Raw genomic sequence first — 230686 nt, 5'->3', positions numbered from 1 at the left:
TACAATTGTTCCATTTAACTTAATCAATCCTGTGGTGTAGAGATTAACATAATGGAATTGATTTTCAGCAACCGAACCAAGCGCTTCTAGTTTTTTCTGATTGTCGCTTCCTTGTTGCCGTGTATCAGTGTACAAACCAATCACGGGAATGTTTTTTGCGTAAGCCACACCAATTTCTGAAGCTACGCCCGGATCAATCACCAAACCATCCAATAAAGCAATCATCAGCTGGCTTTCCAAAACTTTCTCAGTATCCGCTAAAGCAATCATTTGGCTATTAGCGTAAGCTGTTTTATCATTAATGTCCCCGTTCTCCTGTGGTAAATAAACAGAGATTTCTTTAGACAAGTTTCTGATTTTTTCGACGATTGATGCATTATAAAGTAAATCACTTTTCGCAAACATTGGTGCTGCAAAATAAATATTCATTGTCTAACCCCTTTTTCTTTTCCCTTAATTTTTGTTCATTTTATCATCTGTCTTTTCTATTTAAAAGTAGTCACTAAAATATGCTTCCGTATCTGGAATGATTCTTTCCAAACTATTGAGTGTTTCTTTATCTGTTTCAATCCGCTCGATTCGATATAAATAGGAGTTTCGGCGATAATTCATCATAAGACAAGTAAACGTTTGGATATCAAGCTTAACAGGTGCACCAAGAGGTTCGTTTGAAATATGGACCTGATCGTTTTCATCCCACAGAAGACTAAATACTCCGTTATTCCATTCAGCAATTGGGTCTTCAATAATAAAATGGAACGGTTTTGCGGTACTTGCAAAAGGAAAGATAGCTAAAAATTCTTTGACATCAACGACTCTTGCCATAAAGTACGGCTCGATTGCCTCTTTAATTTGGCTATCCTCTAATAGAAACGCAAGAGGTTCGTTTTTATAAATGTCACCTTTGACCCAATAAATCATGGAAAAATGCGCACCAATAAAGTTCCATAAACCATTTCTAGCCTCTTGATTAATGTAAAACATTTCTTTAATGTGAAAGACCTCTTCTGCAACCCAATAAAAGAGTACACCAAGTGGCTCCTGATTGGCTCCATAATAAACAGCTGCTGTTCGTTCCTCTTCGTTTTCAAAGCGCCAATATTCTTCCCAATTAAACTCGCTTCGAATTAAAGATCCGTGATTTTGACGGGCAAACTGATCATAAACACGCATCACATCTGGATGTGTCACCGCCAATCGTTCGATCATCCCAGTTACGGGGACTTGTTTGGGCAGCTGGGTGTCTCTAATCTTAAATGTCAGCTTATCCGACATAATCTCCCAGCCTTTACGACGATAATATGGGATATTATACGGATATAAGTAAGAAATCCACTGCTGGTCCTTACGCATATCTTTAAGCGCTAAAGCAATCAAATCCTTCATCAAGCCGTGATTTGCATACTCGGGATAGGTGCCCACCCCTGTTACGCCCCCCATTTTGTAAAGAGACCCATGAATATTAACTTCACATGGATAAATCGCAATTTGTGAAATGAGTTTATTTTCATGAAACCAGCCAAAAACTTTGGATAATTCTAAGATGGGTTGTTTTGATTTGATAAATTCCCGTTTATTTTCAAAACCGCTTTCTTCTATATCTGATTGGGTTACTTGAAATACATAGGATAAAAGTTCGTTAAACTGTCTAACGTGCTCCTCGCCTACCTGTTTTAATTCAAGACTCTCTCGAAAATCTTTTTGGTCCATTCTTTCATCTCCAGTTTCCTTAATATCTATAGTATAACAAATCGATGAAAAAAGAGGGAATTTTTAGTGTTTTGAAAAATACTTTAATTATCATGATTTCGTTGGTATAATGGTAAGTGCTGATTAAAAGAAATGAGGAATTAATCCATGAATATAAACGACATGAAAAAACGACAGGAAAAGATTAGAAACTTTTCTATTATTGCCCATATTGACCATGGGAAATCAACGTTAGCTGACCGAATTCTTGAAAAAACAGATACGGTCACTACTCGTGAGATGCAAGAACAGCTTTTGGATTCGATGGACCTTGAGCGTGAGCGTGGCATCACGATAAAATTAAATGCAGTTGAGCTGACTTACGATGCTAAGGATGGCGAGACTTATATTTTCCATTTAATTGATACGCCAGGGCACGTCGATTTTACCTACGAAGTGTCTCGAAGCTTAGCAGCCTGTGAAGGGGCAGTTTTAGTGGTCGATGCAGCGCAAGGAATTGAAGCCCAGACACTAGCCAATGTTTATTTAGCATTGGATAATGATTTAGAAATTTTACCAGTCATTAACAAAATTGATTTACCAGCGGCAGATCCTGAACGCGTGCGTCAAGAGATTGAAGACGTGATTGGTATTGATGCAAGCGAAGCAGTTCTTGCGAGTGCCAAAGCTGGTATCGGGATTGAAGAAATTTTGGAACAGGTTGTCGAATACGTCCCTGCGCCTTCCGGAGATGTCGAAGCGCCTCTTAAGGCCTTAATTTTTGACTCAATTTACGATAGCTATCGTGGCGTAATTTTGAATGTCCGTATTATGGATGGTGTTGTCAAACCAGGCGATAAGATTCAGATGATGAGTAACGGAAAAACGTTTGATGTAACAGAGGTTGGCGTCTTCTCTCCTAAAACAATCTCTAGAGATTTCTTGATGGTTGGTGATGTCGGCTATATCACAGCAAGTATCAAGACAGTGCAAGATACGCGTGTTGGGGATACGGTAACTTTAGCTGATAATCCAGCAGAAGAAGCTTTGGATGGGTATCGAAAAATGAATCCAATGGTTTATTGCGGACTGTACCCTATTGATACATCTCGTTATAATGATTTACGCGAATCGTTAGAAAAACTTCAATTAAATGATGCAGCCTTACAGTTTGAACCAGAAACCTCTCAAGCATTAGGGTTTGGGTTCCGTTGTGGCTTCCTTGGTTTACTTCATATGGATGTTATTCAAGAACGTTTGGAACGGGAATTTAATTTGGAATTGATTACAACCGCTCCATCGGTAATTTACCATGTTGAAAAAACAGATGGCTCAGTTGTAGTGGTTGATAATCCAGCAGAATTTCCTGATCCAGTAAGTATTCAAAAAATTGAAGAACCGTATGTAAAAGCTCAAATTATGGTGCCAAATGATTATGTAGGTGCAGTGATGGAACTGTCTCAACGTAAACGCGGCGACTTTGTAACGATGGATTATCTAGATGACTATCGTGTAAATGTCGTGTACGAAATTCCTTTATCAGAAATTGTCTTTGACTTCTTTGATAAACTAAAATCGAGTACAAAAGGTTATGCCTCTCTTGACTATGAATTGGTCGGCTATCGCGAAAGTCGTCTAGTGAAGATGGATATCCTCTTGAATGCTGAAAAAGTAGATGCGTTAAGTTTTATTGTTCACAGAAACTTTGCTTATGAACGTGGAAAAGCAATCGTTGAGAAACTGAAAAAACTGATTCCTCGTCAACAATTTGAGGTCCCTATACAAGCCGCAATTGGTCAAAAAATTGTTGCTCGTTCAGACATCAAAGCCCTTCGTAAAAATGTCCTAGCTAAATGTTATGGTGGTGACGTCTCTCGTAAACGTAAATTGTTAGAGAAACAAAAAGAAGGAAAAAAACGAATGAAACAAATCGGCTCAGTCGAAGTCCCTCAAGAAGCCTTCATGGCAGTTCTGAAAATGGATGAAGACGAACCCAAGAAGTAAGCTGTTTTTATGAAAATATTTTTGTGAAACAAAGCGTTTTGCAGTATTTGCCACTATTACTTGTTTGTGATTTGATAGTGGCTATTTTTTTGGTCATTTTCCAATAATTTTTTATACATAAGCAATTTAGTTACAAATATAATATTCATAAATGCTCCCACTTTACAAAACAAACAGACGTTCTTACCATATCTTTGAGGTGAGAATAATGATTACTATAGATGGAATACTAATAGACTTTGCATTCAACCACGAATAAGCCAGCTGATAGTGATCTAAAAGCTGGCTATTTAGATGTGTGCGACGATTTATTGGATTTAGAAGCTCGTACGATTAGACCAATCCGCTTACGAAATCAGATTATCAAGATTAAGTAAGTCTCCGTTACCATCATGTCCCCAATGATATGGTGGTATTTTTTATGTACTTCCCTTCATCCGAGAGGCTTTTTATATTGTCGGTATATCAAAATTAATACATTTGTTAGGACAGTGTAGAAAATCCATACCCACGGGATAAACATCAAAGGTATTATTATAGCCATTCCGTATGCAAAACCATATTCAGAAACAGGCATAGGGGAATTATCCTGTTGGATGACCCATATAGTAAACCCTAAAAACCATAAAAGATAAAACGACAAACAGCTTAAAAAAGAAGAAAGATTGAATCTGAAAAAAAATTTAATTTTAGTTTTTTTAGAAATGATTTTATAAATTGGATATTGAAATATCAAAGAAATGAAGCCAACCCAAAAATGGGGCATAGTTAATATGTTGAGAATATTACGCAAAACTGTTCCTCCTTGTATCCTGTATGTCCTCTGTTAACAGTTTGCCTTTTTTTCGAAAAAATGTAAATACATTATTGTAATTGAATCAATTTCATAATTATAAGGACTTGCTACCAAAGGGATTCAAAGGTATAAAAAAGGAACCACCCATGTGTTACAATTAGTTAGTCTGTTAAGGACACGTAATCACAAGGAGGGATTCCCTATGACCATTATACAACAACCTACACTGTTTGAGCTAGACATTTTGGCATCACTTGATGTAAAAGAGAGACACGCGGAGATTTTCTCCCCAATTGATTTTTTGAAACTAACCTCCCTTTTTAAGAAAGATACTGCTGTTGGTACACCAATTACTGTTAATTATGCAAGTACCATTCGCGCTGTTCTTACGCGTTTTTTAGAAAAGATACCAACAATGAATGCACTGATCCAACGTCTTAAAGAAGATGCTGCTTTTAAACTGAGTCTCGGCTTTTTATACGCTGAAGAAGTTCCTTCTAAATCGACATTTTCTCGCGTACTCACTGTACTTTCAGAAAATATCACACTACTAGAAGGTCTAAATCAAGAACTTCTTCAAATGATTAACCAAGAAGTTCTAAGTTGGGCAATATTTAATTTTATCTAGCTATCAATTTAGAGATATGATAAAATCATATCTGTTATATTAACTGATTTTTTAGGAGGAAAAAATGAAAAAAATAGTATTCGTTTTAACGATAATCGGTTTATCTTTATCCCTTACAGCTTGTGGGGCAAGTGGAGATAAAGAAGCTCAATCGACAGAATCTAGCTTAGCTGAAGTTAATGAAAAGATGAAAAAGGGGTTAGATGAGCAAGGTGTAGAAATTAAATATACAGATTCGACTGGTTATGTGATTATGACTAGAGAAAAAAGTATTGATTACGATTACTTTGAAATGTTATTTGATTTGAAAAATAACGAGATGACTCTTGAGTTGAAAGGAAATATTGATGGCAAGATGAAGCCACCATTATATTATAAGGTAAGTAAGGGAAGATTAGTGGAAGACAACGATTCTAATACTGATATTAGAAAGCTTGCCGAGGTTCTTGAAAGCTTGGACTACTCAGATAAAGAAATGTTAGAGTTTGCTCAATGGTATCAAAGTAATAATAAATAGTAGTCGATGAGTAACATAAAAAATTCTATATACTATGTACTTCCGCTCAATTAAGAGCGGTTTTTAATTCTTACCTACAGTCACTATTCGCTAACATTGAAAATATCAGCAACCAAGTTTTCAATGTATCATTCTAAATTTGTTTAGCCCCATTTTAACAAATAGCTTATGTTCCGATCTAATCAATGTTAATTCATCTCCCACTAGATTATCTAAGCTATGGTAATTACTAGAATTATAGATTAAACAAATCAAACTCAGATTGAATAATCTCCCTTCCTTTTGTGCCTATTAATCAAAAGGAAGTTTTTTACGTTATGTTCTGAATTGTAAATACTATAGATGGGTATCAGATGAAAGATTTCTAAAATTAGTATTTAATATAAGCAGAGAGCTCTTCTAGGGATAAAAGTCAACCGCCCTTTTATTGAGAATTTTTTATTAGTCGATATAAACTAAAATATTTGACTGATACGTATTAAATGCGCATAGTTAGAAAGGAGAGCAAATGAAGACTAGATTGCTCTTGAAGCAGCTTAAACAAAATGTTTTTGGTATGTGAGACACGAAAGTAACCATGATATTTATACTAATGGTAAAAATATCGAAAAAAATTGTTCGACACCGTTAGACAAATGAAAGGTTAGTGCAGACCCCTATATGAAAGTACAAACTTAAGTAGGCCCTTTTTATGTGTGAATAGTCTATTTGATTAAGTAGAAAAAGGAAAGTAGGTTATAAAAAATAAATTTATATCCCCGTCATATTGAGCTATCCCCCCTATCTATACTTAAATATTTTAAATGAGCAGAGCAATCTTGTAGGCTAAACTTTTCTGCGACTCTTACAGAAGCTTTAAAAGATAAATTGGGTGTATAAAAAATGAGACTCGGCATTTTATGCTGGGCCTCATTTATCTTCAAATATTAACCTGTATTTATCTGTTTTAACAAGACAGAAGCAATTTTCTAACCTATTCTACACTTGAACATCTTTAATGGATGACTTAATTGGCGTAATTTCGATATCAATAATCGATTTTTTATGGATATTATGGTATTTTCCGAAATCATCCATCACACGATAAAAATCCCCTTTTTCTTGAAGAACCTCTAGATATAATTCAAAGGGATTATCTTTTTTTTCTGTAGTATACGTCACTTGTATTTCTTTGCCATTTGATAATGAGAAAACGATAATATAGCTGGCTTTTTTCATGGGAATCCATCTCCTTTTAGTTTATATTATACAATAACTCTGCAGAAAAATACGAATGGGTTGAAATTCTTTTTTAGCGAATGCTTGCTAGTAAACATTCTTTGTAATCCAAATATACTTTTTAGTAACATAGATTGGAGTGAATGAACGCATGGACTGGACAGAAAATCGTATTTTATCAGCGAAAAATGGCACGAATCCGATGATTATTAAAGAACTAAAAGACTAGTTTTTTAGCATTTGGCAATGTTCAATTTTTACCTGGATATTGCGTACTATTACCCAAGCGGGAAATTTTTTCTTTGAATGACCTTCCTCTAGAAGAGCGCAGTCAGTTTTTGTTAGAAATGCGCTCGGTTGGTGACGCATTGCTTGAGGTTTGTCACCCACTACGAATTAATTATGATAGCTTGGGTAACACGGATGCGTACTTACATGCATATATTTTTCCGCGTTATTTATGGGAAACAGAGTATTGTCTGAAAATGCCTGTCTGGCTCTATAATAAAACAAATTGATCTCCCCTAAATGGCCTATTCTGTTGAAAAGCATGATGAGATTCATGCTTTACTTACTCATTTTTTTGACTCATTCTGAACCGATGATTAGTTAAGCAGTTTGTCTGATTACTCATCTTAATTTTTTTCATAGAACATTTTGTGTTTTTCTCAGACTTCCTGTTATACTAGGAAAAGCACGAATAATTTTAGAGGTGATATCAATGCTTACAAAAACACCATTAACAAATAAAGTGACTTGGATAAATATTCATACTGAAGATAAATCTGAATTAAAAAGAGTCTATCAAAGTTATGAAATTGATGAGGAAATCGTGGACTACTCGTTAGATGAAAACGAGCGTGCCCATTTAGATTATGATCAACGGACAAATACTTTTGTCTTAATCTTTAACGTGACCAATCCTCTCAAAAATGATAACCATTATGAAACGATTCCGATGACTTTTATTATAAAGGATAACACACTTTTGACAGTGACAAATGAGCTCAATTATTACGTTTTGGATATTATGATGAAACAAGTGGCAGCAGAAAAAGTAGAGAGTATTTTTCAGTTTCTATTTGCCAGTTTGTTTATGATTATTGATTCGTTCTTTCCATATGTTGAGGAAATGGATAGAGAACGTAAACTAATTAATAATAAGTTAAAACAAAAAACGACCAAACAAAACTTGCTTGTATTATCAGATTTAGAGACTGGGATTATTTATTTTGTTTCTGCTTCCAAACAAAATGTCGTTCTTCTTGAACAGGTCAAAGCACATCAGATTTTCCGTTTACTGACAGAAAGTGAAAAGGAACGCCTAGATGATGTGCTAATTGAAGCGAGACAGCTGGTTGAAATGACTCAGTTATCTTCACAAATTTTGCAACAGCTGTCAGGCACTTATAATAATGTCTTAAACAACAATTTGAACGATACGATGAAAATTTTAACGGTCTTGTCTATTTTACTAACTGTGCCAACGATTATCACTGGCTTTTTTGGGATGAATATGCCTCTCCCATTAGAACACAATATCTTTGGATGGATGATAACCATTGGAATCAGCGTTGTCTTGTGGTTAGCCCTTTCATTTATCCTCAATCGACTGATGAAATAGAGTTGTCCGAATAATAACAAAGGTTGCGAGCCATATCATGAGAATGGTACAGTCTCGCAGCCTTGTTACTTAAATAGAGTAATAATGGTATTGCCATTTAAGTTTTTTTCATGCTCCAGTTTGGCGGCTACAACTAACTCTGGATTTGTAAGTAAATCATAAGCTGTTGTCGCAATAATTTTACCTGCAGCAAGCAAACCTTTATGTGCTACTTGGCTTTTTCTTCCTTAAGAATTTCTTGAGTATTTAGTATAAGCGATTCAAAAATATATACATTATTTTATTTCGACAGAAAATTTTATGAAAAAGAATAGGTAGTAGTCAACAGAGCTGACTGTACCTATTCTCTCTAAATGACTAAACTAGCGTACTTATCGTATCTATTTTAGTCTTCTTCGATTGCTTCATTTTGAAAGACTAATGTATTATCCAAAATGCTGACAAGTACTTTTGTTTTTGGCATAATTCTACCAGAAACAATCTCTTTAGCTAACGGTGTCTCGACTTCTTTTGTGATAAATCGTTTCAGTGGTCGTGCACCATAAGCTGGTTCATAAGCATTTTCAGCAATCCATGTTTTTGCATCGTCACTAATTTCTAGTTGGATTTCTTGGTGCTCCAAACGTTTGGCTAATTGTTGAATCATCTTCTCAACGATGCCTTTCACATTTTCTAGACTCAATGGCGTAAATAGAATCGTATCATCAATTCGGTTTAAGAATTCAGGTTTAAAGCTACCTCTTAGCATCGTTCGAACACCTTCTTCAACCGCCTCTGGTATGGTTCCATCAAGTGTTACACCGTCTAACAATAACTGAGAACCAATGTTGCTGGTCATAATCATCACGGTGTTTTTGAAGTCAACCACACGTCCTTTTGAATCCGTCAAACGCCCATCATCTAAGACTTGTAAAAGAATATTAAAGACATCAGGATGAGCTTTTTCGATTTCATCTAACAAAACAATCGTATAGGGATTACGGCGCACAGCCTCTGTTAGTTGACCGCCCTCTTCGTACCCCACATATCCTGGAGGGGCACCGACCAAGCGAGAAACAGAATGTTTTTCCATATACTCACTCATATCAATTCGCACCATGTGATCTTCAGAGTCAAATAGATTTTCAGCCAAGGCTTTGGCTAATTCTGTCTTCCCAACACCTGTAGGACCCAAGAATAAGAAGGAACCTAATGGACGGTTTGGATCTTGTAAGCCAGCACGTGAACGAATCACAGCATCACTAACCGCATCAACCGCTTCGTCTTGACCAATAACCCGTTTATGAAGCGTTTCGTTTAACTTCATTAGTTTTTCGCGTTCCCCTTCAACCAGTTTCGTTACTGGAATACCAGTCAAACGGCCAACCACTACAGCAATTTCGTTTTCAGTTACAGACTCTTGAACCATCCGGATGTTCTCTTTTTCATTCTTTTCTTCAAGTGCTTTTAATTCTTTCTCCAATTCAGGAATCGTGCCATGACGTAAAACGGCTGCTCGTTCCAAATTGTAGTTATTTTCAGCATCTTCAAGCTCGTGTTTGGCCTTATCTATCTCAGCTCGTTTATTTGAAACGGCATTAACTTCCTCTTTTTCCGTCTCCCATTGCATTTTCATGGCATTGGTTTCTTCACGAAGCTCAGCTAATTCTTCTTGTAAGGCAAGCAGACGTTTTTTACTTGCATCATCGGATTCTTTTTTTAAGGCAGCTTCTTCGATTTCTAATTGCATTAAGCGGCGCGTGACTTGGTCTAGCTCAGTCGGCATCGAATTCATCTCCACGCGAATGGTAGCACTGGCTTCATCCACTAAATCGATGGCTTTATCTGGCAAGAAACGATCAGTAATATAACGATCAGATAGAGTCGCTGCCGCAACTAAAGCATTGTCATGAATATTAACACTGTGGTGGATTTCAAAGCGTTCCTTTAGTCCACGCAAAATACTGATGGTATCCTCTACGGTTGGTTCTTGAACAAGCACTTTTTGGAAACGCCGTTCAAGCGCTTTGTCTTTTTCCATATATTGTCGGTATTCATCCAATGTTGTTGCCCCAATCAAATGAAGCTCACCTCTTGCTAACATTGGCTTCAATAGATTTCCAGCATCCATACTGCCTTCTGTCTTTCCTGCACCAACAATATTATGAATTTCATCAATGAACAAAAGAATTCGGCCATCGCTTTTTTTCACTTCTTTTAGAACTGCTTTTAAGCGTTCTTCAAATTCCCCACGAAACTTAGCGCCAGCAATTAACGCGCCCATATCTAGAGAGAAAATCGTTTTATCTTTCAGATTTTCTGGCACATCTTTTCGAACTATTCGTTGAGCCAATCCCTCTATGATAGCCGTTTTCCCAACACCAGGTTCCCCGATTAAGACCGGATTATTTTTGGTTTTTCTTGACAAAATCCGAATCACATCACGTATTTCTTCATCACGACCGATGATAGGGTCTTGTTTTCCACTTTTTACTTGTTGAACTAAGTCAACGCCATATTTTTCTAAAGCCTTATATTGCTCTTCTTGGTTTTGAGAAGTCACACGGTCTCCCCCTCTCATCTCTTCAATATTTTTACGTAGTTCTTTTTCAGTTAAGCCCTTTGCAACTAGATAGTTAGTTAAACGATAATTTTTTAGCTTCATGATTGCTAAAATAACAATCTCAGTTGATAAAAATTCATCGCCAAAGCTCTCGCGAAGTTTATCTGCTTCATTTAATAAATGAAATAGATTTTGACTCATGCTTTGACCGTATTGAACATTACCACCTGAAACAGTCGGGTACTCGTCCAAAGCTAAGTCAATCTCACGTTCAAATGCTTCAACATCGAGTCCAGCATCTGTATAAAAGTTACGACCAAAATGGTTTGGTTGTAAGAAAATTTTCCAAAGGTGTACAATATCAATCTCTTGATGTTTTCTCGTGATTGCAACGTTTTGTGCTTCTGCAATCGCTTCTTGCAAGGTTGTGGTCATTTTTTCAATATTCATAAATGGTTTCCTCCACTCTATAATCAATTTCGCCTTACAAAATCTAGTATACTCCTATGGTCAATAATGGTCAAAAGATATCATTCCTTTTTAACCTTTTATTAAGAACTTTTTTTTGTTCGTTTATTCGTAATATAAAAGACCTCTGATTCGTTGTTTGAGTAAGCTTTCTAGTTTACTTTTAAGAAAAGTCAGACAATTCATTTCTTTTCTTTTACAAATGATGATACACTAATCAGTAATAAATAGAAGGTTTTTTTGTGGGTCACATTAGTTATAGATGGGAGTAAAACAGATGAAAACAAAGGCAATTGCATTTAAAAAAGGGTTCGCATTAATCGAAGGAAATCAGTTTGAAGAAGTTGAATGGACCTTGGATTCTCTCAAGCCCTTTGACCTATTAGTTGAAGTTCAAGCTATCTCGGTGAACCCCGTGGATACGAAATTACGTCAAATATGGGCCTCTGATCAATGGAAGGTGTTAGGCTTTGATGCAGTTGGGAAAATAACGGAGACTGGTACACAGGTAACTGATTTTTCGGTTGGGGATTTTGTAATGTATAGTGGAACCAATAAACGAGCGGGCAGTTATGCAGAACATCAAGTAGTGGATGCTCGCCTAGTAGCTCGGCTTCCAAAAAATCTATCTATTGAAAAAGCGGCCGCAATGCCGTTGACAGGTTTGACTGCTTTTGAGGTTTTGTTTGAAAAAATGAACCTATTGGCAAAAAAATCGGGCAATTTGGATGAAACCATTCTTATCGTCAATGGTGCTGGGGGTGTTGGGTCAGTAGCAATTCAGTTAGCCAAATGGGCCGGCCTGAATGTCTTGGCGACAGCTTCAAGAAGGGAAACAACGGAGTGGATTAAACAGATGGGCGCAGATATCGCACTCAACCATCGCGAAGATTTAGTAAAACAGATGCAAAAACTTAATTTAACAGAGGTTAGAAGAATTCTCCTTCTCCATTCAACTGATGCCTATTATGAATCAATGGCACACTTTTTGGCGCCCTTTGGCCATTTAGCCTCGATTGTTGAAGCGAAAGAACCAGTCAATTTATCTATCTTAAAAAACAAATCAGCCAGCTTTGATTGGGAGTACATGTTTGCCAAAACAGATTATGGGTACAATATTGAGTCTCAAGGGGAAATCCTACAAAAGATTGCTCAATTACTAGAAGACGGGACAATTGTTTCTACACACACAGAGACCCTCCAAGAACTGTCTCCTGAAACTATCTTTGAAGCCCATCGCAGACTAGAAACCAATCGAACAATTGGTAAGCTAGTGATTAAGGTTAAATAAAGCAGACAGGCATTCCTATCTGTTTTAACCGAGAAGTGTTTAACTCCGAGAACCGGGTAGGTACTGTGCAACATCAACTCATGCTTCGTTGTGTTTTACAGCACCGAGTAGGTACTGTGCAACATCAACTCATACTTCGTTGTGTTTTACAGCACCGAGTAGGTACTGTGCAACATCAACTCATGCTTCGTTGTGTTTTACAGCACCGAGTAGGTACTGTGCAACATCAACTCATACTTCGTTGTGTTTTACAGCACCGAGTAGGTACTGTGCAACATCAACTCATACTTCGTTGTGTTTTACAGCAATAAGAACCTTCAACTCTAGCATGAGACATGCTAGAGTTGAAGGTTCGAAAAATAAGCTGAAATTGCTGTGAAACACTATTTACAAAGTAAATAGATGTAGAACAGTACCTACCTGGTCACAAAAATTTGAAGAGCACCACGTAGGAATCAATCAACATCGAAAGAAAGTCTTTCGTGTTTCTTGTCATTTCCGTGAATTCCTTCTTATTTCTCGGAGTTAAACACTTCTATCCCAACCTCACGCTCAGCTTTTAGAAAGATACGTAAAAGCTTATGAATTGAAAGAAGGTTAAGAGATTCAGTCGAAATCTTTTCACAAAAAAAGACACATTCCTAATGACTTGCTGTAATTAGCTCAGAATAGATTAGATGTAAATTCTAATCTATTCTGATTTTACGGCTCATTATAGGATGTGTCTTTACTTAATTCAATTCGATTATTTTTAAGACAATGACTATTTACTCATTACTCATTGCCTTTCGTTCTTTTTTTACTTCTTGAATCTCCTCTTGAATTTTCTTCCTCTTTTCAACAAGAACATAGACAAAACCGAACAAAAACGGCAAAACAAACGTTCCAAAACGATATAATAATACGGAAGAAATGGCATCTACAGTGCCTACGATTGGTCGAAGCAACAGTAAATAAACAAATTCAAACGAACCAATGCCTCCGGGTGTTGGAACTACTCCGGAAAGAATTACGGCAAAGCTAGTAAATGAAAAGGCCTGTAAAAAGTCCAAGTCAGAATGTTTACCCATCAAGACAAAATAAGGAATGATATACCATAAAGCGAGCTTAAGTAGATTCCAAGTGTAAATTCGCCAGACAGCAGTTCGATCCTGCATAATTGTATTGACGGTATCTCTAAGAGAGTAAATTTGAAGATTACAGGTATCAACCCAGCCTCTAATCTTTGGACTTTTGAATAAACGATTGGCTACAATAATTAAAAATACCTGTAAATTTACGCTACTAGATAATGCCAAAAGTGCAATAATCAAAACAATCGTCAAAATCATTCCTGCCAAGATAAATGGAATCATCTTAGGCGAGTTGGAATAAAAGAGTGAAAATTGGATAATCAAACTAACCACGGCATAGGTGATAACGGCAAATTTATACATTACCATATGTAGAGTAGTCACGCCCACTCCTTGTGAAGGCTTCAGTCCTTTTTTGCGATAAAAGTATACTTCTGAAACCAACGTCCCTGTTCCAAATGTGATGATTCGATAAAAGGCAACATAACAAGACGTCCAAAAACCATCTTGTCTCGAAAAACTAGGTTCAAAATGTTTTGAGATTTCTTTAATGGCCTGCCCTTCAGTAAGCAAAGAGATCGTGCCAATAATTAGGACACCAGCTAACACCATAAAACTCGTTGAACGTAACTCAGCAAATATATCCGCTAGTGAGTTCTGAACAAGGTAAAGAATAATCCCAACCATTCCAGCCAAAATAGCTATATTTACTAGCACTTTGAGTTTACTATTTTTTTTCATAAAGATTCCTCAATTCAATAATGATTAATGGAAAAAGTAAAGCAAGACACCATCTGTTACAATACCTAATAAAAAGCAAATCAAAAATTTCCGTTTGCGTGTCTTATGGTGAAACGCCTTTTGTGCAAGTAAGCCACCTAAGCCGCCACCGATTAACCCGACAAAAAGAAGATTACTTTCTGGGACACGCCATTGTTTCTTTTTGGCCTTCCGTTTGTCATAACCCATCAGACAAAACAAATAAAGATTGACAATAAAAAGATAGAACCACAACGGGTTACTACTCAGCTCTTGTAATAAACGATTCATACTTTCCCTCCAAGTCATACGTTATTAGCGTACCTCATTACGACCTTAGTTGCAAAGGGAAATCACTGGAATGTCAAAAAAGAGTAAAATTTCCAAAAAAATCTTACTCTTCTTAGACTATTTTAATTTTTGACATAAACAAATGAAATCAGAAGAACTAATTTATTTAGCATTATTCTCCGCAATTTTTACAATCACGTCTGTCGCTTTTTCCATCGCTTGTAGTGAAACAAACTCAAAGCGTCCGTGCATATTTTCGCCACCAGCAAAAATATTTGGTGTTGGAATACCCATATAAGAAATCTTAGAGCCATCTGTTCCGCCGCGAACGGGTTCGATGATTGGCTTAATATCTAGTTCAATCATTGCTTGCTTAGCCAACTCAACAATACTCATATCTTTTTCGATGATTTCTTTCATATTATAGTATTGATCAAACATATGCACTTGTACACGTTCTTGGTCAAATTGCGCGTTAATTTTTTCTTGGACATCTAAAATCATTTGTTTTCGTTCTTCAAATTTTTCACGTGAATGGTCACGAATGATATAACTCATCTTTGCCTCTTCCGGATTGCCTGTTAGAGCCATCAAATGGAAGAATCCTTCGTAACCTGATGTTTTTTCTGGCACTTCATTTTGAGGTAAAGAATTTTGAAAATCAATCGCTAGTTGTAAGGCATTAATCATGGTATCTTTTGCTGTTCCAGGGTGAACATTTTTTCCTTGAATCGTGATATCTGCTTGAGCGGCACTAAAGGTTTCATATTGAAGCTCCCCTACCGGACCACCATCCATGGTATAAGCGAAATCAACCGCAAATTCATTTACGTCAAATTTATCTGCACCTACACCAATTTCCTCATCAGGACCAAAAGCAACTTTGATTGTGCCGTGTTTGATTTCAGGATGGGCAAGTAAAATTTCCATTGCCGTCATGATTTCAGCAATTCCCGATTTATCATCAGAGCCTAACAATGTTGACCCATCAGTAGTAATCAATGTTTGGCCTGTATAATTTTTTAGATTTGGAAAGTCTTTTGTATTTAAAGTGAACTTGCCTTCTTTATCTAACTGGATAGTTGATTGGCCATCATAGTTTTCAATAATTTGAGGGTTCACATTGACTGCATTAAAGTCAGCTGTGTCCATGTGAGCGATAAAACCAATAGAACGGACTTGTTTTTCTGTATTGCTTGGCAGTGTTGCCATCACAAATCCATTTGCTTCATTATAAGAAACATCTGTTAGACCTAAGTCTTCAAGCTCTTTTTTTAAGACCTGAGCAAAGGCTGTTTGGGTCGGTGTTGAAGGAGTGGTGTTACTTGCAGCATTTGAGCGTGTTTCTGTTTTTACATAACGTAAAAATCTTGGTAATAAGTTTTCATACATAGTCAATTCTCTCCTTTATTTGAATGAAAATGGATTCGTAGAGGTTTCTGAAATGATAAAATCTACGGGCCAATTTTTTTCTAGTTTCCATTGATTGAATTTTTCAACCATTTTTTCTTTACACAAACTTTCGATATAGTGACCTGGATCAATAGCGATTAAGCCTGCTGTCTGCATATCGTGCGCAGTATGATAATAGATGTCTCCTGTTATATAGACATCCGCCTGATGCTTCAACGCATCAACATAAAACTTCTCGCCACTCCCGCCACAGATAGCGACACGTTTGACTGACATAGATTGCGTATCTACTATTTGGTTAGGTATGACGACCCGTAATCCTTCCAAATCAAAAGTTTTTTTGATTTTATCAAGGAAGGCTTCTAAAGAAAGAGCTTCTTTTAAGTTACCAACACGCCCAATTCCGTAAGATGTTGGTGTATTGTCCAATGAAATTAAATCATAGGTGGGTTCTTCATACGGATGTGCCGCAAACATCGCTTGAAGGAGAGTCTCTTTTAGAGGTTCAGGAAAAATCACTTCTATTTTAGCTTCTTGTACTTGTTCGGCCTGGTTGATTTGACCAATTGTTGGTTTTGCATCATCAACTGGAGTAAAACGCCCCGTACCAATCGAAGAAAAACTTGTTTCTCGATAATTCCCCTGTTCTCCCGCTCCTGCGTTTGCTAGGGCTTCTCTCATTTGTTTTGCAGATTCTACAGGAACGTAAACCGCTAACTTTTTGAAAGGAATTTCATGCGTTTTAGTCAAATAACTGTCAGAGACAACCTCTAGCGCTTCACAAAACCAGTCATTTAAACCATCTTCAATGATATCCATATTGGTATGAGCCGCATAAACAGCAATATTATGAGCTAATAAATCAGCATACATCTTTTGCTGAGGGGTATCTGTGGTCAATCGAGAAACTGGGCGGAAAATTGGTGGATGTTTGGCAATCAATAAGTCGATTTTTTTTTCAATTGCTTCTGCCACAACCTCCGGACGAACATCCAAAGTCATCATTACACGTTTGATTGGTTTGTTAAGGGTCCCAATATGTAAGCCGACTGGATCGCCTTCTTCTGCTAACCACTGAGGGCAGTAGGCTTCGAATTGTTGAATAAATTCTGTTCCCATGAGTTTGGTCATGCCAACATCTCCTCTATTAATTTTCTTTCTGTTTCTAGTTGCTCAATCTTTCCACTAGGAACCGTTTCTGCTAATGAAAGCTGCTGCAAGACATGGTTTCGTTGGTTTAACTCTCGTTGCCATTTTTTCTTAAATGTCGGATTCTTTTCTTTGGACAAAAAAGGGCCGAACATGAGCTGTTCGTTCGTGTAAGTCATTGTGTTTGGCGATTTTTCAGCAACAATAATTTCGTAAATTTTTTGATTTTCTTCGAGAATACGTTCTGCAATAATTTCATAGGATTCTGCCATCAACCAAGATCTAAGTGTTTTTTCACCGACATTTGGTTGTAAAATTAGGCGTTCTTTTCCTGAAAGTTTGTTCTTTGATTGCCCTTGAGCTAAAATATCACGTATTAGCGTGCCCCCCATTCCTGCAATAGTGATAGCTGTGATGTCGTCATCTTGCTCAATTGCATCAAGGCCACTTGCTAAACGAACTGTAATATTTTGGCTGAGATTATTTTTTTTAACTTGTTTAACAGCCGAAGTAAAGGGGCCAATGACTACCTCACCGGCGATTGAAAAGTCGATTTTTTTTGCTAAAACTAAGGCAACTGGCAAATAAGCGTGGTCTGAGCCAATGTCAGCTAGACGAGCGCCGTTCGGGACAAACTCCCCAACTGTAGCCAATCGTTTTGATAATTCTTGTTGATTCATAGCGCCACTCCTTCGCCTATTATTATATCATTCTTACTACAAAATAAAAGTTCTGCCACTTCAATGTATGTGTCAAGTATTTTGCGGTAACCATTATTTTAGAGTGATAGGTACGGCTCTATTTATATTATTTCACTTTCCTACCGCGCTTCGCTTGGTTGAATTGTGTCAAGTAAATCATTTTTGCTAAAAATAATTTACTTGACACAATTGCCATTTGGTAGGGCATTATGAATTTTTTTAACTACATAATCCGCGAATCAGTTTTCCCATGCCCGTTGATGTTTTTTCTTTTCCTGTTACATGTCCGTATTGAATGCCTACATGCTCTTCAAAACGATTCCAACGCTTACTAGTCGTATTTCTTAATGCTTGTTGGCAGCGTTTCTTCAACGCGTCTTCCGGTTCTGCTGGTGCATAATCTGTCATCAAGCATTGTTCAATTTCTTTGTTTTTTATACTTGATATCACTCGCACCATGGCTTCAGCTCCACTCTTTGTCCAATAGCGTCCTTGTCGTTTCATTCGATAGCTGTACACTCTATGATTGCTTTCACAGGTGCCTATGCATTTTTGAATCCCAGCTAAATTTCGTTGTTCAAAAGGTTGTAGCCACTTCCAGTTTCTAGTTAAGTAGTTTTCTAATAGACGCAGAGATTCTCGGTTTTTTTCTGTGTCTTGCTCGTCCACTAACAGGCTCGCCGCCGTATCTAACGCTACAACGACCTTGTCCCAACTATAAGCTTGCCAAATAGCCTCCATTAGATACGGCTGTAAATCTTTGAAGTTAGAGAGTCTTTCTTTAATTTTTCGATTAACATGGTACGCGTCTAAAAAGAATTCATGCCGTCTACAATTTCCCGCTAGCTCTTCAAATACATTTTTTTCAAAGCCTGAACCACCATCACTATTACTGATGACAATGGTTTTTTCAAGGCGATACGTGTTTGCTAGGTACTCTTGTGTTTCTTTTAGTGCTTGCTTACGGCTAAGGCTTACAAACTCATGATAATTTTTCAACTGTCTTCGATTTTTCCCGACTGGTCTTGAACCTTCACATACTTGAAATCGATAAATTTCTAATTGGTTTTTTTTCTGACCTTTAATTTGAATACCGTCTCCTTCAATGTAAATCGCTGAAGGTCTTCTCTTTTTATCTTTTCTTTCATCATAGCGTTCTTCCGCCGTTTGTTGGCTTTTAATTTCTTCACCCACCTGTAAGACCAACCGGTTTATTTTTCGATGACTCATGGTGAAGGAAGTCAAGAGTTCTATGGCTTTCTCACTATTCCGATACGTCATTTTGCTGGCAAGCTCCGCAACATTTCGTTTGAGTAAATGACTGTACCTATCATGGCTTTTCAATCCTAAAAAGACATCTAACGCATAAACTGAAGACTCGCCTTCCTTGATGTATCGCCTTCTACGGAATTGAATTTCGCCGAATACTGTCAATAATTTCCGATCGTTCTTTTTTTCTATTTGATACCCTTGTTTTTTGTATTCTCCAATTAAATCATCATCTATTTGTTCAAAGGCCATTGTGATGATTTCTCGGATCAAATTGGCAAGATAAATGACTAATGCTTTTTCTTTTGCAATAAAATGCGATTCACTCTTTAAAATTTCTGCAATTTCGTTTACAATAGTTTCCATGAAGACCATCCTCTTATTGTTATTGGCCGCTAAACCTAACAATTAGAATAATGGTCTTCTTTCTTTTTTTCAAATCTTACCGCAATATATTTTACACTTAGCACTTCAATTGAGGATAGAATCGAAACGGCAAAACGAAAAAAGTGAATAAAAATCAGAAATTACTTTCTAATGTTTATTCACTTTGTTTTTCTTCAAAGGTTGGAACAAACCTTCCTCTATCCCCAGCGTTTGTTCGGATACTCAGAATATAAAAGATACCTAGCTGAGTTATCCTTCACTCTCAAAATACTCGTTAGTTTGAAGTGACAGTCTCAATCGAATTACCAGGGATTTGTGGTGGTAACGACATTGTCATGATGGGTGTTTTATTCAGAACAAAAGTGACTTCTGTTCCTTTTTTTAAGGAAGCCAAAGAGGTCTTTTCACCTAACTGATCCGTTGCCACATTTAAAATGACCCCACCATTTGAGAAAGAGCCAATGATGTTTTCGGGATCGACCTTTGCCGTCACCTCATTTAGAATAAGGCGAAGTTGGTTCTTGTCTTTTTCATTTTCTTTTGCGTCTTCACTTAAGGTAGCCGTGAATTCTGAACGAGTTTGACTTTTATCTTCTGTCGAGCTCATTTCTTTTTCACTACTTTCTTTCGTTGAGCTACTGATTGACTGACTAGTCTCGGTACTTGCTTGAGGCTTTTTTGTTTCGTTTGAACAACCGACCAATACTAGGCCTAAACTAATAGTTAGCAGTGCACATAAACTACTTTTTTTCATTAAGACTCACCTTTCATTCTTAAACAAGTGCGATTGATTTATCCGTTTCGACGATTTTTCCCTGACATCCAAACCTCTTTTGTTAAATAACGAATTCGTTCCATAATCCGCTTGGCTTTTAACGGTTCTTCGTCTCCGCGTTGCGTGACTGACAAATGGTCCTCTAGCTCTTCCATTGAAAAATTAGAAGAAAAGAAGGTTGGCAGCTGTTCTTGCATTCGATATTGTAAAATGACTCCAAAGACCTCATCTCGAATCCAACTACTCATTGCATCAGCACCAATATCATCAATCATTAAGACTTGCGATTTTTTCACTGCATCTAACTTTTCTGCTACTTGATCTTTTCCAATCGCTTGTTTCATCTCCACGGCAAATGTCGGAAAATGCACTAAAGTCGTACTAAACCCTTTAATAGCTAATTCTCCAGCGATGGCACCCAGCAGATAAGTTTTGCCAATACCGAAGCTTCCAACAAGATAGAGTCCTTTATGAAAGGCTTTCTTGTCAGCAGAATAACCTTCGACAAAATCTAGGGCCGCTGAAAGAGCTTCTCCTCGCCCACTGGTATTATCAAATGTATTAAATGAAGCATTTCGGATATCTTTTGGCATATCCATCGCATGAATTCGACTCTTAATTTCTTCTTGGCGACGTCTAGCAATTAAGGCTTCTGTGGGAACATAGGTGACGTCTACATAATGGAAATTCAGCATCAATTGTGGCTCGTAGCCTGGAGCAATCATGGTTGGATCATTTAGTTTATATTTTCTTTTTTCTTGGACAAATTCATAGAGTTTGGCATAGCTTTTTTCAATATCTTCTTCTGTCAGCTTATCTTTGTGCTCAGTTAAAAAGCTTTGAACATCTTCATCTGCTAAAACCTTATCCATCATTTTGGCGAACCGATCTTGATAATTACGTTGTTTGACTATTTTTGAAAGCTCTTTTCCTACGTCTTCCATCAGTCCTCACCTTCCTTCTTTGCGAGATAGTTTTGAAGTTTGCGGTTTATCTCAGCTTGTTTTTCTGGATCCGTTGCAGCTTCCACTTGAGGTTTATTCAACCACTCAGGTAGTTTTTCACGTCGAACGCGTTTTTGAGACGTGCGTCTAGGTGTTGTTTCACTTTTTTTCTTCGCGTCTTCTTTCAGCGTTTTTACGTGACGAATCGCGGCTTCTGATGATTGAATTTTGAGTTGGGACCAGTCATTAGCAATTCGACTGACAAAATTGCGTGTTAAACTAGAATCATTTTTTACGACTAAGACATAATTAATCAAAATATTAATGACACTGTTTTTTAAAGGAGACTCATTAATCAGTTCGCGAATCAGCCACGTTTCATCCTTTGAAACATAACCATTTTTCTGTGTTTTAATTGCCTCCAAATAAATCATTGGCGGAATCGATTCACTCTCTTGAACTAATTGCAATTCTTTTTCACTAAATCCTTCTTGACGTAAGGTATTCCATCGACGGGTCTGCGCATCGGAATCACCAGTTTCTGCCTTTTCGGGTGCTTGCTTTTGACTATTTGGTAGGTTCGCCACCGTTAACAAACGTTGTAACTCTTTTTGATTAAATGCGCCAGAAAGCATATCAAATGAAGGCAAACTCATCTCCACCAATTCTAACTCATCCACGCCATACATGGCATGGTAGACGGTGAAAAGCTCTTTCGTTGATTTGTCCAAAGTCAGTTTACGCCCTAACTTTCTAATCAAAAGCTCTTCAACAAAAGACCAGTTCAGTTGTTCCACTTCATTCGCCAAAGTTTTTTTTGCCTCAGTCGACTGAAACCTTTGAGCGACCTTTTCTAACTCTAAACTTTTCTCAAGCAATTCTTGATTTTGCCAGCCATACACGTCCAAAAACTTTTTAGTAATTGATTGGTACTCACGTAAGTCGACATCAAGCGGTTTTGGTTCAAATCGTTTGACAAGTGTTTGAAATTTCTTTTCTCCAACTGTATTCAACAGGTGAAAAGAAAGAACGGTATCTTTGAAAAACTCCACAGGCTCCATGGGTGTAAGTAGTTTGTAGAGAAAGGTTGTCCCAAGCTCAGGATCTTCTTTTTTATAGGTTTCTAGCAGTCCAATTCCCTCAAGCTTGATTCGAGCTTCGAAAAATTGGGGAATCCCTGCATTAATCATCGTTAATAGTTCCGCATGAAGAGCTTCTTGACTATGGCCTGTAGCTGTCTCAATTTCACTAACCATGGTTAGATATAAAGTCAGTGCTTGAGCACCCATGATAGGCTGATACAGGTAAAGCAATGCTTCATCAGCAAGATTGGTGTTGGGTAAGGACTTGTATAGTTGAAAAATATTTTTAGGTTGGATTTCTTTCCAGGCACTATCCAAGAAAAGGCCTCCTTTTGACTACTCTTTATTTTTATTATCTGCCTTCGCTTTTTCTACGATATCTTGAAGTTCTTTCAAGAAGACAGACATATCTTTGAATTGTCGATACACACTAGCAAAACGAATGTAGGCAATCTCATCTAGATCAACCAGCTCTTCCATAACATACTCGCCAATTAGATTGGTTGAGACTTCATTTTCCCCCAAATTTTGCACACGGTTTTCGACATGATCGACAATTGCTTCCATCTGCTTAATGGCAATTGGCCGCTTTTCAGCTGAGCGGACCAAACCACGCAAAATTTTCTCGCGATTAAATTCTTCACGGTCGCCATTCTTTTTAATAACTAGTAAAGGAGCAGCCTCAATTCGTTCAAAAGTGGTAAAACGAAAACCACAGTTCTCACATTCTCGACGACGACGGATTGCTCGTCCATCATCTGTTTGTCGACTATCTACTACTCGAGAGTTATTATTCTGACATCTTGTACAGCGCATAACCTTCACCTCAAATTCATTATTAGTAAACTTATTCAATGTATGATACCTATCTAGCTTCTATCATACGCTTAATACTCGAATAACGTGTTTTTTTAGACACGAATAGTTGTTGTTGTATTCGTCAAATTTTTTCTATCGGTGACACGTGTATATTATAACATGAAATCCTGTTCTGTCGTAAAAAACTACGTAAAAAAGCGCCTGTAAGGACAATTCTTATTCAGTTTTTAGACATTTTATTCATTTATATACAACTGATTGCCAATTAGCTCATAAATGAGTAAGGAACCATTAAGTATTCGTTGAAAAACACCTTTACAAAGGAAATCAACTTCTTCCTTCTTAGTAAAGGTGTTAATGGTTATGCTATCTAAACTTTTCTTCGATTCCTGTATAGTGTTTCATTCGAATCTCTTCTCTTTGTTGTTTTGAGGAAATATGTGGGGTATCATCAACGGGTTCAAACGGTTCGTTTTTTTGAGGTTGCTTGATTTGTTCTTTAGTAAAGTCTTGCTTTTTTGCAGCAAACTCATCATAGCTATCCTCTAGCTCTCTCAAACGGTCTTTTTTCTTTTGAATTTGAATGGCGGCTTTTTCTATTTGCTCTTTTCCGTCTTCTTCTAACTGTTTGTCATTAAGTAAGTTGCCAATTTTTCCCTTTACAGAACCAATGACTTTCTCCGACTGATCTTTCATTGTGCTCATAAGAACTTCCTCCCTTACTTATTTTTAGAATAACAAAATAACAAGAGAAATAAAAATAATATGCAGCAAAAATTTATGGAAAGATTCTTGTTTCTGTCGTTGAATCTCTATATTAAGCATGGTACTCTAGACTAAGAGATTACTGAAGGAGTATTTACCCATGACACAACAATATCGTTCGCGAAAAGAGATATATCGGAAGAAACCGAAAAAGAAAAATTGGCTGTTTTTTTTACCAATTATTGTTCTTTTTATTGTCGGATCTGGTTACGTGATTAATAGTTTATTGAGCGACTTAAATCCTGAACACAAAGATGCGTATGCACATACACCACTCAAACTTTCTTCAGAAAGAAAGCAAGCTAAACGCTCTTTACTGAAAGAATTAGCTGATAAACAATGGCAAGAAAGTAAAAACTATTCAACAGATGAACAGACCTTTTTTGTTGATAATTTGAAACATGAGGATTCTTTAGGCTTACTATTTAGCCATTTCCCAAAAGATAATGCACCAGATATCGTTACCGGAAAACAAGTTTCTGAAAATTATTCCAAATCATTAACGCGTGTTTATTATAATTTTTCTAGCTACATTTGGAATGAAAAGAAAAAATCTTATGATCAAACCGAATCAAATTCTGGAGAAGCAAGCTTTATACGCTCGGATACAAAAAAGATGCCAACAACGACAGATTTTTTCCCAAGCAATGAAGAGTTAATGCGTTGCCACTTTCTGATTCAGCAAGAAATTTTAAATAGGAGTAAAGACGGGAATACCATTATTGATGAGGTCTTAAATTTGGCTCCTTTCAAAACCGGTGATTTGGTTGTTAATAAAGTCAATGATGTTGGAATTGAAGTGACGTTATCCCAACCAATTGGTGATGTTTCTATGGTGATGCTTCCTTGGGCTGAGTTTTCCCACTACCTGAATTCAAGCTTTGTTTCAAAACAATACTTTCCTGAGCATAAAAATAAACAAGTTGCTCTCACCTTTGATGACGGCCCACGCCCTGAGACGACTGAAAAGTTACTCAAAATTTTGAAAGAAGAAGATGTTCCTGCAACCTTCTTTGTTTTAGGAAGCCAAGCAGAAGCTTATCCCAATGTGTTGAAAGAAATTATTGAGGATGGGCATACTATCGGAAATCATTCCTATGACCATAAAAATCTTACACAATTAACACCGGACGCTATCAAAACGCAAATGCATAGTACAGATAAAACTGTTTATAAGGCAACAGGCCTTCTTCCCAAATATATTCGTCCGCCTTATGGTGCAATGAAGGAATCCATCGCTAAAACGTTAGATCAACCATTGATTCACTGGAATGTAGATACGGAAGATTGGAAAAAAGGCAGTTCTGAAAAGATCGTCAAAACAGTTAATGATCAACTAGAGGATGGTTCTGTTATCTTATTACATGATATTCATGAGAACAGTGTTGATGCAGTCCGACCAATTATTCAATCGTTAAAAAAACAAGGTTACGAATTTACAACTGTGGACACTATTTTTAAGGGACCAAAAAGTCATACGCAATACTTTGGCGGTTCCAGAGAAATTAATGAATTTTAAAAATAGAAACATTTATAGATAATCCAGAGAGTTGATTACAAACGTCAATTTACAAGCAATCAACTTCAACCATATGAGCGTTGAGTCAACAATGTTTCACTCAGATAAATAACAAGGAACGGCTTCTTTATTCGATGTTTATTCATGTAATAGGAGCGTGGGGCAAAATTTCGTCCCACGCTCCTATTTATGGTAAATTCTTAATTGATAAAACCAGAAGTAATGATTGTTCCCACACCGCTATAAGTTTTTTTATATTGGGTAGGTGTTAAATGAACGACTTCTTTAAATTTTTTGCTAAAGTAGTTTGGTTCATTAAAACCAACTCGATGAGCTATTTCATTAACAGTTAAATCGCTTGTCGATAATTCTTTTTTAGCAACCTCTATCCGATAAATCAGCAAATAGAGAGAAAATGTCATTCCCAAAGTATCTTTTACCAATCTACTGGTATAGTCTCTACTTAGATGTAAATAGTCAGAAAGTGTTACTAAGGAAATATCTTCAGCGTATTGATCATGAATATACCGCAAAATTCGGTTTTTCAGATGGAATGAACGAGAGGTATTATGATTATTCCTCACATTTAGCAAAGATATCTGATTAATTGATTGAATCGCACGATCTAATGCATAAATAAAATCAGTTCCAATTGGAGTCAACAAATAGTCAACAATTCCATATCGTAATGCTTTTTGAGCAATTTTAAACTCACCACGTGAAGAAAAAAGAATTGATTTGGTATTTGGATTACTGACAACCAACCGTTTGTGAAGGTCGAAACAGTCAATGCCAATCTCAGTATTAATAATAGCAATCTCAATTTTATGTTTTTTTATTATATTATCCAGTTGTTTATATGTTTGAATTGCTGGAAATAAAATAACATTAGCGAAATAAGCTTCTACATACTGCTCTATCGGTTTAATAGATTGACTATCATGGTCAATGAGTAATACATTGCACATGTTCTTCCTCCTAATTTTTAAGACTACTATAAATAATAAATGTTATTAAAATTCGATAACCATTCGACCATTAATTTTTCCACTGACCATCTCATCAAAGATATCATTGATGTCTTCAATTTGACGCATTTCGACTTTTGGCGTAACTTTTCCTTCTGCCGCAAATTGAAAAGCTTCCGCTAAGTCCGTTCTAGTACCTACTAATGAACCGATGACTTTGATTCCGTCAAGAACTAATCTTGGAATATTAAGATCCATACTTTCAGAAGGTAAGCCAACTGCAACCACAGTTCCTCCCGCTCTAACTACATCAACTGCCGAATTAAACGCATTTTTAGAAACAGCAGTCACTACAGCTGCATGTGCGCCACCAGTAGCTTCTTGTATCTTCTCTACAACATCTTCTTCCACTGGATTAAATACCAAGTCAGCCCCACTACTTTTAGCAAACTCTAATTGGCTATTATTGACATCAATCCCAATTACTTTAGCGTTAAAAACATTTTTTGCATATTGTAGAGCTAAGTTTCCTAATCCACCTAGTCCAAAAATAACAATCCACTGACCAGGTTTTATATCTGATACCTTTACAGCTTTATAAGTAGTAACGCCAGCGCAAGTAATACTACTAGCTTTCGCAGAAGAAAGCTTTTCTGGAACCTTCACTGCATAGTCAGCAGTAACGATACACTCTTCAGCCATACCGCCATCTACTGAAAAGCCCGCGTTTTTTACAGTGCGACATAAACTTTCTTGTCCGTTAATACAATATTCGCAGCTGCCACAGCTTTCAAACATCCATGCAACACTAGCACGATCGCCGATTGCAAGTGAGGTGACATCTTCACCTATAGCAATAACCTTTCCTACTCCTTCGTGCCCTAAGACTCTGCCAGTCACGTCACCAAAGTCGCCATTTTTTACATGCAAGTCTGTATGACAAACACCACAACAATCCATTTTTAATAATGCTTCATTGGGTTTTAAGCTTCTTAAACTTTTTTCTACAATCTCTACAGTTTTATTATTTGAAACTACTGCTGCTTTCATAATCTATCTCTCCTAATTATAAGTCTAAGGTAAGAATTCAACTGTGCACAATCCGGCAAGTATTGAAATTTTTCTCCCTTTAGGTGAGATATTATCATAGAATAGTAAGGAAAAAGGATATTATTTTGTCAAATGTCTATACTATTTTGACTTGTTCGTGAAAAACTGAATAAAGTAGTTTCATTAACGTAATTTCCAGAATCAATTGAGTTCTATAATCCTTGTTATAATCAAGAATTTGATTGAATCGCTAAAGTTTAAATCTTGAATTTTTTTCACTAGAGGCTAAAAGAAAACAATTCTTAATTAGAGTATCTAACAAAAACGTTTATTTTTTTTATATGCTTTAAGCCATTCTAAAATTTGCTGTTCCGTTTCCTCAAAAGTACCCTGATTGTCAAAAATAATATCTGCTCGTTGCTTTTTCTCCTCTATACTCATTTGACTTTTGATGCGTTTATTTGCTTCATACTCAGTTAGATGATCACGCTTCATCAAGCGTATTAATTGCAGTGACTCGGGAATGTAAACGACAGCAACCTGAGTCATATAGACATCATAATAACCTTCGTATAATAAGGGAATATCAACAATGACTAAGGAGGAAAGTCTTTTTTTTGCTTCAATTTGAGCAAGAATTTCTGTTCGGATAAAGGGGTTCAATAGCCGATTTAGAGTTTGTCGTTTCTCGTCTGACTGAAAAACGAGTGCACCTAATTTTTTACGATCTAGCTGTCCCTCAGATGTCAAAATATCTTCTCCAAATTCAATAACAATCGCGGCTAAGCCTGGTGTATTTGGCTCTACAACTAAACGAGCAACTTTATCTGCATCAACAATTGGATAACCTAATTTTTCAAAAATAGCAACCACACTACTCTTGCCTGTCGCGATTCCCCCAGTAATACCTAAGATAAAACTCATCGTACGTTCCTCGCTCTCAACTTCTGACAGTTCGGACAAAAATGGGTGCCTCTTTGCGCGACTTTTGTTTTCACAATGGCTGTCCCACATCTTGAACAGGGCACCCCTGTTTGCCCATAGGCTTCTAGAGCAACTTGAAATTTACCCGCTTCGCCCAAAGCATTTAGATAACTGCGAATCGTGGTGCCTCCAGCTTCTACTGCTTTTTTTAGAACGTCAATAATCGCTAATCGCAAAGTCGCGACTTCTTTTTTAGTTAATGTATCTGCAGGCTGTTCCGGATGAATCTTCGCTTGCCACAACGCCTCATCCACGTAAATATTTCCCAGTCCAGTCACCAATTTTTGGTCCAATAACAGGGGCTTAATCGCTTTATGTGATTTTTTTAGGCCTTTTTCAAATTCAGCTAGCAGAAATACTTCAGGAAGCGGTTCTGGCCCAAGCGTCACCAATGATTTGTAACTTCCACTGGTTCCTTTAGGGATAAGCGCCATCCGCCCAAACTTTCTGACGTCATTGTAGTGTAGTTCGCTACCATCTGTAAAATGAAAAATGACATGGGTATGCTTATTTTCCTGCGCATCTTCAGCATAAAATTCGTACTTGCCTTCCATCCGTAAATGAGAGACTAGCTCCCAGTGCGTTAGCTGAATCAGCAAGTATTTTCCACGACGATGGACCGCTTCGATTGTCTCTCCAGTCAATTCAGTTGCAAATAAATCAGCTTCAGGCTGTTCAATAATTCGTGGCCATCGTACAGTAACCTGTTCAATGGTTTTACCGACAACAAGTCGTTCCAAACCTTTTCGGACAGTTTCTACTTCTGGTAATTCTGGCATACTTTCCCACCTCACAAGGATAATGTTTAGTTATTTAATATGTTATTGTATAAAACGAGGATGAGCATGGGACATAACTTAAAAAGTTATGCCCATGCTCCTATTTCCCGAATAAACGGTGGGCACAGAAGCAACTCCATCTTCACGTTGTTCCGCTCTCAACAACTTCTATGCATGAGACATGCTAGATTTGAAGGTTCGGAAATAAGCTGAAATTCACAAAAATTTGAAGAGCACCACGTAGGAATCAATCAACATCGAAAGAAAGTCTTTCGTGTTTCTTGTCATTTTCGTGGATTCCCTCTTATTTCTCGGAGTTAAACACTTCTGTTCCAACCTCAAGACTCTAGTTCTCGTTTGCGCACATTTTTGAATGAACAATCCCAGAACGCTCGATTTAAATTTCAAGAAAACGACAACAACTTATTTTGCTTCATACCAAGTTTTACCCCAGCTACTATCGGTTACTAGCGGCACATGTAAGGCTACCGCATTTTCCATAACTTCCTTGACTAACTTATCCAGAGTTTCTAATTCCTGTTCAGGAACCTCAAAGACTAACTCATCATGAACTTGTAAAAGCATAGTTGCTTCTAATTTTTCTTCTTTTAAACGTTTGGCTAAATCAATCATCGCAATCTTTAAAATATCCGCTGCACTTCCTTGAATCGGCGTATTAATCGCCGTCCGCTCAGCAAATGAACGAATATTAAAGTTACGAGAATGAATATCTGGTAAATATCTCCGACGATTATACAGCGTCTCAACATAGCCTTTTTCTTTAGCATCAATCACGATATCTTCCATATATTTTTTAACCCCAGGATACTTTTCAAAATACGTGTCAATATATTGTTGGGCTTCTTTTCGAGTAATCCCTAGATTTTGAGAAAGTCCATAGTCAGAAATCCCATAAACAATCCCGAAATTCACCGCTTTTGCTTGTCTACGCATGTTTGGTGTCACATCTTCTGCTTTTTCTATGCCAAAAACACGCATCGCAGTGCTTGAATGAATATCTTGGCCTTCAATAAAGGCTTCTTTTAAATGTTCGTCGTCTGAAATATGTGCTAACACACGTAACTCAATCTGTGAGTAATCAGAGGAATACATCACCCAGTTGGTTTCTCTAGGCACAAATGCTTGGCGAATTTTTCGGCCTTCTTCTAAACGGATCGGAATATTTTGTAAATTCGGATCTACTGAGCTTAAGCGACCTGTTTGTGTTAACGTTTGAACATAACGCGTGTGTACCTTATTATCTGATTGAATGACTTTTAGCAAACCTTCCACATAGGTCGATTGGATTTTCGAAATTTGGCGATAGACCAAAATATCATCAACAATCGGGGCTTGTTCTCGCAATTGTTCCAGCACATCGACTGCCGTTGAGTAACCTGTTTTGGTCTTTTTAATCACTGGAAGCCCCATCTTTTCAAACAAAATGACGCCTAATTGTTTCGGTGAATTTAGATTAAATTCTTCGCCAGCTTCTTCGTAAATTTTTGTTTCGATTTCCTTAAGCTTCGTTGCAAATTCGCCTTTCATCGTGTGTAAACGAGACGCGTCTACTGTGATTCCCGTAATTTCCATATCTGCTAAGATCATCGATAATGGCAATTCCATTTTATAAAATAGGTCCGCCTGATTTTTTTCTTCTAAGTCTTTATTCAGTTTTTCTGATAAGACTTCAATTGCGCTAACCTTTCGAGCTAAATGAGCAAAAAATTCTTCTTCATCTTCTGGGAGTCCGCGTTTGGCTCCTTTGCCATAGACCGCTTCGTCTGAACGAATCTCGGTGTAGCCATAGTGTTGAGCGACCCCTTCAATATCATTGTTATTGTCATTGGTGTCTAATAAGTAAGCTGCTAAAAGCACGTCAAAATCAAGCCCTTGTGTGCGTGTGATATAACGGTTTAACGCAACAAATGTTCGTTTGGCATCATAGACTTTTTTTAACATAGTCGCATCTTCCAACCATGCTTTAAAATGAGGATTCTCAAAAATCGCCAAATCATTAGTGACATAAGCTTTTTTCTTAGTTCCCCAGGCAACACCGACGATATCTTCTTGATGGTAGTTGTCACCAAGCATTTCTACATACAAGGACATATCCGTTGTAAACATCTCTGCGGTATATTCATTAACGACGTCAAAATTGATTTCTTGCATTTCAACGGCTTCTTCTTGAACATTCAATTTGGCTAAAAACTGTTTGAAGTCCATTTCTTTGTAGAACGGCACAAGCTTGTCCAAATCTTTTCCTTCGTATTTTAGTGAGTCGATTGAAAGTTCGATTGGTGCTTGTGTATTAATCGTTGCAAGTTGTTTTGATAAAAAGGCTTGCTCCTTATCGTTAATCAAATTTTCTTTCATCTTACTAGCTTTTAGTTGATCAATATTTTCATAAACCCCTTCGACAGAACCGTATTCCTTTAACAGTTTAATCGCAGTTTTTTCACCAATCTTTGTCACACCAGGAATATTATCCGAAGTATCGCCAGCCAAGCCTTTCATATCGATAATCTGTTTTGGTTCAAGTCCATCGTATTTTTCGGCTACATAACTAGGTGTATAGGTTTCTAAATCACTAACCCCTTTAACGGTGATATCGACTTTTACAGAATCTGTCGTTAACTGTGTTAAATCTCGGTCTCCAGATAAAACGACCACATCGAATTCATCTTTTGGCGCAAGGACAGATAAAGTTCCAATAATATCATCTGCTTCGTAATTATCTAACTCATAGTATTTTACCCCTAAACCTGTTAATAACTCACGAATGTAAGGCATTTGTTCTTTAAATTCGCCAGGAGTCTTTGAGCGACCAGCTTTATATTCGGAATAGATTTCTGTTCTAAAGGTTGTCTTGCCTGCATCAAAAGCAACTAACACATGAGTCGGCTGTTCTTTCTCCATTACATTTTCAAACATATTATTAAATGCGTAAATCGCATTCGTATGCAATCCGTTCTTATTTTTGAAACGCTCCAATGAATTGTGGAGGGCAAAAAAAGCACGGAAAGCCACGCTATTTCCATCAACCAATAATAATTTATTTTTTGTCATAGTTACGACTCCTCGTTTCCTTACTCAATTAAGTACTTATCTATTTTAACAAATATTACCAGTGATTGCGAAAAGAAAAACTGAATCTAGCTTTTCTTAGAATAGAAAAGAGCATGGGACATAACTTTTTGAGTTATGGTCCCACGCTCACTGATGCATAGTCATTGATTCAATTACTTGTTCGCAATATAGCTTTCCAAATCCATCATCGCTTTCTTCACAATATCTGCTGTAATCGTTTCTTTCATAAAGTGAATCGTTTCATCTTCTCTTACGGCGCGAGTAGCAACTTTATCATAATCAGCCTCACTTAGCTGTATATTCATCTCTTGTAAGCAAGTTGGTAAACCCAGTTCATGATAAAATGGCAGAAGAAAGTCAATTTCTTCAAACTTTTGTTCAATAACTAGTTGAACAAATACACCATAAGCGACTTTATTTCCGTGTAGATGCGAATGGCTTTCAGGCAACAACGTCAAAGCATCGTGAATGGAGTGTGCCCCAGCTGTTCTGCCATAGTCATCACCAAACCCACCGACCATGCCGCCCACTAGAATATTAGTTTCGATGACGTTTAAAAAGGCTTGATTTATTTTCTTATCATCCATTGCTTTCAGTGCCTTACTGCTGTCAGTTAAAAGAACATCACGACATTTTTTTGCAGCGAATTCGGCGACTTGAATTTCGATTGGTTGGACCGTTATTTGAGAAATCATGGCATCGGCTTCGTACCACTTTGCTAAGGTGTCTCCGATTCCAGCAATCATCAGATCCTTAGGTGAGTGCAAAAGAACTTCGGGTTCAATCAAAACTAAGGCATTACTGACAGGAAAGACATCGTAGCTTGCCATCGAGCCATCTTCATGATACATCACACTGAGAGGAGTGTAGGCGGCACAAGTTGCCGCTAAAGTTGGCAAAATTAATACAGGGATCCCGGTAACATAGGCAGCCGCCTTTCCTAAGTCAGCTACCTTGCCTCCACCTACTGCAACAATTGCTTCTAAGCCCTCTTTGTGAATCATTTGTGCTAATTCTTGTTTTTTTTCGTTCGTACATTTGCCACCATAATAGACAAAGTGTGTCCTTGTATTTGGTAATTCTGGAAAGTAAGATTTAGCCGCTTCCCAAGAATTTTTGCCATGGAGAACCATGACTTTTTTCAAGTTTCTTCTACTTAAATGCTTTTCCAATTCTTGCCAAGCCTGTTCCTTACATTCATACTCTTGTGGTGCTCCTCTAACGATTAGTGATTGTCCCATTTTTTCTCGCTCCCTTGAGTCAATTCTGTTGGATAAAAATTTTTCAGATTTGTTTGTGAAAAGCTCTTTTCCTTCTACTTAATCTATGATATGATAACTCACATCTAAAAACAATAAATTTTTATACATTTATTCATAGTTTTAGAATATTTATTAGAAAAATAACCAAAAGGAGAGTTATTAAATGAAGAAACCCATCAAGATTTTTGCTCTAATTTTCTCATTATTCATTACATTATCCACCCTACTTCCTACTGTATCTGCGTATGCAGAAGAAAAAGATCCGATTTATGAGGAGGTCCTCAAACGTGGTGAACTGATTGTCGGACTTTCTGCCGATTATGCACCTTATGAGTTTCATGCAGATGTTGATGGAAAAGATACCGTTGTCGGATTCGATGTCTCCATCGCTCAAAAAATCGCTGATGACCTTGGCGTGAAATTAAAAATTGAAGAATTAGGCTTTGATGCTTTATTGGGTGCATTAAAAACTGGGAAAATCGATTTGATTATTTCTGGTATGGCACCCACACCCGAACGTTTACAAGAAGTGAATTTCTCAGACTCATACTTAGTCGTTCAACAACGCGTAATTGTTCGTAAAGAAGATAAAGATAAATTTAAGTCAGTCAATGATTTTGAGGGTGTAAAAGTTGCCGTTCAAAAACAAACGACACAAGAAGTGTTAGCTAACACTGAGTTAGTTGGATCTGTTCCAACGTCTCTTCAAAAAATTCCTGATGTCATCATGAACTTAACGAATAAAAAAGTCGATGCAGCGATTCTTGAAGGTCCGGTTGCCGATGCCTACATTGAAAGAGACAAAAGCTTAGTCTTTGCAGATGTTTCATTTGAAAATGGTGCCAAAGAAACAGCGGTTGCTATTTCAAAAGATGCACCAGTGTTAACAGAAAAAGTTAATGCTTCAATTAAAACAGTCAACGATAATAACTTGTTAGAAGGTTATCAAAAAGAAGCAGCTAAGCTGATGTTTACAGAAGATCAAGGTTTCTTACAAAAGTATGGCAAATTTTATGTTAGTGGTGCGGGTTACACCGTCTTCTTAGCTTTCATTGGTGTGTTGTTTGGTGCTATTCTTGGTGGCGTTCTGGCTCTAATGAAGCTAGCAAAATCAAAAATTCTTCGTGCGCTAGCTGTCATATATATTGAATATGTCCGAGGAACACCGCTCTTAGTTCAAATATTCATCGTTTACTTTGGAACCCCTATTTTATTCCAAGGAATTTCCGTTTTTACAGAATCGATTGGTATAGGCTCAATTGCCTTTGATCTATCCAAAGTAGCAGCTGGTTGTATTGCGTTAGCCTTAAACAGCGGCGCCTATGTTGCAGAAATTATCCGTGCAGGAATCAACGCTGTAAATAAAGGACAATTAGAAGCCGCTCGTTCATTAGGGATGAGTCAAGGACAATCGATGCGTTTTATTATTTTACCGCAAGCGATTAAAAATATCTTACCAGCCCTAGGAAACGAATTTGTGACGGTTATCAAAGAATCATCTGTTGTTTCAGTTATCGGCGTTTCAGAATTAATTTTCCAAGCAGGTAATATTCAAGGTGCCAGCTTTAAACCGTTCTTACCGTACTTAGTCGTATCGTTAATCTATTTTGTGTTGACCTTTACGATTTCACGTCTATTAGGTGCTGCTGAAAGGAGAATGAGTACTAGTGATTAATATTAAAAATTTGCATAAAACATTTGGAAAAAATGAAGTTTTAAAAGGAATCGATTTAGAAATAAAATCAGGCGAAGTGGTCGTTATCATCGGCCCTTCTGGTAGTGGGAAAAGTACCTTTTTACGCTGCTTAAACCTATTAGAACAACCAACAGATGGTGTGATTGAATTTGAAGGACAAAATATTGTGGCCAAGGGAAATGATATTGACAAACTTCGTCAAAAAATGGGCATGGTTTTCCAAAACTTTAACCTTTTCCCTCACAAATCCGTTTTACAAAATTTAACAATCAGCCCGATTAAAGTGAAAAAAGAAAGTCCTGAACAGGCAACAGAAAAAGCACTCGCTCTACTTGATCAGGTTGGCTTAAGAGATAAAGCGGATAGCTATCCTGCCAAACTATCGGGTGGCCAACAACAACGGGTGGCGATTGCTCGAGCTTTAGCGATGAATCCAGATGTTATGTTATTCGATGAACCCACCTCGGCGCTCGATCCTGAGATGGTTGGCGAAGTTCTTGCTGTTATGCAATCTCTTGCGGAAAATGGGATGACGATGGTCGTTGTTACGCATGAGATGGGCTTTGCGCGTGAAGTTGCTGACCGTGTCATTTTTATGGATGCAGGAATTATTCAAGAAGAAGGAACGCCTGAAGAGATTTTTGGTAATCCAACCAATCCACGGACTCAGGATTTCTTAAGAAAGGTTTTATAGGAGGTTATGATGAATAAATTTTCAATTGCCAAACGACACCAACAACCAGCTGAAAATCTTCTGATGGAGATTGCGACAAAAGCAAAAGCCCTACCCGATTTGTTAGATTTATCGATTGGGGACCCCGATTTAATTACTGATGAAACAATCATCAATCAAGCGTTTGAAGATGCCAAAAACGGCTTCACTCATTATACAGCGTCTGATGGAAGTCAGACATTTATACAAACAGTCGTTGATTTTTATCAAAAGAAATATAACTTATCCTTTAAGCCAAATCAAGTCCGAGCAACAGTCGGCGCGTTACACGGAATGTATCTTGCCTTACAAGTCCTTTTAGATCCAGGTGATGAAGTGATTATTCATGAACCCTACTTCTCTCCTTACAAAGATCAAGTTCTTTTTGCAGGTGGGACCCCTGTCTTCATTCCAACGTATGAAGAAGATGACTTCCAAATTAATTTGGATGTGCTGAAAGCCGCAATTACAGATAAAACAAAGGCGATTATCATCAACTCGCCCAATAATCCAACTGGGGCGGTCTTTTCTGCTGAAACCTTCAAAGCGATTGCTGAGTTAGCGATTGAAAACAATTTTTATATTTTATCAGATGAAGTCTATGAAGCCTTTAGTTTTTATGAAGATTTTGTTCCCATGGCAACCTTTGCACCTGAAAATACCATTACCTTCAGTAGCTTTTCTAAAGCCTTCGCGATGACTGGTTGGCGAATTGGCTACATGATTGCGCCTGACTATATTAATGATATCGCTAAGCTGATTAATGAAAGTTTAACCTACTCTGCCCCAACGATTTCGCAACAAGCAGGCATTTATGGCCTGACTCATTACGACACGCTTGTTCCACCTGTTGTCGCGGTCTTTAAAGAACGTCTTGAGTATGTAGGTAAACGAGTGGAAGCCATTGACTTTCTTTCATTACACCCAATCAAAGGAAGCATGTACGCGTTTATTAATATTGAAAAAACGAATCTTGATTCAGTCAGCTTCGTTGAAAAAGTTCTGGAAGAAACGAATGTCTTGATGATTCCAGGCAAAGCGTTTGGTGAAACGACAGGAGATAACTATATCCGTCTTGCTGCCACACAAAATATTGACGTGTTAAAAGAAGCCTTTGACCGAATAGAAAAATTACAATTTTGATAGAGAAGCTCATCTATCCCAAATGATAGGATAGATAGGCTTCTTCTTATGGAAATTTAAATATCGCTTGTTATATGACGAAGTCAAGAGATTCAAATTGATTGAATATGGAGGATTACGTGTGAAAAAAATTATTCTATTCTGTCTGTTTTTTCTGTCCCTAAGCGGCTGCGCAACCACGAAAAATGAGGCAACAAAAGACACAACTACTTCATTTTCTATGTTAGCTGAGAACAATCATGAGGTAGAAATTAGCCTATTAGAAAAAAATTCCAAGGAACGCCTAGCTGAGTTCAGAAATACTAGTGAGCAATCTTTTTTTATCGATTTAAATGAGATTCGTGAAGAAATTCTGACAGAGGATGGCTGGAAGGATTCGTTTGAACTTTCCCAAGAAGTAAAAAGTAAAGCAGCTCTTTTTATGCGATTTGATATTCCTGCTCAGGCCGTTGTCTCTCTTCCTATTGTACTAGAAAACCTGAGAACAGCCTCTACCTACCGACTAACTTATAAGCTGTATTTTAGCGATGAGAGCCTTTCTGAACAGACACCAGAACAATCTGATACCTACATAGAAAAAAGTCTAACATTTAAAACTAAATAATCTAGGAGTGGCTGTTCATGCCTCCTTTGTAAGTGAATAGAAAAAAGCTATGGTTATGACTGCTTAGACGAGCAATCCAAAACCATAGCTTTTAAAAATTTACGATTTAGTCACGACCAAAAATTCTTAAAAATGCTAAGAACAAGTTAATGAAATCAAGATATAGCTGCAAAGCCATGAAGACAGCTACCCCATTATTTGCTTGACCATTTGTTTGGTTATAAATAGTTCTGATATTTTGATTATCATAAGCTGTAATCCCGGCAAAAATAATTACCATAAGAATAGAGATAAAATAATCAACTGGTTGGCTGTGTAACATCAATGAATTTAATAGAATCGCCAAAATAATCCCGATTAAAGCACTATAACCGGCTCTACCGATGCCACTTAAATCCTTCTTTGTAAACATTCCCACGGCTGACATACCTAAAAACATTCCTGCAGAAGTAATAAAGGCTGCTGTGATTTTACCTGGAGTATACATTTCTAAAGTGACAGCCAATGTTAACCCATTAATAACTGAGTAGGCAATGAAGCCACCAATTGCTAGGCTTGGATTTTTTTGCGCCTTCATTCCCAAAACGAAAACTAAGGCAATTTCAACAATCCAAAGACCCATAAAACCTAATGGAAAGCCATTAATAAAGCCAGCTACCTGTGGCCTAAAGACGGTCAATGAAAGATAAGAAATAAGCGCGCTAATTCCAACCCCCATTGCTAAAAATGCATATATTTTTGAATAAAATTTATTCAATCCTTGGACTTGTACTGATTGATTATTCATGTGAATCCTCCTTTGTTTCTGCCAGCTCAGCTTCAACCATACTTGGTGGCTGAACCATAACGACTGCATCTAAAACGCGATGATTCTCGGTATTCTCTGCCTCGACAGACAGAGTCACAACATCTTTCATCTTATCCACTTTGATGACTTCAAATTGGAAAGTTAGTGTCTCATAGTGATAAATTGGTTCAATAAAATTCACTGAAAAATTAACCACATGTGAGCCAGGTCCTGGCAGATGTTTTGAAATCGCACTTGTGATAATTCCCATAAGCATCACAGACGGTACGATAGGCTGTTCATACTCTGTTTCTCTTGCATAATCATGTTGAATGTATAAGGGATTCGCATCGTTTGTTAATCCTAAATACAGCAACAGCTGATGATCTTCAATTGATTCGGTTAAGGATAACGAATCGCCTTCCTCTATCTCATCAATTGATTTGCCAACTTTTCTCGGCTTACCTATGTTCAAATTAGAACCCTCCATTTTTTATACCTTTACAAAGACAATTGTACCAAAAACCGCTAAAAAGGCAAGTTTGGAAACTGAATAAGTCGAAAACACCCATCAAATAGTTCGTTTTGTCTTACTCAAATCGTAAAAATTTGAGTGTCATAGAAAAAGAAGGTTGGGACAGAAGTGTTTAACTCCGAGAATCGGGTAGGTACTGTGCAACATCAACTCATACTTCGGTGTGTTTTACAGCACCGATTAGGTACTGTGCAACATCAACTCATGCTTCGTTGTGTTTTACAGCAATAAGAACCTTCAACTCTAGCATGTCTCATGCGTAGAAGTTGTTGAGAGCGGAACAACGTCCTTCAATTCTTAAGGTGTTTCACCTTTAGAGATTGATGAGATCGGAGTCTTTTTGCGCAGTGCAGACCTTCAACTCTAGCATGTCTCATGCATAGAAGTTGTTGAGAGCGGAACAACGTCCTTCAATTCTTAAGGTGTTCCACCTTTAGAGATTGATGAGATCGGAGTCTTTTTGCGCAGTGCAGACCTTCAACTCTAGCATGTCTCATGCATAGAAGTTGTTGAGAGCGGAACAACGTGCAGATGGAGTTGCTTCTGTACCCACCATTTATTCGGATAAAAAGAGGTTGGGACATAGCTTGTAGAGTTATGGTGTGCTCCCCGTCAAGTGGACAGTGAAAAATAATAAAATTTTTATCAATTGTCTGTCATTTTTTTGGCAGACTTTTTTGATTTCTATTTCTAAGACTAGTCGCGCTACCGGTTAACTTGCCTGTCCGTCTCACAAGTGAAACGAAGCCCATTTCGCTTATGAGACGACCAGGATGATTAAGCCACCTCCAGATAGTGTTGATGATAAGCCATTGGTGTCATAACAGATAATTTACGCTGTAATCTTCTGTTGTTGTAGTAATCTATATAATCAGAAATCATAGATACTAGGCTTTCACGGTTGGTGAACTTCCGCCCGTAATACGTTTCTCGTTTCATCATGCCCCAGAATCCTTCCATTGGTCCATTATCAATACAATGGGCTACCCGAGACATACTCTGTTTCATTTCCGCATTTTTTAATCGATTACAGAACTGTCTGCTTGTATATTGAAATCCTCGATCACTATGCATCAAGGGGTGTACATTTGACTCTAGCTTAACTGCCTGATCAAATGTGTTTATAACCAATGGATTATCGTTTCGGTCACTAATCACGAAGGAGACGATGCGGCGATCATACAAATCAAGAATAGCGCTAAGATAGACTTTTTGTATGTCCATACCAACGTAATACTTAAATTCAGAAACATCAGTCAACCATTTTTCATTTGGCCTGTCCGAATGAAAGTTACGATTCAAATAGTTTTTTGCCATATGGTAAGGATGTTTACTTCTTCGAGTTATACTATTTGCCTAATGTTTGATAGTCGATTGAATGCCTAACGTTCGACAGAGGCGTAAGAAACGTTTGTCATTAAATTTGTGATGGTACAGTGTATTCACTTCATCGGCAATTCTGCGATAGCCCATATCTGGATGCTTGTCATATGTTTTCCTTATTTCTTGCGTGAGCTCGGTGTTTAGAAATTCCCCTGGACTGATTGGATGCTTCAGCCACTCATAATAAGAAGAACGAGAAACATGCAAGAAATGACACATTGGCTGAATTGGATAATGTTTCTCTTCGTGTAAGCTTTTGATAGCTTCATACTCAAATAAGTGTCGGGTAAAGCTTATTCCCACTTCCTTTCTAACTCCCTTACTTTTTTTAACAAGTCATTTTCCATTTGAAGTTGTCGGTTTTTACTTTCTGATTGTGCGAGACGGTTTCGTAATTCTTCTTCCGGTGTTCGACTAGGTTGTGTGCCAATCCGGCGACCTCTGCGATCTTCTAATCCAGCAGCACCTTTCTCCTCATATCTTTTGACCCAATTTCTCACTTGTTGATAAGAAACTTGGTATTTCAAAGCCATTGCACCATAATTTTTGTTTTGTGTTAGACAGTCTAAGACGATGGTTAAACGTTCTTCTGTCGAGGTTTCTCTTGCTTTTCTCATGTAACTTCCACCACTTTCTGATTTGAAGGTTCCATGAGTATTATACACCTTTACCCATTTTTTTAGTTGGCTACTACTTCTAAGTTTGTATGTTTTGGCTAATTCCTCGTAACTTCCTTTTCCATTGAGATAATCTATGGTGGCGGATAATTTTAACTCTACTGAATAGTGCCTATTCTTGGGCGCAGTCAATAGGGCTGTTACTCCATCATTTTCATAAAGTCTCAACCATCTGACAATGGTTGGCAAAGAAACATTTCCTTCTCTCGCTGCCTCTGAAAGACTTAGTTCATTGTTTAGACAGCTTTCTACTAGTTTCACACGCTCTTCTACTTTTAGCTTCATCACTCTTTTAGTCATAATAAATGCCCCCATACTGGACTTGTTATGTTTCAGTGTCCTGTATAGGGGTAGCATATCATTATATCCCAGCCTCTTTATTTATTCTAGATTTTTAGCCAAAACTCTTATAGAACGTTTCTTGTTGTATTACTCAATAATTTTTCATACGCCTGTTCAAACTTTTGAACATCGCCAGCACCCATAAAAATCATTACAGCATTTTCATAGTTTAGTAGCGGAGAAACGTTATCTTCTTTGATGACCTGGCCACCCTTTTGGATTTTTTCGCCAAGGTCTTCAATTTTGACATCCCCTTTTACTTCACGAGCTGATCCAAAAATATCACATAAATAGACATGGTCTGCCAAATCTAATGCTTCAGCAAATTCATCCATCAACGCAATGGTCCGTGTAAAGGTATGCGGTTGGAAAACAGCAATTATTTTTTTGTCAGGATATTTTTGACGTGCGCCATCGATTGTTGCTTTGATTTCTGCTGGATGATGTGCATAGTCATCAACCACAGTCATATCTGCAACTTTTTTCTCTGTAAAGCGGCGTTTCACACCAGAGAAGCTCAACATTTCTTTGGCAACTTCAGCCATATCTAGTTTTTCAAAATAAGCGACCGCAATTACACCTAACGCGTTCATAATATTATGCTGACCATAAGCTGGCAACACAAAATGACCGACAAAGTCTTCTTTATGGTAGACATCGAATGCTGAACCAGTTGTTGTTCTTTCGATGTTTCGTGCTTGAATATCATCATTTTCATTGACGCCGTAATAGTAAATTGGCACATCTGCCTCTAATTTACGAAGGTAAGGATCATCGCCAAATGCAAAAATACCTTTTTTGACTTGAGCTGCCATCGTTTGGAATGCTGAAAAGACATCATCAATACTTTCGTAATAATCAGGATGGTCAAAGTCAATGTTTGTCATAATCGCATAGTCTGGTGAATAAGCTAAGAAATGACGACGATATTCACATGCTTCAAATGAGAAAAACTCAGCATTGGGGTCACCGTGACCTGTGCCATCACCAATTAGATAGCTAGTTGGTCTTATACCACTCAACACGTGAGATAAAAGTCCGGTTGTACTCGTTTTCCCATGAGAGCCAGTCACCGCTATACTGGTATATGATTGAATGAACTGCCCAATAAAATCGTGATAACGAATCACATCAAGACCCATTTCTTTCGCACGAATTAATTCTTCGTGTGTGTCAGGAAAGGCATTACCGGCAATCACAACCATGCCTTCTTTAATATTATCTGCATCGAAAGGCAGAATCGTAATCTGCGCTTTTTCTAAATCTCTTTGTGTGAAAAAGTATTCGGTCACGTCAGATCCTTGAACCTGATACCCTTTTTCGAATAATACAAGTGCAAGTGAGCTCATACCAGAACCCTTAATACCTACAAAATGATACAACTTGTCTTGATTTTTCATTAGAAATCCTCTTCTCTTATTATATAAAACGTCTGTTTTTTGAATTTTAGTTGTTATTACATGCTCACCATTATCATATAAAATGAAAAAAATTTCAATCATAAATCATCGACTTCTTATTTTAATTTTTAAGATTCTCTAAAATTAAACAGGAAACAAGCTGTTTTAGCGTATGTAAATAACACTATTTTTTTCTAAAGAAGACGTCTGGATTTTCATTATTGATCAAATCTTTAAAAATAGATTGGACCGCTTTGGGCATTCTAATGTCGTTCATAAAATTTTTACCTTTTGACCCATAACCTTCCGTTGTATCTTGCATTCTAGAAAGTTCACCTAAAACAAGTGCTTTGAAATAGTGCACTGACCAGCTGTGTCTTAACTCCTTTTGTTCAAAGAGAAGTGGGGAAACCTGGGTAACGATCGGTACAAGAGGGACATAATTTTCAAACTCAGTGGCTGTTTCTTGCCACTCCTTCTCGAAGGTTGCACGAGTTCGGCGTTGGAGAATGGGATCATTCATAAGAAAAACGCGTGTTGGCTGAGTTTCTTGAAGCATCTGAAAAGTGAAACGTGCATTCTCTCCACAATTTGTCGAGGTCGTTTCAAGAAGTAACTGTGCATCACTAATCGCAAAATTATCTTGTAAGTAAACAGCATTCATCTCAGCTTCACTCAGTCTTTTAGAAAACTGATAGCCTAGGTGGCGATAGTTATTACGCAGTTTTTCAGTTGCGTGTCCGACTCCACCAGATAAAAGAATCGTTTGAACTTTCCCTAAGGTGAGTAGTCGACCAGCTTCTTGCGTCAAATAAGGTAGACAATTGCCAGCTAAAATCAGGATTTCAGCTTCAGATGAAGGTTCTTGTTTTTCAGCTAAGTATCGTAACAGATAGTTCCACTTCTCTTTTTCATTCATAGGAAATCCCTCCTTTAAACGGCTCTATAATATTTGGTGTTGTTACTCAAAAAATGAGTAGGAACTCCAAATTTTTTTATAACAAAAAGCATTTGGTTCCTCTATAATTAAGTCGCCTAAACAAAATATAGAAGGAGAAACCAAATGCCTATAACTAAGATTAACAGAAAAAAACAGGAAAAGACAAGTGAATTGATAAAAAAATTATTAAATATAAAAGATCCAAACCTTTACTTTGTAGAGGACCCCTTATCTAAAGAAACGATCTCCGGCAAGCTATCCAACGTCTTTACCGGTGTACTTACTTATACACCTTCTTGTTGCCCTGCTTGCGGCTCTGTCAATGAAGGACACTGTATTATTCGTCATGCGTATTATGAGAGTCTTATTCAGCTCATTCCGTATCAAGAGGTTCCTACCTACTTACGGTTATTTAAGCAGCGCTTCCGTTGTAAACAATGTACCGCCACTTTTTCTGCCCAGACGACCTATGTTCAGGAAAATTGTTACATTTCGAACCCATTGAAATTCGCTATTGCCATTGATTTGAAGCGGAAAATTTCAATGAAAGATATTGGCGAACGCTATTTTGTCTCTTTTAAAACGGTTGAACGAGTTCTAGACTCTTTTCATAGAGAACCCCGTTTTAACCCTCATTACTTGCCAGCTCATTTATTGATTGACGAGTTTAAAGGAACGAAAGATTGTGAAGGAGCCATGTGTTTTATTGTCAGTGACGCAGATACAGGACAAATTTTTGACATTTTAAGCGACCGAAGAAACTTCAAGCTACGTGCGTATTTTCAGCGTTTTACGCTAAAGGCACGAAAGAAAGTCACCCATATTGTCATGGACATGAATGCTTCTTATAGTAGCTTTGTAAAAGATGTATTTCCTTACGCCAAAATTTCGATTGATCGATTTCATGTGATTCAACAACTGAGTAGAGCTTTTAATAAACAACGAATTCAAACAATGAATCAACTAAAAAAAAGTGATGCCCTTGCCCAAAAGGACTATCGCAAGTTAAAAAAATATTGGCGGACTCTTTTAAAGAAACATAAAAATATCAACTACAGTGCGCTCAAGCAGTTTCCCCTCTTTCAAAAGAGATATGTAACAGAATCAGAGGTTTTGGACCATCTCCTAACCGTGGATTCTGACCTCAGAGAAAGCTATGAAATTTATCAAGAACTCTTAGAAACCTTTGAAACTAAGGATTATGAGGGCTTCTTTACTTGTATCGACCAACTTCCTGCGCAATTGAATAAAGGATTCAAGAAAGCCATTCTCTACCTGCGAAAGCATCGAAAAGCCATTTGTAATGCCTTGATGTACAGCTATTCTAACGGGAAACTAGAAGGAAAAAACAACCTAATCAAAGTAATCAAACGTATTGCCTTTGGATTCCGAACATTTCGCCATCTACGCCTGCGGATTCTAGTCCAACAAGGTCTCTGTGAACTCATTTAAAAAACAAAAAGAGAACACCAAAAGTGTTCTCAATTCTGTGACTTATTTTTAAAACAACACCATTTGACAAAGTGCCCTTTAAACTCAAAAGGAAACATCCTCAAATGACAGAATGCTTCCTATTATATATGACGATTCTTTCGGTCTTTATAAAAACTTTTTCAATCAACCACTTTTTGAAGGGCTAAGGACTGTTCGGCAATCCATTTCAGCTTCCCTCGACATCTACCACAACCAAACTTACGTGTATTGATTTTTTTACGACGTTTAATCTGTGTTCCGCAACTTTGGCATTCATAGACTTGATAAAGAACATCCGTTAAAGGTGGCGCATATCGTGAACTGCCAGTGTCTTTTAAAAGTTTTTTGAAATCAGGGTCTTTATGCTGATAGCCTCTGCCTTCCAAATGTAAATGATAGTGGCATAGTTCATGTTTGATGACCGCGATTAGTTCCTTTTTCCCATACAACTCTAGCACACGTGGATTAAAATCAAGCGAGTGATCGTGCAGATGATAACGTCCACCCGTTGTTTTTAGTCTTCGGTTAAAGGTCGCAATGTGTCGAAAAGGTTTCTTAAAATAGGTACGCGAAACCTCTTCAACTAACTGTTGTAATTCCTGTTGGGTCATTGCTCTTTATAAGGAGACAACATGGTCAAACTAATTCGACCTTTGTTACTGTCCACCTGCTCAACCCAAACCGTTACAACATCGCCAACTGCTACGACGTCTGTCGGATGCTTAACATACTTAGCGCTAAGTTTGGAAATATGGACTAAACCATCTTGTTTGACTCCTATATCAACAAAGGCGCCAAAATCAATGACGTTTCTGACCGTCCCTTCTAATTCCATACCAGGTTTCAAATCCTCCATTGAAAGAACATCTTTTCTTAATAGTGGTGCGGCCATTTCATCACGCATATCTCGTCCAGGCTGAACTAAACCTGAGATAATATCCGTTAATGTTTCTTTTCCAACCGCCAATTGTTCTGCAATTTTTGAAGTGTTTAGTTTCAGTAAGCTTTCTTTTGCTTCATCCGTGCCCAACTCTTTTTCTTTTAAATTGGCTAGAGTCAAAATTTCTTTAGCAATTGCATAACTTTCTGGATGAATTCCTGTGTTATCCAAAATATTTTTGCCATCTGGAATTCGTAAGAAACCAATCGCTTGTTCGTAAGCTTTTGGTCCTAAGCGAGGGACTTTCTTTAATTGATTTCGAGCGGTAAAGGCGCCGTTTTCTTCTCGATACGTCACAATATTTTGGGCAGTAGTCTTGTTTAATCCTGAAACATGTTGCAACAATTGTGGGCTAGCTGTATTGGCATTTACACCAACTTGGTTAACCGCTGTTTCAACCACAAAGTCTAATTGTTCAGCTAAACGTTTTTGAGAAACGTCATGTTGATATTGACCAACACCGACTGCTTTTGGATCAATTTTTACAAGCTCGGCTAATGGATCTTGTAGACGACGTGCGATACTTACCGCACTTCTTTCTTCTACTTGAAGATGTGGAAATTCGGTTCGAGCAATGTCACTAGCAGAATAAACAGATGCCCCTGCTTCGTTAACAATGACATAAAAGGCTTCTTGGGTGACTTGTTTTAATTGTTCTGCCACAAATAATTCTGACTCTCGGCTAGCTGTTCCGTTACCAATTGCGACCATTTCGACTTTATAGGTTTCGATTAGTCTACGAAATGCAGGTGCAGCCGCAGCTCGTTTTTCACCTGAAGCTGGTTTGTGCGGATAAATTACTTCAATCGCTAAAACTTTTCCAGTTTCATCGACGATAGCTAGTTTACAGCCTGTACGATAAGCTGGGTCAAATCCTAACACCACTTTGCCTTTTAAAGGGGATTGTAGTAATAGATTTCGTAAGTTTTCACCAAATATAGCAATCGCTTGTTCATCGGCTTTCTCTGTTAATTCATTACGAAGCTCTCGCTCGATTGCAGGGCCAATAAATCGTTTATAACTATCCTGATAGGCTTCACGAATAAAAGGAGTAGCATTTGATGTCGCATCTTTGACCAATTGCCTATCTAGATAAGTCAAAACCTTGTCTTCTTCAATAGAAAGGGAGACTTTTAAGATGTCTTCTTTTTCCCCTCTATTTGTTGCCAGGATTCGGTGGGAAACCATTTTGTGGATAGGCTCGGAAAACTCGTAATACATCTCATAAACGGATTTTTCATCTTTTTCTTTATCTTTGACTGTACTAGTGTAAAGCCCTTTGTTATAAGTTAAAGAACGAATCCAAGCTCTAAATTTCGCTTCATCGCTAACTTGTTCCGCTATAATTTCATGCGCCCCTTGAAGGACTTCTTCAGCAGAATTGACTTCTTTTTCTTCATTAACATAGTTTTGTGCTTGGGCATAGACATCTGCATCTTTAGGGAAAGTAAGTAACCACAAAGCAAATGGTTCTAAACCATTCTCTTTGGCAATGGTTGCTTTTGTTCGACGCTTTTGTTTGTAAGGTCGGTACAAATCCTCCACTTGTTGCATTTTGGTTGATTTAGTGATAGCTGCAGACAATTCATCTGTCAATTTTCCTTGTTCATCAATCAAACGAAGGACTTCTTCTTTTCGTTTTTCTAAATTTTCTAAATAAGCATACCGCTCTTCAATTTGTCGAATTTGGACTTCATCTAAGCTATCCGTCATTTCTTTACGGTAGCGTGCGATAAAAGGAACCGTGTTTCCTTCACTTAATAACGTTAAAACGGTGGTTAGTTGTTTTGGACGAAATTCAGAAAGCTCATTTTGAACAAGCTTAATAATTTCTTGATTTAAATTTTCTGCCATAATTTTCCCTCACTTTACAATACATACTTGCTTATTTTACCACAAATTTTTTTGCCATGCAGATGAAAAAGTAAGCCTTCGCTAAGGCCTGTAGCGCACACGAAGACTTACTTCTTAGAGTCGGCTTTCCAATGGCCCCTTTTTTATCATGAAGGATTTAATTATACGTCGGTTGCCAAGGTCCCTTCCTATTTTGATATTCAATATCCTGAACGATTCCTTGTTCGTCAAAAATGACTCCGTGAACAGAACCTCCAAAAACAGCGCCCCCATCAATTCCTATTTTATGATCAGATACCCACAAATCGGTTGTCTGCATATCGCCATGGAGCATTGGGGTGATTGTATGACCAAAAACGATGGTCTTTCCAGTATTATTTTTCCCTTTATGAAAGGGCTCACGAATCCATAAAAAATCATGCGGGCTCGTGTTGTGCCAATCTTTTTTCGACAAATCCACGCCAGCGTGAACAAAGAGGTAGTTTTTCCATTCAAAATATAACGGTCGCTCGACAAGAAAGTCAATCAGCTCACGATACCGACTGCGAATCATCATTGAAATCTCTGTTGGGGAATATTCTTCTGTCGCCCCTTGGTGCAAAAAACTATCAATCGTTTCTTTACCACCATTTCGAAAATAAGCAGTTGCCCAATCCTCTGGAGAAACCAAAAACTCAAGGAAATATTCCTCATGATTGCCTCTTAAATAAATCGCGCCATACTCTTTGGCCAGCTGCATGCCCATTAACATGGCATCTTTGGAACGAACGCCACGGTCATTTAAATCCCCAATTAACACAAGCTGATGAAGTTCGGGATCAAAATAGTCAATCAGATGTTTAAACAAGTCATATTCACCGTGAATATCACTAATGGTATAGACATAAGGTTTCATAAAACTTCCCCTCCTACCTCTTCACTATACGTCAACTGTTTTAAAGAAATCAAGAAAAAACATCAGATAAAGGAACGACTGCAAAGGACAAAAAAAGCTGAACCTAAGTTGGCCCAGCCTTGTTATACGGCTCTCTATTTCATAGTTACTGTATCTTTTAAAGCTTTTAGACGGCTCCGTTTTTCTTCTTCAGAAATTCCGTGAGCTTGTGTATAACGATTATGCGGATGCGCACTACATTCGTAAGAACAACCACCTAAATGTTTGGCTTCATTTTCTTCAGAACATAGAATTTGGCGATTACATTCTGGATTCGAACAATTCACGTAGCGTTCGCATGGTGTTTGATCAAACCAATCACGACCGATGATTTGTTTATCTACGGAATTAATTTCTACGCTGATTCGTTCATCAAAAACATACATTTTTCCATCCCAAAGCTCACCTTGTGTGGCGGGGTCTTTTCCGTAAGCTGTAATTCCACCATGAAGTTGGGCAACATCCTTAAAGCCTTCTCGAACAAGCCAACCAGAGAATTTTTCACAACGAATGCCTCCTGTACAGTAAGTAACTACTCGTTTATCCATAAACTGTTCTTTGTTGTCACGAATCCACTGAGGTAATTCTCGGAAGCTACGAATATCCGGACGCACCGCTCCTCTGAAATGTCCTAAATCATATTCATAATCATTTCTAGCATCGATGACAACTGTATCCTCATCAAGAATCGCTTCTTTAAATGCTTCTGGCTCCAAGTATTGGCCCGTCAATTCATGAGGATCGATATCATCTTCCAATTTTAAAGAAACAAGCTCAGGTCGTGGTCGAACAAACATTTTCTTAAACGCATGACCGTGGCTTTGATCCATTTTAAAGTAGGTATCAGAAAATCGGGGATCATTGTGCATCATTTCCATATATTTTTCTGTATGTTCAATCGTACCAGATAAGGTGCCGTTAATCCCTTCGTTTGCCACAAGAATACGACCTTTCAAATCCAAGCTTTTACAAAACGCCAAGTGTTCTTTTGCAAAGGCTTCTGGGTCCTCAATTGTCGTATAATTATAGTAAAGTAGTACTCGATAATCCATAAATTTTCTCTCCTTTAATCAATATCTCCTTAATTATAGGAAAGTCCTTTTGAGAAAACCATGTATTAGCTTGTGTATTCCAGTACAAAAAACTTCTTAATCGCTAGTTTCGGTGGACTAATCCTTCAGAGCAAACCTGTTTTGAACCAGCAAACAAATAAAACCCACTGTTACCAAAATAAAGAACAGACGTTTTTCATTTGTAGAAAAACATCTGTTCATTCCATTATTTGTGAAGAGCTACATTTGTTTGATTATTTTCCTGAAACGGCAAAATAGTTCCCATCGTTATCAGAGAAGTTAAAGACCATTTCCTCACCAAGCTTGACTAAGTCACCCATTACGACTCCTTGTTCTTGCAGTCGTTTATACAAAGCGACGATATCGTCACTAGCAAACATGATAGATGGTGAATTCAAAGCCACCTCAGGAGAATGCGTTTCGATAAACTTTCTATCATATAGAACAAACCGACTCTCAGCCGATTCCGACAAGCCAATCTCAACAATTAAGGTGCCTTCCATTTCTTGTCTTTCAAACTCATAAAAGCCTAAAGATTTCCAAAATTCAGCCGAGCCTTCTACATCATCGACATAAAGCATAATTTTTATTTGATTTGTAAACATACCTTCACTCCTAATTAAAAAGTTAAACAATGATTCCATTCGTTCATTGCTCAGTGTACCAAAAGATGACTAGCATAGCTAGCTTCATGCAAAAGAAAACAGGATAAAAGGGAAGAGGCAAAATATGCCATTTTGCTTTATCGCACCACACATACCATCATATCAATAAGGTTATGCATAACCGACACTGGCAGCTAGGACCTACTAAAGGGAATGAAATGTTCTATTTCATAACTATCGGTCTACGCTTACCATCTCACTAGATGGTCCTACAAAAGTGGGACTGGCAACTAAAAGGTCTTGTACAAGTAGAACTGGCAGCTAAGGCTAAGGTAAGGAGGCAAAATGTGCCATTTTGCTTTATCGCCTCACGCCTACCATCCTGTCAATAAGGTTATGCATAACCGACATTGGCAGCTAGGACCTACTAAAGGGAATGAAATGTTCCATTTCATAACTATCGGTCTACGCCTACCATTCTTGCTAGTGCTGAGGTACGGTAGTGAAATGAAACATTTCACTCTTATCGCACTGCGCTTACCATCCCACTAGATATTCCTACAAAAGTGGGACTGGCAACTAAAAGGTCTTGTACAAGTAGAACTGACAGAACAAAGCCAAGGTTGGTTAGACCTTGACTTTATTCGAGAGTTGTATTATTTTTTTGTTTCTTATTTTATTTATTTTTTATGCTTGAACGTCAATGAGTTTACTTCTGTCATTGAGTGTTTCTCGATCGAGTTCTTTGATGTGACTACTTGTAACGACACCGGCTAACATGCTGTCACTAACATTGACAGCAGTTCTTGCCATATCAATAAGTGGTTCAACAGAGATGACTAAACCGACAATCGCTACTGGTAAATTCATCGAGCCTAGAACGATAAGTGAAGCAAATGTTGCCCCACCACCGACACCTGCAACACCGAATGAGCTGATGGTAACGACTGCGACCAACATTAAAATAAATTCTAAACTAAAGACGTTAATGCCGACTGTTGGTGCGACAATAGTGGCTAGCATCGCAGGATAAACACCCGCACAACCGTTTTGCCCAATGGATAAGCCAAAGCTTCCAGCAAAGTTTGCTGTCGCTTCATCTACTCCTAAAGCTTTTGTTTGTGTTTCAATATTTAAAGGTAATGCCCCAGCACTTGAACGTGAAGTGAAAGCAAAACTCAAAACGGGGAAAGCTTTTTTGAAATACGTGATGGGACTGACTCTGACCGATAATAAAACAAGTGAATGAACGATTAAGACAAGAATTAATGCCGTATATGAAGCAAGCACGAATTTTCCAAGGTTTACAATCGCTGCAAAATCACTTGTAGCCATAACATTGGTCATTAAGGCTAAGACCCCGTAAGGCGTTAAACGCAAGACAAGCGTTACGATTCTCATGGTTAATTTGTATAAACTATCAATCAGATTAGCGAAAAATTCCGCTTCTTTTGGTGCTTTTCGTTTAATGCCAAGATAAGCGACACCAACGAAAGCCGCGAATATCACGACACCAATCGTACTGGTTGCTCGCGTACCGGCAAAATCAGCAAATACATTTTTGGGAATAAATGACAGAATTTGTTGCGGAATTGATAAGTTTTCGACCGTTTCTTGTCGTGTAGCTAATTCAGCAATTCGAGCCGTTTCAGCTGTTCCCTCAGTAAACGTTGCTCCCTGCAAACCGAACAATAAGGTCGTTCCAATACCGATTAAAGCAGCGACAGCAGTTGTTCCGAGTAACGTTGCCAAAACAGATGCGCTAATCTTTCCTAATTTTTCTGAAACCTTCATTTTTGTAAAAGCTCCGACGATTGAAACAAAAACCAAGGGCATAATCAGCATTTGTAAGAAAGCAACATACCCATTCCCAACAATACCAATCCATTCCATTGCTTGGACCGTAGCCGTACTTTTTGTTCCTAAAATTAGTTGGATTAACAATCCAAAAATAATACCTACGCCTAATGCAGAGAAAACTCGTGTTGAGAATTTTGCATGACGTTTTTGTAACTGATAGAAGCCGTAAATGAATACTGCAAAAATCAGAACCACTAAAACAGTGATGAGTGTTGTCATTTCATTTCCTCCTTTAAAATTTTTATGAATGACAAGTCCATCATAGGAAGTAAAGGTTCCTCAGTGACTATTCTTCAACAGTACACTTAAAAAATTCCGTACATTCGAATTCTTTATGATAGTACTAGTTTACTTTAAATAAGTAAATTTAGGGAATATTTTGCTTCTTTTTCTCATATAGATGTTCGCTCTGTGATAGTTTAAAGCTATCACAAATTCAAGGGTAAAGAAAAGCTTAGCGCATCGATCAGTGATGATCCATACGCTAAGCTAGTTAATTTCAGCATATCATGTAGGGAAATGCTCTCTAATTAAGAGACCTACTCTGGTTTTTGTTGTGATTGAAAGTTTAATTCAACACCAGGCTGATCCAAAGCAATCTCAGTGATTTCATAAGTCATACGCTTAACGATGTCAAACAAAGGAGCCACCAATTCATCTGCTTCTTCTTGTGTTAAATCTTCTTGATTATCAATCTTTTGGTTAATAAAATGATTCACTTGACTAACTGCACCTGTAAGAATAAACTCCTCAAATACAATTTTAAATTCTAATCTGACTCCAATGATGCTGTTTTCTTTTGGATAATCAGAATCGCTTGATGTTAAAGGGGCAAAACCAACCTTTAATTCTGTCTCAACTTCCACTTCAGGATTTCGTTTATCAAAGTGAAACGCTTCAACGATTTCTTTGTGTCTTTTTAATTCCACAAAAATCACACTCCTTCTTGAGAATTATAGCATATTTTTTAAAATAACAAGTGGTTTTATCCGAATTTTCTTTTGTAAAATAAGATTACGTAAAAAAACTAGATGGAGCGTCCACCTAGCTTCGTTGTTCCAGCAGGATTTATTTGTCCATTTGCGACAATCCTAAAATATCTTTCAAATTATGAACCACATAAGTCGCTTCAATTGCACCTAAAAAGTGGTCAATATCAAATAAACAGGTCGCTATTTTGGCATTTATTCCCGCATCAATATCTAATTTTCGGTCACCAACCATAATCGTTTCTTCCCGTGATAACCCATATTTTTCTATCAGAAAGTTTAAAGAAGTCGGATCAGGTTTTCGTGGAAAATCCATATCTAGGCCGATTACTTCTTCAACCAACGTATCCAGTCCATCTTGTTTTAATAAGTCCCAAGTCGATGCCGTTCCTCGATGCGTTAAAATATAATTTTGTCCGCCATTTTTGACAATTCTTTCCAAGACTTCTTTTGTTTCCACAAAAGGCGGAGATACGCGTTGGTCCGCTGCTTCATACTCATGAAACTTCGGCGAAAATTGTTCGTCAGTCAACGAATATCTCTCCCGCAGTTCTTTCGTTGAGCGTTGTTTCATTACTTTATAAATCATTTCCTTATCAGCTGTAAACCCGTAATCTGACAAGGTTCGTTCCACTGCATCCACCATTACTGGATAAGTATCATACAATGTTCCGTCAAAATCCCAAATAAATGCCTTTAACACAAAATTCCCCCTAATTTTTGAACGAGTGGATAGGTGCAGGTATCCGCCCTCCACGTAAAATGAACGCTTCTGATCCATAGTCATTCACTTTCATAACCGGTGCACGACCAAGAAGCCCTCCAAATTCTACCATATCTCCTACATTTGTGTCTTTAGCGGGAATAATTCTTACGGCCGTCGTTTTATGATTAATCACACCAATTGCTGCTTCATCTGCAATCATCGCTGCAATCGTTTCAGCTGGTGTCTCTCCAGGAATCGCGATCATATCTAAACCAACGGAACAAATCGCAGTCATCGCTTCAAGTTTTTCCAAATTTAAAGCGCCATTATTCACGGCCTCAATCATTCCCGCATCTTCAGAAACTGGGATAAACGCACCTGACAATCCACCGACGTGATTACAAGCCATGACACCGCCTTTTTTGACCGCATCATTTAAAAGAGCCAAAGCAGCCGTTGTGCCATGAGTTCCGACTGACTCAAGCCCCATTTCTTCCAATATGTATGCGACACTATCACCAACAGCTGGCGTTGGCGCTAAGGATAAATCAACTATTCCAAACGCAACACCCAATCGCTCAGAGGCAATTCGCCCAACCATTTGGCCCATCCGAGTAATTTTGAATGCCGTTTGTTTCACCACTTCAGCAACCACGTCAAACGGTTCTCCTTTGACTTTTTCTAACGCGCGTTTGACTACACCAGGACCACTGACTCCCACGTTAATCACGCAATCCGCTTCTCCAACACCATGAAAGGCCCCAGCCATAAAAGGATTATCTTCCACTGCATTCGCAAATACGACTAGTTTTGCGCAGCCCATATCCGATTGTTCGGCCGTTTCTTTGATGATACGACCCATATGTCCAACTGCATCCATATTAATTCCTGAACGAGTGGAACCAATGTTCACAGAAGAACACACAAAATTTGTTTCTGCTAACGCACGTGGAATCGAATCAATCAAAATTTCATCACCCTGCTGATAGCCTTTTTCGACAAGTGCACTAAACCCACCAATAAAGTTCACGCCCACCGCTTTAGCCGCTTTATCCAAAGTTTTCGCATACATCACATAGTCCGTTTCCTCACTCGCTGCTGCAATCAATGCAATAGGAGTCACAGAAATTCGTTTATTGATAATAGGAATCCCATATTCTGCCTCAATTTGTTCACCAACAGAGACTAAATTTTTTGCTAAACGAGTAATTTTATCATAAATTTTTTGACACGCCTTCTGACTATCGCTATCAATACAATCTAAAAGAGAAATACCCATTGTAATTGTACGAATGTCCAAATGTTCTTCTTCAATCATTCGGATCGTTTCTAAAATTTGATTCGTTTCCATTAAGCCTGCCCCTTTCTATAATTTATGCATGGTATTAAAAATTTCTTCGTTTTGAATTTGAATCGTTACACCTAGTGATTCACCCAAGCTATTCAGACGCTCACGAATTTTTTCAAATGAAAGAGTCGTCTTTTCCAAAGAAAGCACCATCATCATTGTAAAATAATCCTCCATAATCGTTTGTGAAACATCTAAAATATTGAGCTGTAAACTAGCTAATTCTTGACTTACGCCAGCGACAATCCCAATTTTGTCTTTTCCCACTACAGTTAAAATAGCACGCATTTCTTTTCCTCCTCTAATCTTTTTCTAATTATAACATAAAAAAAGTTCACTCTCCTAAGAAAAGTGAACATAATGATTGATTCATTTTTTATTGTTCGTGTTATAGAACATCCCTTCTGCTTTGGTCACTTAGATTGCTCTTGAAATGAGGTTAGTTTTCCTCTCTCTCACAAAGTCCAATCATCACTTACCTGAACTAAACCTTTTTCTCAAAGCTTTGGTGACACTTGGAACAAGTCACTCGAATTAGGCCTTTCCCTTTAGGTGCACGAAGCTTTTGTTGACAATTAGGGCAGCTGAAAATCGTATAGGTCCGTTTATCAGAGACCGTCTGCTTTTGTTTGGAAAAGAAGCCTTTGATTTTCGCTACTTTTCGAAGATAGGCTTGATTTTCATTACTTCTAGGATAGATTTTTTTAGAGAAAAATCGGCCATATACTAGAACGAGCATGATGATTGAAAGAATTCTTCCCAGTTGAAATGGAAGCCACGGATTTAGAAGCAATCCAAGTAAAGTAATAACAAGTAAAGTTTTGTTTAAGGAATCGAATTGTCCATAGCGACCACGCATGAATTTTTGATAAGAGGTGGTCCATTTTATTAGTCGTTGAAGCCATATTGTTTTCATACTCTCACAATCCTTTATCTCTATACATTTTTTACAGTTTAACAAGAATTTATGAATCTTTTGTGAGCTTTTGAAGGAAATCTATATTACTCTTACAATCGATCATTTTTACAACTCGTTGATTTTCCTTCACTTGAACTTCATAGGTGTTCGCTAGCGGAATAATAACTTTCGTTGACCGTACATCCTGTAAACTCGCAAAATTTTTCAAAAGCGCAAGAAACTGACCATTGTTTAGATTGGTTTCACTAACCTTAGACAAAATAGTCAAATAATGTGGCAGTTTAAATATATTCTGCTTTTTCCCTATCGTCTTAACGATTGATTTTAAAAGCGCTCGTTGCTGCTGGAAGACAGAAAAATTTCCTTCCTCATCAATTTGATACGACAGTCTCTGTTTTAATTCACTGACTGGTAACACGGTTCCCTCAAATTGAAGCCCTTCAGGCATAATTTTTTCAACCGCATAAAGTAAGTCGTCCAGTTTGATTCGTACATAACCGTCCAAATGCCAACTAAATTTCTGTTCGAACAGCTGTCGTATCCCTATAAGTCCCTCTTTTTCGTAGATTGCTCCTAACGTTTCATCAGCTAGTGAGAATTCTGGTGAAAATTGAACCAATGTTTTGGTTTGATCAAGTTTACTATATAAAAAGCTACTACGTGCAAGTTTTTCTTCTTCAATGATAATTAGAATTTCCATACCACTTAACTCCCTTCTTCCTATAATAAAAATAACACATTCAAAAAGAGAATGTGCCATTTTTATCTTAATTTAGGAAACTTTCACTACGAATGCTTCATAAGGCTCTAATTGGCAATTTTCTAGCGTTATTCGTGGTGAGAGTTGAACAAGAAGTCATCTAAAATGACACGATGGGGTCTAAAGACCTATTATCTCTCAGAAATATCATTCCATGTGCCAAGTCTCTCCTTTGTAACTTCTCGTCTAGATAAATTTTTTTCAGACGTTTCGATAAATTGAAAAAATAATCAATTCCTGTTAATAACGAAGCTTGAATAATTGATGATAGATATATAATAGTAAATTTTTATCTGCAAAGCTAGTTCTACATTTTAGGAATAATATGTACTTTGAAAGCCCTTCAAGTAGTCAAAAGGTGTTAGTTCTATAGAAAGAACTCGCGAAAATAAAAAAGCGGACACCTAGTGATTTTGTACCTCACCTGATGTCCACCATCTTTTCTTCTAGTCTAAAGGAATTAAATAAACTTTTGAATAAGGTGTACCTGAGAAAATATTTGAAATGATGTTTCCACGCCCAACTTGATGCCATGTTTTGTTTTCTGAAGGTGTATTTCCCCAGAAGAAAGCAATATGACAATCAGGATTCGGCTTTCTGAAGTCTGCCTCAAAGTAAATGATGTCGCCTTTTTTTGCTTTTCCACTCTTCAAAAGATCACTAACAGAGTTGAACGAATAATGCATCGTATTTTTAGTGAGAGCATCTCGCCAGTTATATGCATTGGCTATTCCACCATAAGCATTAGCCACATTCGTGATACTCTTCATATTTGCCCCACTTTTCTTCACAACATAAGCAACAAATCCTGTACAGTTCATACCCACGCCATATTTATTTGGTGCACCTCTTGGAACCATAAAACGTTCCGCATTAGAATAGCCGCTTGCGCCTAACCCTTTATAAGGTGTTCCTAAATAAAACCGGTCATTTTGATGTTGACTTAGTTCATTGACTATCTTCGCTCGGGAGGTTCCCATGTAAGAAGCCGCCGTTTTTTTGTCACGAACAGCTGCTTTATTTAGATAACCTGCCCAGCGACCACTTTGATCATATAATGAATAGTAAGTATAGCCATCATAATGCGCGTAGTATCCCTTAACTTGATAATTTTTATTTAGTAGGGCTTTAGACATGCCCTTTTTCGAGCTGTAAAAACTGTTCCAAACAACATGATTTGGATTTGTTACAGTGACATATTTTGATGTTGGGATTAATGCTCCAGCCTGACCATTGCCTTTTTTTACGGCAACACTATTTAGATAGCCGTACCATTTACCTTTTTTATCAAATAGAGAATAGTATTTTATGCCATCGTAATGCGTGTAGTACCCTTTTGCTAGATAAGTCTTATTTTGTAAAGCACTAGATTTGCCTTTTTTTGTCCCATAAAGTTGGCTCCAAACGACGTGACTCCCATTGGTTACCGTGACGTATTCATTGGTTTTAATTAACGCGCCATAAGCACCCGTTCCTTTTGTGACCGCTACACTATTCAGGTAACCATACCATTTGCCCTTTTTATCAAATAGAGAATAATATTTGATACCATCATAATGCGTGTAATAGCCTTTTGCCAAATATGTTTTATTGAGTAATGCCTTGGAATTGCCTTTTTTCGATCCATAAAGTTGATTCCAAACGACATGACTCCCATTGGTTACCGTGACATATTCATTGGTTTTAATCAACGCGCCATAAGCACCCGTTCCTTTTGTGACCGCCACACTATTTAAGTAACCATACCAGTTCCCCTTTTTATCATATAAAGAGTAATATTTGATACCATCAAAATGCGTATAGAACTCTTTGGCTAGGTAGGTTTTATTCAATAACGAACTAGACCGTCCTTTTCTGGCATCATAAAGCAAACTAGACCAAACAACATGACTTCCATTTGTCACAGTCACATATTCATTCGTTTTGATAGGTGCTCCGTAAATCCCTTTACCTTCTGTAACTGCTACAGTGTTCAGATACCCGTACCAGTTCCCTTTTTTATCGTATAAGGAATAATATTTATATCCATCAAAATGTGTATAAGACTCTTTTGCTAAATAAGTTTTATTTAATAACGAACTAGACTGCCCTTTTCTTGCATCATAGAGCAAGCTCGACCAAACGACATGGCTTCCGTTCGTCACAGTCACATATTTTTCTTCTTTAACCGGAGCACCACCCAAGTTTTTACCTAAAGTTACGTGGCTTTCTTCGATATACCCAATAAAAATATCTTTATTATTGTAAAGAGCAAAATATTTTTTGCCATTTTTATGCACAAAATATTCTTTTACATGAAATGTTTTTTGAAAGTATTGTTCTTTCTTTTCAACAGGCGTCCAACCGAAATCTTTCCACAGTTCAAAGTTTTTCTCAGTAACCGTGACATAACTATCGGCTTTAATCGGTGTTCCTTCATCGCCCAACTGTGCAGAGTTTTTCTCAATACCCTCTGTTGTTTCATGTGTTTTTTGCAGATCATTGTTAGTGGTTGCCCCAGGTTGGGTACTACTTTCTGTTGTTTCGGTAGATGATTCAACTGTTGTCTCTTCAGTTGGTACTTCGGTTTCAGTTGTTGCCTCCGTTGGTAAATCAGTCGTTTCTTGTGATTCTACTGATTCTGCTGGCTCTTGATTCGCTTCTTGGTCAGCAATAGATGACTCATCTTCTAGATTTTGTGTCAAATTAGCTGATTCATATGTATGCGTTGATTGCTCGATAGCTTGCGTAACAATTGGCGAGAACGAGCTAGATAATAAAGCTAAGACAAGGCCAATTTTTGTAAACTTTTTCATTTAAACCCTCCTATATTAGAATAAATACCCTAGCGTTTATAATTATAACAGTTATTTAATTTTTTGACTATTTGAAACGCACGTTTTTTTATAAAATTAATGCGAAATAATGAAAAGAACAGATACTTTGAAGACTCCTCGCTACCTCGCATAAGTATAGTTTCTCTCTTATTCAAGAACGGATAGATCCTTGGGTTCCAAGTAATCTAATCGCAAAAAAAAGGCCTAGAAAATTCATTAAAATAACAAATTCCCTAAACCTTCTCTCAATGATTCATAGTGTCAGTCTTTGTTCAAATTTTGTCCCTGTGGCTTCAACAAACAAGGTACACTCATCAATTGTTTGATAGATTAACTGTTCATCTAATTCGACTAACTCGGAGGCGGTTAGTTTAATTGTAAAGGATTGACTTTCGTTTGGTTCGAGGTAGATTTTTTTGAACCCTCTCAGTTCCTTTACTCGAGTAACGACCCGCTTTTGGTGACTTTTCAGGTAAACTTGGATGACTTCAGCACCTGGATAATCTCCAGTGTTTTTTAATATACCTGAAATAAGTACCTGTTTGTTTCCACTAGTTGTCGTTTGTACCTCTTCAACAGTTATAGCTAGATTAGTTACTTCAAACGTGCTATAAGACAATCCATAACCAAATGGAAACTGTGGACTCCCTGAACAGTCGACATAATCTTTTTTAAAGGCGACTTCGCGGTAATTATAATAAGCAGGCAACTGTCCATTATCTTTAGGAATAGACATAGCTAGTTTACCTGAAGGAGATTCATCAAAAAGAATCGAAGCCACAGCTTGTCCTCCATGTTCTCCGGGATAGCCGACAACCAATAAGCTATCAAAATAGGGTTCAATATCGGTCAAAATATGCGGACGTCCTTGAATCAATAACCCGACCATGGGTTTGCCTAATTTACTTAATTTTTTGACTAGCTTTACCTGAGCTTCTGGGATTCGTAAATCTGCGACGTCAATATTCTCGCCACTAGTCATCTCAGTAGAGCCAGAAATTGCAGCACCATTTGAATCAAAAGCCGTTGTAAAATCACGAGCGCTTGAGCCACCCAAAACAACGATAATTTTGTCTGCTTTTTTTCCTACAGAGATTGCAGCTTCAATTCCACCTTCTATTGCAGTAGCGATTTCTGATCCTTTTTCATAACCAACTGTGATTTCTAAAGCTTGGCATTTTTCTTGAATTCCTTTTAGAATAGTGAAACAATCCTCTTCATTTTTAAACGGAGTATAATCGCCTAATTGGTTATAAAGCTGATTGGCATTGGGACCGATAACAGCCAGTTTGGTTAGAGATTCTTTGTCTAAAGGTAATTGTTTGTTCTCATTTTTTAGTAAAACGATGGCTTCCTTTGCTAAAGCTACTGAGGCTTGCTTTTTTTCAGATGCAGAAAAATCGGTGACAGCCGGTGTGGCATTTTCAAATAAGCCCATTTTATTCTTTAAGCTAAGAATTCTCAAAACGGCTTGATCAAGAACCGATTCAGCGAGGCGGCCGCTTGTTACTGCTTCCTCTAAATAAGGGTAAACTTCATCCCAAAGACTTAAGTCGACGCCACTCGTAATCCCCCAAATGGCCGCTTCTACTGGGTCTTCAGAGACTTCAACTAAACGATCTAAGGCACAGCCGTCTGCCATTACCGCACCAGTAAACCCAAGTTCTTCTCTTAAAAGGTCAGTTAATAAGTACTTATTCCCGTGACAAAGAAGGCCATCAATATCATTATAGGCGGCCATGGTCATCTGTGCGCCATGTTTTATGCCGGTAATCATAGGTGGCAAGTGAATTTCGCGGAACTCTCGTTGACCAATTGCTACAGGCCCCGAATTATGCCCGCCCATCCCAGAACCCTGAGCTGCGAAATGTTTCAATACAGCTAATACATGATTTTTATCAATTTGTTTATCTGTGGTATTTTGTAAACCGTGTAAAGCCGCTGCTGTATATTGACTAGTGAGAAATGGATCTTCACTAAAACACTCCTCTGTTCGTCCCCAGCGTGGATCTCTTGAAACATCTAACGAAGAGATTAAACCAAGGTGGGCACCTTTTGCTCTAATTTCTCGAGCGACGATTTCTTGTACACGTTGATAAAGTGTTGGATTCCAACTCATGCCAACTGAATAATTGGCAGGCGTGGTTAAAGAATCCAAGGCTTGATGCCCATGTGGACATTCTTCTGAAAGAAAAGTGGGAATCTTTAGGCGTGTATTCTCATTCAGATAAGCTTGAACAAGACGGCTGACCTCTATTGCTTCTTTAACAGATAATCCTGTTTGCCTATTTTTACCTGACCAAGGATCTGAACGAAAGATGCCGTAGATACAGCCAATCGATCCCCATCGGCTGACCTCTTGTTTAAACTTTTCAGTTAAGTGAATTTTCCCCTCTTTTTTTTCGTAGACTTCCCAACCATAAAGTCGCTGATTTAGTTGCCCAACCTTTTCTTTGAGTGTCATTTGCTGAAGCAATTGTTCGACATTCATATTTCTACTCACTCCTCGTTATATAAAAAATTTTATTGTCTGAATCTCATAGGGCTGAAAATGAACAGATACTTGGCCGTCATGAATGGACAGCTCCTGTAGTTCGTTTTCTAATAGATCACAAAGAACAACGCGTTGAATCTTTTGGTTTAGTGATAGGGTCGCAACTGTATCATTGTTATGAAATTCATACATTCGAATAATGATTTCTTGTCCTTTTTCAGAACGTTTCATAGTATCGAGTAGAATATTTTTCTCATCGTAGGTACACCAGGTTTCACTTAATTCGGCTTCTTTAGATGCTGCGATATGATGGACAATGGTTGGCGTATTTAAATCCAAAGCTTCTTCGACTGTCTGCGCTTCTTTCCAACTACCTGAATGTGGTAAAATCGAATAAGTGAATTGGTGTAAACCTTGATCTGCTTCAGGATTTGGATCCGTTGCTGATTTAATCAACGTAATACCAATTTGTTTATAACCAACATTAAAGCCGTACTTACTATCGCTCATGACACTAACGCCGTAATTTCCTTCCGATAAATCGACCCATCTCTGTCCGCAAACCTCAAATCTAGCTTGATCCCACGAAGTATTTGTATGAATCGGACGTTCAACATTTCCAAACTGAATATCAAATGTTGCTTTTAACGTATTGACGTTGATTGGAAACTGGGCTTTCAATAGAACATGTTGCTGATGCCAATCGACAGTGGTTTCAAAATCGATGCGGGGATTATTTTTATAAAAATGAATCCGTTGTTCAATCAGTGAGGCTTCAAATTTACGCGTGACTTTAATCGTTTCACGAATAGCGCCTGTCTCAACCAGTTCAATTGTGTCAACTGAATCAACTGGCCAACTCTTCTCTTGGTAATAGATATCGATATCCCATGCATCAAAATTCAGTGGCAAATCTTCATAAGCCATTAATCGATTCAAAACTTCACCTAGTGGAACGATTTCTCTTTGACTTTTTTTATCTAATAAAGAAACAATTTCAAATGACTCATTAAATCTCAATTGATAAAAGTTTGTTTCAAAATACTTATCTTTTGGATACTCGAGCAGCTCTTGCATAGGCTCTTGTTTATTCTTCTCGTCTATCTGTTGTACCTTAGTGACAAGTTGTGCGCTCATCGCAGGAACTTCTGGAAGATAAATGAGTGTCTCGCCTGTTGAAGTTGTCTGTTGACAGACAGCTTGCCCATTGATAGTCAGTTGTTCATTGGAAGCCAATGGGATTTTTACTAAGAGATTGCGCGTTTTTCCTAATGGATTGTAAACCATCCAAGTATTTGTTTCAGCTTCTTCATTACATAACAACTCTTGAATCAGTTCTTCGGCTAATTCGCGCGTCTGACGATACTCCAAATCTGTTTGATCATAGACTTCTTTGATGGAGCTACCGGGCAGTGTATCATGAAACTGATTTAATAGTGTTTTTTTCCACATCACATCTAACTGCTCTTTTGGATAATCAGCCAATCCATATTGTGTGTACAACTTTTCGACAGATTGAAGAAGTGTCTCAACCTCACGATTATTTTTTTTGTTTTTGGCAATCGACGTATAGGTTCCTCGATGATACTCAAAATAGAGTTCGCCTCGCCAACGCGGTACCTGTTCTGTTTCCAATCTTTTTTCCAGACGATTAAAATAATCTTTTGGAAAACCGGGCTGAACTTTAGGAATTCCTGGTAGTCCATTTTTGAGACGTGTTGCGACTTCTAACATCTCTCTTGTCGGTCCGCCTCCACCATCGCCATATCCGTAAGCTACCAGGACTTCATTATTAATTTTTTTCTGTTGATAACGCGTCCAGCTGCCTTTGACAGAGTATGGATCTAACAAACCATTGTAGGTTGTATAGTAAGGCGTTGGACTGTAGCCTTCGCTGACTGTTGTAATAAAATGTGTAAGCACCTCGCTACCATCAATCCCTTGCCAATAAAACGTATCAAAGGGAATTTGATTGAACTGATTCCATGAAAGTTTTGTCGTCATAAAATACGGCGTGTTTGTTTTTTTTAAGATTTGTGGCAATGCTCCTGAATAACCAAACACATCAGGTAACCATAAAACTTGGCTTTCTCGACCAAATTCTTCTTGGATAAACTGTTTTCCATGGACAATTTGTCGGACTAAAGACTCGCCTGATGTTAGGTTACAGTCAGCCTCTACCCACATCGCGCCTTCTGGTTCCCAACGCTTCTCGTCAATTTTTTTCTTTATCTCCTCGTACAAGGTTGGATATTGTTCTTTAATAAATTGATACATTTGTGGCTGACTTTGAATAAACGTATAATCAGGATATTCTTCCATCAGCTTTAGGACCGTTGAAAAGCTACGCTGTCCTTTTTCGATTGCTTGTTGAACCGTCCATAACCAAGCAATATCAATATGCGTATGACCTACTGCTAAAACGGTTGCGATACTTTGAAAATCTTCTCTTTCATACAACTGCTCTTTCAGATAGTTACTTGCTTTTGAGATTCCTTCATAATAATCTTCAGAATACGGGGTTCGAAAATCAAGGAACTGCGCTGCTTGATGCAAAGCGGCTTCATAGATTAACTCATTCGCCGTTTCCCCTATGATTGAGCGCCAACTTTCCAACGCAACAAAAAAGTCGTAATAACAGTTCCGCGTGGGGCGATCAATTTTTTGAAGTTGGATGAACAAAGGGAACTGTTTTTCTTCTCGTCCACTAAAAACCTCTAAACGAAAGGCAAGCTTCTTTTTTTCGATGAGCATTTTTGGTAAAATCGCCTCTCTATGATTCACGTCAAGGGCTTGGATCAACTCATCATCAAGAAACAAAGTCAACTGTGGATTTGTGGCATTATCCCATTCAGTTTCAGAGGAATAGATTCCCAAACTAAGCTCCGATTGTTGCCAGTCATCTGGAATCACTAATTCTCCAATGATCGTATAATAACCATTCTTTTCACCAAAATATTGGCCGGACTGATACTCAATCAGCTGATCCCCACTTTTTAATGTTAAGTTCATCAAGGGGATTTTTTCTATAATCTCTCGCTGTTTCAACTCTTGATTCATTCGTTGAATTCGTTCTCTTTCTAACATTCGTATCCCTCGTTTATCCATAATTTTTCTGCATAGGCTTCTAATGGTGCAAGTAGTTTTTCCATTACTTGATTTTGACTTAAAGCTTCCGGTCGATCTGCCCAAACAGCAAACGAACTACCGACAACCTTAGCAAGCTCTTCCTCTGTAACCCACTGATTTTGGGCAAACAAAGTAGGCTGCCACTCTTTGTTAATTTTTTCAGCAGTTGGGTAGATATAACCCGCTGCTTCTCCAAGGACAAAATAGAAATAGTTATCATTAAAGTTTAAGACTTCGTACCCTTCTTTAATATACTCAGACACACTCGCCATGTTTTGATTCCAGCGAGTCCAAAAAGTAATCTGAACCTCTTTTGAAAGGGGAACGATTGATGATTGATTTTTCCGTAAAAACCCATCACTCCATACACGTGGACTAAAACCTGCCGTGGCCGTTTTTTTAATCAGCTGATTTGTATACTCGATATATAATTCAATTCCAGTTGCCTTTTCGCCATATTTTTTCTTAGCTGCCGTCTGCAATGATGGGTATTCATGAAATGAATCAAAATCAATGAATTCATCTGCACCAATATGGAAATAACGACTTTCTTTGAATAAATCAAAGTATTCATACAGTAGTCGATCAATCGCCGAAATTGCTTTAGGATTTGTGATATCTAATGCACGATGATCCAAATATTCATTCGGTTCACCGACTCTATTTAGACGCCATTGCGGGTATTTACTCAAAAAATTCTTTAAATGTCCGGGCGTATCCAATTCTGGAATAATTTGGATGTAGTGTTTGTTAGCATGGAAGATAATTTCTCGGATTTCCTGTTTCGTTAAATAGTGTTCTGAGACAATTTCAGGATAACTTTCTGATTCAATACGAAACCCTTCGTTGTCAGAAAAGTGCAGTTGGAGTGTATTTAGTTTTAACCGACTCATCTGTTCAATTAAAGAAAACAGCCATTCTTTTGTATAAAACTTTCGCCCCATATCAAGCATTAGTGCGCGTTCTTTCATTTGAGGTGTATACGTAACCTTCTCTTCTTTTCGCTCACCTTTCTTTTGGGCTTCTAGAAACCCATAGAATAACCCATTCATTGATGATGAGCGAATCTCAATCTCTGGTTTGTTCCAAGAAATAGTAAAACTTTCTGAGGAATTTCCCGACCTTTTCACACGGATAAACTTGATAGGCCGACTCACATGCGTTGCTTCAAACCAACTTGATATCGTTGCTGTTTCTTGTGTTTGTTCAGCTGAACACCAGGTCTCAAAACTGAAACTATTCTTGGTGTGCTTTTCTGAATGACTCATTCGTTGATTCCTCTCATTTCTCTTGATTATTTTTGGTTCCTTTTAATGCAAACGCCAAGAGCATTTTTTTCATCGCCAACCTTTACGAGATATAGATGTGGTTTTTGCGCGTTTAGTTTCTCACCAGTTGATAATAACGATACGCATTCAACTGTCTTTTCATCAATACCTAAGTCAGATAAATCAAGAGTAGCGACTTCTACATCGTCTTCAAGCAGATAATAAGCATAGATATTTTGATCTTTTTGAGTAAGCCGCCATTCTTGGTTTTGTGTAGTCCTCACAGCTCTTGTCCCATAAATTCCTTGACCGTACGTATCTAACCATTGTCCTAAGCCGGATAATAGTTCTTCCGCTTCTTTGGGCAAGGTTCCATCTGGTTTGGGACCCACGCCCAAAATCAAGTTGCCTCCTTTTGTGACTACGTTAATAAGTAAATGAATAATTTCTTTTAATGACTTGTAGTGATCATTTGGCACATAGCCCCAGTTATTCGCTAAAGGAATGTTACTTTCCCAGACTTTTTTTGGAGGAATGTCTGGAACTGCTCGTTCAGGTGTCACATAATTTTCATACGCTCCACCAATCGTTCGATCGACCATAATCAAATTATTTTGGAGAAGGCGTAATTTTTTTGACAACTCAGCCATTTGTAAGTCCTCGCCAGTTTCAGGTCCTACCCAACCAGCATCTAACCATAAAATATCAACCGCACCATAATTCGTCATGATTTCAGCCAATTGACCGTGAACAAACTCGACAAAACGTTGCCACATCGCTGGATCTTCTTCTACCGAATAACTCGCATACCGACCGATTGGTGATTGATTTGGTACCCAATAATAAGGGGAATGCCAATCTGCTTTAGAGTAATAGGCCCCCACCGTCATCCCTTCATTTCTAAACGCATCAAAGGCTTCCTTTAAAACATCGCTTTTTTTATTGGTATGAAAAGGAAACTGTTCAGAAGTGATTTTATAGTCAGATAACTTCGTGTCGTACATCGTAAATCCATCATGGTGTTTTGTTGTAAATAACATATATTTGAATCCGGCTGCTCGACATTTTTTCGCCCAATCCTCTGGGTCAAATTTAACTGGATTAAATGATTCACTCAGCTTCCAGTAATCTCTTCTTAGGGTATCCAAATCCTCTCGCCAAGGATCTTTTCGCGCCCACTCATCTTCTTTTGATAGCTGCCATGACTCAACGATTCCAGCTTGGGCATAGAGCCCCCAGTGAAAAATCACTCCTAGTTTCATATCTTGAAACGCTTCTAATTTTTCTAATAACCCTTCAGTCATCCCGAGGGTTGGATCATCATCGACTTGTTTTATTTCTTCAATATCTCCACGAAGTGTCATCAGTTTTTCTCCTTATCATAAAGAAAAAGTGAAAAATCTGAGCTGCATGATTACTCAGCGTTATTCCAGATTTTTCACTTTTCAACTCAAATTATTTTATTTTTTCCATTCGTCGTATTGCGTTTGCATTTCTTTAATGACATCCTGTAGACCAGCTGCTTCCATCTTCGTTTTCATCTTTTCAAGATTTTCTTCTGGATCAACTGAGCCTGTGTTAATTAAGTTTTTGAACTCTTCTTGCACATTATTTAAAGCGGCGATTTGTGTTGATACGCTAGTTGTATCAAAGTTAAATCCTAGTGCAGGAGAAGGAATGGCATTCGCATTGTATTCTTTTAAAACAGCCCATTCATCTGTTTGAGCGCCTTCTGCATGGTAAAGGTTAAAGTAACTTCCGAACATATAGTAAGGCGTTGTATAATTACTATGAGCATCTAACCATTTAATGGTATCGTCCCCTGTTTTTTCGTAATGTGTTCCTTCAATTCCATAGGCTAATAAATTCATTAAAACAGGATCAGTATTGACCGCTTCTAACAGTTTCATGGCTTCTTTTGGATGCTCTGAGTTTGCCCCGATAACAGTTCCAGCGCCAACAGCTGAAGCATTCGTAACAATCGAATCTGTCATTTGGGTAACCACAACATCTTTTTTCACTTGGTCTTTAACGGTTGCCGTATCCAATGGTCCCATCACTGTAGAAGTAACAAACCAATCTTTTCCGACAATATCTGTTTGTTTCGCTAACGCAGCATTTTCATTAATATAGCCAGCTTTCATGAATTCTCTGACTTTTTTCACGCGTTGTACATAAGGTTTTTCAAAGTAAACATCAGTAATTTTATCTTTGTCGCCTTCCAAATTAATTCCGACAGACGTATTCAATTCATCAAATTCATAAGGGTTTTTGTAACCTTCTGACATATACCATGGGAAAATACCTTCTCCTTCTTTGATTTTTTTCAACCATGGTTCTAAGTCGTCATACGTTTTGATGTCTTCATAAGGGACTTTATATTTGTCTACAAGTTCTTTATTAAAAACAAAGAATTCAGTGGCCGCAATTTCTTTTTGAGTAGGAACCACATAGACTTTCCCGTCAATTTCAGCACCTTGCCAGAATTTTTCATCAAGCGAGCTTTTTAGATTTTTGTTTTCGCCGTTTAGATAGTCAGTAATATTTAAGAATCCGCCTTTTCTAGCATTAGTTAAATAGTTGAAACCACCTAACCATGAAGCCGTAAACGCCAAGTCAAATGATTCTCCTGCGTTCACTAACGCACTCATTTTTTGATCGTATTCGCCCCAGTCAATTTGATTTAATGTCACAGTTAAGCCGTATTTATCTTTTGTATAGTCATTTACGGCATCGTTTACTTTATCAATATCCTTTTGTGGAATCCCAGTAATATACCAGCTTAGATTGACTGTATCAGAATCTTTTGCTTCCTCTTTTTTGCCACCACAAGCAGAAACAAATACCGCCGTTAAAGCTAAAAGTGCCATCCCTAAAACCTTTTTTCGTTTAAACATAAAATAAAGCCTCCTATATTTTTAATTAGATGAACCTGTCATCTATTTTACCCTAACTCACTCTTTTACAGCACCAATCGTTAAACCACCAATAAAGTACTTTTGGAAAAATGGATAGGCAATCAAGATTGGCGCAGTAGATAAAACCACAACCGCCATTTTAATCGTCTCTGTAGGTAATGAATTGTTAGCGGTGATTCCCATTTTCCCAGCATTATTGGCAATAAACTCAATATTTGTTTCCATTTTCATTAAAAGATACTGTAAAGGAACAATCTTGTTACTATCGATATACAATAGAGCGCTAAACCAATCATTCCAATACCCCAAAGTTAAAAATAACGCGATAGTTGCTAATCCTGGTAATGATAACGGCAGGATAATCTTAAAGTAGATGGTCCATTCGCTTGCTCCATCCATATAAGCTGATTCAATCAAGGCTTCGGGAACAGACATCTGATAAAAGGTTCGCAAAATCATAATTGAAAAGGTACTCATACACAATGGTAAAATTAACGACCATACAGAATTTCTTAAGCCTAAAATGTTGACGATAACAATATAATTTCCGATAATACCGCCACTAAATAACATAGGGATAATTGAATACTTGGATAAGAAACCACGATAAGCATATTTTTTTCTGGATAAGGTATAGGCAAAGGTTGACATCAAAAACACGCCGATAATTGTCCCCATCACTGTGATAAATACAGTTGTTCCAAATGATCTAAATACCGCACCATCTTCAAAAATCATTTGATAGGCATCCAAACTCCATTTTTTTGGAATAAATTGATACCCGAATTTTTGAATAGATTCCGAATCAGTAAATGAAATAATAATCACTAATATAAATGGAATCACGCTTAACAATGTAATTATTCCGAGAAAAGCCGTTATAAGTAGATTAGATTTTCGACTGACTCGACCAAATCGGTTTAATGATTCGCCCAATGTGGTTTGTTTTTTTTCTTCCAAAATAGCTCACCTCCTAATTAAAATAAACTTTGTCCTTTATCAATTTTTTTAACAATTCCGTTAGTGATAAGGACTAGAATAAATCCAACCACCGATTGTAGCAGACCTCCTGCAGCTGATAAACCGATATCCCCCATTGTTGCAAGTCCTCGGTAAATGTACGTATCAACCGTTTGTGTGACAGAGATTAAGGCACCTGAATCTTTTGGTACTTGATAAAACAGTCCAAAGTCTGATCTAAAAATCCCACCAACTGCTAAAATAAGTAAAATAACAATTACTGGTCTTAGCATGGGCAGTGTAATATGACGTATCTGTTGCCATTTAGAAGCCCCGTCCAACATAGCCGCTTCATAATAAGATTTGTCAAACCCACAGATGGCTGCGAGATAGATAATCATGTTGTAGCCCATTGTTTTCCAGATAGAAACCAGAGTTAAAATGAAGGGCCAGTATTTCGGTTCCATATAAAACTGAATTGGTTTAAGCCCAATTGTTTTTAAGAGGCTGTTGACATACCCGCCAGTCGGATCTAAAAAAGCGAATACTATATAGCTAACGACCACCATTGATAAAAAGTAAGGAATAAAAAGAACACTTTGATAAAGCTTTGATAATTGCTTGCTGAATATCTCGTTTAGCATCAGTGCCATAGCCAATGGAATGATAATCCCCATCAGAATGAAAATGACATTGTAGCCCACGGTGTTTCGAATGATTAAGGATGCATCCCCACTTTTAAATAAAAAGTTGAAATTATCTAATCCAACCCACTCACTTTTCATAAAACTTTCAAAAAAATTCCCGTGTAAGCGGAATCGTTTGAATGCAACAAAAATTGCAAACATTGGTAAATAAGAAAAGATGGCAAACCAGATAATTCCTGGAGCTGATAGAATGAAAAGTTCCTTGTTTTTAAGGAATCGATGCCATTTCTTTTTTATTTTCCCCTCATGCTTGTTCTTATTTTTCACAGAACTTATTTCCATTTGCGTCTACCTCCTTGTCTTCATGGTTTAAGCATACAGAATAGAAAACGCTTCCTCAATTGGTAAAATTTCACATTTATTGTATGAATTATAGTTCCCTTATTTGATTCATTTGAAGACGTAGACAATTAAATAGAAGTCCTTTATATTGTAAGTAAGCGCTATCTTATTGTAGGAAGGAAGTTCTATCAAATGAAAAAAGTTTTCCCTAATGATCTTCAATCAATCACTCAATTGATTGTTCGATTGCTTCTTTTGAACGTTCTATTTATTCTTATGTCCTCCCCCTTATTCTATCTACTGTTGACAATCGGTATAAAACAAATAAATCATTATCCATTCTTATTCTTCTTGGCAAGTTTATTTCTTTTGCCAAGTGCAATTGCTCTATTTAGATGCACGTTTTCTGTAATTGATACACCAGATGAAGCCGTTTATCGCCTTTTTTTCCGCTCTTATAAACAAGCTTTCTCAAAGGAAATGATTCCTTTGTTGTTCATTCATCTTTTTTTGTTTTTGATTAGCTTCGATTCAATCATTTATTCTTTTTTTCCTAGTCTCAGTCTTTTATCCCCAATCTATTTTATTCTGAGATTCTTTTGTCTAAGTATTTACCCAGTCTATTGTTTGGAGATTGCCTTATTCAGCAACCCTGTTCGTGTACATTTTAAAAATGGGTTAATTTTATTTTTTTCTCAGCCTCTTTTGATTCTTTTGACAATTGGTTATGGGTTGTTTACCTTACTGATTATAAGTGAGCTACCGGTCGCCCTCCTCTTGTTTGTTTTTAGCTTATTCTGTTATTTATATATAAGTTTTAATTATGGTGCATTAACTGATAGAATAGCTAAGAGTAGATTACAGCAAGGGAATGAAAAAAATGACCTTTCAACAAACGTTTGAAAAATTAAATATTTTTAAAATAAATGCTTTTCGTAGGATTTTTCAGCAATATCTCTTTATTATAATCGGTGTCATTGTTATTCTATTTTTTGTATTTCATTCGTATGTGTTAAACATCAAACAAGAAAAAACGAATGTCTTAAACAATAATTATGTGACCCTTAAAACAGAAATTATTAAAGAACAGAATATTGTAGATACCCTAACGAATGAGCTTTTTATCCAACAACCTGATTTGGAAGACTTAAATAATTTTTTGAAATTAACGTATGCGGATTATTTTGAATATAAAACTGAGCGTTATATGAATAGTGAATCATCTAATTATTATGGAACATTGACTTTTATTAAGAAGGTCTTCTACTCTTATCCCAATTTTTCTGAAATCGTTTTCTATGATAAAGACGAGCAGATGCTGACTGTCTTTTCTAATAAGGGGGCAGATTTTCTTCGACGAATTAAGATAGACTTACCTGATGAAGCCTTAACTACTAAGGAAATTACTTCAATCGCTTTAAACAAAAAAGCGCCACCTGGTCTCTTATCCTTTCATAAAACACTGAATAATCCATCGACTTTGGACAATGTGGCAGAAATCTATTACATCTTTAACAACCAAACCATTTATAATCAGCTGACAACAAACGTTCAAGATTCAGCTGGAGATCTTTTTTTATTAGAAAATAACCAATCGATTTATAGTAGTTTTTCAGGGACAGAAAATAACGGGAGAAAGTTGAAAGACTTTCAAGAAGAAAAATTCTCATCAAACTACCAAATTGTAGCAAAAATAAACGCTAATAAAGTTTGGGGTGCTATTTTTCACCTATATTTTTATTTTATTCTTATCGCTCTTGTAATTATTGTTATTTCATTTCCTGTGATTGTGCGTCATTTGCGTAATTTGGAAGGGAAAATCGTTTTAATTTCGCAAAAAATGACTGCGATTCAACAAGGTGACTTTACTCAATCTAACGAAACTCACGAAAACAATCGTACGGATGAATTTGGGCTCATCCAAAATGGTTTGGATGAGATGGCCAATCAGCTACGTCAATACATAGATAATGTGTATGTCAGTGAAATTAAGCAGAAAAACTATCAAATGAAAACATTACGCTCACAAATCAACCCTCATTTCCTCTACAACACACTAGAGTCAATTCGAATGAAGGCCGTCATAAATAAAGATGATTCGGTGGCAGAAATGCTTTATAATACCTCGCGTCTTTATAAAAATATGATTAAGGGAAAAGAATTAATTCCACTAAGTGAGGAATTAAGCTTCTGTGATTCTTACTTACGTTTATTCGAATTACGTTATGAGGATAATTTGTTCTATGATATTTCAATTGAAGATAGTTTGGAGACAGCCTTAATTGAAAAGCTATCTATTCAGCCACTAATCGAAAACTATGTGATCCATGGTATTGATATTGACTCAGATAGTAACTTCATAGAAATTACTTGTGAACAAAAGGATGAGGATATTATGATTTCGATTAAAGATAACGGCAAAGGAATCCCTGTTGAGAAGTTATCCTTAATCCAAGAACAACTAAAAAATAATGATATTGAGTCAAGTGATTCAATGGGGCTTTTAAATGTAAATTATCGTATTAAGGAATTATTTGGTGAATCATACGGTGTTCAAATTGCTACGAATGACTGGGGCGGCGTGAGCGTCTTTCTAATGATTCCAAAAAATAAAGGGGGAATAGAATCGTGAATATTTTACTTGTTGATGACGAAAAGTTGATTCTCAAAGGACTAAAACAAATCCTCCTGGACGAGATTAAGGAGATACATTCTATTACTACGGCTACATCAGCCAAAGAAGCAACGCAGCTATTTTATGAGCTGCGTCCTTCAATAATCCTATCTGATATACGGATGCCTGAGATGAGTGGATTAGAACTGATTAGTCAGTTGAAAAAGACCGATATTCCATTTAAATCAATTATTATTAGTAGTTATGATGACTTTGAATACGCCAAAGAAGGAATCTTACTGGGCATTGAAAATTATTTAATTAAGCCGATTAATCGAGCCGAACTAGTAGCGACTGTTTCTTCAACCATTACCAAGATTGAAAATGAACGAAAGAAAAAGCAGCTTTGGACAGAAAATGAGCGAGAAATATTTAAAGATAATTTTTTAAGAAGGATTTTATTACAAAAACTGTCCCCTACTGATTACCAAAACTGGGAGGAACTACTTACCCCCTACAAATCTTGGGGGAAAATTGCGATGGCCTACATCATGTTCAGCGAGCTAGCAACCATTGTGAATAAAAATGATCTCGTGCGTTTATTGAAACAGACTTTTCCAGCCATTGAATTAGTCAAATTAACAGCTGATGAAGTGGTGCTTATCTATAATCCGGAAACTATTTCTGATACACAGATAAAAGAGAGCGTCCAATCGTCTCAAAACTATTCCGAGGTCTTTTTAACGTTTGGCAATTCTGTCAATGAGATTGAAGAAATTCATCTCTCCTTTCAACAAGCAAAAAAATTACAGTCCTATAGTCTAGTTTTTGGTTTCGGCAAATGCATTACCGAACAGGATGTGAGCAAAGACTACCGTTTTACCGAACAACTTGTCACCCAAGAGGAGTTAAAACAATTAATTTTAGAGGGCAACCAAGAAACGATTTATGATAAATTTCAGCTGCTAAAAACAGATATTTTGAATGCCCATCTGGATCCCTTAGCTATCCAAAACGTAACAATCGGGATAGGAATCATGCTTTATCGAATTTCTGCAGATTTTGGCCTTGCTGAAGCCGATGAAATTAGTACCCTTCGTTATCTAGTTGAACGGATTACGCAGCAGAAAACAATCAATCGAATTGTTGACTTTCTCTATGATTTTATCCAGCTTACGATAGAAAAAATGAAAAACAATGAACAAACCTATTCACCGGTTATTCAGCAAATTCTTAAGATTGTGAATGAAGATTTGCGCACCCATCATTCATTAAAAATTTTAGCAGATAAGTTTAATATGAACTCCGCTTATCTAGGCCAGCTCTTCCAAAAAGAAATTGGGATGGGCTTTAATCAATATTGTCATCACCAGCGAATGAAACAAGCAAATGAGTTAATTATCAACTCAACAAGTAAAATTAGTGATATTGCCAAATCATTTGGTTATGATGATGTCAGCTACTTCTACCGACTCTATAAAAAAGATTATGGTATAACACCCAACAAAATTCGTTCCAACAAATTTGCCTACAAAAGCTGAGTTTTATTATTTAGAATGACAAATAGAGCCTATACTAACCATTTTCTGGCGTACAGGCTCTACTATTTGGTGCTATAACATTTAGGCTGACTTAGATTATTTATTAAAAATCTTAGGGCCTTTTCTCATGTTTCTGCGGTCATTTTTGGGTGTTTCCATTTGTTTTACTCGACCGCCCCCTTGTTTCTTTTTGATAATCTCTAACATTTTTTCTTTTGAATTCATTTTTTCTCCTTTACTAATAACGCAACAGCCTCTGTATGATAACTTTGTGGGAACAAATCAACTGGCTGAATTTTTTCTGTTTTGTAGCCTAACTCTTTGAATAGTTTTAAATCACGCGCTAGTGTTGCTGGGTTACAAGAAATGTAGACCACTTTATTCGGTTTCATTTCAGCAGTTGATTGAATGAAGCTTTCTGCCAAACCTTTACGCGGTGGATCAACAATAACAACTGTTGGATTAATTTCACGTTCTTGCCATTTTTTCATGACAACTTCGGCTTTACCTACTTGATAATGCGCATTGTCTACGTGGTTTTTCTCCGCATTAATTTGAGCATCCAAAATCGCTTCTGGTGTGATTTCAACACCGTAAACGTCTTTTACTTTGTCCGCTAATGAAATCCCAATTGTTCCGATTCCTGAATAGGCATCAATCACAACATCCGATTTAGTTAACTCAGCAAAATCAATCGCTGTTTGGTAGAGAACTTCTGCTTGAATTGTATTTACTTGGTAGAACGATTGAGGGGAAATTCTAAATGTATTCCCTAAAAGCTGATCTAGCATATGATCTTTCCCAAATAAGACACGATTCTCTTTACCTAAAATAACATTAGTTTTATCTTCGTTAATATTTTGAATAACAGAGACAACTTCTGGAATTTCTTTATTGATTGTTTCTGCAATTACATCGCTTTTAAAGAATTTTTCTTTACGCGTCACTAAGATAACCATCATTTCATGCGTATAATGACCACGGCGTACGATAATATGACGAAGCATCCCTTTATGTTTTTCTTCATCATAAGCACGAACGTCAAACCGTTGTAAGATATTTCGAATTGTAACGATTGCTTGATCAATCTCAGGGTCTTGAATGTAAAAGTCTTCAATTGGAATCATTTGATGACTGTTTTTACGATAAAAACCAGTGACTAACTCCCCGTCAACACGTCTTACAGGAATTTGAGCTTTGTTTCTATAACCAACAGGATTTTCCATTCCCAAGGTTTCATAAACAGGAACATCAGGCATTTTAGCTATTTTTTTCATGACATTTTTGACTTGGTCTTGTTTAAACTCTAACTGTTTTGTATAGCTTAAATGGCTAAGTGGCGCAATTCCTGTGCGTAATAAATCCACATCTTTTAGTGGTTGTCTATCAGGACTTTCGGTTAACCAATTCTCAACCTTGGCAAATCCAAATTTATTGCCGACCTTGATGACTAAAACTTCGACCTCTTCACCAGGTAAACTATTCTCGATAAACAAGGGATAACCGTCTACTTTGGCCACACCCATACCTTCATGCGTTAAGTCGACAATCGAAACCGTTAGGCGTTGATTTTTTTGTACTGGATATTCTTTCATTTTCTGTTGGACTCCTCTTTGAGCAAATTTGCTCTCATTATTCTAATGAATGTTTTCATAAAATGCAAGGTAAACTCGTAAAAAAAGAAAATCTGAACGGAGAACTTAGGGACATCTACACGTGTTTTCCTAATTCTACGTTCAGATTTTCTTCTATTTTTTGGTGTTGGCAACTTTACCCACGTTTTCCATCACCATTTATATCTTGATCGGTCAATTTTTCGACTTCTTTAACAAATTCTTTTCCAGCATTCTCAATTTCAACTTCTTCGGCAGTTTCACCAGTGATTGCCTCATCAGGAATTTGATCTGTATTGGCCAAAAATTCAATATGTTGGTGCAAATTTTCGAAAGTCATCGGCGCATCGCCACCATACTCTCCATCAAGATTAATCATCATGCGCTTTTCACTATCTGATGTTTCGGCATATAGTTTACTTGTTTTTGTATAAATCAAACGAGGATCATCAATATGCTTTCCACCATTTAACATGAGGGCTGCAATGTGTAAAATCTCAAATAAGTTGGCTGTTTTTACAATAATTAACGAAAATTTTCCATCATCAAGCTTTGCATCCGGAACGATTCGTTCAAACCCACCAACAGAATTAGTTAAGCCAAGGAAAAACATCGAGGCATTCCCATTATATTCACCTTCATCGTATTTCAAGTGCATTTTAATAGGCTTCACTCGAGGCAACATCTCAGCACCCTTCGCTATATAAGCAAGATAACCAAAAATACTTTTTAATTCGGAAGGAACTTCATAGGTTAACTCAGTCAAATAACCACCAGCTGCAATATTGATAAAATAATTTTTATTTGTTTTCCCAATATCCATTTTGACAGTTTGATCTTTTTTGATTATCTCTGCGGCTGCTTTAATATCATCTCTAGGGATTTTTAGCGCCCTAGCGTAGTCATTTGTAGTTCCAGCAGGGATAATCGCCATCTTAGGTCTCTTTTCTAACGGAGCCAGCCCATTAACCACTTCGTTAATGGTGCCATCTCCGCCTGCTGCGACGACTAAATCAAATCCTAGTTCACCGACCCGTCTCGCTTCATCTCTTGCTGAATTCGGCGCAGGCGTAGTCGCGTACGTGCTTGCTTCATACCCTGCTTCTTCCACCACCATAAGGATGTCCGCTAAACTTTTTTTCACTAATTCTTTTCCTGATGTAGGATTATATATGACGCGTGCTTTTTTCATGTTTTGACCTCTTAACGTTTTGCCAATTCTTCTTGCAATAGTTTGTTTACAACGCCAGGATTTGCTTGCCCTTTCGTTGCTTTCATCAATTGACCGACTAAGAATCCAACTGCGCGGTCTTTCCCATTTTTGAAATCGTCAACAGACTGTTGATTATTGTCTAATACTTCATTAATAATCGGTAACAATTGCGCTGGATCAGATAATTGAACCAATCCTTTTTCTTGGACAACTGTTTTGGCATCGCCACCGTTAATAATTAGCTCACGGAAGACCTTCTTAGCAATTTTAGAACTAATTGTTCCATCTGCAATCAAATTAATCATACCCGCTAAGTTGTTTGGTGTTAGTTTCGTTTCGCCTAATTCAAGTTTTTCACTGTTTAAGTAAGCAGAAACTTCCCCCATTAACCAGTTAGAAACTTGTTTTGGCTCTGCGTTGTTTTCAACGGCTTCTTCAAAGAAATCTGACATTTCTTTTGTTAAGGTAAGAACCATTGCGTCATATTCAGGTAAGTCTAATTCTTTAACATAACGAGCGCGACGTGAGTTTGGCATCTCTGGTAGTGTTTCGCGAACTTTTTCAATCCACTCATCATCAATGACAAAACGAGGAATATCTGGTTCTGGGAAATAACGATAATCACTCGAACCTTCTTTTACACGCATCAAGACTGTTTTATTTGTTGTTTCATCAAAACGAAGGGTCTCTTGTTGAATTTCACCACCAGAAAGGAGCACTTTTGCTTGGCGTTTTTCTTCATAAGCCAACCCTTTTTTCACGAAGGTCATTGAATTCAAGTTTTTCAATTCTGCTTTTGTCCCAAATTCTTCTTGCCCATAAGGACGTAAAGAAATGTTGGCATCACATCTCATAGAACCTTCTTCCATCTTGACATCACTGACTTCTGTAAATTGAATAATTGAACGTAAAGCTTCTAGGTAAGCATAAGCTTCTTCTGGAGAACGCATGTCCGCTTCAGAAACAATCTCGATTAACGGTGTTCCTTGACGGTTTAAATCAACATAAGAAAAACCGCCAATACCGTGCATGTTTTTTCCAGCATCTTCTTCTAAATGGACACGTTCAATACGAATTTTTTTCTTTTTACCTTCTACTTCAATTTCAATCCAACCATCATGACCAATCGGTTGATCAAATTGTGAAATTTGATAAGCTTTGGGATTATCTGGATAAAAGTAGTTTTTACGGTCAAAGTGCGTATCTTTAGAAATCTCACAGTTTAGAGCAAGAGCGGCTTTCATCCCAAATTCTAAAGCCGTTTTATTCATTACAGGTAAAACGCCTGGGTAACCCCAGTCGATAATATTCGTATTACTATTTGGTTCTGCCCCAAAGTGAGCAGGCGCTGGAGAAAAGATTTTAGAGTTGGTTTTTAATTCCACATGGACCTCAAGTCCGATTACTGTTTCAAAGTTCATTAGGCTTGTCCTCCTAAAATCACTGGTTTTTTCTTATGGAAATCCGTTGCTTGTTCAAAGGCATAAGCTGCTTTGTACATTGTTGCTTCATCAAAGTGATTACCGATTAATTGAAGACCAACTGGTAAGCCCTCTGAGAATCCACCAGGAATTGACATACCAGGAAGTCCCGCAAGATTTACTGGAATCGTTAAAATATCACTCTTATACATCGTAATTGGATCATTAATGTTTTCACCAATTCCAAATGCAACAGTTGGTGATGAAGGACCAATGATTAAGTCGTATTGGTTAAAGACTTTATCAAAATCTTGTTTGATTAGTGTTCTCACTTGACCAGCTTTCTTGAAGTAAGCATCATAGTAACCCGAACTCAGTGAGAAAGTTCCAAGCATGATTCGACGCTTAACCTCTGTCCCAAATCCTTCAGATCTTGATTGTACATAAATTTCATCTAAGTTTTTTGCATGTTCCGAACGGTACCCATAACGAATACCATCAAAACGTTGTAAGTTCGAGCTTGCTTCTGATGAGGCAATAATATAGTAGACTGCTACTCCATATTTTGAATGTGGTAAGCTGACTTCTTCAACAGTTGCACCTAAAGCACGGAATGTTTCTGCTGCTTTTAGAATCGCTTCTTGAACGCCAGGAGCAATACCTTCCCCTAGATATTCTTTTGGTAAAGCAATCTTCATGCCTTTGATATCACCAGTTAGACCTTCAGCAAAATTGGGCACAGAAACGCCTGCTGAGGTACCATCTTTTTCATCGTAACCACTAATTGCAGTCAATGCTAAAGCATTATCTTTAACTGTTCTTGTCATTGGCCCAATTTGGTCTAATGAGGAAGCAAAGGCAATCAGCCCAAAACGTGAAACGCGGCCGTAAGTTGGTTTCATCCCAACAATTCCGTTAAAAGCGGCTGGCTGACGAATACTTCCGCCAGTATCGCTACCTAAAGAAACTGGCACTTGACCCGCTGCTACAGCTGCTGCAGAACCACCTGATGAGCCACCAGGAACTTTTGTGTGGTCCCAAGCATTTTTAGTTTTTTTGAAGGCTGAATTTTCGGTACTTCCACCCATCGCAAACTCATCCATATTTAATTTGCCGACAGGAATTAAGTCAGATTGATAGACTTTATCCATCACTGTCGCATCATAGATTGGGTCAAAGTTATATAACATTTTTGAAGCTGCGGTTGTCCGCAAGTCTTTCGTTACAATGTTATCTTTAATCCCGATTGGAATTCCTGCTAACACATTGCCTTCAGTAATTCCTTTTTCATCGATTGCTTTGGCTAACTCGATAGATTTTTCTTCGTTCAGTTGTAGAAATGCATCAACTTTAGGTTCAGTTTCTTTAATTCGATCAAACGTTGCCTGCGTTAAATCTTGTGAAGTAATCTCTTTTGAGACCAACAAGTCATGTAATTCAACTAATGATTTGTCATACAATTTTTCCATTATGCGCCTGCCTCTCCTTCATCAATAATTGCCGGCACTTTGATAAAGCCGTCTTCTGTTTCTGGAACATTTCTCATTAACTCATCACGATTCCAGCCTGGTTGTACGCGGTCTTGGCGCATAACATTAATTGTTTCAATTACATTGGAAGTGAAATGGACACCTTCCGTATCAACTTCTTCCAATAATTCAACCATATCAATGATTTTTCCTAATTGATATGTGAAACTTTCAAGCTCTTCTTGACCGAATTCTAGCTTCGAAAGTTTAGCAACGTGTTTGATTTCTTCTTCACTAATTGCCATCTATACCCCTTCTTTCTTCTCACTTTATATACACTATCTATTTATTTTACCATAAATTTAATTGAGTTTTAAAATACTTTCATGAAACTTCTCATAAATATACAGAATTCTTTTTATTTATTGAGACATTTAGTAGGAAAAATGTGATTGACGCTATTCTTTGCGGCTATCTTCAAGTGCTTGAGCCATTTGTTCTTCATTCCACACTGTAATGCCCAATGATTGGGCTTTTGTTAACTTGCTTCCAGCCTCTTCACCAGCAACTACGATGTCGGTCTTTTTCGAGACACTACCGGTTACTTTTCCGCCTAAAGACTCGATTGTTTCTTTTGCTTCTTCCCGATTGAACTGGGTCAACTTTCCAGTCAAGACAATCGTTTTATCTTTAAACGGCGAATCGATTTCTGCAATATCCGCTGCACGAACCCCTTTATAGGTCAAATTCACACCGGCAGAACGCAATTCAGACATCAACTGATGAACTTCTTCGTTTTCAAAATAGGTCACAACACTATTGGCAATAATGTCTCCCAGTGTATCCAGTGAAACGATAGATTCAAAGTCAGCTTGGCTTATTTGAGTCAAATCACCAAAATGTTCAGCCAAAATTTTGGCCGCCTTGGCTCCAACATGACGAATTCCTAAGCCGAAAATTAAACGTTCAACAGAGTTTTCTTTACTCGCTGCAATCGCCGATAAGATGTTTGCGGCAGATTTTTCTTTAATCTTATCTAGCGTCAAGAGCTGTTCTTCTGTCAGTTTGTACAAATCGGCTACATCGCCCACTAGATGATTATCATACATTTGTGCTAAGACACGAGGACCTAAGCCATCAATATTCATCGCATTTCTAGAAACAAAATGATTGAGACCTTCTTTGATCTGTGCAGGACATTTTGGATTAATACAGCGAAGAGCAACCTCTTCATCCAAATGAACCAACTCACTCTGACAGATTGGACAATGGGTAGGCATTTCATATGCAATACTGTCTTTTGGTCGTTTGTCTGTAATGACTTGGGCGACCTCAGGAATAATATCTCCAGCTTTATAAATAGTCACCGTATCCTTCAGTCGAATGTCTTTCATTCGAATATAATCAGCATTGTGGAGACTCGCGCGACTGACGGTTGTGCCTGCCACGCGTACAGGTGTCATGACGGCAGTCGGTGTGATAACGCCCGTCCGTCCGATCGTCCATTCAATATCTTCAACAACTGTCTGTGCTTCTTCTGGTGGAAACTTATACGCCGCCGCCCAACGAGGAGCTTTGACTGTAAAGCCTAATGAATCTTGTATAGCAAAGTCATTCACTTTAATCACAATTCCATCAATCTCATAAGGAAGAGCTGCTCGTTTTTCATGGAACTCTTCGATAAATGACCAGACCTCATCAATCGTTTGACAAAGTCGTTTTTCTGGATTCGTTCGAAAGCCAATCTCAGAGAGTTCATTAAGCGCTGCGAATTGAGTTTTTGAAGTCATTGGTCCAAAGTCAGCTACTGTATATAAAAAAGTATCCAACTTTCTTTTGGCCGTTACTTTTGTATCGAGTTGTCGCAGGCTTCCTGCAGCGGCGTTTCTTGGATTGGCAAAAACGTCTTGTCCAGCTTCTTCTCGTTCTTGATTTAATGAAACGAACGAAGCTTTTGGCATATAACATTCACCACGCACTTCAACAGAAATGTCTTCATTTAAACGAAGAGGAATTGAGTTGACTGTTTTCAGATTTTCAGTGATATTTTCACCAACACTACCGTCTCCACGAGTCGCCCCACGAACAAACAACCCATTCTCGTAACGTAATGAAATAGACAAGCCGTCAATCTTCAGCTCACAACAATAACTGACTGGTTGCCCTGCTGCTTTTTGGATGCGTTGATCAAACTGCATCAATTCCTCTTTACTAAAAACATCATTCAAGCTATATAGAGGGATGTCGTGGACTGCCTTTTCAAAGCCTTCAATGACTTTCCCACCTACACGTTGCGTCGGCGAATCTGCAGTAACTAACTCAGGGTGCTGTTCTTCGATTTGAACAAGCTCCGTATAAAGCTTATCGTATATATAATCCTCCACAGAAGGTTGGTCTTTGACATAATATTCAAAAGCATAACGATTTAATGTTTTCCGCAGCTCACTTGCTCGCATCGTTGCTTCTTGTGTCAACTTGTGATTCATGTGTACCCTCCTACTTATTCTTATATTTTTTCAATCGGGGCAAAAGCGGCCAATAACCGTTTGACTCCCTGTTCAGGAAACGCAATATCAAGCTCCATGTCTTTGGCTGAACCACCCACACGAACGACGGTTCCAACACCCCATTTTTTATGTTTAACTTTGTCGCCAGCACGCCAGCCACCTTCTTCGCCACCTGTTGAAACTTTGCTCGAAACAGATTTCGTAGCCGGTTGCGTATAAGCCGGCTTCAAGACTTTCGGTGTAAAGGTTTGTGTGGGTCTCGTTCTAGCAGGTGCCATTCCAGCAGAATTTAATAACTCATCTTCAATCTCTTCAACAAAGCGTGAAGGTCGGTTGTACTGCGTGCGTCCATAGAGTGTCCGCGAAAAGGCATTAGATAGATAAAGAATCTGTTCTGCCCGAGTAATCCCAACATAAGCTAAACGACGTTCTTCTTCCAATTCACTTTCTTCCATCAATGCTCTAGACAGTGGGAAAACTCCTTCTTCTAGGCCGATTAAAAAGACAACAGGAAACTCTAAGCCTTTTGCAGCATGTAAGGTCATCAAAGTGACTTGAGAGGCATTTTCTTCTAGGTTATCGATATCTGAGACTAGCGCTAAATCATTTAAGAAAACCGTTAATTTCTCTTCTGGTGCGTCAGCTTCATCTTCTGATTGTTTTTCGTAACGTTTATCAAACTCTTGGGTCACAGTCAGAAATTCTTCCAAGTTTTCTATACGTGCTTGAGATTCTAATGTGTTTTGAATTCTCAAATCTTCTTCATAACCACTCTTGTCAATCAACTCTTTTGTCAACTCAGTAATGGTAAGATAAGGCACCATCTGACTAAGCTGATCAATCATCACACCAAAGTTGCCGATTTCTTTTCCAGCTTTGCCAGAGATATTCGCCAATTCGATGTTTTGTGAGGCCTCTAAAAGTGACCACTCATGCATCTGAGAAAAATTTCTTAATTTTTCGACAGAGCCTGGTCCAACCCCGCGTTTTGGCGAGTTAATTACTCGCTCAAAACTAATCGAATCACTTGGGTTAGCTATCACATTAAGATACGCTAAAATATCCTTAATTTCTTTTCGGTCATAGAATTTGTGACCACCGACCATTTTATAGGGAATATTTGATTTTAGAAGCGTTTCTTCCATAACACGTGATTGCGCATTCGTTCTATATAACACAGCAAAATCGCCATATTTTCGACCTTGTTCACGAATCAGTCTCTGCATCTCAGAAACAGCAAAATTGGTTTCATCGCGTTCGTTATCCGCGCGATAATACGTAATCTTTTCACCATCTTCGTTATCTGTCCATAATTTCTTATCACGACGGTTATGATTGTTTTGAATCACTTGATTAGCAGCTGAAAGAATATTTTTTGTTGAACGATAGTTTTGTTCCAATAGTATAACTGTCGCTTCTGGATAATCTTTTTCAAAATCTAAGATATTTTGCATATCAGCACCACGCCAACCGTAGATACTTTGATCGGCATCCCCAACGACACAAAGATTTTTAAACCGCTCAGCTAATAGATTAACTAACGTGTATTGCGCATGGTTGGTATCTTGGTACTCATCGACATGGATATAATGAAATTTATTCTGGTAGAATGTCAGCGAATCTGGATGCTCTTTGAACAAACGAATCGTATTCATAATCAAATCATCAAAATCCATACACTGATTTCTTCTGAGCTCTTTTTGATAGAGTGCATAACATTTTGCTGCCATCTCCTCAAAAAAGTTCCCTTGTAGCTGTGCATATTGATCGGGTGTTTGAAGATTATTTTTAGCTTGAGAAACAATCCCTAACATCCCACGAGGATCATATTTTTTGGGATCAAGATTGAGCTCCTTTAACACTCTTTTCATTAAAGAAAGCTGTTCAGAGGAATCTAAGATAGTAAAGTTTTTGTTATAGCCAATGAATTCAACATCTCTTCGCAAAATTCTCACGCACATTGAGTGAAATGTTGATACCCAAACATCTTGTCCACTTGCGCCAAGAATGTCGGTCACCCGTTCTTTCATCTCTCGTGCCGCTTTATTCGTAAACGTAATCGCCAAAATATTCCAAGGATTAACTTCTTTTTCTTCTATTAAATAAGCAATTCTGTGCGTTAAGACCCGTGTCTTACCACTTCCAGCCCCAGCCATTAATAATAGGGCTCCATCTGTATGAAGAACCGCTTCTTTTTGTCGAGGATTCATCCCTCTAAGCAAATCATCTCTGGATGACATGAACAACATCCTTTCTTTCAATCAATCTTTTCAATTATACCATTTTCCCTTAGGTCATAAAACAACTATCCTTTAAAACTTAAAAAATTCCTTGCCTAAAACTTCGACAGGTTATACTTGGTTTCTATTAAAAAAAGTGAGATTCTAGACGAGAGCTAGTTTAATTATCTAAATAATTTAAATTTTGTTGTCACCTTTTTTCACCCTGAAACGTTATATAGAGTGTACGTACATGCGAGGAGGAATTTATCCATGGAAAATGAACTTCCAGACGATCTATTTTTTGAACAATTATATAAAGAATTTGAACAAAAAATATTTTTTTTAGCTTTTTCGATAATAAATAACAAGGAGCAAGCAGAAGATATCACACAAGATATTTTTGAACAGCTTTATGGCCAGCTCCCTACTCTAAAATCCTACGATTCTCTTCGACTCAAAAAGTTTATCTTACGGATGACCAAAAATAAAACGATTGATTCCTATCGAAAAAACCGAGTGGAAAACGAATTTAAGGAAAACAGTCAAGAACATGAGCGGTTAACCAATAATGTTGAGGAACATTTTGACACGTTACTTACAGAGGAACTTTTACAGAAAGTTCGAACGAATTTGAAGGAGCCTTACGTACAAGTTTTTCTGTACCGTATTTACTATGGCTTATCAACAAAAGAAACGGCGGAATTATTAGCTATTCAACCAGATACGGTCAAAAAAAGACTTGAACGAGCAAAGAAAAAAGTGAGAATCATTTTGGAGGGAGAAACTGAGTATGAATAAACCAACAGAAAATGAAAAAAAATTAGAGCAAATAGCTGAACAGATATCTTTAGAAGAATTTGACCAGATCCATGAAGATCATATATTTTCAGAAAAATACATGAACCGTAAGGAAAAACTATTAAAAAGGACAAAACAAACAAACACGCCCATCCGCAAATTTTCAGTAAAGAAAATACTTTTAATCGCAGCCACAGCCTTTTTTGTTGTTCCAACAACAGTTTTTGCTGCCAATGAGCTCTATCAATGGCTTGCCCAAAAACAGGATTATAAAGTCAGCTTATCAGTAAATACCGATAAAAAGAATGTCCGTGATGACGCCTATTACAAACTGGACTTAGGATATCTTCCTGAGGGGATGGTGGAAAACAAAAATTCTCCTGATAAGTATAGCTATGAGGACAATCTTTATAAGGGCGGTTTTTCGTTTGTATTATGGAAAATTCATTCTTCCGCGGATTTCGATATCCTCTATTCAAAAGAAATGAAAGAGACGACTTATAATCATCATAAAGCTTTGTTAGTAAAACAAGAGAGATTAGAGAATCAAATGTTTGACACAAACGTCTTTATTCTTTTTGAAAAAGAAGGTTATGTACTGGAAGCTTATGTCGGAAATGATGTGACTGAAGAAGTCCTAACAAAGGTTTTAGAAAATGTCTCCTTAGCCAAGAGTACCAAAGAAGAAGCCTCTACGACCCTGGATTTTGATGAATACAATGACTCGCTAGAAAATCATCAGCCTACTGAACCTCAAGAGACTGGTTTATCAGCTGATAGCGAAAGGATTCATCAAATTGGTGAGACAATCCCTATCAATATTGAACAGACAAACATGAAATTTAATTATACTGTTAGCTCAGTTGAAGTATTTGATTCGTTAAATAACTTTCCGTTAGATAACTTTAATGAAGCGAGTATAGAAAGGTTGACTGAGTACAAAATTATTGATGAAAAAAATCAATTAATCCCCTTCAAACAAAACCTTATTGATTACGGCGATGGTGTAAAAACAATCGATACGATCAAAGAAACGCGACAAATGAAAGCAAAATTTGTCTACGTCACAGCAACGATTGAGAATGTAACAGATCAACCTATCGAGGACCTATACTTACAGAGTGGTCCAGAACTTCTTGAAAATAAACAAGGCACACTGCTACATGTCCCTCATGACGGCAGAGAAGCCACAGCGCTAACTCTAGAGCTTGATTACCTTGAATATCACGGCAAAGATAGAAGTTATTACAAAGTGACTCCTATTTCAGGTAAGGAAGTTCGAACGATTCATTTTGGTTTCTTTGTTGATCAAGACCAGCTTTCTAAACTATTTCTACCAGCTTTTTATTATGATAATTTCAATAATCTAAATGATCCTAAACTTAACTTCTTTGATATTCGTCAACCTGAAAGTTAAAGTTAAGGATTAGAAATTTTTGATAGTTAGTCTGATTTGAGATTAGGAAATCTGAGTCTTCTATGTTTCAGAAGATACACTTGGATTTCCTGTCAATCAGCACTATCTATTCTATAATAACTCTATCGAGGAGGCATTTCATATGAAAAAAATGGTCATTTTCCTCACTTTCCTGATTTCTATCGGTACGGCAGCTCTCTTTTCAGCTAATTTGTTTCAGACAAGTAATGCAGCGCAGATTGAGGTTATCGATGTGCCATTAGAAAACCAAAACGATGAGCCAAGCTTAGGTAATGGGTGTGAGATTACGGCACTGTCTATGCTATTGCGCTATTATGGTTATGATACGAATAAAAACCAATTAGCTGAGTTACTAGAGTATGTCCCTGTCACTATCTCCAATGAGTTACATGGCAATCCCCATGATGGATTTGTAGGAGACATCACAGGCGGTCTAAATGCAATGGGCGTGGCTGTTGAACCAATCGCTAAAGTTGCTGAAACAATTGTGACCAGTAAATATCACGTGATTACTAAAAAAGAACTTCCTTTTTCTAGCGTAGAAAAATTAATCCATCAAGGAACACCTGTCTGGGTTGAAACGACCGTAGATTTCCAAGTGCCACAAGCCTCTGATTTTCGATACTGGAATACGTTGAGTGGAACCGTCAAAGTAACGCCACTCTGCCACGCAGCCGTTATCACAGGAGTGGATGCCAACTTTGTGTATGTTAATGATCCCTATGGACATAAAAATCGTGCGGTTGATAAAACTGAATTTATCGAAATTTACAATGAACTCGGCAAACAGTCTTTATATCTACAAGGTATGTAACTAACTATTCTTTAAATAAAAGAGCGAGAAGCTATACGAGGTTGGGACAGAAGTGTTTAACTCCGAGAAATAAGAGGGAATCCACGAAAATGACAAGAAACACGAAAGACTTTCTTTCGATGTTGATTGATTCCTACGTGGTGCTCTTCAAATTTTTGTGACCAGGTAGGTACTGTTCTACATCTATTTACTTTGTAAATAGTGTTTCACAGCACCGGTTAGGTACTGTTCTACATCTATTTACTTTGTAAATAGTGTTTCACAGCAATTTCAGCTTATTTCCGAACCTTCAACTCTAGCATGTCCCATGCGTAGAAGTTGTTGAGAGCGGAACAACGTCCTTCAATTCTTAAGGTGTTCCACCTTTAGAGATTGATGAGATCGAAGTGGTTTTTACGTAGTGCAGATGGAGTTGCTTCTGTGCCCACCGTTTATTCGGGAAATAGGAGCATGGGCATAACTTTTTGAGTTATGTCCCATGCTCTTCTAATTTACGGTCGTCAGTGACTCGCTCGAACTGATGATCGTAAATTAGGAAAATTAAGGATGTTATCCCAGTCTATTTTCCATCAAAGTCAAAACCATTCTCCTGCATGATGAATGGTTTTGGCTTTTTTTGCCATTTTTCAATTACATTCCTCTTTTGAAAGCGAATTATTCTTTGCTTTTCTTCAAAACAATTCTTATTTAAGACATATCTCCCTGTTTTTGACGCTTTTTAATTATTTGTGAATGTTTTTGAATGTTTTTTATTGCGAATTAGAATTGACTATGCTACTATTCTTGTGAGGAGGGATTCGAAAATGCTTACAGATGAGAGAAAACAACGGATACTTCAACTATTAGAACAATCTTCTATTGTAAAATCCCAAGATTTGATGCTAGCTTTTGATGTTTCAGAATCAACCATCCGTCGAGATTTACAAGAACTTGAAGATGACGGCTTACTCGAACGAATTCACGGAGGAGCTAAAAAAAGTCAAAAGCTTTCGTATGAGCAAGCAATGAGCGAGAAAACATTCAAAAACATTCAAGAGAAAAAATTTATTGCTACTTTAGCTGTCGCTGAAATCAATGAAGGCGATATTATTTATCTAGATGCTGGGTCAACCACACTAGAAATGATTCCCTTATTAAAAGATTTTTCAACGTCAATTACGGTTGTCACTAATTCCGTTCAACACGCCTCACAGCTTGTAGAATTGCAAATTCCGACAATTATTTTAGGTGGAGCTATCAAACTATCAACAGATGCAGTTCTTGGTTCAACCAGCATCAAACAGTTGGCACAACTGCGTTTTAACAAAGTTTTTATGGGAATGAATGGGGCTCACTTAGATTTCGGCTATTCGACTCCCGATCCAGAAGAAGCAGCACTTAAACAATTAGCTATGAAACAATCTGAAGAAGTATTTGTTCTGCTTGATCACACAAAATTTAACAAAGTTACCTTTTCAAAAGTCGCTTCTATTGAAAAAGCAACGATCATTACGGATAACTGTGATGAAGCATACCGCAAAGATTTTCAAGCAAAAACAACTGTTAAGGAGGTATTATAAATGATTTATACAGTCACGCTCAACCCCTCTATTGATTATATTGTTCGCGTAAATGAATTAACGTTAGGCAACCTAAATCGAATGACTAGTGATTTAAAATTACCTGGTGGCAAGGGAATTAATGTTTCCCGTATTTTAAAGCGAATGGGAAGAGAAACAACGGCCTTAGGTTTTTTAGGTGGATTCACAGGAAGATTCATCTCAGACTGGCTTAAAGAAGAACAAATCTTTTGCAAGTTTACAGAAACTACTGATGATACACGTATTAATATCAAACTAAAATCAACGAGTGAAACGGAAATCAATGGTTTAGGCCCAACACTCACAGAAACAGAAATTTCTGAATTTATAACCAATCTTTCTAACATCAAAGAAGGTGATACTGTTATCCTTTCGGGTAGCACACCCTCTAGTTTAAGAAAAGGCTTCTATCAAGAATTAGTTCACTATATCGAAGAAAAAAAGGCGGCTTTTGTAATTGATACAACGGGAGATGACTTACAAAAAGCTCTTCCCCACCACCCGCTTTTGGTCAAACCTAATAATCATGAATTGGCTGAGTTGTATAAAACGCAATTTTCATCAGTCGAAGAGATTATTCCTTATGGGAAAAAACTTTTAGATGAAGGGGCACAGCATGCAATCATTTCGATGGCTGGTGATGGCGCTTTATTGTTTACTAACGAAGGGGTCTATCAATCAAATGTACTCAAACGTGCAGTGAAAAATTCTGTAGGTGCTGGGGATTCAATGATTGCTGGATTCGTTGGCGAATATGAAAAAACACAAAATGCAGTTGAAGCCTTTAAATGGGGCGTTGCATGCGGAAGTGCTACGGCATTTTCTGATGATTTAGCTTCAAAAGAGTTGATTGCTGAATTAATATTGGAAGTTACAATTACACAAATACAATCATTTTAGGAGGTTTATGATGAATATTAAAGATTTATTAATAAAAGATGCGATGATTATGGATTTAAAAGCAACAGATAAAAAATCAGCCATTGATGAGATGGTTCAAAAAATGTTTGAAGCTGGGCGAATTTCGGACAGCCAAGTCTACAAGGACGGTATTTTGGCTCGTGAAGCACAAACATCGACTGGTTTAGGTGATGGGATTGCGATGCCACATGCCAAAAATAAAGCGGTCAAAGAAGCGACTGTTTTATTTGCAAAAAGTGCTCAAGGTGTTGACTATGAAGCACTCGATGGTCAACCAACCTATCTCTTTTTTATGATTGCTGCCCCAGAAGGCGCAAACGATACACATTTGCAAGCACTTGCTGCCCTATCTCGTCTTCTGATTGATCCTGAATTTGTCGGAAAATTAAAAGAAACAAAGACACCTGAAGCGGTTCAAAATCTTTTTCAAGCGGCTGAAGACAAAAAAGCAGCCGAAGAAAAGGCAGAGCAAGCAGCAAAAGCGACATCAACTAAACAAAGCTCTTCCAAATTTATTGTTGCTGTTACAGCTTGCCCAACAGGGATTGCCCACACCTATATGGCGGAAGATGCGTTAAAGAAAAAAGCCAAAGAGTTGGGTATCGAAATTAAAGTCGAAACAAACGGCTCAGAAGGAATCAAAAATAAACTAACTCCTGAAGATATCGCTCGTGCGGATGCTGTCATTGTTGCCGCTGATAAAAAAGTTGAAATGAACCGTTTTGATGGAAAAGAATTAGTGAATCGACCAGTCAGCGATGGCATTCGTAAGACTGAAGAATTAATCCAATTGGCATTAAGTGGGAATGCACCAACTTTCCATGGGAATCAATCTGAAAATACCTCCTCTGATGATTCAGCGGACGGAACATTTTTATCTAGAGTTTATAAAGACTTGATGAATGGTATCTCACATATGTTACCGTTTGTAATTGGTGGTGGGATTGCAATTGCTCTTTCCTTTATGATTGATCAATTTATAGGGGTTCCTAAAGAATCACTCGACAAATTAGGAAGCTATAACGAACTAGCTAGTGCCTTTAATCAAATTGGAAGTGCCGCATTTGGCTTTATGTTACCAGTCTTAGCTGGTTTTATTGCTTCAAGTATTGCCGATCGCCCAGGTTTAATTGTTGGTTTTGCAGCAGGTTCTCTTGCGCTAGCTGGTAATGCTGGATTCTTAGGCGCGCTACTTGGTGGTTTTATGGCAGGTTATGTAATGATTGCTTTGAAAAAAGTCTTCAGAGGGTTGCCAAAATCACTAGAAGGAATCAAAACGATTCTCTTTTATCCTGTCTTTGGTTTATTAATTACTGGAATGCTAATGCTTCTACTGAATATTCCTATGAAATATATCAATGTCTCTTTAAATAACTTTTTAGCAGGTTTAGATGGAACAAATGCCGCTTTATTAGGTGCCTTGTTAGCCGGGATGATGGCTGTCGATTTAGGAGGTCCTATCAATAAAGCAGCCTATGTATTCGGGACAGCTACGTTAGCGACCACAGTTGCAGAGGGTGGAAGCGTCGTTATGGCCTCTGTTATGGCTGGCGGAATGGTTCCTCCATTAGCTATTTTTGTAGCAACGCGCTTGTTTAAAAATAAATTTTCTAAAGAACAACAGGATGCTGGGTTAACGAATATTGTTATGGGGTTATCTTTCGTTACAGAAGGCTCAATTCCGTTTGCAGCAGCTGACCCATTACGTGCAATTCCAAGCTTTGTTGTCGGTTCAGCTGTTACTGGCGCCTTAGTGGGTGGCTTTGGAATTAAATTACTTGCTCCACATGGCGGGATTTTCGTTGTTTTCTTATTAAGTCATCCAGCGTTGTATTTGGTTTTCATCGCAGTTGGTGCAGTTATTTCAGGCATCATCTTCGGTCTTTTAAAAAAACCAATGCCCACACTAGAAACTATTTAATAGATATGAAAAATGCGTGAGCTTTTGCTCACGCATTTTTCATATCGTTTATAAACACTCGACGAAACAATCGTAGTAGTTCCACTCCAGTCTTTATCAGCCCCCTAAAAAAGACTTTTCTAAACCTTTTGCGGCTCTTGAAGCCCTCTAAGTTCCTCTAGCTTATCATAGTCTAAGAACAAGACCCGCAAGTGATTACGTTCCTTTTTCAGTTCAACTGAAATGGTCCCTTTTTTTCGTTTGATAGGACCGATTTTAGTATCTGGAAACTGTTTAAACAGCTCATCAAACGGAATTTGAGCGAGTTGATTTTGAGGAATATAGAAACGTAAGATAGCTTCATAGTCCGGATATTTATCATCGATGACATCTATTTCTAGATAATCTCTTATATAATAAGCATACGCTGCTAGCCCATTATCCAAGGTTAGCTCTGGATCAATCACCCGATAGGCTACCATCTTTGCTTGCGATTCATCTATCCAAGGGAAAAAAGCTTGAGCGCTTAAAGCCCCCTTCACCCGTTTTTCTTGATAGGCTCCTTGAATTAAATCATAAGTTCGCGTAATAAAATGACTGGCGGCTTTTTTAGAGGTAGGCTGAAGCGAGTCATTTTGATACTGTACCGTATGAATAAAGTTTTTCGGATAAATATACTCAATATAAGGTTCTCTTAAGACCCCCACACCATTATCCCAAGCAAGTGAATCAAAGCCCAATTGATCTCTAAACAAGCGTTGGAACTTTAAATTACTCTCATGTGCCCATTTATAAGGATCTTTGTACAATTGAATTTCCATCACCTGATTTTTATGCTCTTGTGCAAATTCGACTTGCTGAACTTCTTTAAAAATCTGTTTAGGTATCAGCGAATAGTATGGTTCTCCAAAAAACATCTGCCAACACGAAGTCAGACAAAGGCCTTTAAAAAAGATATCGTATCCTGCAAACTGATTACAATCCACTCGCTCTTCACCAGTCATCGTTTTTAGTTTGGGTAACTGCTCGATTTCTTCTATGGTTTCAAAGGCTAAACGCTCATTGAGACTCCCTAAATTACTGTATCTATATTCATTAAAGGAACGAAGGTAAGCCATCACACCTTTATATTCAGTCATTTTTTTCAATAAATAATCTTTAATTAACGACTGATTTTTGAAAAAGACAACTTTAGAAAATATGTACTTTTCTAGGATTCGTCCTTTAAAATAGCTAAAGCTAAGCTCATTATCTTCGTTACCAACTAACCAAGTGACTTCATTTAAATCTGCCAAATCACGGATTAGTCCTTTCATTTTTTCTAAATCAAATGACTGAGGTTCGGATTCTTCCAACTTAAAATAAGTTGGTTCAATGGAAATCCTGACAAGAGACAACCAATCTTCAGCTAGTTGTATTTTTTCACTTTCTTTCGCAGTATCGACACGTAATATACCATATATTTGTTGTTCTTCCATTGTTTCCTCACCCCTTCTTTTATTCTATTATATCCAATCAACGACTATTGCACCAAAAATAAGCGTTATTTTAATTGTTTCTTACCCATTTATTTTAAAAACGTGGTAAACTAAACTTACATGGAGGTGGATTTTCATGGGATTAAAATTTGAACGCACCGACAACCTAGATAAATTATTTGCTGACTTTGTTGTTGACCCTGAAAATAAAGTGGCGCCTAAAGAAGATATCAATCGTTTCTTAAAGCCCGAAGTGAAAGAACCCGAGAAGAAAAAAAATAAAAAGAAATCCTAATTTAGGATTCCCATTGGAGGAGCGATTACGCCGTTTATTCTACGTAGTCGCTTCTTTTTTATTCTTTTGATTAGAAGGTCATGGCTTCTTCGATAGCAGCCCATGCTTCTTCTTTTCCTTGTTTGGTTACCGAAGAAAAAAGAATAAATTCATCGTTTCTATCAAAATCAAGGGCTTTTTTGATGACACTTTCATGTTTATTCCATTTGCCACGGGGAATTTTATCTGCTTTTGTAGCAACAACAATTGCCGGTATATCGTAGTATTTCAAAAATTGATACATTTGAATATCTTCTGTGCTTGGTGCATGGCGCAAATCAACAAGGGAAACAACCGCTTTTAGTTGAGGACGTGTGGTGATATATGTTTCAATCATTTTCCCCCACTTGGCTCTTTCTGTTTTGGAAACTTTGGCATAACCATAACCAGGTACATCAACAAAATGTAAGGCATTTTCAATCAAATAAAAATTTAACGTTTGTGTTTTTCCTGGCTTGCTCGAAGTTCGCGCTAAGTTTTTTCTATCGATTAAAGTATTAATAAACGATGACTTTCCAACATTTGAGCGACCAGCTAAAGCAATCTCAGGTAAATTTGTTTCAGGATACTGTTTAGGTGCAACTGCACTAATAATAATTTCTGCTTGATGGACTTTCATAAGTAGATCCGCTCCTTTCCCTAAAAATAGACTGTGACATTGAATGTCGCAGCCCTAAATTTAAACTGAACAAGTAAGAAGAAGAGTTGGCTGAACCGACTCTCATTCTTACACTATTTATTTCGTACAAATAAACTCCCTGACAAATAATTAACCGGCCTTTTGTTCTTTCTCATTGTAAAGAATTACTGGTTCGCCTTCACCTTCTGCGGCTTCTTTAGTGATAATCACTTTCTTAATCCGTTCATCAGAAGGAATCTCAAACATAATATTCATCATGATGTCTTCAATAATTGAGCGTAAACCACGAGCACCTGTATTTCGCTCAATCGCTTTATCAGCAATTGCTTTTAAGGCATCTGGTTGGAATTCAAGCTCTGTCTCATCTAAAGACAATAATTTTTTGTATTGCTTAACTAAAGCATTTTTTGGTTCGGTTAAAATACGAACAAGGTCTTCATTCGTTAATTTATCTAATGCAGCTGTTACAGGTAAACGTCCAATAAATTCAGGAATTAAGCCAAATTTTAGTAAATCTTCTGGAATGATATGTTTCATAATACTTTCATCCTCAGCAAGTTTCGTATTATTTGTTCCAAAACCAATTGTTTTTTCACCTAAACGGTTTTTAGCAATTGTTTCAATACCATCGAAAGCTCCGCCGACAATAAATAAGACATTTGTCGTATCAATTTGGATGAACTCTTGATGTGGATGTTTTCTTCCGCCTTGAGGAGGTACGCTAGCAACGGTTCCTTCAAGAATTTTTAGTAAGGCTTGTTGTACACCTTCACCTGAGACATCTCTAGTAATTGAAACATTTTCACTTTTACGAGCAATTTTATCAATCTCATCAATGTAGATGATGCCTTTTTCTGCACGTTCCACATTATAATCTGCTGATTGCAAAAGTTTCAATAAAATATTTTCAACATCTTCCCCTACATAACCTGCTTCAGTCAAGCTAGTCGCATCTGCAATAGCAAATGGTACGTTTAATGATTTAGCAAGTGTCTGCGCTAAAAATGTTTTCCCTGACCCTGTAGGCCCAATCAAACAAATATTACTCTTTTGTAGTTCAACATCTTCAGAAGCTTCTGATTCGTTGACTCGTTTGTAGTGGTTATAAACAGCAACAGCCAAAGTTTTTTTGGCACGTTCCTGACCAATGACATATTCATTTAATATTTCTAAAATTTCTTTTGGTTTGGGAACTTCCATGAATTCACGAACTGCTTCATCGTAAAATTCTTCATCAATAATCTCTTTGCATAAATCAATACATTCGTTACAAATATAGACACCTGGTCCCGCAACGATTTTTTTTACTTCTTCTTGTGTTTTTCCGCAAAAAGAACAGCGAACCGTTTCATTTCCATTTGTATTATCGTACATGGTTTTCACCCCTTGATTCTATCCGTTTCAGACTCTACGTACTCTTCTATAATAGGAAAGATATTTTTTCCAATCTTGGCTTAGTACAGCCTTTTTCTATAATATCATAGTTTGTGAGAAAGCAAAAGTGGTTACTACTAGAAGCTGCAACTAAATCATCTACCTTTAGTAACATTTGAGAATTTTATAAAAAAAGAGCCCTGAAAATGAGTTTCCTCACCTTCAAAGACCCTTTTACAGTCAATTATTTTTCAGTTGCAGTTGAAGTGATTGTTTCTACAGCTCTCTTCATTGCAATGTCATGTTTTAACATGTCTTCAGTTAGAACGTTTTTAATTTGGTCTACTGGCATATTGTAAGTTTCTGACAATTCTTTGATTTCAGCAGTGATTTCTTCTTCAGTTGCTTCAATCTTCTCAGCAGCAGCAATTGCTTCAATCACAAGGTTTGTTTTTGTGCGCATCTCTGCTTCGCCTTCAAATTGTTTGTGCAAGTCTTCTTCAGTTGTACCTGTTAATTGATAGTACATATCTGGTGCAATTCCTTGACGTTGCATGTTGTTTAAAAATTCATCCATCGAGCGGTGAACTTCATCGTGAACCATTACGTGTGGTAATTCAACGATTTCAGCATTTTCAACCGCTTGGCGGATAGCTGCTTCGTCTTTTGCTTCTTCAGCTGCTTTTTCTTTTGATTCTGTTAATTCTTTACGATATTTTTCTTTTAATTCTGCTAAAGTTTCAACTTCTTCATCGATATCTTTTGCAAACTCATCATCTAACTCAGGTAATTCTTTGGCTTTTACTTCATGAACGGTTACTTTGAAGACCGCTTCTTTACCAGCTAATTCTTCTGATTGGTAATCTTCAGGGAAAGTAACTGTTACATCAAAGCTTTCGCCTGCTTTATGACCAACAACTTGTTCTTCGAAGCCTGGAATAAATGAACCTGAACCAAGTTCTAATGAATAGTTTTCGCCTTTTCCACCTTCAAAAGCTTCATCGCCTAAGAATCCTTCAAAGTCGATAACGGCTGTATCGCCATCAACAGCAGCTTCATCTTCTTTAATAACTAATTCAGCTTGTGTCTCTTGTTCACGTTTGATACGTGCATCAACATCTTCATCAGTTACTTCACGATCTTGTTTTTCAACTGTTAAGTTTTTGTATTCCCCTAATTTTACTTCAGGTTTTACTGTTACTTCTGCAGTCACTGTCCAATCTTCGCCTTTATTCATGCTTTCAACGTCAATTTTTGGTTGAGAGACAGGTTCGATTTCTGCTTCCTTTACAGCAGCTTCATAAGCTTCTGGTAAAACAGCGTTCAATGCATCTTCATATAATGCTTCTTCGCCATACATACTATTGAACATTTGACGAGAAACTTTCCCTTTACGGAATCCAGGCACATTAAGATTTCCCTTTACTTTGTTAAATGCAGTAGTTAATCCTTTTTGGATTAGTGCTTGTTCGATTGTAAATGTTAATACACCATCATTGGTGCCTTTTTTTTCCCATTTTGCAGTCATTTGTTTCCCTCCGAATAAACTAAAAATTTATACATGATTTTATGTTATGCATACTTTTAAATAGTACACTAACCCTTGTAAATTGTAAACATTTAGCTCGTTAACAAATTATTTTTTTACTTATTTTTCATTCTTTTGCGAATTATTCTTGCAAATAGAGTTGTAGAATCAAATTTTGTAATTGATTTTTTAGCTGTTGAATCGGTTGCCAGTCTGCCTCAAGTTCGACAGGTGTGCCTGGAATGTCCTCTCCCTGTTCAGCCAGGTAGTTCAGCGCCCACAGATGCGGGTTAGAAACTTTCTCATCCGCAAAGGGAAATAACAACGCGAACTGTAGATGTACTTCATTCATAAGATTCAGTAAGAGAGAAGGATTATCATTAATCAGGCGCTTTTCTAGCTCAGCAGAAACCGATTGATAAGCTTGTGTCTTTTCAGGTAAAGTTAAACAATCTGGTTGCACTTGATAAATTTTCTCATCTAGCCATAAAAACTCAACCATCTTTTGGCTTTTGATATGAACTAGCTCTTCTAAAATCTTTGAACGTACCAACTGATGAAGCTGGTCATTAATTAACAAGTGTTGCGCGATTTCTTCAAAATTTTGTGTCGGAAGTGTTTCAATTTTTTTTATTGTCTGAATCTGGGCGAAATAGTCTAGCGTCGACAGTTCAATCAGTTCTTTCATAATTTCTTTGATTCTTCTAAATTCTAATTGTTGATAAGCCTGTTCTGTTTGCTTCACTTGTTCTAAATACTCGTTTAGCAAGGCTTCTTCTTCTACGCTTACAGAGCCCTTTTTCCCTTCGATTAGGCTTGTAGCTTCAATGAACAAGCGATTCTGGACCAATACTTGGATGTATAAGCCTAAATGTGAAACGGATTGATTATAGTCTTGGACCATTTCTTTGGCATAATCGAAAGCTTCCTTGACTTCACCTATCTCAAGTAATGTTGACACAAGAAGCATGTTGATAGAAAAATCTTGTTCGGTTTCATAAGCTGCTGAAAAATGTTCCGTGGCTTTAAGTAGTTCGCCATTTTCTATAGCGACCTTACCCAAGCGAACAAAACGTTCAAAATCTTTAGGAAATTCAATTGGTTGATTCATTTGCTCCCTCTTTCCTATTTATCTAGATTTAGTGTAACAAAGATAACAAGAGAAAAAAAGAGGATAGATTAAGTCTAGAGATCAAAATGGTGCTCTCCGTACCTAACTATCTTCTTTTTTCTGTCGTTTAGACAGCAGTCTATCTCATTCTTTTTTTTAAGATTAAACCAACGACTCTATGCTCGAAGCTTTTTATTAAAAGCGAGAACTGTGTTAATAGTCACTACACTGGTTGCAGAAAAATAATCGCCAACATGCTGTTTCTTTTTACTAAAGATGGTTGGTAAATACCCTAATAGAAGTGCTGGATATTTTAAAATAAAGCGACAAGCACCTTCTCGAACTAGCACTGTTTGCCAACTAAGGATATCTTCTTCAAAGCTCACTACACGAATGCCAAAAATCATTTTCCCAATCGTTTGACCATTTGTCATCTTGGTTAACAAAATAAAATAACCAAGATAAATTAATAAGCTCATCAAACTATACACACTAAGAAAACCTTTATCTTTTGACCATCCTGCCAAAGAAAAGATGGTGCCTAATGAAATGGAGTTGATGGCTTGGATACATAACAAATCAATCAGAAAAGCAAACCCACGAATCCAAAATCCCGCATAGAAGTATCCTGGAAAGTCATGTATTTGAGTTGTTCTTGGTTCTTCTGAGAAGGAGTGCCAAGCCTCCTGTTTTTGCTGAATTTCTTCTTTGGTATAGGCAGTTTTGTTCTTCTGTTCATTATAGGTACGAACGGATTCTTGGTTAGGACCAACCAGTGGCTCTTGCCGTTTTGCAGTCGTCTGCTTGTTCTCAAGCTCAGCCGAAGTTGATAATTGTTCAGAAGGATTTATGCTCTTCTGACTCATCTCAACCTGTTTTTGCTCATAGTCTGTCTTTATTTCTGTTGTTTTATCTGTAGTTAACTCGGGTTGTGCAGACGATGCGCTCTCGTTCTTTTCTTCAGTCATCTTATTCACCCCCATAATAATACATTGCTTTTGGCGCTTCAGAGGTGCCTATACTTTTTAATATAGACTGAATTTGACTACTTTCAGAGGGTTGAAGTCCTTGAAGCTGTGCTAATTTTGAGCCTAGCCACGTATCAGCAAAACCAGAACTTTCAGTACTATATTGTACGTATTGGGCATTTTCTAACCCATAATCTTTTCTCAAGGCTTGTAGTGCATCGTCTGGAAACCCAATCTCATCAACCAAACCGACGCTTAACGCTTGCTGTCCGTCATAAATACGACCATCAGCAATTCTTTTCACCTCATCTTTACTAATGTTTCGTCCTTCTGAAACAATCGTCACAAAACGGTCATAGGCACTATCGATATAGTCTTGAAGAACTTCCTTCTCTTCTTTTGTCTCTGGTCGAGTAGAGGAACCCATATCTTTTAACGCGCCACTCTTAACGGTTGAATCATCAATTCCCAACTTTTCTAGTAAACCAGAATAGTTTAGACTGGACATGATGACGCCAATTGAGCCGGTAACCGTCTCTTGTGTTGCATAGATTTTATTCGCATGAGCAGAAATGTAATATCCACCACTAGCTGCCATATTTTTCATACTGACATAAATGGGGATTTTTTGTTTTTGGAGATCCTGTAATGCTCGAGCTAACTCGGCGCTTTCATACACGCCACCTCCAGGAGTATTGACTTCTAGCAGCACGGCTTTTACATCAGAAGATTCCTTAATTAATTCAATCTGATTGAGTAAGTCTTCATGATTGTAGGTTTCTGTCGAAAATAGTCCGCCACCATTTCCGCTTGAAATTGTTCCCTCCACTTGAATTCTAGCAATTTTATCAGAGGAACTCCCACTCTCCAAAATAGTCTCTGATAGCTGATTAGAGCCATACAGTAGATCATTCAATCCTGATAATTCATCAGATACGGATTCTTTATTAGCAACCCCTGCAGTAATCCCTGAAAATATAAATAACGCAACAGCAATCCCTATAGCAACCCAACGTTTTCCATTCATTGTTTGTCCTCCTAGTATAGGTTACGCAAAACAATCACTGTTTCACTCTCACCTGTTGCTTTTGTTTTGTCCGCTTTTTCTTCTAGCGAATAGCCGGTGAATAGTTCTTTTGTTAATTCATCTTGTACTTGAAATTGTTTGGCTTTTTCAATACTAAGCGCATCCGGAGCAACTTCTTGCAAACTATCCCAGCCAGTATCCAAAAATAGTTTAGTTGCATCTGTTATCTCTGGATTTGCCTCTAATACGGCAATTGCTTCTTTCAATTCTTTAATCGTCATGACTCTAATTTCTGTTTCCATATTTTCGTCCTCCTCGTGGATAACTCCATTGTACCAAAAGTTTTCGACACGCTCAATTTTGCTCATTTTTTTTAGAAAACCAGCTAACACAATGAAAATTTTTGGTGATTTTTTCATCGCAAGTTTCAGTAAGAAATAAAAATACGTATATACCAATTAATTTTATTGTTGACACGGAAGATAATTAACGCTATGATGTTACTTGTTTCCGATAAAATTAAACGATTAGGAGATTTGTATACCAATTGGATAGCGCCAGGTCTGATTTTTTCAGATGACGAGGAAAGAGTTTATCGAACGATTCGGCGGATGACTCTAGGGACTGCACTCTACAGATAGTTTTAAAAACGAATGGTAACATTCTAACAAAGAAGCTATCACGCAGCGGAAACATATAATGAAAAGAAAGTAGGATAGAAACATTATGTGTGGAATTGTAGGAATTGTAGGAAAACCAAATGCGACAGAAATTATTATTAAAGGATTAGAGAAATTGGAATATCGTGGGTATGACTCTGCCGGGTTATTTGTTGCCAGCCCGACTTCCAATTCATTAGTAAAAGCGCAAGGTAGAATTAAAAATTTATCTGATAAAATAACGTCAGAAGTCAATGGGACAATCGGTATTGGGCATACTAGATGGGCCACTCACGGACAGCCAAGTGAAGAGAATGCGCATCCGCATACCTCTCAAAGCCAACGACTGGTTTTGGTTCACAATGGTGTTATAGAAAACTTTGAAGAACTTAAATCGACTTACCTAACGGAAGATAGTTTCATCGGCGAAACAGATACAGAAATTGCCGTGCATTTAGTTGAAGCGTTTATGAAGCAAGGAATGACGACGAAAGCTGCTTTCAAAAAAGCCCTTAGTGTCATTCGTGGTTCTTATGCTTTTGGTTTAATTGACAAGGAAGATCCTGATACAATTTATGTAGCCAAAAACAAAAGCCCGCTATTAGTTGGTCTTGGAGATGGGTTCAATGTGATTTGTAGTGATGCGATGGCAATGTTAGAACAAACCAATCGTTTTGTTGAGCTTGTTGACGGAGAAATGGTTGTCGTCACAGCGGAGGCAATTGCTATAGAAGATCAAGTAGGAAACCAAGTATTTCGTGAGTCATATGAAGCACAATTGGACTTAACTGATATTGAAAAAGGCACATACCCTTATTACATGTTAAAAGAGGTTGATGAACAGCCGGCCGTTATGAGACGAATCATTCAAAACTACACGACTGACGATGGGAGTATTCAATTAGAGGCAGATTTACTAAACGAAATGAAACAATGCAACAGAATCTACATCGTGGCCTGTGGAACTAGTAGCCATGCAGGTTGGGTTGGAAAAAAAATAATCGAAAGCTTAGCGAATATCCCTGTTGAGATTCACTTATCTAGTGAGTTTGGTTATAATATGCCCCTATTATCAGAAAAACCATTCTTTATTTTCTTAAGCCAAAGTGGTGAAACTGCAGATAGCCGACAAGTACTAGTTAAGATTAATGAGTTAAATTATCCATCACTAACTATTACCAACGTAGCTGGATCAACACTTTCGCGAGAAGCTTCTCATACACTACTCTTACACGCTGGGCCAGAAATTGCTGTAGCTTCAACAAAAGCTTATACTGCTCAAATCGCCGTTTTAGCCGTTTTAGCCAAAGCTTTAGGTCAACAAAAAGGACTCACACAAGCAGCTGAGTTTGACTTTGTTCACGAGCTAGGTTTGATTGCAGCTGGTATGGAGTCGTTGATTAATGAAAAAGAATTAATCAGTGAACTCGTTGCTGACTATCTAACAGGTACGAGAAATGCCTTTTATATCGGACGTGGCGTTGATTATTATGTTTCAATGGAAGCTGCGTTAAAACTAAAAGAAATTTCTTATATTCAAGCAGAAGGATTTGCCGCAGGAGAATTAAAACACGGTACGATTGCTTTAATTGAAGAAGGCACACCGGTTTTAGGATTAATTACAGATGCGGTTACAGGCGCCCACACACGTGGAAACTTAAAAGAAGTTGAAAGCCGTGGCGCAAAAACCCTTGTGATCGCCAGTGAAGCGTTAGCCAAACCAACTGACCAACTCGTTCTACCAAACGTACACCCGTTATTAAGTGCCCTACTAACAGTTGTCCCTACGCAATTAATTGCTTACTTTGCGACATTACAACGAGGTTACGATGTTGATAAACCGAGAAACCTTGCAAAATCAGTGACTGTTGAATAAAAACGAACTAAAAATCCCTCTCAAGAAACAGAGCTTCATTTCTTGGGAGGGATTTTTTTGTGTAAGACGCCCCTTTTTTACCAAAAAAATTAGCGAGTTGACTTGATCGCCACTCGCTAATTTTGAACCTATTCTTTATTCAGCGCCGATTTCTTGACGAACAACATCAGCGATTTTATCAACATAATAATCAACTTTTTCATGTGTTGGCGCTTCAGCCATGACACGTAAAAGAGGTTCTGTTCCTGAAGGGCGAACCAAGATTCGGCCTTCCCCATTCATTTCTTTTTCAGCAGCATCAACAACTGCTTTGATTGCTGGAACTTCCATCGCACCATTTTTATCAGTCACACGAATGTTAACTAATTTTTGAGGATAAATCGTCACTTCTCCAGCAAGCTCAGAAAGTTTTTTGCCTGTCTGTTTCATAATATTCAACAGTTGAATACCAGATAACATGCCATCTCCAGTCGTGTTGTAGTCTAAGAAGACCATGTGACCAGACTGTTCGCCACCAAAATTGTAATCATTTTTACGCATTTCTTCAACGACATATCGATCACCGACTTGAGTAATCACATCCTTCAAGCCAATTCCCTCCACTGCCTTATGGAACCCAAGATTACTCATAACAGTTGTCACAATCGTATCTTTTTTTAGACGATTTTTTTCAGCTAAGAATTTCGCACAGATAAACATAATTTTATCGCCATCAACGATATTTCCAAGCTCATCCACCGCAATAATTCGGTCGCCATCTCCATCAAAGGCTAATCCTGCATCTGCGCCTTTTTCAACAACCATTTCAGCCAATTTTTCAGGATGTGTTGAACCAACACCAGCATTAATGTTTAAGCCGTTTGGTTGTGTGCCCATCGTATAAAAATCAGTCTCTAAATCAGCAAACAGACGATTAACAGAAGTCGCCGTCGCCCCATTTGCGGCATCGATACAGACCGTGATACCAGATAAGTCACCGGCAATCGTTTGAACAAGAAATTGAGAATATTTTAGTAAGCCTTCTGGAAATTCCTCGACAGTTCCCAGCCCTTCAGCAGATGGTCGGGGTAACTCGTCAACCTCAGCATCAAGCAATGCTTCAATCTCTAGTTCTTGACTATCAACTAACTTGAAGCCGTCAGCACCAAAGAATTTGATACCATTATCTTCAGCAGGATTATGAGAGGCAGAAATCATTACACCAGCAGAGGCTTTTTGTAGACGTGTTAAGTAGGCAACACCTGGAGTTGAAATCACTCCTAGTTGAAAGACTTCAATCCCGACAGAAAGTAAACCTGCAATCAATGCTGTTTCTAACATTTGTCCAGAAATTCGTGTATCTCTTCCGACAAGAACGCGCGGACGCTTGTCTCCTGTTTCATGTTGACTTAATACATACCCACCACAACGTCCTAACTTAAACGCCATTTCAGGTGTTAATTCTTTGTTCGCGACTCCTCGAACACCATCAGTTCCAAAATATTTACCCATAATTAATTTTCTCTCCTTAAAATCAGCCTAATTAGTTTCATCAGTTTGCTCATTTTGAGCACTTGTTGCTTTTGTCGCACTCGTTTCTTTTTCCTTGGTTTCACTTGTCGTTTTTTCTTTGTTGGTAAAAGAGCTACTTGTCGATTCAGACGAACTCTTTTCGTTTGGTTCTACAGAACGTTGAGTATAACCAGCTTCATAAATTGGCACAATCGTTACTTCAACGGTTTGAGGTGCAATGGCTAGTCCTGAATCAATTGGCACATTGATGGCCTTTTTCACTTTTTTGGTTATGCCTGTCACATCAATAGGAACACCAACACTCGATAAACTATCCAATTTTTCTTGTGCCCCTGAAATAGTAGCTAACGTTTGATTCAATGTCAAGCTGTAGTATGCAATGCCTTCTTCTTGATTACCTGTTTGTTGAGGATATAAAGTCACCACTTTATGCGGTGCTACAACTTCAACATCTACCGTGACTTTATCAGGAGTTGACAGAATACTCAATGGCTCGCCTGCTTTATTTAAGGCTTGAATAGCGACCTTCTCACTAAAATCAGCTTTTGCTACTTTTGTCGGATCAACGGTTGCTACCACACGACTAATCTCATTTAACGTTTGTTCTCCTGTAGTAATTTGGACCTCTTTAGGAGAAACAGCTACGTCACCTAAAGTGAAGCCATCACCCGTGTTCGAAGAAGAGACAACCGGTTCAACATCAAAAGTTTTCGTGACTTTTTTCTCAATAGTCACAGTTACCGTTCCTGGATCAATGCTAGCTGAAACAGCGCTACTTAAATTTTGCATCCGTAAACGAACTTCATGAGTTCCTGGTTTTAACTTAGACAAGTCTGCAACTACACTAAAATTTCGTGTATCTTCATTCAGTTCAGCATTCAATTGAACTTTGTTCGCACTACTTAACTTGACAGTTACATTCTTTTCAAAGCCATGAATATAGTATTTTTCTGAATCATAGATCGGTTTGATAACGACATTTGTTGCTGTTTCACTATAGTCTTCGCTTCCTACTGCTGAAGTTGTGTTCATGCTTTTTCCATTTGCATTCAAAAACAATAAAAGGCTAAACAATAAGGCTAACACAGCGTACAAAATGTTGCTTCGTTTGTTTTTTGTATCCATCATTTGCCCCCCTTAGTCATACCATCAAGGAAAGACTGCAACAGGTTCTTCTTCTCTTTTTCCTCTTCTACTGGGGCCAGTTCTCTTTTTAAAATAGTTAAATACTCTTCTTGAGATAAAGCCGGAATTAGTTCGTTATTTAGCGTGATACTGACATCTCCCGTTTCTTCTGAGACAATAATGGTTAGTGCGTCACTAACTTCACTAATCCCTACAGCTGCACGATGTCTTGTCCCATACTCTTTAGGAATTAGCATACTTTCAGAAAGAGGCAGGTACGCACAAGCGACAGCAATCTTCCCTTCTTTTACAATTACTGCACCGTCATGTAACGGCGTGTTAGGAATAAAAATGTTAATCAATAACTCTCCTGTAATATCTGCATCCAACTCAATTCCTGTTTCAATATATTCATCTAGTCCAGTAGTTCGCTGAATGGTGATAAGTGCCCCAATTTTTCGTTTGGACATATACTGAATAGCTTTGTCAAAGGCCAAAATTATTTTCTCGCCTTCACGTTGCCCGCTTTTTGAAGATTTGAACAACGAGCTCCTTCCTAAATGTTCAAGTCCGCGGCGCACTTCGGGTTGGAATATGACAATGGTCGCGATAACGCCATAGGTAATCACCTGGCTCATTAACCAAGAAACTGTGTGTAAGCCAATAATGTCAGCTAGAATCTGAATCAATATAAAAATGGCGACCCCTTTTAATAATTGAACAGCCTTTGTTCCTCTAACTAGTTGCATCAACTTATAGACTAAATACCAGACCACTATAATGTCTAATATATTAATAAAAAAATTTGCGGAAAATAAGCTTCCTGTGAAAATCTGTTTCCAATACTCGGGATTGAGTAGTTCTCCTAATTGAAATGACATAGACAACCTCTTCTCTATTTGAGATTTCCTAAATAGTATATCATAGCTTTGATTCCCTTGGCAGTAGATAGACCAAATTTTTAATTTAATTTAGGAAAACTTTCTGTAAAGGATAGAAATTCTTTAAAAATCAAAAAACATGGAAGAAACTGTGAATAATTTCTTCCATGTCAATGGTAGACCAACTTGGTTTATTCCGTTCGTTTTGCTGCCCTCTCAGCTCGTCGTTGTGCCCGTCTTGCTTCTGCTTCTGGATCAACCACGCGTTCTTTTCTAACTCGCCCATTTTTTTCAGGCGTTTCAGCTGAGCCAGATGAAGTTGCTGTTGCCTTACCTTCTAGTTTTTCACGAATTTTATCTTCTTGACCTGCCAAACGAGCATAATTGTAGAAACGTGTTTTGGCATCATTAACCGTCTTCTCAAATAATTGTCCCGCATGCTCCGATTGAGTCGCTTCTAATGAAGAAAAGCGAACCTGTTGTCTCATGAACTCAGGCATTAGAGAAAAATCAGGTTTCTTGAAGTCTAAAGTCATTGGGCTCTTTCCTTGTTCTCTTAACTCAGGATTAAAACGGTAAAGCGACCAATAGCCACATTCGACTGCCTCTTTGGCTTCTTTTAACGTTTGGCTCATCCCACCTAAAAGGCCATGTGTAATACAAGGAGTATAGGCAATTACAATTGAAGGCCCAGGGAATTTTTCAGCTTCATCTAAGGCTTTAATTGTTTGCATTTGATTCGCTCCTGAAGCAATTTGCGCAACATAAACATTTCCATACGTCATCGCCATCATGCCCAAGTCTTTTTTCGAAGCATATTTACCACTGGCAGAAAACTTAGCAATTGCCGATGCTGGCGTTGCTTTAGACACTTGCCCACCTGTATTCGAGTACACTTCGTTATCTAACACAAGTAAGTTAACATCTGCACCACTAGCCAATACGTGATCAATCCCACCATAACCAATATCATAGGCCCAACCATCGCCGCCAATCATCCATTGACTTGGTTTGACAAACAAGTCACGATCACTGTAGATTTCCTCTAAGGTTGTATTCGAACCTTTTTCTTCTGCCAAAGCAGCAGTCAGTTTAGCTGCTCGTTGTTGTGTTCCTTCACTGCTATTCATATGAGCCAACCAGTCGATAAATAAGTTTATCAAGCTGTCTGAACACTTAGTTTGAGCTTTCATTACTTTCATCATTTTACTAGCCAAATGTTCTCGACGAGTCTGTGTAGCTAAGAACATCCCGTACCCATATTCAGCATTATCTTCAAGCAATGAGTTAGACCAAGCTGGTCCTTGTCCTTGAGCATTGGTTGTATAAGGAGATGCGGGTGCTGCACCACCCCATATAGAAGAACAGCCTGTTGCATTGGCAATCATCATTCTGTCTCCATACATTTGAGTCAACAATTTCACGTAAGGTGTTTCCCCACAGCCCGCACAAGCACCAGAAAATTCTAATAGTGGTTTGTTAAATTGGGTGCCTAAAACCGTATTTTTTTTGATTGGATTTTCTTTCTGACGAAGGGTCATAGCAAAGGCCCAATTGATGGCTTGCTCTTTAGATTCTTCGTACGGTTTCATTACAAGTGCTTTTCCTTTTGCTGGACAAGCTTCCACACAAAGACCACAGCCCGTACAATCTTCCACAGAAACTTGAATTCTGTATTTTAAGCCATCTGCGCCACGCATTTCGCGAACGATAAAACCAACAGGCGCTTCCTCTACTTCTTCATCATCTGCTAAAAATGGACGAATTGCAGCATGCGGACAAACAAAGGCACACTCATTACACATCGTACAACGATCGCTTATCCATTCTGGAACTTCTAATGCTACGCCTCGTTTTTCAACGGCAGAAGTTCCTAAAGGCATTCGACCATCTGTCATCCCATTAGCAACTAGGGTTCCGACTGAAAGGGTATCACCTTCTTGTGCGTTAACAGGCTCTAAAATTTCCGTAATGTAGGCTGATTTCTTTTCAATCGCTTTTTTTGGTTCAAGAGAGACTGTTAACCATTCCTTAGGCACTGTCACCTTATGCAACAACTCAACCGTTCGTTCAATAGCTTGAATGTTTTTTTCAACAATCGCCATTGATTTTTTTCGATAACTTTTCAGCGCTTCATCTTTTAATATTGGTAAGACTTCCTCAAACGGAATAATATTGGCTAATTTGAAAAAGGCTGTTTCCATCGCAGTGTTTATTCGCCCACCCAAACCAACTTCTTGCGCCAGTTTCACCGCATTGATTGTATAAAATTGAATCTCATTTTCGGCGATGTAGCGTTTTAGCTTATTAGGTAAGTGGCGATTTAGTTGTTCCTCATCCCACACTGTATTTAAAAGGAACGTGCCGCCTTTTTTCAACCCTTTAACTAAATCGTAATTATGAATATAGGCCGGTGTATGACAAGCAACAAAATCTGCATGTTCAATTAGATAGGTTGAACGGATAGGGGTCTCCCCGAAACGTAAGTGAGAAACGGTCAAGCCACCTGATTTTTTGGAGTCATAATAGAAATAACCTTGCGCATATTTTTGCGTATGATCCCCAATAATCTTGATGGCAGATTTATTCGCCCCAACTGTTCCATCTGAACCAAACCCCCAGAATTTCGCTTGATAGGTTTGTTTATTTGTTAAATCTAATGAAGGTCCTAAGTCTAGAGACATGTGGGTCACATCATCTTCAATTCCTATCGTAAATCGACGCTTCATTTCCTTTTTATTTTTTTGTAATTCATCATAGACTGCAACGATTTGATTTGGAACAACATCTTTTGAACCTAATCCGTAACGTCCACCAATAACGACTGGATGTAAATCAGTATCATAAATCGCACTTTGAACATCCAATAATAAAGGTTCGCCACCTGCTCCAGGTTCCTTACTTCTATCTAAGACGGCAATACTCTTCACTGTTTTTGGCAATTTTTCTAAAAATGTTTCAATTGGGAAAGGACGGTATAAATGGATATTTAAAAAGCCGACTTTACGTCCTTGAGCCGTTAAGTAATCAATGGTTTGTTCGATTGTTGGTGCTACAGAACCCATAGAGACAATAATTTCTTCTGCGTCCTCTGGGCCATAATAGGTCACGACATCGTAATTCGTTCCACGTAACTCATTGATTTTTCTCATATATTTCTGAACAATCGTAGGTAAAATCTCGTAATACGAATTAATCGTTTCTCGTTGTTGGAAATGTATGTCTGGGTTCTGATTTGTCCCACTTACAGACGGATGATTTGGATTCATACTCTTTTCACGAAAGGCTATCAGTTTTTCTTGGTCAATCATCGGAGCCAATTCATCATATTCTAACACTTCAATTTTTTGAATCTCATGACTCGTTCGAAAGCCATCAAAAAAGTTTAAGAAAGGAATCCCTGATTCAATCGCCGCTAAATGGGCAACTGGAGCCAAATCCATGACTTCTTGTACACTACTTTCTTGAAGCATTGCAAAACCCGTTTGACGCGCTGCCATCACATCGCCATGGTCGCCAAAGATATTTAGGGCATTCGTTGTAACTGCCCGACTAGCTACATGGAAAACACCCGGAAGCAGTTCACCTGCGATTTTGTACATATTGGGAATCATTAATAACAAACCTTGTGAAGCGGTGTACGTAGTTGTTAGTGCCCCTGTTTTTAATGAGCCATGAACCACTCCAGCAGCCCCAGCTTCTGATTGCATCTCAACAATTTTGACTGGTTGACCAAAAACATTCTTTTTCCCTTCAGCAGACCATTGATCAACTAACTCGGCCATAGTAGAGCTTGGAGTAATTGGATAAATCGCAGCTAATTCAGTAAAGGCATAGGAAATATAAGCTGCAGCAGTATTTCCGTCCATCGTTTTCATTTTACGCATCTCTATCATCATCCTCTTATTTGATTTGAGTCAAATCTATCCACTTTATTATAACTGATATTTCATTATTTGAAAGAGATTATAGGAGAGTTTTTTCACATACTTTAAAATAAACTTAGAAAATCCCTCTAATTTTTGTGAACTTGAAGCTAAAAAAATTTCTTTTTTCCAAAAAGTTCGCTACACTGTTACTAAAGGAGGAATTTTTAATGGATATATCTGTTATTAATGCCAACCGAACCAACTCGTTAGTCGGTTTGAAACTGGGTTCGGAGGAAGCACCGAAAAAAATGATTGAGTTTCTAAATGTTCGCTGTCCTTATTGTCGTCAATGGTTTGAAGAATCGTATGACATTCTTTTTGAAGCTGTTTCTGAAGGACAAGTCCAACGAATCATCAAGCTTTTGGACAAAGAAAAGGAAAGCTTGCAACGCGGTAATGTCATGCAACACTACATCACACAAACAGATGGTGTCAAAGCCTTGCAGGAATTAAAAAAAATATTTGAGACGCAAGATGACTGGGGGCACCTCAGCCTAGAAAAAGTGGCCACATTCGCAAAAGAAACACTTCATCTAACTGAGCAGTTCAATCAAGAAGTTACTCAGTCTATAATAGAAGAAGCTGAAACAGCAAATATCAAATTTGTACCTACAATCATTGTGGATGATCATATCTTTGATGAATCAATTTCTTTAGACGAGTTAAAAGAACGAATCAGCTAGAAATTTTCAGCTCGTTTCTCATGCCCATGTTTTTAGTCTTTATTTGTGCAAAAAGCAAAAACTCAGCGAACCCACTGGAAACAAGAGGTCTGACCTCCGTTTCTGTACAGGATTCGCTGAGTTTTTTTATTCCTATGTCTTTTTTCGCTATTTTAGCTGCTACTCTTATCTAACCTGAATTATTCATAAAATCATTAGAAAGTTTCAAGACTCTAAGAACCTCAAAGGGTTTGAGATTTCTTTCATTTCACCCAATAGGTGCACAAAAAGAGCACACTTTATGTTATTGTAAAGTTGACAAAAACCAACAAAAACAAGGAGTGTGCTCTTCATGTCTACATTACAACAACAATCCCTTTTATTCAATCCCAAACTGGAAATTTCTAACGATGGTGGTCGGCTTTCCTCAGATGGCGGCATTTTACTTGTGAAAGAATTTATGAAAAAAATCCAATTTGACCATTTTTTACAAGAAACAGTCGCTTTTCAAGACAATAGGAAATATTGTACCCATCAGCTAAAGAACCAATTTACGCAATTGGTCCTTCAACTGATTGCCGGATATCAGAAAGATGAAGCGGCTAACACATTAAAAGAGGATCCTGTTTTTCAACTTGCACTGGATAAGCTTTGTGCCTCTCAGCCAACGTTATCTCGTTTTATCAATGGGGTCAGTCAAGAAGAACTGCCTGGCGTACACCATTTAGCACAAACTCTCGGTGCGTTTTTAATCGAGCAAACGAATCAAAGACAACTGATTTTGGACATCGATTCTACGCACTGTGATACTTATGGAAAACAAGAAGAATCAACTTACAATGGCCATTATAAAACCACTGGCTATCATCCTCTATTAGCTTTTGACCTCATTTCTGGCGCATTATTAGGTGCTGAATTGCGTGCAGGGTGCGACTATACTTCAAAAGGTGCCGAAGATTTTCTAGCGCCTATCCTTCAGCGTTATCAGGAAAAGGAGTTAGAACTGATTGTTCGAGGAGACAGTGGATTTGCCAAACCTGAAGTCTATCAAGTTTGTGAAACACACCATGCCAAATTCATCATTCGACTAAAAGCCAATCGAAAACTGCAAAAAATCGCTGAACAACTTGTCTTATACAGTGATGAGACTGATTTCACCAAAGAAGAAGTCCAGTGGTTGACGTTAGAGAACTATTGCCCGAATACTTGGGTACATCCCTATCGCGTGGTGATCAAATCGACTCGAAACGCTGGAGAATTTCTGTTTTCTCATGCATTTCTCGTAACCAATCTAATAGAGTTATCTCCAAAACAAATTTTCCCCATGTATCAAAACCGTGGTGCCATGGAAAATTTAATCAAAGAAATCAAAAACGGTTTTTTCTTCGATAAAACGGACAGTACATCGTTTACAGCGAATGCATTTCGGATGCTTTTAAGCAGTGTTGCTTACAATTTAATGCAGTGTATGAAACAACTGGTCTTTCCTGAAACTCAAAAGAAGCTTAGCATCTGTACGATTCGTTTCCGTCTATTTCATATCGCAGCTCGTGTGGTCTCTCATGCAAGGCGAACGTTTATTCAACTTTCTAGCACGAATGTATTTGATGTGTTTTATTGGCAGGTTCTTGAAAAAATACAAGGCTTACAGCTTTATCCTACAAAAAACTGACATAGACCTTAAAAAAATTTTTTAGTGCTACCAAGGGGCTAGTGTGCCCTTTTTTAAGTGAAACCCAAGAAATGAAGGCAGAATTAAGTTTTGAATCCAATTTTTCTTCTGAATAGATTCAAAATTAGGTGCCAAGTTCTCTAAAATTTGGTTTTAAGGTTTTCTTCGTTATTTTTTTAAAAGTATGAATAATTCAGGATCTAACTCATTTTCTTAAGTTTTCAGAGAACTCATTAATTTTTCGAATTCGGTGATTGATTCCTGATTTTGAAATGACACCAGAGGGAATCATTTCCCCTAATTCTTTCAAACTAACTTCGGGATGCTCCAACCGTAGTTCAGCAATTTCTTGTAATTTTTCTGGTAAGGCCTGTAGCCCCACTGTATTTTCGATGTATTGAATATTTTCAATCTGTTTTGAAGCGGCATCAATCGTCTTATTCAAATTAGCTGTTTCGCAATTAACCAAACGGTTGACTGAGTTTCTCATGTCACGAACAATCCGAACATCTTCAAAACGAAGCATTGAATTCGTTGCCCCAATTAACGTCAAAAAATCTGCAATCTTTTCTGCCCCTTTTAAATAGCAAATATAGCCATTTCGACGCTCTAATGTTCGGGCATTCAGATCATAATAATTTAACATATCACAAACATCTTGATTATGTTCTTCATACAGAGAATAAATCTCAAGATGGTACCGGCTCGTTTCTGGATTATTAACTGAACCAGAAGCCATAAAAGCCCCACGTAGATACGAACGCATTTTTTGTGCATTTCCTAATATTTCGTCTGAGACATGACTGTTAAACACCAGCCCATCCATAATATCCAAATCCAACAACACGCGCTTGGTATCTTGTTTTAAACGAACGATATACACATTATTCTTTTTTAATTTCATCTTCTTTCGTACAAGTAACTCACTTCGCACGTCGTAATGATCTTTTAAAAGAGAATAGATTCGTCTGGCAATCGCCGCATTCTCTGTTTGGACATTCAAAATAAACTGATGATTCGACAAACTTAACGAACCATTCATTCGAATAAGAGCCGCTAATTCTGCTTTTGCATGCTCTCTATGAACCTCCAAACCAGTCAATTCTTTTTTTACCTCGGCTGCAAAGGACAATCTATTCCCTCCTTTCTCTTCTTATTTCGGCTCAAACTACACTTTGGCCCCAAAAACAATCCGAAACAACTCTTCAACCACTTTTGTTCCATCATGAAAGACGCCCCCATCTCTCAACTCTAAAAAGTCTGTAGAGACCACACGACAGCCTTCTTCTCTTAAGCCAGAGAAATCATGAGCTACTTGAACCAAATATTCATCATAAATCTCAGGATCCATATACCCTTCAGGCACCTTTTCCGTGTTAACCAAAACCGTATCTACAAATTTATTTTGCAAATGAGTATTTAGTACACGAACATGGTCGGCATCCGTAAAGTGCTCTGTTTCCCCTTTTTGGGTCATAATATTACAGATATAAACCACTTCTGCTTCAGTTTGAACCAACGCTTCACCAATTTCTGGAATTACTAGGTTAGGTAGAATACTTGTAAACAAGCTTCCTGGACCCAAAACAACCATGTCAGCTTCCATGATACTGGTCACAACCTTACGGGCAGCAGTTGGCGTATCATCCCCTTCGACATTACGGACAAATACGTGATCAATCGTTTTTCTATCTAAGGCAATTTTCGATTCACCGACAGCCGTGGTTCCATCTTTAAAGACTGCATGCAACACTAAGGGCTGTTCAGAAGACGGGTAGATATGCCCATCCACATGCATCATTTTGGCTAAGAGCTGGATTGCATCATACGTGCTGCCACGCATTTCTGAAACGGCCGCAATAATTAAATTCCCAATAGCATGATTGGCTAAGAATTTATCGCCTTTATCAAAACGATACTGAAAAATGTCTTCATAAAGCTGTGGCATATCCGATAACGCGACCAGGACATTTCTCATATCTCCAGGAGGGGCCATATCAATCGTATTTCTGATTTCCCCACTACTCCCACCATCGTCAGCAACTGTCACTACGGCTGTAATATCAGCCCCTTGATTTCGTAAACTCTTTAAGATGACAGGGAGTCCAGTCCCCCCACCAACGACAACAATTTTTGGTTTTCTTATACGATAAGTTTTCATCTTCATGAGCGATTTACCGTCTCTTTACGTTTGTCTTTGTCACGATGAGTAATATTGACTTTATAGTCTTTTTTCAATTCATTTCCGACACGTTGGGTTAAGGCAACTGATCGATGCTGGCCACCTGTACACCCAATCGCAATCGTTAAACTGCTTTTTCCTTCTGTAACATATCCCGGTAAAACTGTTTTGAGTAAGTCAATAAATTTCGTATAAAACTCTTCTGTCTCAGGAAAAGACATGACATATTCATAGACTTCCGGATTTTGACCGGTCAAAGGACGTAATTCTGGAATATAGTGTGGGTTGGGTAAGAAGCGCACATCCATCACAATATCTGCATCAATTGGCAAACCGTATTTGAAGCCAAATGAAACCATTTCAATTCGAAAACCTAGGTCTCCTTTTGATTTGAATTCATGATTAATTTTTTCTCTTAACTGACGAGGACTTAACTCAGTCGTATCAATTACAATCGATGCACGAGCCTTCATATCATCTAAAATTGCACGCTCTTTACGAATTCCTTCTGTAACAAGGCCGTCCATTGCCATAGGATGCGTACGGCGTGTCTCTTTGTAACGAGAAACTAACTCAGCATCTGAGGCATCTAAAAATAGTACAGAGGTGTCAATAAAGCCTGTGTTTTCAATTTCTATCAGCATATTTTGAATTTCTTCAAAAAATGAACGTGAACGCAAATCGACAACTAAGGCAATCTTTGTCACTTTCCCTGACTCTTTTATTAATTCCCAAAATTTAGGAATTAAGCTTGGCGGCATATTGTCTACACAAAAGTAGCCCATATCTTCAAAGCTTTGAATAGCCACTGTTTTTCCAGCACCGCTCATTCCTGTAATAATGACTAATTGTAAATTATCTGCCATATTCGTTCACTCCTATTTGTTGTTCTTATATATTATATCATGCCGGGCGTGTCCCGGCTATCATTCTCGTTCTTTTTCTAATCTCTTTATAAATTATTAGGGAATTTCCATACAAATAGACCGTCACCCAAACTTTCCCATGAAATAAAGAAAAGACAAAAGCAACTTCCATCAACGAAACCAGAGAAGCTAGCGCTCAGGTTCCTCGATTTGTGATTACTTCCGTCTTTTACATTTATTTTATTCAGTTTGCTATGTTATTTTTTCTCATCATTAATGCCTTTTGAATCGTGCGGTCTACTAAGATAGACTGCGCATCAATCACTGGATATGGATTATCCGTGACAAACTCCTGCATTAGTGAGAGTTCTGTACAACCTAAGACAATCTGATCACAAGCATGTTTGGTGGTGACTTCCTCTAAAATCTCATAATAAAGTTCTTTATTCAAAAAGTCATGTTCTTTAATATCATGGTAAATCAGGTGATTGACTTTTTCTTGTAAAACTTTTTTAGGCAGGAATACCTCAAAACCGAAATCACGTAGTTCTTTTTCATAGACGCCAGCTTTGACACTACCTTCCGTCCCAAGAAAAGCGACTCTGCCAGTGGTCATCTGTTGTTTCAATTCTTTGGCAGCTTCTCTAGGCATATGTAGCATCGGAATCTCTGTTGCCTCTTGCAGCTCATCAAAAAAGTAGTGAGCTGTGTTACAGGTTAAGACGATAAAATCTGGTTGGAGTAAATTTTGTTTCTTAATGTCATCCAGTAAAAAAGGGACAGGATTTTCTTTTGTTTGGTCTAAAATATAAGCCGTACGATCAGGAACTGTCGCATGATTAAACAGAACATAATTCAAATAATCCTGATCTTTATGCGCAATCGTTCGATGGTTAAGTAGACGAACAAAACTCTCAGTAGCCATTGTCCCCATACCACCTAAGATGCTGAAAAAGTTCTCCATAAATTACCCTTCTTTCATATTAAAATGGGTTTTAAATCGTGCAATGTAATTATGAAACATATATCTCATTAGTAACCAACGTCTAAGAGAGTTATCTTTTGAATAGAAAACAGTCGTTCCCCAACGACCCTCTTTAATCATCTGTTTGGCAATTTCCTTATCTTGATTATCTCTGGCATAAGTTAAGAAGACTTTTTTTGGAACTCCCAGCCACAATTTGGCATTCTCAGAGGCATTACTTCCGTAAATTGTCTTTGTAAACGGTTCGTTGAAAACACGATCTTCTGTCACGAATTTTGCAAGATTTAAGCCATTTAGTGTAACGAAAAAGCTACTACGCCCTTGTCTTAAATTGATTTCAAATAACTTATATTCGCCATCGCGAACATCGTATTTCATATCAAAATTAGCAAATCCTGTATACTCTATCCTCTCTAAGAAGGTTTTGATTGTCTGATAAATTTTTTCATTATAATCAGGCATAATCACCACGTAGTTTCCAATAGATGCGGGTGTTGGATCTTCCAATAATGGATGCCCTAGACACATCATTCGAACATTGTGTGATTCGTCAACGTAGGCATTTAGTACACGCATATTACTATCATCACCTGGAATAAAGTCCTGTGCAATCAGTTCACTTGTGTAACCTGCTGCATAGATTTTATTGACAATTGAATCAAATTCTTCTTGATTATCAATAATGAAGGCTTTTTTCCGTCCTTCAAATTTAACAGAAAGATATTCAACACTATTAGCTGGCTTCAAAGCCACTGGAAAATTAAATGGTAGATCCTCAGTCAATTGGCCGTTTTGAATCATCTCTTTACGAATAATCAATGTTTTTGGGTATGGAAGATTGTACTCCTCGCAGATTTCGTAAAAACTAACTTTATTTACTAAACGTTCAAACATTTTATAATCAATATACGGACAAACAAACGTCTTTGAAAGCTCCTCTTTATGCTGGGAGATTAACTCTGCATAGCCATCTCCGCAAGAGATAAGGAGATAAGTTTTTGATGAATCTGTATAAGTCTCAGTCATCAATCTTCTCATTTCGTCAATAAAAACAGGATCTTTTTCAAATCCTGGAATAACCTCCACATTTACGATATGACTATATTTCGTCGGTGCTAATTGATCAGACGCGTACGCCTGACAAATTTTTCCATAGGCTTCGTAAAAAGAACGTGCCATCCCATACACATTCATATCACTTCCTAATAAAATTGGCACAAACTCTTGTTGATTACTCATATAAACACGCTCTCTTTTATTCTTAATTTCTGACTCGCTCAAGTCAGACACTCTTATTAATTTTTTCTAAAAAAGTTTTGCAACAGGAATATCATACCACAAAGAAAAAAGCAATCAAAGGGAAGACCTCAGATTGCTCATTTCTTTTTTGAACGGATTTCACTTATAGGCTGTCTTTTTCTATACCAATTTAGTAATAGAGTTCAACCATAAGTAAATAGTATCGAATATCATCGGCAAAAACAAGCGAATTTATAAGGTTTTTAAACTTTTTTAAGAAACTGATTTAAAAAAAATCAAATAATGAAAAAACAGACCACTATTTTATAACATTTCTTAAATAAAAACCTGTATAGCTGCTTTCTGGAACCGCAGCAATTTCCTCTGGTGTTCCTTTAGCGATAATCGTTCCCCCTCCATCTCCACCTTCTGGACCTAAGTCAATGACATAGTCTGTAGATTTTATGACATCCAAATTATGCTCAATCACTAAAACTGTATTGCCAGCATCAACTAAACGTTCTAAAACGACTAACAAACGCGCAATATCATCGGTGTGTAACCCTGTTGTCGGTTCATCCAAAATGTAAAAGTTTTTGCCGTTTGAAATTTTGTGTAATTCACTGGCTAATTTCATCCGCTGTGCTTCCCCACCGGATAATGTTGTTGCAGGTTGACCTAATGTGACATAACCTAGTCCAACATCTAAGATTGTTTGGAGTTTACGATGGATTTTTGGAATATGTTTGAAGAATTCAACCGCATCTTCTACAGTCATCTCAAGAATATCCGCAATGTTTTTGCCTTTATAGTGGACTTCTAATGTTTCAGAATTATATCTCTTACCATGACAAACTTCACAAGGAACATAAACATCTGGTAAGAAGTGCATCTCAATCTTGATAATCCCATCTCCACGACACGCTTCGCAACGACCGCCTTTAACGTTAAAACTAAAACGTCCTTTTTTATAACCACGGACCTTCGCTTCATTCGTCTTCGCAAACAAATCACGAACATCATCAAAAACGCTCGTATAAGTCGCTGGGTTACTTCGAGGCGTTCGCCCAATCGGACTTTGGTCAATGTCAATAACCTTTTCAATGGTTTCATAACCCGTTAACTTTTTGTGTTTGCCTGGTTTATTAGAATTCCGATTAATCTTTTGTGCTAACCCTTTTTTTAGAATCTGATTCACTAACGTACTCTTACCAGAACCAGAGACACCCGTTACGGCAATAAATTTACCTAAAGGAAATTCAACGGTAACATTTTTTAAATTATTCTCAGTAGCCCCAGTGATTTTGACCTTCTTACCATTGCCTTTTCTACGTTCTTTGGGTACAGGAATGCCTTTTTTTCCTGATAAATATTGTCCGGTCAATGACTTTTTATTTTTTTCTACTTGTTTTGGTGTTCCTGCAGCAACAATCTCTCCACCTAGATGTCCAGCGCCTGGTCCCACATCAATCAAATAATCGGCAGCGCGCATCGTGTCTTCATCATGTTCTACAACAATTAAGGTGTTCCCTAAGTCGCGCATTTTCTTCAGCGATTGAATTAACCGATCATTATCTCTTTGGTGTAATCCGATAGAAGGCTCATCTAAGATATACAACACCCCTGAAAGATTGGATCCAATCTGGGTAGCCAAACGAATTCGTTGTGCTTCCCCGCCTGATAAGGTTCCAGAAGCTCTACTTAAGGTTAGATAATCCAAGCCGACATTTTCTAAGAACGTCAACCGATCATTGACTTCCTTTAAAATAGGTCGCGCAATGATTTTTTCTTGTTCTGATAATTGTACATTATCAAAGAATTTAATTGCTTTTTTTATAGCCAACTCACTTATTTGTCCAACATTTGTTCCGTTAATTTGGACAGATAAGGCTTGTGGATTCAAACGGTATCCTTTACAAGATTGACAAGTCAACTCGGTCATATAAAGACGCATTTGTTCACGAGTAAACTCACTATTTGTCTCATGATAGCGACGGTCAATATTTTTTAGCACGCCTTCAAATGCCACTTCGACATCGCGGACACCGCCAAAATCATTTTCATAATGAAAATGAAATAGCTCGCCTTTGGAACCATTTAAGACGATCTCTTGATGCTCTTCTGGAAGGTCTTCAAATGGTGTGTCCATATCGATAGAAAAACTAGTCGCAGCTTGTTCTAACATTTGCGGATAATACTGAGAACTAATTGGATTCCAAGGCGCAATCGCCCCTTCTCTTAACGTTTTAGAAGCGTCGGGAATTACCAAATCACGATCGACTTCTAATTTCACACCCAAACCATCACATTCTGCACACGCCCCAAACGGCGCATTAAATGAGAACAAACGTGGTTCTAACTCACCCACAGTAAACCCACAGTAAGGACAGGAATAATGTTCACTAAAGAGCATCTCTTTTTCACCAATCACATCAACTAGTGCATAACCTTCAGCCAGTCGTAACGCAGCTTCAAATGAATCGAATAAACGAGAGCGAATGCCTTTTTTTATCACAATTCGGTCAATAACAATCGCGATATCATGTTTTTTACTTTTCTCTAACTCAGGTGCTTCAGAAATGTCATAAGTTTCTCCATCTACACGAATCCGAACATATCCTTCTCGCTGAATCATCTCAAAGACTTTTTTATGTTGTCCCTTTTTCTTAGTCACAACAGGCGCCAAAATTTGAATTTTGGTTCGATCTTCTAATTCTAAGACTTCATCTACCATCTGTTCAACGGACTGACTTGTAATTTCAATATGGTCATTAGGACAAATGGGATGCCCCACACGTGCATAAAGTAAACGTAGGTAATCATTAATTTCTGTTGCAGTTCCGACCGTCGAACGCGGATTTTTACTTGTTGTTTTCTGGTCAATTGAGATAGCAGGACTTAAGCCGTCAATACTATCCACATCTGGCTTGTCCATCTGTCCTAAAAATTGTCTGGCATAGGCAGATAAACTCTCTACATACCGACGTTGTCCTTCTGCATATAATGTATCAAAAGCTAAGGAACTTTTCCCTGAACCAGAAAGCCCTGTGACGACCACTAACTTATCTCTTGGAATCGTTACATCGATGTCCTTTAGGTTATGGGCTCTTGCACCGTGAATCACTATTTTATCGTTTGCCATAATTGTCTCCTATTCTGATGCTTTCAACTCAAGGATCGTGTCTCTTAGAGTCGCTGCGGTTTCAAAGTCTAAAGATTTCGCCGCATCCTTCATTTCTTTTTCTAGTTTTAATAGTAGCGTTTCTTTTTCTGCCTTACTCAATTCACTGTAAGAAACAGATACTTTTTCTTCTTCAGAGCCTTCGACTGCTTTCGAAATCGAAATTAACTCGCGAATTTCTTTAATGATTGTTTTCGGAACAATCCCATGTTCCTCATTGTAAGCTTTTTGTTTCTCACGACGTCGAGCCGTCTCATCAATCGCTCGCTGCATAGAATCAGTCATCTTATCTGCATACATAATAACTTTTCCTTCTGCGTTTCGGGCAGCCCGTCCAATGGTTTGGACAAGTGATCGTTCACTACGCAAGAAACCTTCTTTGTCTGCATCTAAAATAGCTACTAATGAAACCTCAGGCACGTCAAGACCTTCTCTTAGTAAGTTAATCCCTACCAAGACGTCAAATTCTCCTAAACGTAAGTCGCGAATAATCTCTGTTCGCTCTAATGTTTTTATGTCACTATGCAGGTATTTGACTTTAATCCCTAATTCTTTGAAGTAATCGGTCAAATCCTCTGACATTTTTTTCGTTAGCGTTGTCACAAATACCCGTTGATTCTTCTCAACACGCTCATTAATTTCTCCAACCAAGTCATCAATTTGCCCCATGATTGGACGCACTTCAATGAGCGGATCAAGTAAACCAGTCGGACGAATAATCTGTTGAACAACGGTATCTGTTTGTTCTGCTTCGTACGGGCCAGGTGTTGCTGAAACATAGACGATTTGGTTGACATGCTCTTCAAACTCTTCCAATCGTAACGGACGATTGTCCAACGCAGAGGGCAAGCGGAAACCATAGTCGACTAACATTTGTTTCCGCGCTCTATCGCCGTTATACATTCCTCGAACCTGAGGCATAGTTACATGAGACTCATCGATAACCAATAAAAAATCATCAGGGAAAAAATCGATTAAGGTATAAGGAGGTTCGCCTTCTTTTCGACCATCCATATGTCTTGAGTAATTCTCAATCCCAGAAGTATAGCCCATCTCCATCATCATCTCAATATCATAGTTTGTACGTTGCTCTAAACGTTGTGCTTCTAATAATTTATTGTCATCTCTTAAGACCTTTAAACGTGCCTCTAATTCGTTTCGAATATTCTCAATTGCGTGTTCCATATGATCATCATTTGTTACAAAGTGAGTGGCCGGGAAAATAGCAACATGTTCTGTCTCCCCGACAACTTCACCGGTTAAGGCATCCACTTCACGGATTCGTTCCACTTCATCGCCAAAAAACTCAATACGTAAAGCTCGCTCATCTCTCGAAGCTGGGAAAATTTCTACAACATCTCCACGAACACGGAACCGTCCCCGTTGAAAATCAATATCATTGCGTTCAAAGTTGATATCAATCATTTTTTTTAAAAGTTGGTTGCGGTCCATTTCCATCCCAACACGAATGGAGACAACTTGTTCACTGTACTCTTTGGGAGATCCTAAACCAAAGATACAAGAAACAGAAGCGACAACAATTACGTCATTTCGCTCAAGAAGCGAGCTAGTTGCTGAATGGCGTAGCTTATCAATCTCATCATTAATACTGGAATCTTTCTCAATATACGTATCACTAGAAGGAACATAGGCTTCTGGTTGATAGTAATCATAATAAGAAACAAAATATTCGACTGCATTATTCGGAAAAAACTCTTTAAATTCTCCATATAATTGCCCAGCTAATGTTTTGTTATGAGCAATAATTAAAGTTGGCTTATTGACTTCTTTTATCAGATTAGAAATGGTATAGGTTTTTCCTGTACCTGTTGCGCCTAATAATATCTGAGCCTTCTTCCCCTCTAAGACACCATCAACGAGCTGTTGAATGGCCACGGGTTGGTCTCCGGCAGGTTGATACTTTGAAACAAGTTCAAAAGTATGAGAAGTATCTCTTTCAATCATTATCTTCTCCTCCTCGTTTAAATTATCTTTGTAAAACTTGACACAAAAACAATAGGAAAACCTTGGTTTTCCTTACAAAAGAAATTATACCACACCGAACATACTTTCGCTATCTTTTTGTATTTTGTGATTTATTCGTCGTGTTACATTTTCTGACATCAGATGTGATAAATAAGCAATTTTTTTCACTTTTGCTGGCATAAATCTTGTGCAAACCATAGTTTTTAGCATATAATTTGTAAGATATTGAGAAAATAGGAGGTTAATTATGAAAAGAAAAAATATTTTTTTCTCATTAGTTCTAACGATGGCAAGTGTTTTGACATTTGCGTTCAGTCAAACTACCCATGCGGCTGAAAAAAAATATACGATAGGAACAGACTCAACGTTTGCCCCATTTGAGTTTAAAACACCTGAGGGCGAATATACTGGGATTGATATTGATTTATTAACTGAAATTGCGAAGGATCAAAACTTCGCATTCATCTTAAAACCAGTTGGCTTTGACACGTCAGTTCAAGGTGTCCAATCCAATCAACTAGATGCAATGATTGCCGGAATGAGTATTACAGACGAACGAAAAGAAACGTTTGATTTCTCAGAACCTTATTTTGACAGTGGGATCCAGATGGCTGTCTCATCATCAAATGACAAAATTAAAAGCTTTGATGATTTAAAAGGACAAACAGTCGCTGCAAAGGTTGGTACACAAAGCGCAAATTTCTTAGAAGAAAATAAAGAAAAATATGGCTATACAATTAAATCATTCGATGCCGCTGATGCTCTTTATAGTGCGATTAACAGCAACACAGTTCAAGCAATTTTCGATGATTACCCTGTTTTAGGTTACGCAATTAACCAAGGACAAAAACTGACACTTGTTGATGAACCACAATTCGGAAGTGCTTATGGCTTTGCGGTTAAGAAAGGCCAAAATAAAGAATTACTAGAAAAATTTAACGCTGGCCTAAAGAAATTAAAAGCTAGCGGACGTTACGATGAAATTATTTCAGCTTACATTTCAAGCGGTGCCTCAGAAGAAGCGTCTGGCGAAATGAAAAAGATTGAACCAAAGAAAGAGCAATATGTGATTGCTAGTGATTCTGCTTTCGCGCCTTTTGAATTCGAAGACTCCGATGGTGAATATAAAGGAATCGATGTCGATTTAATCAAAAGAATCGCTGAACTACAAGGCTTTAATGTAAAATTCAACTTTATCGGTTTCTCTTCAGCTGTTCAATCTGTGGATGCGGGACAAGCAGACGCGATGATTGCTGGAATGACGATTACAGAAGAACGACAAGAAAACTTTGACTTCTCAGAGCCCTACTTCCAAAGTGGGATTCAAATTGCTGTCAAAGAAGGTGCGGATTCCATTAAATCTTATGATGATTTGAAAGGAAAAACAGTCGGTGCCAAAGTTGGGACAGAAAGTGCTGATTTTTTAACAGATAACGAAGAAAAATACGGCTACACGATTAAATTCTTTGATGCAGCTGATCAATTATATGAAGGGTTAAACACAGGCTCTCTTGATGCCATGATGGATGACTACCCAGTAATTGGTTATGCAATTAGTCAAAAACAAAAACTTGAAACACCGATTGAACGAGAAGCCGGTGGAAGTTATGGTTTTGCAGTTAAAAAGGGGCAAAATTCTGAATTAATTGACATGTTTAACGAAGGTTTAAAAGAATTAAAACGAACAGGTGAATATGATAAAATTGTCAACAAATATATTGAAGACGGTTCTTCTACGAAAAAGAAAGAAAAAGTCGATGAATCAAACATTGTTGGTATTTTGAAGAATAACTATAAAGGTCTTCTATCTGGACTTTGGAAAACAATCGCTTTAGCACTTGTTTCCTTCGTTCTTGCCTTGCTTGTTGGAGTTATTTTCGGACTCTTCAGCGTTGCTCCTTCGAAAGTTTTACGCGGGATTTCGATGATTTATGTTGATTTGATTCGTGGGATTCCAATGATGGTGTTAGCTTTCTTTATCTTCTTTGGTTTACCCAACGTTCTTGGCTTTACTATTCCAGACTTTATCGCTGGTGTCATTACTTTGACGCTGAACGCAAGTGCCTATATTGCCGAGATTGTTCGAGGCGGAATTAACGCTGTTCCAATCGGCCAAACGGAGGCTTCACGAAGTCTAGGTCTATCTTATAATAAAACCATGAGCAAAATTGTTTTACCGCAAGCAATCAAAATAATGATTCCATCCTTCGTTAACCAGTTTGTCATTTCTCTGAAAGATACAACCATCATTTCAGCTATTGGTGTGGTAGAATTACTACAAACCGGAAAAATCATTGTGGCTCGTACGACACAAAGTACCTATGTCTACTTGATTATTGCAGTGATGTACTTAATTCTGATTACTGCGTTAACGAAATTAGCAAAAGTTTTAGAAAAGAGGGTAAAATAAGATGGCAGAAAAAATTCTTGTTGAACATCTTGTAAAAAAATATGGTGACAATACTGTATTAAATGATATTAATGTGTCTATCAACGAAGGCGATGTCGTCTGTATCATCGGACCTTCTGGTAGTGGGAAAAGTACTTTTTTACGCTGTTTAAATCGCTTAGAGGAAGCTTCTAGTGGCGATATCATTATTGATGGTGCGCATTTGTTGGATAAAAACACTGATATTAACTTGATTCGTCAACATATCGGCATGGTCTTCCAACATTTTAATTTGTTCCCTCACCTCTCTGTTTTGGAAAATATTATTTTAGCACCCATGGATTTAAAGAAAGTCACTAAGGCAGAAGCTGTGAAAAAAGCTATTGAGTTACTTGATACAGTTGGCTTAGCCGATAAAAAAGATATGTATCCAGATAACCTTTCTGGAGGCCAAAAACAGCGTGTTGCGATTGCGCGTGCCTTAGCCATGAACCCTGATATTATGTTATTTGATGAACCAACCTCAGCCCTAGATCCAGAGATGGTCGGTGACGTGTTAAATGTAATGAAAAAACTTGCCGAACAAGGAATGACGATGGTTATCGTTACACACGAAATGGGCTTTGCAAAAGAAGTTGCCAATCGTGTTATGTTCATCGATGGTGGTAATTTCTTAGAAGATGGTTCGCCTAAACAAATCTTTGAGAATCCTCAAAATGAACGAACAAAAGATTTCCTAGATAAAGTCTTGAATATATAAGCAAAAAGACATCAATTGCGAGTTTACGCTCGCGATTGATGTCTTTTTTGTCTAAGATACCAAGAGTCAGTTTTTTTGAACGCTATCGGAGCTTTCCCGACTATCGTTCGTTTTTAACCAACGCATCCGCTACTTTTATTGCAGCCAATAGACTCTGGGCAGTGATTGACATTGGCATCTGTTTTAGTGTATCCTCACCTTCAACTGTCCTTTCGCAAATGGACAAAAGTGTTTGATCACTTACTTCTTCTAAGCCTAATTCCTTTAAGGTTGTCGGTAACCCAAGTGTTTGGTACAGCTCAACAAATGAGTGAATCCGTTCCTTAGAATCACCTTGTAAGACCAATTGAACAATTGTGGTGAACGCCACTTTTTCTCCATGAGTCATCCGTTGAATCGGTCCTTCTATACTAGAGAAACTATTTTGCAACGCATGAGCTGCAGCCAAACCACCGCTTTCAAAGCCTAGCCCGCTTAATAAGGTATTTGCCTCCACGACTGCTTCAAAAGCTGGCGTCACCGCTTGGATTTCATTGGAGATTACAGCTTGTCGTGCATTTGCAAATAGGGTCTCTTCGCAAGCCTTAGCAATTGCGTACGCCGCAATTGTTTGAGTTCCTCCCGCTAATGTTTGCCCATAACTATTTGCCACCGCTTCCACTTCAACAAACGTGGCAAGTCCATCTGCGATTCCTGATTTCAACATTCTTACAGGCGCTTTGACAAGTACCTCGGTGTCAACAAAAACAAGCTCAGGATTTTTATTATAATAGTGGTAAGCTTGAAAAAAACCTTCCGCATCATAAGTTACACTGATTGCTGAAGTCGGCGCATCCGTTGACGCAGCTGTTGGAATAACGACAACCGGCAATCGCAAATCATTGGCGACTGCTTTTCCTGTATCAATCGCTTTTCCGCCACCTAGGGCAATCACAAAATCAACACGCTTATTCGTCTCTTGAATCTTATTTATTTGTTCAACGGAGGTTTCCCCTTCAAACTCTGCTAACACAGGTACTAACCCATCTTTTTTCAAATTAGCACAAAGCTCTTTTCCTAACATATCCCAAACAAACGGATCCGTTACAATCAACGGAGAGTTGCCGTATATCTCAATTTCATCTAAATGTGTTTTTAAGATATTCGAACCTTGTATGTATTTACTCGGACTTTTAAAAATTTTTGCCATTCGTTTCATTCCTCTCTCAAACATCTTCTAGTCGCATAAAAGCTATTATCACTCTTGTGAATTATACCACAAAGCAAAATAGAACCGTAGAAACTTTAGGCAAAATATTTCTTCGTATTAAGAACGACTTTAAATCCGTTTGTTCCCAAACGAGAACAAGACGCGTACCGGGCGAGAAAATTACTGAAAAAAGTATTTCATTTCAATCCACTTGTTCCCAAACGAGAACAAGACCCTCGATACACCTCTACTCAGATTGTTGACGCTTTATTTCAATCCACTTGTTCCCAAACGAGAACAAGACAGGATGCTTTTATTCAAAGATTGGATGCAGAAACAATTTCAATCCACTTGTTCCCAAACGAGAACAAGACGTGTCCATTACCCTCTCCACTCATTGAAATCAATAATTTCAATCCACTTGTTCCCAAACGAGAACAAGACTGCGAATTATAGGGAAATATACGAATGTATTTTCCCTTATTCGACTTTTTTCAGTATAACATTAAATATTCATTAGAAAAAGAGTCTTTTTTGCCGTTATTTTGGTCAAAAATTGGTGCGGATGTTCTAGTGATTTTATGTGTACTACACATCCGCACCAGCTAAAAATTTTGGCTATTGGCAATTGCTTATTCTGGATAGAATAAAAAGGCTACGAATTCGTAACCTTTTACTGTCTATCTTTTCTTTTTGCCGCCAAAAGCATCCTTCATTTTGTCGAAGAAACCTTCTTCTTGTTGCTCGCTGACTTGTTGTCCGCCAGCTTTAGCAAATAAACGTAATGCTTCTCGTTGCTCCTCGTTTAAGTTCTTAGGCGTAATCAATTTAACTTTAACGTGTTGATCGCCTGTTGCGCCACCACGCAAACGAGGTGCACCTTTTCCGCGAAGACGGAAGTTTGTCTCACTCTGCGTTCCAGCAGGGATCTTAAGTTTTACATCGCCGTGAACAGTCGGCACTTGAACTTCATCACCTAAAGCTGCTTGAACAAAACTTAAAGGAAGTTCATAGAATATTTCTGAACCATCACGGTCAAAAATATCACTCTCCTCAACGTGGAAAATAACATACAAATCACCATATGGTCCACCATTAGTGCCGGCTTCGCCTTGGTTAGATAAACGCATTTGTTGTCCTTCTTCTACACCAGCTGGGACGTTGACTTTGACTGAGTGGGCCTTCTTCTCATGACCTGAACCATGACAAGTTGGACATGGATTCTTGATTTCTTTTCCTGTTCCACGACAAACATCACATGTTTGGCGACTCATCACACGGCCAAGCGGTGTTTGACGTTCGACATTAATTGAGCCTGAGCCATGACACTTATGACATGTTTCAGGTTGTGTACCCGGTTTAGCACCGTTCCCGCTACATGTATGACAGACTTCCTCACGATTATACTTAATTTCTTTTTCCGCACCAAAAATAGCTTCTTCAAACTTAAGTTCAACCGTGTACTGCAAATCGGCCCCTTGTCTCGGAGCATTTGGGTCAGCAGTTCGTCCACCGCCGCCAAAGAAAGAATCGAAAATATCTTCGAAACCACCAAAGCCACCGCCACTGAAACCTCCACCACCAAAGCCGCCAAATCCACCGGCACCTCCGTAGCTTGAGTCTGTTCCTGCATGACCATACTGATCATAAGCCGCTTTCTTTTGTGGATCACTTAATATTTCATAAGCTTCAGAAACTTCTTTGAACTTTTCTTCGGCATCTGCTTCTTTGTTAATATCTGGATGATATTTTTTGGAAAGCTTGCGGTATGCTTTTTTTATCTCATCATCCGAAGCCCCTTTAGATATACCCAAGACCTCGTAATAATCTCGTTTTGTTGCCATTGGCTTTCCCCCCCAATTCGTTCGAATAATCAACTGCTAGATTATTCACATCGTTGTTATCATATCATAGTTTTCTAGAAAGCTGAATACTTTCATCAAGGAATTTATGAGAACAAGCTATACTTCTCAAAAGAAAAAGCCAAAGAGTGACTTTGGCTTTTCTCTAATCAGAATGATGAATTATTTATCGTCACCGTCTACTTCTTCAAAATCAGCATCGACTACATCATCTGCTCCGCCTTGTGCAGCTTCAGGGTTTTCTTGTGCTTGTTGTTGAGCGGCTTGTTCATACAATTTCACAGTAAGATTTTGTACGATTTCATTTAATGCATCACGTTTTGTTTTCATTTCTTCGATGTTATTCGCTTCAACAGCTGCTTTTAATTCATCGCGAGCGTCTTCTGCTTTTTTCACTTCGTCAGCATCAACTTTGCCTTCAAGGTCTTTTAATGTTTTATCAACAGTGAATAATAAAGCATCTACATCATTACGTAAGTCAACTTCTTCTTTACGTGCTTTATCCGCTTCAGCATTCGCTTCAGCATCTTTCACCATACGTTCGATTTCTTCATCAGATAAACCTGAAGAGGATTTAATTGTAATTTTTTGTTCTTTTTGAGTACCTAAGTCTTTTGCAGATACATTAACAATCCCATTTTTGTCGATATCAAATGTTACTTCGATTTGTGGAACACCACGTGGCGCGGCTGGAATATCTGTTAATTGGAAACGTCCTAATGTTTTGTTATCTGTAGCCATCGGACGTTCACCTTGTAATACGTGAATATCTACAGCTGGTTGATTATCTGCTGCTGTTGAGAAGACTTGAGACTTACTTGTTGGAATCGTTGTATTACGGTCAATTAATTTCGTGAATACACTACCCATTGTTTCAATCCCTAGTGATAAAGGTGTGACATCAAGCAATACGACATCTTTAACATCACCAGTGATTACGCCACCTTGAACGGCAGCTCCCATTGCTACTACTTCATCTGGATTCACTGATTTATTCGGTTCTTTTCCTGTTTCTTTACGAACTGCTTCAACCACAGCTGGAATACGAGTTGATCCACCGACTAAGATTACTTCATCGATTTCAGATTGTGATAATCCAGCATCTTTTAATGCTTGGCGTACGGGTTGTTTTGTACGTTCAACTAAGTCTTGAGTTAATTCGTCAAATTTCGCACGAGTTAATGTCAACTCTAAGTGTAATGGTCCAGCTTCGCCCGCAGTAATAAACGGTAAGCTGATTTGAGTACTTGTTACACCTGATAAATCTTTTTTCGCTTTTTCAGCAGCATCTTTCAAACGTTGAACCGCCATTTTATCATTTGATAAATCCACACCGTTTTCTTTTTTGAATTCAGCAACCATGTGGTCAATAATTTTGTTATCAAAATCATCCCCACCAAGATCGTTATCTCCAGCAGTTGATAACACATCAAAGACACCATCACCTAATTCAAGGATAGATACGTCAAAAGTACCACCACCAAGGTCAAATACTAAGATTTTTTCATCTTTGTCTGTTTTATCCAAACCATAAGCCAACGCAGCAGCAGTTGGTTCATTGACAATACGTTCTACTTCCAGACCAGCGATTTTACCAGCGTCTTTTGTTGCTTGACGTTGTGCATCATTAAAGTAAGCTGGAACAGTAATAACCGCTTTTTCAACTTTATCGCCTAAATAATCTTCTGCAAAGCCTTTGATATATTGTAGAATCATTGCAGAAATTTCTTGAGGTGTATAAGATTTTCCATCCATTTCAACTTTGTAACCAGCTTCACCCATGTGACGTTTGATTGAGCTTACTGTATGTGGATTAGTCACTGCTTGACGTTTAGCTACTTCGCCAACTTGGATTTCACCGTTTTTAAATGAAACGACTGAAGGAGTTGTACGATTTCCTTCTGGGTTTGTAATAATTTTTGCTTCTCCACCTTCTAATACTGCTACAGCAGAGTTTGTTGTTCCTAAATCAATACCGATAATTTTACTCATGATAAAAGTCTCCTTAAACTGTTTTATTTTTTATATTAAGCACTATTGTGCAACGATAACCATTGATGGTCGTAAGATGCGATCATGTAATTTGTATCCTTTTTGAAGAACCTCAACAATTGTTTCTGGCTCAACACCTGCTTCTGTTGGAACTGTTTGAACCGCTTGATGTAAATTCGGATCAAAAATTTCGCCTTTTGCTGGAATTTCTTCAACGCCTTCGTCTTTTAAAGCAACACGTAAACTTTCAAGAACCATTTCCACGCCTTTTTTCAAACTAGCTCCTTGGTCATCACTAACCTCGGTTGCAAGCGCACGTTCCAGGTTATCAATCGCAGGTAATAGTTTTTTGGCTAAATCCTGTGAACGATATCTTTGTAGCTGCTCTCTTTCATTTTTGTTACGAGTACTCATATTTGCCATCTCAGCACGAGCGCGTAAGAACTTGTCTTCCATCTCAGATAATTCAACTTTTAATGAATCAATCTCCGAGACTTCAACGACTTCTTCAACTGATTCAGTAGATTCTACTTGTTCAGCTGACTCAGTTGTCACTTCGTCTTGAAGTTCTTCTTTTTTGTTGGTTTCTTTCAAAATACTGACTTCCCTTCTTCACAGATTCCTCGATTTTCATCAAGTTACTCATTCTATATTCAAGGAATATTTTCCTTTATAGCATATCTACTGATTTATTCTAATGAACGATAATACTCAGCAAGCTTACTACCTAGCTCATTTCTAAAGGTATCCACCAAACCAAACATTCTTGAATACGGCATACTAGCCGGTCCAAGTAGCGCAATCGTTCCACGTCCATGGTTTTCAATCTCATAAGTTGCTTGAATCATGCTCATATTCTGCAACAACTCATTTCCCATCTCAGAGCCAATCCGAATTTGAATAGAGCCATTTATAGGTGCTAGCAATTGTGTTAGCCCGTCAGAATCTTTCATAAATGAAACCATCGACTTAAACTGATTCAAATCCTGTTGTGGTTCAAAATTAAGGACGTTCATCTTGCCGCTAACATAAATTTTTTCCTCAAAGGTTTGACCAAATACTGAATCAAATAAGTCTAAAATCCCCTCTGTTGTTTGAAAATATTTATGCAAAATCATCGGAATTTCTGTTCGTAGTTTTTGATAAACCGTTAGAAGTGGCTGCCCAACTAATTTATCATTGATGATTTGTACCATTTTTTCCAAATCAGGACTACTGATAGCTGTTGGAATCGTGAAAACTTGACTCTCAACATTCCCTTTATCCGTGACAATAATCGCAATAATTTGGCGATCATTTAGTGGAACTATTCGAAAACCAGTCAATCTTCTTTCTTTAATCTCAGGTCCTAATGAAAAAGCCGTATAACTTGTTAGACTAGAAAGTATCTCAGCAGACTGCCGGATAATTTCATTAATTTCATGAAACTCCTGGCCAAATGATTGATGGATTACTTGCATATCATCATTATTTACACGAGTAGGCTTCAGCAAATGGTCAACATAATAACGGTAGCCGGCCATCGATGGAATCCGCCCAGAAGATGAATGTGTTTTTAATAGTAACCCGACATCCTCTAAACTCTTCATCTCATTTCTAATGGTTGCAGAGCTAGCTTGGATACCGTCTTCCATTAACTTTTTTGACCCAACTGGACTGCCATTGCTAGTATAATTTTGGATGATTAGACGCAATATATTATTTTGTCGTTGTGTTAACATCACTTCATCACCTCTCATTAGCACTCCTAGTTGTTAAGTGCTAACACAATTAATAATATAGCAAGTCTTTTAAAATCTGTCAAGAATAAATACATATTTTTTAGCACTCTGATCAACAGAGTGCTAATTTGATTTTTCTTCTCAAAAATAGTTTGCTCTACTTGTTACTGAAAACATTAATTATTTCTCGATTTGCTTAAATAAAATCCTTCTTAGATAATGAATAAATGTTCTCGAAACCCTTATAAATAAAGCTTTTTTATTCATGAATTTCTAATATTTTATATACTACTGCAATAAAAATTCTATGCCACAACAAACAAGAAGTCCCACAAACTCGCTGGAACTTCTTGTTTAAGATTTTCTTAAACGAGATAAGTCGTCCTAACTCAATAAAAATTTTTCAAACACTTGATTGCCGATGAATAATCCTTTTTTTGTTAGTTTAACAAATCCGTTTTCTTCTATTATAAGGTTGTCATCTTGGAGTTCTTTAAGTACCTTACCATAGACACTCTGTAACTCTATCTGATATTTCTTATAAAAGACTTCTGTAGACACGCCTACTTTTTTTCGCAAGCCTAAAAACATTTCTTCTTCCATCTGATTCTTTTGGGATAATTCCTCTGTTTCAACAACTGGAAGTTCACCTATTTCTAAAGGGTTTAAATAATGCTTGATTGGCCCATGATTTTTATAACGCGTTTGACCTAAATAACCACTCGCACCAGCCCCAATTCCGTAATATTGTTCATTATTCCAATAAATTAAATTATGCTGGCTTTCTTTTTCTGGTAAAGCAAAATTACTCACTTCATATTGATGCCGTCCCGCCAATTCCATCGCTTCAATCGTTTCCTCGAACATTTGACTCTCTGTCTCTTGATCTGGTAGCTCCAATCGCCCTTGTCTCACCCAATTCATAAACATGGTTTTATTCTCCAAAATCAATGAATACAAAGAATAATGAGGCAAATCAAGCGCCAACGCACGCGTCAATGTATCACGAAAGCTTTCAAGCGTTTGCCCAGGCAGCGCATAAATTAAGTCAATACTGACATTCTGAAAATCTTCCTTTTCTAGAAAATTCATTGTCTGATACACATCTTCAGCGGTATGCTTTCGACCAATTTTCTTAAGTAACTGATTATCAAATGTTTGAACGCCCATTGATAAGCGGTTTACACCATAATTTTTCATCACCTGTAACTTTTCTTGCGTCAAGTCACCAGGGTTCGCTTCCACCGTAAATTCGTTAGATTCATCAAACGGCAATCGTTCGCGAACACCTTTTAATAGATAATCCAACTGTTTTACCGATAAAGAAGTCGGTGTCCCCCCTCCAATATAGATAGTTTTGGTATCCTGACTTGGATAATTCTTTTTTAGCAGTTCAATCTCAAGAAGCATCTTCTCAATATAAGTATCTACAGGTTGGCCTTCAATAAAGACCTTATTAAAATCACAGTAATAGCAGATATGCTCACAAAATGGAATGTGTATGTAAGCTGAGATCTTGCTGCTACTGGTTTTCGTTTCATTTTCCATCATTAATTAAATCCTCCAAAATAGAGAGTTGTGCCACTTTTTCCAATAACTATTTACACGCATGTACAATTATTTTAGAAATTCCATGAAGAAATCTCTGATAAAACTTTTCCTTTTGCATCTTTTGTTACTTGATTATATATCTGAATGACCGACTCGTTCCATGATTGCTTTTATTGGAAGGCCTGCTTCCGCTAATAAGGAAATGTGAGTGTATCTGAAAGTATGAGTTGTGACATGCTTTTTAAAATTAGGATACTTTCTTGTTAAAATATCCTTCACACAAGTCACTGGCTTGGTGTTATTACAATGTCCATTCATAAATTCATTAAATGAATGATAAACAACTGGATTACCATTTTGAGTTTGAAAAATATAGTCTGTTTCATGATAATTCTTAGAATCGGGAAAGTTCTTCTCGTATTCTTTCCCATTATCACTTCTAATATATTTCCAAGCCAACTCTCCACGTCTACGTTTTCTCATTTCATCAAGCCGATTATGCTTGACTCGTAAGCGATTGATAATAATTTCCATCGAGCAGGTATCTAAATCAATTTTACGATAACTGGCAATCGTTTTCGATGCATTTATTTGATAATCTTTCAATGCCCGTCCACCAGCTATCAATCCTTGCTTTACAGTAAGTTGCGAATTGATAAAATCAATTTCATCACCAGTTAAAGCGCCAACCTCACTTATTCTCAAACCATTACGAATCATAAACTCAACTAAATCTAGATAGAGACACGCCATTTTATTCACCTTTTTATTGTCACGATATTTTTCAGCTATAGCCGATAATAGTATCTTAACTTCTGAATTATCTAAAAATTTTTTCTTTCTTCGCTCTCTTACTTTCATTGAGCGCTCTCTAGGAATTTTCATCTCGGCTTTTTAAAGATCGACTTCAACGACTTCATTTCTATACCCATAATAAGTAATTTGGCGTAATAAAGAGCGTATCTTTTCTGAAGTTGCTTTTTCCAAAGGCTTTTTTGACCGTTTTCCTTTTAGAGATAAGATTTTTGCCCATACAGATTCTACATAAATAACCTTCATTTTTGATAAAACCATCTCTCGTGAAAAGAATGGGATCAAATAGTTATTCAAAATTACAGTCTGACTATCTACCGTACTTGGTCTTACAGTGGGCATCCAAGCAGATAACCAAACATCTGTTAGGTCACCAAAAGTTTCAATACTGGTGGTTTCTGTTAACGGTTGTTCAAATAGTTCAATTTCGATTTGATTACGTAGGTATCTCAATGCTTGTCTCTCACTTTTTATGCTTTTCCGTTTCCAGCCCACTCCTTTTTTCTTTAACTTGTCAGTAATAGGATCACGATAAGATTGATAAGTCCGTATATTCCCATTTTTATCGCTTACCGTGTAATATCCTTTTAAACATTCTGTAGATAGTTTCATTTCTCTGTTCAACTCCTGTTATATCAATGTATGAACATAACGGAAAGCATTGCTTATGAGAAAAATGAACGTAAGAACAAACAGGTTTTACTTCATGCGTGAAGTGCTTCTTATGTCCACACTCATTTTAACATAATCCTTAATCAGATTATACTCGTTTAAACTGTTAGTAGCCCCTCTCACTAGCTTTCCATTTTAAAAATAGTAAGAACCCCTCTACATTAATCCAGACAAGCTTATGCGTAGGATTTACCACATATTGATGAAAGTTTTGGCTTTCGCTCATCTCCATTAACCATACATTTAAGATGTTTTTATTTAATCCTTCAAAATGTTTAATTAGACCATCTTTATTCGTCCATTCTCCTGTAAATTCTCCGACGATATTTAATGTAGAATTAGTCAATCCATGACCTCCTTTATTTTTGTCCAGCAATCATACTAAAAAGAAGAGAAGCAGAGAATTCTCTATCCTTGCTTCATTCTTCCCATTACTTCTTTGCTTCCAATAATTGGATTTTCTCCGCCTTATAATACATTACTGGTCCAACCATCGAGTGAACTAAATCAGTGAATCAGCAGCGGACACTATCTCTTTTCAAAATTTCCTCGTTCGTAATTGGACAGTCTATATTGTTTATAGTGATTTGAGTAGCTTTCTTTTTGAACTTTCCCTCTAGGATAGTCACTGAATATTTGTAGCCAACAATCGTAGTTGTATTGAATTTTCTAGGTTTCCCATCATTCCCTAAGACTGTTTTCCCGTATTCATCTAAGTGTTCCTCTGTCGAAAATTTTGGTAGGACTTCGTCTAACTCAAAAATAGAACCGATTTCATCAAAATTGAAATGATTCATACTTAACATTTTAGCCATAATTATCTATATCCTTTCATTTTTCTATATTCTTTAGTGTTTTTTCTAGTGGCTTCGTTGAACATTTCTGGCGACCCTCGCATGCGGAGATCAGTTAGTAGTTCGTTAAAAATATTTTCTGAGCTAACACTAGCCATGTATACTTCTCCAATCCGTTTTTTTCTTCATCAATCAGCTGTTTTAGTCAAAACATCATAGGCATTTCACCTCTCCCCAGTTTACGGCGAGCCTTACGGAAGTATCATTATGCTTCTTATGGATTGTGGCAGAGAGGAAACAACTCTCTCTTATTTCAAAAAGGAATCGCTCATGCGTTTAATAAGCCGTCTTGGCGCTCGTCGAAATGATGCTCCCCACAAGAAGAACGTGACTGATAGATGGTTATTCAATTTTTAAGGGACATAAACTCTAGAAAGAAAGCTATTTTCTGCCCTATAAGTAAATAGTATTCGGAACAATCCAATCACAACCTTAGAACCCTTTTCTTACTGAACTTTAATCATTGTGATTTTGCTTCCACCATTACTACGATTGCCACACCCTAAATTATCGAAAACAGGCGGGAAAAAGGACATTTTTATATTTTCTTAACCTTTCTAGGAGGTATACTAATAAATAGTTTTGGTGGTGAGCCAAAAACAACCACTTTTAGAAATTAATTCAAAAAAACGCAAAAAAGCATGAACTTTATTCGTCCATGCTTTGCCTTATATTAATCTATAAATGATGAGGAAATTTCATACAAATAGCGACTGAGCGTGTTAATACTAAATATATGAAAAAGAACGCTCATTTTAATAAAGCCTTCCTATTCATTTTCCCCAAAATTGCTGAATAATAAAACCACTAGACTTACCAACATCCCCAACCAAAAAAGGAACAGTGGCAAACTCATTGGCTTACCATATTCTCTGAAGCAATAGAATCCAGTTAACACAAGGAACACTGCTGAAATTATCGAACTAGACAAATGCTTTTTCAAAATTCCTCTTATCAAGGTTTGAAGTCCTGATACAATAAAGAAAAAAGGAATAATAAAAATATCCAACGCTGCAGTGAAAAAAAACACTTCCATTGATGGGTTATCTGAAATACCATAAAGAGTATAATTTTTCCAGAAAAGTAATCCTATAATCCACAAGATATATTTTGTCTTGAGCTTATCAGAAACCATAAATACTAGTGAAAGTACGAAGAATATTACAATCATAAAATAAACCACTTTAGGCTCTCCTTTTGTGTGTATGCTCAATTATACTCTCAACTAAAATAAAAAGATAAGCACATAGGAAGACTTACTATATACTTATCAAATTATTAATTTATTTCTTCTGTTGCTAAGTATAGGATTTTATCATGAAAAGCCTTACACAGTTCTTTTTTTGCTTCGATATCTTTGTCTGCGTCTAAATAGTCAGCCCCACCAAAATAACCTAGCAGTCCCACTCGAAAACTCCATAATACAAAATTTTCGGTCTGCGTTGTAAGAAGTGCTTCTTGGGCGCTTTTTAAAATATTTTTCTCAGTAGCTGCAAATCTTGTAGCTATAAAGTTAGTATATCTATAATTGTATAATTCTTCATTTCTCAAATAAGAATCTAAAAAAGAAAAGAGAGGTTGATTGTTCTTTAAAATTTGATAGGAAATATTCCATGCGTCGATATCAGCGATTAGGTCATTTCTTCCAAAATACCCCTCGCCTGCGTCAGCCACCCCACCTATCCAATCATAACCAAAATTGTAAACTGATTCGATGCTATCCTTATTATTCCAATAGTCAATTAATACAGTATCAAAATCTCCTAACCAGCCACAGCCATCACCTAGATTGGCTTTGTCATAGTCTGGTATACCATGAAACATATATCCAGCTATAGCAGCAAAGAAATGTTCTCCACCAATTGTCGTCCCACTCACAGGGTCTATATAGTCTAATACACGTTCGCCTTCTGGAATCGCATTATTAACTATTTTCACGAATTCCCAATCAATCGGACCAGCTACTCCCTCCCAAATTATATTTCCATAGGAGTTACTCCGGAAATAGTCAGCCACTAACTTTGCTTTTCCTGATACAGAAGCAGAAGGAAAGTAGTTATCTGCCTCTTTTTGCACTTTTCCTACAAAATCTAAGAACTTAGGTGAATGATTATTACTCTCTAGATAAGTAAAACCTTGGTCTTTATAGGAAATCGCAACTTGATCTATCCCAACTGCTCCATTCCCTGTTCCCATCGTAAACTCGATAAATTGATCAAATGCCCAATTTCGTGGCATAGAGAACCCTAAATTACCACTAAATCCTGTTGACATATCAGCAACAAATGAATTTTCTGCAAGCCCAAACTTGTAAATTTGGCTACAAACATTCCTCGTACCATAAACTCCAACACCATATCTATAATCTTTTAAACCTTGATTTACTCCTATAAAGTATTCCTTTACAGTTCCTTCAATATCATCTCCTAAAATATCAATATCTACTGCAAAGTAAATATTAACGCCTTTAGGTATTCCTAAATTTGTAGCAGTTGTCCCAGCCTTGATTCCATCTTGGTATCCTTGTAATCTATTAAAATATTCAATATAGTAACCGCCATCTTGATAGATAGGAAAAATATTGATATCTTCGCTAAACAACATATTACATTCAGCTTCTGTCAGAAATTTATCTCGTTCTTCACTTCCAGTACCAACAGTTCCAGTTAGATAACGCCCCACAAAGAACACCTTATTGTTAACCAATGTTTGGATTTGGTTATAAGATAACTGCGTTGACGTATCTACTCCGTCAGCAGATCGGTTTGTATCACCCGCACTAGACAGTAAACCTTTAATTACAGTCACATTAGCAATCTGGTTATAGGGTTTAAGAATCATGAACCTTCTAAAACTTTCAACTTTCCCACCAGCTTCTAGTGTGAATACAGTAGTGAAATCATCAGAATCATAGAAACCATTCACTAGTAACCCAAATTTCAAAATGGGAACAAAACTATTGTTATCTCCTACAGATAAAGTAGGGGTCAACCGAGTTGTTGTTTCCCCGTACGTTCCAGTTGCTTCATCAGGAGAAAGCCCTTCTTCTGCTTGTAATGCGTAAATCAAAGCTTGGTTTGTATTTCGTTGATAGATTCCATCACATGGCATAATCCCTGTATAAGAATAGTAATTCTCATTTAACCACTTTTGCATTGCCTGTATCTGAGCGTCTCCACCTGGTAATAAGGAAAATGCACTCATATCGAATAATGCCTTTGCCCACATTGAGCTAAAAGTAGCATTTGGGGATGAGAAGCCCGCCGCCGTTTTTAGTGATGATAATGCAGAAACATTATCCTGCGAATATTTGTTGTCAAACTTACCACTACCCATTCCTTTACATCGAAAACCTGCATCAATCAACTTAACAACATTACCATTGCTATACCCAACCACTAAATTAGGAGTAACTTTAGCTTCCCAAGCAGCGGATGTTCCCTCTCCAAAGTTATCTACCGGGTTATCTGTCACTCCTAATTCTAACTGTATCGCTCTTATAATACCGTATATAGTATCCCATCCAGTCTTTCCATTTTCATTTACAGAACCGTAGTTTGGATTCGTACCATAAGTCTTATTCAACCATTGTTGTACTTCTAATACCCATGGATCTCGTGCGGATGAGTCTTCGTTTACATTTCTCTTCATCAATTAATCGCCTCTGCCTCTCCATTTTAGATTATTCTAAATTTATTTATTGAAAAGCCACCCCAGTTAAGAGTGGCAATAGTGCTTTTAATATAAGAGTAAACTATCATCGTTATTGCGGACGTACATTATAAGTCTGTCCATTAACTGGATTATCTACAGCAAAATAAAAATACCCAGTGGTCTCAAGAGTATATGGCGAACCGCTTAACGGTAGGTTATAATATCCAACAATCGCACCTGGGTCAGGTCTATCAGTTATAAAGCAACCAAAACCACCTAATTTAAAAGTCAGTTTAGCTTTATTAGAATCACTTAACCCAAAAATATACCCTCCGTATCGCGTCCCTGAACCAGAGAAGCCATTAGATTGATATGACTCACCAAATCTTAACCACTTAAGCGATGTTGGCGGTGTCGTTCCTATGGGCTGAGCAGAAGATATAGACGATTCAATCACTTGACCGAATCTATCATAAATAGCAGTAGATTCGCTAACATTTTTTACAGGTCTTTCTTTTTCAACAGCTTGTGCAGTCATCCCAATAAACATCATTGCAGTAGAAAATACCAGTACACTTAATCCTGTGATAATTTTTGCTTTCATCTTTGTGCCTCCTTGTACATTACCAGCCACATCCGACTTTTCAAAAAGAATATTTGCTATTTTTTCACTAATTTTTACATTGGATTCACCTCCTAAAAATACAAATAATTTTGATAAAACAGTTTTGATTTTCTCAATTTTTCATATGTTAATTTCGTCAAATCTAACACAATACACATCAGAGTCTTTCCTGTCACCATGTAGCGTTCAAATTGAAAACATAATGATTTTTAGTTTGTCCAAATGTTATTATAGCTAGTGAATATTTTCTCAAATTACTTATTCATTGAATACAAATGAAATACCAAAAAATCCTTCCAATAAATAGTTAACGCTTACAAATCTATGATACTCTTATTTTATTAGAAGTGTAGATAATTTAAGTTATTTAATCTAAGTGAGTGCATATCTAATATGGATGAGAAAATTGTTAGAATTAATCTGATGGTCATTAGGTTATTGAGAAATAAAAAATTTGTCCATTATCGCTTCTTCTCCTACATTTAATTAAATTGTATTGTTCTTTTTTCGTTCATAGAGAACAATTTTTTCATTACTTTGAATCAAAGGAACTTAATCAAAACGATGGTCTGGTATCACAGTATTAATCAATTCAATCATTAACTCAAGTATCCAAGTGTCATTTTCTGATATAACAATATTTACGTGTATTCCTCCAATCTGCTTCTTTCTTCATCTATCAGCTGTTTCATACTTCATCTCTCCCGAGTTTATGATGAGCCTTACGGAAGTATCATTCCACTTCTTATGAATTGTGGTGAAGAGGCAACCTTTCCTATTTCAAAAAAGAATCGCCCATGCTTTTGATAAATTGTCTTGATGCTCGTTGAATGTTGTCCTCATAAGAAGAAATGACCTGATAGAAGGTGTAAAAAAAGAAGTTAGTTTTTAACTTCTCCTTATGCTTCTCTTATTTTTTTCTTAATTCACATGACGATACGATTTTGTGAATCATAGTTATCGACCAAGGAAGCTGCCTCCGTATATTCTGAATACATCGATAACTCTTCTTTATACATTTTAATTAATTCTTCCATATAGAGCTTACGTGCTTGAATTAATTCCCAATCATTTGCAGAGAGAGAAATTTCCGAAAAGAGGAAATGCTCATTTAATCCTAAAGGTCTATTGCTGAATTCCTGAATGAATTGCTTCATTTTTTCTGCTGCTTCTTGCTGTTTGTTCTCTTTTATTAAGTTATCTAATTCAAATAATTGGGAGGAAGGGGCAATTGTCTGAAACAATTCCTCCGTTTTCTTCAATAATTTTGAATAGATCTTTGTTTGCTTTTCATTTTCCATTTTCCCTTCTAAACATATTTGGATGGCTAGAAGGGAGTACAACTTATTCACTGTCTTAAATAAGTTCAATAAGGCAAGTGATGACGCCTTTTCATATTCACGTTTAAATTCAGATACAGTCAACCTCATAGAAAAAGTGTCATAGTTGTTTTCTGGTATTTTTTGAAGCAACTCTTCTAATTTCTCATATCGTTCCAAAGACATCAATATAGCCGCCCTACAGTAAAGAGAGTCCACTTGTATTTTCTGATTGTCTGAATCAAAAAGTGGTAAAAATCGATCAAATGCCAATTGTAAACGTGCTTGTATCTCTTGTTCATCCTTGAAAGGACAAAATATTCTGTATTCCCAAATTAGCTTTGCACAAATAAACTGTAATGGTTCTGATTGGGTATGCTCATTAAGGTAACTATCTGTCTTCGCTACCCCTTTATTGAATCCCTCTTCTTGGAAAGATGTTCTCAAATCTGTTTCTATTTCATTCATTTGCTCTTTTGACAAAACTAAATCGAATCCAAAAAGTTCATCTAATGAAACTCGAAATAATCTGGCAAGTAGAATAAGCAGTTCTGTGTCTGGGATGCTCATTCCGGTTTCCCATTTGCTAACAGCACCTGCTGAAACAGTTAACTTTTGCGCTAAATCATTTTGAGTTAATCCTTGGCGTTGTCTCAGACTTTTAATATTCTTTTGTATGTTCATCTTTGATCCCTCCGTATACAAAGTTTACCACAGTAAAATTACTACAAAAATGGAGGTAAAATCAACTTTTAAGAGTAAAACTATCCTGTCAGTATTGTCATTAGCAACGGTTAGGACAAAAACGTAAAGTCAAATTTTTTATTTACAACATTATCTAGCTTGGCCGGATAGGTTACACTTAACTGGACAGAAAAAATAAATGTATCCACCCGTGTGAACGGGTGGCTTTTTCATTGCCCTAGAAGGGCCTACTACCAGCGGCACTCTAAAGAGCGCTTTTTGTAAAGACCACCAACCACTTTCTCTCCCACGTTTATTTTATTTATTTCGAAAATGGATCCACGTATTCTCGCTTACTTATACTATCCCTAATTCGGTCATCTGCTTCTTGTTCTCTTATATATTTGGCTATTGTTTTTTGATTCAACCCTACTGTACTCACGTAGTATCCTTTTGACCAAAATCCTCTATTTCCATACTTATACTTCAAATTTGCATGTTGCTCATGTATCAACACGCCACTTCTTCCTTTCAAAAATCCCATGAAACTTGAGTCACTCATTTTCGGTGGAATTCTTACTAACATATGTATATGATCTGACATTGCATGTGCTTCTATTATTTCTACATCTTTCATTTCACATAGCTTTCGAAGAATTTTCCCAATATCTCTTCTCAACTGTCCATAGATTACCTTTCTCCTATATTTTGGAGTAAAAACAATGTGATACTTACAATTCCAGCGAGTATGTGCTAAACTTTTATCGTCATTAGACATAAAGAAACTCCTTTCGGGTTGAAATAGCGGTTGGTAGCCTCTATTTAGTATACCGAAAGGAGTTTCTTATCGCTAAAGCTACTTCATCCACGCGCAGTACGCGTGGTTTTTTTTGTTTCAATTCTTTAGAATTGAAACTGACTAAAGTCAATTATTTAAAACAATAGTATAAACTTATCTCGCACTTAGAATCTACAATTAGAAAATAGATTCAATAATCAAAATATCATCAATTTTCATCATTTAAATCTTCTGACACCCCGCCTACAGAAAAGACCTTAGTAGTCGTACCATGTAGCGCACTATATTGGGTAGGAAAATTCCCCATATGTTCTCTACTTGGAATAAATGGTAATTGCTGTTCACGAATACTTTGTTTTAGAAAGATTGTGATAGCCGTTGATAAATCCATCCCCAAATCTAAATATAACTCTTCTGCTTGCTCCTTCAATTCCTTATCAATTATCATGTTTAACCGCAATTCAGTCATTCAATCACTCCTTATTTAGTTTTAGTTTATCATGATGGGTGCACACTAGCAATAAATCAATAGAACAACACCTTAAAGATTTCGTGACTTTGATAATTTACTTTAATCTATTGAACAGGAATGCAAGATAACTCTTATGTAGTCTCTCGTGGGCTCCTATTTTAATAATCTTTTCATTAACCCAGATACCTCTATTATGAGCGTGGAGCTAGTTGACAAAATATTTAACAAAAAGTCCTAGCACAGTTAAGCTCAAAGGTGATAGAACTATTAAAAGTCGATTTCCCATTTTAGCGCAAGAATATGTCATTGAGCGAAACATCGCACACAGCTTGACAGGCTTTCAACTGAAAATAGAGTGTTCTTTTAACGTACAACTTACGGCTTTGATGTTGAGACTAACTAGCACCACGCGTCTACAAATGTCGAAAGAAATTCGTAAAAATGGTGTCAAAACTGATTCATAGTAAAACATATATATAAGGCAATATTAGTGAGGCTGCTGAAAAACCTATAAAATAACAAATTAGCGTTCCCGAGTGTTTTTAAATCCCAAAATCAAAATAAAATAATTCCAAAAAACACGGAATCACTGATTTATAAAAAAGAAAACCAATTTCCCAAGCCTGAAGCTACTTGGAGAATTGATTTTCTCTTTTTCTATTATAGTCCGAATAGGCTCACACTTTTTCGCTCAGCAACTGTGTTATTCCTTTTTCAAACGTAGTAACCTCAAAATTAGGGAAACGTTTTTTGAATTTATCCGAAATAAATTTATTGTCGACTTGATAGCGTGGCAAAAGCTCTTGCATCTCTTTTAAACGATGACTAAACAGACTTCCTACACGAAACTGCCACATTTTTATGACGGTATAGCTGAGTTCTTTTTGTAAAATGGTTTGCGTCAATTCTATGAGTTCGGAATAAGTTTTACTTTCATCACAAGGTAAATGCCAGGTCTGACCATACGCATCTTCAGTGTTCCCAAGTAAGGCCATCGCACGACTTGCATCTGGTGTCCAAATCAACGTTCGTACAGTGTTATCCGTCAAAGGAACTCGAAGCGTTTTTCCATTTTTGACATTATCAAAGAGCATCGTGTTTGTGAAGCTTTGCGTTCTGTCGGGTCCGTAAAACTCAGGAGCTCGACAAATCACTGCTTCTATCTCTTTAGTCGCTAGTTTATCCAATAACAATTGCGCTATTTTTGCCCGAGCAGATGCTTTTCTTCCCAGAGGTCGAAATGGGCTTTCTTCAGTTTGTGGCGTATTATCTTTTTGATACATATAGGTATTATCAAAAAAGACCAATTTACTTTTATTGCTAATGCAAGAAGTAATAACATTCTCCATCATGATAGGAAATTGTTCCTCCCACAGCGCCGAATCCATTGGTAAACCTGCCGTAAAATAAACAACATCACTACCGCTGATTGCTTGATTTGTCTCCTCAAAGTTAAGCAAATCAGCTGCAACAAACTGGTCACTTTCATGGATTTTTTTAGGTTTGCGACTGACTAAACGAATATCCGTTGTATAATTGTCATAAAGCTCTTTAGCCAAAACCTCACCAATTTGTCCTGTGCTGCCAAGAATCGTTTGCATCTAGATTTCCCCTCGTTTCAATTCAGTAATCAATAGTTTGGCAACTGAGCGCACAGAAAATGGATTTTGCCCTGTGATTATTCGTCCATCTTTTATCGCAAAATCCTTATAAAAGCGTTTTTTTCTAAACTTTGCACCATTTTGTTCAGCAATCTTCTGATTAAAAAATGGAACGACTGAATGTTTTCCGGCGATGATTTCTTCTGTTGTTGTAAATCCAATGACCTGTTTGTTTGTAATAAGATAATTGCCTTCATCGTCCTGACAGTTTAATAGACCAGCGATTCCGTGACAAACAGAAGTAATATAACCACCTTGTAAATAGATTTTTTTGGTGATGTTCTGCAATTCTGTATTATTCGGGAAGTCCCACATCACGCCATGACCACCAGTGTAGTAGATAGCAAAATAATCATTGACATCAATGTCTTGCGGACGTAACGTATTCGTCAATCCACGATAGATAAAATCGGGATCTTCATAAATTCGGATGACTGAATCATCCGAATATTTCATACTTCGCGGATCTAATGGTACAAACCCACCTAATGGACTCACAAAATCGTAAGCGATTCTGGCCTTTTTTAACTCATTTATAAATTCTGTGGCCTCACCTAACCATAATCCCGTTAATTCATCTGTTCCAAAATATTTGGTTACATTCGTTTCCACAATCAACACTTTTTTCAAACGAATCATCCTTCTTTCATAAACTTCGCAATTTCTGTTAGTAAGCTTTGTAATTTGTTGATTTCGCCCATTTCATGCGTCAAATAATAAAAATTTTTTGTCCCCTTACTCCGGAAATCGACAATTTTAGCCTGTTTTAAAACTTTCAAATGGTGGGATACAGCAGGTCTCGATAAGCCTGTCGTCTCCATCAAGTCTGGAACCTGCAATCCTGAACAATCTTTTTTCTCCATTAATCGAAGGATAATCTGTTGTCTTTTCTCATCCCCTAAACAAACCAAAAAGGGACTTAAATCTGCAAACTGGTTTCTCAATTCATTCATCGTCTCCATATAGAACCTCCAATCTATATCCTTTTCATTTTTGATTATTTACAATCTTTTTGTTCATCTGTTTAGTCTGTTAAACCAATGAAGCGGAATTTTGTCACCCCTCATGATTGGTAAAATAAATTCGATCCCCCTGACTTGATTTAGGAAAATTATTTTTCAGTTGTTTAACCCTTCGTTTACGAGTATGATTCATGTGTATAGTCTCATAAAATCGGGAAGCAAGAATCGCTTGCGTTGCTGTAAAGTCAGGCTTGCTAGATGCTTACCCTTCTCTGGTATACAGTAGTTATAGAAAGGAGATAGAATCAATGTTCTCAGAAATACTAAAAAACAGAAGAACAGAATTAGGCTTAACACAAGAAGAGCTCGCAGATAAATTATTTGTTTCAAGGCAGACGGTTTCTAATTGGGAGAATGGAAAAAACTATCCGGATATTCCAACTTTAATCGCTATAAGTGAACATTATTCTCTATCCCTCGACTATCTGTTAAAAGGAGATGTGCGATTTATGAAAAAAATAGAAGACGATTATAGGCTCATCAAACAAAAAAAGACAGAACGAATAGCGAGTATTATCACAGCTAGTTCTATTCTATTAATCATTTTCATTTGTTTGATACAATTATTCTTACAGTCTCGAGTCAATGATAATATTATGGGCTTACTTGTTATCGCTATCTGTCTTCCATTAGCAGTTTCTAGTTATATTCTCTATAAATCTTTCTATAAAAAAGATGAGGGGACACCTCAACCGCTCTTTGTTCCGAAAGCATACGGGATTGGGATAACTGTTAACCCCAATCATCCTGCTGGTAAACTAATTTGGTTTTTATTGGGACTTATGCTTTTGGGTTTGTTTATCCATGCGTTACTAACCATTTAACCAGTATTATACTAGGTTCATGAAAATGAACTACTGCACAATATTGTTGAAGTGGAGACTCTTTTTCTTATTTCAATTCAACTATCCTTCGTTTTTCAATTGACTACAGCTGATTCTCACAGTTCATTTAAGTATCGGATCGGTGTTATGTTCTTTTTATCATGTAATGTTGTCAAATATTTAAGCAAACAAACGGTTCAAAATCAAAAACTTACCATTCATCCATATGTAGCGACCTATAAAACTTTACTTACATAGGTCGCTACGTTTTTTACTGGCTATATTTTTGACAACTTCAATACGATTCTCCACATTTACTGAAAAATTTTATTTACCGACTTCTTTTTCATCATGACAGACGTTTTCTTTCTAAAAGAATCAAAATTAACGCAACTAAACCAACAGAAAAGTACCCCACCCCCATAAATAATGCCTTTTGACTAACCATGGGCAGAAATCCACCTGGCGCATTCAATAAAACATACGCATACACCAGTAGAATTATTTCAAAAAATCTGGCCTGTTGAGTAAGACTGCCTAAAAAGAACGCCAGAGAAATCACACAGAAAAATAAGGCCACGACCATAAATGCTGGAACGATACCAACATGTATGATTATTCGACAGCAGATTGGCATTAACATCAAAACAAAGAGGAAGCCGATTGTTGATAAACTCGAGATTGCTTGACGTATCGGTGCTTTAGGGATCGTTCGAAGTAGATCCAGAACCTGTGTTTGTTTCTCATAACTTCCTAAATTACTCAACGGAAACATTCCCCAAATAAGAAGAACTGGTGGTATAAAACGTATCATCAACTCAAAATCTATAAACCAACAAATAACCCACAAGGCTAGTCCCGTTACACCAAAAATCCAGCTCGTTTCTTTTAACAATCGTAAGAATTCAACTTTTATCATGCCTAAATAATGGAATTTTTGCGAAGAGACTGGTGCCCAGCTTAATCCTGTGACTGGAAGATTCTTCTGTCTTCTTTTACTGTCTGCTTGCGCTTTTTGTTCGATAACTAGAGGTTTTCGTTCTAAGAATAGTGAAGCCAGGATAACTAAAGCAATCGATAGTATGACTACTAAAATGAGCGTTGTAAATGTCGAAAAATTCGGAACTAGCCCGTTAAAAATAAGTTCTGCTGTCCCGTGACCTAGTGCATATTGGCCACTACTAAAAAAAGTCATACCACCTAATTCTTTTCCTGTCGCCGTAAGCGCAGCAGCATCTGCCCCTTTAAAAATTAAATTTGTCCCCGCAAAATCAGGAACAAAACTATTTCCTCTCGCTTGCATAGCAGAACTACTACTTATAAGATTGGCCAGCCATAGAACAAAAAAACTAATCGTTACCAAGGTATTGGACCGATTTGTGCGAAAAAACTTTACCGTTTCGAATACTAAAGAAAGGGCTGCCACAAATAATTGCGCTGGAAATATGGCTAAAAAAGGTGAGAGGAAAGCCCACAATGAAATCGATTCCCCTGGATAATGAAGAGACATAGCCAGAAACGACGTCGCCATCAAGACCAACAAATTGATTGATAACAAAAGAATTGAGGCCAGCCATTTGCCAAAAACATACGAAAAACGTCCCAATCCATTTGCCAGAAGCATCGCCATTGTTCCTGTTTCCCTATCCAGGCCAATCATGCCCTGCACATAACCAAATGAAGCCAAAGGGAGTAACAAACCTAGAATTAAAGCGGTCACTGTTGGCACCCATGTAGCATTCCCCGCTTGCTGATAAACGTCCGGATCAATCGTTACCACTCGAATCCCATGTAAAGTTGTGGTTGGAAGGATAAAAAATGTTGCAAGAACGATTACGGCTAGAAACATCACAAACGAAAACCGTTGTGTCCGTTCTTTAAAGCTTAACCATGCAATCGTTAGAACATTCATGACTCAACGCCACCTTTCAGCAAAGCTAAACAGGCATCCTCTAAAGTTGCCATCACATGAACTGCATCCTTGTTTGGCACTTCCATGCTCACCTCTCGAACACGAAGTCCGTTTGTTGTTTGAACGAGATTACTAACAATCGTTGTCTCATCCGGCATCGTCCCGTCCGAATTGACATATTCCCAGACATGATTGGTGACTTTTGTAATTAATTCTTTAGGCGTACCATCAAAAGTCAGTGTGCCATCTCTTAAAAGTAAAATTTGACTCGCCACGGCCTCTATATCCGAAACGATATGTGTACTCAATAAGACAATTCTCTCTTCACTTAACTCACTCAGTAAGTTGCGTAGCGTAATTCGTTCTTCCGGATCTAATCCCGTCGTCGGCTCATCAATAATTAGAATCATTGGATCGCCTAATAAGGTTGCCGCAAGCCCCACGCGTTGTCTCATACCACCAGAAAAAGTGGCCAACTTTCGATTGCCCACTTCTGATAAATGAAATTGTTCCAAAAGTGCCGCAATTTGCTTTTTGGCTTCTTTTGTATTTATTCCTTTTGCTGCGGCCATATAAAGCAAAAATTCATTAGCAGAGAGCCCTGGATAGGTCGGCACATTTTGTGGCAAATAGCCAAGAATTTTCCTCATTCTATCTGGTTTCTTGACAATATCCTCCCCATCTAACAAAATAATTCCTTCTGTGGGCTTCGATAAAGTCGCCAATAGTTTCATTAGCGTACTTTTCCCCGCACCATTTGAACCAACTAAGCCAATTAAATTTCCTGACTTCAGTGTCAAATTTATTTCTTTTAACGCCTGATGTTGACTAAAGACCATCGAAATATTCTCGCACGTTACTTCCATCTGAATGACCCGCTTTCTTTTTTTATTCAATCTATTGCCAGTATAAAGCGAGTCATCCTTCCAGTCATCCAACTTAAGGTGTAGATTGGGGGACTCAAAATTATATTTAATGTATATTTAATAAAATGAATAATTTTCTTATTGAAAGACTCATTTATCTCAACGGTGTCCCTTCTCTGCGGTCATTTTTCTGGATGCTAGGTGCGTGGAAACCTTTCTCGCTCTTTACTTCTAAAAAATTCTTTTCCTCATTTTTCTAAAGGAAAGTTTGATGAGAACAAGTACGCTCATCAAACTTCCAAATCTTTGGTTTACCTAATTTTACTGAGTATTGAGTCATTTATCTTTTAGCGAACGCTCGCTAATTTTTCTACCCTTAACTTTAGGCGAGCGCCTTATTCATTTTCGACTCCGACAGATACCGTCGAAAAGTTTTTCATATACATCGTTGCACGCGTTAAAAGCTCTTCATCTATGTTCATCTTACGAGCAATCCAGAAACCATTGCTTGCGCCAACCTCATTCATCAGTAATTGGTAGCGTGGTTGTAAAGTTTCTCTATCAAATGACATTGCCGCTGTTAAAAATTTAGGCTCCTTAACCGCAAATTCTTTTATTTCTCCATAATGAGTAGAAGCGAATACTAGAGCACCTCTTTCGACTAAATTCTCTAGCATAGCAATAGCCAAAGCAGCACCCTCACTCGGTTCTGTTCCACTACCAATTTCATCTACCAAAACTAACGTCTGTTCATTGGCTGTCTCTAAAATAGCCCTCATATTCTTCATATGTCCAGAGAAGGTACTTAATGCGTTATCAAAATCTTGATAGTCACCAATGTCTACTAAAATATGATCGAATAGACTAATTTGACTTTCTTTATCTGCTGGGATAAATAAACCCATCATTGTCATCAACGTTAGTAACCCGACTGTCTTAAGGACCACAGTTTTCCCACCTGAATTTGAGCCTGTAATCACTAAACCACGTTCAGATTTACCTAATTGAATCGTTAGTGGTACCGCTGCTTCACCTAATAATGGATGTTTTGCTTCTATCAAATGAACAATCCCTTGTTTATTTATAGACACTTTTTTCCCCTGTATTTCATAGCTATATTTAGCTTTTGCAAGAATCATTTCTAAAGTAAAGACAATTTGTATCGTTTCTTTCAGAGCATCCAATTCCGTAGCAATTTTTTCAGTTAGATTGGCTAAAATCTCGAAGACAATTGCAGATTCTTCCGCTTGCGCCATTTGAAGTTTCTGACTTAGTTCTCGTGTTGCCTCAATCTGTACATAAGCAGTTGCTCCTTTGCCCGATTCTGAAACGACTCTTCCTTTAATACTATTTTTAAAGGCACTCTTAACTGGCACTGTTAAACTATTCTCTCTTTCAACAATCATAAATTCTTGAATTTTCGATTGATTGGATGGATGTGTAATAAATTTATTTAATCGTTCACGAATATCAGCGTCATATCGTGTTATATTTTGACGTGCTTTTTTTAACTCTCGTGAGGCCTCTGATTTTACCTGATTCTGTTTAATAGAAGTATTTATCGTTTCTTCAATACTTCGAAAGCTTTGTAAATTCGAAGCATATCCCGCTAACGTTGGGACTAATTGTTGGTTTCTATCAAAAAATTCTCTTAGTTTTCTAATCGTTCTTAAAAATTCGGACATCTCTAACAGCTCTTTTGGCTCTAACACATAACCGTCTTCAATTGTATCAAATAAACGATCAATTGCTTCACTTGCCATAAAAGGAACACTTTGTTTATTCTCTAATAACCGAATTCCTTCACCGGTTTCTTTCTGAAAACGTCGAACTTCTTCTAAATTTTTAGATGGTTGAAAGTCAATAATTCTTTCTCTTACAGTTTTACTTGTCGCAAACTGACTCACCTGTTCTTTGATTTCTCTCAATTGTGTTTGCTCTATTGCTTGATTTTCCATTTTTATTCTCTCTTTCTGATAAAGAGACACCTGCTTTAACAAATCAACTCAAAATAAAAAGAGCCTAGAAAATTAGTAAAATTTCCCAAGCTCTTAATTTAACTTCTGGATTATCCCCAAATAAATCATTCTATGATTCCGAAAAAAACGAATTTTTCTCCGTCAGAACTACTATTTGTGCCTATAATATAACAGATATCTCAAACTAAAAATATTGGGTACAACAAATAAGATTACGTTTAGTAAGACTATTCGTTGATTTAATTTCGTTTGTTTAGATATCTCTTGCACTCAAAAAGTTCACTCATTTCATTAGTAGTTGATTTGTTGCACAAATAATAACAAAGAAAAATTAATAAGTCAAATTCAAAATTATGCCCCTAGTCCAAAACCTGTGCCCTGCTCACTATCATACTGTCACAAGAATTCCCCTGTAGAAATTTTTTATTTTTAACTACCAGTTATGTTACACTTAGCCAATAAATGATTATACATGATTGTAAAAGTTAGAAAATTAGTAAAGGAAGATGTTTTCAAAATGAAGCCATATTATTTTAAAAAGATGCCAATATTAGAAGAAAATTGGTCAAAAATTAAACACCTATTTACTCGAAAAGAGGTCCCAAGTAAAACCATACTACTTTCTGAAGGCGAAGTCGCCACCCATCTTTATTTTATTGATAGCGGAGCCTTAAGACTTTGGAACAATGATGAGGGCCGTGATATTACCGTTCAGTTTTTCTTTGAAAATCAAATGGTTGCTTCTTTTGAAAGTTGGTATCAACAAAAACCGAGTATTTTTTCGATTGAGAGTATTGAGGATACTACAGTAACCGCATTAAGCATGACGGATTTTAATCAATTAATTGATCAATTTCCAGAAATTAATACGTACCTCACCAAATTAATCAGTGAGCGTTTTGTCAGTTATACCAATTATTTTTTGGCACGTATCAAAGACTCTCCCGAAAAGAGGTATCTAAATTTAGTAGCAAATGAACCAGAAATAATTGACCGAGTTCCCCACCACTATATTGCTTCCTATCTAGGAATTACGCCCGTGTCTCTCAGTCGAATTAGAGGGCGGATGAAATTAACATAAGATAATGCGTCAGTTATTTTCACCAGTTAGACTGTGGATACAAACTAATTGGAGGAATGAATTATGAATACTGTTATTGTCTACAACCATCCCTATAACGGCAGCTTCTGTCATGCATTACTAGAAGCCGTAATAAACGGAGCTAAAAAAGCGGGTCACACAGTAGATCTCTTAGACTTAGATAAGGATAAATTTAATCCGGTGATGACGGGGCAAGACCTGCTTGCCTTTAGAAATCATGAAGCTATTGATTTACAAGCACTTGACTATATTCAAAGAATCAAACAAGCGGACCACCTAGTCTTTATCTTCCCTATTTGGTGGGAATTGATGCCAGCTATGATGAAAGGCTTCATTGATAAAGTCATCTTTCCAGGCGCTACATTCACCTATACCAAATCAGGTTATGGTATGATTGGTTCTTTAACCAAGTTAAAATCCACGACGGTCATTACCACGATGAATACGCCAAAAATCATGTACAAATTGGTTTATGGAAACGCGATAAAAAAAGCCCTTATAAAGGGAACACTAAAAAAATCAGGAATAAAAAATGTGAGATGGTGTAGTTTTAATATGGTTAAAGCTAGCTCTGATACCACTAGAAAAAAATGGCTGATTAAAGTTGAAAAAATGTTCTCTCAGGAATAACCGAAAAGAGACAGATTTGAGGAGATGTTTTTTTCTCTCAAATCTGTCTCTTCCCTTCACACTCGTGTCCTGTCTCAAAAAATTAACCATCTGTTTTACACGGCTTTCTCACGTAGGCAGCTCTAATGAATCAAAAATTACTCTTTCACTAGTCCTTCTTTTACCAAATAGTCATGAGCGATCTCTTTTGGATCATGCCCCTTCACATTGACTTGGTAATTCATCTCGCTCATCTCGGCTTCTGTAATTTTTCCTGTTAAAGGAGCCAACCATTTTTTTAAATTGGGATATTTTTCTAGTGTTTCTTCTCTCAATAATGGCGCTCCTTGGTATGGTGGAAATAGCTCTTTTGAATCCTCCAAAGTAACTAAGTCATACCGTTTAAGCTCACTATCCGTTGAATAGGCATCCACTATATTTACATCGCCGGTATCTATCGCTTGATACCTAAGTGATGGCTCCATTGACTGAACATTCATGGATAAACCATAGACCTTTTGAAGGCCTTTATAACCATCTTCTCGATCAATAAATTCTAGTGTGAAGCCGGCCTTCAGTTGACCTGCGACTTTCTCCAAATCCTCGATTGTTTTTAGATGATTCTCTTGCGCAAAGGAACGTTTTACCGCAATAGCATAAGTATTCTGAAAGTTCATCGGTTCTAAGAGAGTTAGATGATCTTGCTCAGCAATTTTATTTCGAGCATACTCATAGACCTCTCGTGAGTCATTGGAAGGTTCATCAGCTTCATATAATAGGGTCTCTACCACTGTCCCCGTATATTCAGGATAGATATCTATTTCCCCTGATTTAAGTGCATTGTAGAGAAAACTTGTCTTTCCAAAATTAGATTTAAGACTTACCTGAATGTCACTATTCTCTTCTATTAATTCTTTATACATGTTAATCAAGATATCTGGCTCTGCGCCAAGCTTTCCAGCAATCACTATGCGTTCCTTTGAATCTTCTTGACTCGTGTAAATGTAGGAACCAATCAGTACACTGAAAAGTAAAATAAAAATAGCCATCATCTTCCTTAAAGAAGTTTTCTCCAATAAGTAAATGCCATAATTGAAAATAACCGCTAGAATGGCTGAGGAAATTGCTCCAATTAAAATTAAGGAAACATTATTTCGATCAATGCCCAACAAAATAAACGTTCCTAATCCACCCGCACCAACTAAAGCAGCTAATGTCGAAGTCCCAATAATCATCACCGCAGCTGACCGGACCCCTGAAACAATGTACGGCAATGCTAATTGAATTTGAAATTTCAGTAGTTTCTCTTTTTTAGACAGTCCAAAAGCTTCGGCGGCTTCCTCCAATGAAGGGTCGATTTCTGATAGACCAGTATAGGTATTCTGTAAAATGGGGAATAAGGCATACATGACCAGGGCAATCACTGCTGGTGGTGTTCCAATTCCGATAATTGGGATTAATAAGCCCAACAAAGCCAACGACGGAATTGTTTGAAAGATCCCTGTAATTTGTAAGAAAAATTCAGCTCCACGTTTATGTTGCAACAAGATAAACGCTAAAGGTATAGCAATTAAAACAGCCAGTAACAAGGAGAGAAGCGATAATTGAGTATGCTCCACCAAGGCTTGCAGGTATTCTTCCCTTCTCGTCAAAAATGTTTCAACCAAATGATTCATCACTTGCTTCGCCTCCCTCTTGCTTTTTGCTTAGAAATGAAATAATCGCTTTCGGAGTTACTTCATAAACAGCTTGATTGTTTACTTCCACATACAGTCTTTTCCCCTCTGCCAATTGCTCAATCACATTTACTAAACTCGTTTTGCTTGAAATAAGTGGCTCATCAATCAGACTGGTAGGCTTCACCAATTGAGTAAATAAGCCAAGCTCCGCTAAATTCTCTATTCGATAATTGGACAAATCGAAGGCTTCTTTTTGAAAGAAACTAGCTACAAACTGATTGGCTGGATGTTTTCTAATCTCTTCAGCCGTATCTATCTGAACAATTTTGCCTTCTTTCATGAGACAAATCCGATCACCTAATAGTAATGCCTCATTCATATCATGTGTCACAAAAATAATGGTACTAGAAATATCCTTATGTATTTCTTTGATCAACACCTGTAGCTGACTTTTAGAAAGCGGATCCAAGGCACTAAAAGGCTCATCCATTAAGATAACATCTGGATTTGCGGCTATCGCGCGTAAAATGCCTATTCTTTGTTGTTCCCCACCAGAAAGTTCTGCCGGTTTTCGATGTAAGTACTTATCTGGTGAAAGCCCCACCTTTGCCAAAAGCTCGATGGTTCGTGCTCTGCGTTTTTCTTTTTTCCATAACTTCATCTCAGGAATTAATTCAATATTTTCTGCGACAGTTAGATTAGGAAATAACGCAATTTGTTGGAGCACGTAACCAATCCGCAAACGTAATTCTCGTTTATCATAATCAACAATTTTTTTCTGATCAAACAAAATTTCTCCCTGAGAAGGTTCAATGAGACGATTGATCATCTTTAGAGTGGTCGTTTTCCCGCTACCACTCGGGCCAACCAGAACAAGAAATTCTCCTTCTTGAACCGCCAAATCAAGTTCAGTCAGTATCTGGGTTCCCTCATATTCTTTTGACACCTTTTGAAACTTTATCATATGAACAACAGCCACCTTTGATTTATTTAAAAAACGAACATATGTTCTTTGGGATCTATATTGTACCATTCACTGACCCTTGTTTGTCAAGCAAATAATTGACTTAGAAATAATTTAAAAATTTCTTTCTTAAATACAAGATAGTTAGATGAAAGTGAGACATAATGCAAACATCTGTCCTAGTCTCTATTAAAAGTTCTCTTTAGAAGGCAACAATATTCTAGTCACTTACTGATTCACTGAGTAACATGATCAGTGTTACTTAGAATAATTTTTCAACTTCCATATAATTTCAGCTAGATGGTAATAAAGTATAAATATTTCCTAAGATAACTGAAAGAGACAGCCTTGAAGGAGAAAATTACCTCTTCAAATCTGTCTCTTTGTTAACTTAATTATGCACTTCAGCGGCTATTTTACCATTAATTTTCGACAATAATTGGATTGATAGAATGCTCTACAGCAATAGTCTCTGTTCCATACCGTTCACCTAGAACATATTTGGCCATATGAACAGAACGGTCACTCATTCTTTCCAAGTTAGATGCGGAATCAATAAACAGCATACTATCTGCAGCTCTACCTTGGCCACTATTCATAATTGAAATGTATTTCTTACGAAGTAGTCTAACACGTTCATCAATCTGTTCTTCTCGTTCTAATATATGTGCAGCCATTTCTTTGTCATTCTTTTCAAATGCGCAAAGTGAATCCTCAATATTTTTCTTAACTTTATTAAATAATTCAATTAAATCTTCATCATAAGTTAGTGTCATCTCGCGACTAGAAGATTTCCCTAACTTTTTATCTTTTGCTTGCTGCTTCTTCTCTAGCTTAATTGCTTCATCAATATTTCGAATGATATTTCCACAATGATCGCCAATTCGTTCTAAATCCTTGGTTAACTCTAACATCATTGTTTGTTCATGACTTTCTGCTATCGTCAGCTCAGTCGAAGATAGTTGCACGAGGTACTCTGTTAATCGATTATCCATGTCGTTAATTGCTGTCTCATACTGAGTAACATTTTCTCGATCAATAGGGTCTTGTTTTTCATAGAAAAACTTAGTTGACTCATATGCACCTAATACATATTCCCCCATTTGTAATAATTCAATTTTTGCTTGATTTAATGCTAAAGTTGGGGAATTTTGTATAATTGCTTCATTTAAATTAGACGGAGTGAAGTTGATGCCACTCTCTTTATCCGACCCAGGAATAATTTTGCGCACCAGCTGTTCAATTTGTCCAATAAACCAGAATTGAATTAATAAATTAGAAAAATTAAAAATTCCGTGAGCCACTGCAATCTGCATTGCTGGATTTAATCCAAAGACTTCCGTCACCTTTAAAACAACTGAAGTAAATGGCGATAAAAGGATTGTAAAAATCACAGCACCTACCAAATTAAAGACCACATGAGAAGCCGCTGTTCTTTTCGCTGCAATACTTGTTCCTAAAGCTGCGATTACCGCTGTTATTGTCGTCCCAATATTATCACCAAAAAGGATAGGTAAAGCTGCACCGATTTCTAAACTTCCTTGCGTATATAACTGTTGTAGAATACCAATTGTCGCACTTGAGCTTTGTAAAACCATCGTCAGTAAAGTTCCGATTCCCACGCCCAAAATAGGGTGATGTGCCACATTAACCATCAAATCAGCAAATTGAGGAAGCTCTTGTAGCGGAGCCATTCCATTTCCCATTAATTTTAAGCCATAAAATAAACAACCAAATCCAAAAAGAATTTGCCCAATATTATTAATTCTTTCACGTTTGGAGAAGAATAATAAAATAGAGCCAATTCCCATAATCGGTAAAGCATAGGAGCTTAAATTAAATCCAATGATAAAGGCCGTGACCGTAGTTCCCACATTGGCGCCCATAATAACACCAATTGCTTGTCGTAGGGACATAAAACCAACACTTACTAAGCTTACCGTTAAAACGGTTGTTCCCGAACTGCTCTGAATAATTGCTGTGACAACCAAACCAGCTAGTACAGCTCGTAAAGGCGTCGATGTAAATGTGTTGAGTATTTCTCGTAGTGAATCACCTGCTGTTTTTTGCAAGCCATCCCCCATGTACTTCATACCAAATAGAAAAATTCCTAGTCCTCCGAGAAATAAAAATAACATTTCCTGATAGGATATCTCCACAACTACTCCTCCTCAAAATAAAGAAACTAAAATTAAACTCACAAAAACAGTAAAAAATAAGAAGTCAATAAAGAGTTGAAGCGAGTTTTCACTCATCTACCATTCACTTCATTTCTAATCAGTTTCAGTAAGCATCAAAAGAGCATAGAAAACTATCCGATTATTCGCCCATTTTTTCAAACATGGAATGACCTATTTTAAAAATAATTTTTATGTATCTATTTTTGTCTGTTTGTATGTGGCCTGTTTGGTAAAGGTGTTCCAATACAGATAAATTTTCTATAAATCACTTTTCTTTAGAATATCATATTCGAAGAAAATAACCTACAAAAAATTAAACGAGTTATGTTATATATTTGCTAAACTATTGCTTCTTATTTTTTGTTAGTTCTTTTTGCAGCTAAAGCTTTATGATTTAGGTTCTTCGCATCTTCCCTTTCCCCACTCAAAATGCTATTCTTAGTTTAAAAAGGAGAAGCATACATGAAACTTTTAGATAAACAGCTTTCAATTGATTTTGCAACAACTATTGAACCGAGAAATACCTTTTCTTGTGCACCTGTTAGTGACGCAATGAACATCTATGCGAAAACGGACACGTATCTTGTCATCTACAATACTCATCTCTATGTACGTTCAACCAACCAGTCATTTTTAAATGACATGATACGTATCTATGGCAATCAATCTAACGAATGGTTTGGTATCGAACGTAATTTAGAACACCTGCGAGCTACTTTTAAGGCACATAACCTAACGATGACGAACTATTTCCCACTGTTTATTTTAAATAAACCTGTAGAGGATGCCGATAGTGATGCTATCCATTTGATTGAGCAAGAACAAATCACCACTTATAAGGAACACCCATTAGTCTCTGAATGTTTTTGTTTTGACGAGAAAAATCCTGATATTTTTGGCTTTTCATACATAGAAAACGATCAAATTATTGGCTTGATTGGTTGTAATAAAACTGGAAAACAAACGATTGAAATTGGCCTAAAAGTTGATGAACATCGCCGTGGAAAAGGGATTGCTACTCAGCTTCTAAATAAAATCTGTCACAAAATTCAAACGGACTATCCTGATTATCTTTGTACCTATACAACACAGTTTACTCATACGACGTCTATGAACTTGGCTATCTCAAATGGTTTTAAGCTCGCATATGTCGGAATAGCTGCTAATCACTTGAAAGAAAACAACAATCGTTAGTTGGTTTTACAAACAATCACAGAAAAATTTTTTAGTATGATAGAAGCAGCATACGTTACATGAGTATGTATTACCGAACTTCTTATACTCGCTTCACCAATTTTATGCTAAAAATAGCCAAGCATAGAATGGAGAAAACCATTTAATAGGACAAGAATGGAAAGTTTACATATTGAATTATCCTACCTAAAATTATAAACATACTGAGATGACTCTATAAGGGAAGATAGAAGTTTACAAGATTATAAAAAATAACCTATCAGAAGAGCTTTTTTGTGTGGAGTTACTTCAATATTCAAGTAAAGCGTATCAAGAATATATAGACGAAGAAATTAACCTAGTCGCCCATTATCTTAATAAAACGAATACTCAAATAGTTGATGATTTATTCCTTCTATTGAGAGAAAATTCTAAATTAATCGTAGAATTTAGCCTAATGATGTTACGTAATCCATACAAACCAAGTGATGGGTATTCTTTTGAAGAACACATGAGGGATATACAAAAGAAGAGCTAGGAATGAGCGATGACGAATTAGAAGACTTGAAAAAAATGCAAAATATGACGCATTTACAATTGTTGATATTCTATTGATTTTATTATTTTTAATGAGCGATACTTTGAACTATAAAAATTATTTAACCCAAGTGAAGTGCTTATCAGAGAAACATAGTAGCCAAAAAATAAACTACGGAAAAGCATTGATAGCACGCATTCAGTCAGGGATAATTGCCCACTGAAATTATAAGGTGTCACTCTCCAAATCCATCTAATTTGCAGCAAAAATAATCATAGCCTCCTATTCACACATAACCTATTCTAAACAAAAAAGAGAACCTCAAGTCCTCTTTTTATATAATACTAGCGCCTATTGCTTAATGCTTTGATATCGCCATTGACCAGGTGACTGTATGCCCACTCAGACTCGTCGTCCAAGAATCAAACGTAATTTGACCATTATTTATTGAATAAGGAATAGAATAGTTATTGTAATAGAAAGTATCCGCTGATAATGTATAGCTCTTATTGTGATTCGGTCGATAAGTTCCAGCCAGTTCTACGAAAACAGTTGTATCATCTACAAAAGTAATTGTTTGAATTCCATCATGCAGTAAATTTTGTGGGGCAAGACTTTCATCCATCGCTTTTGCAGCGTCTACATTATCATATAACGTTGGAACAATTGTATATGTATTTCCAATAAGTAGCTTTTTAGCTATCTCCGTTTGATCAGTCAGCTTTGATAGATTATGTTGACGTTCTCCAAAATAATCAGCTGCTATGCTTGTATCCAAATATTTTTTTGATAATACCACCCACTCTGAATCATTTGAAGATAAAGTTATTCTACCACTGGCCTCCAGTTCCCCTTGCGCATTTACTCTAAAGAGACCAAGATTGCCTAATTGGTCAACATTCACAGTAATATACGCCAATTGATCACTCTTTTCTACGTACACGTCAAAAGTATAGTGAGTCGTAGGTTCTGGTATCAATTGTAAAACCGAAAGAACCCATTCCTTCAACTGCTCTTCTGATAAACTCGTTTCTAATGGGCGCGATTCCGTAGTCTCAGCAGCTGAAACTGGTTGACTATTCTTCGTCTGACCTGTGCTCGTATTTGAGGTCCCCATCGCCTTTTGAGTAGGTTCATTCTCTAGATTATCACCCAAAAAATACAAAAAGCCGATACTCGCAATAAGCAGTAGACCAATCAACAAGGCCCAGCGCATAAATCGATTTTTTTCGTCTCTTTCGATTTTTATTAACATTTTTGTGAGTTCTATTTTAGTTTCTGAATCCGTCGTACTAGCAATCTCTCTTCTTAATAATTGTTTGGTCTGTTTAATATTTTTTGAGTTTCTTGTTAAGTGACCCGTTTCCTTTTTCAATCTCTTCTCTCCTACTTATCCTTGACTCTGTGTCTACCCCCAGTAGCTTCTACCTCAGCCACGACCATTGTTTCCTTTAAAAACTCTGATATTTTATTCAAAACTTTAAAAATTATCGTCCATTAAATTGGAAATGAATTAAGTTTATTCTCTTAGAATACAAACTGACTTCTTTTTATATAGGCGTTCAAACGATAGTATTCTTAGTAAAGTATAATATAAGTTTCGTGCGAATGGAATCCGTTCTGCTGTTATCTAACTAAGAAATTAAGCGAAATCATTTAGTTATTTTAGTTGAACCTAGTGCATAGAACAAAAAAAGCCAGTACTAGTGATTTCATGTTCTCTCAATATAAAAAGAGTGAGCTATAACTTGAATAGTTATGCCCACGCTCCTGATATCAGAAACAACTCTGATATCAACAACTTCTACGCAAGTTGCATGCTAGAGTTGAAGGTTTAGAAATAAGTTATTATTCGCAGAAATTGATGGAAACATGTTCACTCATTCTCTTTTATCCACTCTTTTTTTATTCGCTCAACTCAAAATCAAATTTCCCTCGTTCTACCCCGTTGACAATCAACGTTATGGTATGTAAACCAGGATAATGCTTGCGTGTACTTAAATCTGCAAAAGCCTGTTTTTTTGTATACAGTTTCTTTTCTTGTTCCTTTAGTGACGTTTCTGAAATCCGAAAAATTTTTCGATTTCTTTTTCCATTGGCCTTCACATAATCCACGCCGTATTCTAGTCTAACTTTTGTGGCCTGCTCTACTTGAACAGAAAATGAAAAAGTTAGCTCTTCACCAATAGCCAAGCTAGTTGTATTTGGAGTGAAATCCATAATTTGAATTTCTGCGCCATCATGGTACCCGAATAAGGCTAGAATTTCCCGATTGCCTTTTTTTAACAAGGTTCTACAACCATGTTTCACAATCCAATTGGTCTCATCCCTTTTTCCATACCACTCATTGACTAAGGGTACGACTAATTCTGGATGTGTTTTAGAGATATCATTCAAACTATTCGCAACGCTTTTTTGAACATATTTGGATGTATCTGCCTTAAGCTCTTCCAATATGGGCAATATCCCCACTGGATTCTTTTTTAATTCAGGAATTGACTGCGCCCAAGGTAATTGCGAACGACAGCCTTCACTGGACAATCGACGGATATGCTCATTTTCATCTTGCGTCCATTCCAACATAAGCTTCAACATCTTCTCTGGTTGTTTGGCGATGAACGGACGAATCGCAAACTCAGAGGAAGAATATTGTGTGTAGTTTTTTAAGGTGGCAATCGATACCTCCCAATCCTCTGTTGCCTGACCATAAACTTCTACAAAGTCAGGAAATACTGTTCCAAAAAATCCTGAAAAATTAGCAACTACCTGGTCTAAAATTTGTAAGTTCTCCCGATAATCTGATGTCAAATACGCTCCTATAGTCGTACTAACTTTTCGAACTCTCCCTTTTAACTCTATATCTTGCCACTCCGCGTCCATTGTAGCTGATAAAAATTCATTGATTTTAAAAGGACGATAAACCGAATGGATATCTTCAGCGAGCTTTTGAAGTGACGTCGCGTTGTACATATCTTTCATTAATTCTGGCATTGCGCTCTCCTTTATTTATGTAATGTAACGATTATCATACCATATTTATTCCATTAGCCAATAAGAATTTAGGGGTAAATTAATTTGAGCCTCAAACAATTACACAAAATAGAAGTTGAGGTTGGGACAGAAGTGATGCGTCTATCCAGTCAGACAATCTTATTGGTTGATCATACCAAATTTGACAAGAAACACGCGTACAAATTCTCTGATTGGTCCTCTTTTGAAAGTATCATTACCGATGTAAAACCAAACCCTGAGTATTTAACGCTCGCTGAAAATGTACGAACAGAAATTCTGTTTTAATAGATAACCAGAAAACCTGCGACTGAAATCTTTGACGATTTCGGTCGCAGGTTTGTTTTATGCTTTGTTTTCGCATGTATTTTAACAATTTATTTGCAAATAAAGGCCTCAATTTCTATTTTATCTCACCTAATCGTTGTGCCGCTAAAAAGAATGTAAAGTCGAAAAATGCCTCCAATTGGACAACCAGTCTTTTTACCACCTCTCGACATTCTTATTTTTCGTTTTTATAATCACTACATTACGAGCAATATCAGTAAAAGTATCAGAGTAACACATAAAAATATTATCGTTCGTACTATAGATGAATCAATTTCATATTTATAAATTGGAACAAATGAGCCAAGTTTACTAAAAAAATTTTTTTCAGTAAATGTGAAAATGCGCCTTATATAAAATAAAGGGAGCTATTACCATTGCGTATTCACACTTACATTTCCAGGTTTTTCAGATGAATATCTGCTGGGATAAACAGATAGCCAATCTTTAAGGAACACTTCATCCATACCTTGATGATTCCACGCTGCCAATTGTTCATCTGTGATCTTGTAAGTCTTTATTGTCTCCTCAACTTCTTTCTGGTCTGTTATCCTCTTACCAGAATTTGCTTCTACAAAAGATATGGCTTTTGTTAACTCTCTAGTTTTTACATTGTAAATATTTTCAAAAAAAATAGATATGTTCTGTGTAAGCGTATAGGAATAACTAATTTCTAAGTCCTTTTTTGTACTGTTATTCATAATACTTAAGCTCTTCATTGGAGCACTTAAGTTTCCTGACCTATACGTTTCAACTATTATTCTCTCACTTTCAGAGGATAAGTTCGTAGCACTAGCAGACATTCCTTTGATGCTCCCTAATGAAGATCTTCTGTCCCAGCCCTCTCCAGAAGCATTTCTACTATCATAATAAATTTCATCAAAAATATTTTGAATTTTTATTCTATTGTAAATACTCATTGAAATAAGTATAATAATTGAACTAATTAGCAGAGTTAATAATATTTTTACAGACTTTCTCATATGATTAGATTCCTTTGTTGGCATAATTTGTACACTCATTCTCATTATTCTTCAAGCTTTCAATGAAGTTATACGAAGCAGGATACGGCTCTTTCACGTAATTTAATTTCTCTCGTTCAGTAAAATTTCGTTTGGTATTTTGTATCTCCAGCAATATATTCATATTTAGGTACTAAATCATAAATAGAAAAAATTTACTTGAGAAGATGGCTAAAATGAATAACCAAAAAACAAGAGACATACAAAAAAGGCATGAGTAGCTTTATCCTTCAACGCGTTGAGTGAACACGCATCAATACTTTAACAAGTAAATTATACTAGAATTTTGCTACCAAAAAACTCTCTAACTCATTCTTTTTCTCTATTTTTTTGTTCAGAGGAAAAAAGTTGGATTATTGTTCGTTTCCTCAATAATCAGCGGAGATTATTTAAACAGAAAGCTGCCCTGGAAAAATGCGTACATTTTCAGGACAGCTATTGATTCATACATATTTATCTAAGTTGATAGGAACGGATTCTTTTAAGATTAATTGATATCGTAACGATTCTTTTTCATCTAGTAGGTAGGCTAAACTGACTATTGTTCCAGAAAATTTAGAGAAAATGATTTTTGCTTCAAATTCAGGTGGTCGGAGTCATCTCTGAGGGTCTCAAAAAAGATTTGATAGAAAAAATTATTGGTTCTTTCAACGGTTTCTCTTCATGAAGAGTCAAGCCTTTTACAAATGAAAATTCGTTTTCGATAGCCATTCCACTAGTCTCATCAGATTTTTTTCTTGTCTTTGTTTTCTCTTTAAAGGTCACTCCTCCAGCTAAGACACCATCAAAATCTTCTTTTGGCATTTTAATCGTTACCGGATAGGTGATTGTACTGTTTGCAGGGATCGTTACATCTGTCTCATAGGTCACTAGACCCTCGATAAAATACTTCAGACCATCCATGTTTTTTGTTTCGCCTGCCTTATAATTGGCAACCCCATTCAGATTCGTTACTGCATGGTTAATGGTCACTTCTAATTCTACATCATTTTTTGTTCCATTGGCTAAAATATACCTTTCTTCCCTGACCTGATTTGGTTCTAATCGTAAGTCTAAATAAGTTTTTTTCTTGTCCACCTGATACTCAGAAGGAATCGTTTCAACTGAAAAGTTAAATTCTGCTGCAAATGCTGATTCGACACTTCCTAACATGAGTAGAGTAAACAGTACGGCAATTTTTTTTCATTTATCAAGTCTCTCTTTATCCGAATAAACGGTGGGTACAGAAGCAACTCCTTCGGAAATAAGCTGAAATTCACAAAAATTTGAAGAACAATTTCCGTGAATTCCTTCTTATTTCTCGGAGTTAAACACTCCTGTCCCAACCTCTACTTTTAAAATTAATTATGCTCCTGGTGTATCTGATAATGTCCATATAAGTTTTGTAGAATAGACAGCTTTTTCTTTCGTAGAACCGCCAGGGATTTCTAAAGCAACACTTTTGGCTCCAGTTTCTTCATCTGTTCCCCATTTTGTAAGATGTGTTCCCGCACCTTCGCCGACTTTTGCAGACATCACTGTTGATGGTTCGCCTGGCACTAATGTCATCGTAGCTTCTGCAACAGGTGCAGTACTTGTTGATACGCTATTAACTGCTGAGTCATTTAAAGTAATCTCTGCTCCCGTCAAAGTATCATTTGTTGTTGCTGTTGTTGCTGTTGTTGCTTTTAATTGCTCTTTTTGTGTCACAGTAAGCGTCCAGCCTTCTTTGGTTCCACGGTTGTCAGAAACTTGAACATAGTTAGCTCTTTCTGAAGTTCCGCCAGTAAAGGTTTGGGCACGCGCATAATAGTCCATCGTTTGGTTAGTAATTTTGTTTAAACCAAAATTAAATGATGAAGCAAAGTCGATACTAAAAGGTCCTGTAGTTCCTGGATTTGGCTCACCACCAGGGTTTGTTGGATCGACTGGCGTCACTGATCCATCTGTGTCTGGGTTTTCAGGATCAACATCTGGATCAATCGGTTTTGTTCCATCTGTTCCTGGGATAAATTGAACAACCCCATCGGAAATAATTGATTTTTCTTCTGCAAAAGCAGTTGTTGCGCCTAAGCCAATCGCTGAACAAGTAATTGTTGCAAGTAAACTAGCTGTAATCATTCAATAGTGAAAGAAGTAGAACGGTCCTTCATCACATTGGAGCCAGTTACAGTTATGTTCCTTGTGAAAGTAACAGATGTAACTACTGGATTGTTATACGCATCCTGTAACTCTGCTCCAGTTGCTACTGAAATACTGGTTGCAGTCGGTATCTTCTCGGCGTGAGCCTCTTTTTCTGATTGACTACTTTCTTCAGTACTTTCCTCAGTGCTTGTTTCTGTCTCATTCGTATTGACAGATTCTTCATTTTCCTCAGTGGAAGATGAAATACTTTCTTCAGAATTTATTGACTCCTCCTCCGTCGAATTTACTACCTGTTCTTCAGTAGAGTCTTTAGATACTTCTTCCCCATCAGAAGTATCTTCTGAGTTTTGTGAAGTCTCCATGCTGCCAAAATTCCCTGATTCTGAAGTGAAATCACTAAGCCGTTTGGATAGCGTAGCAGAGTTTACTTCCGGAATCAGACTTGCTGATTCTGAATCTTCAACTGGTCTAGTCGTTGATTCAATTGTGTGAGAAAATACAGTTATTGGATTTAACAAAAGCACACTCATCACAACTGTTGATAATATTTTCTCTATCGTTTTTCTATTCATTTTTTCACCTCCTATAAAAATAATATATGGTATTATTACTAACGTTATCCTATTTTTTTGATAGTTTCTAAAAAAACGGGACAACCAGTCAATATATGATCGTTGTTTCCCATTCATAGTTACAACAATCGTAAAGTAAACGTGGCCTTTTTTTAACCCTCGTTTTTCAAATCTTTTTTATCTTATTTTCAGTATAAACAAGCAAGACTGGGAATTTATCTCAATAATTTTTCCCTGTAAAAAATATTGAGGGATAGGATATGACTAAATTCACAATCCTCCTGTAATTGCATATGCTCTCTTCTGCAACAACTATTCTTTTGAGCGAGCAGACTATTTGAACAGAAATATTTTGAGAATAGAACATAATATTGGAGAAATTATCTGAATGTGTCGAATAAATGTCTGGGCAGATGCAATCTTCTTCAGTAACTCTCTGTAGTTAAAGTCGTGGGGTTCTTTCAGATAGCTAGTCCTCACTCTAGATGCTGAACGTTACTTTGAACTGTGTCACTCTAAAACAGTGTATCTGGCTAATCTTCTATATCTAGGAAAAGAAATAGGCAATGTATAAAATCCTCACGTAGGTTAGTTGGGATAAGAGGTGTTTATTTTTTGTTCAGCCTAAAAAAGCAGGAGACTATGTCAACAGACAAAATCTCCTACTTTTATTTTGATTCTTGTTACTTTTTTGAGGTGTGTCACGAGCGCTATTTGATACTGAATCGGTTCTTTCATCCAAACATTCACGAGGTTGCTAATTCCTTTTGATTAGCCAAAATCAATTGGCTATCCGATTGAATCATCTCTTCCAATAAATACATTTTTTGGCTCAGTTCGCCAGTTTCAGTAAGAACGGAAATCATGCCCTGCATACGAGAAAATAGAATCTGTTTCTCACAAGTAGTTAGGCGTGCCTCCTCTTTAAAACAGGCTTCAAAAAAGTTAAACAAAAAGGCCTTTGAGCGAATCTTCATGCGATTGTCCGCAAACAAGACATAATATAAGGCGTCTTCTTGAATAAACCGACAATAATTCGCTAAAAACTCAGACAGACTTTGTTCACCCTTGAAATACTGTTTTTGAATTTTGGTCAATATCTGTTCTGTTAAAATCTCTTTGACCTCTTCAATATTTTGAAAAGAGAGATAGATTGGCTGTGTCGAGATATCCAGTTCTTTGGCTAAACCTCTTGATGTGATATTATCAATGCCCTTTTTTAGGGCCAATTGATACGCGCCCTTTAAAATAAAGGCTGCATCATATTTTTGGTGTCGCATAGTATCCCTCCTTTGTTACGTTATTTTAATTATTCTTTTTTTATTTTTTTAGACTCTCTTTTGGTTTCTCATCCTTGGCCTGCTTATAAAAACGTGCCCCGACAATCTCATCGATGGTCTCTTCCTCATTCATGTTCCAAAAACCATAAATAATCAAAGTCCCGTCTTTCATATGAATCTTCAAAGTCGTGTCATAAATTTCTGTATCCGGGTCAAAAAAAATCTCTTTCTTTTCCAACACCAACACGCGTTCATAGATCTTTTTGACCATTTCTTTAGAAATTCCCGCCCCTTGCTTTTTATCCATCTTCGAATACAGTGCCCAAAAACCAATTGAAAAACCAAAAGCTTTTTGAAACCGAGTCTTTTGAAGAGGCTTTTTTCGAGGCAGGATTTCTGTTCCTTTTTTCTTTTTAAACCATTTCATCATTCAGCTATCCTTTTCTGATTCGTCCTAGTTTGTTTCTAAGAAAGAATACATTCAGTTATTTTACGGGTAAGTGTCCTGTATGCATGCTTCATACAGTTCAGTCGGTTGGCGTTATCTCTCTGCCCCTTATTCACGTATTGTTCGGTGATTAGGAAACCTCTTTTCCACTTACTTGGCCTGTCTCATCTCATAAGTGGAGAACTGCCAGGAATGTTCTTTCTTAGAAAACTAAGTTGATTCGAAGACTCAGTCGCTAAACTCTTCCGTGTTCAAACGTCCTACCTGCACCAATTTTTCGATTTTAAATTGTAAGTCGTCATAAATTTCGGTGACATTCTTTCGTGATTCATCGACTTCCACCGAGATTTTTTTCACCCGATGACTGATTTTTTCTAAGGCCATCTCTGCTGAATTCATCATCCGTTTGGCGTCCGCTTCCGCCTCTTCTAAGGTCCGTTTCGCTTGTTTTTTTGCGGAAACCAAGACTTCACCAATCTCTTGTTGGGAATGACTAACCTCTAGTTGAAGGGCTTCATTTTGTTGCTTCAATGTCTGAATTTCTTTTTGAGCTTGAATCAATTGGTCGCTGCCATTGGAATCAGATTGAAGCGCCGCTTGTGTGTCTTTGAGCTGTTGCGTTAGGTTTTCATACCGTTGTTGCCAATCGGTGAGTTGTTCCTCGGCTGTTTGGACTGTCTGTTCTAACGTCTGACAATCTTGTTGGCGTTCTTCCAGTGTTTTGATGGTCTCTTGTAAGGCCTTTGTGAGCTCCTTTTTATCTGCTTGTTCCTTCAATAGAAGCGTGTCTTTTTCTGACACAAGCGCACCAGTCTCTTCCAAAAGCTGTTTGTAGTGCCCTAGCTTGTGACGCAGCTTTTCTTTGGTCTGTTTTTCCGCCTCGTACTCACTGCTTAGTTTTTCATAATTGATTTGATACGCTGCCAGTTGGGTTTCAGACGCAGCGTTTGTTACTGTGCTGTTTTTGGTTTCTTCTAGCTCACTTTTTAAAGCCGCGACTTCTTCAATCAAAGCGACCAATTTGGCTTCAGTTGTTTTCTTTTCTTCTGTTGTTTTTGTCAGGGCTTCTTGTAGACGGACCACTTCAGATGCTTCATCGGTGGTCGCCTCTTCTTCAACCTCTTCTTCGACAAATAACTCATCAGGCAGCTCATTGATTTCTTCAATGATGTTCTTGTTAAAGAACCAGCCTTCTTTCTTTTTTTCCATGGCGAATCCTCTCTCTTCTTAAGTATCGGTGAGCCTAAGCTTGTTCTCTTCGACTGTCACGCTCAGTTGCGCGTCTTGGGTCAAAGAGTTGGTTGACTTTCTTTTCCAAGACATCATAAATCTCAGAGACTGTTTGACGAGATTTATTGATTTCATATGAGATTTGTTTGGCTTGACTTTCGATTTGTTCCGACTCAATCTTCGCTGCACGAATCAATTGATTGGCTTCTAGTTTGGCTTCGTCCACAAACTGTTGGGCTTGTTTCTTCGCCACGATTAAGACTTCCCCAATGCCTTGTTTGGCTTGGTTCAATTCATGAGTCAACGTATTGTTTTCTTTCAATAATTCCGCCACTTGGCGTTCCAATTGATGGTAACGTTCTTCGTTTTGACTACTCCTTGCTTCTTGGACTTGGAACCCTTCAATTTGACGTTCTTTTACTTCAAGAAGATCGGTTAATTGAGCCGATTTTTCTTTTTCCTCCGTCAAGTGTTGGCTTAACTGCGCAAATTTTTCATGCGTTGCTTGTAGTCCTTCATGAATAGAGGTGGCTTCTTCTTCTTTTTGCGCAAGCAATTGGTCTTTTTCTGCGACGATTGCTTGTGTCTCAGCCAGTTCGTTTTCCACTTCCATCACTCTCATTTTTAATTTATCACGTGTCGTGTCCTTCGCTTCTAGTTGCGCCGTGGCATCTGACCATTGTTTTTTGAGGACTTCATAGGTTGTTTCGGCTTCCTTTAGTTGGTCCAACAGCTGGTCTTCTCGCTGCATAGACGTCCGTTTACTTTCTTGTAGACGTTTGTTTTCTTCTTTTAGCTCCGTCAATTTGCTTTCGTAGTCTTGTTGGGTCGCCACTAAGGTATCTAACGAAACCGTCGGTTCTTTCATGGCCTCTTCCTTGATCTTTTTTAATTCGGATTTCAAACGCGTTAATTCTTGGTCCAGAACCTGTTGGTTCGTTTCCTTTTCTGCGACAGTCACAAAGTCTGTTTCTCGATTGATTGGCACTACTTTTTCTTCTTTTTCAATGGTTTTGGGTTTCTCTTCACTTGCCTCATCCAAAAAATCGTCATCTGATAACTCATTGATTTCATCCAAAATATTTTTGGTGAAAAACCAACCTTCACGTTTCTTTTCTGCCATTCGTTTGTCCTTCTTTCTCTATTTTTGTTCCGCCACTAATTGAAAATCTTCTTCACCAACACGGGTGTACTGCCACTGTTCCTTTTGTTCGGTCTTGCCATCGGAGATGCCGACTGTTTGGAAGGTCACTTCCTTCAGCGTGTTGACCGCCGTTAGTTCGGCAAGGATCTTTGAAATCACCGGCGCCATCTTCAAGTTCCCTCGATCCTCATTTTGAATCGACAAGTAAATCGTCTGAGTCGACGGCTCAACTGTTAGTAAGACTGTCGACAGTCCGATATAAGGCGCCAGCTTTTGCGAGAGGGTTTGTTCCATCTTGCCCTGAAGCTTTCGATTGTCCTTTTCAGAAGTCAGTGGCGCCCATGCTTCATCCGCTAACCCTAGCCCTTTTTCTGGATACTCCTGTAGAGGTGTTTGTTGAATGAAGATTTTTTGTTCAGTCTTCAGCGTCATTAATTCTTCATTGGCTTGGGTCAATTGTTGGGTAATTTCCGTATTCTTTTGTTGGATTGTTAGGGTGTAATAAAACAGACAAAAGAGGAAAAAAGTCATCCCTAAGCCCCAAAAAAGAAGATAATGAATATGTTTTTCATTTTCTCTTTGCTTAATATAGATTAGCTTCTTTTTCGCTGGAACGGATTCGACATCGTCTACTGCCAGTTGTTTCAATTGATACCGAACAATCGCGCGATAGCCTAAAAGCCCAGTCAAACTCACGAGAAATAGACCGCCAATCCATGAAAAAAGCATCAACATCTGTTTGCCTCCCTTCTGTGTTCATTTTTTTAACAAGTTGTTTTCTTTCTATTTTGTGTCTTTAGTTCTTAAACAAAACGGTTCCTTCAATGGTGGCTTGTTTGACCCAACCAAAGGCGCGGCTATCTTTGGAGACGCCTAAGTGGTCGCCTAACACAAAGTAACAGCCTTCAGGGATGGTGGTTCGTCCCCGCCAAGTGTTTGCCCAGCTGACGGAAAGATCGACACTATAGGTATTCAGAAACTTGCCTGTACCATCCAAATCAATCACCATTCGGGTGCCTGTAATAAACAGGGCATCTCCTGGTAAACCAATAATCCGCTTCACAAATTGCCCGGGTTCCTCGGCCATCGAAAAGGAAATGATGGCGTAACGCTGTAAGGGTTCTTTTTTTGAAACCAAGACCCACTCGTCTTCTTTGAGGGTTGGTGTCATGGAAGAGCCTGTCACCGGGTGAATCAAATACGTCGATACAAGGAGCTGTCGCACAGACACCCCAACAAAAAGAAAAACCAAACACAACACCCAGAGGGTTCGTCGTTTCTTTCGTTTTGTCCCTTTTAGGACACGCTGGCGCTTGTGGTAGTGTTCGTTTGTCATTGGGACTCCTTCCTAACGGATAAAATTCAAAAACAAAATGGGCAGTAAAAACAACAGAAACAACGGCACGATGGTCTGCATCGGCTCAGAAATGACCCGCGCAGACAACAACATGCTTCGCTTTTGAAAGGAATGAACAGGGTCTGATTTGACCAGTTCACCCGTCACTTTCTTGTTTTGTTGAACCAGACCCAATTCTTTTAGAACCGCTACCTCGGCTGTTTTTAAGGGTTGAATACTACTCAACTCCCCCTGGACCACACGCCGATAGATGGTGCCAATGTCGCCTTCACATCGTAGTAAGGTCAAAATCGCGGTTGTATCCGAAGGTTGTTTTTCCACATACGCTACCTCCGTATCACGAATCACTTTATTAACAGTCACTTTGTAGGTATAGACATCCTTAAAGTCTGTCGTATACACCGCATCTCCCTCATCCAAGTTCTGAATTCGATGCAGTAAGACATCTCGGTCAAAAATATTATGGGCCAATAAGACATAGTTGCCTTTGCCCAGCTGTTGTTCCTTGCGGTAGGTCGCGGCACCTGTCAGTAAATTTTCATTGGCTAACCCAGCCAAAATAGGCAGATCAATCGCAACCTTAGGAATCACTACTTTGCCGATGCCCCAATTGTTGGTGGTTTGTTGAAACACGGTTTTGGCTTCGGCATAATTGGAGACATTGACACTGGCAATTTGTTTTTCTTCAAAGTTTGCTTGACTGATTTTGTCTAAGTTGTATTGACTAATTTCTTCTTCTTTTCCAATGTTAATTTGTGGCATCTCGGTTTCCTCTTGCATATGGGCATACCCATAAATCGCAATCCCAAGAATCGTTACCATTGCTAAGAACAACGCCACAAAGAGACATTTAGTAACAAAGAACAAGCGTTTCAGTTGTTTGCGGCCTTTCTTTGAGACCTCTGGGTCTTCAGAACGAAAGCGTCTCAGCTGGAAGCGATAAATCGCCATCAAAATTAAGAAAACTAAGAGGTTGACCGCTAAGGTCAACAGCACAATGTTTTGGTAGCTCCATAGGTTTCGTTTGACGACCTTTTTATTCAAGGCTTCTTCATAGGGAATCCGATGCCCAGTCACCAACAAACGATACGTATTAATCCCTGGTGGCGTACAGGTCAGTAGCGTCACAGTATCTTTCCCCGAGATGATTTTGACCTTATCCACTTCACTGGGTAAGACCTCTTCAAAAGAATCAATCTCATAAGCCAACCGTTTGCCTAAAATATTGACGAAGAAGATATCTCCTTCAACTAAGTTTTTGACATCCGTAAACAAGACTTGGTTTTTGACGCCACTATGCCCGGTAATCACGGCACGAGTATTCTTCCCACCGACAGGAATCGTAGAGGGTTCAAAATGCCCCAGGCCTTTGTCTAAGGTTTTGTAAGAGGTCCCGTTATAAAAGGGCAAGGCTTGAATATCCAAAGCTGGAATATCTAAGGTCCCCATAACTGCCCCTTCACTAGCGACAGAGCTATAGACAATCGGGTCAACTTGTTTGCCTTCTTGTTTTTTATAAATGTAGTCGTTGTAACGATTCGCCAATTGAATCTGGGCTTCTCGTTCTTCTTGGCTCATCTTTTTTAAGGTGTCATCGTACTGGGAGACCGCCTCGCTTCGTTCGCGATTGGCTAAGTAATTACCGACAATGGGGTAAAGTAAAATCAACGTTCCTGCGACAATCATCACACAGGCGAAGACCATCAAAAAAGAATGTTTTTTTCGTGTGTTCGGTTTGGTTTGTTTTGGTCGTTTGCGCCCCATAGACGTCGCTCCCCTCTCTTTTTTAGCTCCTTATGTATCAAGGAAAGAAAGAGTAACCCTACAAATAGAGTTACTCCTTCAGACATTTACTTAGTTCCGTGTGTTTCGTTGGCACATCGAGAGAAACCCGAGAGACCCCATAATCAAAATCACTAAGCTTAGGGGGATAAACGGTCGGTAGTTACCGATATTGCCACTGGTTTGTGGCAGGCGTTCCACCGTTTTTGGTTTCTCCGTCGGTGCCTTACTCGAGACCACACTTGATTTTGGATATAAGTAGACTTCAGAAAGAGCGGGTTTGTCTCCTGCCTGAGGCAGAGGCAATTCCAAAATCACCGGCTCCATCACATTTTTGAGTTGCCCGTTATTCTTTTCAATCACCCGATACATCCCTTGGGCCAAACCATCAATTCGTGCTAGACCTGTTTGGTCAGTGACAATCGTTGTCGAAAAGGCCGCAGCCCCTTCGACGAGTTGATAATCAGTTCCTCCAGAAATCGGGGTCACCCGAGTGACTTCGTATTGAATCCCTGGTAGTGCCACGAGTTTTTTGCCATCGGCATCCACTGCGTGTTCCACCTTGGTTCCATCTTGAAGAAACTCTTTGGGTAAAGAAGTGGACGCATCGAGCTTGTATTTTTGAATCGAAAGAGCATACGAATCTGCGGTTTCCGCAGAAACAACCAATGGCGCACCCACCAAAAGAAAGACAAGGAACGCAAGGAAGACTCCTTTTACAACTGTTTCACTACGTTGGTTCATGTTATGCCGCTCCTTTCTTTTTTGGTGTGCGATAGTGCCACGCAATCCCTAGTAAACCAAGTAAGAAGATACTGCCTGAGACTAGTAAAAAGAGTCGGGCCGGCCCATTGCCACCAGTAAATGGTAGATCAGTTGTCCGATCATTTTCTTGATACAGAATAATCGTCTCATTTCCTTCTTTAATCGTGACAGGAATGTCATGCTTAATTAACTCATACCCATCGGGTGCTTTGGTTTCTATTAAGGTGTAGTCTCCTCTAAAGAAGAAATCAAACAATAAGAAACCTGTCTCATCTGTGGTCGCTGTCCCTTGGGCAACGCCTTCGTGATAGATGGTAAACTCTGCGCCAGGAATCGGCGTCCCGGTCGCTTTTTCAACATCACTGATGATGCCATCGTTATTGGCATCGACGACCGTCCCTGTCTGGTACTTAAACAAGCGAATCCGTGATGCACGAATCAAGCCAATATTCACATCGGTGATGTGATAAGTCGGATCCGCCGGTGTCGTTGCGTCTGGCAAATCAGACAAGATCGGTTGATGATAATCCGGCGTCTTATGGGTACTTTGACTCGCCTTCGAATTTTTCGTAGGGTCGTCGCCCACATCGGCCGTCGTCACTTGAACTTCTTTACGAACCACTCGATCACGAACGATAAATTCTGCGACGTAGGTGCCTTCTGGCAGATTTGAGAATTTGTATTTCCCATTCGCATCTGTTTTGACTAAAGAATCACCATTTGTATCAATCAACGATTCACCCGTCAGACTTTCTTTGACAAGCTTGTCTTGGTAGGACGGATCGTCAAGGCTTGTGCGATACAATTTCACTGGAATATCTTTAGCAAAAGCTTCAGGTGTGCCATTCGCCATGTTGCCGATTAAGCCATCATAGTTGTCATCGTACCAAGCGACACCTGATAGATCACGGCCATGGACACGGGTCCAAACTGCTTGAGAATTGACCTGTAAGTCAAATTGCGAGTTCATCTGGGCATTATTGACCAAGACATCTCCCGCTTTTTGATCCTTCGGTTGAATCGTAATTTTCAATACGACTTTCTCATCTACAGCAAGCTTGGGCACAGAAACCAAGATAGCTTTAGCATCTTTGACTTTCGTCACCGGATCCACCCCTGGTTTGTATGTAACCCATCCAGACAGTGTATTCGGATCAGTATCGTAGGCCATCGATGAATTAGAAAAGCTAATGGTTGGACTAGGCCCAGTCACTTGAACATTAGTGACAGTATAGTTGCCACTAAATTTCGTTCCTCGCCCGTCGTTGTCAAACGGCAAGACATCAAGTAAACGGCCATCTACAATATCGTCCAAGCTTTCATTGAGTAAAGTAACTTCATAAGTAATGGATGTATCTGTCCCCACAGGATCCGTGTTGCCGACTTCAATTAATGGTTTATTGGCATTTTTGCTTAATACAACCTGTTGCATACGTTGGACCATAAAAGTATCAGATGAAGATCGAAGACTTTCGACAGATTCATCTTTTACATTTGGATTACCATTCACCCACATGTTACCTACTGTTTTCACCAACAGGTTTTCTGTATAGCCTGTTGCTAGATACGGTAGTTTTGTTTGATCTAGTGTACATTGGAAATGGATTTCAATTCCATCTGTTGTAGAAGCCTTTGGGAATGTCCATTTTAATGTGGTTGTCTCATCAGGATTGTTGATAATTTGTAATTTATTCTCTACAGAATTCCCATAGGCATCTTTTGATGTTCCTTGTTTATAAGACACTCCTTTAGGTAGAATTGTTGTTACGGATGCATCATAGGAACCTGTTCCTGGCGTATTAAGGACTGCGTTCACCTTAACATCAATTGTTTCATGGGACTGATAAAGGCTTTTTTTCACATCCGTTTTTGTAGTGATTGTCATCTTTTTTACAAAAGCTGATTCACCTAAATGGTTCCAGTATTCCATGGGGTACTGATATACTCCTCCAACTAATGGCGGAAATCCATTTGATTGGAAGGAAGTCGGTTTGTACGTTCCATAGCCTAAAGTATTTCCATTACCAGTTTTTGCGGCAGTTCCATTAATAACTGAATTTGCTAGTGCTTTTCCATCTTTATCTACAAATTTCTGTGATCCAAGAGCTACTATTGGATTGCCAGCAGGGGTTTTATCTCCTGGCATAGCTATTACAGTTAATGGGATAGCAAACCAGTGTTGAACTTCGCCTGTTGCTGTAGCATCATGGTCGAACTGGGCAGTGTATAGCACTGCACTAATATCGCCATGGGATTCTGCTTCTTGAGGTGTATCATACCAATCATATAGATTATTACTATCCACATCTATTTTGTTGACTATCATTGTATATGGAGGTGTTTGACCTAACTTTCCATTTTTAACTACTCCAAACTTATAATTTGGAGATAGGTTTTTAATTGACCATGTCCATGAGTAGGGGGCTTCTGGATAGTATTCTGTTCGAAATTTAAAAGCAGTTGAATCCCACATCAATAGGTGTTGACTCCCTTTCACTACAGGGCCATTACCATACGCAGCATGACTTGTGAACCAAACACCTGAACCTTTTGAAATTTGTGCATTTCCATAGTTATATACATTACTCCCACCTGGAGTTGCATTTTGAAAATGACTACTGGCTGGTAATCCCGGAACACCGTAATATCCCCCAAGTTGTTCATTCATAATTGATACTCTAGCATTATATCCACCACTAGGACTGGATAAGTTAGGATAGCTCACACTTGAACTATTAGTATGAGGACTTCCATCATAGGTGACGGAGTCTATAGAGAGTTTCATATCATATCTACTCCATCCATTTGCGGCAGCTAAGTCAGCTGTCCTTTTCTTATCCCAACTAAAAATCATTTCTAAGCTAGAGAAACTTTTATCAGTTGCTGAAGGGCTTCGCTGCCCAGTCATCAAGTATGTATATGGATTATATACAGCTGCATAGTTTTGATTCGATACATTCCCATTTCTAGTTATGGTGAACTCTCCTGAGTCAAAGACTCCAATCTCGCTTTTATCTGAACGTAGTGGTTGTTGCGTAAATACTATATACGACTTTGCATGAGGGGCTGAGAGTGCTCGCTTAAATTGACTTACATCTGATGTTTTTCCACCAACAGAATTCTTCCATTCTCCAACTATGCGCTCTTTTACAGCTGGAGCATAAGACTCCATATAGAATGGATTAAATTGACTGGTAGATAAATTTCCAGTCGTTGCTCCTTTTTGAAAGGTTCCGCTTTGCTTGATAGTGTACGTAATCGGGGTACTAGGATAGGTAGACCCTCGATAATCGCCTGTTGTTCTACCAGCTATAGGCTTCAGTGTTGTCACAGCTGCCACATCATAAGCACCTTCATTTGTATTACTTGAACCAAATACAGTATTCGTCTTAATATCACCTTGAACTAGCTGTACAGACACAGATGACTTAGCTGATACCTTAGTTTCTGGAGTAGATAGACCAGGAAGTTTATCACTATCATAGACTTTTTCAATGGTTTCCACTTCACCTGTTGCCTTATTTGTTGCTTCAATAATTCGTAGTTTGAATTTTGGTGCAATAACTGTTCCGTGTTTTGGACCGTAGACACTTAACGACACAGGGACAAAAATTTGACCTGTATCACTAATAACAGACTCCATCACACCTTCTGAAAATAGTTCATCATTCGCAGATGGATAGCTCGTCCCATTCGCAATTTCTCCAATATTTACAAAAGTCCCATTTTCATTTTTGAGTGATCTAGGTAAGGTGCTAATGACTTGATACTTTATATTTGAGTATTGCGTCTCTTTACTTTCATTCTGCACAGAGAATGAAACTAGATACATTATCTGATCAAAAGAACGAACGATATCATTTGTCGCATCCTTATCATGTCCTGGATTATTATCAGAATCAAAAGAAGCCGTTCCTGTCTTCACTACAATCTTCGCATCACGAATACCAATGGTTCCGTTTGAATCGATTTCACCACTTCGCGCTGCTTTTGTTTCAGGTAAAAACTTTGGTGTTCGTAACGAATCTTCCTCGTCATACTCTTCTGAGCGTAATTCATCCAAGCTTTTTTTCGTCGCTTTTGTTTCGACAAATTGGACATTTTCATATTTCTCTGTATCCTCTGATTCTTCTATTTTCGGAGGTGTGACTTTTTCCTTCGTTTCTGAAGAAGAATCATTCGTTGGTTCGTTCGCTTTAGATTCTGAGCTACCTGCTGTTTTTGTCGTGCTTTTCGACGTCTCAGAGGTCTTTTCCTTCTCAGTTGATCTCTCTTCGAAAGAAAAAAGCGATTGCTCTGTTTTTTCTTTTTCAGTTGATTTCAACACAATTGGTGTCTTCTCTTCCGATTGTCTCTGAACCACAAAACGTAAGGGTTCATCTTTCATTACTTGAAGATAGGTCACCCCTTTGCCATCTTCTCCTGTTACATGAAAGAGTTCTGGTTGACGTGCTTCTTCTAGCTCTTCACTTGTTGAAGTCTCAGTAGAAGTTTGCGCTGTTTCTGAGGTTTCTTGCGTTTCCGACGCTTTAGAAGAGTGTTGTTCCAACCATTCATCAAGTTCTGTTTTCTCTATTTCTGGAATTTCGACAGGATTCCCTTCTTCGTCCAGCTGAGAAAGTTCATAGGCTTCATCATCAGGCAGTTGAATCAGTTCATCTTTCTTTCCGACCAATTCCACTTCAACGGTTTCCTCTTTCACTGAAACATCGGTCAAAGTAGTCGTTTTTCCTGCCAATTTGACCGTCGCAAAAGGTTGCTCAGAATCATCTGCTTGTAAGCTGTTTCCTTTAGGGAAGGTAAAGACAATCCCTAAAAGAACCAGCATTGGAAGAAGAACGGCGACTATCTGCTTCACTCGTCTCTTTTTTCGCATCGCCTATCCATCCTTTCATTTGTTCTCACCTAAGCTTTGCGACGTTTCTTGTCAATCATAATCGCTACGGTACCAACAGTGATTGCACCTAAGGCAATGGCCACAAGAAGCGTCGTTCCTTCGCCCCCAGTAAATGGCAAGTCTGTTTTACGTTTATCAACAATGTTTAATTCAATGGTATCGTCTTTTTCTGTGGTTAAGTCAACGGTCACTTCGACAGGTTCTTTCAATAACTCATAACCTTCTGGGGCTTTGGTTTCCACTACCCAATACTTACGACTGACTTCATCGTCTTGAACATAGTTATCCGAATTCGCATCGGTCCAGTCAAGTGCTAATCCATCAAAGGCCGCAAGACCATCCTCATCAGATGTCGCTTTAATCAATTGTACACCTGGAGGTAATGTTGCATCTTTTTCATAAGCTTTACCATCAGTCGCGATAAATTTCCCAGCTTCTGCATCTTCTTTTGTTAAGGCAATCATGAATTCAGCATCTTTTAAGACGGCTTTTGTATCTTCCCCTGTTTTCTTAATATCAAATCCACCTGTGTAATATTTTGGTTGTGTTAATGGAGGTGGGGTAACTGTTTTTGGTGTTTGACCAGGAATTTGATAATTCACAGTAAAGTTATTGTCTAAGATGCCGTTCCAATTTTCCGCAACCGTTGCCGTGAAGACGGTACGAATGTCTGTATACCCATTCGCTGCTGTCCCAACTTTTTCTAACCCAGCTCTTGTTAACGCTGTTTTTAAGGTTCTGCTTGGTGCATCATAAGAAACAGTGTAGTCTGTAGGATCCAAATCAATCCATGTTCCCGTATCCCCCACTCGGACTTGCATTTTTGCGCTGTTGTCTTTGTAGATTAATTTTTCATTTAGAACATCGGTCATAGAGAAGTTTGGTTGTAACAGTGAGCTATCGTCTGGATCCACAATGATAATTGGATCGCCCGCAGTGATACTCACGGTGCGTTCAACTGTGCCGTCTGCCTTCAACACGTCTACGGGACCTGTTTGTGCAGCGATTTGCCATAACCCGGCAGGAACCTTCGCTGCAAGCTCCCACTGAAATTCTTGTCCTGCGTGCACAGAATCCCCTTTTAAGTCGTTGATCGTTTTATCAGGATTAACCAAACTTTCTAAGATATTTTTTGGTTGTACCTGCACATCGTAGATTAATTTCCCTGTATCTTGACGATTCGTTTGTGGAACATACACGAAGAATGGATCTGCCGGTGTACCAATTTTCTTGCCATCAGTTGCATCCAAGTCTGTGCCTGTCCGGTCATCTGGCAACTCAGTGATTAAGTAAATTCCGTCGTTCGCGCGACCAATTCCTAATTCAATAACTGCTTTCCCAAATGAGTCGGTTGTAATCGTTTGTGCTGGGAAAGTTGGATCAATCGTGTAGTGTTCGTCTACTCGTTGTTCCCTTGGATTCGTTAACGATTTATCTCCTACAGGTTTTACACGTTCTACTTTAAATTTGATTCCAGGGATGATGTCTTTATCAACATCTACTTTGGTTCCATCTCCACGGTCCCCTAATTCAGACGCATCTCTGACTTGGTATTTCCAAATGGTAATTGAACGGTTTGAGGTTGTATCTGCGATCGCATCCGCAAACACAGCGTCTTCTGCGGCGTGCGCAACCAATACGCTTCCGATTGGCGCAAATCCTACTGCCGTGAATAAAGTTGTCGCAACCACTGCTTTTGTAAGTATGTTTTTCTTTTTGTTTTTCATTTTTTTGCTCCCTTACTTAACCTATAATCGGTCTCCTGATTTTTTTCATTGTCAAAACTAGGATGTATGTATTTCTTTATTTCTTGTCTAAAACTAGATTCAGTTGAATCTCTATACTGATAGTTTCCCATTATTCTGTGACGATCATCCCATCCCACGAAAAATTTCTCAGACCTCCTTTTCTATATAAATCCTGGATTATTTGTTTGAATCAAGTGTTTGATCCCCATCTCTTTACTTGATTAATATGAGAAAATCACTATAGTAAAGACAGTCCATTTCTTTCCTAGAAGAAATGATTCAAAGAGAAATAAAAAAAGGTGAGGTCTATCAGGGAAGTTTCGTAGTTTGACGGCTGAACTGACGGCTTATAGATATCAAAAATTTCATGTAAAGACATTTTCCACTCTCAGAAGAAACCCTTTACATTTTTGCGATTTTTAAATAATTTTTGTTATTTTAAAATCCAACAAAAAGTAATTGATACCTAAAAATAAAAAAATCATTCGTTTTAATAACTGGCTAATTTTTAATCGTGTTCGCAAATGTTTTATTTCTTATCTTAACTTACTGACCCACTTTTTCCGTTGAGCCATTAACGAGTCTGTGTAGATATCCAGCGTCATTTTGACTGATTGATGTCCCAGTAAAGAGCTAACGGAAGCAATATCTGCGCCTAACTCCAATAGACGAGTCGCAAAGGTATGACGTAACTGATGAAAATGAATCGTGGGTAGTTTCAGTTTCATCATGATTTTTTTAAATTGATAGGTTAACGCTCGCGGTTCAAAGTATCGCCCCTTTCTCCCAACAACATACTCACTTGATCGTTTCTGAGCTTTTAATAGTTGTAGAATTTTTTCGTTAAGGGGGATGGTTCGGTAAGAAGAGGAACTTTTGACCCAGCCCTCGTGAATTACCGTTTGAGAAGTCTGTTGTTCACTAAAAATCCGTTGAAGTGTTCGTGTCACGATGATTTCCTTTTTCTCAAAGTTAATATCTTGCCATTTTAGAGCGCTAATCTCGCCAATTCGTAAACCTGTATGCAGAGCCAATAAAATTGGCAGACCGTTTTCTGACTGTTGGGCTTCTTTTTCTACGAGCGCTTGTTCTTTTGCTGACAATGCTCGAACTTTCTTTTTGATATAGAAGGGATAATGTAACCCTTGGAAAAGACTATCATAGAAAGGTCCTACCATCTCCGAACTTTTTATCGCACTTTTAAAAATCTGAATAATTGTACGGATAGTCGGAACAGAGAGACCTTCTTCTGTAAGCTGATCAACGGTTTTTTGTAGGTGTATTCTGTTTAATTTTTTTATAGGAAGATTGCCTAAGTAAGGTAAGATATATTTGGTCATCTTATACTTGTAGCTAGAATAAGTAGAAGGTTTCACCTGACGAATGAGCTCCTCGGATAGCCAGATATGGATTAGTTCGCCAATTGTTCCTCTTACCTCTAATGTATTGAACGGCCGATTCTGATAGAGTCGTTTCTTTTCAGAGAGTTGTTCTTTCACCTCACGAAAGCTACGAGCATAAACATAACCATAGTAAATACGATTATCGGTATGACGTCCTTTGATATAGCGTCCTTCCCAGCGCCCATCTTTTCGTTTATAAATATTTTCCCCTCTTCGTGCCATAATTCTCATCCTTTCTGACGGCTTATTTGACGGTTTAAAAAAACAAAGGGCACATCTCATTACAAAAACCTGTCCCTACGCTAATAATTTCTAAATATAAGTATTGTTATCGAAAATAATTGACATTTATTATCGAATCAACTATTCTTATCTTAGGATTATTTTATGAGTGTACTCACTATCTAGATTGTTTATAAACCATCATTTCTTGGAATCATTTCTTCCAAGAAATTTTTCTCTGTACTGCAAATTATAAAATATAACTCTAGATATTTTATTTAGGGAACCCCCTATTTCAACTAAAACAGCACATTAAATAACTACTTACAATGTCTGAGACCCATTTTACTGCACACTCAATTAATTGAATTAAAGACTGTAGGATCCTCAATAAGTCAGAGATTCGTCGTCCCTTGCAACTATCAATAATAGTTCTTAATAATTTAAAGAACTAATGGACTGCTTAGATTCATTTATTTCAGCTCCTGATTGTTCATCTGCTTGCTGATACGAATTGTCTGCGCTTTCATTTTTAGTATCCTTTATCTCAACTCTTCAAGATACGCGCCCTTTTTCTTGGCCAAAGTTCTCCTTTTACTCCGGTAATTCCCACAACCATCATACGATAGCGATACAGAACAATGAACCTCATAGACAAAAAGAACCCCCTTTAGTTTTTAAATAGCGCGTGACGCCCTCTATTCAATAAACGCTAAGACAGCTCTTCTTTACTGGAATTATATTGTTCCTCACAATTTGCATGTTTTTTTATTGATATTCAGGTAACAGCAGTCCTGCTCAACCTAAAGCACCTATGAAAAGGACTGATTCCTACCTTCCCTACTCAAAAAAACTTGGTTGCTTTCAAGAAGTTTCCTGACAATAATCAGCTATTATCAAAGCAGCTTTTTCATAGTCCAAATACTCCGCCAATTCTACTCTGTACTTATTCAATAGCTCTTTCATGTACAGCATGCGCATGTGTCTTACTTCCCACTCATTGGCAGAAAGAGTGAGTTCAGAAAATAAAAAATGTGTCCGATAATCTATAGGCAATTGCGTCAGATCCTGAACAAATTCATTTACTTTTTTGGCAGCTTCTGGTAAGCTATCCTCCGCAATTAACTCTTCTATCTCTAATAATGGATAGGTGGGTGAGATGGTTTCAAATAATCTCTCTGTCTTTTTTAATAGTTCTAAATAGCGTTTTTTTTGCGGTTTGTTTTCTAGTTCATCTTGTAAATGAGTTTGAGTGCCGATGAGCGAAAGGAGTTTATTTACTGTGCTAAATAGAGTTTCTAGCACAACTGTGGCTGCTTTTCCATACTCTTTTTTTTGTTCTAAAATCATCAATTTCATAGGCAATGTGTCATAAGTCATTTCTGGTATTTGCTGAAGGAGTTTTTCCAACATCTCATAATTTCCCATAGTCATCATAATTGAGGCACCATAGTATAGTGAGTCCATCCTTATCTTTTGATTTTCTGCTTCAAAGAGACTAGAGAATTGCTCAAAAACAAACTGTAAGCGTTCGTTCACCTCTTCTTCGTTTACAAAAGAGGCAGTTAACCGATAGTCCCATGCCAATTTTGCACAAACAAACTGTAATTTTTCCACATTAGGATAGTCATTAATATAGGCGCTCATCTTATTTATTCCTGCCGTAAACCCTTTTGTTTGAAATAAAGTCCGTAATTCCTGCTCTATCTCGGTTAGTCGTTGTTCTGATAAAATGAATTCAAATCCAAAAAGTTGATCCAATGAAACACCAAATAGCTTTGCTAGCGGGAGTAGGTGCTCTGTATCAGGCAGACTCATTCCTGTCTCCCATTTACTCACAGCGCCTGCTGAAATCGTTAACTTTTGTGCCAATTCATTTTGTGTCAGTCCTTGTTGTCGTCTAAGCGTTCGGATGTTTTTTTGTAAGTTCATCATTTCTCACTCCCTCATACATAAACCTTAGCATAATAAAATAGATGCGACAATGGCGGCAAAATCAAGTTTTACTCGTAAAACTATCTTGTCAGTATAATAATATGAACAGTTGTCACACTAATCAGAATTTAGTTTTCCTTTAGTCAAAAAAAATACAGCCGGAAGCCTTTCTCCAGCTGTATTTTTAATTTGGTTAATCAAGTTCAACTTTCCCAGTATACAATTGATAGTACATCCCTTTTTCAGCGACTAAATCATCGTGTGTTCCGCGTTCGATAATTCGACCATGATCCATGACCATGATTACATCAGAATTTTGGATCGTTGATAAACGATGAGCAATAACAAACACGGTTCGCCCCTTCATCAATTGATCCATTCCTTGCTGTACATGTTTTTCTGTTCTTGTATCAATACTTGATGTCGCTTCGTCCAATATCATCACGGGTGGATTGGCAATCGCCGCTCTTGCAATTGCTAGAAGCTGGCGTTGCCCTTGGGATAGGCCTTCGCCATCACCTGTAATGAAGGTATCATATTTATCCGGAAGATTTTCGATAAAGACCTGCGCATTGGCTAAGCGAGCTGCTTCTATGACTTCATCATCGCTTGCACCAAGATTTCCATACCGAATATTTTCACGAATTGTTCCTGTAAATAAATGTGTGTCTTGTAACACGATGCCCAATGAACGGCGAAGAGAAGCTTTTTGAATCTTTTTGACATTAATACCATCATAACGAATTTTGCCTTCTTGGATATCATAAAATCGATTAATCAAGTTGGTAATCGTTGTTTTACCGGCTCCTGTCGCACCTACAAAAGCAATTTTTTCGCCTGGACGCCCATATAGATTGATATCCTTTAATACACGAGTATTGGCATTATAACCAAATGAGACATCCTCAAATTGAACATCTCCTGTTAATTCAGTATACGTAACGGAACCATCTTGATGAGGATGTTTCCATGCCCACAAACCAGTTCTTGCGACGCTTTCCTCAAACCCATCTTCCGTTCTCACGACATTTACCAAGGTCACGTACCCTTCATCAACCTCAGGACGTTCATCTATTAACTTAAAGATACGTTCAGCACCAGCCAAAGCCATGATAACAAAATTAATTTGTTGGGATACTTGGCTAATTGGCATATTTAACGAACGACTCAATTGTAAGAAGGACGCAATCATCCCAATCGTCAAATCAGACACACCATAGACAGAAAATAGCCCACCAATAATTGCCAATAACACATATTGAATATTTAAAAGATTCATCATAATTGGCATCAAACTATTGGCATATTTGTTGGCTTGAGTTGCATTTTGGCGCAACTCTTCGTTCATAGTTGTAAATTCTTCAATAGCCTTCTCTTCATGGTTAAAGATTTTTACGACTTTTTGACCATGCATCATTTCCTCAATATACCCATTAACTTTCCCTAAGGACTTTTGTTGAGCTCCAAAGAAACGACCACTACGACCAGCAATCGTACGAATCGTCAGAATCATGATGCCAACAGAAACAATTACCACTAAGGTTAGCGGCACACTGATTGAAAACATAGCTATAAAAACACTCACAAAGCTGACTGAGGCTGCTAATAAGTTAGGAATACTTTGAGAAATCATTTGACGCAAGGTATCCGTATCATTTGTAAAGTGACTCATGACGTCGCCATCCGAATTCGAGTCAAAATAAGAGATCGATAAAGCTTCCATATGAATAAACATGTCGTCTCGAATGAGCTTTTGAGTCCCTTCACTGATCCTCACCATTAACAAATTATAAAACAGATTGGCTAGAATCCCCGTTCCATAGATAAAGGCCATCGTTATAATTGCCTTTAATAAGCCAGAAAAATTGGGATCCTTTACACCAATTAGCGGCGTAATATAATCATCAATAACCACTTGTAAAAAGAGTGAGCCACGAACATTGGCATACGTACTTACCAAGATAAAAATCATGACAAGAATCAGCTGCCAACGATAGTTTTTTACCATATAAGAAAATAAACGTTTCAGTGTTTGGATAGGGTTTTGACTTCCTCTATGTGTTTTTTTTGTTTCATTAGACATTTTCTACACCAAATCCTTTCACTTGAGATTCATAGACTTCTTGATAGATTTGGTTTGTTTCTAACAATTCATCATGCGTGCCGACAGCATTGACCGCCCCTTTATCCATCACGATAATTCGGTCTGAATCTTCAATAGAAGAAACTCGTTGGCCAATGATAAAGGTTGTCGTTCCAGGGATTTCCTGGCGCATGCCTTCACGAATCAAACGATCTGTTTTCGTATCTACCGCACTCGTTGAATCATCCAAAATCAAAATCTTAGGTTTCTTTAATAACGCTCGAGCGATACAGATTCGTTGTTTTTGCCCACCGGAAACATTATTTCCCCCTTGAGAGATTAACGTATCATATTTATCTGGAAACTCCTGAATAAAACCATCCGCTTGGGCAATCTTGCAGACACGAATCAAATCCTCATCTGTCGCCTCTTCATTTCCCCAACGTAAATTTTCTTTAATGGTTCCTGTAAACAGTACATTTTTTTGCAAAACCATACTCACTTGATCACGCAAGGCTTCCAAATCATATTCTTTCACATTATGGCCTGCGATTTCAACGGCTCCTTCTGTCGCATCATATAATCTTGGAATTAACTGGACAAGCGTGGACTTCGAGCTCCCTGTTCCGCCGACAATCCCAATAACCTCACCAGAATGAATGGTTAAATCGGTTTTCTTTAAGGCCAGTTTTTCCGTATCATTGGCATAACTAAATAACACATCTTTAAAATTGACAGACCCATCTGCCACGTCAAATAAAGGATTATCCGTGTTCTTGATATCACTTTCTTCACTTAAAACCTCTGTAATTCGTTCTGCTGAAGTTCGAGCAATTAAGACCATAACAAAAACCATAGATAACATATTTAGACTCATTAAAATTTGCATTGTGTAGGTAAACATACTGACTAACTCTCCAGTAGTTAAGCTACTTCCAACAACAAATTTTGCACCCAACCAAGAGATTAATAACATACACGTATAAACCGCCGTCTGTAAAATCGGATTGTTAAACGCAACTATGCTTTGAGCAATAGAAAAATTTTGATAGATTTCTTTAGAGACCTCTTGAAACTTCTCTTTTTCATGATCTTCTCGAACATACGATTTAACCACTCGAATCCCTTGTAAATTCTCTTGAACAACGTTATTTAATTTATCATAAATCCGGAAAACTCGTTCAAATTTAGGATGGGCAAAATAAATTACCACTGCCAAACCAATAATCAAAAAGGGAATAACAGCCAAATAAATTAAAGATAAATCTTTATTGATCGTAAAAGCCATGGCCAGAGAGAAAATAAAAATAAGCGGACTTCTTACCAAGATTCGAATCACCATTTGATAGGCATTTTGAACATTCGTTACATCGGTCGTCATTCGGGTAATTAAACTCGACGTTGAAAACCGATCGATATTCGAAAATGAAAATCCCTGAACACGATTAAATAAACTATTTCGTAGATTTCTTGCAAAACCAGCCGAAGCAACCGCTGCATATCGTCCAGACATTGCGCCCAAATATAAGGCGATAAGGGCACTCACAAATAATAAGCCACCATATTTTAAAATCTCATTGATATTTTTTGTTTCAATTCCTTTGTCGATCATCATCGCCATAAGCAGCGGAATAATAATGTCCAAAGTAACCTCGCCTGTCACAAAGAGTGGCGTGATTAGACTTTCTTTTTTGTAGTCGCCCACATTAGCCAGTAGTTTCTTTAACATTCATTCACCGTACTTTCTTTTATAAATTCCTTACTATTCGCAGAGATTTGTTCAAGTAGTGAAAAAAATAACGTGCGGTCAGCTTCTGAAATTCCTTGGAGTAGCTGCTCGTCAAACTTACGTAATTTGGATATGTTCTCTTTCACCTTCTGCTCACCACGTTCAGTTAAAAAGATTTCTTTGAACCGATTATCATTTTCTCGACTTCTTCTCTCAATCAGTTGGTGCTTCTCTAACGTTTGCATAATACCACTTGCTGTTGAACGGCGAATATCAAACTCACACTCGATATCTTTTTGATACAAAGGCTGATTATTTCGATTATGAAAATGAATAAAATTTAAAATGCGCATTTGGCCTCCTGAAAAAGGACTTCCATCCTCTTTCAAAACCTCTGCTACTTTACGATTTAGCTCATTAGCTAAAATTCGAATTCTTAACGATGTCTTGTGTTCCATGCTGACTCCTTCCTCTCGATAGTTCGTTGCCTAACTATACTACAATAAATCACAACAACTAGTCAACGAAAGATAGAATTATTTTAAAATTTGAAAGAATTTGCCTGTTTTTTATAAGTTGATAAATAAGAATTATGTGAAATTGCTGAGGATGGGACAGAAGTGTTTAACTCCAAGAAATAAGAAGGAATTCACGGAAATGACAAGAAACACGAAAGACTTTCTTTCGATGTTGATTGATTCCTACATGGTGCTCTTCAAATTTTTGTGACCAGGTAGGTACTGTTCTACATCTATTTACTTTGTAAATAGTGTTTCACAGCAATTTCAGCTTATTTCCGAACCTTCAACTCTAGCATGTCCCATCCTCCATTTCTACCAAATAGAAAACCACCCTCACCAAATACACTGGTTAGAGGGTGGTACATTTTAAAGAACTCGTCTATTCTTTTATTTTTTTTCGAATAACAAAGATTAACCCTACAACTACTAATAAACCCGTTACGGATAAACTAAGACTCATTCTAGTATTTTCACCTGTTTTTGGTAAGTACGTAGAATTTCTTGGTTTTAAATCACTACTTGGAGTGTAACCATCATGTCCATGACTTGGTCTATTCGAATTGTTTTTATTTGAAACATTTGATTCGTTATCATCAGTCGGTTTGTCCTTCTGATAATTATAGATGTCCAGAGAAATAAAGGTTTTCTGATTATCTAAGCTGAATAGAACTGGCTGATTGTCTAGCTCATAGCCCTTTGGTGCTCTCGTTTCAATTAACTGATAGCTTCCAGGTTTTAAGTCAGTAATCTCTAGTGTCCCATTCATATCTGTCTTCACATTTCGCTTAATTTCTTTGCCTTTACTATCTAATAATTTAAATTCAGCCCCTTGTAAAAAGGCTTTAGTTTGACCATCCTTCTTTTCAAGACGAACGGTCCAATTAGCTGATTTATTTGGCTTTTTCACCTTTTTTGTGTTTTTTTGACCTTTTTCAATCGTAAAGGTGACTGGTGCTTTATCTAATTGATAACCATCAGGTGCTTTAGTTTCAATTAGTTGATAGTCACCAGGAGTTAATCCTTCTATTGCTAAACGACCCGATGAATCAGTAACAAGCTCTTCTTGAATTATTTTCCCTGCTGCCGTCTGTAAAGTAAATTCTGCACCTGCAAGTTTTTTGCCAGTCTTGTCGTCAATTTTTTCAAGAATGACACCACCAGGCATCAATTGGTTCGTTTTGGTAACTTGGACAGTTGCTGTTTGACCTCTTTCAATGCAAAAAGTAACAGGGCTTTCATCTAGCTTATAGCCAGTTGGGGCTTTGGTTTCAACAAACTGATAAGTTCCAGGGATTAAGCCATCAATCGCAATCTTGCCAGCCAAATTAGTAATCAGATTTTCTTTGATGCTTTTCCCATCTTTATCTTTCAAATCAAAAGTTGCCCCTTGTAAAGCATCCCCAGACTGAGCATCTATTTTGGTTAATACAACACTACCAGGCATTAATTCATTGCTTGCATTCACTTGAACGGCTGTTTTTTGATCCTTCGTTATTTCAAAAATAATAGGTGTTGCATCTAACTGATAACCAGTTGGAGCATTGGTTTCGACAAATTGGTAGCTCCCTGGCTCCAACCCATTTACAGAAATTTTCCCAGAAATATCTGTTGTTAAGTGATTTTTAATTGATTGCCCATCTTTATCTTGTAACTCAAAAATGGCCCCTTGTAATACTTCCCCAGATTTCGCATCTCTTTTAATTAAAACGACTTCACCTGGTGCCAATTGATTTACCATTGATACTTGGACAGCTTCTTTTTGACCCTTTTCAATCGTAAATTTGACTGGCGTTTGATCAAGTTTATAGCCAGTTGGTGCCTGCGTTTCGATCAATTGATAATCCCCTGGCTCTAATCCGTTGATTGCAAGTTTACCTGACACATCTGTGGTTATACCATTTTCTAAGCCCTTACCGGTGTTATCTTTAAGTTCAAAAACAGCGCCTTGTAGAGCTTCTCCACTTTTAGCATCAAGTTTTGTTAACACTACGCCTCCTGTTTCTAATTCGTTCGTCATCGCTACTTGAATCGCTGTTCGTTGGTCTTTTTCGATAGTGAATTCAACAGGTGTTTGATCAAGTTTATAACCAGTTGGTGCCTTTGTTTCGACAAACTGATAATCTCCTGGTACTAAGTCATTCACCGTTAATTTCCCTGTTTCATCTGTAGATAAACCACTCTGTAGGAGTTTGCCATCTTTATCTTGTAATTCAAAAATAGCGCCTTGTAGTACCTCGCCACTCTTAGAATCAAGCTTTGTTAACACAACCCCACCTGGTGCTAAACGGTTTTTCATAGTAACTTGAACGGCTTCTGTTTGTCCCTTTTTAATTGTAAATAAAACAGGGGTTACATCTAACTGATAACCAGTTGGTGCTTGTGTTTCAATTAATTGATAATCTCCTGGTGCTAATCCATCAGCTGCGATTTTCCCTGTTTCATCCGTCGTTAAGCCATTTTGTATTGCTTTTCCATCACGTGTTTGCAATTCGAAAACGGCTCCTTGAAGAGCTTCACCAGTTGCTGCATCTGTTTTTGTTAAAATAACTCCACCTGATATCAATTGATTCGTTTTAGAAATTTGAGCAGCTTCCGTCTGCCCTTTAACAATCGTTACTGTAACTGGCGTCGCATCCAAATCGTAACCTGTTGGAGCTTTTGTTTCAACGAATTGATAATTTCCTGGTGCTAATCCATCAACAAAAATTCTTCCGGTAGCATCAGTTATCAAACCACTTTGAACTGTCGTTCCTTGACCATCCTGTAACTCAAACACTGCGCCTTGGAGTAAGTCACCTGTTGTCGCATCTTTTTTTGTTAGAATTGCCCCACCAGTTGCAAGGTGATTCTCCATAGAAACCTTCACAACTTCATTTTGTGTCTTTTTAATAGCGAACGGAACGGGTGTGTTATCTAACTCATATCCTGTCGGAGCTTTTGTTTCGACGAATTCATAATCCCCTACTCGTAAACCATCTACTAAAATTTTCCCTTCAGCGTTCGATTGTAAAGCTGAACGAATCACTGTGCCTTCGCTATCTCTGATTTCAAAAACGGCTCCTTGTAAAGCATCCTTTGTTTTTTCATCTAGTTTCGATAACTCCACACTACCCGTAATCGGCACATTCGTTTTTTCTATTTGAATAGACTCATTTTCAGTTCCTTTGACAATAAATGTTAAAGGCGTATTATCAACAATGTAGCCGTCTGGGGCAGCCGTTTCTACCAATGAATAGTTTCCTGGTTGAACATTAGAAATTTTGACGAATCCATCTGCCTCGCTTTGATAGCTACCTAGTTTTTCTCCAGTATCATTATTACTTAATTCAAAGGTTGCATTTGCTAGAGGTTCCCGTGTTTCTTTATCCAATTTGAGTAGACTAATCTCGTTTAATGGTTCATAAACTGGTTTGACTGGTGGAACAGGTGGTACTGGCTCTTCTGGGACATTCGGGACAATCTCATACATGGGAGGAGTCGGTGGTGTTGGTTCTGTTAATCGCGGTGTAAAATCCCCTCCTATCTTTCCCCAAGGATGAAATCCTACTCCCCATGAACTTGCAGTTGCGACACTAATCGTTTCACCGGGTTGCGCTTTTAAAGTATGAAAATATCCAAATGTCGTTGAATTAGCCATATTAGTTAATAATTTAAGATACCCATATTTATTAGCTAGTTCAGATGGTGATAAATTTTTTAAATCGTTATAAAATGGTGCAGTATTATCTTTATCAAACATTTGTACGTTTGGCAGCCCACCAATCAAATTCTCTGCATGAAGTTCAGTTTTACCAGCTTCCTCGATAGATTGAGTGAACTGAGCAAAGTCAGCAGATTCATAATTTGATTGATTATAGACTTCAAATGCTGATATATATTCCTGAATTGCCTGATCAAATAAAGCAAAAGCTTGCGTTTTTGCTTCATTTAAAGCATTTGTCCAACTAGCCACCATCGCTTGATTCACTAGAAATATACCATCGTCCATATTTTGTCCCGCTGAATCAAAGGCTCCGCCATTCGTCTGAACGAATAAGTTCGAGAGAGATGACTTAATCCCTTCTTCTGTTGGGTGATCTAAGCTATTTGGAATATTATCATCTGTTTGACCTGTTGAACTAGAGAACGTATGATAGAATTCAGCGCCCATAAACCCATTGTACCAAGCACCACCGATTGCATTTCCAGTCAAAGTATCCATGTTTATTGATCCTTGCCCAGAATAAATACTTGCCAAAAAAGTCCTGTATTTATCCCATTCTGAAATAACCTTTTCAATATTTGCTTTCGTTTCAGTTGTGCCCCCAAAAGGATCTGTAGCCATATTGGCTTGAATTTGCGTTTTAAGAGCTTCTCCCGAAATTGAAAGACCTGAACCAGACATTTGTTTCATAGCCGCATAATCGACTAAGTAATTTTCCATATGTGCATATACTCCCCACATATCGGGACCTATATATTGTCCTTTACTTGCGTGATCATCAACTTCTGCTTTCTTTTTATTGTATTCATCTAACTCTTTTTGGTATTTCGCGAGCGCTTTTTCGTACGCAGCTTTTTTCTCAGCATTCTCTTGTGTCACACGATCAGCTTCTGCTTGAGCATCATCATGTTCTTGCTTTTTTTGATTGTATTCATCAAGATCATTTTGATACTGAGCTTCTTCCTCATTATACTTCTTTAAAGCCTCTTGATATTTTTGATAGTCATGATAAACAACGGTTTCTTCTTTTGGTGTTCCAGCAGTTTTTTCAACTGCCGAAGCCATCTGAGCAAGACCTAATTGACCGAACATAATAAGAATGACAGAGAGCAGACAAAACCATTTTTTTAAAGTTTTATTCAGTAAATTCATTGGGTTCCACCCTTTCTTTTAACTCTTGTTTATAACTAGCCTTGATTCACCACATAGAAGGTTTCCTGATAAAGCTTTTAACTGTTGGCCAAAGATTGATGTACTCGAGTCGCAGTCTTTGGTTCTAACTTCTCTTTCAAGTTTGGCCAATTGCCACTGTAACTCTTGTACCTTCTTCTCATCAGAAGGTTTATTCACCTTTTTTTGTGTTTTTGAATCAGCCTTTTGTAACATAAGAACCCCTTCACCAGATACGATGCTATTTTTCTGAAACTCAAAACTCGAGCTAGAAGAGTTTTTCCCAGCACTACTTGTCAGTGCTTTTGAATAAATTAAGGGATGACTTAGTACAAACGGAGTAGCCATTTGATAATTAAGAACCGAAAACAACAAAATACCTGTGACTAATTTATTCATTCTTCACCTCGCTTTTCTTTCGTTTCACAGCAATCACCTGATTACCGAAACACTCCCAATCATCAGCATTCGGAGGTTCTTTCCATATAATTTGTTCAATGCGGAGGTTTCTCACCGCATAATCCGAAATAAAAATATCAGTGTATGAATTTATTTTTTTTTGAACAACAATATTTTGATTTCTAAATCCTTCAATTTGCTTAATAATGAATTTCGTGTAAGCGATTCCTCTCGCAAAATCAACACAAACATAGACTTTGTTCTCAATCATTTCTCCAGGAATTACTTCAAGAACTGCAAAAAAGATATCTACAAAAAGACGGTTTCTCTCTATTGGTTCATCCACTAATATGCTACACACAAGATTTTGTATAGGTTGTATGAGCGATGGATAGTTTTCCTCTAAATAAAATTGATAACCTTCTATTGAAAAAAAATCAGTTGAGAATGGAAACATTTTTTGTTTCAACTCAAGTTGGTTAATCTTGTGAATTATCTTAACTAAATACGTTTCTCGCTGCTCCAAAACAAACGGCAATTCATTAAGAAAACGCGAAGCAGTTTCTTTTATAGCTGAATTTTCATAAGTAGTGTCAATTTTTACCATTCCCTCAGCTACCAGAAACATGAATATATACTGCCATTCAGATTGTTTCTCTTCTTCAGCTCCTGAAAAATGTCTCTGATAAACTTTATACACTTCTGATTCATACTTAAAATAAGTAAAAGAATTATCTGTTAAACGACAAAAATGACTGTGTTTACTTCGAATTAAAATAATACTAATCAATGTTAAAAGTTTATTTTTCTGTGTCAGTGTCAATTCTAAATTCAAATGACTCATTAACTGACTTTCAATCTCCCCAGCCTCTTTGGTTATCGCTTTAGAAAAGGGATTATACAGCCCATAAAAATAATTGATGTATAAAGCGAAAATAAGATTTCTGATTAATAACTCATCACCTAAAATCTTGCCTTTTTTATACTTCACACCATATTCACTTAATATAGCATTCAGTTTTTTTCTTATTTCATAAGATTGTCCTCTCCCCAAAAATCGAGATTCTGCAAACTGACTCAACGACGGCTCCAACTCTAATGACAAATTTAACAACTGAAATACTTCTGAATTCATCAAGTAATTCGATCGAACTTGCTTTACGATCAGATTGGAGATCCCATAGATATGGATTTCTCCAGAGGGTTCAATGACAATTTTTGACTTATCTGAAATCATACTCAATTTCTCATTCAACTCATCAATGTACTGTAATGCTTTAAATTTTGAGATACCAGCAAACTCACATAATAACTCAATTGAGCAAAAAGTTGATTTCTTTAATTCTAACCATTGAAGTAATAAAACTGGATATTGATTTTGATCCAAAAAAGCATCTAAATTCATAAAATCATTGCTCCTATCTACACCTCTTTCCCATATCATAGGCGCGAAAGCACTCTGCATAAAATATAATGCTTCTTTAAATTTCAGCGCTTATTTAAAACATTATCGAGTTTATTTTATAGCATTCTAAAGGGAACATTTTTTTGTTTTTGACTTAAAAATTCTCTTTTTTTGATGAAATTAAAAATATGTAGAATTTTTGCCACTTTATGTTTTTGGCTAGGCCCGAAAGTCTATGGGTAAAAAACATAGGCTCTTAGTTTTTCACTCCTTTTTTAGTAAGTAGCTGAATCCCTTTTAGGTAGATTTTGTCAAAAATATCCTATAATAAGACAGCCTCGGTAATGAGCTTTTTTATTTCGATTGATCGACCATTCCCTGGATTTTTCTTTAGAAATTGATGAGATCGGATTCCTCAATTCTTAAGGTGTTTCACTTGATAGTATTTAATTGAAAAGAGCCCCTATCATTTAAGATAGAGGACTCCTTTCAATTCATATTGGTATTCTTATTTTCTAATTTTTCTTTTTACATAATAACCTATTCCTAATGCTACTATAAGAAGAATTCCGCCAACCACACTCATACTAATTGAATGTTTTTCTCCTGTTTTTGGTAAAGTTTTCGTCGAATGAGAATTATCTTTCGGTAGAGATGGTTTTGCTCCTTTTTCTTTCACATTATAAACATCTAATGTGATTAATTCAGAATCCTCAGCAATCTTAAATGGAATGCTTCGAGTATCCAATTTGTAGCCTTTAGGCGCTTTTGTTTCTTTCAAATAGTACGCACCTACTGCCAAATCTTCCACTGAAAACGTACCATCTTCATTAGTTGTTAAACCTGATTTGATTTCTTTTCCGTCTTTATCAAACAAGCTAAACACAGCGCCCTTAAGAGTAACTTTGCTATCGACATCTTTTTTAATTACCTTCAATGCATGTGTTTTTCCTTCATTGTCCATCTTAACCGTTGTGCTTTCTTCTTTTCCTTTGACAACAAATTTAATTGGTGTTTTATCGATTTTGTATCCTTCAGGTGCTTTTGTTTCTACAAAATAATAGGTTCCAGGTGTCATTTCTTTAACCGAGATTTTCCCAGATTGATCTGTTTTCAAATCACTTAGAAGAACTTTATGATTTTCATCTTGCAATTCAAAGACAGCTCCAGATAAGACATTTCCTGTTTTTTTGTCGTATTTCTGAAGAATCACACTACCTTTTGTCTTGCTATTGGTCATGGATACTTGAACGGCTTCTGTCTGTCCCTTTTTGATAGTGAATACAACTGGTGTTTTGTCCAAATCGTATCCTGTTGGCGCTTGGGTTTCGACAAATTGATAGTCGCCAGGCGCTAGCCCATCTACCGCAATTTTTCCTGAAACATCTGTTGTTAAACCACTTTGTAGGGCTTTGCCAGCTTTATCTTGTAATTCAAAAACTGCTCCTTGTAAAGCTTCGCCACTTGTCGCATCTGTTTTTGTCAACACAACCCCACCAGGAGTGAGTTTGTTGGTCATTGAGACTTGAACCGCTTGGGTTTGACCTTTTTCAATCGTGAAGGTGATTGGTGTTGCGTCTAAATCATAACCGGTTGGTGCTTGCATTTCAACAAATTGATAGTCCCCAGGTGCTAAACCATCTACCGCGATTTTCCCTGAGGCATCTGTCGTTAAACCACTTTGTAGGGCTTTGCCAGCTTTATCTTGTAATTCAAAAACTGCTCCTTGTAAAGCTTCGCCACTTGTTGCATCCTTTTTGACTAGAACAACCCCACCAGGAGTTAGTTTGTTCGTCATTGAGACTTGGACGACTTCTTTTTGTCCTTTTTCAATTGTAAATTTGACCGGTGTTTTGTCTAAGTCATAACCGACTGGTGCTTGGGTTTCGACAAATTGATAGTCTCCGGGTGCTAAACCATCTACTGCGATTTTCCCTGAAACATCTGTTGTTAAACCACTTTGTAAAGCCTTGCCAGCTTTATCTTGTAATTCAAAGACCGCTCCTTGTAAAGCATCCTTGGTCGTTTCATCCGTTTTTGTTAGGACAACCCCACCAGGAGTTAGTTTGTTGGTCATTGAGACTTGAACGGCTTGAGTTTGACCTTTTTCAATTGTGAAGGTCACCGGTGTTTTATCTAAATCATAGCCTGTTGGAGCTTGCGTTTCCACAAATTGATAATCGCCAGGTGCTAAACCATCTACTGCGATTTTTCCTGAAACATCTGTTGTTAAACCACTTTGTAGCGCTGTTCCGTCTTTATCTTGTAATTCAAAGACCGCTCCTTGTAAAGCATCTTTGGTTGTTTCATCTGTTTTCGTTAAGACGACCCCACCAGGAGTCAACTTATTGGTCATTGAAACTTTAGCAACAGTTGTCTGTCCTTTTTCAACAGTAAAAGGTACAGGTGTTGCATCCAAATCATAGCCTGTTGGGGCTTGGGTTTCTATCAATTGATAATCCCCAGGCTCCAAATCATTAATTGTCAACAGACCTGACGCATCTGTAATTAAACCACTTTGTAAAGTGATTCCACCTGCGTTTTGTAATTCAAAAACAGCTCCTTGCAGGCCTTCCCCACTTTTGGCATCTTTTTTCATTAACTCTACGCCACCAGGAGTCAAGGTATCTTCAAATTTTACGGAAATTGCAGTATTCATACCAACAACAACTTTAAAACTTTGAGGAGTTGTATCCAAAATATAGCCAGCTGGTGCAGTAACTTCTGCTGCAGTATATTCTCCTGGTTTTAATAGGCCGACATCGACTGTCCCTTTTGCATTTGTCGTAACTGATTTTAGAACTTTTCCTGAATCATCTTTAATCTCAAAGACAGCCCCAGCTAAAGGTTCCCCAGTTTTACTATCAACTTTTCTTAAAATTACGCTGTTTTTGAATGCGGTTGAGGCATCATTACTATAAATATTGGTGCCATTATAATCAAATGAGGCTTTATTCGTGATTTTATCTCCAGCTTGAAGTCCGCCATTTTTATCAATCTCAGTTTCAAATTTCACAACTACATGATCGCCCGCTTGCATATCTTTTAGAAGCTTATAACTCAACGTATTTGTTGTTTGGTCATACACCGGTGCGGTCACTTGAGTTGCATCATAAATAAAATTGTGGGGGTTCGTTAATAGAGAGACTAATGGATCTTCAATCTTTGTCCCTTTAGCAACGGTTCCTGCTTTTGCATGTAAGTCCAATGTATAATTTAATGAACCTTCTGTTGAAGTCAATCCATGTTGATCAACATTTTTTAGTAATGTAACATTTTGAAATTCATCATCATCTAATGTGATTATTTCATGCGCAGCTTTATTATGCTCATCACTTGTTAAAGTGGCAGCATTCTGTTTGGTTCCAGTAAACACCTCATCCACTGAAAGACCATAAACAAGTTCGTATGAATCGTCTGGTGTCAAATCACCAAAGTCAACCTCAAAACCATTGTCCACTAATTTTATCTTATTTGCAAAATCTTTTGTTACATAAACCCAACTGTTTGGAGTCCCATCTACATCAGTTGATGTCACCTTTAGTACACGTAAATGTTTAAGTATTGAACTATCACCAGAAGCGTCTTGGTAGGTATTTGAATCAGCCAAGCTCGTTCCTTCTGGAAAAACATCTTTAACAATGACATTATGAAGATTTTGTTGTGTGTAATTGACTGAAATAGCAAAGATATTCCGATAGGAATTATTTTGATCCATAATCGCAGCATTTACACCCTCAATATCTTTTCGTTTATTAGGAGACCATTTAAAGAATATTCCTTCATTATGTTCTGTTTTAATTATTTCAGAGCTATCCTCAGAATGACTTTTAACACGCCCTTGTGTCATATCAGCTGAAAATGTTTGGTCTGGCATATCTTCTCGAATCAAAGGTGCTTGGAAATGAATTTTTACCAAGGCACCAAATGCTTCAGATTGATCTATTTTGTTTGCTTCATAATTGATAGTTACCACATAATGACCCTTCCCATCATCTGTATAGATAGGATTGCCTAGTGAGAATGGTCCACCAATCGTATAGTTCGTTGGGTCTGATAAGCTACTTGCATTTCGAACGATTTCTTTAGGAATAGTTACATGGATTGTTCCATTTTCATTTAATTTTCCAGCTGAGCCTTGCAAAGTAATATCTAATTCAACATTTTGATTCGTTGTAATTGAGTCAGGCGCTGTAAGAACAATTCCTGGGTCATCGCCGACCGCTTGAGGATTGACAGTTGAACCATCTTTGTCTTTGTTTTCTTTAACTACAGGCTTACTACTGTCACTTGTTTCTTTTGTATCCATTGTTTCTGTGCTAGATGTTTGATTTGTTTTATCTGAAGAGACATCTGTTGATTCACTTGTCTCTATCGTACTGCTGTTCACATTCTCTGAGGAGGTTGTCGCGACCTCACTTGTTTCACTGACAGAAGTTTGGTTACTTATAACCGATGACTCTGTCGTACTAGAACTTTCTTGACTGACTACTGAAACATGCAATGTATTAGTTTGACCACCTGCTGTCTGACCATAAATATCATATTCACCAGCAACCGTCGCCTTTAAAATAATCTGGCTATGTGTACTATCTAGAGCTTTGCGACTCACTTCTTCCATACTAGAATCATAAATCAGCTCCACTTGACTAAGCTGAGCTTCAGGTGCTGTCACCTCAACTGAAAATTCTGTTCCTTCGGTTACCTTGTTATTGCTTATTGAAATTTTGGGTGTCATCGGATCGTCAGTTACAGCAAATACGTTGACAATCCCTAGTTGAGCAACCACCATTATCATGGAAGCCAATACATAAAATGACTGGATTAATTTTTTCCTCATCGTTATTCCTCCTGCTTTTATTTGTTAAAGCCTCATTTGAACGGATGCTTTAACACCTCATGTAACCATTCATATAGTAATAAATTAGACTTTTGATTTGATACTTTTTGCTATGCCTACACTCATATTCCACAATGGTTTATATGAAAGTCTTACATTAAGACTGGATTTTTACGAAGTATTTTTTTCGTTCCCCTGATTGCTATATAACTTTCTTCTCTTAAATGAATGATCTTACTCATTTGTTTACCAGGTTATATCTCATTTTCTAGATACTGACTTTTCAGTTGAATTAATAGATTTTTCTTTCACATTTATCGGTACCTCTATATAAAGTCATCTGTTAAAAAATAACAACAGACCCGTTTTCACCATCAGTCTACGACCAGTCTTAAGTAAAAACAATTAATACGCTGTTTTATTTTTTTATTTTTTATCAACTAATTCTTGTTTTAAAAAAAACTTCGGAGTGAAATGAAACCTATTGTTTAAGAATGTGGCATTGCTTATCTCACTCTTCTTAATTCCTACATCTGTGTATTTTTAGTAATCACCTAAACCACCCTTAAAGCTCATCACCAAGTCTGAGTAATTGGAATTATCAGTTGAATCAGATGAATCAACCGTCCATTTCCCATCTTTTTCGGTTAGCTTAATTTTATAACCGTCCTTGCTCATATAGTCAGAAGTACTAACCTGTGCACTTGCAAATTTGCTTGGGAGTTGTTGAATCAAATAGTTGGTGGCCGCTTGTTCGGCTTTATCATAGTCATTATATTTATCTTCATTTTCATCAACAAATTTGTCTAGAATCGATTCCGTATCAATCTTTTCTAGATCGATAGTTTCAGGTTTTACATTAACCGTCACTTGATGTGGAAACATTGAAGCGATTTGATACGTAACCTTGGCTTTCTTTTGATTGGCTTGCTCGAAACTCGTAACCAGTTTGGTTAATTCAACAGTTGTTGGCACATCTGAATCAAATTCCGTTTTCAAATCTTCCATGAAACCTTGATTAAAGTCTGAATGCTCTTTTTTTACATCATTTGCTAAAATCGCTTTTTTTTCTGTTCCATCTGCTTTTTTGTTTAAAAAGACTTGATCAATATATTCGGAGGTTGCTTCTTTTGCCTCTGCAGTTTGGTCTTCATATTTTGATGAATCGATTGCTAACTGGATATCCTTGGTTTTCTTTTCATCTAAAACCGGTGAATAATGCAGCTCATACTTTTTATCTTTTTCAACATTAAAAACCATATATCCACTCACTGTTTTTCCGCCAGATAGAGTAGTTGCCTCAAGATTTTTAAAGGAATCATCCTCTGAATAAATATCTTTAGTTGAAATTTTGTTTCCATCTTCATCATATAAACTAAAATCATCTGACATGATATCTAAAGTATCTTTCGTATTGTTTTTTATTGATAAGTTCAAAGCCAAGTATCCTTCATTATCTGGTACAGAATCTCCATCCTGCAGGACATAAGTCCCGGACTTAACCTCAACACTTGCCTCGGCAGACTCCATCTTTTTTTTAGAGCTCTCCTCTTTTGTTGATCCGCAAGCACCCAAAACGATTGTTGCGCTTAAGGTAATCAAACTTACTATAAATTTTCTACTCATCGTATCCTCCAGCTTCTCTAAAACTTTCTAGAGAATTTCTTAAATTAGTTGGGCGTAGTTTTTCCCTATTTATCTTCACTTCATTTCAGCTTATTTTACTGCCCTAATGTATAATAGTATTTTTATTTGGGTATGACCGAAAAATAATCAAAAAAAATCCGTATTTTTCAGTCTTTCAAAGAAAAATGTCGGATTTTTGTTTAATTTAGTATTTCTTTATTAACTATTTGTAAGTTTGACCCCTATGTGAACGAGTTTTTATGGGTGTTCTTTGATACTTTCTTTAGTCAATGTCTCCTGATGAATTCTTTTAATTTCTTTATAATAGCCATAATACCTATTTATCCGGTTGAAATATATTAGATAGCAGACAATGGATGGTAGACGGTTTATATCGCTATTTTTGAGAGAATGAACGAATCTTATAACTTGTTTCTACTATTAGTATGTCTAATGGTATTCACTCGCCTACTCTCGGTAACTCCTATCTTTTTTTCTGTCACGTCAAAGCCAATCAAGTCTACAATGGAAGCTCTTTGTTATCCAACCTGTCTTCTAAAAGAATACTTTGAACTCTCAGCATAATAGTCAATAAGAAAAACTTCTTTACAAACCACTTTGACTTCCTGCTCAATCATCAATATATATTCAATTTCAGAGAGGTGAAAAAATTTTTTTATTCGTAATGAGTCAATAAATATACGACACTTGGTATCAATCAAAAATAATTTAGGGTAATTTACATTAAAATTCTCAGCAGTCATTTCACGATAAGTCTTTCTAGCCGCACTCTGTAGATAAAGATAATACTCAGAAACAATCTTCCAATCATCAAACGATTCCCCTTCTTCAAACTCAGAAAAATTCAATAATATCTCTAAAATATTGACTTCCCAAATAGGTTTTTTGTTTGTTGTGTCCAATAGGTACAAGAATGAATAGTTATCCAGCTCATTCACGGGTTTCCTAGTCTCCTCAAAAAAGGTCTGTTTATACTCTTTACGAATCACCTCAATAATCTCATCCGGTTTTTTAGAAATATCTGTCTTTTCTGTTATATAATAGAACAGTAATTCCAATTGTTGATCAATTGTATTTAAATGTGCCACGCCTTTAGAGATTGGCATCTTTTTGATCCCTTGTATAACCGCCAATGCCTGAGGCTGCTGAAAAAGTCTCTGACAATTTTACAAAAATAAAGAAAAATAGTGGTTGAGAAAACGTCTATTTTTCTTTTTTTTTGTATAAAAAACCCATTGTATAGCCATTTATTGGTATAATAGAAGAAGTGGAAGGAGTGTTTTAAATGCTAGATAAGGGACGTCAAACGAGCTTAGAAGTAGGCATGTATTCAGGTTTATATGATATTTTGATTGAAAAGGATAATTTTTGGAGACAAATCAATGAAACGGTTGATTTTTCTTTTATTTATGCTGAAGTAAAACAAAATTATTCAGAAACAGCTGGTCGGCCAGCTGAATGCCCCATTCTCCTCTTTAAACTAATCTTATTAAAAACCTCGTATAAGCTATCAGACCGCGATTTGATTGCTCGTTTACGTACGGATATGCAAATGAAATACTTCCTAGAATATGAACCAGAAGAAACTGAATTTATGGCTCCTAGCTTACTTTCTAAGTTCCGTCACCTACGCTTGAAAAATACGAATCTATTGGACTTACTTCTCACAAAAACTGTCGAAATCGCCTTGGACAAAGGCGTAATTGAAGTGGAAAATAAATTAATTCAAGATTCTACCCACTCGAATGCCATGTTCCAACACGTTTCGCCAAGAGAAGAAATTATCAAACGAGCGAAAGAAGTAAGAAAAGCCGTGTATGCTGTTGCCCCTCAAATGAAAGAAAAAATGCCAAAGAAAAAGGAACATACGGGGATCCTTGAAGACACCCTCCACTATGCAAATGAAGTGATAAAAGTGATTGAAACAGAGGGTGGTTTTGATAACTGCACAGCCGTGATGGAGCGAATGAATTACTTAAAAGAAGGCATCGAAGAAACAGAGGGAGCGTTTGAATTTTCTAAAGATCAAGAGGCAAAAGTTGGGCATAAGACGGCGGACACCGCTTTTTTTGGCTACAAAACACACCTTGCTTTAACTCCTGAACGAATCGTTACAGCCGCGACGATTACCAGTGGCGAAAAACCTGACGGCAAAGAAATGAAGACACTCGTCGAAAAAAGCCAACATGCAGGGATTGAAGTCAAGGCAATTATTGGAGATGGTGCGTATTCAGAGACGGATAATTTGAATTACGCAAAAGCAAACGGAATGAAACTAGTATCGAAGTTAAGTAAGTCAGTCACTCATGGGAATGGAAAAAACAAGGATAAATTCGCGTACAATAAAGATGCAGAAATGTATGTTTGCCTAGCAGGACACATGGCAATTAAAAAGAGAAAGTCAGGAAGTAAATGCGATAAAAAGGGAGTAGACTCGCGTGTAGAGGCCTATTTCTTTGACGTGGAAAAATGCAAAAGATGTCCGTTTCGCGAGGGTTGTTATACTGATGGAGCGAAAACAAAAACTTTCTCAGTAAAAATAAAGTCAGATACACATATCGCTCATATGGATTATATGGAAACCGAAGAATTTAAAGAGCTTTATAAAGAGCGGTATAAAATAGAGGCTAAGAATGCGGAGTTGAAAGGTCGATACAATTATGGAACCGCACAAAGCTGTGGTCTATTAGGGATGACCATCCAAGGGGCGAGTACGCTGTTTTTAGCTAATATGAAACGAATTATCAAGTTAGAAAAGGAAAATACGGGGAAATAGAGGGTAGATTCCCTTTATTATTATGAAAATACACAAAAAACAGTGAAATTCTTTTTTTTTGAAGAATTCCACTGTTTTTTTGTGAGTGTTTTTCAGCAGCCTCCCAATGCCTCCGCTTTTTTTTCGACAAAAAAGTTAATTAATTTCTGCTCGTTAGTCATTTCCTTAATTTCTTCAACAGTAAAATTCCAATAATATGTTACGCTCATACTCATGCCCCCCTTTAAAGTATCCAATAATATAAAACGTTATGTTAGCTACATTTTACTTACGTCTAAAACAACCATCATCTCCATTTATAGAAACCGTACTTTATTTGATTTTATAATATCAAAATATACAAACAAAAACTTCACATATACACAGCTTTTCTCCGAGATTTTTTGCGAATCCTAAAAAATATACGAATTTTTTACACGAAGGTTCCTATAACTCTCTACTATAAAAAAAAGAGAGAAGTGTGCAGAGGTTGCTGCACCTTTTCTCTCTTAACTGAAGAATAATTATTTTGTTATTTCATTTTGATACAAGCAACAAAATTCCGGCATATTTTTCCAATATCGTTAAAAAAAAATATTCCCTTTCACTTTCTACTCTTTCACAGACGGCTTATCCTCGTTTGCCGTAAATCATAATCCCAGATAATATGCTCATCTGAAACCCCAAGACCGACCCCTTAACGCTTGAAGAATTTCCATCATTTTCTTTACTATAGAGTTCTTCCTCTAGCTTCATCAAATCGAGACGGATGTCTTCAAATGTCCGTCTCTGCTCCTTGGATTGCCTAACTGTTGACTTGTTTGCTCTCTCGTTAGGTTGATAGATTGTTAAGCTATCTCCATCATCATAGACACTTACGCCATCAGAAAATCGCGCTGTATGTTGTGGAATCTGAACGTTTTCAGCCTTCTCATCACTATTTTGTTCAGTCTCCACATCAGATACGGCCATTTTATTTAATAGATTGATTGACGTGTAAATACTCGGAAAATAGCTCTGTTGTATCAGGAACATACTCAGAATCATCGTATTGATTACTCGGCTATGCATTCTGTCTGCCCCCTTTTATCGCAATTAGCTTATCCCCGAAATCTCTCCAATCAATAGGTGTCGGAGGATTTTTCCAAATGACTTGTTCGATGGAATGAAGCGATATAGGCGAATCTGAGACGTATAATTGTGTTTTTGCCGAAATTGAGTGTTCAATCTTTAGCGATAAATCCTTAAAACCAAGAATTTGTTTTGAGATAACTCCTGTATAATGTCTTCCTTGTACAAAATCGACGCAAATATAAATATCTGCTTCAATCTCTTCTAAAGGAACTAGATCTATAATCAAAAACATTAAATCATAATAAATCCGCTGCTCTTTATCCTCAGTCAAACGAAATCTAAGTTTAAGAAGGCAGACTTCCTTTTCAACAATCTTGCTTACATTCGGGTAGCACTCTTTAAAAAAGAGTAATTGCTGTTGAGAATAAAAGGAATCAAACTCTATATCAAAATAGAGCATCTTTAACATTAGTTTGCCTATTTCTCGATATAAGATTGGAGACAAGTTCATTTTGATCTTGCTCTGTCCATTAGGAGTTAGCTTTGCTATAAAATTAGCGGCGACCTCTTTATACTGATCAAAATCTAACAAGATATGTAATCGTTGAAGTTTTGCTGGCGTCAGTACAGATTCAGTCGCACTAAATAAAAACACTTCTAAGAAAACGTATTCTAAGACTCTTCTTTTTTCATTCCATAGCTCATAAAAGGTCGGAAAGATTGTCTGAATAAGTGTGACTTCATAATCAGCTGAGACTTCTACCAACTTCTTTGAAAAAGTCACCTTTTTATTTTTTCTTAGACAAAGTACACCAAGAAAAACAGCTAATTGATTATTTTCAGATGGTGACAAGGATAAATCATAAGCTATTACAATTCGATTAAGTATCTCATTTACTTCTTTTGATAAGGTTTCATTAAACGGTGACTCTAGACCATTAAATGCACCATACAACAGAGAGAAAGTAAAATTGCGAATCTCTTCCTCCATTCCTTTTAATTGGTTATTACTAATTCTAATATTATTTTTTTTTAGGCTCATGTTGAGTTCTTTTCTAATCTCGTACATTGTGGAACGACTAATAAAATTGGTCGAACAAAACGACTCAAACGACATACCTTCTAGCAGAACATCCATGTAAAACCGGAATTTTACTGAGCGTTTTAACAAATAAAGAGTTAGCTTTTTTACTAACAGATTATCGAATCTTTTTGTAATTACTTGCCCGTTTTCTGTTATTTCAATATGAGCAGCCTGACTCACTGATGCTAAATCAATCGTTAACATATCTATATACTTTTTCACTTTGAATCTGGATAGGCCCAAAAATTCCTCGATTTCTCCTAAATAGACATAAGAATCTTTTTTTAATTCGAGCCAACTGACAATTAATTCTATATATCTGTCATCATCTTCTAAAAATTCCTCAATCAACAATTTTCTCACCTAATTCAATGTGTATTCTACACCTTATTTACTTGCATTCTAGCAACCTTGCTCAATACTCAGCAAATAAAACGACCTATAACTATATTAACTATAATACTTTTCACATTGATTATTACTAATTTAACAAAGAAAAATTCCGAAATAATTCCTCTTACATCTAAATAACTCGGAATTTTCCAACTAGCTCACTCAAGAATCTATAAAATTTCTCTCATAGTGCTAACAGAACAAACCAATTTTGATTATCTCCTTTAGTTGTGCTATGCTTCTTACATACAATGTAATTATTTTTTTCAAGACAGCACCAAAGCCCAACCTACTGTCAATAGGTTGGGCCTTTTTTTCACTGAAATTTCTCTCATACCACTAACAAAACAAACAAATTTGATTATTTCCTTTAGTTGTGCTATGCTTCTTGCATACAATGTAATTATTTTTTCAAGACGGCACCAAAGCCCAACCTACTCTCAATAGGTTGGGCCTTTTTTTTCACTTTTATACTCTAAGCGGGTGGATTGGTAACAACTCGCAATCAATTGTTGTCTTTTTCATCCAACCAATGAGAAATTAGCTTCATAACTAATCCTACAAATATAGGTGCAACAATTAATGTAATTATTTCATCTAACAAGACAGCACCCCCTTTTTGGGCGAGCTGCCAATGTCAGTCTACCATAAGCATTACCAAAAAAAGTTTGTGAATACCATGAGAATTCTTTCATAAATGCTTAAATTTATATATATATTTTCGAGACTCTATTTTTACTGGGAAATCTATTTCACCCCTCGAGTATCTTTTAAAAAACTTTTAAAAGATGTTTATTTTTGGATTATTGATCTATTTTACCAACTCTCAAATTATTCATCTCTCTATGATTTCCTCCACCTAAAGAATCTTCTTATAATCTTTAAAACGTTTTTCGGCGAACAGACCTCTTTTTCTCCTATTAGGAAAGGTGTACGTAAGTAGTCTACGTACACCTTTTATTGTCTCTTTATCTGATTGATCCATCCATTCTTTGGTTCATAGTGATGGACCCTTCACCTATTATTTTGATAGTTCACGAGCAATCTCATCTTTAATGATAATATTTTCTTTTTCCAAACGTTCAATTGTTTCAGCAAACTGAGGAAGATATTTTTTATGTGCGATAAATAATTCATCCATAATCCGTTTGGCAGTTTCACCAGATTGAATCAAAGGATTAATTGTAAATGCTTGAAGTGCTGTCGCATAATCACCAGTGACTGCCGCTTCTATTGTTAAAAGTTCCATCGCCTTCATCACTTGTAACCAACCTTTTTCTGCAGTCGGTAATGGGCCAAATGCAACATTGCGTGCTCCTTGTGCACCTACATAAGCGGTTACTTCTACTGCACAATCAGCAGGTAGATCTGGTACGGCGCCATCATTTCTAGTTGAAACCACGATTTCTGTGTTCGCATTTGAATATATTGACGCAATTGTCTCACAAGCGGCATCTGAATAATATGCGCCACCGCGCTCTTCTAATTGTTTTGGTTTATAATCAAGGTTCGGATCCTTATACAATTCAAACAATTCATGTTCTATCTGTTTTACTTGTTGTGCACGAGTCCCTTCGTTTTGATACTCTTCAATCCCATGCTTCAACATTTCTTCCTCGCGATAGTAATACCTATGATAACCACAAGGAATCATGTTCATTTGTACTAACTGCTCTTTATAAAATGGAATATCAAAAATATTTTTAGGTAAACTACTGGCGTCTTCGTACAGCTTATCAATTAATTTACCTGTAATATCATGTCCATTTTTGTCAGCAAGTTTATGCCAATGGAAATGATTCAGACCAGCGAATTTGTAAATCAAGTCCTCTTTTGGCACACCTAATGTTTCTGATTCACCCATTTTTGCCATAACTGGCACATTACATAGGCCAATTACACGATTCCATTTTCCATAACGTAATACAGCTTCTGTAACCATTCCACTTGGATTAGCAAAATTGATTAACCAGGCATCTGGACAAAGACGTTTCATATCTTCAACAACTGATAAAATAATTGGTACTGTTCGGAAAGCTTTGAACATTCCACCTGCACCGTTTGTTTCCTGCCCTAACATACCATAAGAAAATGGAATCCGTTCATCTTTTATTCTGGCATTTAATTGACCAACACGGAACTGAGTCGTTACAAAATCCGCATCTTTTAGCGCTTCTTCTCTGTCTAACGTCGTGTGAATCTTCACATCATAAGGAGAAGCGTCCCACATTCTCTGAGCCATTGCGCCAACAATGTCTTGTTTTTCTTTCCCTTCCTCTACATCGACTAACCAAATTTCTTTAATCGGTAGCTCATCATAACGTTTGATAAACCCTTCCATTAACTCAGGTGTGTAACTACTTCCGCCGCCAATTGTTGCTATTTTTATTTTTTTCATCGAATTCCCTCCTATATTTTACAAATTTAGTATAAAATAAAGAAAATAGATAAACTAGACAATGAGCGAATTTCAAAAATCATTTTACAAAAACACTGATTTAAAGACGTTCTAACGAAAACTCATTTCAAAACCATTAATAACAGCGATTTCATTTTTTACAAAACAAACATTTACTTTTCAAAAGGAGATTTTTATGCTAATCAAAGAACAACTAGAGACTTACTCATTTTCTCAAGCCGAGAGCTTAACTGTTTCATTTTTATTAGAACATCCAGAAGAATTAGAGGTCTTGACGATTCAAGAAATTGCAAAAAAAACCTTTACACAGCCTTCCACACTCGTTCGTATTGCAAAAAAACTCCAATTTGACGGCTGGAAAGACTTAAAACAAGCCTATCTAGAGGAGTGGGCCTACCTTAGTAAAAACTTTACCAAAATCGATGCCAATCTGCCCTTTTTACCCACAGATTCAACTATGAATATAATCAATAAATTAGCGGTTTTAGAAAAATCAACCATCGATGATATTCTCTCGCTTTTACATCATGATAACCTCTCAAAGGCCAAACAACTGTTGTTAAATGCTGAAGTTATTCGTGTGTTTTCACAAAATGCCAACCTGTTAATTGCACAAGACTTTGCCTTGAAAATGAATCGAATTAGAAGAACCGTGGTCCTGTCATCACTAAAAGGGGAAGAACGTTATGAAGCCTATAATGTACCGCGTAATGGTTGTGCAATACTGATTTCTTACTCGGGAGAAAATACGGATATTCTTAAGATTAATCAAATACTTAAGTCCAGAGATGTCCCGACCATTGCTATTACGAGTATTGGTGATAATAGTCTTTCCAAAGAATGTACTTGTTTTCTGCCAGTCACCACTCGCGAAAAACTCTATTCAAAAATCGGCAATTTCACAACCAATATCTCAATTATTTTCTTACTCGATGCCCTTTATTCCATCGTCTTTTCTGAGAATTACGAAAAGAATTTAGAGCATTTAAAACGAGTTGGCCAGTTAGTTGATACGAGAAAATTTGCGGTTGACGTGATGCGAGAAGAATAAACTTTTTACCGATTGTTATTCATCATTTCGCAAAAAAACATGATAAAGTCTATCCATCTAGAATAGGATCTTTATCATGTTTTTTACTTGATTAAATTTTTAAGATAAAGCTACATCACGTTTATTAAACAGAGCTAATGTCGCAGTGTAAATTAAGGCAATATAGATGACTAACCCAATCACCGTAGCTAAAATACTGAGATTCCCAGGTGCTGAATAGGCACTATCTAACACTTGATTATTTAAGCCCAATAGATTAAAGAGTAGCCATTTCAACCAATCGTACTTCTCAATAATTGATGGTAAGATTTGACCTAATATACTTCCGGAGAATAATACCCCCATTCCGACACCTACAGCTAGTGCTTGAGAGCGAATAACAGCTGAGAAGAAAAGCGCAATCGTAATATATAAAATCATTAATAAAAAATTACTTGAAAACAACTGCCCTGCCAATGCTATTGCTGTTTTTCCACCTAGATCTTCTGATATAGCTACATTAAGCGATTGATGTGGTAGCATGTATGAAAAAACAAAAGCTGAAATAGCCATAACCAGACTACTCATAAACCCGTAGATAATCGCTACAATGTATTTTGACCACAGGATTTGCATTCTACTATATGGGCGAGTGAGTAGCAGCTTAATAGTGCCCCCAGAAAATTCCGCCGCAATAATCATACTAGCAATAATAACTGCAAATAGAGTAGGCAAGACGTATAATTGTCCAAAACTACTGAAAAACTGAGCACTTGTCGTTCCTGCCATCGGATCAAGCGGTGTCTCCCCATTTTCTTGATATGATTTGTAGAAGGCAAGTTGTTTTTCGACGACTTTAACTGATACTTTATCATACTTCTTAGGTTGGCTCTTCATCATTTTTAAGTTATCTTCTAGAACTGGAACAGATTCTTTTACTGTCAATGAAACATATTCAGGCTCACCTTGCATCTCATCCGTTTGATTCCAGTACGTATACTCACTCATGATGATACCTTCTTTTGTTTTGATGCCTTCAATACCACCTTTGAATTCTGGCTGTTCTGCATCTTCTCGATAAGATTTCATTGAGTCATTGGATTTCATTATCATAAAGCTCATACCAAACATACAAAGGACTAAGAAAATCTGTAAAATCCAACTAGATTTTTTACTAAATAATTTGATGAATTCATTTTTCATTAATATAAACATTAGAGAGCCCCTCCTTCAGTTAGTTCAAAGAATCGTTCTTCTAGCGAACTTGTTTTCGCTGTAACAGCATAAATATCAAGCGCACTAATAAGTACTCGAATCACTTCTGGAATCTGTTCTTCACTAATGGTTACTTCCATCATTTGGGCATGAAGCGCAACAGCTACAATTTCTTTTTCAGTCAAAAGTTCAATCGCTTTCTTCACATCAGAAACTTTGAAGATATATTTGCCATGACTATCTTCCATCACCTCGCTCATTGTCTCAATATGAGTCAACTCACCCTTTTCAATAATTGCAAATCGATCAGTAATCTGCTGAATCTCACCCAATAAATGACTAGAAATAAGGACAGCTGTTCCCTGACTTGAAATCTCACGAATAATCTCTCTGAATTCTGCCATACCTTGTGGATCAAGTCCATTAGTTGGTTCATCTAGAATAAGAATTGATGGACGATGAATAAGTGCCTGTGCTAAGCCAAGTCTTTGACGCATTCCTAGTGAATAAGTTTTCACCTTTTGATTAATTGCATTTGTTAATTTAACTTTATCGACAATTTTTTGAATGTCCTCATCAGAAATATCCTTGCGACTCATTCGAGCAAATTGTTTTAAATTTTGCATTCCAGACATGTACATGTAAAATTCTGGATTTTCAATAATTGCTCCGACTTCAGCAATTGTTTTTTTGAAATCAATACTCACATCAGTTCCATTAATTAGTACAGTTCCTGTCGTTCGGCTAATTAAGCTAACAATTGAACGAATGATTGTTGTTTTCCCCGCACCATTTGGACCAAGAAGTCCAAAAACTTCCCCTTCATAGACCTCAAAATTGATATTTCGAATAATCGTTTTCTTACCAACACGTTTTGACAGATTTTTAATCTGTAATACTGTTTTTCCCATCATCTTCTCCTTATCATTTTTTTATAAAAACTAGTGCTCGGTTCCTACTTAAACTAGTATACGCCTTTCATTCTTTTTCTTACATCCTACCTAAGGCTGAGTTTTTAGATAGCGTCCTTCTTAGGTACAGCTCTGTTCGTCTTAAAGACCAGATTATTTGAAATAAAATAATTCAAAAGAATCCCTAGGGCTTGAATTAGTAATACAAAAAAGAACTCATTCAACCGTTCAGGAGAGCCAATATATAAAGTTAAAAACTGATTACTAAATAATGGCGCAGAATAATCAATAGTCTCTAATCTTAAGAGACGAATAAAAAAGACTGCATAGGTCTCAATCGCAATATAGGTAATAACGACATCCAAGAAAAAAGTCAGCAATCGACCAGAAACAAATAGGACAAATTGACTCAAAAGCTCTCTAAACGAAACACGACTATTTTGAAAAACAAAAAATTTATTGGTAAAAAAAGCAAACAGAATCGCAACAATCTGAGCACCTATCACTGGAATCATTGCAGAAGTAGTCAAAGAACTTGCAGTAAATCGAACAACAAAATAGACAACGGTTGTCAAAACACCTACAACTATGTATTTAAAAATTTTTATTTTTACTTTCCCCTTCCCACACGGCGTATCTTTCTAGTATAAAGGACTTATTTCTATAACACAAGAAGTGGTTGGTAAGACAGATTCTTACCAACCACTTCTTGACTGTTATTAATTATTAATGTAGAAGCCCTTTTTGCTAAGTAGCTATGTTTATTAATTTGTAAACCCAACTGACTGTTCTATTTCTTGAATTTGCCTATCATACATTGCAAGCTTTGACTCCAATTTTTTAATTGTCTTGTTCATCATTGCCTGCTTTTCTAACAAGCTCTCGTATTCCTTAATTAAGATGTTCTTTCGCTCATTCAAGGTCTGGTCACCTTCTTGATATAAAGCAGAATATTTTGACAAGGATTCAATCGACAAGCCTGAATCTCTCATACATTTGATGAAATCAATCCAGTTGAGATCCTCCTCTTGATAATCCCGAATGCCTGCATTGTTTCTTGTTACAGGAGGAATCAGCCCTTCCTTTTCATAGTAACGCAAGGTCGCAGGTGTCATCTCATATATTTTTGCCGCTTCTGAAATATTCATATCCAACTTTCCCTTCTAGAATAAACCAACTCCGATAAACTCGAATTTATTTCTACCTTCTTCTAATTATACCTCTTAGAGTCCGCTTTAAGTCAATAAAAAGAAAAAGCTCTATACGTTTCAATCTATTCTGTCTACATCAGAACGAGACATAGTAGGATTCAGATTACCCCTTGAACTTTTCTGATATCCCCTGACAAATTGCTTCAACGGTCAAATGATTTGCAGCAAATAACTCTTTTGCGTCATAACGATCGTGAAAGGCCTTATCCAAGCCATAATTTTGAACATTTATAGTTGTATTACCGAAATAGCTAGCAATTGTTTGGCCATAACCACCTTCTAGAATACCATCCTCTAATGTCACAACCAATTGATGCGTCTTCGCCAAATCATCTAACAGCGCAGTATCTAACTGTGAGATTACTCGTGGATTAACAACTGTCGGATGTACTTGATACGAATTTTCTAATTGTTTTGCGACTTCTTGTGCCAAAGATTGTAAGTTCCCTAACCCAAAAATCGCTATCTTTTCGCCTTTTTGTATTATTTGATTTTTAAAGACCTCTTGCCTATCTATTTTTTCTAAAAGCTGAGCTGCTTGAACGGGTCCCACTGGCACACGAATTGCTACCGGATACTCGGTTTGTTCAATAGACCACTCTAGTAACGCCAAATACTCTTCCTTCGATGCCGGCGCAAGATAAACAAGATTCGGAATGTGACTTAAGAAAGGAATGTCAAATATCCCTATGTGGCTTTCATCATTCATACCACTTGCTGAAGCACCATAGACCAAAATTGTTCCTGGTAAATGATTTAACGCTAAATCATGCGAAATCTGGTCATAACTTCGTTGCATAAAAGTTGAGAATACTGCCCAAACTGGCTTAGCACCATTCTTAGCTAACCCTGCTAACATCGTCGCTGCTTGTTCTTCAGCAATTCCAACATCTACAAATTGTTGACCTGCTTGTTTGCGTTGCTCCTCATTAAATAAGAGCATTGGCACCCCTGCATTAACGGCCACAACAGTAGGGTCCTGCGCCATTTTATCTAATAGAAATTCTGTTGTTAATTGTTGATAGGTTTCCAATTGATTACCAGTAGAAATATACTCGCCAGTCTCCAGACTAAACGGTCCACCTGCGTGAAATTTCTCGCGATTCTCTTCCGCAAAAGAAAACCCTCTGCCTTTAATCGTATGGATATGGAGAACAACTGGTTCAGTCGAATCCTTGACTTTAGTGAACAACTCAATCAACGCTTGCAAATCGTTGCCTTCATCTAGGTATTCATAATGAAATCCTAATGCTTTGAAAAAATTATCCGAAGCTTGCCCTTTAGTTTCTCTCAGTCCCCTTAGATTCTTATAAATCCCACCAAAATTTTCTGCAATAGACTGATCATTATCATTCACGATGACAATTGTATTTGTCCCCTGCTCAGAAATATTATTTAATCCCTCGTAAGCTAAACCACCTGATAGTGAACCATCGCCAATCACAGCAATTACATTACTTGTTTCCTCTTTCAGGTCTCTGGCTTTTGCTACGCCGTTAGCTAAAGATAGTGACGTTGAAGTATGCCCCACTGTAAACAGATCATGATCGCTCTCTTTTGGATTTGTGTATCCTGACACATCATCGTAATGATTTTCTTTCAAAAACGCCTCGGCACGACCTGTTAACATTTTGTGCACATAAGACTGGTGTGAAACATCAAAAATCAGTTTATCGACTGGCGAGTTAAAAACATAATGTAACGCCACTGTCATTTCCACTACACCCAAATTTGGGCCGTTATGTCCTCCATGCTGACTAATTTTTCCCAATAAAGCTGTTCTAGCTTCATCAACTAGCTGCTGTAACTCGGTTTTATTTAACTTTTTAATATCTTCTGGACTATTTATTTTCTCCAATAACATAAAATTCCTCCTTCATAGTAACAATAGTAGTTTACTCCTTAGAGTTCACTTTAAGTCAAGTGCTATTTTTAATTTTTTTGATTTGTCCCTTAGTTAAAAAATTATGATGGAGCAAAATTCAATTTGAAGGTTAGGTACTTAAAAAAACCTGTAAATTTCAATGAATGCTCTTCACCGACTATTTTACAGGTTTTCATGTATAAAAATTTTTATCTTGCTTTGATCTACTCGTTCTACATTAGAACGAGACCACAATACCAAAACAATTATTTTGTTCCAGCACAATTTCAATCCACTCGTTCTACATCAGAACGAGACGATGAGTTCTAAAGAGATTGATTCAGTTCTTACTATTTCAATCCACTCGTTCTACATCAGAACGAGACAAAAACAGCAAATTTACTATCCTTTATTTCAATATTTCAATCCACTCGTTCTACATCAGAACGAGACGAACAATTGCAACAAGAAAACGAAGAACTAAAACGTATTTCAATCCACTCGTTCTACATCAGAACGAGACCAAAACGCTAGTCGTTGACACAATAGACTGGGCGATTTTAATCCACTCGTTCTACATCAGAACGAGACATATAAAAAAAAGATTATAAAAAAAGCTGATTAATTTCAATCCACTCGTTCTACATCAGAACGAGACGAGTACATCTTTGCTGACTGTCAAAAGGACGCGGAGATTTCAATCCACTCGTTCTACATCAGAACGAGACTGTGAATTAAGGTAGATATTACGAACGTACTTTCCCTTATTCACCTTTTGTTCAGTATAACATTAACCGCTGATTAGAAAAAGAGTTTATTTCTCTTCAATCTTCTTGAAAAATTGGTGCGGATGTCCCAGTGATTTTATGTTCACTTCACATCCGCACCATTTACTAATTTGCTTTTGAATCGATTGCCGATCCTTTCAAAACTTTGACTAAACCATCCTCTACTTGCCCCAAAAGACATGAGTACACTTACTTTTTAATCTTTTCAGAAACTTCGTCTGGTGTATATAGTTTAATCAATCGACGAATTTCCATTTCTACATTATATTGTAGGGCCTTTGTACTACCGAGGTTTTGTAAAGCTAATTTTAAGTACCGCATAAATTCTTCTTCTGACATGATTCCACCTTTCGAATCTATTTACACTCAAATTTTACTATAGAATATTGGTAAATCAAAAAGATATCCATGCTTATACAGATAATTGTTGCGGTTAATAAGTTGCTCTTGGTCCACCAATATATTTTGGGCGACTTCTGAGAGCTGTCACGTGTGCGCCACCCAATTCTTTTATCGATGGACGGACTGGTACTTGTACATATTTGACATGCATACCAATTGAGGTATCTCCAACATCAATTCCTGCTTGTGCCACAATATGTTCCACTTCGACCGGATCTTGAAATTGTTCAAATGCTGCGACCGAACAAGAGCCGCCTGCATGCAGCGCTGGCTTGACCGAGACAATCTCCCAGTCTTTCTTTTCTGCGAGCGTCCGCTCAACCACGACTGCACGATTAATATGTTCACATCCTTGAACACCAAGAAAAATCCCCAATGGATCAAGAATGGATTTCAACGTTTCTACTACCCACTGCCCCACCTCTTGACTAGAAGATTTGCCAATCGTTCCACCGACAATTTCACTGGTTGTACAACCTAATACAAACACATCGCCATATCTCAAGTTGGCTTCTTTAAGTACATCATTCATAATGATTGTTAAGTCATTTTGTAATTTAAATTTTTCCATAATCATTCAAACTCCTTTTATTTAAATTGTGGTTGCTTAAGTATCTTTTGTAATGCTTGGTACAAAGGAATCGTTACAACTATCCCAAAGATATTCTGAATCAGATTCCCTGGCAAAGAGGCTAATCCAGCCGGCCAAGTGTATAATAAACTCGTTGCAAGAGCATAGCCTGCGATCATCCAAAGACTAGCCAAGACAAATCCGGAAAACACGCCTTTTTTATTCGGATACTTCGTCATAAAGTATCCGAGAAGCCATCCTTGAATGCCGTGAATGACCACAGAAAAGATTGCCCATTCAGGATAACCAGAAATCAAGTCAATCAAGCCACCACTCAACGCGCCGACAAATAACCCACCTGTTGGACCAAATAATAAAGCGGAGGTGTAAATCCCCACTTCACATAAAGTTACAAAACCTTTCGTTTGCGGAACAGGAAAAATAAACATAAGTGATACCGAAACAGTTATTGCCACCATCATCGCTAGTTTTGTTAAGTCACGCGTCTTCATGTTCTACCTCCTCTACTGAACGCCCAAACCAGACATTCCCTTCACCGTTTTTTAATAGAAAACCGTTCTTGATTGCCTCAAAAACAAAAGCTTTACTTCGTTGAACCGAAACAAATAATTGATTCCCTAAGACAAGATTCGCAGTAATCGCTGAGGCAAATGAGCAGCCTGCTCCATTAACTGTTGAAGTTGTCAATTTAGGATTCGTCAAAATCGTAAACTCATTTTCATCAAAATATACGTCGGCGGCCTCCTCACCTGTCAACCTTTGACCGCCTTTAATCACGACTGCCTTAGCCCCCATAGCGATTAACTTACGCGCAGCCTGCTCCATATCTGCTAAAGTAGTGATTTTCATCTCACACAATAACTCAGCTTCTTTTAAGTTAGGCGTTATAATTGTGGCATAAGGAAATAATTGAATCAGTGCTTCTCTATAATTTTTATGATAAATGGATTCGCCCTCTTTAAAAGCTAAAACAGGATCTAATACGACTGGCCCGTCAAAATCAGTAATAAAATCTTTTACAGCTGCGACTGATTCTAGTTGATGAATCAAGCCAATCTTAATGGCAGATAATTCCATTGCTTCTTTAATAGTAGAAAGTTGACTTTTAAATAATGAAGCTGGCAAATCATAAATTTGGAACCCCTCTTTATCAACCGTCGCAAGACAAGTAATAGCTGTTACACCAAAGATATGATAGTTTTCAAATGTTTTTATATCAGATTGTAGTCCTCCACCAGCAAGCGTATCTGAGCCGGCAATTGTCAAAATCGTCTTTGTCATCTCCTCACACTCCTTGTTTTCAATTATACTCAAATACGCTTAAGCGAAAACAGCCAATTGGTTGTTTTTTAGGTCATCCAATTTCCCAATAATAAATGAACTAGTTTCAGTCTCTATGAGCATATTGCCATTAATTGAAGAATTCGGTTAAGTAAGCTATTATCAAGAGATAAGGAAACAAACTGTTATCAATCTGTCTGGATCAAACTTTAGGAGGTTTTCAACATGAATGTGACCATCGCCATTGATTCTTTTAAAGAATGCGCGACATCAGAAGAGCTGGCTCAAGCTATAAAAGTCGGCATCGCCCCATACGTAGATAATGTGAATACAGTGCCGATTTCTGATGGCGGCGAAGGAACGATTGAAGCACTACATGCAGCCTATCAGGGAGACATACGAACAGAAGCGACGGTAAATGCATACGGTGAACCAATAAATGCTGAGTATTTAGTCACCTCTATTAATGGGAAAATGACGGCGGTTGTGGAATCTGCAAAGGTCATCGGCATTCATTATTCCAACAACCGAAAAGAACAAGCACATTTGGCGAGTTCTTATGGTCTAGGACTTCTATTAGCCAAAATTATGACTAGTGGAATGAAACAAGTGATTGTGACTTTAGGCGGAAGTGGAACTACTGATGGCGGCTTAGGTATGTTCCAAGGTTTAGGCGCAACACTTTTAGATTCAAACAATCAGAAATTACCCAACGACTGGAAGAATCCTTTATTAACCACTCAGACAATTTCACTCGATTCTTTAAATCTCATTCATTCAGATTGTACGTTCATTATCGCCAATGACGTGGAGAATCCTTATTGTGGTCCGACCGGTGCAGCCAAAATTTTTGGTCTTCAAAAAGGCTTGACCGAAGATGAGATTAAACAACTAGATGAGAAACTTAGACAGGTTGCTGAAATGCTACACTCTGAAGGTGCAATTGATTTAGCTCAACTCCCCGGAGCTGGAGCCGCGGGGGGCTTAGGAGGCGCATTTGCTTTATTAGGGGCAAAAATGCAGGCGGGTTTCCCTTTAATTTCAGAATTAGTCGGTCTTGAAGAACAGATTAAAAAAAGCGATTGGGTGATTACTGGGGAAGGAAGATTTGATGCTCAATCCAAAGCCGGAAAAGTTCCATATGGTGTCGCCAGCTTGGCTCAAAAACATGAGGTAAAAACGCTTGTTTTGTGTGGTAGTTATGATGAACTTCCTGAAAATGGCTTATTCAATGGAGTTTTCTCCATTCAACGAGGACCTGTCAGTCTTCATCAAGCAATGAAAAAGGACTACGCTTTGGAAAATATCGAACAAGTGAGTCAACAAGTTTTCAAACTTCTGACTCCCACCAACAAAAACGAATAAGTTTCTAATAACCTGAACACATTTCAAAAGTCGGTTCTACTACTCCTGTATTGGATAGTGGAACCGACTTTTATGTAAAACTAGGACAGGTCTAATAGAACTTACAGCTGTTGAAATAAGGTAAAACAGATTGAAAGACCTGCTATAATCATCAGTCCCCATCCTATTCGTTTCCTAATCACTGTCTTATTTTGCAGAATCAAAATCAAGCTGGCTATTATCATGATTCCTGCAGTGACAAAATTTAACCATCCATATTGCTGACTTCCGCTATATAATCCGTGAATAATCGTTTCAATTTTTTGATACATAGAGACTATCCCTCCTTTTTAGTTTGAGGTTGGGGCAGAAGTGTTTAACTCCGTGAACCAAAATAGGTACTGTGCAACATCAACCCTTCAACTCTAGCATGTGACCTGCGTAGAAGTTGTCGAGAGCGGAGCGCAGCGAAGATGGAGTTGCTTCTGTGCCCAACGTTTATTCGATTTTTATATCCATAAGACGGATAAAAATTTTTCACTAAACATTCCCTAACTCTTTAAAAAGCTACAGTTTATCACCGATACTATTTTAGCTCTATCATTTTTTCTTTATTGCGTATAAAATTAATCTATGTTGTTTTATAAACCAAAAACGAAAGGTGGCTTAGCCATGGGACGAGGGGCTAAAGTTTTTTCCGAGGAAGATAAAAGATTGATTAAAGAACAACTTATGAAAGCTTGCATCACTCTTTGGCACAAACAAGGATACAAAAAAACAAGTATTGCTGACTTATGTCAAGAAACAAATATATCTATTGGCACCTATTACAAACTTTTCCCCACTAAAGAGGGTTTATTCTTAGCAGTCGGTTTAGATATAAATCAAAAAATTCATGAAACACTCAGCCAAACAATCCAAAAAGAACCATCTGTATTAGGCCTACGAAAAGCGCTTATTACTCTTTACGAGCTTTATGAAGAACATGACTTTCTAAGAAGTAGTCACTCTGATGATCTAAAAAGCTTTTTGGACAAGCTTTCTGTAGAACAGAAACAAGCTATCCAATTAGATAGTACACAGCTTTTCTCTTTTCTCATTAAAGAGTCTAATCTAAAGATTCGAAAAGAAATCAATCAAAAACAAGTATTTTCAAGCTTCTCTATCCTATTATTAACCATCTCAGAACAAGATACCTTAAATCATACCATTGACACCAAGGAGACTTATGTATTTTTGGTGGATCTGTTTCTTAAGAATTTTTTTATAGAGAAGTAAGTACTTTCTCCCATAAACAGATTTGGACAGATTTCCGCTTTATTGAAGAGGATGTCCTTTTTTGTAGTTGGCAGTTGAGTATTCCCTTTGTTAATCACTAAAAAACAGCTCATTTCTGGTTGACCCAAATCTACAAACTTCAAAATATTTCTGGATAGCACCAGAATAACTCATGAACTCTGTTTTTAAAAATCCTCATAAATCTCCGAGGTTTGAACCATAACTCAAAAAGTTATATCCCACGCTCACACTTTTTTTATTTAAACTCTTCTCTAACTCAGAAAGAATCCAAACATTTTAAAACAAACACTTCGCAATAGCACAAACAAAACAAGCACTGTATTTCACATCTCTTGTCTTCACCTTTGAAAAAAGCCTGTGTTCATTTCCTCGATTTCCATTTTAGCGGCTCCCTTTTACTCTTTGTTTTCGAACAATGCTGATGAAAAGATTCAGTATAGCGACAATAAATAGATACTTCCAAAACGAAACCTTCCATAGTAAAAAAATAAGAGAAAGTCCAAATAAACAGGCAGTACCCACATGAGTAACCCAGCCATACTTCTGATGAGACTTTTTCATTACATTCACTTTTTCATTGATTTTCTGATACATTCTTCAACCTCCAAACAAGAATAGTTTACGAATATTTCTAAAATATATTCATAACATAATTATCATTCTATCATATCTTGTCATAATAACTATAGGACTTTAGTTGTATCCATGAAGATATGGCTCCATAAAAATTGATAGATACACAAAAAAGAGAGTGTCTTCACCAAACAATGGCGCTCACTCTCCTATATTTAGATTAGTATTTATTTTACATACATAAGCAGTATTTACTTGCTAAATCATTTCACCTCTTTAATCCTCAATGTTTCTCGTCATAATAAAAATACTTAAAATCAGCATAATTCGTGTGTTGGTCTAAATCCTGTACACAAATTCCTACAAAGGCACCGGTAAACGGCATTCCCCCTTTTTCACGAATGTAGTCATCTGATAAATGATCTGCTTGAGTCTCTCGTCCAATAAAGTGCCACTCATCTTCATGCCCATAATAGAATTGTGCATGTTGATGGTCTACTTCTACTCGCAATTGAATCTCTTGTTGGCTATTTTCTAAATATACCTCATCTGAGTAATACGTACATTCATTATTGTCACAAACCTCTAATTGAACGTAATGTGCTTGTTTCTCTTCATCATAAGAAAGAAATAGATACTGCCAATTTTCTGTATCGTAGAATAAGATTAGCCCGGCCATTTCTTGAAAAGAGTTCGGAACAAACCGCATCGCAGTTTCTGCACGAAATGTAGTTGACTGCCATCTTCTAGCCAACAGACTTTGTTCATGAAGACTAGATAAGCTCTGCGCACCGTAAATTCTAAGGTAGCCAGGATTCTCATCAAAGCTGATTTTCTCATCAAGACTGTGACGTAAGGTTTTAAATGATTTTGGTAACTCCCCACAGCTGAAATCAATTCGTTCAGAAAAATCGGCTTGTTGTTGCACCTCGGCAAAAATTCGAGGGTTGTCAATTATTCTATCTGGATGATATCTCCGACTTGCCAATCTTGGCCACTCATTGACCCATTCAATTTTTTGTATTCCAGTCTCACGCCCCAAAGGACATCTTCCACGTTGAAGTGTCAGCGGTCGAGCCATGATATGCACGATAAACCACTCATCACCAGCTTGCACAAACGAGGCATGACCCGCTTTTTGTATCGGATTAGTTGGATCATCTTTGGTTGTCATTAACGGATGAAATTCTGAAACCTCATAAGGCCCCCAAACATTTTTACTTCTACAAACAGTAGCTGCATGTGAGTAGCCCGTTCCACCAGCTGCACATAAAAGATAATAATAACCATCTTTTTTCATCAGCTGTGGTCCTTCGCAGACGCCCAAATCCGTTCCTGTAAAAAAATGTTGTCTTTGGCCTATCAATTTTGTTTCGTTACAATCGAACTCTTGCATCACAAGTCCCGCAAACTTTTGTCGCCCCACACGATGATCATAGAGCATATTAATAAAATAATGTCTGCCGTCATCATCATGGAATAAGGCAGGATCAAAGCCACTAGCCGTTACAAAGACTGGCTCGCTCCACGGACCAGTAATTTCACTTGCGCTGATAACATAATTCAGCGTATCTTTGAACTGTGTGCGCGACTTGACATCAGTATAAATTAACCAAAAGCGGCCCTCTGAATAGGATAAATGTGGCGCCCAAATACTTCCTGAATTATAATTTCCTCTCAAATTCACGTTCACTTTATCAACAAGCGGCTGAGCAACCACCGTCCAGTTAACTAAATCCTTAGAATGATAAATCTCCACTCCAGGCAACCATTCAAAGGTTGAAGTCGCCAGATAATACTCATCACCGACTTGCACAATCGAAGCATCTGGATGAAAGCCTGGTAAAATTGGGTTGGTTATCATATTTTTCTTCTCCTTCTCTGTCACTTTAAAAAATAGCCTCCAGCTCTCATCCGAGTCTGAAGGCTATTTGTAACTATCTGCATTAGTGTATGCCCGCTTACTTATTTTTTAAGCAAAACAGATAAACGGGAGCCTTGACAAAATCTTCTTTTATCCGCCTGTAACTCCTAACACAGTTAATAGAACAGCCGCTAAAAATAGCGTAACGATAACACGAACTGGTTTGTTTTTCTTCTTTAAATACCCAAAACAGATCATCGTCAATGCAAGCGGTAATAAACCAGGCAAAATGCTGTCAAACACAGATTGAAGGTTAAAGGTTGAGCCTTCAAACTCATGAACATACGTTGTTTTGAAGCTAACAAATTGCGCCACCATCGCCCCTGTCATAATCAGACCTAATACAGTCGCCCCTTTAGTAATGGCATTAAAGGTGCCTGACTTTAATGCATCAGAAATAAATTTCCCACCTGCTTTATAGCCGACAATAGGTACATACCAACGAATGAGAACAGTCGGTACAAACATTAATACAAAGAACAAAATTGGACCTAAAATATTGCCAGTTGCTGAGAGTCCTAAAGCAATCCCGGTAGCAACCACTCGTAAAACAGATAAGTTAATCGCATCGCCAATCCCAGCTAACGGTCCCATCAAAGCAGTCTTAATTGCGGCAATTGACGTTGTATCAAATTCAATTCCATGTTCCATCGCATACTTATTCTCATATTCCATAGATAAAACAAGCGCTTCGATAAAACCAGCCACAAAAGGTGTCGTATTGAAGAAATCCAAGTGGCGTTGCATCGCATCATAAAACTCGTCCGTCTCTTTTCCATAAATATCAGCTAAGAACGGTTGCATGACCCATGCCCAAGTTGTTCCTTGTTGTTTAGTATAACTTGTACAATACATTAACCATTGTGTCCGCCAAAATAATTTCCAAAGCAACTTAAATTCAGATTTACTTAGTTTAAACATCGCTCTATTCATCGAAAAAGTCCTCCAAGTCATCTCCACTAGTTCCAGAGTTTTGTGATTTTACATTTTGTAACTTATTGTATCGAAGTTCTGACATAACAACAATTGCGGCAATTATAAAACCAAAGAAGGCAATTTGTACAAGAGATAAAACCTTTGTTGGTTCTGATAAAATAGCGACTGCGTCATCTGTCACAGTACCAGACGTTGCTTTTTGGTATAGTAAGAATGCCCCTAACCCAAAACCTAAGAAAAAGTAGGGAGCCAAAGATTTTTGCCATAACATTTTTAATAATAGGGCCAAACCAACAGCTGGAAGCATTGTTGCGGCAACGGACATCGATGATTGAACCCATGTTGGGATTGCTTCAATTAATGATTTCACTGCGTCTGTACCCACAAAAATTGCTAAAAAGCCAACTAAAAACCAAATAAATAAATAGCCGAATGCTTGTGCTGCCCATAAACGATTGAAGCTAGCTAGTTTTCTTTCCTCAATTAATTTTTCAAACCGAGGAACTAATGCTGTTACAGTAATTTTCATCATTGAGTAGATTAATGTTCCCAATAAAGAGATAGGCACCGCTAAAGCAATCGCAGACTCAATCGATGAATCTAAAATCATGGTGAAGGCTGCCCCAAACAAGGCGCCTAAAGTAATATCTGATGGCATCACGCCACCAAGAGAAACATTTCCTAAAAAGATTAGTTCAAGCTGTGCCCCTAGAACGATACTTTCTTCTAGGTGCCCCAACATCAAACCTAAAAATGGTACAATAATGATTGGTCGTGCTAACTGATTCCCTAACCCATACCAATCAATAAACTTAGCAAAAGCTATGACAAATCCAACGATTAACGCTTCTGTTAACATACTATTTTCCTCCTAATAAATCTTTTAATAAAATACGTGCATCGCTTGGGAGCGGCTGATGAATAATTTCAGTTCCTGATTCAATCACTCCATGGAATAATTCCTTCTCTTGTTCGGTCAAATAAACAGAATCTGCTAATTTTGATTTGTGATTTAACGAACCACCAATCCGACCGTAATTGGCTACGTTGACAACGGCCTTTTCCGTTAAACTATCTGTCAATCCTTTTACATATTTTGGATCATTGACAATCACTAAAATTCTTAATTTTTCACTACGAGGATCATTTAAAATCTTGATTCCTTTTTCTAGCGGAACTACGCTGGCTTTGACCCCTGATGGAGCAGCCATCATTAAGGCACTAATCTGAATATCATTTTTAGCAATCTCATCACTCACTACTAAAATGCGGTTAATTTCTAATGCCTTACTCCACATTACTGCAACTTGACCATGAATTAATCGGTCATCGACTCTTATCATTGAAATCATTTGTCTCTTCTCCTTCTCTATATTTTGCTTACAATTTACTATAAGCAAAATTCGTGCCATTATTTGTCGTTATCGTTTTCAATTCCATAAACTTCCAGCTCAGTTAAAGCTGGAAACGGTGATTCATCCACATTTTTCACTAAATTCTTTAATTTTATCCAGCGTGTTTTTTTCGGTTCAATAAGAAAGCGTTGACGTTCTATAACGTTTGTCGGATAAATCACTCGGACTGTCGA

Annotated in this window: 184 protein-coding genes, 2 pseudogenes and 1 CRISPR repeat array (2 of these 187 only partly in view); of the genes and pseudogenes, 37 read left to right on the top strand and 149 right to left on the bottom strand. The window is 37.4% G+C overall.

Annotated elements, in window-relative coordinates; translation table 11 throughout:
• Both IGI37_RS07650 and IGI37_RS07645 read right to left on the bottom strand, forming a co-directional pair.
• Positions 1 to 429, bottom strand: partial view of a nucleoside 2-deoxyribosyltransferase gene (locus tag IGI37_RS07650; protein ID WP_438761007.1) — the 5' portion only. The gene continues 51 nt to the left of window position 1, outside the view; 429 of the gene's 480 nt are visible here — the first part of the coding sequence; its start codon is at positions 427 to 429; its stop codon lies off the left edge, out of view.
• A gap of 60 nt (positions 430 to 489) precedes the next feature.
• A complete protein-coding gene (locus IGI37_RS07645; protein ID WP_438761006.1) occupies positions 490 to 1710 on the bottom strand; it encodes a GNAT family N-acetyltransferase in 1221 nt (406 codons plus the stop codon).
• A gap of 147 nt (positions 1711 to 1857) precedes the next feature.
• On the opposite strand from IGI37_RS07645, the gene lepA reads away from it, so the two are divergent.
• The 3 genes from lepA to IGI37_RS07630 all read left to right on the top strand — a co-directional run bounded on the left by lepA (position 1858) and on the right by IGI37_RS07630 (position 5634).
• Entirely contained in the window at positions 1858 to 3693 is a 1836-nt protein-coding gene (lepA, locus tag IGI37_RS07640) for a translation elongation factor 4 (RefSeq protein WP_438761005.1), read from the top strand.
• A 998-nt stretch (positions 3694 to 4691) separates the two neighbouring features.
• On the top strand, positions 4692 to 5117 hold the full coding sequence (locus IGI37_RS07635) for a transposase (protein ID WP_438761004.1): 426 nt from the start codon (positions 4692 to 4694) through the stop codon (positions 5115 to 5117).
• A gap of 64 nt (positions 5118 to 5181) precedes the next feature.
• Positions 5182 to 5634: a hypothetical protein gene (locus IGI37_RS07630; protein WP_438761003.1), complete on the top strand. Its 453-nt coding sequence runs from the start codon at positions 5182 to 5184 to the stop codon at positions 5632 to 5634.
• A 978-nt stretch (positions 5635 to 6612) separates the two neighbouring features.
• Here IGI37_RS07630 and IGI37_RS07625 read toward each other — a convergent pair.
• Entirely contained in the window at positions 6613 to 6852 is a 240-nt protein-coding gene (locus IGI37_RS07625; protein ID WP_438761002.1) for a hypothetical protein, read from the bottom strand.
• Positions 6853 to 7003: 151 nt separating this feature from the next.
• Here IGI37_RS07625 and IGI37_RS07620 point away from each other — a divergent pair.
• A pseudogene (locus IGI37_RS07620) lies at positions 7004 to 7367 on the top strand (HIT family protein); the annotation flags it as partial.
• Between the two features lie 206 nt (positions 7368 to 7573).
• On the top strand, positions 7574 to 8476 hold the full coding sequence (locus IGI37_RS07615; RefSeq protein WP_438761001.1) for a magnesium transporter CorA family protein: 903 nt from the start codon (positions 7574 to 7576) through the stop codon (positions 8474 to 8476).
• A 65-nt stretch (positions 8477 to 8541) separates the two neighbouring features.
• Here the strand turns inward: IGI37_RS07615 and IGI37_RS07610 are convergent, their stop codons facing one another.
• Positions 8542 to 8673 carry a hypothetical protein gene (locus IGI37_RS07610; protein ID WP_438761000.1) on the bottom strand — a complete coding sequence of 44 codons (132 nt, stop codon included), beginning with the start codon at positions 8671 to 8673 and terminating at the stop codon, positions 8542 to 8544.
• Between the two features lie 188 nt (positions 8674 to 8861).
• The gene (gene clpB / locus IGI37_RS07605) at positions 8862 to 11468 is read right to left on the bottom strand and encodes an ATP-dependent chaperone ClpB (protein ID WP_438760999.1); all 2607 of its coding nucleotides are present in this window, start codon (positions 11466 to 11468) and stop codon (positions 8862 to 8864) included.
• Positions 11469 to 11763: 295 nt separating this feature from the next.
• On the opposite strand from clpB, the gene IGI37_RS07600 reads away from it, so the two are divergent.
• Positions 11764 to 12777 (top strand): zinc-binding alcohol dehydrogenase family protein, encoded by a 1014-nt coding sequence (locus tag IGI37_RS07600; RefSeq protein WP_438760998.1) that lies wholly within the window; start codon positions 11764 to 11766, stop codon positions 12775 to 12777.
• A 767-nt stretch (positions 12778 to 13544) separates the two neighbouring features.
• Here the strand turns inward: IGI37_RS07600 and IGI37_RS07595 are convergent.
• The 11 genes from IGI37_RS07595 to IGI37_RS07545 all read right to left on the bottom strand — a co-directional run bounded on the left by IGI37_RS07595 (position 13545) and on the right by IGI37_RS07545 (position 24144).
• Complete coding sequence (locus tag IGI37_RS07595; RefSeq protein WP_438760997.1) at positions 13545 to 14591, bottom strand: lysylphosphatidylglycerol synthase transmembrane domain-containing protein; 1047 nt, start codon at positions 14589 to 14591, stop codon at positions 13545 to 13547.
• 24 nt (positions 14592 to 14615) lie between these two features.
• Positions 14616 to 14900 (bottom strand): DUF1294 domain-containing protein, encoded by a 285-nt coding sequence (locus IGI37_RS07590; RefSeq protein WP_438760996.1) that lies wholly within the window; start codon positions 14898 to 14900, stop codon positions 14616 to 14618.
• Between the two features lie 162 nt (positions 14901 to 15062).
• Positions 15063 to 16292, bottom strand: coding sequence for a peptidase T (pepT, locus tag IGI37_RS07585; RefSeq protein WP_438760995.1), 1230 nt, complete (start codon positions 16290 to 16292; stop codon positions 15063 to 15065).
• Between the two features lie 15 nt (positions 16293 to 16307).
• Positions 16308 to 17444, bottom strand: coding sequence for a Nif3-like dinuclear metal center hexameric protein (locus tag IGI37_RS07580; RefSeq protein WP_438760994.1), 1137 nt, complete (start codon positions 17442 to 17444; stop codon positions 16308 to 16310).
• A complete protein-coding gene (locus IGI37_RS07575; protein ID WP_438760993.1) occupies positions 17441 to 18142 on the bottom strand; it encodes a tRNA (adenine(22)-N(1))-methyltransferase in 702 nt (233 codons plus the stop codon). Before IGI37_RS07575 ends, IGI37_RS07580 begins: the two co-directional genes overlap by 4 nt.
• Before the next feature lie 240 nt (positions 18143 to 18382).
• Positions 18383 to 19798 (bottom strand): ISLre2 family transposase, encoded by a 1416-nt coding sequence (locus IGI37_RS07570; RefSeq protein WP_438760992.1) that lies wholly within the window; start codon positions 19796 to 19798, stop codon positions 18383 to 18385.
• Positions 19799 to 20093: 295 nt separating this feature from the next.
• Entirely contained in the window at positions 20094 to 20573 is a 480-nt protein-coding gene (locus IGI37_RS07565) for a hypothetical protein (RefSeq protein WP_438760991.1), read from the bottom strand.
• 38 nt (positions 20574 to 20611) lie between these two features.
• A complete protein-coding gene (gene dnaI, locus IGI37_RS07560) occupies positions 20612 to 21538 on the bottom strand; it encodes a primosomal protein DnaI (protein WP_438760990.1) in 927 nt (308 codons plus the stop codon).
• Positions 21538 to 22938 carry a replication initiation and membrane attachment family protein gene (locus tag IGI37_RS07555; RefSeq protein ID WP_438760989.1) on the bottom strand — a complete coding sequence of 467 codons (1401 nt, stop codon included), beginning with the start codon at positions 22936 to 22938 and terminating at the stop codon, positions 21538 to 21540. Before IGI37_RS07555 ends, dnaI begins: the two co-directional genes overlap by 1 nt.
• A gap of 18 nt (positions 22939 to 22956) precedes the next feature.
• The gene (gene nrdR, locus IGI37_RS07550; RefSeq protein WP_438760988.1) at positions 22957 to 23436 is read right to left on the bottom strand and encodes a transcriptional regulator NrdR; all 480 of its coding nucleotides are present in this window, start codon (positions 23434 to 23436) and stop codon (positions 22957 to 22959) included.
• Positions 23437 to 23805: 369 nt separating this feature from the next.
• Positions 23806 to 24144, bottom strand: a complete 339-nt coding sequence (locus IGI37_RS07545; RefSeq protein WP_438760987.1) for a CsbD family protein — start codon at positions 24142 to 24144, stop codon at positions 23806 to 23808.
• A gap of 160 nt (positions 24145 to 24304) precedes the next feature.
• Between IGI37_RS07545 and IGI37_RS07540 the strand changes: the two genes are divergently transcribed.
• Positions 24305 to 25723 (top strand): polysaccharide deacetylase family protein, encoded by a 1419-nt coding sequence (locus IGI37_RS07540; RefSeq protein WP_438760986.1) that lies wholly within the window; start codon positions 24305 to 24307, stop codon positions 25721 to 25723.
• A 200-nt stretch (positions 25724 to 25923) separates the two neighbouring features.
• Here IGI37_RS07540 and IGI37_RS07535 read toward each other — a convergent pair whose 3' ends face one another.
• From IGI37_RS07535 to IGI37_RS07510, 6 genes are all read right to left on the bottom strand, one after another.
• A complete protein-coding gene (locus IGI37_RS07535; RefSeq protein WP_438760985.1) occupies positions 25924 to 26691 on the bottom strand; it encodes a response regulator transcription factor in 768 nt (255 codons plus the stop codon).
• Positions 26692 to 26736: 45 nt separating this feature from the next.
• Complete coding sequence (gene adhP, locus IGI37_RS07530; protein ID WP_438760984.1) at positions 26737 to 27741, bottom strand: alcohol dehydrogenase AdhP; 1005 nt, start codon at positions 27739 to 27741, stop codon at positions 26737 to 26739.
• A 315-nt stretch (positions 27742 to 28056) separates the two neighbouring features.
• The gene (gene coaE / locus IGI37_RS07525) at positions 28057 to 28665 is read right to left on the bottom strand and encodes a dephospho-CoA kinase (RefSeq protein WP_438760983.1); all 609 of its coding nucleotides are present in this window, start codon (positions 28663 to 28665) and stop codon (positions 28057 to 28059) included.
• A complete protein-coding gene (mutM, locus tag IGI37_RS07520; protein ID WP_438760982.1) occupies positions 28662 to 29504 on the bottom strand; it encodes a DNA-formamidopyrimidine glycosylase in 843 nt (280 codons plus the stop codon). Before mutM ends, coaE begins: the two co-directional genes overlap by 4 nt.
• Before the next feature lie 423 nt (positions 29505 to 29927).
• Positions 29928 to 32573: a DNA polymerase I gene (gene polA / locus IGI37_RS07515; RefSeq protein ID WP_438760981.1), complete on the bottom strand. Its 2646-nt coding sequence runs from the start codon at positions 32571 to 32573 to the stop codon at positions 29928 to 29930.
• 173 nt (positions 32574 to 32746) lie between these two features.
• Positions 32747 to 33835 carry an iron-containing alcohol dehydrogenase family protein gene (locus tag IGI37_RS07510; protein WP_438760980.1) on the bottom strand — a complete coding sequence of 363 codons (1089 nt, stop codon included), beginning with the start codon at positions 33833 to 33835 and terminating at the stop codon, positions 32747 to 32749.
• Between the two features lie 184 nt (positions 33836 to 34019).
• Between IGI37_RS07510 and IGI37_RS07505 the strand changes: the two genes are divergently transcribed.
• The 4 genes from IGI37_RS07505 (at position 34020) to IGI37_RS07490 (ending at position 38011) form a co-directional block, all read left to right on the top strand.
• Positions 34020 to 35531 carry an ABC transporter substrate-binding protein/permease gene (locus IGI37_RS07505; protein ID WP_438760979.1) on the top strand — a complete coding sequence of 504 codons (1512 nt, stop codon included), beginning with the start codon at positions 34020 to 34022 and terminating at the stop codon, positions 35529 to 35531.
• Entirely contained in the window at positions 35524 to 36246 is a 723-nt protein-coding gene (locus tag IGI37_RS07500; protein ID WP_438760978.1) for an amino acid ABC transporter ATP-binding protein, read from the top strand. The genes IGI37_RS07505 and IGI37_RS07500 overlap by 8 nt, the downstream gene beginning before the upstream one ends.
• 9 nt (positions 36247 to 36255) lie before the next feature.
• The gene (locus IGI37_RS07495; protein ID WP_438760977.1) at positions 36256 to 37407 is read left to right on the top strand and encodes a pyridoxal phosphate-dependent aminotransferase; all 1152 of its coding nucleotides are present in this window, start codon (positions 36256 to 36258) and stop codon (positions 37405 to 37407) included.
• A gap of 121 nt (positions 37408 to 37528) precedes the next feature.
• On the top strand, positions 37529 to 38011 hold the full coding sequence (locus IGI37_RS07490) for a hypothetical protein (protein WP_438760976.1): 483 nt from the start codon (positions 37529 to 37531) through the stop codon (positions 38009 to 38011).
• Between the two features lie 106 nt (positions 38012 to 38117).
• On the opposite strand, the gene IGI37_RS07485 is transcribed toward IGI37_RS07490, so the two are convergent.
• From IGI37_RS07485 to IGI37_RS07455, 7 genes are all read right to left on the bottom strand, one after another.
• Positions 38118 to 38798: a Bax inhibitor-1/YccA family protein gene (locus IGI37_RS07485; protein ID WP_438760975.1), complete on the bottom strand. Its 681-nt coding sequence runs from the start codon at positions 38796 to 38798 to the stop codon at positions 38118 to 38120.
• Complete coding sequence (locus IGI37_RS07480) at positions 38791 to 39273, bottom strand: MaoC family dehydratase (protein ID WP_438760974.1); 483 nt, start codon at positions 39271 to 39273, stop codon at positions 38791 to 38793. The genes IGI37_RS07485 and IGI37_RS07480 overlap by 8 nt, the downstream gene beginning before the upstream one ends.
• A gap of 837 nt (positions 39274 to 40110) precedes the next feature.
• Positions 40111 to 40680 (bottom strand): IS3 family transposase, encoded by a 570-nt coding sequence (locus IGI37_RS07475; protein ID WP_438763614.1) that lies wholly within the window; start codon positions 40678 to 40680, stop codon positions 40111 to 40113.
• 9 nt (positions 40681 to 40689) lie between these two features.
• A complete protein-coding gene (locus IGI37_RS07470) occupies positions 40690 to 41019 on the bottom strand; it encodes an IS3 family transposase (protein WP_438760973.1) in 330 nt (109 codons plus the stop codon).
• The gene (locus IGI37_RS07465; protein ID WP_438760972.1) at positions 41010 to 41693 is read right to left on the bottom strand and encodes a helix-turn-helix domain-containing protein; all 684 of its coding nucleotides are present in this window, start codon (positions 41691 to 41693) and stop codon (positions 41010 to 41012) included. Before IGI37_RS07465 ends, IGI37_RS07470 begins: the two co-directional genes overlap by 10 nt.
• 107 nt (positions 41694 to 41800) lie before the next feature.
• Positions 41801 to 43135, bottom strand: coding sequence for a UDP-N-acetylmuramate--L-alanine ligase (murC, locus tag IGI37_RS07460; RefSeq protein ID WP_438760971.1), 1335 nt, complete (start codon positions 43133 to 43135; stop codon positions 41801 to 41803).
• A 184-nt stretch (positions 43136 to 43319) separates the two neighbouring features.
• On the bottom strand, positions 43320 to 44054 hold the full coding sequence (locus IGI37_RS07455) for a YdcF family protein (RefSeq protein WP_438760970.1): 735 nt from the start codon (positions 44052 to 44054) through the stop codon (positions 43320 to 43322).
• A gap of 144 nt (positions 44055 to 44198) precedes the next feature.
• Here IGI37_RS07455 and IGI37_RS07450 point away from each other — a divergent pair, with 144 nt between their 5' ends.
• Positions 44199 to 45527, top strand: coding sequence for an ISL3 family transposase (locus IGI37_RS07450; protein WP_438759476.1), 1329 nt, complete (start codon positions 44199 to 44201; stop codon positions 45525 to 45527).
• Between the two features lie 161 nt (positions 45528 to 45688).
• Here the strand turns inward: IGI37_RS07450 and IGI37_RS07445 are convergent, their stop codons facing one another.
• From IGI37_RS07445 to IGI37_RS07350, 20 genes are all read right to left on the bottom strand, one after another.
• The gene (locus IGI37_RS07445; protein WP_438760969.1) at positions 45689 to 46159 is read right to left on the bottom strand and encodes a SprT family protein; all 471 of its coding nucleotides are present in this window, start codon (positions 46157 to 46159) and stop codon (positions 45689 to 45691) included.
• On the bottom strand, positions 46156 to 48342 hold the full coding sequence (locus tag IGI37_RS07440) for a Tex family protein (protein WP_438760968.1): 2187 nt from the start codon (positions 48340 to 48342) through the stop codon (positions 46156 to 46158). The genes IGI37_RS07445 and IGI37_RS07440 overlap by 4 nt, the downstream gene beginning before the upstream one ends.
• 157 nt (positions 48343 to 48499) lie before the next feature.
• Complete coding sequence (locus IGI37_RS07435) at positions 48500 to 49237, bottom strand: metallophosphoesterase (RefSeq protein WP_438760967.1); 738 nt, start codon at positions 49235 to 49237, stop codon at positions 48500 to 48502.
• A gap of 134 nt (positions 49238 to 49371) precedes the next feature.
• Positions 49372 to 50328, bottom strand: a complete 957-nt coding sequence (gene trhO / locus IGI37_RS07430; RefSeq protein ID WP_438760966.1) for an oxygen-dependent tRNA uridine(34) hydroxylase TrhO — start codon at positions 50326 to 50328, stop codon at positions 49372 to 49374.
• Positions 50329 to 50582: 254 nt separating this feature from the next.
• Positions 50583 to 50954 (bottom strand): VOC family protein, encoded by a 372-nt coding sequence (locus IGI37_RS07425; RefSeq protein ID WP_438760965.1) that lies wholly within the window; start codon positions 50952 to 50954, stop codon positions 50583 to 50585.
• 687 nt (positions 50955 to 51641) lie between these two features.
• Positions 51642 to 53033, bottom strand: coding sequence for an L-cystine transporter (locus IGI37_RS07420; protein ID WP_438760964.1), 1392 nt, complete (start codon positions 53031 to 53033; stop codon positions 51642 to 51644).
• 320 nt (positions 53034 to 53353) lie between these two features.
• Positions 53354 to 53743: a DUF1149 family protein gene (locus tag IGI37_RS07415; RefSeq protein WP_438760963.1), complete on the bottom strand. Its 390-nt coding sequence runs from the start codon at positions 53741 to 53743 to the stop codon at positions 53354 to 53356.
• Positions 53744 to 53882: 139 nt separating this feature from the next.
• On the bottom strand, positions 53883 to 54506 hold the full coding sequence (locus IGI37_RS07410; protein ID WP_438760962.1) for an HAD-IA family hydrolase: 624 nt from the start codon (positions 54504 to 54506) through the stop codon (positions 53883 to 53885).
• 10 nt (positions 54507 to 54516) lie between these two features.
• Entirely contained in the window at positions 54517 to 55860 is a 1344-nt protein-coding gene (locus IGI37_RS07405) for a PFL family protein (protein ID WP_438760961.1), read from the bottom strand.
• 15 nt (positions 55861 to 55875) lie between these two features.
• Positions 55876 to 56145, bottom strand: a complete 270-nt coding sequence (locus tag IGI37_RS07400) for an ACT domain-containing protein (protein WP_438760960.1) — start codon at positions 56143 to 56145, stop codon at positions 55876 to 55878.
• Between the two features lie 196 nt (positions 56146 to 56341).
• A complete protein-coding gene (locus IGI37_RS07395) occupies positions 56342 to 56773 on the bottom strand; it encodes a hypothetical protein (protein ID WP_438760959.1) in 432 nt (143 codons plus the stop codon).
• A gap of 49 nt (positions 56774 to 56822) precedes the next feature.
• The gene (locus IGI37_RS07390; RefSeq protein WP_438760958.1) at positions 56823 to 57476 is read right to left on the bottom strand and encodes a hypothetical protein; all 654 of its coding nucleotides are present in this window, start codon (positions 57474 to 57476) and stop codon (positions 56823 to 56825) included.
• A 506-nt stretch (positions 57477 to 57982) separates the two neighbouring features.
• A complete protein-coding gene (locus tag IGI37_RS07385) occupies positions 57983 to 60331 on the bottom strand; it encodes a hypothetical protein (RefSeq protein ID WP_438760957.1) in 2349 nt (782 codons plus the stop codon).
• Between the two features lie 274 nt (positions 60332 to 60605).
• Entirely contained in the window at positions 60606 to 62843 is a 2238-nt protein-coding gene (locus IGI37_RS07380) for a glycoside hydrolase family 3 N-terminal domain-containing protein (RefSeq protein WP_438760956.1), read from the bottom strand.
• Positions 62844 to 62861: 18 nt separating this feature from the next.
• Positions 62862 to 65933, bottom strand: coding sequence for an alpha-mannosidase (locus IGI37_RS07375; protein ID WP_438760955.1), 3072 nt, complete (start codon positions 65931 to 65933; stop codon positions 62862 to 62864).
• A complete protein-coding gene (locus IGI37_RS07370) occupies positions 65927 to 67243 on the bottom strand; it encodes a family 20 glycosylhydrolase (protein ID WP_438760954.1) in 1317 nt (438 codons plus the stop codon). The genes IGI37_RS07375 and IGI37_RS07370 overlap by 7 nt, the downstream gene beginning before the upstream one ends.
• 26 nt (positions 67244 to 67269) lie before the next feature.
• On the bottom strand, positions 67270 to 68607 hold the full coding sequence (locus IGI37_RS07365; RefSeq protein ID WP_438760953.1) for an alpha-L-fucosidase: 1338 nt from the start codon (positions 68605 to 68607) through the stop codon (positions 67270 to 67272).
• Between the two features lie 96 nt (positions 68608 to 68703).
• Positions 68704 to 70140 (bottom strand): ABC transporter substrate-binding protein, encoded by a 1437-nt coding sequence (locus IGI37_RS07360; RefSeq protein WP_438760952.1) that lies wholly within the window; start codon positions 70138 to 70140, stop codon positions 68704 to 68706.
• A 57-nt stretch (positions 70141 to 70197) separates the two neighbouring features.
• The gene (locus IGI37_RS07355; protein ID WP_438760951.1) at positions 70198 to 71121 is read right to left on the bottom strand and encodes a carbohydrate ABC transporter permease; all 924 of its coding nucleotides are present in this window, start codon (positions 71119 to 71121) and stop codon (positions 70198 to 70200) included.
• Between the two features lie 17 nt (positions 71122 to 71138).
• Positions 71139 to 72110, bottom strand: coding sequence for an ABC transporter permease (locus IGI37_RS07350; protein WP_438760950.1), 972 nt, complete (start codon positions 72108 to 72110; stop codon positions 71139 to 71141).
• Between the two features lie 192 nt (positions 72111 to 72302).
• Here IGI37_RS07350 and IGI37_RS07345 point away from each other — a divergent pair, with 192 nt between their 5' ends.
• The 3 genes from IGI37_RS07345 to IGI37_RS07335 are packed head-to-tail and all read left to right on the top strand — an operon-like array spanning position 72303 to position 76265.
• Entirely contained in the window at positions 72303 to 73013 is a 711-nt protein-coding gene (locus IGI37_RS07345; RefSeq protein WP_438760949.1) for a DUF624 domain-containing protein, read from the top strand.
• Entirely contained in the window at positions 72991 to 74742 is a 1752-nt protein-coding gene (locus IGI37_RS07340) for a histidine kinase (RefSeq protein WP_438760948.1), read from the top strand. Before IGI37_RS07345 ends, IGI37_RS07340 begins: the two co-directional genes overlap by 23 nt.
• Positions 74739 to 76265, top strand: coding sequence for a response regulator transcription factor (locus IGI37_RS07335; protein ID WP_438760947.1), 1527 nt, complete (start codon positions 74739 to 74741; stop codon positions 76263 to 76265). The genes IGI37_RS07340 and IGI37_RS07335 overlap by 4 nt, the downstream gene beginning before the upstream one ends.
• 96 nt (positions 76266 to 76361) lie before the next feature.
• On the opposite strand, the gene IGI37_RS07330 is transcribed toward IGI37_RS07335, so the two are convergent.
• The 8 genes from IGI37_RS07330 to pcrA form a co-directional block, all read right to left on the bottom strand.
• Complete coding sequence (locus IGI37_RS07330; RefSeq protein ID WP_272927907.1) at positions 76362 to 76490, bottom strand: hypothetical protein; 129 nt, start codon at positions 76488 to 76490, stop codon at positions 76362 to 76364.
• Positions 76487 to 77860 (bottom strand): 23S rRNA (uracil(1939)-C(5))-methyltransferase RlmD, encoded by a 1374-nt coding sequence (gene rlmD, locus IGI37_RS07325; protein WP_438760946.1) that lies wholly within the window; start codon positions 77858 to 77860, stop codon positions 76487 to 76489. The genes IGI37_RS07330 and rlmD overlap by 4 nt, the downstream gene beginning before the upstream one ends.
• A 175-nt stretch (positions 77861 to 78035) precedes the next feature.
• Positions 78036 to 79070: a diacylglycerol kinase gene (locus tag IGI37_RS07320; protein WP_438760944.1), complete on the bottom strand. Its 1035-nt coding sequence runs from the start codon at positions 79068 to 79070 to the stop codon at positions 78036 to 78038.
• 11 nt (positions 79071 to 79081) lie between these two features.
• On the bottom strand, positions 79082 to 80512 hold the full coding sequence (gene gatB / locus IGI37_RS07315; RefSeq protein ID WP_438760942.1) for an Asp-tRNA(Asn)/Glu-tRNA(Gln) amidotransferase subunit GatB: 1431 nt from the start codon (positions 80510 to 80512) through the stop codon (positions 79082 to 79084).
• Positions 80512 to 81981, bottom strand: coding sequence for an Asp-tRNA(Asn)/Glu-tRNA(Gln) amidotransferase subunit GatA (gatA, locus tag IGI37_RS07310; protein WP_438760941.1), 1470 nt, complete (start codon positions 81979 to 81981; stop codon positions 80512 to 80514). The genes gatB and gatA overlap by 1 nt, the downstream gene beginning before the upstream one ends.
• The gene (gene gatC / locus IGI37_RS07305; RefSeq protein WP_438760939.1) at positions 81981 to 82286 is read right to left on the bottom strand and encodes an Asp-tRNA(Asn)/Glu-tRNA(Gln) amidotransferase subunit GatC; all 306 of its coding nucleotides are present in this window, start codon (positions 82284 to 82286) and stop codon (positions 81981 to 81983) included. The genes gatA and gatC overlap by 1 nt, the downstream gene beginning before the upstream one ends.
• A 153-nt stretch (positions 82287 to 82439) precedes the next feature.
• Entirely contained in the window at positions 82440 to 84467 is a 2028-nt protein-coding gene (ligA, locus tag IGI37_RS07300; RefSeq protein WP_438760937.1) for an NAD-dependent DNA ligase LigA, read from the bottom strand.
• 20 nt (positions 84468 to 84487) lie between these two features.
• Positions 84488 to 86728 carry a DNA helicase PcrA gene (pcrA, locus tag IGI37_RS07295; protein ID WP_438760935.1) on the bottom strand — a complete coding sequence of 747 codons (2241 nt, stop codon included), beginning with the start codon at positions 86726 to 86728 and terminating at the stop codon, positions 84488 to 84490.
• Between the two features lie 252 nt (positions 86729 to 86980).
• On the opposite strand from pcrA, the gene IGI37_RS07290 reads away from it, so the two are divergent.
• The 6 genes from IGI37_RS07290 to IGI37_RS07265 all read left to right on the top strand — a co-directional run bounded on the left by IGI37_RS07290 (position 86981) and on the right by IGI37_RS07265 (position 94182).
• Positions 86981 to 87508, top strand: a complete 528-nt coding sequence (locus IGI37_RS07290; protein WP_438760933.1) for an RNA polymerase sigma factor — start codon at positions 86981 to 86983, stop codon at positions 87506 to 87508.
• Positions 87501 to 88925 carry a hypothetical protein gene (locus IGI37_RS07285; protein ID WP_438760931.1) on the top strand — a complete coding sequence of 475 codons (1425 nt, stop codon included), beginning with the start codon at positions 87501 to 87503 and terminating at the stop codon, positions 88923 to 88925. The genes IGI37_RS07290 and IGI37_RS07285 overlap by 8 nt, the downstream gene beginning before the upstream one ends.
• Positions 88926 to 89067: 142 nt before the next feature.
• Positions 89068 to 89760: a C39 family peptidase gene (locus tag IGI37_RS07280; RefSeq protein ID WP_438760929.1), complete on the top strand. Its 693-nt coding sequence runs from the start codon at positions 89068 to 89070 to the stop codon at positions 89758 to 89760.
• Between the two features lie 803 nt (positions 89761 to 90563).
• Complete coding sequence (locus tag IGI37_RS07275) at positions 90564 to 91319, top strand: DeoR/GlpR family DNA-binding transcription regulator (RefSeq protein ID WP_438760927.1); 756 nt, start codon at positions 90564 to 90566, stop codon at positions 91317 to 91319.
• Positions 91320 to 92240: a 1-phosphofructokinase gene (pfkB, locus tag IGI37_RS07270; protein WP_438760925.1), complete on the top strand. Its 921-nt coding sequence runs from the start codon at positions 91320 to 91322 to the stop codon at positions 92238 to 92240.
• Positions 92241 to 92250: 10 nt separating this feature from the next.
• Positions 92251 to 94182, top strand: coding sequence for a PTS fructose transporter subunit IIABC (locus tag IGI37_RS07265; RefSeq protein WP_438760923.1), 1932 nt, complete (start codon positions 92251 to 92253; stop codon positions 94180 to 94182).
• A gap of 119 nt (positions 94183 to 94301) precedes the next feature.
• Here the strand turns inward: IGI37_RS07265 and IGI37_RS07260 are convergent, their stop codons facing one another.
• Positions 94302 to 95639 (bottom strand): hypothetical protein, encoded by a 1338-nt coding sequence (locus IGI37_RS07260; RefSeq protein WP_438760921.1) that lies wholly within the window; start codon positions 95637 to 95639, stop codon positions 94302 to 94304.
• A 136-nt stretch (positions 95640 to 95775) separates the two neighbouring features.
• On the opposite strand from IGI37_RS07260, the gene IGI37_RS07255 reads away from it, so the two are divergent.
• Positions 95776 to 95934 carry an SPJ_0845 family protein gene (locus IGI37_RS07255; protein ID WP_438760919.1) on the top strand — a complete coding sequence of 53 codons (159 nt, stop codon included), beginning with the start codon at positions 95776 to 95778 and terminating at the stop codon, positions 95932 to 95934.
• Positions 95935 to 96004: 70 nt separating this feature from the next.
• Here IGI37_RS07255 and yihA read toward each other — a convergent pair whose 3' ends face one another.
• The 7 genes from yihA to IGI37_RS07220 form a co-directional block, all read right to left on the bottom strand.
• Positions 96005 to 96592: a ribosome biogenesis GTP-binding protein YihA/YsxC gene (yihA, locus tag IGI37_RS07250; protein ID WP_438760917.1), complete on the bottom strand. Its 588-nt coding sequence runs from the start codon at positions 96590 to 96592 to the stop codon at positions 96005 to 96007.
• Positions 96593 to 96742: 150 nt separating this feature from the next.
• Entirely contained in the window at positions 96743 to 97987 is a 1245-nt protein-coding gene (gene clpX, locus IGI37_RS07245) for an ATP-dependent Clp protease ATP-binding subunit ClpX (protein WP_438760915.1), read from the bottom strand.
• Positions 97988 to 98231: 244 nt separating this feature from the next.
• On the bottom strand, positions 98232 to 99515 hold the full coding sequence (gene tig, locus IGI37_RS07240; protein ID WP_438760913.1) for a trigger factor: 1284 nt from the start codon (positions 99513 to 99515) through the stop codon (positions 98232 to 98234).
• 142 nt (positions 99516 to 99657) lie between these two features.
• The gene (locus tag IGI37_RS07235; RefSeq protein WP_438760912.1) at positions 99658 to 100626 is read right to left on the bottom strand and encodes a hypothetical protein; all 969 of its coding nucleotides are present in this window, start codon (positions 100624 to 100626) and stop codon (positions 99658 to 99660) included.
• A gap of 176 nt (positions 100627 to 100802) precedes the next feature.
• A complete protein-coding gene (locus IGI37_RS07230; protein WP_438763613.1) occupies positions 100803 to 101492 on the bottom strand; it encodes an RDD family protein in 690 nt (229 codons plus the stop codon).
• A gap of 103 nt (positions 101493 to 101595) precedes the next feature.
• Entirely contained in the window at positions 101596 to 102621 is a 1026-nt protein-coding gene (sppA, locus tag IGI37_RS07225) for a signal peptide peptidase SppA (protein ID WP_438760910.1), read from the bottom strand.
• A gap of 11 nt (positions 102622 to 102632) precedes the next feature.
• Complete coding sequence (locus IGI37_RS07220) at positions 102633 to 102923, bottom strand: hypothetical protein (RefSeq protein WP_438760909.1); 291 nt, start codon at positions 102921 to 102923, stop codon at positions 102633 to 102635.
• Positions 102924 to 103115: 192 nt separating this feature from the next.
• On the opposite strand from IGI37_RS07220, the gene IGI37_RS07215 reads away from it, so the two are divergent.
• Together IGI37_RS07215 and glmS are read left to right on the top strand one after the other, a co-directional pair.
• Positions 103116 to 103262, top strand: a complete 147-nt coding sequence (locus tag IGI37_RS07215) for a hypothetical protein (RefSeq protein WP_438760907.1) — start codon at positions 103116 to 103118, stop codon at positions 103260 to 103262.
• An 85-nt stretch (positions 103263 to 103347) separates the two neighbouring features.
• The gene (glmS, locus tag IGI37_RS07210) at positions 103348 to 105156 is read left to right on the top strand and encodes a glutamine--fructose-6-phosphate transaminase (isomerizing) (protein ID WP_438760905.1); all 1809 of its coding nucleotides are present in this window, start codon (positions 103348 to 103350) and stop codon (positions 105154 to 105156) included.
• 135 nt (positions 105157 to 105291) lie between these two features.
• On the opposite strand, the gene glmM is transcribed toward glmS, so the two are convergent.
• The 4 genes from glmM to nifJ all read right to left on the bottom strand — a co-directional run bounded on the left by glmM (position 105292) and on the right by nifJ (position 112561).
• On the bottom strand, positions 105292 to 106647 hold the full coding sequence (gene glmM, locus IGI37_RS07205; RefSeq protein ID WP_438760903.1) for a phosphoglucosamine mutase: 1356 nt from the start codon (positions 106645 to 106647) through the stop codon (positions 105292 to 105294).
• Positions 106648 to 106674: 27 nt separating this feature from the next.
• On the bottom strand, positions 106675 to 107793 hold the full coding sequence (locus tag IGI37_RS07200) for a CdaR family protein (protein ID WP_438760901.1): 1119 nt from the start codon (positions 107791 to 107793) through the stop codon (positions 106675 to 106677).
• Entirely contained in the window at positions 107793 to 108674 is an 882-nt protein-coding gene (gene cdaA, locus IGI37_RS07195; protein ID WP_438760899.1) for a diadenylate cyclase CdaA, read from the bottom strand. The genes IGI37_RS07200 and cdaA overlap by 1 nt, the downstream gene beginning before the upstream one ends.
• 191 nt (positions 108675 to 108865) lie before the next feature.
• Complete coding sequence (nifJ, locus tag IGI37_RS07190) at positions 108866 to 112561, bottom strand: pyruvate:ferredoxin (flavodoxin) oxidoreductase (RefSeq protein WP_438760897.1); 3696 nt, start codon at positions 112559 to 112561, stop codon at positions 108866 to 108868.
• Between the two features lie 209 nt (positions 112562 to 112770).
• On the opposite strand from nifJ, the gene IGI37_RS07185 reads away from it, so the two are divergent.
• Positions 112771 to 113286 carry a DsbA family protein gene (locus IGI37_RS07185; protein WP_438760895.1) on the top strand — a complete coding sequence of 172 codons (516 nt, stop codon included), beginning with the start codon at positions 112771 to 112773 and terminating at the stop codon, positions 113284 to 113286.
• Between the two features lie 331 nt (positions 113287 to 113617).
• Positions 113618 to 114937, top strand: coding sequence for an IS1380 family transposase (locus IGI37_RS07180; RefSeq protein WP_438760893.1), 1320 nt, complete (start codon positions 113618 to 113620; stop codon positions 114935 to 114937).
• 205 nt (positions 114938 to 115142) lie between these two features.
• Here IGI37_RS07180 and whiA read toward each other — a convergent pair whose 3' ends face one another.
• The 7 genes from whiA to uvrB form a co-directional block, all read right to left on the bottom strand.
• Positions 115143 to 116069 (bottom strand): DNA-binding protein WhiA, encoded by a 927-nt coding sequence (gene whiA / locus IGI37_RS07175; RefSeq protein WP_438760891.1) that lies wholly within the window; start codon positions 116067 to 116069, stop codon positions 115143 to 115145.
• Positions 116070 to 116105: 36 nt separating this feature from the next.
• Complete coding sequence (locus IGI37_RS07170; RefSeq protein WP_438760889.1) at positions 116106 to 117104, bottom strand: gluconeogenesis factor YvcK family protein; 999 nt, start codon at positions 117102 to 117104, stop codon at positions 116106 to 116108.
• Positions 117101 to 117985 carry an RNase adapter RapZ gene (gene rapZ, locus IGI37_RS07165; protein WP_438760887.1) on the bottom strand — a complete coding sequence of 295 codons (885 nt, stop codon included), beginning with the start codon at positions 117983 to 117985 and terminating at the stop codon, positions 117101 to 117103. The genes IGI37_RS07170 and rapZ overlap by 4 nt, the downstream gene beginning before the upstream one ends.
• 244 nt (positions 117986 to 118229) lie before the next feature.
• Positions 118230 to 118949: an amino acid racemase gene (locus IGI37_RS07160; RefSeq protein ID WP_438760885.1), complete on the bottom strand. Its 720-nt coding sequence runs from the start codon at positions 118947 to 118949 to the stop codon at positions 118230 to 118232.
• A 3-nt stretch (positions 118950 to 118952) separates the two neighbouring features.
• Positions 118953 to 120209, bottom strand: coding sequence for a D-aspartate ligase (locus IGI37_RS07155; RefSeq protein ID WP_438760883.1), 1257 nt, complete (start codon positions 120207 to 120209; stop codon positions 118953 to 118955).
• A 319-nt stretch (positions 120210 to 120528) separates the two neighbouring features.
• Complete coding sequence (gene uvrA, locus IGI37_RS07150) at positions 120529 to 123351, bottom strand: excinuclease ABC subunit UvrA (protein WP_438760881.1); 2823 nt, start codon at positions 123349 to 123351, stop codon at positions 120529 to 120531.
• Between the two features lie 9 nt (positions 123352 to 123360).
• The gene (gene uvrB / locus IGI37_RS07145) at positions 123361 to 125355 is read right to left on the bottom strand and encodes an excinuclease ABC subunit UvrB (RefSeq protein WP_438760879.1); all 1995 of its coding nucleotides are present in this window, start codon (positions 125353 to 125355) and stop codon (positions 123361 to 123363) included.
• 268 nt (positions 125356 to 125623) lie between these two features.
• Here uvrB and IGI37_RS07140 point away from each other — a divergent pair, with 268 nt between their 5' ends.
• Together IGI37_RS07140 and IGI37_RS07135 are read left to right on the top strand one after the other, a co-directional pair.
• Positions 125624 to 127786, top strand: coding sequence for an amino acid ABC transporter substrate-binding protein/permease (locus IGI37_RS07140; protein WP_438760877.1), 2163 nt, complete (start codon positions 125624 to 125626; stop codon positions 127784 to 127786).
• Between the two features lies 1 nt (position 127787).
• On the top strand, positions 127788 to 128525 hold the full coding sequence (locus IGI37_RS07135) for an amino acid ABC transporter ATP-binding protein (RefSeq protein WP_438760875.1): 738 nt from the start codon (positions 127788 to 127790) through the stop codon (positions 128523 to 128525).
• Positions 128526 to 128625: 100 nt separating this feature from the next.
• Here the strand turns inward: IGI37_RS07135 and IGI37_RS07130 are convergent, their stop codons facing one another.
• From IGI37_RS07130 to IGI37_RS07040, 19 genes are all read right to left on the bottom strand, one after another.
• Positions 128626 to 129714: a glycerol dehydrogenase gene (locus tag IGI37_RS07130; RefSeq protein ID WP_438760873.1), complete on the bottom strand. Its 1089-nt coding sequence runs from the start codon at positions 129712 to 129714 to the stop codon at positions 128626 to 128628.
• 127 nt (positions 129715 to 129841) lie between these two features.
• A CRISPR array of direct repeats spans positions 129842 to 130158; the repeat unit is 35 nt; unit sequence ATTTCAATCCACTTGTTCCCAAACGAGAACAAGAC.
• Positions 130159 to 130394: 236 nt separating this feature from the next.
• The gene (gene dnaJ, locus IGI37_RS07125; RefSeq protein WP_438760871.1) at positions 130395 to 131558 is read right to left on the bottom strand and encodes a molecular chaperone DnaJ; all 1164 of its coding nucleotides are present in this window, start codon (positions 131556 to 131558) and stop codon (positions 130395 to 130397) included.
• A 180-nt stretch (positions 131559 to 131738) separates the two neighbouring features.
• Entirely contained in the window at positions 131739 to 133568 is a 1830-nt protein-coding gene (dnaK, locus tag IGI37_RS07120) for a molecular chaperone DnaK (protein ID WP_438760869.1), read from the bottom strand.
• A gap of 42 nt (positions 133569 to 133610) precedes the next feature.
• On the bottom strand, positions 133611 to 134162 hold the full coding sequence (grpE, locus tag IGI37_RS07115) for a nucleotide exchange factor GrpE (protein ID WP_438760867.1): 552 nt from the start codon (positions 134160 to 134162) through the stop codon (positions 133611 to 133613).
• Between the two features lie 95 nt (positions 134163 to 134257).
• Positions 134258 to 135289, bottom strand: coding sequence for a heat-inducible transcriptional repressor HrcA (hrcA, locus tag IGI37_RS07110; protein ID WP_438763612.1), 1032 nt, complete (start codon positions 135287 to 135289; stop codon positions 134258 to 134260).
• 384 nt (positions 135290 to 135673) lie between these two features.
• On the bottom strand, positions 135674 to 136837 hold the full coding sequence (hemW, locus tag IGI37_RS07105; protein ID WP_438763611.1) for a radical SAM family heme chaperone HemW: 1164 nt from the start codon (positions 136835 to 136837) through the stop codon (positions 135674 to 135676).
• 135 nt (positions 136838 to 136972) lie between these two features.
• Positions 136973 to 137701 carry a tyrosine-type recombinase/integrase gene (locus IGI37_RS07100; protein WP_438760865.1) on the bottom strand — a complete coding sequence of 243 codons (729 nt, stop codon included), beginning with the start codon at positions 137699 to 137701 and terminating at the stop codon, positions 136973 to 136975.
• 33 nt (positions 137702 to 137734) lie between these two features.
• Positions 137735 to 138265, bottom strand: a complete 531-nt coding sequence (locus IGI37_RS07095) for a hypothetical protein (RefSeq protein WP_438760863.1) — start codon at positions 138263 to 138265, stop codon at positions 137735 to 137737.
• A 166-nt stretch (positions 138266 to 138431) separates the two neighbouring features.
• Positions 138432 to 138671 (bottom strand): hypothetical protein, encoded by a 240-nt coding sequence (locus IGI37_RS07090; RefSeq protein ID WP_438760861.1) that lies wholly within the window; start codon positions 138669 to 138671, stop codon positions 138432 to 138434.
• Positions 138672 to 138840: 169 nt separating this feature from the next.
• Positions 138841 to 139140, bottom strand: coding sequence for a hypothetical protein (locus IGI37_RS07085; RefSeq protein ID WP_438760859.1), 300 nt, complete (start codon positions 139138 to 139140; stop codon positions 138841 to 138843).
• Between the two features lie 808 nt (positions 139141 to 139948).
• Complete coding sequence (locus tag IGI37_RS07080; protein WP_438760857.1) at positions 139949 to 140362, bottom strand: hypothetical protein; 414 nt, start codon at positions 140360 to 140362, stop codon at positions 139949 to 139951.
• Between the two features lie 95 nt (positions 140363 to 140457).
• The gene (locus tag IGI37_RS07075; RefSeq protein WP_438763609.1) at positions 140458 to 142830 is read right to left on the bottom strand and encodes a glycoside hydrolase domain-containing protein; all 2373 of its coding nucleotides are present in this window, start codon (positions 142828 to 142830) and stop codon (positions 140458 to 140460) included.
• 112 nt (positions 142831 to 142942) lie between these two features.
• A complete protein-coding gene (locus IGI37_RS07070; protein ID WP_438760855.1) occupies positions 142943 to 143437 on the bottom strand; it encodes a hypothetical protein in 495 nt (164 codons plus the stop codon).
• A 947-nt stretch (positions 143438 to 144384) separates the two neighbouring features.
• Positions 144385 to 145461: a helix-turn-helix domain-containing protein gene (locus IGI37_RS07065; protein WP_438760853.1), complete on the bottom strand. Its 1077-nt coding sequence runs from the start codon at positions 145459 to 145461 to the stop codon at positions 144385 to 144387.
• A gap of 322 nt (positions 145462 to 145783) precedes the next feature.
• Positions 145784 to 146239, bottom strand: a complete 456-nt coding sequence (gene tnpA / locus IGI37_RS07060; RefSeq protein WP_438760851.1) for an IS200/IS605 family transposase — start codon at positions 146237 to 146239, stop codon at positions 145784 to 145786.
• A 229-nt stretch (positions 146240 to 146468) separates the two neighbouring features.
• Positions 146469 to 146729 carry a type II toxin-antitoxin system RelB/DinJ family antitoxin gene (locus IGI37_RS07055; RefSeq protein ID WP_438760849.1) on the bottom strand — a complete coding sequence of 87 codons (261 nt, stop codon included), beginning with the start codon at positions 146727 to 146729 and terminating at the stop codon, positions 146469 to 146471.
• Positions 146730 to 147409: 680 nt separating this feature from the next.
• The gene (locus IGI37_RS07050) at positions 147410 to 148333 is read right to left on the bottom strand and encodes an NAD-dependent epimerase/dehydratase family protein (protein WP_438760847.1); all 924 of its coding nucleotides are present in this window, start codon (positions 148331 to 148333) and stop codon (positions 147410 to 147412) included.
• Entirely contained in the window at positions 148334 to 149023 is a 690-nt protein-coding gene (locus IGI37_RS07045; protein ID WP_438760845.1) for a type 1 glutamine amidotransferase domain-containing protein, read from the bottom strand.
• A gap of 5 nt (positions 149024 to 149028) precedes the next feature.
• The gene (locus IGI37_RS07040) at positions 149029 to 149355 is read right to left on the bottom strand and encodes an ArsR/SmtB family transcription factor (protein WP_438760843.1); all 327 of its coding nucleotides are present in this window, start codon (positions 149353 to 149355) and stop codon (positions 149029 to 149031) included.
• Positions 149356 to 149663: 308 nt separating this feature from the next.
• Here IGI37_RS07040 and IGI37_RS07035 point away from each other — a divergent pair, with 308 nt between their 5' ends.
• On the top strand, positions 149664 to 150239 hold the full coding sequence (locus IGI37_RS07035; protein ID WP_438760841.1) for a helix-turn-helix domain-containing protein: 576 nt from the start codon (positions 149664 to 149666) through the stop codon (positions 150237 to 150239).
• Positions 150240 to 150588: 349 nt separating this feature from the next.
• Here the strand turns inward: IGI37_RS07035 and IGI37_RS07030 are convergent, their stop codons facing one another.
• The 3 genes from IGI37_RS07030 to IGI37_RS07020 form a co-directional block, all read right to left on the bottom strand.
• Positions 150589 to 152151, bottom strand: coding sequence for an ABC transporter permease subunit (locus tag IGI37_RS07030; protein ID WP_438760839.1), 1563 nt, complete (start codon positions 152149 to 152151; stop codon positions 150589 to 150591).
• Positions 152148 to 153017 carry an ABC transporter ATP-binding protein gene (locus tag IGI37_RS07025; protein WP_438760837.1) on the bottom strand — a complete coding sequence of 290 codons (870 nt, stop codon included), beginning with the start codon at positions 153015 to 153017 and terminating at the stop codon, positions 152148 to 152150. Before IGI37_RS07025 ends, IGI37_RS07030 begins: the two co-directional genes overlap by 4 nt.
• A 395-nt stretch (positions 153018 to 153412) precedes the next feature.
• Entirely contained in the window at positions 153413 to 154975 is a 1563-nt protein-coding gene (locus IGI37_RS07020; RefSeq protein WP_438760836.1) for an endonuclease MutS2, read from the bottom strand.
• Between the two features lie 538 nt (positions 154976 to 155513).
• On the opposite strand from IGI37_RS07020, the gene IGI37_RS07015 reads away from it, so the two are divergent.
• Positions 155514 to 156077, top strand: coding sequence for a Crp/Fnr family transcriptional regulator (locus IGI37_RS07015; RefSeq protein ID WP_438760834.1), 564 nt, complete (start codon positions 155514 to 155516; stop codon positions 156075 to 156077).
• A gap of 63 nt (positions 156078 to 156140) precedes the next feature.
• Positions 156141 to 156728, top strand: coding sequence for an NAD(P)H-dependent oxidoreductase (locus tag IGI37_RS07010; RefSeq protein WP_438760833.1), 588 nt, complete (start codon positions 156141 to 156143; stop codon positions 156726 to 156728).
• 137 nt (positions 156729 to 156865) lie between these two features.
• On the opposite strand, the gene IGI37_RS07005 is transcribed toward IGI37_RS07010, so the two are convergent.
• From IGI37_RS07005 to IGI37_RS06995, 3 genes are all read right to left on the bottom strand, one after another.
• Positions 156866 to 158383 carry an ABC transporter permease/substrate-binding protein gene (locus tag IGI37_RS07005; RefSeq protein WP_438763608.1) on the bottom strand — a complete coding sequence of 506 codons (1518 nt, stop codon included), beginning with the start codon at positions 158381 to 158383 and terminating at the stop codon, positions 156866 to 156868.
• Complete coding sequence (locus tag IGI37_RS07000; RefSeq protein ID WP_438760831.1) at positions 158367 to 159350, bottom strand: ABC transporter ATP-binding protein; 984 nt, start codon at positions 159348 to 159350, stop codon at positions 158367 to 158369. Before IGI37_RS07000 ends, IGI37_RS07005 begins: the two co-directional genes overlap by 17 nt.
• Before the next feature lie 422 nt (positions 159351 to 159772).
• Positions 159773 to 161503, bottom strand: a complete 1731-nt coding sequence (locus tag IGI37_RS06995) for a Na/Pi cotransporter family protein (RefSeq protein WP_438763607.1) — start codon at positions 161501 to 161503, stop codon at positions 159773 to 159775.
• A 489-nt stretch (positions 161504 to 161992) separates the two neighbouring features.
• Here IGI37_RS06995 and IGI37_RS06990 point away from each other — a divergent pair, with 489 nt between their 5' ends.
• A complete protein-coding gene (locus IGI37_RS06990) occupies positions 161993 to 162724 on the top strand; it encodes a GNAT family N-acetyltransferase (RefSeq protein WP_438760830.1) in 732 nt (243 codons plus the stop codon).
• Positions 162725 to 163599: 875 nt separating this feature from the next.
• On the opposite strand, the gene IGI37_RS06985 is transcribed toward IGI37_RS06990, so the two are convergent.
• Entirely contained in the window at positions 163600 to 164616 is a 1017-nt protein-coding gene (locus IGI37_RS06985) for a hypothetical protein (protein WP_438760828.1), read from the bottom strand.
• 530 nt (positions 164617 to 165146) lie between these two features.
• Positions 165147 to 166232, bottom strand: coding sequence for a DNA alkylation repair protein (locus tag IGI37_RS06980; RefSeq protein ID WP_438760827.1), 1086 nt, complete (start codon positions 166230 to 166232; stop codon positions 165147 to 165149).
• An 84-nt stretch (positions 166233 to 166316) separates the two neighbouring features.
• On the opposite strand from IGI37_RS06980, the gene IGI37_RS06975 reads away from it, so the two are divergent.
• The gene (locus IGI37_RS06975) at positions 166317 to 166538 is read left to right on the top strand and encodes a hypothetical protein (RefSeq protein ID WP_438760826.1); all 222 of its coding nucleotides are present in this window, start codon (positions 166317 to 166319) and stop codon (positions 166536 to 166538) included.
• 410 nt (positions 166539 to 166948) lie between these two features.
• Here the strand turns inward: IGI37_RS06975 and IGI37_RS06970 are convergent, their stop codons facing one another.
• The 26 genes and pseudogenes from IGI37_RS06970 to IGI37_RS06845 form a co-directional block, all read right to left on the bottom strand.
• Positions 166949 to 167584, bottom strand: coding sequence for a TipC family immunity protein (locus IGI37_RS06970; protein ID WP_438760824.1), 636 nt, complete (start codon positions 167582 to 167584; stop codon positions 166949 to 166951).
• 597 nt (positions 167585 to 168181) lie between these two features.
• Positions 168182 to 168751: a DUF916 domain-containing protein gene (locus IGI37_RS06965; protein WP_438760822.1), complete on the bottom strand. Its 570-nt coding sequence runs from the start codon at positions 168749 to 168751 to the stop codon at positions 168182 to 168184.
• 50 nt (positions 168752 to 168801) lie between these two features.
• Positions 168802 to 168924: pseudogene (locus IGI37_RS06960) on the bottom strand (DUF3788 family protein); the annotation flags it as partial.
• A 19-nt stretch (positions 168925 to 168943) separates the two neighbouring features.
• Complete coding sequence (locus tag IGI37_RS06955; RefSeq protein ID WP_438760820.1) at positions 168944 to 169699, bottom strand: WxL domain-containing protein; 756 nt, start codon at positions 169697 to 169699, stop codon at positions 168944 to 168946.
• Complete coding sequence (locus IGI37_RS06950; RefSeq protein WP_438760819.1) at positions 169696 to 170295, bottom strand: hypothetical protein; 600 nt, start codon at positions 170293 to 170295, stop codon at positions 169696 to 169698. Before IGI37_RS06950 ends, IGI37_RS06955 begins: the two co-directional genes overlap by 4 nt.
• Before the next feature lie 746 nt (positions 170296 to 171041).
• A complete protein-coding gene (locus tag IGI37_RS06945) occupies positions 171042 to 171575 on the bottom strand; it encodes a hypothetical protein (protein WP_438760818.1) in 534 nt (177 codons plus the stop codon).
• A gap of 40 nt (positions 171576 to 171615) precedes the next feature.
• Positions 171616 to 172002, bottom strand: coding sequence for a hypothetical protein (locus IGI37_RS06940; protein WP_438760817.1), 387 nt, complete (start codon positions 172000 to 172002; stop codon positions 171616 to 171618).
• Positions 172003 to 172251: 249 nt separating this feature from the next.
• Complete coding sequence (locus IGI37_RS06935; RefSeq protein ID WP_438760816.1) at positions 172252 to 173232, bottom strand: hypothetical protein; 981 nt, start codon at positions 173230 to 173232, stop codon at positions 172252 to 172254.
• A gap of 34 nt (positions 173233 to 173266) precedes the next feature.
• Positions 173267 to 174376, bottom strand: a complete 1110-nt coding sequence (locus IGI37_RS06930) for a hypothetical protein (protein WP_438760815.1) — start codon at positions 174374 to 174376, stop codon at positions 173267 to 173269.
• 18 nt (positions 174377 to 174394) lie between these two features.
• Complete coding sequence (locus IGI37_RS06925) at positions 174395 to 175132, bottom strand: hypothetical protein (protein WP_438760814.1); 738 nt, start codon at positions 175130 to 175132, stop codon at positions 174395 to 174397.
• Positions 175133 to 175193: 61 nt separating this feature from the next.
• Complete coding sequence (lepB, locus tag IGI37_RS06920; RefSeq protein ID WP_438760813.1) at positions 175194 to 175733, bottom strand: signal peptidase I; 540 nt, start codon at positions 175731 to 175733, stop codon at positions 175194 to 175196.
• 12 nt (positions 175734 to 175745) lie between these two features.
• Positions 175746 to 177518, bottom strand: a complete 1773-nt coding sequence (locus IGI37_RS06915; protein WP_438760812.1) for a class C sortase — start codon at positions 177516 to 177518, stop codon at positions 175746 to 175748.
• 90 nt (positions 177519 to 177608) lie between these two features.
• Entirely contained in the window at positions 177609 to 178280 is a 672-nt protein-coding gene (locus tag IGI37_RS06910; protein ID WP_438760811.1) for a pilin N-terminal domain-containing protein, read from the bottom strand.
• Position 178281: 1 nt separating this feature from the next.
• Positions 178282 to 183177, bottom strand: coding sequence for a SpaA isopeptide-forming pilin-related protein (locus tag IGI37_RS06905; RefSeq protein ID WP_438760810.1), 4896 nt, complete (start codon positions 183175 to 183177; stop codon positions 178282 to 178284).
• Positions 183178 to 183206: 29 nt separating this feature from the next.
• Positions 183207 to 184925, bottom strand: a complete 1719-nt coding sequence (locus IGI37_RS06900; protein ID WP_438760809.1) for a SpaH/EbpB family LPXTG-anchored major pilin — start codon at positions 184923 to 184925, stop codon at positions 183207 to 183209.
• A gap of 557 nt (positions 184926 to 185482) precedes the next feature.
• Positions 185483 to 186571 carry a tyrosine-type recombinase/integrase gene (locus IGI37_RS06895; RefSeq protein ID WP_438760807.1) on the bottom strand — a complete coding sequence of 363 codons (1089 nt, stop codon included), beginning with the start codon at positions 186569 to 186571 and terminating at the stop codon, positions 185483 to 185485.
• 864 nt (positions 186572 to 187435) lie between these two features.
• The gene (locus tag IGI37_RS06890) at positions 187436 to 188503 is read right to left on the bottom strand and encodes a helix-turn-helix domain-containing protein (protein WP_438760806.1); all 1068 of its coding nucleotides are present in this window, start codon (positions 188501 to 188503) and stop codon (positions 187436 to 187438) included.
• A gap of 196 nt (positions 188504 to 188699) precedes the next feature.
• Positions 188700 to 190589 carry an ABC transporter ATP-binding protein gene (locus tag IGI37_RS06885; protein WP_438760805.1) on the bottom strand — a complete coding sequence of 630 codons (1890 nt, stop codon included), beginning with the start codon at positions 190587 to 190589 and terminating at the stop codon, positions 188700 to 188702.
• Entirely contained in the window at positions 190582 to 192318 is a 1737-nt protein-coding gene (locus IGI37_RS06880) for an ABC transporter ATP-binding protein (RefSeq protein WP_438760803.1), read from the bottom strand. Before IGI37_RS06880 ends, IGI37_RS06885 begins: the two co-directional genes overlap by 8 nt.
• Positions 192312 to 192776 (bottom strand): MarR family winged helix-turn-helix transcriptional regulator, encoded by a 465-nt coding sequence (locus IGI37_RS06875; protein ID WP_438760802.1) that lies wholly within the window; start codon positions 192774 to 192776, stop codon positions 192312 to 192314. The genes IGI37_RS06880 and IGI37_RS06875 overlap by 7 nt, the downstream gene beginning before the upstream one ends.
• 442 nt (positions 192777 to 193218) lie before the next feature.
• Positions 193219 to 197694 carry a SpaA isopeptide-forming pilin-related protein gene (locus tag IGI37_RS06870; protein ID WP_438760800.1) on the bottom strand — a complete coding sequence of 1492 codons (4476 nt, stop codon included), beginning with the start codon at positions 197692 to 197694 and terminating at the stop codon, positions 193219 to 193221.
• Positions 197695 to 197712: 18 nt separating this feature from the next.
• Complete coding sequence (locus IGI37_RS06865) at positions 197713 to 198111, bottom strand: hypothetical protein (RefSeq protein WP_438760798.1); 399 nt, start codon at positions 198109 to 198111, stop codon at positions 197713 to 197715.
• Entirely contained in the window at positions 198104 to 199516 is a 1413-nt protein-coding gene (locus tag IGI37_RS06860) for a helix-turn-helix domain-containing protein (protein WP_438760796.1), read from the bottom strand. Before IGI37_RS06860 ends, IGI37_RS06865 begins: the two co-directional genes overlap by 8 nt.
• A 508-nt stretch (positions 199517 to 200024) precedes the next feature.
• Complete coding sequence (locus tag IGI37_RS06855) at positions 200025 to 204356, bottom strand: SpaA isopeptide-forming pilin-related protein (protein WP_438760794.1); 4332 nt, start codon at positions 204354 to 204356, stop codon at positions 200025 to 200027.
• Between the two features lie 543 nt (positions 204357 to 204899).
• Positions 204900 to 205982 (bottom strand): DUF4352 domain-containing protein, encoded by a 1083-nt coding sequence (locus IGI37_RS06850; RefSeq protein WP_438760792.1) that lies wholly within the window; start codon positions 205980 to 205982, stop codon positions 204900 to 204902.
• 539 nt (positions 205983 to 206521) lie between these two features.
• A complete protein-coding gene (locus IGI37_RS06845; protein ID WP_438760790.1) occupies positions 206522 to 207136 on the bottom strand; it encodes a DUF7006 family protein in 615 nt (204 codons plus the stop codon).
• A 152-nt stretch (positions 207137 to 207288) separates the two neighbouring features.
• Between IGI37_RS06845 and IGI37_RS06840 the strand changes: the two genes are divergently transcribed.
• Positions 207289 to 208779, top strand: a complete 1491-nt coding sequence (locus IGI37_RS06840) for an IS1182 family transposase (protein WP_438759380.1) — start codon at positions 207289 to 207291, stop codon at positions 208777 to 208779.
• A 609-nt stretch (positions 208780 to 209388) separates the two neighbouring features.
• On the opposite strand, the gene IGI37_RS06835 is transcribed toward IGI37_RS06840, so the two are convergent.
• The 4 genes from IGI37_RS06835 to IGI37_RS06820 form a co-directional block, all read right to left on the bottom strand.
• Positions 209389 to 209829 (bottom strand): hypothetical protein, encoded by a 441-nt coding sequence (locus tag IGI37_RS06835; RefSeq protein WP_438760788.1) that lies wholly within the window; start codon positions 209827 to 209829, stop codon positions 209389 to 209391.
• Positions 209822 to 211267, bottom strand: coding sequence for a helix-turn-helix domain-containing protein (locus tag IGI37_RS06830; protein ID WP_438760786.1), 1446 nt, complete (start codon positions 211265 to 211267; stop codon positions 209822 to 209824). The genes IGI37_RS06835 and IGI37_RS06830 overlap by 8 nt, the downstream gene beginning before the upstream one ends.
• Before the next feature lie 547 nt (positions 211268 to 211814).
• On the bottom strand, positions 211815 to 211913 hold the full coding sequence (locus tag IGI37_RS06825) for a type I toxin-antitoxin system Fst family toxin (protein WP_438760784.1): 99 nt from the start codon (positions 211911 to 211913) through the stop codon (positions 211815 to 211817).
• A 417-nt stretch (positions 211914 to 212330) separates the two neighbouring features.
• Positions 212331 to 213707, bottom strand: coding sequence for a 6-phospho-beta-glucosidase (locus IGI37_RS06820; RefSeq protein WP_438760782.1), 1377 nt, complete (start codon positions 213705 to 213707; stop codon positions 212331 to 212333).
• 196 nt (positions 213708 to 213903) lie between these two features.
• Between IGI37_RS06820 and IGI37_RS06815 the strand changes: the two genes are divergently transcribed.
• Complete coding sequence (locus tag IGI37_RS06815; protein ID WP_438760780.1) at positions 213904 to 214779, top strand: MurR/RpiR family transcriptional regulator; 876 nt, start codon at positions 213904 to 213906, stop codon at positions 214777 to 214779.
• 99 nt (positions 214780 to 214878) lie between these two features.
• Here IGI37_RS06815 and IGI37_RS06810 read toward each other — a convergent pair whose 3' ends face one another.
• From IGI37_RS06810 to IGI37_RS06770, 9 genes are all read right to left on the bottom strand, one after another.
• Positions 214879 to 215973 (bottom strand): ABC transporter permease, encoded by a 1095-nt coding sequence (locus IGI37_RS06810; RefSeq protein ID WP_438760778.1) that lies wholly within the window; start codon positions 215971 to 215973, stop codon positions 214879 to 214881.
• Entirely contained in the window at positions 215973 to 216884 is a 912-nt protein-coding gene (locus IGI37_RS06805) for an ATP-binding cassette domain-containing protein (RefSeq protein ID WP_438760776.1), read from the bottom strand. Before IGI37_RS06805 ends, IGI37_RS06810 begins: the two co-directional genes overlap by 1 nt.
• Positions 216885 to 216988: 104 nt before the next feature.
• Positions 216989 to 217474: a GtrA family protein gene (locus IGI37_RS06800; RefSeq protein WP_438763606.1), complete on the bottom strand. Its 486-nt coding sequence runs from the start codon at positions 217472 to 217474 to the stop codon at positions 216989 to 216991.
• A 174-nt stretch (positions 217475 to 217648) separates the two neighbouring features.
• Positions 217649 to 218032 carry a MerR family transcriptional regulator gene (locus IGI37_RS06795; protein WP_438760774.1) on the bottom strand — a complete coding sequence of 128 codons (384 nt, stop codon included), beginning with the start codon at positions 218030 to 218032 and terminating at the stop codon, positions 217649 to 217651.
• A 166-nt stretch (positions 218033 to 218198) separates the two neighbouring features.
• Positions 218199 to 219959 (bottom strand): 1-deoxy-D-xylulose-5-phosphate synthase, encoded by a 1761-nt coding sequence (locus IGI37_RS06790; protein ID WP_438760772.1) that lies wholly within the window; start codon positions 219957 to 219959, stop codon positions 218199 to 218201.
• Between the two features lie 977 nt (positions 219960 to 220936).
• Entirely contained in the window at positions 220937 to 221068 is a 132-nt protein-coding gene (locus IGI37_RS06785) for a hypothetical protein (RefSeq protein WP_438760770.1), read from the bottom strand.
• A 112-nt stretch (positions 221069 to 221180) separates the two neighbouring features.
• Positions 221181 to 221720 (bottom strand): TIGR01440 family protein, encoded by a 540-nt coding sequence (locus IGI37_RS06780; RefSeq protein ID WP_438760769.1) that lies wholly within the window; start codon positions 221718 to 221720, stop codon positions 221181 to 221183.
• 17 nt (positions 221721 to 221737) lie between these two features.
• A complete protein-coding gene (locus IGI37_RS06775) occupies positions 221738 to 222232 on the bottom strand; it encodes an ECF transporter S component (RefSeq protein WP_438760768.1) in 495 nt (164 codons plus the stop codon).
• Positions 222219 to 223022: a bifunctional hydroxymethylpyrimidine kinase/phosphomethylpyrimidine kinase gene (locus tag IGI37_RS06770; protein WP_438760767.1), complete on the bottom strand. Its 804-nt coding sequence runs from the start codon at positions 223020 to 223022 to the stop codon at positions 222219 to 222221. Before IGI37_RS06770 ends, IGI37_RS06775 begins: the two co-directional genes overlap by 14 nt.
• Positions 223023 to 223247: 225 nt before the next feature.
• On the opposite strand from IGI37_RS06770, the gene IGI37_RS06765 reads away from it, so the two are divergent.
• Positions 223248 to 224387 (top strand): glycerate kinase family protein, encoded by a 1140-nt coding sequence (locus IGI37_RS06765; protein ID WP_438760766.1) that lies wholly within the window; start codon positions 223248 to 223250, stop codon positions 224385 to 224387.
• Positions 224388 to 224488: 101 nt separating this feature from the next.
• Here the strand turns inward: IGI37_RS06765 and IGI37_RS06760 are convergent, their stop codons facing one another.
• On the bottom strand, positions 224489 to 224698 hold the full coding sequence (locus IGI37_RS06760; RefSeq protein ID WP_438760764.1) for a hypothetical protein: 210 nt from the start codon (positions 224696 to 224698) through the stop codon (positions 224489 to 224491).
• A 382-nt stretch (positions 224699 to 225080) separates the two neighbouring features.
• Between IGI37_RS06760 and IGI37_RS06755 the strand changes: the two genes are divergently transcribed.
• Positions 225081 to 225644, top strand: coding sequence for a TetR/AcrR family transcriptional regulator (locus tag IGI37_RS06755; protein ID WP_438760763.1), 564 nt, complete (start codon positions 225081 to 225083; stop codon positions 225642 to 225644).
• A gap of 402 nt (positions 225645 to 226046) precedes the next feature.
• Here IGI37_RS06755 and IGI37_RS06750 read toward each other — a convergent pair whose 3' ends face one another.
• From IGI37_RS06750 to IGI37_RS06725, 6 genes are all read right to left on the bottom strand, one after another.
• Positions 226047 to 226259, bottom strand: coding sequence for a hypothetical protein (locus IGI37_RS06750; RefSeq protein WP_438760760.1), 213 nt, complete (start codon positions 226257 to 226259; stop codon positions 226047 to 226049).
• Positions 226260 to 226521: 262 nt separating this feature from the next.
• Positions 226522 to 228102 (bottom strand): glycoside hydrolase family 43 protein, encoded by a 1581-nt coding sequence (locus tag IGI37_RS06745; RefSeq protein ID WP_438760757.1) that lies wholly within the window; start codon positions 228100 to 228102, stop codon positions 226522 to 226524.
• Positions 228103 to 228252: 150 nt separating this feature from the next.
• Positions 228253 to 229095, bottom strand: coding sequence for a PTS system mannose/fructose/sorbose family transporter subunit IID (locus IGI37_RS06740; RefSeq protein ID WP_438760754.1), 843 nt, complete (start codon positions 229093 to 229095; stop codon positions 228253 to 228255).
• Complete coding sequence (locus tag IGI37_RS06735; RefSeq protein WP_438760751.1) at positions 229088 to 229957, bottom strand: PTS mannose/fructose/sorbose/N-acetylgalactosamine transporter subunit IIC; 870 nt, start codon at positions 229955 to 229957, stop codon at positions 229088 to 229090. The genes IGI37_RS06740 and IGI37_RS06735 overlap by 8 nt, the downstream gene beginning before the upstream one ends.
• Position 229958: 1 nt before the next feature.
• The gene (locus IGI37_RS06730; protein ID WP_438760749.1) at positions 229959 to 230450 is read right to left on the bottom strand and encodes a PTS system mannose/fructose/N-acetylgalactosamine-transporter subunit IIB; all 492 of its coding nucleotides are present in this window, start codon (positions 230448 to 230450) and stop codon (positions 229959 to 229961) included.
• A gap of 59 nt (positions 230451 to 230509) precedes the next feature.
• Positions 230510 to 230686, bottom strand: partial view of a discoidin domain-containing protein gene (locus IGI37_RS06725; RefSeq protein ID WP_438760746.1) — the 3' portion only. It continues 624 nt past the right edge of the window; 177 of the gene's 801 nt are visible here — the last part of the coding sequence; the start codon falls outside the window, past its right edge; it ends in the stop codon at positions 230510 to 230512.

Origin of the sequence: Enterococcus sp. AZ194, assembly GCF_051713825.1 — a bacterium.
In the GTDB taxonomy this organism is placed as follows: Bacteria; Bacillota; Bacilli; order Lactobacillales; family Enterococcaceae; genus Enterococcus_K.
The sequence above is the reverse complement of the archived record's forward strand: the minus strand, read 5'-3'. Positions and strand labels throughout refer to the sequence as shown.

Coding starts and splice junctions, on each gene's coding strand:
- IGI37_RS07645 (WP_438761006.1), bottom strand. CDS start 1,710: ATGGACCAAAAAGATTTTCGAGAGAGTCTTGAATTAAAACAGGTAGGC.
- lepA (WP_438761005.1), top strand. CDS start 1,858: ATGAATATAAACGACATGAAAAAACGACAGGAAAAGATTAGAAACTTT.
- IGI37_RS07635 (WP_438761004.1), top strand. CDS start 4,692: ATGACCATTATACAACAACCTACACTGTTTGAGCTAGACATTTTGGCA.
- IGI37_RS07630 (WP_438761003.1), top strand. CDS start 5,182: ATGAAAAAAATAGTATTCGTTTTAACGATAATCGGTTTATCTTTATCC.
- IGI37_RS07625 (WP_438761002.1), bottom strand. CDS start 6,852: ATGAAAAAAGCCAGCTATATTATCGTTTTCTCATTATCAAATGGCAAA.
- IGI37_RS07615 (WP_438761001.1), top strand. CDS start 7,574: ATGCTTACAAAAACACCATTAACAAATAAAGTGACTTGGATAAATATT.
- clpB (WP_438760999.1), bottom strand. CDS start 11,468: ATGAATATTGAAAAAATGACCACAACCTTGCAAGAAGCGATTGCAGAA.
- IGI37_RS07600 (WP_438760998.1), top strand. CDS start 11,764: ATGAAAACAAAGGCAATTGCATTTAAAAAAGGGTTCGCATTAATCGAA.
- IGI37_RS07595 (WP_438760997.1), bottom strand. CDS start 14,591: ATGAAAAAAAATAGTAAACTCAAAGTGCTAGTAAATATAGCTATTTTG.
- IGI37_RS07590 (WP_438760996.1), bottom strand. CDS start 14,900: ATGAATCGTTTATTACAAGAGCTGAGTAGTAACCCGTTGTGGTTCTAT.
- pepT (WP_438760995.1), bottom strand. CDS start 16,292: ATGTATGAAAACTTATTACCAAGATTTTTACGTTATGTAAAAACAGAA.
- IGI37_RS07580 (WP_438760994.1), bottom strand. CDS start 17,444: ATGACCAAACTCATGGGAACAGAATTTATTCAACAATTCGAAGCCTAC.
- IGI37_RS07575 (WP_438760993.1), bottom strand. CDS start 18,142: ATGAATCAACAAGAATTATCAAAACGATTGGCTACAGTTGGGGAGTTT.
- IGI37_RS07570 (WP_438760992.1), bottom strand. CDS start 19,798: ATGGAAACTATTGTAAACGAAATTGCAGAAATTTTAAAGAGTGAATCG.
- IGI37_RS07565 (WP_438760991.1), bottom strand. CDS start 20,573: ATGAAAAAAAGTAGTTTATGTGCACTGCTAACTATTAGTTTAGGCCTA.
- dnaI (WP_438760990.1), bottom strand. CDS start 21,538: ATGGAAGACGTAGGAAAAGAGCTTTCAAAAATAGTCAAACAACGTAAT.
- nrdR (WP_438760988.1), bottom strand. CDS start 23,436: ATGCGCTGTACAAGATGTCAGAATAATAACTCTCGAGTAGTAGATAGT.
- IGI37_RS07545 (WP_438760987.1), bottom strand. CDS start 24,144: ATGAGCACAATGAAAGATCAGTCGGAGAAAGTCATTGGTTCTGTAAAG.
- IGI37_RS07540 (WP_438760986.1), top strand. CDS start 24,305: ATGACACAACAATATCGTTCGCGAAAAGAGATATATCGGAAGAAACCG.
- IGI37_RS07535 (WP_438760985.1), bottom strand. CDS start 26,691: ATGTGCAATGTATTACTCATTGACCATGATAGTCAATCTATTAAACCG.
- adhP (WP_438760984.1), bottom strand. CDS start 27,741: ATGAAAGCAGCAGTAGTTTCAAATAATAAAACTGTAGAGATTGTAGAA.
- coaE (WP_438760983.1), bottom strand. CDS start 28,665: ATGAGTTTTATCTTAGGTATTACTGGGGGAATCGCGACAGGCAAGAGT.
- mutM (WP_438760982.1), bottom strand. CDS start 29,504: ATGCCAGAATTACCAGAAGTAGAAACTGTCCGAAAAGGTTTGGAACGA.
- polA (WP_438760981.1), bottom strand. CDS start 32,573: ATGACAAAAAATAAATTATTATTGGTTGATGGAAATAGCGTGGCTTTC.
- IGI37_RS07510 (WP_438760980.1), bottom strand. CDS start 33,835: ATGGGACAATCACTAATCGTTAGAGGAGCACCACAAGAGTATGAATGT.
- IGI37_RS07505 (WP_438760979.1), top strand. CDS start 34,020: ATGAAGAAACCCATCAAGATTTTTGCTCTAATTTTCTCATTATTCATT.
- IGI37_RS07495 (WP_438760977.1), top strand. CDS start 36,256: ATGAATAAATTTTCAATTGCCAAACGACACCAACAACCAGCTGAAAAT.
- IGI37_RS07485 (WP_438760975.1), bottom strand. CDS start 38,798: ATGAATAATCAATCAGTACAAGTCCAAGGATTGAATAAATTTTATTCA.
- IGI37_RS07465 (WP_438760972.1), bottom strand. CDS start 41,693: ATGACTAAAAGAGTGATGAAGCTAAAAGTAGAAGAGCGTGTGAAACTA.
- murC (WP_438760971.1), bottom strand. CDS start 43,135: ATGAAAAATCAAGACAAGTTGTATCATTTTGTAGGTATTAAGGGTTCT.
- IGI37_RS07455 (WP_438760970.1), bottom strand. CDS start 44,054: ATGAATGAAAAAGAGAAGTGGAACTATCTGTTACGATACTTAGCTGAA.
- IGI37_RS07450 (WP_438759476.1), top strand. CDS start 44,199: ATGCCTATAACTAAGATTAACAGAAAAAAACAGGAAAAGACAAGTGAA.
- IGI37_RS07445 (WP_438760969.1), bottom strand. CDS start 46,159: ATGACCCAACAGGAATTACAACAGTTAGTTGAAGAGGTTTCGCGTACC.
- IGI37_RS07440 (WP_438760968.1), bottom strand. CDS start 48,342: ATGGCAGAAAATTTAAATCAAGAAATTATTAAGCTTGTTCAAAATGAG.
- IGI37_RS07435 (WP_438760967.1), bottom strand. CDS start 49,237: ATGAAACCTTATGTCTATACCATTAGTGATATTCACGGTGAATATGAC.
- trhO (WP_438760966.1), bottom strand. CDS start 50,328: ATGGATTATCGAGTACTACTTTACTATAATTATACGACAATTGAGGAC.
- IGI37_RS07425 (WP_438760965.1), bottom strand. CDS start 50,954: ATGTTTACAAATCAAATAAAAATTATGCTTTATGTCGATGATGTAGAA.
- IGI37_RS07420 (WP_438760964.1), bottom strand. CDS start 53,033: ATGACAACACTCATCACTGTTTTAGTGGTTCTGATTTTTGCAGTATTC.
- IGI37_RS07405 (WP_438760961.1), bottom strand. CDS start 55,860: ATGGAAACGAATCAAATTTTAGAAACGATCCGAATGATTGAAGAAGAA.
- IGI37_RS07400 (WP_438760960.1), bottom strand. CDS start 56,145: ATGCGTGCTATTTTAACTGTAGTGGGAAAAGACAAAATTGGGATTGTC.
- IGI37_RS07395 (WP_438760959.1), bottom strand. CDS start 56,773: ATGAAAACAATATGGCTTCAACGACTAATAAAATGGACCACCTCTTAT.
- IGI37_RS07390 (WP_438760958.1), bottom strand. CDS start 57,476: ATGGAAATTCTAATTATCATTGAAGAAGAAAAACTTGCACGTAGTAGC.
- IGI37_RS07385 (WP_438760957.1), bottom strand. CDS start 60,331: ATGAAAAAGTTTACAAAAATTGGCCTTGTCTTAGCTTTATTATCTAGC.
- IGI37_RS07380 (WP_438760956.1), bottom strand. CDS start 62,843: ATGAATGTCGAACAATTGCTTCAGCAAATGACACTCAAAGAAAAGGTT.
- IGI37_RS07375 (WP_438760955.1), bottom strand. CDS start 65,933: ATGTTAGAAAGAGAACGAATTCAACGAATGAATCAAGAGTTGAAACAG.
- IGI37_RS07370 (WP_438760954.1), bottom strand. CDS start 67,243: ATGAGTCATTCAGAAAAGCACACCAAGAATAGTTTCAGTTTTGAGACC.
- IGI37_RS07365 (WP_438760953.1), bottom strand. CDS start 68,607: ATGACACTTCGTGGAGATATTGAAGAAATAAAACAAGTCGATGATGAT.
- IGI37_RS07360 (WP_438760952.1), bottom strand. CDS start 70,140: ATGTTTAAACGAAAAAAGGTTTTAGGGATGGCACTTTTAGCTTTAACG.
- IGI37_RS07350 (WP_438760950.1), bottom strand. CDS start 72,110: ATGGAAATAAGTTCTGTGAAAAATAAGAACAAGCATGAGGGGAAAATA.
- IGI37_RS07345 (WP_438760949.1), top strand. CDS start 72,303: ATGAAAAAAGTTTTCCCTAATGATCTTCAATCAATCACTCAATTGATT.
- IGI37_RS07340 (WP_438760948.1), top strand. CDS start 72,991: ATGACCTTTCAACAAACGTTTGAAAAATTAAATATTTTTAAAATAAAT.
- IGI37_RS07330 (WP_272927907.1), bottom strand. CDS start 76,490: ATGAATTCAAAAGAAAAAATGTTAGAGATTATCAAAAAGAAACAAGGG.
- rlmD (WP_438760946.1), bottom strand. CDS start 77,860: ATGAAAGAATATCCAGTACAAAAAAATCAACGCCTAACGGTTTCGATT.
- IGI37_RS07320 (WP_438760944.1), bottom strand. CDS start 79,070: ATGAAAAAAGCACGCGTCATATATAATCCTACATCAGGAAAAGAATTA.
- gatB (WP_438760942.1), bottom strand. CDS start 80,512: ATGAACTTTGAAACAGTAATCGGACTTGAGGTCCATGTGGAATTAAAA.
- gatA (WP_438760941.1), bottom strand. CDS start 81,981: ATGGAAAAATTGTATGACAAATCATTAGTTGAATTACATGACTTGTTG.
- gatC (WP_438760939.1), bottom strand. CDS start 82,286: ATGGCAATTAGTGAAGAAGAAATCAAACACGTTGCTAAACTTTCGAAG.
- ligA (WP_438760937.1), bottom strand. CDS start 84,467: ATGAATCACAAGTTGACACAAGAAGCAACGATGCGAGCAAGTGAGCTG.
- pcrA (WP_438760935.1), bottom strand. CDS start 86,728: ATGTCATCCAGAGATGATTTGCTTAGAGGGATGAATCCTCGACAAAAA.
- IGI37_RS07290 (WP_438760933.1), top strand. CDS start 86,981: ATGGAAAATGAACTTCCAGACGATCTATTTTTTGAACAATTATATAAA.
- IGI37_RS07285 (WP_438760931.1), top strand. CDS start 87,501: ATGAATAAACCAACAGAAAATGAAAAAAAATTAGAGCAAATAGCTGAA.
- IGI37_RS07280 (WP_438760929.1), top strand. CDS start 89,068: ATGAAAAAAATGGTCATTTTCCTCACTTTCCTGATTTCTATCGGTACG.
- IGI37_RS07275 (WP_438760927.1), top strand. CDS start 90,564: ATGCTTACAGATGAGAGAAAACAACGGATACTTCAACTATTAGAACAA.
- pfkB (WP_438760925.1), top strand. CDS start 91,320: ATGATTTATACAGTCACGCTCAACCCCTCTATTGATTATATTGTTCGC.
- IGI37_RS07265 (WP_438760923.1), top strand. CDS start 92,251: ATGAATATTAAAGATTTATTAATAAAAGATGCGATGATTATGGATTTA.
- IGI37_RS07260 (WP_438760921.1), bottom strand. CDS start 95,639: ATGGAAGAACAACAAATATATGGTATATTACGTGTCGATACTGCGAAA.
- IGI37_RS07255 (WP_438760919.1), top strand. CDS start 95,776: ATGGGATTAAAATTTGAACGCACCGACAACCTAGATAAATTATTTGCT.
- yihA (WP_438760917.1), bottom strand. CDS start 96,592: ATGAAAGTCCATCAAGCAGAAATTATTATTAGTGCAGTTGCACCTAAA.
- clpX (WP_438760915.1), bottom strand. CDS start 97,987: ATGTACGATAATACAAATGGAAATGAAACGGTTCGCTGTTCTTTTTGC.
- tig (WP_438760913.1), bottom strand. CDS start 99,515: ATGACTGCAAAATGGGAAAAAAAAGGCACCAATGATGGTGTATTAACA.
- IGI37_RS07235 (WP_438760912.1), bottom strand. CDS start 100,626: ATGAATCAACCAATTGAATTTCCTAAAGATTTTGAACGTTTTGTTCGC.
- IGI37_RS07230 (WP_438763613.1), bottom strand. CDS start 101,492: ATGAGTCAGAAGAGCATAAATCCTTCTGAACAATTATCAACTTCGGCT.
- sppA (WP_438760910.1), bottom strand. CDS start 102,621: ATGAATGGAAAACGTTGGGTTGCTATAGGGATTGCTGTTGCGTTATTT.
- IGI37_RS07220 (WP_438760909.1), bottom strand. CDS start 102,923: ATGGAAACAGAAATTAGAGTCATGACGATTAAAGAATTGAAAGAAGCA.
- IGI37_RS07215 (WP_438760907.1), top strand. CDS start 103,116: ATGATGTTACTTGTTTCCGATAAAATTAAACGATTAGGAGATTTGTAT.
- glmS (WP_438760905.1), top strand. CDS start 103,348: ATGTGTGGAATTGTAGGAATTGTAGGAAAACCAAATGCGACAGAAATT.
- glmM (WP_438760903.1), bottom strand. CDS start 106,647: ATGGGTAAATATTTTGGAACTGATGGTGTTCGAGGAGTCGCGAACAAA.
- IGI37_RS07200 (WP_438760901.1), bottom strand. CDS start 107,793: ATGGATACAAAAAACAAACGAAGCAACATTTTGTACGCTGTGTTAGCC.
- cdaA (WP_438760899.1), bottom strand. CDS start 108,674: ATGTCATTTCAATTAGGAGAACTACTCAATCCCGAGTATTGGAAACAG.
- nifJ (WP_438760897.1), bottom strand. CDS start 112,561: ATGCGTAAAATGAAAACGATGGACGGAAATACTGCTGCAGCTTATATT.
- IGI37_RS07185 (WP_438760895.1), top strand. CDS start 112,771: ATGGATATATCTGTTATTAATGCCAACCGAACCAACTCGTTAGTCGGT.
- IGI37_RS07180 (WP_438760893.1), top strand. CDS start 113,618: ATGTCTACATTACAACAACAATCCCTTTTATTCAATCCCAAACTGGAA.
- IGI37_RS07170 (WP_438760889.1), bottom strand. CDS start 117,104: ATGAAGATGAAAACTTATCGTATAAGAAAACCAAAAATTGTTGTCGTT.
- rapZ (WP_438760887.1), bottom strand. CDS start 117,985: ATGGCAGATAATTTACAATTAGTCATTATTACAGGAATGAGCGGTGCT.
- IGI37_RS07160 (WP_438760885.1), bottom strand. CDS start 118,949: ATGGAGAACTTTTTCAGCATCTTAGGTGGTATGGGGACAATGGCTACT.
- IGI37_RS07155 (WP_438760883.1), bottom strand. CDS start 120,209: ATGAGTAATCAACAAGAGTTTGTGCCAATTTTATTAGGAAGTGATATG.
- uvrA (WP_438760881.1), bottom strand. CDS start 123,351: ATGGCAAACGATAAAATAGTGATTCACGGTGCAAGAGCCCATAACCTA.
- uvrB (WP_438760879.1), bottom strand. CDS start 125,355: ATGATTGAAAGAGATACTTCTCATACTTTTGAACTTGTTTCAAAGTAT.
- IGI37_RS07140 (WP_438760877.1), top strand. CDS start 125,624: ATGAAAAGAAAAAATATTTTTTTCTCATTAGTTCTAACGATGGCAAGT.
- IGI37_RS07135 (WP_438760875.1), top strand. CDS start 127,788: ATGGCAGAAAAAATTCTTGTTGAACATCTTGTAAAAAAATATGGTGAC.
- IGI37_RS07130 (WP_438760873.1), bottom strand. CDS start 129,714: ATGGCAAAAATTTTTAAAAGTCCGAGTAAATACATACAAGGTTCGAAT.
- dnaJ (WP_438760871.1), bottom strand. CDS start 131,558: ATGGCAACAAAACGAGATTATTACGAGGTCTTGGGTATATCTAAAGGG.
- dnaK (WP_438760869.1), bottom strand. CDS start 133,568: ATGAGTAAAATTATCGGTATTGATTTAGGAACAACAAACTCTGCTGTA.
- hrcA (WP_438763612.1), bottom strand. CDS start 135,289: ATGTTAACACAACGACAAAATAATATATTGCGTCTAATCATCCAAAAT.
- hemW (WP_438763611.1), bottom strand. CDS start 136,837: ATGGAAAATGAAACGAAAACCAGTAGCAGCAAGATCTCAGCTTACATA.
- IGI37_RS07100 (WP_438760865.1), bottom strand. CDS start 137,701: ATGAAAGTAAGAGAGCGAAGAAAGAAAAAATTTTTAGATAATTCAGAA.
- IGI37_RS07095 (WP_438760863.1), bottom strand. CDS start 138,265: ATGAAACTATCTACAGAATGTTTAAAAGGATATTACACGGTAAGCGAT.
- IGI37_RS07085 (WP_438760859.1), bottom strand. CDS start 139,140: ATGGCTAAAATGTTAAGTATGAATCATTTCAATTTTGATGAAATCGGT.
- IGI37_RS07075 (WP_438763609.1), bottom strand. CDS start 142,830: ATGAAGAGAAATGTAAACGAAGACTCATCCGCACGAGATCCATGGGTA.
- IGI37_RS07070 (WP_438760855.1), bottom strand. CDS start 143,437: ATGAAAGCAAAAATTATCACAGGATTAAGTGTACTGGTATTTTCTACT.
- IGI37_RS07065 (WP_438760853.1), bottom strand. CDS start 145,461: ATGAACATACAAAAGAATATTAAAAGTCTGAGACAACGCCAAGGATTA.
- tnpA (WP_438760851.1), bottom strand. CDS start 146,239: ATGTCTAATGACGATAAAAGTTTAGCACATACTCGCTGGAATTGTAAG.
- IGI37_RS07055 (WP_438760849.1), bottom strand. CDS start 146,729: ATGACTGAATTGCGGTTAAACATGATAATTGATAAGGAATTGAAGGAG.
- IGI37_RS07050 (WP_438760847.1), bottom strand. CDS start 148,333: ATGCAAACGATTCTTGGCAGCACAGGACAAATTGGTGAGGTTTTGGCT.
- IGI37_RS07040 (WP_438760843.1), bottom strand. CDS start 149,355: ATGGAGACGATGAATGAATTGAGAAACCAGTTTGCAGATTTAAGTCCC.
- IGI37_RS07035 (WP_438760841.1), top strand. CDS start 149,664: ATGTTCTCAGAAATACTAAAAAACAGAAGAACAGAATTAGGCTTAACA.
- IGI37_RS07030 (WP_438760839.1), bottom strand. CDS start 152,151: ATGAATGTTCTAACGATTGCATGGTTAAGCTTTAAAGAACGGACACAA.
- IGI37_RS07025 (WP_438760837.1), bottom strand. CDS start 153,017: ATGGAAGTAACGTGCGAGAATATTTCGATGGTCTTTAGTCAACATCAG.
- IGI37_RS07020 (WP_438760836.1), bottom strand. CDS start 154,975: ATGGAAAATCAAGCAATAGAGCAAACACAATTGAGAGAAATCAAAGAA.
- IGI37_RS07015 (WP_438760834.1), top strand. CDS start 155,514: ATGAAGCCATATTATTTTAAAAAGATGCCAATATTAGAAGAAAATTGG.
- IGI37_RS07010 (WP_438760833.1), top strand. CDS start 156,141: ATGAATACTGTTATTGTCTACAACCATCCCTATAACGGCAGCTTCTGT.
- IGI37_RS07005 (WP_438763608.1), bottom strand. CDS start 158,383: ATGAATCATTTGGTTGAAACATTTTTGACGAGAAGGGAAGAATACCTG.
- IGI37_RS07000 (WP_438760831.1), bottom strand. CDS start 159,350: ATGATAAAGTTTCAAAAGGTGTCAAAAGAATATGAGGGAACCCAGATA.
- IGI37_RS06990 (WP_438760830.1), top strand. CDS start 161,993: ATGAAACTTTTAGATAAACAGCTTTCAATTGATTTTGCAACAACTATT.
- IGI37_RS06980 (WP_438760827.1), bottom strand. CDS start 166,232: ATGCCAGAATTAATGAAAGATATGTACAACGCGACGTCACTTCAAAAG.
- IGI37_RS06970 (WP_438760824.1), bottom strand. CDS start 167,584: ATGCCAACAAAGGAATCTAATCATATGAGAAAGTCTGTAAAAATATTA.
- IGI37_RS06965 (WP_438760822.1), bottom strand. CDS start 168,751: ATGTTAGGAAGTGTCGAATCAGCATTTGCAGCAGAATTTAACTTTTCA.
- IGI37_RS06955 (WP_438760820.1), bottom strand. CDS start 169,699: ATGATTACAGCTAGTTTACTTGCAACAATTACTTGTTCAGCGATTGGC.
- IGI37_RS06950 (WP_438760819.1), bottom strand. CDS start 170,295: ATGAATAGAAAAACGATAGAGAAAATATTATCAACAGTTGTGATGAGT.
- IGI37_RS06945 (WP_438760818.1), bottom strand. CDS start 171,575: ATGCGACACCAAAAATATGATGCAGCCTTTATTTTAAAGGGCGCGTAT.
- IGI37_RS06940 (WP_438760817.1), bottom strand. CDS start 172,002: ATGAAATGGTTTAAAAAGAAAAAAGGAACAGAAATCCTGCCTCGAAAA.
- IGI37_RS06935 (WP_438760816.1), bottom strand. CDS start 173,232: ATGGAAAAAAAGAAAGAAGGCTGGTTCTTTAACAAGAACATCATTGAA.
- IGI37_RS06930 (WP_438760815.1), bottom strand. CDS start 174,376: ATGGCAGAAAAGAAACGTGAAGGTTGGTTTTTCACCAAAAATATTTTG.
- IGI37_RS06925 (WP_438760814.1), bottom strand. CDS start 175,132: ATGTTGATGCTTTTTTCATGGATTGGCGGTCTATTTCTCGTGAGTTTG.
- lepB (WP_438760813.1), bottom strand. CDS start 175,733: ATGACAAACGAACACTACCACAAGCGCCAGCGTGTCCTAAAAGGGACA.
- IGI37_RS06915 (WP_438760812.1), bottom strand. CDS start 177,518: ATGGGGCGCAAACGACCAAAACAAACCAAACCGAACACACGAAAAAAA.
- IGI37_RS06910 (WP_438760811.1), bottom strand. CDS start 178,280: ATGAACCAACGTAGTGAAACAGTTGTAAAAGGAGTCTTCCTTGCGTTC.
- IGI37_RS06905 (WP_438760810.1), bottom strand. CDS start 183,177: ATGCGAAAAAAGAGACGAGTGAAGCAGATAGTCGCCGTTCTTCTTCCA.
- IGI37_RS06900 (WP_438760809.1), bottom strand. CDS start 184,925: ATGAAAAACAAAAAGAAAAACATACTTACAAAAGCAGTGGTTGCGACA.
- IGI37_RS06895 (WP_438760807.1), bottom strand. CDS start 186,571: ATGGCACGAAGAGGGGAAAATATTTATAAACGAAAAGATGGGCGCTGG.
- IGI37_RS06890 (WP_438760806.1), bottom strand. CDS start 188,503: ATGAACTTACAAAAAAACATCCGAACGCTTAGACGACAACAAGGACTG.
- IGI37_RS06885 (WP_438760805.1), bottom strand. CDS start 190,589: ATGTCTAATGAAACAAAAAAAACACATAGAGGAAGTCAAAACCCTATC.
- IGI37_RS06880 (WP_438760803.1), bottom strand. CDS start 192,318: ATGTTAAAGAAACTACTGGCTAATGTGGGCGACTACAAAAAAGAAAGT.
- IGI37_RS06875 (WP_438760802.1), bottom strand. CDS start 192,776: ATGGAACACAAGACATCGTTAAGAATTCGAATTTTAGCTAATGAGCTA.
- IGI37_RS06870 (WP_438760800.1), bottom strand. CDS start 197,694: ATGAATTTACTGAATAAAACTTTAAAAAAATGGTTTTGTCTGCTCTCT.
- IGI37_RS06865 (WP_438760798.1), bottom strand. CDS start 198,111: ATGAATAAATTAGTCACAGGTATTTTGTTGTTTTCGGTTCTTAATTAT.
- IGI37_RS06860 (WP_438760796.1), bottom strand. CDS start 199,516: ATGAATTTAGATGCTTTTTTGGATCAAAATCAATATCCAGTTTTATTA.
- IGI37_RS06855 (WP_438760794.1), bottom strand. CDS start 204,356: ATGAGGAAAAAATTAATCCAGTCATTTTATGTATTGGCTTCCATGATA.
- IGI37_RS06850 (WP_438760792.1), bottom strand. CDS start 205,982: ATGAGTAGAAAATTTATAGTAAGTTTGATTACCTTAAGCGCAACAATC.
- IGI37_RS06840 (WP_438759380.1), top strand. CDS start 207,289: ATGCTAGATAAGGGACGTCAAACGAGCTTAGAAGTAGGCATGTATTCA.
- IGI37_RS06835 (WP_438760788.1), bottom strand. CDS start 209,829: ATGCATAGCCGAGTAATCAATACGATGATTCTGAGTATGTTCCTGATA.
- IGI37_RS06820 (WP_438760782.1), bottom strand. CDS start 213,707: ATGAAAAAAATAAAAATAGCAACAATTGGCGGCGGAAGTAGTTACACA.
- IGI37_RS06815 (WP_438760780.1), top strand. CDS start 213,904: ATGCTAATCAAAGAACAACTAGAGACTTACTCATTTTCTCAAGCCGAG.
- IGI37_RS06810 (WP_438760778.1), bottom strand. CDS start 215,973: ATGTTTATATTAATGAAAAATGAATTCATCAAATTATTTAGTAAAAAA.
- IGI37_RS06805 (WP_438760776.1), bottom strand. CDS start 216,884: ATGGGAAAAACAGTATTACAGATTAAAAATCTGTCAAAACGTGTTGGT.
- IGI37_RS06795 (WP_438760774.1), bottom strand. CDS start 218,032: ATGAATATTTCAGAAGCGGCAAAAATATATGAGATGACACCTGCGACC.
- IGI37_RS06790 (WP_438760772.1), bottom strand. CDS start 219,959: ATGTTATTGGAGAAAATAAATAGTCCAGAAGATATTAAAAAGTTAAAT.
- IGI37_RS06785 (WP_438760770.1), bottom strand. CDS start 221,068: ATGCGGTACTTAAAATTAGCTTTACAAAACCTCGGTAGTACAAAGGCC.
- IGI37_RS06780 (WP_438760769.1), bottom strand. CDS start 221,720: ATGGAAAAATTTAAATTACAAAATGACTTAACAATCATTATGAATGAT.
- IGI37_RS06775 (WP_438760768.1), bottom strand. CDS start 222,232: ATGAAGACGCGTGACTTAACAAAACTAGCGATGATGGTGGCAATAACT.
- IGI37_RS06770 (WP_438760767.1), bottom strand. CDS start 223,022: ATGACAAAGACGATTTTGACAATTGCCGGCTCAGATACGCTTGCTGGT.
- IGI37_RS06765 (WP_438760766.1), top strand. CDS start 223,248: ATGAATGTGACCATCGCCATTGATTCTTTTAAAGAATGCGCGACATCA.
- IGI37_RS06760 (WP_438760764.1), bottom strand. CDS start 224,698: ATGTATCAAAAAATTGAAACGATTATTCACGGATTATATAGCGGAAGT.
- IGI37_RS06750 (WP_438760760.1), bottom strand. CDS start 226,259: ATGTATCAGAAAATCAATGAAAAAGTGAATGTAATGAAAAAGTCTCAT.
- IGI37_RS06745 (WP_438760757.1), bottom strand. CDS start 228,102: ATGATAACCAACCCAATTTTACCAGGCTTTCATCCAGATGCTTCGATT.
- IGI37_RS06740 (WP_438760754.1), bottom strand. CDS start 229,095: ATGAATAGAGCGATGTTTAAACTAAGTAAATCTGAATTTAAGTTGCTT.
- IGI37_RS06735 (WP_438760751.1), bottom strand. CDS start 229,957: ATGTTAACAGAAGCGTTAATCGTTGGATTTGTCATAGCTTTTGCTAAG.
- IGI37_RS06730 (WP_438760749.1), bottom strand. CDS start 230,450: ATGATTTCAATGATAAGAGTCGATGACCGATTAATTCATGGTCAAGTT.